This is a genomic window from Spiroplasma mirum ATCC 29335 (assembly GCF_000565195.1).
Taxonomy (GTDB): Bacteria; Bacillota_I; Bacilli_A; order Mycoplasmatales; family Mycoplasmataceae; genus Spiroplasma; species Spiroplasma mirum.
Genome location: NZ_CP006720.1, coordinates 346029 through 576714 on the forward strand (window position 1 = coordinate 346029; position 230686 = coordinate 576714).

The 230686-nt window shown below is 28.4% G+C and carries 246 protein-coding genes, 2 tRNA genes, 9 pseudogenes and 1 riboswitch (2 of these 258 only partly in view); of the genes and pseudogenes, 209 read left to right on the plus strand and 48 right to left on the minus strand.

The window, feature by feature from the left end; translation table 4 throughout:
• The 18 genes and pseudogenes from P344_RS01760 to P344_RS01840 all read left to right on the plus strand — a co-directional run.
• On the plus strand, positions 1 to 661 hold the 3' portion of the coding sequence (locus P344_RS01760) for an N-acetylmuramic acid 6-phosphate etherase (RefSeq protein ID WP_236681427.1). 5 nt of this gene lie to the left of the window's left edge; the window shows 661 of its 666 coding nt (coding positions 6–666); its start codon lies beyond the left edge, outside the window; it ends in the stop codon at positions 659 to 661.
• A gap of 85 nt (positions 662 to 746) precedes the next feature.
• A complete protein-coding gene (locus tag P344_RS07790; protein ID WP_025317179.1) occupies positions 747 to 1121 on the plus strand; it encodes a MupG family TIM beta-alpha barrel fold protein in 375 nt (124 codons plus the stop codon).
• Positions 1100 to 1729 (plus strand): phospho-sugar glycosidase domain-containing protein, encoded by a 630-nt coding sequence (locus P344_RS07795; RefSeq protein WP_025317180.1) that lies wholly within the window; start codon positions 1100 to 1102, stop codon positions 1727 to 1729. Before P344_RS07790 ends, P344_RS07795 begins: the two co-directional genes overlap by 22 nt.
• 135 nt (positions 1730 to 1864) lie before the next feature.
• Positions 1865 to 4400: pseudogene (locus P344_RS01775) on the plus strand (vitamin B12-dependent ribonucleotide reductase).
• A gap of 377 nt (positions 4401 to 4777) precedes the next feature.
• On the plus strand, positions 4778 to 5005 hold the full coding sequence (locus P344_RS01780; protein ID WP_025317181.1) for a hypothetical protein: 228 nt from the start codon (positions 4778 to 4780) through the stop codon (positions 5003 to 5005).
• A 93-nt stretch (positions 5006 to 5098) separates the two neighbouring features.
• Positions 5099 to 5647 (plus strand): lipoprotein, encoded by a 549-nt coding sequence (locus P344_RS01785; protein ID WP_025317182.1) that lies wholly within the window; start codon positions 5099 to 5101, stop codon positions 5645 to 5647.
• A gap of 47 nt (positions 5648 to 5694) precedes the next feature.
• The gene (locus P344_RS01790) at positions 5695 to 6012 is read left to right on the plus strand and encodes an Mbov_0395 family pilin-like conjugal transfer protein (RefSeq protein WP_025317183.1); all 318 of its coding nucleotides are present in this window, start codon (positions 5695 to 5697) and stop codon (positions 6010 to 6012) included.
• Between the two features lie 32 nt (positions 6013 to 6044).
• The gene (locus tag P344_RS01795) at positions 6045 to 7208 is read left to right on the plus strand and encodes an Mbov_0396 family ICE element transmembrane protein (RefSeq protein WP_025317184.1); all 1164 of its coding nucleotides are present in this window, start codon (positions 6045 to 6047) and stop codon (positions 7206 to 7208) included.
• Between the two features lie 32 nt (positions 7209 to 7240).
• Positions 7241 to 9262, plus strand: a complete 2022-nt coding sequence (locus tag P344_RS01800) for a VirD4-like conjugal transfer protein, CD1115 family (RefSeq protein WP_025317185.1) — start codon at positions 7241 to 7243, stop codon at positions 9260 to 9262.
• A 12-nt stretch (positions 9263 to 9274) separates the two neighbouring features.
• On the plus strand, positions 9275 to 9484 hold the full coding sequence (locus P344_RS06590) for a hypothetical protein (RefSeq protein ID WP_025317186.1): 210 nt from the start codon (positions 9275 to 9277) through the stop codon (positions 9482 to 9484).
• Between the two features lie 17 nt (positions 9485 to 9501).
• Positions 9502 to 12309 (plus strand): Mbov_0397 family ICE element conjugal transfer ATPase, encoded by a 2808-nt coding sequence (locus tag P344_RS01805; RefSeq protein ID WP_025317187.1) that lies wholly within the window; start codon positions 9502 to 9504, stop codon positions 12307 to 12309.
• Between the two features lie 22 nt (positions 12310 to 12331).
• Positions 12332 to 15211 (plus strand): Mbov_0399 family ICE element protein, encoded by a 2880-nt coding sequence (locus tag P344_RS01810; protein ID WP_025317188.1) that lies wholly within the window; start codon positions 12332 to 12334, stop codon positions 15209 to 15211.
• Between the two features lie 62 nt (positions 15212 to 15273).
• On the plus strand, positions 15274 to 15633 hold the full coding sequence (locus P344_RS01815) for an HAD family hydrolase (protein WP_081717381.1): 360 nt from the start codon (positions 15274 to 15276) through the stop codon (positions 15631 to 15633).
• Positions 15593 to 15733: an HAD hydrolase family protein gene (locus tag P344_RS06595; protein ID WP_148552285.1), complete on the plus strand. Its 141-nt coding sequence runs from the start codon at positions 15593 to 15595 to the stop codon at positions 15731 to 15733. The genes P344_RS01815 and P344_RS06595 overlap by 41 nt, the downstream gene beginning before the upstream one ends.
• A 165-nt stretch (positions 15734 to 15898) precedes the next feature.
• Positions 15899 to 16261 (plus strand): annotated as a pseudogene (locus tag P344_RS07355) (magnesium-translocating P-type ATPase); the annotation flags it as partial.
• Positions 16262 to 16489: 228 nt separating this feature from the next.
• Positions 16490 to 16747, plus strand: a complete 258-nt coding sequence (locus P344_RS07360; RefSeq protein ID WP_025317191.1) for a hypothetical protein — start codon at positions 16490 to 16492, stop codon at positions 16745 to 16747.
• Positions 16748 to 16809: 62 nt separating this feature from the next.
• A complete protein-coding gene (locus P344_RS01830; RefSeq protein ID WP_025317192.1) occupies positions 16810 to 18045 on the plus strand; it encodes a hypothetical protein in 1236 nt (411 codons plus the stop codon).
• A gap of 279 nt (positions 18046 to 18324) precedes the next feature.
• Positions 18325 to 18582, plus strand: a complete 258-nt coding sequence (locus tag P344_RS01840) for a hypothetical protein (protein ID WP_156028675.1) — start codon at positions 18325 to 18327, stop codon at positions 18580 to 18582.
• 811 nt (positions 18583 to 19393) lie between these two features.
• On the opposite strand, the gene P344_RS01845 is transcribed toward P344_RS01840, so the two are convergent.
• Both P344_RS01845 and P344_RS06945 read right to left on the minus strand, forming a co-directional pair.
• The gene (locus tag P344_RS01845) at positions 19394 to 20491 is read right to left on the minus strand and encodes a lipoprotein (RefSeq protein WP_025317195.1); all 1098 of its coding nucleotides are present in this window, start codon (positions 20489 to 20491) and stop codon (positions 19394 to 19396) included.
• Between the two features lie 610 nt (positions 20492 to 21101).
• A complete protein-coding gene (locus P344_RS06945) occupies positions 21102 to 21209 on the minus strand; it encodes a lipoprotein (protein WP_158500450.1) in 108 nt (35 codons plus the stop codon).
• 906 nt (positions 21210 to 22115) lie between these two features.
• On the opposite strand from P344_RS06945, the gene P344_RS06605 reads away from it, so the two are divergent.
• The 3 genes from P344_RS06605 (at position 22116) to P344_RS01865 (ending at position 25150) form a co-directional block, all read left to right on the plus strand.
• Positions 22116 to 23732: an ABC transporter ATP-binding protein/permease gene (locus P344_RS06605; protein WP_148552287.1), complete on the plus strand. Its 1617-nt coding sequence runs from the start codon at positions 22116 to 22118 to the stop codon at positions 23730 to 23732.
• A gap of 282 nt (positions 23733 to 24014) precedes the next feature.
• Entirely contained in the window at positions 24015 to 24500 is a 486-nt protein-coding gene (locus P344_RS01860; RefSeq protein WP_025317196.1) for a hypothetical protein, read from the plus strand.
• 311 nt (positions 24501 to 24811) lie between these two features.
• On the plus strand, positions 24812 to 25150 hold the full coding sequence (locus P344_RS01865) for a hypothetical protein (RefSeq protein WP_025317197.1): 339 nt from the start codon (positions 24812 to 24814) through the stop codon (positions 25148 to 25150).
• Between the two features lie 35 nt (positions 25151 to 25185).
• Here the strand turns inward: P344_RS01865 and P344_RS01870 are convergent, their stop codons facing one another.
• On the minus strand, positions 25186 to 26703 hold the full coding sequence (locus tag P344_RS01870) for an MATE family efflux transporter (RefSeq protein ID WP_025317198.1): 1518 nt from the start codon (positions 26701 to 26703) through the stop codon (positions 25186 to 25188).
• A 271-nt stretch (positions 26704 to 26974) separates the two neighbouring features.
• On the opposite strand from P344_RS01870, the gene P344_RS07365 reads away from it, so the two are divergent.
• The 18 genes and pseudogenes from P344_RS07365 (at position 26975) to rpmA (ending at position 37498) form a co-directional block, all read left to right on the plus strand.
• A complete protein-coding gene (locus P344_RS07365) occupies positions 26975 to 28741 on the plus strand; it encodes a DEAD/DEAH box helicase family protein (RefSeq protein WP_248679171.1) in 1767 nt (588 codons plus the stop codon).
• A 19-nt stretch (positions 28742 to 28760) separates the two neighbouring features.
• Positions 28761 to 30005: a P-loop NTPase family protein gene (locus tag P344_RS07370; RefSeq protein WP_248679173.1), complete on the plus strand. Its 1245-nt coding sequence runs from the start codon at positions 28761 to 28763 to the stop codon at positions 30003 to 30005.
• Positions 30006 to 30344: 339 nt separating this feature from the next.
• Positions 30345 to 30755, plus strand: coding sequence for a hypothetical protein (locus tag P344_RS01880; RefSeq protein ID WP_025317199.1), 411 nt, complete (start codon positions 30345 to 30347; stop codon positions 30753 to 30755).
• A 44-nt stretch (positions 30756 to 30799) separates the two neighbouring features.
• The gene (locus tag P344_RS01885) at positions 30800 to 31255 is read left to right on the plus strand and encodes a hypothetical protein (protein ID WP_025317200.1); all 456 of its coding nucleotides are present in this window, start codon (positions 30800 to 30802) and stop codon (positions 31253 to 31255) included.
• A gap of 87 nt (positions 31256 to 31342) precedes the next feature.
• Positions 31343 to 31456, plus strand: a complete 114-nt coding sequence (locus P344_RS08055; protein ID WP_408069012.1) for an AAA domain-containing protein — start codon at positions 31343 to 31345, stop codon at positions 31454 to 31456.
• Positions 31457 to 31482: 26 nt separating this feature from the next.
• The gene (locus tag P344_RS01890; protein WP_025317201.1) at positions 31483 to 32094 is read left to right on the plus strand and encodes a hypothetical protein; all 612 of its coding nucleotides are present in this window, start codon (positions 31483 to 31485) and stop codon (positions 32092 to 32094) included.
• A 221-nt stretch (positions 32095 to 32315) separates the two neighbouring features.
• Positions 32316 to 32485, plus strand: a riboswitch (cobalamin riboswitch).
• Positions 32486 to 32653: 168 nt separating this feature from the next.
• The gene (locus P344_RS01895) at positions 32654 to 33151 is read left to right on the plus strand and encodes a hypothetical protein (RefSeq protein ID WP_025317202.1); all 498 of its coding nucleotides are present in this window, start codon (positions 32654 to 32656) and stop codon (positions 33149 to 33151) included.
• 4 nt (positions 33152 to 33155) lie between these two features.
• On the plus strand, positions 33156 to 33815 hold the full coding sequence (locus P344_RS01900) for a hypothetical protein (protein ID WP_025317203.1): 660 nt from the start codon (positions 33156 to 33158) through the stop codon (positions 33813 to 33815).
• An 83-nt stretch (positions 33816 to 33898) separates the two neighbouring features.
• The gene (locus P344_RS06615; RefSeq protein ID WP_156028513.1) at positions 33899 to 34042 is read left to right on the plus strand and encodes a hypothetical protein; all 144 of its coding nucleotides are present in this window, start codon (positions 33899 to 33901) and stop codon (positions 34040 to 34042) included.
• Between the two features lie 82 nt (positions 34043 to 34124).
• Positions 34125 to 34499: a hypothetical protein gene (locus P344_RS01905; protein WP_025317204.1), complete on the plus strand. Its 375-nt coding sequence runs from the start codon at positions 34125 to 34127 to the stop codon at positions 34497 to 34499.
• Positions 34500 to 34773: 274 nt separating this feature from the next.
• Positions 34774 to 34941 (plus strand): hypothetical protein, encoded by a 168-nt coding sequence (locus P344_RS06620; protein ID WP_156028514.1) that lies wholly within the window; start codon positions 34774 to 34776, stop codon positions 34939 to 34941.
• Positions 34942 to 35041: 100 nt separating this feature from the next.
• Positions 35042 to 35356, plus strand: coding sequence for a hypothetical protein (locus tag P344_RS01910; protein ID WP_025317205.1), 315 nt, complete (start codon positions 35042 to 35044; stop codon positions 35354 to 35356).
• Complete coding sequence (locus P344_RS01915; RefSeq protein ID WP_025317206.1) at positions 35328 to 35570, plus strand: hypothetical protein; 243 nt, start codon at positions 35328 to 35330, stop codon at positions 35568 to 35570. Before P344_RS01910 ends, P344_RS01915 begins: the two co-directional genes overlap by 29 nt.
• 125 nt (positions 35571 to 35695) lie before the next feature.
• On the plus strand, positions 35696 to 35824 hold the full coding sequence (locus tag P344_RS07800) for a hypothetical protein (RefSeq protein ID WP_269078607.1): 129 nt from the start codon (positions 35696 to 35698) through the stop codon (positions 35822 to 35824).
• 127 nt (positions 35825 to 35951) lie between these two features.
• A complete protein-coding gene (locus P344_RS01920) occupies positions 35952 to 36131 on the plus strand; it encodes a hypothetical protein (RefSeq protein WP_025317207.1) in 180 nt (59 codons plus the stop codon).
• A 147-nt stretch (positions 36132 to 36278) separates the two neighbouring features.
• Positions 36279 to 36569 (plus strand): annotated as a pseudogene (rplU, locus tag P344_RS07375) (50S ribosomal protein L21); the annotation flags it as partial.
• A gap of 327 nt (positions 36570 to 36896) precedes the next feature.
• A complete protein-coding gene (locus tag P344_RS01930) occupies positions 36897 to 37208 on the plus strand; it encodes a ribosomal-processing cysteine protease Prp (protein ID WP_025317209.1) in 312 nt (103 codons plus the stop codon).
• Positions 37209 to 37213: 5 nt separating this feature from the next.
• On the plus strand, positions 37214 to 37498 hold the full coding sequence (rpmA, locus tag P344_RS01935) for a 50S ribosomal protein L27 (RefSeq protein ID WP_025317210.1): 285 nt from the start codon (positions 37214 to 37216) through the stop codon (positions 37496 to 37498).
• 47 nt (positions 37499 to 37545) lie between these two features.
• On the opposite strand, the gene P344_RS06625 is transcribed toward rpmA, so the two are convergent.
• Entirely contained in the window at positions 37546 to 37695 is a 150-nt protein-coding gene (locus P344_RS06625; RefSeq protein ID WP_156028515.1) for a hypothetical protein, read from the minus strand.
• A 583-nt stretch (positions 37696 to 38278) separates the two neighbouring features.
• On the opposite strand from P344_RS06625, the gene P344_RS01940 reads away from it, so the two are divergent.
• The 20 genes and pseudogenes from P344_RS01940 to P344_RS02020 all read left to right on the plus strand — a co-directional run bounded on the left by P344_RS01940 (position 38279) and on the right by P344_RS02020 (position 56099).
• The gene (locus P344_RS01940) at positions 38279 to 39040 is read left to right on the plus strand and encodes a Pr6Pr family membrane protein (protein WP_025317211.1); all 762 of its coding nucleotides are present in this window, start codon (positions 38279 to 38281) and stop codon (positions 39038 to 39040) included.
• Between the two features lie 608 nt (positions 39041 to 39648).
• Positions 39649 to 40092: a hypothetical protein gene (locus P344_RS05970; RefSeq protein WP_025317213.1), complete on the plus strand. Its 444-nt coding sequence runs from the start codon at positions 39649 to 39651 to the stop codon at positions 40090 to 40092.
• A gap of 333 nt (positions 40093 to 40425) precedes the next feature.
• Positions 40426 to 41709, plus strand: a complete 1284-nt coding sequence (locus P344_RS01950; RefSeq protein WP_025317214.1) for a DEAD/DEAH box helicase — start codon at positions 40426 to 40428, stop codon at positions 41707 to 41709.
• 338 nt (positions 41710 to 42047) lie between these two features.
• Entirely contained in the window at positions 42048 to 42152 is a 105-nt protein-coding gene (locus tag P344_RS06950; RefSeq protein WP_158500454.1) for a lipoprotein, read from the plus strand.
• Between the two features lie 87 nt (positions 42153 to 42239).
• The gene (locus P344_RS01955; RefSeq protein ID WP_025317215.1) at positions 42240 to 42650 is read left to right on the plus strand and encodes a hypothetical protein; all 411 of its coding nucleotides are present in this window, start codon (positions 42240 to 42242) and stop codon (positions 42648 to 42650) included.
• Between the two features lie 58 nt (positions 42651 to 42708).
• Entirely contained in the window at positions 42709 to 42894 is a 186-nt protein-coding gene (locus P344_RS01960; RefSeq protein WP_025317216.1) for a hypothetical protein, read from the plus strand.
• A 77-nt stretch (positions 42895 to 42971) separates the two neighbouring features.
• Positions 42972 to 43232 carry a hypothetical protein gene (locus P344_RS01965; RefSeq protein ID WP_025317217.1) on the plus strand — a complete coding sequence of 87 codons (261 nt, stop codon included), beginning with the start codon at positions 42972 to 42974 and terminating at the stop codon, positions 43230 to 43232.
• A complete protein-coding gene (locus tag P344_RS06630; RefSeq protein ID WP_156028677.1) occupies positions 43213 to 43389 on the plus strand; it encodes a hypothetical protein in 177 nt (58 codons plus the stop codon). Before P344_RS01965 ends, P344_RS06630 begins: the two co-directional genes overlap by 20 nt.
• Before the next feature lie 4 nt (positions 43390 to 43393).
• A complete protein-coding gene (locus tag P344_RS07805) occupies positions 43394 to 43519 on the plus strand; it encodes a hypothetical protein (protein WP_269078608.1) in 126 nt (41 codons plus the stop codon).
• A 254-nt stretch (positions 43520 to 43773) separates the two neighbouring features.
• Positions 43774 to 44241 carry an AEC family transporter gene (locus tag P344_RS07380; RefSeq protein ID WP_051413763.1) on the plus strand — a complete coding sequence of 156 codons (468 nt, stop codon included), beginning with the start codon at positions 43774 to 43776 and terminating at the stop codon, positions 44239 to 44241.
• 488 nt (positions 44242 to 44729) lie between these two features.
• Positions 44730 to 45272, plus strand: a complete 543-nt coding sequence (locus tag P344_RS01975) for a lipoprotein (RefSeq protein ID WP_025317218.1) — start codon at positions 44730 to 44732, stop codon at positions 45270 to 45272.
• A gap of 95 nt (positions 45273 to 45367) precedes the next feature.
• A complete protein-coding gene (locus tag P344_RS01980) occupies positions 45368 to 45547 on the plus strand; it encodes a hypothetical protein (RefSeq protein ID WP_156028517.1) in 180 nt (59 codons plus the stop codon).
• A gap of 327 nt (positions 45548 to 45874) precedes the next feature.
• A complete protein-coding gene (locus tag P344_RS01985) occupies positions 45875 to 48517 on the plus strand; it encodes a valine--tRNA ligase (protein ID WP_025317220.1) in 2643 nt (880 codons plus the stop codon).
• 1 nt (position 48518) lies between these two features.
• Positions 48519 to 49837 (plus strand): annotated as a pseudogene (trmFO, locus tag P344_RS08060) (methylenetetrahydrofolate--tRNA-(uracil(54)-C(5))-methyltransferase (FADH(2)-oxidizing) TrmFO).
• Between the two features lie 113 nt (positions 49838 to 49950).
• Positions 49951 to 51369 (plus strand): NADP-dependent glyceraldehyde-3-phosphate dehydrogenase, encoded by a 1419-nt coding sequence (locus P344_RS01995; RefSeq protein ID WP_025317223.1) that lies wholly within the window; start codon positions 49951 to 49953, stop codon positions 51367 to 51369.
• 51 nt (positions 51370 to 51420) lie between these two features.
• Positions 51421 to 51804 (plus strand): annotated as a pseudogene (locus tag P344_RS02000) (Rid family detoxifying hydrolase).
• A 242-nt stretch (positions 51805 to 52046) separates the two neighbouring features.
• Positions 52047 to 52382 carry a hypothetical protein gene (locus tag P344_RS02005; protein ID WP_025317224.1) on the plus strand — a complete coding sequence of 112 codons (336 nt, stop codon included), beginning with the start codon at positions 52047 to 52049 and terminating at the stop codon, positions 52380 to 52382.
• 42 nt (positions 52383 to 52424) lie between these two features.
• Positions 52425 to 52871: a peroxiredoxin gene (locus P344_RS02010; RefSeq protein ID WP_025317225.1), complete on the plus strand. Its 447-nt coding sequence runs from the start codon at positions 52425 to 52427 to the stop codon at positions 52869 to 52871.
• A gap of 93 nt (positions 52872 to 52964) precedes the next feature.
• Positions 52965 to 54572, plus strand: coding sequence for an MATE family efflux transporter (locus tag P344_RS02015; protein ID WP_025317226.1), 1608 nt, complete (start codon positions 52965 to 52967; stop codon positions 54570 to 54572).
• A 210-nt stretch (positions 54573 to 54782) separates the two neighbouring features.
• Entirely contained in the window at positions 54783 to 56099 is a 1317-nt protein-coding gene (locus P344_RS02020) for a hypothetical protein (protein ID WP_025317227.1), read from the plus strand.
• A gap of 231 nt (positions 56100 to 56330) precedes the next feature.
• Here the strand turns inward: P344_RS02020 and P344_RS02025 are convergent, their stop codons facing one another.
• Complete coding sequence (locus P344_RS02025; RefSeq protein WP_025317228.1) at positions 56331 to 56666, minus strand: hypothetical protein; 336 nt, start codon at positions 56664 to 56666, stop codon at positions 56331 to 56333.
• 164 nt (positions 56667 to 56830) lie between these two features.
• Between P344_RS02025 and thyA the strand changes: the two genes are divergently transcribed.
• The 8 genes from thyA (at position 56831) to P344_RS02065 (ending at position 63185) form a co-directional block, all read left to right on the plus strand.
• Positions 56831 to 57700, plus strand: coding sequence for a thymidylate synthase (gene thyA, locus P344_RS02030; RefSeq protein WP_025317229.1), 870 nt, complete (start codon positions 56831 to 56833; stop codon positions 57698 to 57700).
• Positions 57700 to 58182, plus strand: a complete 483-nt coding sequence (locus tag P344_RS02035; RefSeq protein WP_025317230.1) for a dihydrofolate reductase — start codon at positions 57700 to 57702, stop codon at positions 58180 to 58182. The genes thyA and P344_RS02035 overlap by 1 nt, the downstream gene beginning before the upstream one ends.
• Positions 58182 to 58979 carry a lysophospholipid acyltransferase family protein gene (locus P344_RS02040; protein ID WP_025317231.1) on the plus strand — a complete coding sequence of 266 codons (798 nt, stop codon included), beginning with the start codon at positions 58182 to 58184 and terminating at the stop codon, positions 58977 to 58979. The genes P344_RS02035 and P344_RS02040 overlap by 1 nt, the downstream gene beginning before the upstream one ends.
• Before the next feature lie 24 nt (positions 58980 to 59003).
• Positions 59004 to 60317, plus strand: coding sequence for a thymidine phosphorylase (locus P344_RS02045; protein WP_025317232.1), 1314 nt, complete (start codon positions 59004 to 59006; stop codon positions 60315 to 60317).
• Positions 60318 to 60457: 140 nt separating this feature from the next.
• Positions 60458 to 61231, plus strand: a complete 774-nt coding sequence (locus P344_RS02050) for a segregation and condensation protein A (protein WP_236681414.1) — start codon at positions 60458 to 60460, stop codon at positions 61229 to 61231.
• Entirely contained in the window at positions 61224 to 61772 is a 549-nt protein-coding gene (gene scpB / locus P344_RS02055; RefSeq protein WP_025317234.1) for an SMC-Scp complex subunit ScpB, read from the plus strand. Before P344_RS02050 ends, scpB begins: the two co-directional genes overlap by 8 nt.
• Entirely contained in the window at positions 61772 to 62512 is a 741-nt protein-coding gene (locus P344_RS02060; RefSeq protein ID WP_025317235.1) for a pseudouridine synthase, read from the plus strand. The genes scpB and P344_RS02060 overlap by 1 nt, the downstream gene beginning before the upstream one ends.
• Before the next feature lie 61 nt (positions 62513 to 62573).
• Positions 62574 to 63185, plus strand: a complete 612-nt coding sequence (locus P344_RS02065) for a deoxynucleoside kinase (RefSeq protein ID WP_025317236.1) — start codon at positions 62574 to 62576, stop codon at positions 63183 to 63185.
• Positions 63186 to 63235: 50 nt separating this feature from the next.
• Here P344_RS02065 and P344_RS02070 read toward each other — a convergent pair whose 3' ends face one another.
• Both P344_RS02070 and P344_RS02075 read right to left on the minus strand, forming a co-directional pair.
• A complete protein-coding gene (locus P344_RS02070; protein WP_025317237.1) occupies positions 63236 to 63799 on the minus strand; it encodes an inorganic diphosphatase in 564 nt (187 codons plus the stop codon).
• Between the two features lie 79 nt (positions 63800 to 63878).
• A complete protein-coding gene (locus P344_RS02075; RefSeq protein ID WP_025317238.1) occupies positions 63879 to 64787 on the minus strand; it encodes a hypothetical protein in 909 nt (302 codons plus the stop codon).
• 104 nt (positions 64788 to 64891) lie between these two features.
• Here P344_RS02075 and P344_RS06635 point away from each other — a divergent pair, with 104 nt between their 5' ends.
• The 9 genes from P344_RS06635 to mreB all read left to right on the plus strand — a co-directional run bounded on the left by P344_RS06635 (position 64892) and on the right by mreB (position 72934).
• Entirely contained in the window at positions 64892 to 65344 is a 453-nt protein-coding gene (locus P344_RS06635; protein WP_156028679.1) for a hypothetical protein, read from the plus strand.
• Positions 65345 to 65378: 34 nt separating this feature from the next.
• On the plus strand, positions 65379 to 65618 hold the full coding sequence (locus tag P344_RS06640; RefSeq protein WP_156028681.1) for a hypothetical protein: 240 nt from the start codon (positions 65379 to 65381) through the stop codon (positions 65616 to 65618).
• A 371-nt stretch (positions 65619 to 65989) separates the two neighbouring features.
• Positions 65990 to 66066 (plus strand) — tRNA-Arg (locus P344_RS02085).
• A 126-nt stretch (positions 66067 to 66192) separates the two neighbouring features.
• Entirely contained in the window at positions 66193 to 66957 is a 765-nt protein-coding gene (locus P344_RS02090) for a DUF3196 family protein (RefSeq protein WP_025317239.1), read from the plus strand.
• Between the two features lie 76 nt (positions 66958 to 67033).
• A complete protein-coding gene (tig, locus tag P344_RS02095) occupies positions 67034 to 68323 on the plus strand; it encodes a trigger factor (protein ID WP_025317240.1) in 1290 nt (429 codons plus the stop codon).
• A 156-nt stretch (positions 68324 to 68479) separates the two neighbouring features.
• Entirely contained in the window at positions 68480 to 70819 is a 2340-nt protein-coding gene (lon, locus tag P344_RS02100; RefSeq protein WP_038677563.1) for an endopeptidase La, read from the plus strand.
• A gap of 294 nt (positions 70820 to 71113) precedes the next feature.
• Complete coding sequence (locus tag P344_RS02105) at positions 71114 to 71350, plus strand: hypothetical protein (protein WP_025317242.1); 237 nt, start codon at positions 71114 to 71116, stop codon at positions 71348 to 71350.
• 265 nt (positions 71351 to 71615) lie between these two features.
• Positions 71616 to 71780 (plus strand): hypothetical protein, encoded by a 165-nt coding sequence (locus P344_RS06645; RefSeq protein ID WP_156028518.1) that lies wholly within the window; start codon positions 71616 to 71618, stop codon positions 71778 to 71780.
• A gap of 113 nt (positions 71781 to 71893) precedes the next feature.
• Positions 71894 to 72934, plus strand: coding sequence for a rod shape-determining protein (gene mreB, locus P344_RS02110; protein WP_025317243.1), 1041 nt, complete (start codon positions 71894 to 71896; stop codon positions 72932 to 72934).
• Positions 72935 to 73006: 72 nt separating this feature from the next.
• Here the strand turns inward: mreB and P344_RS02115 are convergent, their stop codons facing one another.
• From P344_RS02115 to P344_RS02125, 3 genes are all read right to left on the minus strand, one after another.
• A complete protein-coding gene (locus P344_RS02115) occupies positions 73007 to 73234 on the minus strand; it encodes a hypothetical protein (protein WP_025317244.1) in 228 nt (75 codons plus the stop codon).
• A 665-nt stretch (positions 73235 to 73899) separates the two neighbouring features.
• Positions 73900 to 74316 carry a hypothetical protein gene (locus P344_RS02120; protein ID WP_025317245.1) on the minus strand — a complete coding sequence of 139 codons (417 nt, stop codon included), beginning with the start codon at positions 74314 to 74316 and terminating at the stop codon, positions 73900 to 73902.
• A 287-nt stretch (positions 74317 to 74603) separates the two neighbouring features.
• Positions 74604 to 75191: a hypothetical protein gene (locus P344_RS02125; RefSeq protein WP_025317246.1), complete on the minus strand. Its 588-nt coding sequence runs from the start codon at positions 75189 to 75191 to the stop codon at positions 74604 to 74606.
• Positions 75192 to 76059: 868 nt separating this feature from the next.
• Between P344_RS02125 and P344_RS02135 the strand changes: the two genes are divergently transcribed.
• The 7 genes from P344_RS02135 to P344_RS02160 all read left to right on the plus strand — a co-directional run bounded on the left by P344_RS02135 (position 76060) and on the right by P344_RS02160 (position 83934).
• Positions 76060 to 77805, plus strand: coding sequence for an APC family permease (locus P344_RS02135; protein WP_025317248.1), 1746 nt, complete (start codon positions 76060 to 76062; stop codon positions 77803 to 77805).
• Positions 77806 to 77879: 74 nt separating this feature from the next.
• Positions 77880 to 79517: an APC family permease gene (locus P344_RS02140; protein ID WP_025317249.1), complete on the plus strand. Its 1638-nt coding sequence runs from the start codon at positions 77880 to 77882 to the stop codon at positions 79515 to 79517.
• Between the two features lie 152 nt (positions 79518 to 79669).
• Positions 79670 to 80299, plus strand: coding sequence for a hypothetical protein (locus P344_RS02145; RefSeq protein WP_038677565.1), 630 nt, complete (start codon positions 79670 to 79672; stop codon positions 80297 to 80299).
• A gap of 72 nt (positions 80300 to 80371) precedes the next feature.
• Positions 80372 to 82123 (plus strand): DUF2779 domain-containing protein, encoded by a 1752-nt coding sequence (locus P344_RS02150; RefSeq protein ID WP_248679176.1) that lies wholly within the window; start codon positions 80372 to 80374, stop codon positions 82121 to 82123.
• Between the two features lie 7 nt (positions 82124 to 82130).
• On the plus strand, positions 82131 to 82403 hold the full coding sequence (locus tag P344_RS07400; protein ID WP_248679177.1) for a hypothetical protein: 273 nt from the start codon (positions 82131 to 82133) through the stop codon (positions 82401 to 82403).
• 16 nt (positions 82404 to 82419) lie between these two features.
• On the plus strand, positions 82420 to 83379 hold the full coding sequence (gene fmt / locus P344_RS02155) for a methionyl-tRNA formyltransferase (RefSeq protein WP_025317251.1): 960 nt from the start codon (positions 82420 to 82422) through the stop codon (positions 83377 to 83379).
• Between the two features lie 15 nt (positions 83380 to 83394).
• Positions 83395 to 83934, plus strand: a complete 540-nt coding sequence (locus P344_RS02160; RefSeq protein WP_025317252.1) for an ECF transporter S component family protein — start codon at positions 83395 to 83397, stop codon at positions 83932 to 83934.
• A 35-nt stretch (positions 83935 to 83969) separates the two neighbouring features.
• Here P344_RS02160 and P344_RS02165 read toward each other — a convergent pair whose 3' ends face one another.
• Together P344_RS02165 and P344_RS02170 are read right to left on the minus strand one after the other, a co-directional pair.
• Positions 83970 to 84209 carry a hypothetical protein gene (locus P344_RS02165; RefSeq protein ID WP_025317253.1) on the minus strand — a complete coding sequence of 80 codons (240 nt, stop codon included), beginning with the start codon at positions 84207 to 84209 and terminating at the stop codon, positions 83970 to 83972.
• Positions 84210 to 84307: 98 nt separating this feature from the next.
• Positions 84308 to 84610, minus strand: a complete 303-nt coding sequence (locus tag P344_RS02170; protein ID WP_025317254.1) for a hypothetical protein — start codon at positions 84608 to 84610, stop codon at positions 84308 to 84310.
• A 327-nt stretch (positions 84611 to 84937) separates the two neighbouring features.
• On the opposite strand from P344_RS02170, the gene P344_RS07835 reads away from it, so the two are divergent.
• The 3 genes from P344_RS07835 to P344_RS05980 are packed head-to-tail and all read left to right on the plus strand — an operon-like array spanning position 84938 to position 85900.
• Entirely contained in the window at positions 84938 to 85381 is a 444-nt protein-coding gene (locus tag P344_RS07835; protein ID WP_269078612.1) for a DeoR/GlpR family DNA-binding transcription regulator, read from the plus strand.
• Positions 85350 to 85655, plus strand: coding sequence for a DeoR/GlpR family DNA-binding transcription regulator (locus tag P344_RS07840; RefSeq protein ID WP_269078613.1), 306 nt, complete (start codon positions 85350 to 85352; stop codon positions 85653 to 85655). Before P344_RS07835 ends, P344_RS07840 begins: the two co-directional genes overlap by 32 nt.
• Positions 85656 to 85702: 47 nt before the next feature.
• Complete coding sequence (locus P344_RS05980) at positions 85703 to 85900, plus strand: hypothetical protein (RefSeq protein WP_025317255.1); 198 nt, start codon at positions 85703 to 85705, stop codon at positions 85898 to 85900.
• 25 nt (positions 85901 to 85925) lie between these two features.
• Here P344_RS05980 and P344_RS07845 read toward each other — a convergent pair whose 3' ends face one another.
• On the minus strand, positions 85926 to 86051 hold the full coding sequence (locus tag P344_RS07845) for a hypothetical protein (RefSeq protein ID WP_269078614.1): 126 nt from the start codon (positions 86049 to 86051) through the stop codon (positions 85926 to 85928).
• Positions 86052 to 86089: 38 nt separating this feature from the next.
• Between P344_RS07845 and P344_RS05985 the strand changes: the two genes are divergently transcribed.
• The 7 genes from P344_RS05985 (at position 86090) to P344_RS02190 (ending at position 90062) form a co-directional block, all read left to right on the plus strand.
• Positions 86090 to 86551, plus strand: coding sequence for a PTS sugar transporter subunit IIC (locus P344_RS05985; RefSeq protein ID WP_025317256.1), 462 nt, complete (start codon positions 86090 to 86092; stop codon positions 86549 to 86551).
• A 56-nt stretch (positions 86552 to 86607) separates the two neighbouring features.
• On the plus strand, positions 86608 to 86973 hold the full coding sequence (locus P344_RS05990; RefSeq protein ID WP_025317257.1) for a PTS sugar transporter subunit IIC: 366 nt from the start codon (positions 86608 to 86610) through the stop codon (positions 86971 to 86973).
• A gap of 149 nt (positions 86974 to 87122) precedes the next feature.
• A complete protein-coding gene (locus P344_RS05995; RefSeq protein WP_051413765.1) occupies positions 87123 to 87374 on the plus strand; it encodes a hypothetical protein in 252 nt (83 codons plus the stop codon).
• 71 nt (positions 87375 to 87445) lie between these two features.
• Positions 87446 to 87742 carry a PfkB family carbohydrate kinase gene (locus tag P344_RS07405; protein ID WP_236681416.1) on the plus strand — a complete coding sequence of 99 codons (297 nt, stop codon included), beginning with the start codon at positions 87446 to 87448 and terminating at the stop codon, positions 87740 to 87742.
• On the plus strand, positions 87693 to 88100 hold the full coding sequence (locus P344_RS07410; protein ID WP_236681417.1) for a carbohydrate kinase family protein: 408 nt from the start codon (positions 87693 to 87695) through the stop codon (positions 88098 to 88100). The genes P344_RS07405 and P344_RS07410 overlap by 50 nt, the downstream gene beginning before the upstream one ends.
• An 82-nt stretch (positions 88101 to 88182) precedes the next feature.
• Positions 88183 to 88365, plus strand: a complete 183-nt coding sequence (locus P344_RS07415; RefSeq protein ID WP_236681418.1) for a hypothetical protein — start codon at positions 88183 to 88185, stop codon at positions 88363 to 88365.
• Between the two features lie 74 nt (positions 88366 to 88439).
• Entirely contained in the window at positions 88440 to 90062 is a 1623-nt protein-coding gene (locus P344_RS02190; protein ID WP_025317259.1) for a BglG family transcription antiterminator, read from the plus strand.
• A gap of 764 nt (positions 90063 to 90826) precedes the next feature.
• On the opposite strand, the gene P344_RS02195 is transcribed toward P344_RS02190, so the two are convergent.
• Positions 90827 to 92272 (minus strand): APC family permease, encoded by a 1446-nt coding sequence (locus P344_RS02195; protein WP_025317260.1) that lies wholly within the window; start codon positions 92270 to 92272, stop codon positions 90827 to 90829.
• 220 nt (positions 92273 to 92492) lie between these two features.
• Between P344_RS02195 and obgE the strand changes: the two genes are divergently transcribed.
• The 10 genes from obgE (at position 92493) to P344_RS02240 (ending at position 104863) form a co-directional block, all read left to right on the plus strand.
• Positions 92493 to 93797 (plus strand): GTPase ObgE, encoded by a 1305-nt coding sequence (obgE, locus tag P344_RS02200; protein ID WP_025317261.1) that lies wholly within the window; start codon positions 92493 to 92495, stop codon positions 93795 to 93797.
• 1 nt (position 93798) lies between these two features.
• On the plus strand, positions 93799 to 94539 hold the full coding sequence (nadE, locus tag P344_RS02205) for an NAD(+) synthase (RefSeq protein WP_025317262.1): 741 nt from the start codon (positions 93799 to 93801) through the stop codon (positions 94537 to 94539).
• A gap of 166 nt (positions 94540 to 94705) precedes the next feature.
• Positions 94706 to 95080, plus strand: coding sequence for a ribosome hibernation-promoting factor, HPF/YfiA family (hpf, locus tag P344_RS02210; RefSeq protein WP_025317263.1), 375 nt, complete (start codon positions 94706 to 94708; stop codon positions 95078 to 95080).
• A 215-nt stretch (positions 95081 to 95295) separates the two neighbouring features.
• Positions 95296 to 95457 carry a hypothetical protein gene (locus P344_RS06650; RefSeq protein WP_156028520.1) on the plus strand — a complete coding sequence of 54 codons (162 nt, stop codon included), beginning with the start codon at positions 95296 to 95298 and terminating at the stop codon, positions 95455 to 95457.
• A gap of 721 nt (positions 95458 to 96178) precedes the next feature.
• Positions 96179 to 96565, plus strand: a complete 387-nt coding sequence (locus P344_RS02220) for a hypothetical protein (RefSeq protein ID WP_025317265.1) — start codon at positions 96179 to 96181, stop codon at positions 96563 to 96565.
• 51 nt (positions 96566 to 96616) lie between these two features.
• On the plus strand, positions 96617 to 96880 hold the full coding sequence (locus P344_RS08065; protein WP_408640658.1) for a glycosyltransferase: 264 nt from the start codon (positions 96617 to 96619) through the stop codon (positions 96878 to 96880).
• A 447-nt stretch (positions 96881 to 97327) separates the two neighbouring features.
• The gene (locus P344_RS02225) at positions 97328 to 97648 is read left to right on the plus strand and encodes a hypothetical protein (protein WP_156028683.1); all 321 of its coding nucleotides are present in this window, start codon (positions 97328 to 97330) and stop codon (positions 97646 to 97648) included.
• 60 nt (positions 97649 to 97708) lie between these two features.
• Entirely contained in the window at positions 97709 to 98155 is a 447-nt protein-coding gene (locus P344_RS02230) for a hypothetical protein (protein WP_025317267.1), read from the plus strand.
• A 570-nt stretch (positions 98156 to 98725) separates the two neighbouring features.
• Positions 98726 to 99304, plus strand: coding sequence for a hypothetical protein (locus P344_RS02235; protein ID WP_025317268.1), 579 nt, complete (start codon positions 98726 to 98728; stop codon positions 99302 to 99304).
• Positions 99305 to 100162: 858 nt separating this feature from the next.
• Positions 100163 to 104863 carry a glycosyltransferase gene (locus P344_RS02240; RefSeq protein WP_025317269.1) on the plus strand — a complete coding sequence of 1567 codons (4701 nt, stop codon included), beginning with the start codon at positions 100163 to 100165 and terminating at the stop codon, positions 104861 to 104863.
• A 47-nt stretch (positions 104864 to 104910) separates the two neighbouring features.
• Here the strand turns inward: P344_RS02240 and P344_RS02245 are convergent, their stop codons facing one another.
• Positions 104911 to 105324, minus strand: a complete 414-nt coding sequence (locus tag P344_RS02245; RefSeq protein WP_025317270.1) for a hypothetical protein — start codon at positions 105322 to 105324, stop codon at positions 104911 to 104913.
• A gap of 75 nt (positions 105325 to 105399) precedes the next feature.
• A complete protein-coding gene (locus P344_RS02250; RefSeq protein WP_148552292.1) occupies positions 105400 to 105840 on the minus strand; it encodes a hypothetical protein in 441 nt (146 codons plus the stop codon).
• Between the two features lie 65 nt (positions 105841 to 105905).
• Here P344_RS02250 and P344_RS02255 point away from each other — a divergent pair, with 65 nt between their 5' ends.
• The 25 genes and pseudogenes from P344_RS02255 (at position 105906) to P344_RS02340 (ending at position 126233) form a co-directional block, all read left to right on the plus strand.
• Positions 105906 to 106457: a DJ-1 family glyoxalase III gene (locus P344_RS02255; protein WP_025317272.1), complete on the plus strand. Its 552-nt coding sequence runs from the start codon at positions 105906 to 105908 to the stop codon at positions 106455 to 106457.
• 333 nt (positions 106458 to 106790) lie between these two features.
• Entirely contained in the window at positions 106791 to 107093 is a 303-nt protein-coding gene (locus P344_RS06660) for a hypothetical protein (RefSeq protein ID WP_148552293.1), read from the plus strand.
• Between the two features lie 436 nt (positions 107094 to 107529).
• Entirely contained in the window at positions 107530 to 107865 is a 336-nt protein-coding gene (locus P344_RS06665) for a hypothetical protein (RefSeq protein ID WP_156028524.1), read from the plus strand.
• Between the two features lie 72 nt (positions 107866 to 107937).
• Positions 107938 to 108144: a hypothetical protein gene (locus tag P344_RS06670; protein ID WP_156028526.1), complete on the plus strand. Its 207-nt coding sequence runs from the start codon at positions 107938 to 107940 to the stop codon at positions 108142 to 108144.
• Entirely contained in the window at positions 108104 to 108454 is a 351-nt protein-coding gene (locus tag P344_RS06675) for a hypothetical protein (protein WP_025331861.1), read from the plus strand. The genes P344_RS06670 and P344_RS06675 overlap by 41 nt, the downstream gene beginning before the upstream one ends.
• Before the next feature lie 119 nt (positions 108455 to 108573).
• The gene (locus tag P344_RS02265) at positions 108574 to 109308 is read left to right on the plus strand and encodes a YebC/PmpR family DNA-binding transcriptional regulator (RefSeq protein ID WP_025317276.1); all 735 of its coding nucleotides are present in this window, start codon (positions 108574 to 108576) and stop codon (positions 109306 to 109308) included.
• A gap of 70 nt (positions 109309 to 109378) precedes the next feature.
• Positions 109379 to 109618, plus strand: a complete 240-nt coding sequence (locus P344_RS02270) for a hypothetical protein (protein WP_025317277.1) — start codon at positions 109379 to 109381, stop codon at positions 109616 to 109618.
• A 241-nt stretch (positions 109619 to 109859) separates the two neighbouring features.
• Positions 109860 to 110282, plus strand: coding sequence for a Holliday junction ATP-dependent DNA helicase RuvA (locus tag P344_RS02275; RefSeq protein WP_025317278.1), 423 nt, complete (start codon positions 109860 to 109862; stop codon positions 110280 to 110282).
• Positions 110283 to 110337: 55 nt separating this feature from the next.
• Positions 110338 to 110877, plus strand: a pseudogene (locus P344_RS08070) (AAA family ATPase).
• On the plus strand, positions 110810 to 111097 hold the full coding sequence (locus tag P344_RS06305; protein WP_025317279.1) for a hypothetical protein: 288 nt from the start codon (positions 110810 to 110812) through the stop codon (positions 111095 to 111097). The pseudogene P344_RS08070 and the gene P344_RS06305 overlap by 68 nt, the downstream one beginning before the upstream one ends.
• A 225-nt stretch (positions 111098 to 111322) precedes the next feature.
• On the plus strand, positions 111323 to 111619 hold the full coding sequence (locus P344_RS02285; RefSeq protein ID WP_148552295.1) for a hypothetical protein: 297 nt from the start codon (positions 111323 to 111325) through the stop codon (positions 111617 to 111619).
• Between the two features lie 46 nt (positions 111620 to 111665).
• Positions 111666 to 114800, plus strand: a complete 3135-nt coding sequence (locus P344_RS02290) for a protein translocase SecDF, variant type (protein ID WP_025317281.1) — start codon at positions 111666 to 111668, stop codon at positions 114798 to 114800.
• An 18-nt stretch (positions 114801 to 114818) separates the two neighbouring features.
• A complete protein-coding gene (locus P344_RS02295; RefSeq protein ID WP_025317282.1) occupies positions 114819 to 115331 on the plus strand; it encodes an adenine phosphoribosyltransferase in 513 nt (170 codons plus the stop codon).
• A 52-nt stretch (positions 115332 to 115383) separates the two neighbouring features.
• Positions 115384 to 117634, plus strand: a pseudogene (locus tag P344_RS02300) (RelA/SpoT family protein).
• Between the two features lie 119 nt (positions 117635 to 117753).
• Positions 117754 to 118977 carry a motility-associated protein Scm1 gene (scm1, locus tag P344_RS02305; RefSeq protein WP_025317283.1) on the plus strand — a complete coding sequence of 408 codons (1224 nt, stop codon included), beginning with the start codon at positions 117754 to 117756 and terminating at the stop codon, positions 118975 to 118977.
• A gap of 44 nt (positions 118978 to 119021) precedes the next feature.
• A complete protein-coding gene (locus P344_RS02310) occupies positions 119022 to 119507 on the plus strand; it encodes a hypothetical protein (RefSeq protein WP_025317284.1) in 486 nt (161 codons plus the stop codon).
• Between the two features lie 151 nt (positions 119508 to 119658).
• Positions 119659 to 119979, plus strand: coding sequence for a hypothetical protein (locus P344_RS02315; protein ID WP_025317285.1), 321 nt, complete (start codon positions 119659 to 119661; stop codon positions 119977 to 119979).
• A gap of 733 nt (positions 119980 to 120712) precedes the next feature.
• Entirely contained in the window at positions 120713 to 121513 is an 801-nt protein-coding gene (locus P344_RS02320; protein WP_025317287.1) for a TlyA family RNA methyltransferase, read from the plus strand.
• An 80-nt stretch (positions 121514 to 121593) separates the two neighbouring features.
• Positions 121594 to 122094, plus strand: coding sequence for a thiol peroxidase (locus P344_RS02325; RefSeq protein ID WP_025317288.1), 501 nt, complete (start codon positions 121594 to 121596; stop codon positions 122092 to 122094).
• A 331-nt stretch (positions 122095 to 122425) separates the two neighbouring features.
• Positions 122426 to 123166 carry a nicotinamide mononucleotide transporter gene (locus P344_RS06015; RefSeq protein WP_408069013.1) on the plus strand — a complete coding sequence of 247 codons (741 nt, stop codon included), beginning with the start codon at positions 122426 to 122428 and terminating at the stop codon, positions 123164 to 123166.
• Between the two features lie 295 nt (positions 123167 to 123461).
• Positions 123462 to 123701: a hypothetical protein gene (locus tag P344_RS06020; protein ID WP_025317290.1), complete on the plus strand. Its 240-nt coding sequence runs from the start codon at positions 123462 to 123464 to the stop codon at positions 123699 to 123701.
• 3 nt (positions 123702 to 123704) lie between these two features.
• On the plus strand, positions 123705 to 123941 hold the full coding sequence (locus P344_RS06025; RefSeq protein ID WP_025317291.1) for a hypothetical protein: 237 nt from the start codon (positions 123705 to 123707) through the stop codon (positions 123939 to 123941).
• Between the two features lie 18 nt (positions 123942 to 123959).
• Entirely contained in the window at positions 123960 to 124244 is a 285-nt protein-coding gene (locus P344_RS06030; RefSeq protein WP_025317292.1) for a hypothetical protein, read from the plus strand.
• An 880-nt stretch (positions 124245 to 125124) separates the two neighbouring features.
• On the plus strand, positions 125125 to 125658 hold the full coding sequence (locus P344_RS02335) for a hypothetical protein (RefSeq protein WP_025317293.1): 534 nt from the start codon (positions 125125 to 125127) through the stop codon (positions 125656 to 125658).
• Positions 125659 to 125810: 152 nt separating this feature from the next.
• The gene (locus tag P344_RS02340; protein WP_025317294.1) at positions 125811 to 126233 is read left to right on the plus strand and encodes a hypothetical protein; all 423 of its coding nucleotides are present in this window, start codon (positions 125811 to 125813) and stop codon (positions 126231 to 126233) included.
• 310 nt (positions 126234 to 126543) lie between these two features.
• Here P344_RS02340 and P344_RS02345 read toward each other — a convergent pair whose 3' ends face one another.
• Complete coding sequence (locus P344_RS02345) at positions 126544 to 127200, minus strand: hypothetical protein (protein WP_025317295.1); 657 nt, start codon at positions 127198 to 127200, stop codon at positions 126544 to 126546.
• 115 nt (positions 127201 to 127315) lie between these two features.
• Positions 127316 to 128347: an energy-coupled thiamine transporter ThiT gene (locus P344_RS02350; protein ID WP_025317296.1), complete on the minus strand. Its 1032-nt coding sequence runs from the start codon at positions 128345 to 128347 to the stop codon at positions 127316 to 127318.
• A 285-nt stretch (positions 128348 to 128632) separates the two neighbouring features.
• Here P344_RS02350 and P344_RS02355 point away from each other — a divergent pair, with 285 nt between their 5' ends.
• From P344_RS02355 to P344_RS02480, 28 genes and pseudogenes are all read left to right on the plus strand, one after another.
• The gene (locus P344_RS02355) at positions 128633 to 128992 is read left to right on the plus strand and encodes a MurR/RpiR family transcriptional regulator (protein ID WP_025331865.1); all 360 of its coding nucleotides are present in this window, start codon (positions 128633 to 128635) and stop codon (positions 128990 to 128992) included.
• 69 nt (positions 128993 to 129061) lie between these two features.
• Positions 129062 to 129220, plus strand: coding sequence for a hypothetical protein (locus P344_RS06685; protein ID WP_156028528.1), 159 nt, complete (start codon positions 129062 to 129064; stop codon positions 129218 to 129220).
• A 2-nt stretch (positions 129221 to 129222) separates the two neighbouring features.
• Positions 129223 to 129468 (plus strand): phosphoheptose isomerase family protein, encoded by a 246-nt coding sequence (locus P344_RS02360; RefSeq protein WP_236681428.1) that lies wholly within the window; start codon positions 129223 to 129225, stop codon positions 129466 to 129468.
• A gap of 92 nt (positions 129469 to 129560) precedes the next feature.
• Positions 129561 to 129956, plus strand: coding sequence for a DNA topoisomerase (locus tag P344_RS02365; RefSeq protein ID WP_025317299.1), 396 nt, complete (start codon positions 129561 to 129563; stop codon positions 129954 to 129956).
• A gap of 402 nt (positions 129957 to 130358) precedes the next feature.
• Positions 130359 to 130658, plus strand: coding sequence for a hypothetical protein (locus P344_RS07425; RefSeq protein WP_245565527.1), 300 nt, complete (start codon positions 130359 to 130361; stop codon positions 130656 to 130658).
• Between the two features lie 80 nt (positions 130659 to 130738).
• Positions 130739 to 131476, plus strand: a complete 738-nt coding sequence (locus P344_RS02375; protein ID WP_025317300.1) for a hypothetical protein — start codon at positions 130739 to 130741, stop codon at positions 131474 to 131476.
• Between the two features lie 97 nt (positions 131477 to 131573).
• The gene (locus tag P344_RS02380; protein ID WP_025317301.1) at positions 131574 to 132674 is read left to right on the plus strand and encodes a nicotinate-nucleotide adenylyltransferase; all 1101 of its coding nucleotides are present in this window, start codon (positions 131574 to 131576) and stop codon (positions 132672 to 132674) included.
• 14 nt (positions 132675 to 132688) lie between these two features.
• Positions 132689 to 133357 carry a 5'-methylthioadenosine/S-adenosylhomocysteine nucleosidase gene (mtnN, locus tag P344_RS02385; RefSeq protein ID WP_025317302.1) on the plus strand — a complete coding sequence of 223 codons (669 nt, stop codon included), beginning with the start codon at positions 132689 to 132691 and terminating at the stop codon, positions 133355 to 133357.
• A 1092-nt stretch (positions 133358 to 134449) separates the two neighbouring features.
• Positions 134450 to 134935, plus strand: a complete 486-nt coding sequence (locus tag P344_RS02390) for a hypothetical protein (RefSeq protein WP_148552297.1) — start codon at positions 134450 to 134452, stop codon at positions 134933 to 134935.
• A gap of 99 nt (positions 134936 to 135034) precedes the next feature.
• The gene (locus tag P344_RS02395) at positions 135035 to 135565 is read left to right on the plus strand and encodes a hypothetical protein (RefSeq protein ID WP_025317304.1); all 531 of its coding nucleotides are present in this window, start codon (positions 135035 to 135037) and stop codon (positions 135563 to 135565) included.
• Between the two features lie 195 nt (positions 135566 to 135760).
• Positions 135761 to 138505 carry an alanine--tRNA ligase gene (alaS, locus tag P344_RS02400; RefSeq protein ID WP_025317305.1) on the plus strand — a complete coding sequence of 915 codons (2745 nt, stop codon included), beginning with the start codon at positions 135761 to 135763 and terminating at the stop codon, positions 138503 to 138505.
• Complete coding sequence (ruvX, locus tag P344_RS02405; protein WP_025317306.1) at positions 138498 to 138923, plus strand: Holliday junction resolvase RuvX; 426 nt, start codon at positions 138498 to 138500, stop codon at positions 138921 to 138923. Before alaS ends, ruvX begins: the two co-directional genes overlap by 8 nt.
• A gap of 605 nt (positions 138924 to 139528) precedes the next feature.
• Positions 139529 to 139738, plus strand: coding sequence for a hypothetical protein (locus P344_RS07050; protein WP_025317307.1), 210 nt, complete (start codon positions 139529 to 139531; stop codon positions 139736 to 139738).
• 8 nt (positions 139739 to 139746) lie between these two features.
• A complete protein-coding gene (locus P344_RS07055) occupies positions 139747 to 139908 on the plus strand; it encodes a hypothetical protein (protein WP_201773799.1) in 162 nt (53 codons plus the stop codon).
• A 211-nt stretch (positions 139909 to 140119) separates the two neighbouring features.
• Entirely contained in the window at positions 140120 to 141727 is a 1608-nt protein-coding gene (locus tag P344_RS02415; RefSeq protein ID WP_025317308.1) for a hypothetical protein, read from the plus strand.
• Positions 141728 to 141774: 47 nt separating this feature from the next.
• Entirely contained in the window at positions 141775 to 142374 is a 600-nt protein-coding gene (locus P344_RS02420) for a hypothetical protein (protein ID WP_025317309.1), read from the plus strand.
• A gap of 184 nt (positions 142375 to 142558) precedes the next feature.
• The gene (locus P344_RS02425) at positions 142559 to 144268 is read left to right on the plus strand and encodes a hypothetical protein (protein ID WP_025317310.1); all 1710 of its coding nucleotides are present in this window, start codon (positions 142559 to 142561) and stop codon (positions 144266 to 144268) included.
• Between the two features lie 153 nt (positions 144269 to 144421).
• Positions 144422 to 144874, plus strand: a complete 453-nt coding sequence (locus tag P344_RS02430; RefSeq protein ID WP_025317311.1) for a hypothetical protein — start codon at positions 144422 to 144424, stop codon at positions 144872 to 144874.
• A 122-nt stretch (positions 144875 to 144996) separates the two neighbouring features.
• Positions 144997 to 145653: a hypothetical protein gene (locus tag P344_RS02435; protein ID WP_025317312.1), complete on the plus strand. Its 657-nt coding sequence runs from the start codon at positions 144997 to 144999 to the stop codon at positions 145651 to 145653.
• A 12-nt stretch (positions 145654 to 145665) separates the two neighbouring features.
• Positions 145666 to 146046, plus strand: a complete 381-nt coding sequence (locus tag P344_RS02440; RefSeq protein ID WP_025317313.1) for a transcription antitermination factor NusB — start codon at positions 145666 to 145668, stop codon at positions 146044 to 146046.
• Positions 146047 to 146147: 101 nt separating this feature from the next.
• Entirely contained in the window at positions 146148 to 147428 is a 1281-nt protein-coding gene (xseA, locus tag P344_RS02445) for an exodeoxyribonuclease VII large subunit (RefSeq protein ID WP_025317314.1), read from the plus strand.
• Positions 147428 to 147649 (plus strand): exodeoxyribonuclease VII small subunit, encoded by a 222-nt coding sequence (gene xseB / locus P344_RS02450; RefSeq protein ID WP_025317315.1) that lies wholly within the window; start codon positions 147428 to 147430, stop codon positions 147647 to 147649. The genes xseA and xseB overlap by 1 nt, the downstream gene beginning before the upstream one ends.
• A complete protein-coding gene (locus P344_RS02455; RefSeq protein WP_025317316.1) occupies positions 147649 to 148320 on the plus strand; it encodes a hypothetical protein in 672 nt (223 codons plus the stop codon). The genes xseB and P344_RS02455 overlap by 1 nt, the downstream gene beginning before the upstream one ends.
• Before the next feature lie 20 nt (positions 148321 to 148340).
• A complete protein-coding gene (locus P344_RS02460; protein ID WP_025317317.1) occupies positions 148341 to 150128 on the plus strand; it encodes a 1-deoxy-D-xylulose-5-phosphate synthase in 1788 nt (595 codons plus the stop codon).
• A gap of 72 nt (positions 150129 to 150200) precedes the next feature.
• Positions 150201 to 151298 carry an aminopeptidase P family protein gene (locus P344_RS02465; RefSeq protein WP_025317318.1) on the plus strand — a complete coding sequence of 366 codons (1098 nt, stop codon included), beginning with the start codon at positions 150201 to 150203 and terminating at the stop codon, positions 151296 to 151298.
• A 2-nt stretch (positions 151299 to 151300) separates the two neighbouring features.
• Positions 151301 to 151534: a hypothetical protein gene (locus tag P344_RS02470; protein WP_025317319.1), complete on the plus strand. Its 234-nt coding sequence runs from the start codon at positions 151301 to 151303 to the stop codon at positions 151532 to 151534.
• A 260-nt stretch (positions 151535 to 151794) separates the two neighbouring features.
• Positions 151795 to 152415: pseudogene (locus P344_RS07060) on the plus strand (B3/B4 domain-containing protein).
• Between the two features lie 298 nt (positions 152416 to 152713).
• Complete coding sequence (locus P344_RS02480; RefSeq protein WP_025317320.1) at positions 152714 to 153043, plus strand: hypothetical protein; 330 nt, start codon at positions 152714 to 152716, stop codon at positions 153041 to 153043.
• A gap of 71 nt (positions 153044 to 153114) precedes the next feature.
• On the opposite strand, the gene P344_RS02485 is transcribed toward P344_RS02480, so the two are convergent.
• Together P344_RS02485 and P344_RS02490 are read right to left on the minus strand one after the other, a co-directional pair.
• Positions 153115 to 153408, minus strand: coding sequence for a hypothetical protein (locus tag P344_RS02485; RefSeq protein WP_025317321.1), 294 nt, complete (start codon positions 153406 to 153408; stop codon positions 153115 to 153117).
• 28 nt (positions 153409 to 153436) lie between these two features.
• Complete coding sequence (locus P344_RS02490; RefSeq protein ID WP_025317322.1) at positions 153437 to 153814, minus strand: hypothetical protein; 378 nt, start codon at positions 153812 to 153814, stop codon at positions 153437 to 153439.
• A 277-nt stretch (positions 153815 to 154091) separates the two neighbouring features.
• Here P344_RS02490 and P344_RS07850 point away from each other — a divergent pair, with 277 nt between their 5' ends.
• Positions 154092 to 154223 carry a hypothetical protein gene (locus P344_RS07850; protein ID WP_269078616.1) on the plus strand — a complete coding sequence of 44 codons (132 nt, stop codon included), beginning with the start codon at positions 154092 to 154094 and terminating at the stop codon, positions 154221 to 154223.
• A gap of 422 nt (positions 154224 to 154645) precedes the next feature.
• On the opposite strand, the gene P344_RS06695 is transcribed toward P344_RS07850, so the two are convergent.
• The 4 genes and pseudogenes from P344_RS06695 to P344_RS08155 form a co-directional block, all read right to left on the minus strand.
• Positions 154646 to 155194, minus strand: a complete 549-nt coding sequence (locus P344_RS06695) for a hypothetical protein (protein ID WP_148552298.1) — start codon at positions 155192 to 155194, stop codon at positions 154646 to 154648.
• Between the two features lie 118 nt (positions 155195 to 155312).
• The gene (locus P344_RS07855) at positions 155313 to 155441 is read right to left on the minus strand and encodes a hypothetical protein (protein WP_269078617.1); all 129 of its coding nucleotides are present in this window, start codon (positions 155439 to 155441) and stop codon (positions 155313 to 155315) included.
• A gap of 121 nt (positions 155442 to 155562) precedes the next feature.
• Complete coding sequence (locus P344_RS02500) at positions 155563 to 155763, minus strand: hypothetical protein (RefSeq protein WP_025317324.1); 201 nt, start codon at positions 155761 to 155763, stop codon at positions 155563 to 155565.
• A 344-nt stretch (positions 155764 to 156107) separates the two neighbouring features.
• Positions 156108 to 157102 (minus strand): annotated as a pseudogene (locus tag P344_RS08155) (IS30 family transposase).
• A gap of 49 nt (positions 157103 to 157151) precedes the next feature.
• Between P344_RS08155 and P344_RS02510 the strand changes: the two are divergent.
• The gene (locus tag P344_RS02510) at positions 157152 to 158891 is read left to right on the plus strand and encodes a hypothetical protein (protein ID WP_025317326.1); all 1740 of its coding nucleotides are present in this window, start codon (positions 157152 to 157154) and stop codon (positions 158889 to 158891) included.
• Positions 158892 to 159123: 232 nt separating this feature from the next.
• Here the strand turns inward: P344_RS02510 and P344_RS07430 are convergent, their stop codons facing one another.
• Complete coding sequence (locus P344_RS07430) at positions 159124 to 159258, minus strand: S1 RNA-binding domain-containing protein (RefSeq protein WP_236681420.1); 135 nt, start codon at positions 159256 to 159258, stop codon at positions 159124 to 159126.
• Positions 159259 to 159686: 428 nt separating this feature from the next.
• Here P344_RS07430 and P344_RS02520 point away from each other — a divergent pair, with 428 nt between their 5' ends.
• Positions 159687 to 160646: a ribosome-inactivating family protein gene (locus P344_RS02520; RefSeq protein ID WP_025317327.1), complete on the plus strand. Its 960-nt coding sequence runs from the start codon at positions 159687 to 159689 to the stop codon at positions 160644 to 160646.
• A gap of 4 nt (positions 160647 to 160650) precedes the next feature.
• Entirely contained in the window at positions 160651 to 160995 is a 345-nt protein-coding gene (locus P344_RS02525) for a lipoprotein (RefSeq protein ID WP_025317328.1), read from the plus strand.
• A 28-nt stretch (positions 160996 to 161023) separates the two neighbouring features.
• Here P344_RS02525 and P344_RS02530 read toward each other — a convergent pair whose 3' ends face one another.
• Positions 161024 to 161971 (minus strand): hypothetical protein, encoded by a 948-nt coding sequence (locus P344_RS02530; protein ID WP_025317329.1) that lies wholly within the window; start codon positions 161969 to 161971, stop codon positions 161024 to 161026.
• Positions 161926 to 162210: a hypothetical protein gene (locus P344_RS02535; RefSeq protein ID WP_025317330.1), complete on the minus strand. Its 285-nt coding sequence runs from the start codon at positions 162208 to 162210 to the stop codon at positions 161926 to 161928. The genes P344_RS02530 and P344_RS02535 overlap by 46 nt, the downstream gene beginning before the upstream one ends.
• Positions 162211 to 163007: 797 nt before the next feature.
• Between P344_RS02535 and P344_RS02540 the strand changes: the two genes are divergently transcribed.
• The 5 genes from P344_RS02540 (at position 163008) to P344_RS02560 (ending at position 169438) form a co-directional block, all read left to right on the plus strand.
• A complete protein-coding gene (locus P344_RS02540; RefSeq protein WP_025317331.1) occupies positions 163008 to 163937 on the plus strand; it encodes a hypothetical protein in 930 nt (309 codons plus the stop codon).
• A 759-nt stretch (positions 163938 to 164696) separates the two neighbouring features.
• Positions 164697 to 164804: a protein NO VEIN domain-containing protein gene (locus tag P344_RS08075; protein ID WP_081717415.1), complete on the plus strand. Its 108-nt coding sequence runs from the start codon at positions 164697 to 164699 to the stop codon at positions 164802 to 164804.
• Positions 164805 to 164835: 31 nt separating this feature from the next.
• Entirely contained in the window at positions 164836 to 165915 is a 1080-nt protein-coding gene (locus P344_RS02545; RefSeq protein WP_025317332.1) for an alpha/beta hydrolase, read from the plus strand.
• Entirely contained in the window at positions 165893 to 167311 is a 1419-nt protein-coding gene (locus tag P344_RS02550; protein ID WP_025317333.1) for an amino acid permease, read from the plus strand. Before P344_RS02545 ends, P344_RS02550 begins: the two co-directional genes overlap by 23 nt.
• A 1482-nt stretch (positions 167312 to 168793) precedes the next feature.
• A complete protein-coding gene (locus P344_RS02560; RefSeq protein WP_025317335.1) occupies positions 168794 to 169438 on the plus strand; it encodes a hypothetical protein in 645 nt (214 codons plus the stop codon).
• Positions 169439 to 169563: 125 nt separating this feature from the next.
• On the opposite strand, the gene P344_RS02565 is transcribed toward P344_RS02560, so the two are convergent.
• Both P344_RS02565 and P344_RS06955 read right to left on the minus strand, forming a co-directional pair.
• Positions 169564 to 170067, minus strand: coding sequence for a hypothetical protein (locus P344_RS02565; RefSeq protein WP_025317336.1), 504 nt, complete (start codon positions 170065 to 170067; stop codon positions 169564 to 169566).
• Positions 170027 to 170230 (minus strand): hypothetical protein, encoded by a 204-nt coding sequence (locus P344_RS06955; RefSeq protein WP_025317337.1) that lies wholly within the window; start codon positions 170228 to 170230, stop codon positions 170027 to 170029. Before P344_RS06955 ends, P344_RS02565 begins: the two co-directional genes overlap by 41 nt.
• Before the next feature lie 158 nt (positions 170231 to 170388).
• Here P344_RS06955 and P344_RS06700 point away from each other — a divergent pair, with 158 nt between their 5' ends.
• Positions 170389 to 170562, plus strand: coding sequence for a hypothetical protein (locus P344_RS06700; protein WP_156028532.1), 174 nt, complete (start codon positions 170389 to 170391; stop codon positions 170560 to 170562).
• Positions 170563 to 171616: 1054 nt separating this feature from the next.
• On the opposite strand, the gene P344_RS06035 is transcribed toward P344_RS06700, so the two are convergent.
• Both P344_RS06035 and P344_RS02580 read right to left on the minus strand, forming a co-directional pair.
• Positions 171617 to 171823: an ATP-binding cassette domain-containing protein gene (locus P344_RS06035; RefSeq protein WP_025317338.1), complete on the minus strand. Its 207-nt coding sequence runs from the start codon at positions 171821 to 171823 to the stop codon at positions 171617 to 171619.
• A 93-nt stretch (positions 171824 to 171916) separates the two neighbouring features.
• A complete protein-coding gene (locus tag P344_RS02580) occupies positions 171917 to 172252 on the minus strand; it encodes a hypothetical protein (RefSeq protein WP_025317339.1) in 336 nt (111 codons plus the stop codon).
• Positions 172253 to 173093: 841 nt separating this feature from the next.
• Between P344_RS02580 and P344_RS06040 the strand changes: the two genes are divergently transcribed.
• From P344_RS06040 to P344_RS02600, 5 genes are all read left to right on the plus strand, one after another.
• Complete coding sequence (locus P344_RS06040) at positions 173094 to 173825, plus strand: hypothetical protein (RefSeq protein ID WP_025317340.1); 732 nt, start codon at positions 173094 to 173096, stop codon at positions 173823 to 173825.
• A complete protein-coding gene (locus P344_RS06045; protein WP_025317341.1) occupies positions 173797 to 174408 on the plus strand; it encodes a hypothetical protein in 612 nt (203 codons plus the stop codon). The genes P344_RS06040 and P344_RS06045 overlap by 29 nt, the downstream gene beginning before the upstream one ends.
• A 286-nt stretch (positions 174409 to 174694) precedes the next feature.
• A complete protein-coding gene (locus P344_RS02590; RefSeq protein WP_025317342.1) occupies positions 174695 to 175327 on the plus strand; it encodes an IS1/IS1595 family N-terminal zinc-binding domain-containing protein in 633 nt (210 codons plus the stop codon).
• Between the two features lie 350 nt (positions 175328 to 175677).
• Complete coding sequence (locus P344_RS02595; RefSeq protein ID WP_025317343.1) at positions 175678 to 176676, plus strand: hypothetical protein; 999 nt, start codon at positions 175678 to 175680, stop codon at positions 176674 to 176676.
• Between the two features lie 171 nt (positions 176677 to 176847).
• Positions 176848 to 177585 carry a hypothetical protein gene (locus P344_RS02600; RefSeq protein ID WP_025317344.1) on the plus strand — a complete coding sequence of 246 codons (738 nt, stop codon included), beginning with the start codon at positions 176848 to 176850 and terminating at the stop codon, positions 177583 to 177585.
• A gap of 551 nt (positions 177586 to 178136) precedes the next feature.
• On the opposite strand, the gene P344_RS02605 is transcribed toward P344_RS02600, so the two are convergent.
• Positions 178137 to 178805, minus strand: coding sequence for a hypothetical protein (locus tag P344_RS02605; protein WP_025317345.1), 669 nt, complete (start codon positions 178803 to 178805; stop codon positions 178137 to 178139).
• Positions 178806 to 179330: 525 nt separating this feature from the next.
• Between P344_RS02605 and hisS the strand changes: the two genes are divergently transcribed.
• From hisS to P344_RS02650, 9 genes are all read left to right on the plus strand, one after another.
• Positions 179331 to 180587 (plus strand): histidine--tRNA ligase, encoded by a 1257-nt coding sequence (gene hisS / locus P344_RS02610; RefSeq protein WP_025317346.1) that lies wholly within the window; start codon positions 179331 to 179333, stop codon positions 180585 to 180587.
• A 1-nt stretch (position 180588) separates the two neighbouring features.
• Positions 180589 to 182334: an aspartate--tRNA ligase gene (gene aspS / locus P344_RS02615; RefSeq protein ID WP_025317347.1), complete on the plus strand. Its 1746-nt coding sequence runs from the start codon at positions 180589 to 180591 to the stop codon at positions 182332 to 182334.
• On the plus strand, positions 182324 to 182584 hold the full coding sequence (locus P344_RS02620) for a DUF896 domain-containing protein (protein WP_025317348.1): 261 nt from the start codon (positions 182324 to 182326) through the stop codon (positions 182582 to 182584). Before aspS ends, P344_RS02620 begins: the two co-directional genes overlap by 11 nt.
• A 470-nt stretch (positions 182585 to 183054) precedes the next feature.
• Positions 183055 to 185013, plus strand: coding sequence for a transketolase (tkt, locus tag P344_RS02625; RefSeq protein ID WP_025317349.1), 1959 nt, complete (start codon positions 183055 to 183057; stop codon positions 185011 to 185013).
• A gap of 237 nt (positions 185014 to 185250) precedes the next feature.
• The gene (locus P344_RS02630; protein ID WP_025317350.1) at positions 185251 to 187281 is read left to right on the plus strand and encodes a hypothetical protein; all 2031 of its coding nucleotides are present in this window, start codon (positions 185251 to 185253) and stop codon (positions 187279 to 187281) included.
• A gap of 20 nt (positions 187282 to 187301) precedes the next feature.
• Positions 187302 to 189380, plus strand: a complete 2079-nt coding sequence (locus P344_RS02635) for a hypothetical protein (RefSeq protein WP_025317351.1) — start codon at positions 187302 to 187304, stop codon at positions 189378 to 189380.
• 486 nt (positions 189381 to 189866) lie between these two features.
• Positions 189867 to 190331, plus strand: a complete 465-nt coding sequence (locus P344_RS02640) for a hypothetical protein (RefSeq protein WP_025317352.1) — start codon at positions 189867 to 189869, stop codon at positions 190329 to 190331.
• A 209-nt stretch (positions 190332 to 190540) separates the two neighbouring features.
• Positions 190541 to 191266 carry a hypothetical protein gene (locus P344_RS02645; protein ID WP_025317353.1) on the plus strand — a complete coding sequence of 242 codons (726 nt, stop codon included), beginning with the start codon at positions 190541 to 190543 and terminating at the stop codon, positions 191264 to 191266.
• A 191-nt stretch (positions 191267 to 191457) separates the two neighbouring features.
• On the plus strand, positions 191458 to 191676 hold the full coding sequence (locus P344_RS02650) for a YneF family protein (protein WP_179945757.1): 219 nt from the start codon (positions 191458 to 191460) through the stop codon (positions 191674 to 191676).
• Between the two features lie 41 nt (positions 191677 to 191717).
• On the opposite strand, the gene plsY is transcribed toward P344_RS02650, so the two are convergent.
• The gene (gene plsY / locus P344_RS02655; protein WP_025317355.1) at positions 191718 to 192605 is read right to left on the minus strand and encodes a glycerol-3-phosphate 1-O-acyltransferase PlsY; all 888 of its coding nucleotides are present in this window, start codon (positions 192603 to 192605) and stop codon (positions 191718 to 191720) included.
• A 313-nt stretch (positions 192606 to 192918) separates the two neighbouring features.
• Here plsY and P344_RS06705 point away from each other — a divergent pair, with 313 nt between their 5' ends.
• From P344_RS06705 to rpmG, 8 genes are all read left to right on the plus strand, one after another.
• Positions 192919 to 193017, plus strand: a complete 99-nt coding sequence (locus tag P344_RS06705; RefSeq protein WP_148552300.1) for a lipoprotein — start codon at positions 192919 to 192921, stop codon at positions 193015 to 193017.
• Between the two features lie 19 nt (positions 193018 to 193036).
• Positions 193037 to 193654 (plus strand): hypothetical protein, encoded by a 618-nt coding sequence (locus P344_RS02660; protein ID WP_025317356.1) that lies wholly within the window; start codon positions 193037 to 193039, stop codon positions 193652 to 193654.
• 174 nt (positions 193655 to 193828) lie between these two features.
• A complete protein-coding gene (gene parE, locus P344_RS02665; protein WP_025317357.1) occupies positions 193829 to 195769 on the plus strand; it encodes a DNA topoisomerase IV subunit B in 1941 nt (646 codons plus the stop codon).
• On the plus strand, positions 195769 to 196677 hold the full coding sequence (locus P344_RS02670) for a hypothetical protein (protein ID WP_025317358.1): 909 nt from the start codon (positions 195769 to 195771) through the stop codon (positions 196675 to 196677). The genes parE and P344_RS02670 overlap by 1 nt, the downstream gene beginning before the upstream one ends.
• Positions 196678 to 196696: 19 nt before the next feature.
• Complete coding sequence (gene parC / locus P344_RS02675) at positions 196697 to 199816, plus strand: DNA topoisomerase IV subunit A (RefSeq protein WP_025317359.1); 3120 nt, start codon at positions 196697 to 196699, stop codon at positions 199814 to 199816.
• 82 nt (positions 199817 to 199898) lie between these two features.
• Positions 199899 to 200723 carry an ATP-binding cassette domain-containing protein gene (locus P344_RS02680; RefSeq protein ID WP_025317360.1) on the plus strand — a complete coding sequence of 275 codons (825 nt, stop codon included), beginning with the start codon at positions 199899 to 199901 and terminating at the stop codon, positions 200721 to 200723.
• Positions 200668 to 201453, plus strand: a complete 786-nt coding sequence (locus tag P344_RS02685) for a hypothetical protein (protein ID WP_025317361.1) — start codon at positions 200668 to 200670, stop codon at positions 201451 to 201453. The genes P344_RS02680 and P344_RS02685 overlap by 56 nt, the downstream gene beginning before the upstream one ends.
• 124 nt (positions 201454 to 201577) lie before the next feature.
• Positions 201578 to 201727 (plus strand): 50S ribosomal protein L33, encoded by a 150-nt coding sequence (rpmG, locus tag P344_RS02690; RefSeq protein WP_025317362.1) that lies wholly within the window; start codon positions 201578 to 201580, stop codon positions 201725 to 201727.
• Between the two features lie 193 nt (positions 201728 to 201920).
• On the opposite strand, the gene P344_RS02695 is transcribed toward rpmG, so the two are convergent.
• On the minus strand, positions 201921 to 202901 hold the full coding sequence (locus P344_RS02695) for an IS30 family transposase (protein ID WP_025317363.1): 981 nt from the start codon (positions 202899 to 202901) through the stop codon (positions 201921 to 201923).
• A 295-nt stretch (positions 202902 to 203196) separates the two neighbouring features.
• Between P344_RS02695 and P344_RS02700 the strand changes: the two genes are divergently transcribed.
• The 5 genes from P344_RS02700 to P344_RS02720 are packed head-to-tail and all read left to right on the plus strand — an operon-like array spanning position 203197 to position 209908.
• On the plus strand, positions 203197 to 203613 hold the full coding sequence (locus tag P344_RS02700) for a hypothetical protein (RefSeq protein ID WP_025317364.1): 417 nt from the start codon (positions 203197 to 203199) through the stop codon (positions 203611 to 203613).
• Positions 203606 to 205066, plus strand: coding sequence for a PBSX family phage terminase large subunit (locus P344_RS02705; protein WP_025317365.1), 1461 nt, complete (start codon positions 203606 to 203608; stop codon positions 205064 to 205066). The genes P344_RS02700 and P344_RS02705 overlap by 8 nt, the downstream gene beginning before the upstream one ends.
• Entirely contained in the window at positions 205039 to 205341 is a 303-nt protein-coding gene (locus P344_RS02710; RefSeq protein ID WP_025317366.1) for a hypothetical protein, read from the plus strand. Before P344_RS02705 ends, P344_RS02710 begins: the two co-directional genes overlap by 28 nt.
• Positions 205334 to 206722: a hypothetical protein gene (locus P344_RS02715; protein WP_025317367.1), complete on the plus strand. Its 1389-nt coding sequence runs from the start codon at positions 205334 to 205336 to the stop codon at positions 206720 to 206722. Before P344_RS02710 ends, P344_RS02715 begins: the two co-directional genes overlap by 8 nt.
• Positions 206723 to 206725: 3 nt before the next feature.
• Positions 206726 to 209908, plus strand: coding sequence for a hypothetical protein (locus P344_RS02720; protein WP_025317368.1), 3183 nt, complete (start codon positions 206726 to 206728; stop codon positions 209906 to 209908).
• A 598-nt stretch (positions 209909 to 210506) separates the two neighbouring features.
• Here P344_RS02720 and P344_RS08080 read toward each other — a convergent pair.
• Together P344_RS08080 and P344_RS02725 are read right to left on the minus strand one after the other, a co-directional pair.
• Positions 210507 to 210659 (minus strand): lipoprotein, encoded by a 153-nt coding sequence (locus P344_RS08080; RefSeq protein WP_169728227.1) that lies wholly within the window; start codon positions 210657 to 210659, stop codon positions 210507 to 210509.
• A 68-nt stretch (positions 210660 to 210727) separates the two neighbouring features.
• A tRNA-Gln gene (locus tag P344_RS02725) sits at positions 210728 to 210805 on the minus strand.
• A gap of 419 nt (positions 210806 to 211224) precedes the next feature.
• Here P344_RS02725 and P344_RS02730 point away from each other — a divergent pair.
• The 7 genes from P344_RS02730 to P344_RS02765 all read left to right on the plus strand — a co-directional run bounded on the left by P344_RS02730 (position 211225) and on the right by P344_RS02765 (position 216416).
• Complete coding sequence (locus P344_RS02730) at positions 211225 to 211686, plus strand: hypothetical protein (RefSeq protein WP_025317369.1); 462 nt, start codon at positions 211225 to 211227, stop codon at positions 211684 to 211686.
• A 19-nt stretch (positions 211687 to 211705) separates the two neighbouring features.
• Positions 211706 to 212794 (plus strand): hypothetical protein, encoded by a 1089-nt coding sequence (locus P344_RS02735; protein ID WP_025317370.1) that lies wholly within the window; start codon positions 211706 to 211708, stop codon positions 212792 to 212794.
• The gene (locus P344_RS02740) at positions 212751 to 213422 is read left to right on the plus strand and encodes a hypothetical protein (protein WP_156028534.1); all 672 of its coding nucleotides are present in this window, start codon (positions 212751 to 212753) and stop codon (positions 213420 to 213422) included. The genes P344_RS02735 and P344_RS02740 overlap by 44 nt, the downstream gene beginning before the upstream one ends.
• Positions 213423 to 213468: 46 nt before the next feature.
• Complete coding sequence (locus tag P344_RS02745) at positions 213469 to 213882, plus strand: hypothetical protein (protein WP_025317372.1); 414 nt, start codon at positions 213469 to 213471, stop codon at positions 213880 to 213882.
• A gap of 484 nt (positions 213883 to 214366) precedes the next feature.
• Positions 214367 to 215581 (plus strand): hypothetical protein, encoded by a 1215-nt coding sequence (locus tag P344_RS02755; RefSeq protein WP_025317374.1) that lies wholly within the window; start codon positions 214367 to 214369, stop codon positions 215579 to 215581.
• Between the two features lie 15 nt (positions 215582 to 215596).
• Positions 215597 to 216118: a hypothetical protein gene (locus P344_RS02760; RefSeq protein WP_025317375.1), complete on the plus strand. Its 522-nt coding sequence runs from the start codon at positions 215597 to 215599 to the stop codon at positions 216116 to 216118.
• A gap of 22 nt (positions 216119 to 216140) precedes the next feature.
• The gene (locus P344_RS02765) at positions 216141 to 216416 is read left to right on the plus strand and encodes a hypothetical protein (RefSeq protein ID WP_025317376.1); all 276 of its coding nucleotides are present in this window, start codon (positions 216141 to 216143) and stop codon (positions 216414 to 216416) included.
• 16 nt (positions 216417 to 216432) lie between these two features.
• Here the strand turns inward: P344_RS02765 and P344_RS06710 are convergent, their stop codons facing one another.
• From P344_RS06710 to P344_RS02805, 10 genes are all read right to left on the minus strand, one after another.
• Positions 216433 to 216597, minus strand: a complete 165-nt coding sequence (locus P344_RS06710; RefSeq protein ID WP_156028536.1) for a hypothetical protein — start codon at positions 216595 to 216597, stop codon at positions 216433 to 216435.
• Positions 216598 to 216643: 46 nt separating this feature from the next.
• Positions 216644 to 216784 carry a hypothetical protein gene (locus P344_RS06965; protein WP_169728228.1) on the minus strand — a complete coding sequence of 47 codons (141 nt, stop codon included), beginning with the start codon at positions 216782 to 216784 and terminating at the stop codon, positions 216644 to 216646.
• Complete coding sequence (locus P344_RS02770; RefSeq protein ID WP_025317377.1) at positions 216769 to 217002, minus strand: hypothetical protein; 234 nt, start codon at positions 217000 to 217002, stop codon at positions 216769 to 216771. The genes P344_RS06965 and P344_RS02770 overlap by 16 nt, the downstream gene beginning before the upstream one ends.
• A gap of 80 nt (positions 217003 to 217082) precedes the next feature.
• Entirely contained in the window at positions 217083 to 217208 is a 126-nt protein-coding gene (locus P344_RS07860; protein ID WP_269078575.1) for a hypothetical protein, read from the minus strand.
• A gap of 447 nt (positions 217209 to 217655) precedes the next feature.
• The gene (locus P344_RS02780; protein WP_025317379.1) at positions 217656 to 217883 is read right to left on the minus strand and encodes a hypothetical protein; all 228 of its coding nucleotides are present in this window, start codon (positions 217881 to 217883) and stop codon (positions 217656 to 217658) included.
• A gap of 285 nt (positions 217884 to 218168) precedes the next feature.
• Positions 218169 to 218861 carry an ERF family protein gene (locus P344_RS06050; RefSeq protein ID WP_025317380.1) on the minus strand — a complete coding sequence of 231 codons (693 nt, stop codon included), beginning with the start codon at positions 218859 to 218861 and terminating at the stop codon, positions 218169 to 218171.
• 51 nt (positions 218862 to 218912) lie between these two features.
• Entirely contained in the window at positions 218913 to 219497 is a 585-nt protein-coding gene (locus tag P344_RS02790; protein ID WP_025317381.1) for a hypothetical protein, read from the minus strand.
• On the minus strand, positions 219488 to 219877 hold the full coding sequence (locus P344_RS02795) for a single-stranded DNA-binding protein (RefSeq protein ID WP_025317382.1): 390 nt from the start codon (positions 219875 to 219877) through the stop codon (positions 219488 to 219490). Before P344_RS02795 ends, P344_RS02790 begins: the two co-directional genes overlap by 10 nt.
• Complete coding sequence (locus P344_RS02800; RefSeq protein ID WP_025331871.1) at positions 219877 to 220119, minus strand: hypothetical protein; 243 nt, start codon at positions 220117 to 220119, stop codon at positions 219877 to 219879. Before P344_RS02800 ends, P344_RS02795 begins: the two co-directional genes overlap by 1 nt.
• Positions 220119 to 220400 (minus strand): hypothetical protein, encoded by a 282-nt coding sequence (locus P344_RS02805; protein WP_025317384.1) that lies wholly within the window; start codon positions 220398 to 220400, stop codon positions 220119 to 220121. Before P344_RS02805 ends, P344_RS02800 begins: the two co-directional genes overlap by 1 nt.
• Before the next feature lie 1011 nt (positions 220401 to 221411).
• Here P344_RS02805 and P344_RS02810 point away from each other — a divergent pair.
• A complete protein-coding gene (locus P344_RS02810) occupies positions 221412 to 222014 on the plus strand; it encodes an FMN-dependent NADH-azoreductase (RefSeq protein WP_025317385.1) in 603 nt (200 codons plus the stop codon).
• Between the two features lie 475 nt (positions 222015 to 222489).
• Here the strand turns inward: P344_RS02810 and P344_RS02815 are convergent, their stop codons facing one another.
• Complete coding sequence (locus P344_RS02815) at positions 222490 to 222714, minus strand: AbgT family transporter (RefSeq protein ID WP_025317386.1); 225 nt, start codon at positions 222712 to 222714, stop codon at positions 222490 to 222492.
• A gap of 143 nt (positions 222715 to 222857) precedes the next feature.
• Here P344_RS02815 and P344_RS02820 point away from each other — a divergent pair, with 143 nt between their 5' ends.
• From P344_RS02820 to P344_RS02830, 3 genes are all read left to right on the plus strand, one after another.
• On the plus strand, positions 222858 to 224645 hold the full coding sequence (locus P344_RS02820; protein WP_025317387.1) for an AbgT family transporter: 1788 nt from the start codon (positions 222858 to 222860) through the stop codon (positions 224643 to 224645).
• 163 nt (positions 224646 to 224808) lie between these two features.
• The gene (locus P344_RS02825; protein WP_025317388.1) at positions 224809 to 225207 is read left to right on the plus strand and encodes an SLAC1 family transporter; all 399 of its coding nucleotides are present in this window, start codon (positions 224809 to 224811) and stop codon (positions 225205 to 225207) included.
• Between the two features lie 430 nt (positions 225208 to 225637).
• The gene (locus P344_RS02830; RefSeq protein ID WP_025317389.1) at positions 225638 to 226090 is read left to right on the plus strand and encodes a VOC family protein; all 453 of its coding nucleotides are present in this window, start codon (positions 225638 to 225640) and stop codon (positions 226088 to 226090) included.
• Positions 226091 to 226302: 212 nt separating this feature from the next.
• On the opposite strand, the gene P344_RS02835 is transcribed toward P344_RS02830, so the two are convergent.
• Entirely contained in the window at positions 226303 to 226923 is a 621-nt protein-coding gene (locus tag P344_RS02835; RefSeq protein ID WP_156028538.1) for a hypothetical protein, read from the minus strand.
• A gap of 1817 nt (positions 226924 to 228740) precedes the next feature.
• On the opposite strand from P344_RS02835, the gene P344_RS02840 reads away from it, so the two are divergent.
• From P344_RS02840 to P344_RS02855, 5 genes are all read left to right on the plus strand, one after another.
• Positions 228741 to 229190: a DUF4011 domain-containing protein gene (locus P344_RS02840; protein WP_025317391.1), complete on the plus strand. Its 450-nt coding sequence runs from the start codon at positions 228741 to 228743 to the stop codon at positions 229188 to 229190.
• 78 nt (positions 229191 to 229268) lie between these two features.
• The gene (locus tag P344_RS02845) at positions 229269 to 229634 is read left to right on the plus strand and encodes a hypothetical protein (protein WP_025317392.1); all 366 of its coding nucleotides are present in this window, start codon (positions 229269 to 229271) and stop codon (positions 229632 to 229634) included.
• A gap of 7 nt (positions 229635 to 229641) precedes the next feature.
• On the plus strand, positions 229642 to 229752 hold the full coding sequence (locus tag P344_RS08085) for an AAA domain-containing protein (protein ID WP_408069014.1): 111 nt from the start codon (positions 229642 to 229644) through the stop codon (positions 229750 to 229752).
• A 52-nt stretch (positions 229753 to 229804) separates the two neighbouring features.
• The gene (locus tag P344_RS02850) at positions 229805 to 230023 is read left to right on the plus strand and encodes a hypothetical protein (protein ID WP_025317393.1); all 219 of its coding nucleotides are present in this window, start codon (positions 229805 to 229807) and stop codon (positions 230021 to 230023) included.
• 453 nt (positions 230024 to 230476) lie between these two features.
• Positions 230477 to 230686 carry the start of a hypothetical protein gene (locus tag P344_RS02855; RefSeq protein WP_025317394.1) on the plus strand. It continues 810 nt past the right edge of the window, so 210 of the gene's 1020 nt are visible here — the first part of the coding sequence; the start codon lies at positions 230477 to 230479; its stop codon lies off the right edge, out of view.

Genomic DNA, 230686 nt, shown 5'->3' on the forward strand with positions numbered 1-230686 from the left:
TCCGAAATGCTTTCCACTTATGGAGTGGGTTAAGACCACATTGTGGGGATTATTGCTGGGGGTGGATAAAGCAATTCGCTTCCCAGCGGAAGGAGCCGAAGATGATCGTAACCAAGCAGTTAAAGATCTTCTTCAACAGTTAAATGTTATTGCTTTAGATACTGTAGTTGGTATTGGTGCTTCGGGAAGAACTTCATATGTTTTAGCAGGTTTAGAATATATTAAATCAGTTGGTGGATTAGCAGTGAGTTTATGTATGACAAAAAATTCAGAAATGAGTCAAATTGTTGATGAAACAATTGCAATTAAAACTGGGGCAGAAGTTATTACAGGCAGCACGAGAATGAAAGCAGGAACTGCCACAAAATTAGTATGTAATATGATTTCAACAACATTAATGATTAAATGGGGAAAAGTATATCAAAACTTAATGGTTGATTTAATGGCTACTAATGAAAAATTAAAGGTAACAACTGGAAAAATTGTTCATAAAATAACTGGCGCCTCTGATGAAATAATTAAAAAAGCACTCGTTGAATCAAACTATTCATGCAAACATGCTATTATAATGGTTTTAAAACAAGTTAGTTTTAAAGAAGGTGAAAGATTATTAGAAGAATATCATAATATGGTAACCAATGTTATTAATGATATTAAATAATTAAGTAATTATATTAAAAGGAGACATCTTAAAATAAAACTTTAAGATGTTTTTTAATCAAGAAAATAAGGGGAGGTAAGTTTAAATGTTAGGAATTTCAATTTATGTAAATAAAACTAGTTTACAAGAAAATATTGCAGCTATTAGGTTAGTAAAAAAGAACAAGATCTCAATGCTCTTTTTTCCTACCCGTGATTTCCCTAATTTTATTAATAATCCTGAGTTAATCCAGTTAATTTTTTGTGGACAAGAACAAAATTTTGAAGTTGGTCTCGAAATATCCAAGTATAATTTTAATTATCAACAATTACAAAAATTAAACCCCACCACCATTTGGTTAGATAACAGTTTTTCATTAATTGAAATTATTAATATTATTGATACTTTTCCGGGTAAAATTCAAATTTTAGCTATTGTTATCCAAAACCTTATAAAGGGATGGAACAAACGGAATTTTTAACACGGACATTAATTTTACAAAAATATGGGATTAATTTAACAATTTTTCTATTGGCTATTAGCGAAACTAACCGAGCGGATACTGAATGTTTTCCAACAATTAAAGACTTCCACCACTTCTCACTTTATTTACAACTGCAATGGTTCAAATATTTTGGGATAAATAATTTTATTGTTGCCAATAAGAAAATTAACCACAAAGAGATTACGCTCTTAACCAGGGTTGATACTTTAGCACCAACGGAATTTTTATTTAAAATTTCTTTATTGGGATTTTCTGACCGGGCAAAAACGCTCTTATTACATAAAACCTTTTTTGTTGATTGAAATAGCAATCAATATTTAGTAAGATTGGTGGAAAGTAGCAATTTTAATAAAAATAATGATAAAATAATGACATGAAATAATCGTAACTTAATAGTTGACCATTATGCCCTATTAGTTGACAATTATTTATACGGAAGATATAGTAGAGAGATTTATTTTACCAAGAGAAAAATTAATATTGATGAAAAAACTAACTATTTAGCAAACTGTACTAATTTTCAAGTTTTAATTGATTTGTTGTTAAAACCACCAAGTAAAATAATGTTTATCGCTGAAAACTAAATAATTTCTGCCTATTAGAAATTAAATATTTTGGTTAATGTTGATTAATTTTAAAAATTTCCGGAAAAAGTTTGGTATACTTAATTATGTCAAACACTTTGACTTAGAATTTATATGTGAAGGAGTGAGAAAATAATGTATTCAAAAGAACTGGTTGCTAGTTTAAATGCTGATATTCGTGCTTATTTTCCCCATATTAAGGAAATTGAACCTGATTATCATATGACTTTTGATGGTGTTTCCAGAATGGTTGTACTAGACCGTTATGCTCAAAAAGATAATGGTTTAAAAAACATTAAAAAATAATGATCTCGTGATTACTGTTATTAAAGATGATGGTTGATTCCCAGCGCGGGGGTTTGGGCATATTGTTAAAGTTGATCATAAAGCAGGAACATGTGATATTAAAGTTGAAGAAGATTATGTTAATAGTATTGATCCTAATTTATTAGTGGGTAGTGAAAAGGATATTATTCGCAAGAATCTTAATACTGTTGAAAAACCGTTAGAAATTTACTATGAACAAATTGCCTGACGAGTTGCCAAAGCGTTATCAAAAAATGAAAAAGAACATGAAAAATATTTACAGATTTTCTTTGAGGAATTAAAGAACTTAAATATTGTTCCTGCCGGACGGGTACTATACGGGGCTGGTAGTGGCAGTGATGTTACTTTTTTTAACTGTTTTGTAATGCCATTTATCAAAGACTCACGAGAAGGAATTTCAGTTCACCGTAAAGAAGTGATGGAAATTATGTCTCATGGGGGTGGGGTTGGAACTAACGGAACTACTTTACGTCCTCGCGGAACAATTGCCAAATCAGTTGGAGGTCGTTCATCAGGAGCAGTTTCGTGGTTAAATGATTTAAGTACGTTAACCCATTTAGTAGAACAAGGCGGAAGCCGTCGAGGAGCGCAAATGATTATGATGGCAGACTGACATCCGGATATTATTGAATTTATTATTTCTAAAATGCAAAATCCAAAAATTTTACGATGGTTAAAAGATAATTCTCAAGATCGTTTAATTCGTGAGGAAGCAACTCGAAAAATTAAATTTGTTCCGTTAACAAATTCAGAACGGAATTTATATGAATGATCAATAAGTAAAGAAAACGAAGTTGACAGTAAAATTTTGCAAGATGCCAAAATTAAATTAGAAGAGGGTGGAAATTGAGAAGTTGAAAACCCATCTTTCTTATCAGGAGCTAATATTTCAGTTACAATTTCTCATAAGTTTATGCAAGCAGTTGAAAATGATGATATTTGAGAGTTAAAATTCCCAGACTTAGATAAGTATACTCCTGAACAAAAGCAATTTTATGATGAAAACTGACATAAAATTGGGGATATTTATGAATGAGAACAAATGGGTTATCCATTAAAAACATACTACACAATGCGTGCGCGTGACTTGTGAGATTTAATTAACTTCTGTGCTAATTATTCAGCTGAACCAGGTATTTTCTTTATTGACCAGGCTAATGATATGACAAATGCGAAAGCCTATGATATGAAAGTGGTTGCTACTAACCCTTGTGGTGAACAACCCCTTGCCCCAAATTCAGTATGTAACTTAGCTGCTATTAACCTAGCTAATTTTGTTAATAAAGAAACAAAAGAAATTTTATATGATAAATTACAAGCAACTATTCGCAACTGTACCCGTTTACAAGATAATGTTATTGATGCAACGCCCTATTTCTTAGAAGCTAATAAAAAACAAGCCCTTGGCGAACGTCGAGTTGGGTTAGGAGTAATGGGGTTACATGATCTATTAATTTACCATGGCGTTCGCTATGGAAGCTTATCTAGCAATAAAATTGTTGATAAAATTTTTGAAGTTATTGCGACAACTGCTTATTGTACTTCAATTGAATTAGCGAAAGAAAAAGGTAGTTTCCCGTTCTTAAAAGATCGTGAACGCTTTATTAACACGGGTTATATGAAAAAAATGCCCGAATATATTCGTCAAGATATTCTAAAATATGGGATCCGTAATTCGCACTTATTAACAATTGCCCCAACTGGATCAACTGGAACAATGGTGGGAGTGTCTACTGGTCTAGAACCATACTTTGGTTTTAAATTCTATCGTTCAGGACGATTAGGAAAAAATATTGAGGTTAATGCTAAAATTGTTGATGAATGATTAAAATATAATTCCGGTTATAGTGCTGATCATTTACCAGATATTTTTGTCTCAGCAATGCAATTAGCACCCGAAGAACATGCTGATGTGCAATGTATTATTCAGCGCTGAGTTGACTCTTCAATTTCAAAAACTGTTAATGCTCCGCGCGGATATTCTGTTAAAGATGTTGAAAAAATTTATACCCGTCTATACCATGGGGGCGCTAAAGGGGGAACAGTCTACGTTGATGGTTCGCGTGATAGTCAGGTGCTATCATTAACAACAGATAATGAACATCCTGCTTTAGAACAACTAAACTTAGAAAATTTAGGAGTAGAAGTTATTTCAAATATTGATAAAAATGAGATTGATGATAACTTAAAAGAAGCAGTTAAATTAAGGGGAATTAACCAAGACCGCAACGTGGGAACAGAAGTTGGTGATGTTTGTCCAATTTGCAAAGAAGGAACCATGATTGATGCTGGTGGTTGTGTGACATGTAATAACTGTAATGTCCAATTAAAATGTGGACTATAATAAATAAAAAATTATAATTTTGGTAAATTATAATTTTTTTTGTTTTGTTTTGATTATACTTGAAAAATCGCAGAATAAAAATATTAAATTTCAAACATTATTAATAACTAAAAAATAAAATTTTTGTTTAGCGAATAATCCGAAATTTATTTTATAATTAATTTGAGCCTACAAGTATTATTTATATACATATGGGTTTATATTGTTAAAGAATTTAATTGTGCTGACAATTAAATTAATGTTATATGAATAAAAGGTTGATAGTTTTATTAATTTTTTATTTAGTTAACTTTTAATGATATTGAATTAATGTATTTTAGTTCAAATTAAAATTATGTACCTGCTTAAAATTATTAAAATTTAAGGAGGCAATTATTATGAAAATTATCGATCAAGTAGTAGAAATTCATTCAAATCAGTTAACATTCTTCGGTGACAACTTTGAAATTTTACCCTTTGGTGACACCGTTTTCCAGCAAGTTAGATGTGAATCAGATAACTTGTTACTCTTCAAATATTACAACAATATTATTTCAATTAAATGTAAATCATGTAAACAAATACATTATATTAATGTATTAGATGATGAAGAACCAAATTTATAATTATATTTAATTACATAGCTATTGAGTGTATATAACACCTGCAAAGAAATAAGGATAAGAGATCCTAATTAATTTGGAGGTGTTTTTCTTTTAATGAAAAAAATTATTAGCTGGTTGGTTTCTTTAACATTAATTGGAACTGTTACTAATTCGCTTGTTAGCTGTACGGGTGTTGATCCGTTTGGGGGTGGAGGTGATCAACCGACACCCAGTCCAATTCCGCATGATGTTAAATATTATCAAAATTTAATTACCAGAACGATGCAACGAATTAATAGTATCGAAAAAAGTATTAAAGAATTTGCGCAACATAAAAAGGATCCCAATTGATTTCCAACCCCTGCTGATTATCAAAAAACCATTGATTTTATGTATATTAGTCTTTATCAAAATGTTGTCACTTTCAATGATGCTGGATACCAAATCTTATTTATTACTAATAACGGAGTTTTTTCGGACCAAACCAAAATCTTAGTTAAATGATATTTAGAGAATGAATTATTAGCTTTAAATCAACAATACAATTTAGAAAAAAAATATCAGGATGATTTTTCTCAAGATAAACTAAAAACTTTATTAATCACCATTAATGAAGTGAAAAAACTTATTAATAACTTACAACTTACAAGATCAACTAATTAACAGGACATAATTTTAACAGAATTAAAAAATAGAAAGAAGTGCTAAAGATGAATTTACTATTACATACCTTAAACCTACTGAGTGATAACCCGGCCCCACCCAATCCAAGTGATATTTTAGCAACAGTAAAACCATGAGTAAATATGGCTTTAGGGATTATTTTTGGGTTACTAGGACTATTTTGTTCAGTTAAATGTGCAATTATTGGATTTCATATTGCCAAAGCAGCTGATAATCCTGAAATGCGTAGTGAATATGTGCGCTCGTTAGTTTGACCAATTATTGGATTGTTATCTGCTGTTTTAGTACCAACGATTGTTAGCGTAATCTTAAGTCAAATTTCGGGACCATCATTTGTTAGCTAACATTTAAAATAATAGAAAGCAGGTAATAAAGAATGGGAGACATTTTTAAAGAAGCCCTCTACGAAGTGCTCTGGGGAGTATTCGTGATGGGGCCGTTACAATTAATTAATGTTTTTACCTATGTTCTAGATTATTTATCTGGAGGTTTTATCACTACAATTTTATTTGGTAATCAAAATAACTTTGATTTTAACCAATTACCCCAACAATTTTGAATTTTTTTAATTATTGCAATTGCAGTATTTGCTGTTATTTTTTGTATTCAGATTATGATTATTCAATTTAAAGAGCATGCCGAAAGTAAAAAGAAATTTTTGCAATGTCTCCTCAATTCAGGAAAAGCAATCATTTTTATGTTTTTAATTCCTATTTTCTTTTTTGTTGCTAATTTCTGTATTGCTCAGTTTACCAAAACAATTGATAATTCTTTTGGGAATAAAGGTTCAATTGCGGATTACTTATGACATTTAGGTGATCCCAATTGGGATGGAACTATTAATTATACCCCTAGCGACTATGGTCTCCCTGATAATATTCTTGATTATAATATGACCGTGGAAATTTTTGGGTCATTATTTATGGTAGCGATTGTAATGTTAGTTGGTTTTATGGTTATTCAAAAAATTATTGAATTATTTTTCTTATTTATTATTTCCCCAATTGTGATGATTACAATGGTCTTAGATGATGGCAAAAAAGTTTTTGTTTGAAAAGATATGGTCATTGCTAAATTTCTTGCCTCCTCATCCGCAATTATTGGTTTTGATTTATTTATGACGATTACCCATTTAATTTTGAAAACAAATCTTTCCGGCTTAGATGCAAAACCATTTGCCCGCCAACTATTATTAATTCTAATTATTTGTGGCGGTGGGGTGGCCACTTATGAATTCTCAAATATTATTAATTCTTTAGTTGGTGAACATATGGGGGCTTCTTTTGGTTTGAATACTTTTCGAGCTATGACTGGTGGGTTAACCTCAGCTTGAAACCCAGCAACCTTACCGCGCCATTTAGGAAAAATTCCAGGGATGTACCGGACTGCCAAAAAGGGTCATGATTTCTTAATGAATAGCGGCGATAGTAAACGAAGAGAAGAAAACGACCAGGCTCGTCGGACATGGCAAAATGCCAATGTGGGAACGCGCCACCGTAATACTATTCCTGGTCTTAATGGTAATCATCATGATGATTAATAAAATTGCCTCAGAAAGGAGAACAGAAATCGATGAAAGAATGATTTAAAAAACGAAAATGGATGATTTTATTTCTTAGTATTGGTCTATGAGTTTTTATCTTTATAATGCTATTAGGATATGCGGTGTTCTATGATTTAGCTCATAATAAAACCGTTAATTTTAAGGATATTGAGCAAATTTTAACAACTAACCAAAATAATTTTTTAACAATCTATGGCGCAATCGTTGGGGGAGTATACTTAATATTTGCCTTATTCTTATTAATTTTTAAATATCATATTCGTTATGAGTTTGTCGGAAAAACCCATGATAAAACATATGGGTCGGCAGAATGATTAAGTGTAAAACACTTAAATAAAAATTATGATTTAGTAAATTTAATGCATGCTGGTGATAAATACGGAGTTGTTGCTAATTCTTTTACCGGTAAAAATAAGAATTTTATGGCTAATATTCGTAAAGAAACCCATACAATGGTTGTCGCCGGAACTCGGAGTGGGAAAACGCAGGGGGTTGTTATTCCAACCTTACAATTATTTGCCCAATCGGATATTAAACCAGGAGTTATTATTTCCGATCCCAAAGGAGAACTATTTGAAACTAACTCTAAAGTTTTTGCGGATAATGGCTATCGAGTTTTAAAGTTAGATTTACGAAGTCCAGAATTATCAGTCGGTTGAAACCCCCTAACATTAATTTATCAAGCCTGGGTGACGGGGTGTGAATTAGAACGCAAATATAAAGATAGTAATGGGATGGACCAAGAGTCATCCAAATATTATTACTGGCAACAAAAAGCCCAAGATTACTTATCAGATATTTGTACTACTTTATACCCATGAAGTGATCCGAAGGATCGGTTTTGACAAGAATCAGCGAGTGGAGCTGTCAAGGGAATTTTGTTAGCAATTTTATATGATATGCGTGAAAATAACAGTTTTGATGAAAAAAAATTTAACCTTGCTTCAGTCATTCCAATTATTAATAACAAAGATAAATTATTTAATTATTTTAAAAAATTAGATATTTCCCATCCTGCACGGATTGCCATTTCGGGGCTATTGGATGGGGCGAAAGAAACAACCGGTTCAATTTTGCAAAGTATTAAAACAGGGTTAGAAAAATTTAGTGACCCGATTTTAAGAACCCTAATTAGTAAAAATGAATTAGATTTACAAACCTTAACTAATTGTCCAACTGCTGTTTTCTTAGTTGTTCCCGATGACCGGACAGATCGTCATATTTTTGCCAGCCTTTTTATTTCTCAATCGTATAAAATTTTGATTGAACAAGCTAGTTTAGCGAACCGAAAATTAGAAAAACCATTTTATTATATTTTAGATGAGTTTGCTAATATCCCAAAAATTCCCGACATGGGAGCAAAAATTTCAGTTTCCGGGGGGCGAAATATCTGGTGAGTATTAATTATTCAAGATAAACCACAGTTAGTTGATAAATATGGTGAAAATATGGCCCGAACAATTAACAATAACTGTAGCATGCATATTTTCTTACAAACAATGGATATTGAAACGGCAAAATATTATTCAGAAATTATCGGGGAACGCACAATTGTTTCGAAATCACGGAGTAACCAAGTTTTATTAGAAAAAAAACAAGCAAGTGGAACCCGCTCCTTATCAGGAGTTAGTTTAATTAAACCAGCTGATTTAATGCAACTGCCATCGGGTCATGCTGTTGTGGTATATTCTAAAGAAAAACCATTAAAAGCGAAATTAATGCCAATGTGAAAATCACCGTGTTATGCAATGGGAAAAGTTGCTGATCAGGAATCTGTTCCCTTGACAGATGAAATTTTTGGGAAAGATTATGTTTATATCTTATCAGCCGAAAATGACGATGCTTCTAGTGATAGTGGCGGTCGGGGTGCTAACCAAACCATGGAATTATTACTAGAAAAAGAAAAACTTATTAAAGTTGAGGGAAAAGCAATTGAGATTGAAGAAATTTTAATCAATGAAGAAATTGATCCTCGAATATTAAAAAGTTTAACGGAAAAAATTGAAGAAATTTATGATTTAACTAAGTAGAAGGTGGTTAAAATGGCTGGGTGATTATCAATATGTTTATTCTTAACATTTGCCGCAATGGTTGTTAGTTTAGTAATTTGATTTCGGAAAAAACGAATTCAAAAAAAATATGAAGTTGAAACATCCCATAATCGGTTAGTACGCCGCTGTTCGTTTTACTTTATCTTCACTTGCATAGGAATCTTTGTCATCTTACTAACTATATATTTTTGTACAAAATAACCCGAGGAGGTGAAAAAATGGACAATTTAATTCCAAAGAATGTCCGCAAGACAAAATTAGAATTTTGGCGCGGGATTGGTTTAGTTGAAATTCTAATTATTATTATGTGAATTAGTTTAAGTACCTTGTTTATTATTGGGTTACCAATTAGTAAAATGGTTAAAATTAGTTGTTGTATCTTGTTTGCTATTTTAGCAATCCCCTTATTATTACCAATTATGCCTGGTGTTAAGGGATGATATGCCTTATTTTTAATGTTTAAATTTTTTGCCCAAAAAAAACATTATTGGAAAGACTCCACTCAAAATAATACTGGTTTTTTAGTCCCTTATGATTGTATTGTTGATGAAAATTATATTAAGACCCAAAAAGTTAATGGGAAACATCATTTTATTGCAGGTTTTGAAATTAAGGGTTATAACATTACCTTGCTAAACCCCGAAGTTCAGGATTTAAAAATTAAGGAACTTCAAGCAACCTTTAAATTATTTGATTTTAGTTTTTCAATTGTTAAAGTTGATTTACCAATTTCGTTTGCTGATACAATTGAATTTTATGAAGAAACAGTTCGCCAAATTCGGGAAAATATCAACAATAATTATTCACCAAAAGGTTTAAATGCGCGGCTATTTGAAAACCAATCTTATATTCGTCATATGAAAAATGACACTTTGACAGCTGATAATGAAATTCAAACTAAAAAAGTCTTTTATCTTTATGTTTATTCTGATAAAATCCAAAAACTCCATGAATATATTGAAGTTGTCAAAGCAAAATTAGAACTTAATAACTTTAAGGTAGTTCCGCTAGCTGGTTATGACTTGGTTAATAGTATTAAGCTAGTATTTAACCCTTATGGTGAAAAAATCAGTAAAGCGGAATATGAAAAACATCAAGATAGCTTAGAAAATTTATTAGCTTTCAATGAATTTCAAATTAGGCGGAATTATTTTAAAGCTGATAATGTTTATAGTTCTGTATTTGGAGTTTATGATTATCCGATTTTTACTTGTTATGGTTGAGGGGCTAATTTAGCTAATAATGAACAAGCCATTATTTGAAATATTAGTCCTCTTGACTCTACTCGGATTAAACGGGCTTTAAACAAGGCAGTTAATAACGCTCGGACCAAAGCAATGATGACCAAATCAAATGTTGATCGTAGTGAACAAGCTTATGAAATAAATGCGTATGAAGATTTAATTGAAGCAATTACCGGTGCAAATGAAGTTGTTAAAAATGTTGATATTTTATTTTTAAATTATGGGTTGAATATGAAATTATTACATGAATCTGAAGCCCGGTTAAAACGAAGTTTAAAAGAATTGGACATTAAAGTTAATCCCTTAGCTTATCGCCAATTAGAAGGTTATAGTGCTTTTTTACCGAAAGCCTTTGACCCGTTAATGGAACAGAGTGGTCGCGAAATTCCTTGTTTAACTTTAGCAAGTTCATTTCCCTTTATTAATGGTGGTTTGGATGATGAACAGGGATTATATTTAGGACAAAATACTACTAATGATGTGATTGTTTTTGACCAGTTTAAATTAACTGATAAACGGAAAAACCACAATAAAATTATTATTGGTACCTCGGGATCAGGGAAATCATATACTACTAAAAAAGAAATTGCTTTCCACTTAAATATGGGGCGCACCGTTATTGCCATTGACCCCGAACGAGAATATAAAGATTTATGTTTATTCTATGATGGTCAATGAGTCGATACCGGTGATGCAACAGTAGGGCGGATTAATCCCTTACAAGTATTAGATAATAGTTTCCGTGATGATAATGATGATATTAATACCATTATTGATGCGATGGAAAAAGAATTAGATGAAGAAAAAGCCGCCCCAATTTCCAACCATCTACGATTACTAGATCAGTGATTTAAAACCTTATATAAAGAATTAACGGAACGTGAACGCCGTTTATTAATTAATCAAATTCAAAAAACATACCAGCGTTTTAATATTAATAATCACACTGAAATTAGCAAGTTAAAAAACACTGAGTTCCCAACTTTTAGTGATTTGTATGAAACAATTTGTCATTCCATTGCGGACCATAATGATCCAATCTTAGGTAATTTAAAGGAACTAATCTATTATGATTTTATGGGTGATGGTCAGTATGCGACATTATGAAATGGCCCAACCACTTTAAATTTAAATTCTAACTTTATTGTTTATGATGTATGAACCTTATTTGACCAAGATATCCAAAAAGTAACTTCGGCCCAATTATATCTAATTTTAGCTTTTGTTAAAGGAGAAGTTAAACGAAATCGATTTGAAAAAAATAATAAAATTGTGGTTGTTATTGACGAAGCCCACTTAGCAATTGATAAGGATAATCCGGTTGCCTTAAATTTTATGTATCAAATGGTAAAACGAATTCGAAAATATAATGGTGCTATGATTATTACTACACAAAATTGAAATGACTTTACAGGAACCGAAGAGATAAAAAAGAAAACAACAGCGATGATTAATAATACCCAGTATTCAATGATAATGAACCTGGCCCCCAGTGATTTAAAAGAAGTTGAAGAAGTCTACCATGCTTATGGGGGACTCTCAACCGAAGAACAAGAATACATTGCTCGGGCAAGTAAAGGGCAAATGCTATTTATTGTTTCTGGTTATGAACGTCATTGCTTAAAGATTGATGTTTCCGAAGTGGAAGCCTTAGCTTTTGTTAATGGGGTTGTTCCGGCAAATGAACACATTGAGAATATTAATCATCACCATGATGTTTTATTTGTTGATGACTCCTTAAAAAAGTACTTTGGTTCAAAACCAACAAGTAATTTAAAATAACTAACGAAAAGAGGCAAAGTTTATGAAATCTAAATATTTTTTATCCTTACTTGGTTTTGTAGTTTTAACTAGTACTACGCCTAGCTTTTTCCCACGATCTGCTCTTCATGATTATCAAAATCAAATTCCTGATAATAGTTTGGGAACCAAAGTTGGAGCGAGTCCTAACCCATTTCATTTAAATATTCAGTCAACAATAAATTCTCCAAATATTACTTCTCATACTAATGGTCCAGGAGCGTGGGGCGACCATACTAGCTCATCAGATCAAATTAAATTTTTAAAATGAGATGATTATGAAACAACGTGAGATAAATTTGTAACTTATTATCCTAAAATTACTTTTTCCCTATATTCTAGTTTAGGAGGAGGATGATTATCACCTTCCGTGGTCCAAAACTATGATGTCCAAACAAGTGATTTAAGTTATCAAGATAGTGCTTCTTATAATATTTCTTACAATAAGGAAATTTTACATTTAGCCGAAGTTGATGGGAAAACAACCGTTACTTTAATTAAAGATGGTAGTTATTTATATCTTAAATTAACAGCATATACTGGAGCAATGTGATCCGGGCATGATGCTGATGCACAAATTCAAGTTTATAATGCGACGATTAATTCCAGTTTTAGTTTAGATAATTTTAAAAATAAGATTGCAAAAGCGTTATCTGCCCAAATTACTTTAGATTCTGATTTTTCCGGAAGTTTAGAAGATGCAAATAATATTCCTAATGAAACTAACAAATTAGACGCTATCTTACAAAATACAATGGGATATGAATATAATAATTGAAAAGGATTTATGCAACAATATGCTTTTAGTGACCAAACTAAAACAGCGACAACAACAATTAAGTTTATTTATCCCCTAGATAAAAAACAACAAGTATGAACTTTTCAAACCCCAATTTCAATTTCATTAACCCCCGCTTATTGAGAAAAACAAATGGCTAATCGGTTAAATTTCTTTCCCGGAAAAGTTGTTGATCCCAATGATCCAACAAAATTAATTGATGATACTCCCACAATTATTTCGGCCACTGATAAAAATCCTAAAACATTAATTTATCATACTACTATTAGTACAGAGTTTGATGCTAAATTAGATGCTAATAATAAACCAGTTGAATTAATGACAGTTAATGGTCAGGCTGTCCCAGTTCTTGATAATAAATTTACGATGACTTTAACTGATGGTCGCACAGTTATTCCACCTTCCGAACCAAAAAGCAAAGGTGCAGAACCAACTTCGAATGTTTATAATATTTCTTTAATTAGAAAAAGTGATCCTGGCGCTCAATATAATGTTAAAGTAGTTATTGATAACTTAGTGCCTACTTTACAATTAAAATGATATGCCTGGAATCCTAAAAATCACTCTGACCAAAATACATTAATTACTCCAACACTTCCCGATGGAAAACCTAACCCAAAATATGATCCCGAAATTAATCCTAAAACAGGGACCAAAACTCAAATTATTTGAGTCAAACGAAAATCAGACTATGCTTTTGCGTTAGATCCCTTAGATAATCAAGGTCAATTTATTAAAAATAAGGCTGATTTTGATGAAGGATTTATTTCGGAAGGATCAGTTTCTGGAATGGGAGTTAAAGAAAACTTTGACCCTACTAAAGTTAAAACTATTGAGCGCGAAGGGGTGGATAAGAATAATCAATTAGAACCTTTTGCCAACCCCAGTGAAAGTCAAAAAAAATGTCAAATTAGTAACCAAGATCTTTATTGATCAAATCCTGGTTTATGGCATTATATTATTACAACAGAAGATAATCAAAAATATGAAAAATTTGTAAATATTGGCCCAACATTTGAAAATAAGTATCCGCGTTTTTTAGATACCTTACCGGATAATATTGCGGTTGATTTTTGAACAACAATCCATGGTTTACATTTAAAAAATTATTTGATGACTTATTATAATTTTGATAGTAAAGCAATTCAAAATTTATCATTTGAACAAACAGTTGCGTATTGAAAAGAGTATGTTTCTAATACAACAACCCAACGGATCCCTCCGGATCCGTACCCACATAATTTTACTGATTTATCATCAATTGCAGAATTAGCGGGATCGGTAAAAATGAATGCTACTAACATTGAAACGGCAAAAACCACAATTGTCAGTGAAATTGAAGAACGGTTAAAAAAATATAAATTAGTTTATAATACTGATTATGCAATTTATGTCAATGGTCAAATTTTAAGTGAGTGTAACGAAGAATTAAAACCCTTATTTAATTATGGTTCTGATGGATGAGCATGGTTAACAATTGATGTTCGTGCCTTGCCAACTTCCACATTAGCTATTAACCACCAATTAATGAAGGTTGGTAATAATAAAAAATATGATCCCACAAAATCAACTAATATATCAAAAATTAAATTTTCCGACCAAACCTTTGATTTTACTAAACAAAATCCTGCTGATCTTAAAAAATGAATTTTAGGATATATTAATAATGTTTTAAAAGATGGAAAATACCAAATTGTCTACCAAACTGATTATGTGGTTAAACCATTAGATGATAAGAGTTTAACAGAGTTTATTAATAATAGTCATCCCGATGCATTGGGTAAAACTCATTTAACCATTATTATTCAAGCAGTTGATACTTCGTTAACTGCTGTGGGCAGCACTAGTTTTGATTTAATTAATGATCCGAATGCTACTCCCCCGGGACCACCACCAACCCCAATCCCAACGCCAACACCAACTCCTTTTCCAGATAATCCGGGTTCTTGGATTAGTAAATCTAGTAATTTAGCTTGGTTTTTACCCTTAATTATTGGAACTTCAACAATTGTTATCGTTACAATTATTTATGTTAAATATAAACGGAAAAAAGGAATTGGAGGGAAACGGGCAATTAAAAACTAGAAAATAATTTTTCTAGTTTTTTTTCAGAACTTTTTACTTATCATATATAATAGGTTATAGAAATGAGAAAAAAGATGAACAACATGAATAGTGATATTAAACTGGTGGCCATTAATTTAGATGGGAATGCATTAAACTCTGAACATGAAATGAGTCTAACAACCTTAACAACTTTAAAAAAATTAGCCGATTATAATATTAAGTTAGTAATTGCTTCGGGGCGCCCATTATATCAAATTAAGTCAATTATTGATAAATTAGTCTTAAATAATATTAATGATTTTAGGGTAGCTTTCAATGGAGTTGTTGTTGCTGAGGAATTATTAGAAAAATGAGGAGATAAGTTTAAAATTTGTCAAGAAATTAGAAATAATCGGACAAATGTTGAAATGAGCAGCAATTTGAGGGGTTGCAGTTGCTAATGCTGATGATGATGTGAGAGCAATTGTGGATGTCCTTACTGCTAGTAATGATCAAGATGGGGTTGCTAAAGCAATTAATAAATATCTTTTTAATAATTAAGAAATCAATTAGTTTCAGCGGTTATTTGTGCTATAATTTAATATAGAATATAAAACAAAAGGAATTCTTTAGTAAATGGAAAAGACATATGTGATTAAAGTTTTAGCAAAAAAGGACGCAAAACTAAATTATTGTCCAGTTATTGAATTAACACAAAAGAAAAAACATAAGGTTGGTTTTTTAGTAGATGGAATTAATGATGCAATTGCGTTACGGAAAAGTGATGTGGGAATTTCATTTGATAATGCCACTGATATTGCCAAAGCACCTGCGGACATTATTCTGTTAGAAAAATCATTATTAGTTTTAGAAAATGGTATAATTGAAGGGCGTCGAATCTTTGCTAATATTATTAAATATATTAAAGTAACGGTGGTGGCTAATTTTGGAATAATGTTAAGTTTAGTAATTGTCTCAGCCTGGTTAGCTTTTGCGCCGATGGTGCCCATTCAAATTTTATTCCAAAATTTATTATATGATATTTCGCAAGTGGCCGTTGTTTTTGATAATGTTCACCCGGATTTTATTAAATTATTAAAAAACCGCGTGGATAAAACACGAAAGGGTTAATTTCTTTTGCGTTATTAAATGGTCCCTCAGTAACGTTTATTAGTATTTTAAACTTTATTGTCAGTGGGATTATTCTTAGTTCAATTGCCTTAGCTAGTTCGTTAGCACCTAGTCCAACTAATAATCATTTAATTTCCCAATTTCAAACAACAATGTTTACCGAAGGGGGGGGCTATTTTACATATAATGATGATTATGATGATGCGAACAAATAAAATTAATATTTTTAAAGATGCTTCGCCTTTAAAATTAGTAGTTCCGATTGCGATGATTTTAGGAGTCGTGTTACTCCTTCCATACCTACCAAAAATTAGTACTTGGTTGCAATTGGTACCCCCGGATCCAATTTGGTATGCTTATTTAGTTGGTTTACTAGTTATCTTTATTCTGATTAGTTCCCTCCTAAAAATAGGGTATTTAAAAATTTACAAAAAATGATTATAATTATATTACTTAATAAATTTAGCAAAATTGCAATAAATAATTAGGTTAAAGGAGAAAAAAAGATGTTTAAATGAAATGATAAGGTCCATTTTTATGTTCGGCTAGCTGCCTTAATAGCATTAAGTTTATTTTTAATTGTGGATGTAACCTTGGCAACCTATGATCCCCAACCGCAATTTCGGATGTTATCTTACACCGAACGCATTTCAAATTATTATTCTTTCTTTACAACCCAAACTAATTACCTTGTTGCGTTTTATTTTTTTCTTTATTTATTTGATTCAAAATTTAAAAATACCAAACCCCATTTTGTCATTCGGTTGGGAGTTACTACATACATTACCATTACGATGTTAGTTTTTTGGTTAGGTTTATTTACACAAAAAGGACAAGCCGAACAATATAATACTTATAGGTGAGTAGCAACAGTTGTTTTGCACTTAGTAATGCCAATTACAATGATCATTAACTATGTTTTAACAACGGGAGAATATTATTATCCTTATGAAAAACATCACAAGTCATTTTTATGGTTAATTATGATTTATATGGTTGCTTATTTAATTATTATTGTAATTCGGGGAACTTACCGCCATCTGGAAGGGAAACCCGAGCACACCTTATTTCCATATTTCTTTTTAAATTATTTTGGCCCGGGCGGAATTCCTTTATTATTGTCTTCTATCATTATGATTTGTACACTCGCTGTTGCCTTACAATATTTTTATATTTGAGTTAATAATATGTTATATGTGAAAATGCACCATAAAGAACCATTTGTCAAAACAAAATTAGAACGTTCACGTTTACAAGTAAGTAAACTTTGCTTAACCGGCGGAATTATTGGCTTAATTACAACAACTATTAATTTTTTAATTTCAATGGTATTATTATTGCTATTAGTTGTTTTTGATAGTGATGATCTTGATGTTAGTTTAGAAGGTGTCCCAATCCCTGGTGGGCATAGTACAATGGCAATTGTTGCTGCTTTAGTTGTATCAGTATTTTTAATTACCGCCTTTATTATATGTTTTGTGTTAGCTATGCAACGCAGAATTGGGGGACGAATTGCTGGGGGAATAGTTTTAATTATGCTAATTTTTGTGTCATGAATCTGAATTATTGGTCCAATTTTTTCAATAATTGGGGGAATTCTCATGTTAGCGGGGAAAGAAAAAGTCCGCAGTGACCGGCTATTTCCCACTAGCCCGGCCTTAATGCATAATAATGAAATTATTGATGTAAAAGTAAAAACAAAAAAAGTGAAAAAAACTAAACCAAAATCAGCGAAAACATAATAAAATATTATATATAAATAAAGAGTGTAAGAAGATGAACAGCAAGACAATTAAAGAATTATGAAAGTAATTGGCGAACTAACAGTTAGCTAATAATTTTGTTGCAACAAAATTTAATGGTTATTACCAGTTACAAAGGGAACGGAACCGTGCTTGGATTATTTTATAGCAAGGACAAACAAGTTAACGAATTAACTGGAGTTGGATTTGTACTTTTTGACCAGACAGTATTTTTTGCTTTAGTTGGGGAACCAACCTTTTGACTATGGAAAACTAATTGTGAAGTGGAACGAAATTACGGTGTATGATTTAAATAATCAGATTCTTCCGAATTTCTATTTACATTTAGTTGATTGTCACCAACATTTATTATGATCAGCTTTAGATACTGTGACCAAATCTGGAATTGAAGAACGTTCAGTTGGGATTAATGAAGATAAATTTTATATTGAATTATTTAAAAAATCCTGGGCTAACTTTAAAAAATATTTTACAAGCTCGCGATTTACTACAATCTTGAATTACAGCCAATATTAAATCCCAAGAAATTTTTATGACTTTAGAAGAAGCCTAAGCCCAAAAGATTATTTCGCGCGATTTTAAATACCAAGATAACGTGCGGGTGGTTAAATTTGGTGATGTTTCCCAGGATTTATGTGGAGGAAACCCCATGTTGACGCTACGGGTAATTTAGAATGTTTAGAAATTCTAGAAATTAAATTTGAGAACGGATTACTATTTATTCTACTGCTAATTATGATGAGTTACAAAAGTATTTTGCGGAAAAATTTAATTACTACCAAGAATTAATTATTAATACGTTAGCAAAAATTAACACTTTGCAACCAGATTATCAATTTGATCATACCACAGTAAAATTACCAACTACCTATGAAACCTTATTAGATTTAATAACTATCACTAATTAACTTAAAGATAATTTAAAAGAAATTGATAAAGAACACCAAAAACAATTGCGAGAGCTTGCTAATAGTATCAAATTAAACCTTACTCCGAAAATAACTAAGAATAAGATTTCTTTTAATGAATATTCTTTAGATAACGCAATGATTACTAACCAGTTACTTTCGTTCGCGTTTAATTAATTTAGCAAAAGCGGAAACTAACACAATTCTTGCCTATTATAATAAGGGATTAGCACCAAATTTATTATTATTCATCAATGAACAATTAAAAGACCACATTAATTTACGTGATCTTTTTAATAAGTTAAAAGAACAACATCATTTAACAGGTAGGGAAACTAACTTATTCTTAGATATTAAAACTGATATTTGAGATAATATTAATAATTTTATAGGAAGTTTAACTGAAATTTTATAAAGTTTTATTGATTATTAAAAGTTACTGTAAATGGTTGAGTATCACCAGTAATTTTTGTTGAATCTGATTTTGATTTAACTGTTAATTGCACTGGTGTAGAAACATCAGCCCCAGTAGTAATATTATCTATCCCATCAATTGTGTAGTCAGTATCTAGAGCTGTTCCTGAAACTAGGTCATCTATTTTGGCTTGCACAGCTGCTTTAATTGAATTAACGGCTGCGTTAGCTTCATCAGCAGTAAGGATAGTATTATCTGCTACTGTTTGTGTAATGTTTTGAACTGTTACAGCAGAAATATCTGTTTTTTGTTCTGATTTTTTTACAAATTTAACTATAAATTTAGGTGATGTTCCAATTAATAATTTTGAACCATTAACTGCTTTAATATCTAATTGAACTCCTGCTGATAAATCTCCAGCTTTGATAATATCAATTCCTTCAATTGTATAGTCAGTAGTAATTACCGCACTTGGACTTACTGCTTTAACTGCTTTTGCAACAGCTGTTTTAACTGCGTCTTGAGCAGTAGTTGCTTCATCGCTTGTAACAGTAGCAGTATCTGCTACTTGTTGATCTGGTACTTGAATTTGTAAACTACTAATATCTTGTTGTTGTGCTTCTAATAAAATTTGAATTGTTACAGTCATTGTTACTTTTGTACCTTCTCAACTAAGAACATTTTCTTTTTTAACTGCTTTAAATTCAGTTAGTTTAACTGAAAGAGTAATTGTTTTATTAGTTGGAGTAATTCCTGATTGATTTTCAGCTGTATATTGAGCTACAATGTCATTTTCATCTGCTGGGGTCGTTGGTAAAGTTTTTACTAATTGTTTAACAATGGCACCATCTTTTAAAGTAACAGTACTTGTTACAGTTGATTCATCTAAAGAGTTAGCATTAAAATCATATTTGTTATTATTTTTTGTAAGGCCTCATTTACCTAATGCTTCATCATTGAAAGCATCAGATTTATATAAACTTTCAAATGATTTTGTTAAGTCATTTGTATCTTCTTTTTTATTATTGTTGCACGCTACAACGGAACTTGCTCCGGTTGCTGTTAAACCTAGAGCTCCTAAAATTGCTAATAATTTTTTCATGAATAAATACCTTCCTTGTTTTTTCTCTAATAAATATTCAATATGGTGGAAAAGAAAATTAAATATAAAAACTAAAAAAACATTTTAAAGCATTTTTGTTGTTTTATTTAGTTATACTTATATCTTTCTTTCTTAATTATCATTTTAGTTTAATTGTACTAAGAAATCAATACTTTTTTCTTTATTTTTTTTATAATAATAAAATTAAATACTATTTTTTAATATTTTACCTTTATTTTTAAGAACTAAAATTAAATAATTTCATTAAAATGAAAATAATTAAATCTAGGAAATGACTGTTAAAAATACTAAAATTTGATATTTAGCTGCTACCTGGTTATATTTAATAGTTACTTTTAAAGAATTATTTTGATGACTAATAATATCCGCAAGCGTGGGAATATATTTTCCTAAAAAATCAAAAGTTACAAGGTGGTGATTATATTTGGTAATTACTTTATTTTGAACATGGACAATATTAGAGATATGTAATTTTAATTGACTATTAATATCACTAGTAGTAATTTGACCATTTTGTTGGGTAAAATGTAAATAACAATCACCAATTAAAAAATCAACCGCATTAGCAATATCAGCATCAATTACTTATTTAAGTGGGGGTATTATTTTTATCAATAAAAATATCACAACTAGTAACAGTAAAATTACTAGTTAAAATAATATTTAAACTCCCTAAAATAGCTAATAACTTTCGCATTTGGCATCCTTCGCTCGGAAGAATTGGGAAATGATTCAAATTTTATAAAGTATATACTAGTTATAGGTAATAAAAATAATATGTTAATATTAATTTTTCCCATATGGATAATATCATATGTTAAAATAACAATAAAAACAATAACTTTTATAATAAATAAAAAATAAATTAAAACAAAATAAATTATTAAATTAAAAAAATCATAAATAGTAGTAATTTCATCTTAATGAAATGAAAAGAACATTGGTGATGTTAAAGAAAAATATTTATAAAATTATTTTCAATATTGTTTGGAGATATTTTATGTTTAAGAATAATATTGATTTCATTTATAGAATTTATATATAACTAAAATTTATATTCAAATTCTTGATAACTATTAAACATGTTACCATATTTTCCAAAGAACCCAAATTTAAATCATTTGTTTAAACATTCAATTTTTTCATTTCTTTTAAAACCTGAGTGGATCATTGATATGATTGCTAACTAATTTTTAATAATTAAATTTACATATCTTAAGGTATTTCCACTATCTAAATCTATCTGAATAATGGCTGTTTTTTTATCATTAATAAAAATCATAGCAAATTTCTACTAGATAATTTTCTTTTTTTATTATTTATTATTACTTTGAACCATATTCCATTAATACCAAGATGTAATTTTTTTGAATATTTTTTATATGTTAAATTTACCAACTTTCTAATAATTTATTTTTAATTATATTTTGTTATTAAGAATTATAAATTTTATTATTCACTTTGGGGTTGGGGTGTTTAATGCACAAAGATATTTTTAAAAACAATAGTTAAAGTATCTTAACATCTTTTTTTTTTTTTTTTGATATAATTTTAATACTTGTGAATAACACAAGAAAAAACTAATGATATAAGAGGGACCACAATGGATACAATAAAAGAGAATAAAAAACGAATCGATGTACATAAACCATTAGTCGAATTAAAAAATGTTTATAAACAATATAAAAATAAAATGGCTCTTAATGGTGTTAATTTAGTAATTAACCCTGGTGATCAGATTGGGGTTATCGGTGCCAATGGAAGTGGGAAATCAACAATGAGTGAAATCATTGGTGGAATTCGTAAACCAACTAAGGGAGAAGTGATTAAACAAGAAAATTTAACAATTGGGTTACAATTTCAAGATTCTAAATATCCAATTGGAATTTCGGTAATTGATATGATTAAGTATTATTTACATACTTTTAACATCAAAATGGCCGAAAATAAATTACGCGAACTTTTAAAAACTTATCAAATCTTAGGAATGGAAAATAAATTTATTGAATGTTTATCAGGTGGTCAACAACAGCGCTTAAATATTTTATTAGCAGTGATTCATGATCCTGATTTAGTTATTTTAGATGAAGTTTCCACCGGATTAGATATTGAAGTTCGTGCCGAAATCTTTCAATTTTTAAAAGAAAATATTGTTGATAAGGGAAAAGCAATGTTTTTAGTTACTCATATGATGAGTGAAGTTGAAGATTTTTGTGAAAAATATATTTACGTGCACAATGGTGAAATTAAAGATTCTGGAAATGTCAAAGACATTGTTGCAAAATATGGTTCAGTCCATGCCTATACTTGAAAAATGTTTGAACTTAATAAGAAAGCAGACTTACAGAAACAATATGAAGGAGACACGAAAAAAGCTGCTGATAAACAAGCAAAAGTAAAAAAACAAAAACCTAGTTTAGTTGATAAATGAATTAGTGATGGGAGTAATTATGGAAAAAATCGGCCATTAATTCTCTTAATGATAAAATATTATTATAAAGGGTTTTTTGTGCCATTTTTCTTATTTGCCTTTCCAATTGTCATTTTATTTTTAGAAGGTTTTGCTTTTAAAGGGCAAGTTACCCCAGGAAATAATCCCGTTCATACCCTGGTGGGGTCAATTGCGGTTACACAAACAATGTCTGTTGGAATTTTTATCATTCCCCAAACAATTTTGGAATTTAAAAATAGTGTTTTAATGAAAAGAATTGGGGCAACTAATATTAAACCAGTTTTCTTTGTCTTAGCAGTCATTGCGGTGGGATTTGCCTTCATTATCTTAGCGTTCTTTTGAACATTATTATGAGCTGGTATTTTCTTTGGTGGTTCATTTGGTTGAGATAAAGTCGCTATTCCTTATAATGTTGGTCCCGCGATTCCATTTGCATTAATCATTTTTGTTTCTTCAATTGGGTTAGGACTGATGCTAGCGTCAGTTTTTAAATCAACGACTGCTTTTGTGGCAGTCTCAAACGTTATTTATATGCCAATTGCCTTTTTAAGTGGTTCATTTATGCCCGCTGAATTAATTTTAAACAGTAATGTGTTAAAATATGTTACATATATTAATCCTTTTAAATATTGTTTAGATCCGTTCTTAGCAGCATGAAAAGGAAACTTTAGTTTCACTACTACTTTCGCAATTTATTTAGCAGTGTCGCTAGGTTTATTGGCAACTTATATTGGAGTTGCTAGTTGAAAAATGCGTTGACAAGCATAGTTACCAATCAATTATAGATTTAGAAAAACATTCTAATTTATCCAATGTTTTTTATTTTTTATTGTCATTCTATTAAGATATCATTTTGTATTTAAGTTAACCATATCAAGAAATGATTTAAAATATATAAAAAATTTAGTTAATAATTTATTGAAAATTATATAATTTTCCATTAGTATGTTAAGTATAAGCACAACTATTGGTTGTTGTTTAATTGCACTTCATTTATTTTAAAAATAATGATGAAAACTATGAAAAATAGAAAAAGGTGTTTTATGGAGAATGCTAATTTTAAAACCAAGAAAAAAGAAAAGTACCTTTGTTGGTGAACAATATTTATTTTTATTAATTTTCTGAGCAATCTTTACTGCCGTTTTGATTGTAATGTTAGTTTTATTTTTAAAAGAACGCACATACATTAATGAAAAAAATAATGTTAACCAAATTTTAACTGAAATTAAAACCGGTGACTTAACCGATGCTGAAATTCAGGAGAGTTATCATGAGTTAATGTCAATTTATTATTCATTAATTTATTTTTTCCTAATGTCATTTAATTTCTTTGGGAAAGGAAATAATGATGTTACTAACTGGGGAAAAGTCTGAGATCAACGAACTGTTAATATTAATAACATGGCTTATTCTTATATTTTTATTACCGCTGTGATTGCGTTGATCGGTTTATGTTTTTATGATATGTTGTTGACAAAAAAAATAAAAATAACTTTAAAAATGATAATAATTAATATTATTATTTTTTTATATTAATTTTTTTACATTTTTCTTGTCTAAAAATGTTAATAATCATTAGCAAAGAAAACTTAAATAATTATATATAATGGTTTTAATAGTACTTAAGTATTTTTCCTACTTAAGCATTATTAAATTAGAAAAGAAAAATTATTATTTAATCAATAAATTTATCCGATTTGACTCTTTTCTATTTAATACTGATGGTTATCTTCTAGTCCTAATAATATATTTATAATTAAATATAGAATTTAGTATTGTCAAAATAGGTAAGTGATATTCTGGATGAGTTTTATTTATTCAAATGAATAAGTAAGGAGGAAACTTAAATGCCAAGTAATGAAGGAAAAGCCCGCATTGCGATGCATGATAGCGTTTTAGTAGGCTGTGAAAAACATCGCGAGAATTGTGAAAAATGTAGAGCAATTCAAGAGTCACAAAAAACAGAGTTAAGTTGTCAAAATTGTGGGAATGGTTTATTTTTTTGTCGTTCAAAACCTTGTGAATATAAACTACATTGTTTAAACTCAGATTGTATTAAATCAAAACATAAATTTGTTTTTAGTAAAAAAAATAATAGCCAAACTAGTTTTGCGAGTGCAAAGCTTAGTTCAGAACATGGTGAAAACATTAAACATCATAATTATAATTATAGTATGAAACGTTAAGAATAAAAAAGAGTTTAATTGATAATTAAACTCTTTTAATTTCCGAATGAAGGCTGGTTCGGATTATTTTTTTGGGGTTTGTTTTTTTTCATTCGACGTTGATGGTATAATTTTTGTCCTGGAGTTGCGTGAGAAGGTGCATATGATTCTTCGCGGACAACCAAATTCCGATTCCATGGAATTAATAAGAACATTGTAAAGATGACTGCTAGTTCAATTAGTTTTAATAAACATCCGATCATTAAAACATAATGAATTGTTAAACTAGTATATTTAAATAATAAGAAGACCACTAGGACATCTAACATCCATAACATAATAATATTGGCAATTGAAGCATATAATTGATACCCCCCAACTCCTAAGATTAGGGATAGAAGTTGAATTAAGGCCGTGCATAAGAATAAGATTGGGGCAAAATATAGATATCAAGAAGCCAATGATTTTGTATAGTCACTTAGGTTTGGATATAAAGTTTGCGGTACCCACCAACTCATTGACAAGAATAGCAAGGCAATTATTAAGGAGACTATAAAAACTAAGAAGATGATACGTCAGGCATTTTTTTTGGCTTGTTTAGTATTATTGGCTCCCAATTCTTTTCCGACAAAGAAGGCCGTTAATCCCGTTAACGGACGGAAGATCGAGAAGAGAAGAGTAAAAATTGTTAAGACAATTTGTAAAGCAGCAATTGCTTGTGGTCCGCCGTTTCGAGCAAAGATCGCAATTTGAATTACTAATGCAAATCCTAACATTAATTGGTTGGCAACATTGGGAATTGAAGTTTTAATCATTTTTTTGTGCATATCTTTTGTAATATAGAAAATATTAAAGTATGGACGAAAAATTGGTTTTGTTATTAAAAAGTAAATCACATACACCATTGTTGAACCAAACCATGACAAGATGACTCCGACTGCTAGACCATCAACTTTAAACATTGTATCGTGATTACCGATAAAACCAAATGAACAAGAAACAAGTAAGTTAATTAGAATTCCAACTAGGGACGCTAATAAAGTAATTTTAATTTTTCCTAGGGCATTCATTGTCATTGCAAAACAATAACTAATCGCTAACAATGAATAAGAAATCGCGGCAATTCTTGTATATTGAACACCAATATGGATGGCATTATTTGCTCCTCCGGTGGCATTTTCTCCTCCAATAATGGCACTAATAATATTGGGAGTTGCTGATTCAACAATAATTAATGAAATTAGGGCAAACCCCACCATGTAACAAAGTTTCGTATTCATTGTTTCGCGAACCTTCGCAAAGTCTTTGGCCCCATAATATTGTGATGTATAAACATTCCCCGCAATGACCAGACCAATTAAACCATATCAAACAATTTCAAAAACATTCGTTTGTGAACCAATCCCGGCCACAATATCATCGGATGAATAGGTTTCATTTTGAAATTGCCCACAAATAAAAGTATTAAATAAACTAATAAAGTTATCCATTAACCCTTGGACAGTCATTGGAATCATCATTAGTAAAGTGGTTAGATAAAAGTTACGATTTTTTTTATCTGCTGCGATATCCATTTCCTCATTCCTCCTTTTAAAAATTAAAGTACTAACACTAGCATATTATACTAAAAAATTTGCATAATTAACTATAATTATTTTGCTTTCGTACATAATTTTTGTAATTATTTTAAAATTTTGCTTAATTTTTAGAGGGTTAATTTTAGGTTGGAATAAAAAAAATTAAAGAAATTTTGTAATATTTTTATAACTGTTAAAAACTAGATATAATATAAATAGAAAACTACTTATCCAACCAAAGCAATAATTATATAGTAAGGTGAAAAAAATGAAACAAAAAGGATTTTATGATCTGTTGTTAAAACTTAATGATCAAATTGAAGGCAATTATGTTGTCAAAGAATTAACCCATGAAAAAGATTATATTAAAGACTGGGACCATTATTTAGTAAAACAATTTAATAATAATTTTTTATTAACAAAATTAAAAAGTTACACAACACTAGAAGAAAAATTAGCATTTTTAAATAGTTTAATTGGCAAAACTAATGTTGAAGAGCAATTATTACCGCAAATTCTATTAAAAATTCATGATGATAATCCTAATGAATATCATAATACAATACGGTTAACTGATAACCATCTATTTACTAATCAAAATGCTCAGGAGTTAATTAATGAACTTAACAAAGAAATCAGAACAGCCGATGAAGTTCATTTTATTTTTCCGTTTATTTCAAAAGCAATTTTAAATAAGATTGAAGCTTCAATTGCGATTGCTAATAAATGTCACACAAAGATCCGATTAATTACTACTACTTTTGATAATATGGCGGCCTTTGTTAACTTAGAAGAGTTAACCCACCTTGTTACCACTTATGATAATTTTGAGATTAGAGTCGAAGATAATTTAGAAAAACGAAGTGAGCGTATTCATATTAAAGCCTCAATTTTTTGCCGAAAATCAGGATTTGGGACTGCTATTATAGGGTCATCTAATTTAACATATCGAGGAATGGTACGTGGTCGGGAATGAAATATTAAGGTTAATGAATTTGCTAATCCCCAATTATATGAACAACTATTAACTGAATATGAAACAATCTGAACTGATCGCTTGGTTAATTTTAATAACCCAACGGAGCGAGCTGATTTATTAAATAGGATTCACTTGGCTCAAGAAGAGATTATTAATAATCAGTTTAACCAAACCACCGAATTTTTAACAACTAGAAAATACTTATATGATTTTCAAAAAGAAATTGTTAATAAGTTAAAAAACCGTCGGAAACAAGGAAAAAATAAACATCTAATTATTATGGCCACAGGAACTGGTAAAACGGTGGTTAGTGCTTTTGATTATCAAAACCAAATTAAAGAAAATAATAATGTTAAACCAACAATATTATTTTTAGCCCATCAAAAAGAAATTGTCGACCAGGCCTTGTTAACGTTTCAAAGCGTATTAAGAGATAAAAGTTTTGGTGAAGTTCTATATGACCAGATGACTTACCAAAATAATAACTATTTATTTGCCACAATTCAAACAATTCATAACCGGTTGTCAGATTTTGACACGCAGCATTTTGATATTATTATTTTTGATGAAGCACATCATATTGCAGCAAAAACTTTCGACCGGGTGTTTAATTATTTTAAACCAAAACAATTATTAGGGTTAACTGCCACTCCTGAGCGTACCGATGGTAAAACAATTTTAAAATATTTTGATAACGAGTTTGCCAGTGAATTAAGATTGTGGGATGCTGTCAACCAACGTTTACTATGTCCGTTTGATTATTATTGTATTGATGATCCAACTTCTGATTTAACTGGTGTGGATTTAAATAATGATGAAGCTTTATTTCAAAAATTAAATACAACTAGTCGTAATGAATTGTTATATCAAATGATTAATAAATATCTTGGCCATTATGCCAAACCAATGTGTGTTATTTTTTGTATTACAACAGAACATGCGAGAATTGTCACAGAATTTTTAACAAAGAAAGGACTAAAAGCAAGTTACTTAACTTCCGAAGTTAATAGTAACCGTACGGCAATCTTAAATGATTTTAAAAAAAATGCGGATTAATTATTTATGTGTGGTCAACATGTTTAATGAAGGAATTGATGTCCCTGAAATTGATACAATTATTATGTTACGTCCCACTAATTCTAAAACAATCTATTTACAACAGTTGGGGCGTGGTCTACGAAAAACTGACCATAAAAGTCGTTTAGAAGTTTATGATTTAATTACTAATGTTGATAAAAAATATGATTTAACGTTAGGAATTAAAAATTTATTTGCTAATAATTTAACTTCTCGCAAAATGATTAGTGAAAACCAAGGCTTACCATATGGTTGTACGATTACTTTAGAGAAACGTAGTCAAGAGATTATTTTACGAAATTTAAGAAAATGATATGATGATAAACATCGCATTCGTTTACAAGTTCGGGAATTCTACCAAAAATATGGACCCGAAGGGTTATATAAAATTTTAGAAACCTATGAAATGTCCTTATTTGAGTTTTATAATATTCTGAATGATTTTTATTTAAAAGTTGCTCAAAATATTACTTTGTATAATAAAAATGAAAATGACCATCAGCGGAATAAAAATATTTTTAAACAGTTTTTATTTTTAAATAGTTATGATATTGTTTGGTATTTTTATCATCGTTTAAAACAAAGTTTACCATCAAACCAATATCAACATTGCTATGATAATCTCTTGATGTGTTCATTATTATATGAAGTAACTAGTATAAATGCCTATGAAGGAATTTTTCCTAATTACCAAGAAATTGAAGATTTAATTGATTATTTTATTGAACATAACCAGTTAATAGTTAATGAATTATTATTAATTTTAAAATATAAACTTAACCATGAAGTATTAATTGCAAGAGAATCTCATCAGCAAGATTCATTATTATATGGTAATTGAACTTTTACTGTTCGCCAAGCATTATGTATTATTGAAAGAACAAATTTTATTCCATCAAAACCCTTACGAATTATTGCTTTTCAAGCTGGACACTTAACTTTTGATGAAACAAAACTAGTTATTTTAGCCGATACCGAAGTTATTAACTATGGGAAATTAACTAAGTATGACCTCACCACAAAAGAATATTGGTGATCATTACCCGAACAGATGAAAATTAATAATAAATTAGTAAAAGATATTCAAAACCCTAATATCACCAAATACTTATTTTTGCAAAATAAAATTAACCATACATATCCAAACCTTAAATTAAAGTTATATGATTTTATTGGAATTGGAAAATATTTAAAAATGGTTGACTCTGACATATTAACGGCAGAATTTAGTTTAATTAGTTAAAAAAAACCTTTTTTTGGTTGAAATCTGAAAAGGAATTGATAATTTTCTTTTCAGATTTTTTAAGTTAGTTGGGAAATTAATCAATAAAAATATATTGTTTTTAATAGTCGTGATTTTATTAAGTTTTACTAAAATTGTGATATTATTTGTTGCTTGTTATAATGATAAACACCATATCGAGAAGGGCAAAGGAGAAAGGAATATGGAAGAAAAAAAGCTTTATACTATTTTAAAACAATATCAAAATCGATTTTTACGACAAAAAGACATTGGGAACTTATTTTTTTTACAAAAAATAGTATCGCTACTAACCGTAGTATCATTGATTTATACCAATTATTGTTTACTAATTTTGCTGAACTTCAAGAAGAATTTCAAAATTTTTTAACCGGATCAGCACTCAAACTAAAAGAGATAAACGCTTATAGTATTCCAAACATTGATTTGCATTTAAAAGTTTTATACTCTTCCGAAGATGATAAAGTTTTTATGCATAAATATCGGGAATTATCAACCAAATTAAATATTTTTAAAGTAAAACTAATTTTTGAAGAAATTATTAAATTTTACAAACTTAAAAATAAGGATAATCCTGAGGATTTAGTTAATAAAACAATTAAATTTCTAAATTCATATTTTGCTGAACAATTTGATAACTTAAAAATTATTGTCAAAGATTCTGAAAATGAATTATCAGAAAAGGGGAGCAATGTTTTTATCTTGGTTATCCATATATTGAAGGATTTTTAGAAACAGAAGAAGTTTTTTGGGAACCATTATTATTATGGCCAATTGTGGTTGATAATAATAAGGTTAAACGAGAAAAGACATTAAGAATTGAAACAATCAACGTTATTATTAATCCCATGATTAAACTTCGTCAGTTAGCAGCGCACAAAATTAATTTAGACTTAGTTAATTTTGATCCGCTGGACGATGAAGAGGATGTTAATAAAATTGAAAAAGCGCTCATGGAGCTAAGTAAGATTGGGCTTACTTTTAAAAATAATAACCCAACTGTTGTTAACCAAACGAGCATTATTACCAATTTTTCGTTATCATTAAAAGCTTATAATAAAGAACAAGCAGCCAGTGAGTTAAAAAATAAATATAATTTTAATGAAAGTGCCATTTTATGTTGTGCTGCTTTTATTGGGATTTATAAAACAACTAATACGGTCTTATTTACTGATTATAATAAAATTTTAGAGAATACTAATTTAGGGGAATTAAATGATTTATTTTTTTAAATTTTAAATGAATATTAAGATTAAAAAGAAAAACGGATTGAATTTGAAAAAAGTTTTCGTGAACAAGATGTCATTGCAATTAGTGAGTTAGATTTTTATCAAAAACTAGCAATTAAAAAAGCAATGAATTCAAATTTAATTATTGAAGGACCACCGGGAACAGGAAAATCACAAACAATTACTAACCTAATTGTTAATTAAATTTACCGCGGTGATAATGTTTTATTATGTGCGGAGAAAAAACAGCCTTAAAAATTGTTTATAATAACATGAAAAAATTTCAAAAATATTTTTTATTTATTGATGATATGAATAACAAAAGTTTTGTTTTTTCACAAATTAAAGCCGCCATTGATAGTTTTTTAAATACCGTGGTTAGTGAAAAACAAAAGATTAGTGATGATGAAATGGATTATTATTTTGATAAATTCCGTGAATATCGTCAGCTAATTGAAGAAGAAAAAACCCAAAATTATACGCTGTATAAAAATGATTTAAAAGATATTAATAATTACTTAGATCCTAATTATTATGAACATTTAAATCAATATGCAATCTTTTCGTTAGTCTTAGAAAGTTTTACCGAAGATGTGGAAAAGATTTATGTTAACTTAGATGATATTATTAAAATTAAGGAATTTAAGCAAAAGTTTGCTGTCTTAATTGAACAGCATTATAAAAAAATTAATTTCTTAAAATTAAGCAAGTTATTAATCAAAATAAAAGATAAAAAATTAGATTATTTAATCTATAACATGCTAGCAAGGGTGAAATTATTAAATAATTACATGATGGTAATATTTTGACTATTGGTTTCACACAAAAAATTTTGCAATTAAATGATAATGGGACAATTAAAATGGAAGTTTCTAAAATAATAGAATCATTTGCTGGTATTTTTTTTAGAGACTTCTGACCATAAATTGTTTATTTCACTAATTACTAATGATTTTAAAGAGATTTATGTGTATCAATTAAATAATGCGTAATTTATTTAAATTTAAAAAATAAAATAACACTTGCATTTTTGGCAAGTTCTTCTTATTATTAAGATAACAACTTAAAAAAGCAAATTTTGGATATTACAGGAATTAGGTGCAAGTCCTAGGCTGTTCCAGCAACTGTAATGCTGATGAACACTATAAAAATCCATTGAGATAAAGATCTTGAGAAGGAATAGTAAGTAAAACGAAGCTAAGCCAGTAGACCGATCTAAAAATTTACAAAACAATTATCAGCATGATAATTATTATCCCTGGGGTTTTGATAATTAATTGTTTACTAGTAGTTAAAAATTAAGGTTAATCTTCTAACCAAAACCTACTAATTAATAATTATTCAAAACGCTCCAAAAGCGTTTTTTTAGTTTTTAAGAACTCATAAGTAAAGGAGAACAATATGAATAAAACTAATAAAAAGAATTGAATAATGTGGTTAATAGCTGCCTTAGCTAGTATTATTTTTAGCGCTTCGGTAATCTTAAACATTACTTATTTACCAAAATATTTTGCGTTAAAAAATCGGGTTGATAATACTTTAAAAATAAAAATTAATGCCTATGATGCTACGAAATCTAACCGTGAGATTTTGTTTAGTTCAAACTATGAATCAACAATGTTAACATTAGGAGATTTAATGCAGAATTATCGCGATAGTTTTTCGGTTATTGCCAGTGGTTCACTGGGGCATTGGCTAGAAGGAATTAATACTAACAAAGGATGAATTAAAAAAACACCCCATGATAGTGAATATTGAACAATTACCAGTCCAACAAATTCAAAATGTAAGGGGAATACTGATCCTAAAAGTAATATTCCTGATATTTGTGAAGTTGGGATTGATGATTTATTCTTAAAAAATAATGATGTTTTTAATTTAATGTTAGTTATACAATAAAATTATGAAAAATTTTTGAGGTAAACTAAAAACAAAATTTTTGTTCCATAAGCGTTCTTATACTATTAAAACTTTAATTCAAATTTGCTTAATTCCAATTTATGCTGCTTTAGTTTTTACGTTAAAAGAGGCAATGGCTTTTTTACCGAACATTGAACCAGTGACATTATTAATTTTATTTGCTGGTGTTTATTTTCCTTTTTTTATGAGTTTTAGTATTAGTTTAATTTTTTGTTTTCTTGATGGTTTATATTGGGGTTTTAATTTAAGTTGGTGTTTACCATACTTAATTATTTGACCACTCTTAGCGGTTATTGGGCGAGTTTGCCGTCCTGTAATTCTAAAATGATGGTGAACTTTTGTCATTATTGCCGGTATTTTTGGGCTATTATTTGGTTTTGTCTTTGCAGTTATTAACTGACTTTTAGTTGTTATCATTGGTAATCAAATTAACGGGGGACAAAGTTTTGTCTTAATTGCCTGATGATTAAACGGATTATCTTATGATGGCATTCACTGTGCTGGGAATATTATGATGGCAGGGGTTTTATTTTACCCTTTAACAAGACTATGAGTTAACCATCTCCAGTATTATTTATTTTATGAAGATGATAAACGAATTATTTCTTATAATATTTTTTTCAAAAAATCCAAGCAAAATTAGAGACTACTTCATCATTTGAAATAAAACCATTAGAACCATTAATTGAAGATAAAAAAACACAAGATAGGTAGTTACATTTAAGAATGAAAAATTTACTAACAATAATGTCAAGTTTAACATTAATTACTACCCCAATTATTTCCCACTTGGGAAATATCCAAAATGGAACACACCAGGAGTTATTAACTCCGACAGTTGATAATTATTATCAAATTGATGCTAATTAGGATTTTAGTTCAGCCACCCCCACCCCAGCAATAATGAAACAGTTTTACTATTAATGCTTATGTTGACTGATTGCAATGAGATTTGGCGAAGACCCAACAAACCTTAGCAACAATTACTACTAAAATTGATAAAACATTATTACAAGATGATAATACTTTAGTGAATCTAATGAATTACCTAAACAATTATTATCCAACAATTACTTCTGGTATTAAAGTACCCTTTAAAATTAAACCTGAGGTAACCCAATATGGGCGAATATTAGAAGGAATTTATGATTGGGATAAATCAGTTCAGGATTATTTAACTGGTTGAAAAGAATCATATTGATCATTAAATATTCCCACTAATCCATTCTGTGCTGATCAACCAAATAATTATTGTACAAGAGGAATTAATGGTTTAGAATTGCAGCAAAATGATACATTTGATTTGTATTTTGTCTGTCTAGCTTAAAAAAGCATTTATAAAATGCTTTTTTTAAATATGAAATTTTAACTGAATTTTTAATTTTATCTTTAAACTTTAATAAATTTATCTTATTAAAAAAAGTTTATTTTCATAAAAATGAAAACTATTGCTTTTTTTAATAAAGTTATGTGAGACTAGTAGAACTGTGAATTGATATAAGGTGACTAATCTCAAAAAGGGTATGTAAAAACATTGAGGGTAAAACAAATATTTTTTAGTTTTGTAATTTTGAAAACTAAAATAGGAAGGAAACATATAGATGAGGAAATTATTTTTATTTTTGGGGGCAATTTGTTTGGGTTCTTCAGTAACTACTAATATTATAGCTTGTAAAGGTTCACAACATCATAGTTCAGAAGAACAGCAAGTTAATTTTGAAGAACTTTTAGTAAAATTACAGAAACAAGTTGTAAATTCTTTTAAATAGTAGTAATTTTAACCAAAATATTACTGAAATTATTGATAAAGGGCAAACTAGTGATCAGGAAAAATACCCTAATAAAGTTAGAGAATCTTCAGCCGATAAAATGTTTAGTATTTTCCCTGATTTAAAAGTCCAAAAAACAGGAGATGCTTTAGTTTATTGGTTTTGAACAATTATAGGATTAAAAAATAACCCTGGTGATTTAAGTGATATTATTGATACGATTACGAATCCTGGGCATTTTGAAGATAATGTTTCGGATGTTATTAAAGATTTACCAGAAGATCAAAAAAATGAAGTTGTTGATAATTTAATTGGTCCGGTAATTGATAAGATTAAAGAAGAAACTGATAAATTAGCAGTTGCCACAATTAACTGAAGTAATATTAATGGGGAAGTTAGCAAATGAAAAAAATAGTAACCCGAGGAAAAAATTTAGTGGAACTGCAGTGCAAGAAATAATGAATGATACTTCAAAAACTTATGTTTATTTCCCTGGTTTAAAATCATCAGTCGAAGCTAATACCAATGATTTAACCCCAACCATTACTGATGGTAATAAATTATATAATATGTTAAAAAACCTTTATACCTTGGGAAAAATTGCCCCCCCCGGGGAGCGGAACAATTAAAAACATTTAATGCTATTATTGGAAAATATGTTTTAGGAATGACAATTGTTAATCCTGGGAATTAAGATCCTAATTATCAAAATTATGTCCAATTTAGTCAGTGGTTTTAAAAGGAGATTTTTTAAATGGTTAATAATGTAAATAATTCTCAACAACAAATAAGAAGTAATAATGCTCCGGTTTCCGTAGCGCCAATAATAAGAAACCAACCAATGATGGGTTGTTTTAAAAGTGGTATCATTATTTCGTATTAGCATCTTTTATTCTTGTTTTTTTCTTAATGTTTCGTTTAGTTGGTATTGTGTTGAATATTTTAGATAAAACAATGAATATTAATTAAAATTTAAAAACAGTTTTTTAGCAGCTAGTATCTGTTATTTAGTGATTGTTATTATTGAAATTCCGGTGGTTATTTTAAATGAGCGTTTTCTAAATGGGAAAGATCTTCATAAATATTTAATTGCTATTATTGATATTTTATTTGTGGGGAATGTTGGCGGGATAGTTATTTTATTTGGTAATTATAATAATAATCAAAATAATACCCAACAAACTCGTTAGAATTTATTATTTTTATTGAATTTAATATTTTTTTAGATATAATTAACTATGGTTGTTTCAGTTTCAACCGCTCTTTGACTTTTAAGTACCAAAAGGATATGAAACACTTATCTACTTACTAGGCGAGTATAAACTGGAGGTGTAAAAATGTTTGCAATTATCAAAACTGGTGGAAAACAGATTAAAGTTTCACAAGGTGATGAAATTTTTGTTGAAATGTTAGAAGGAAATGAAGGCGACAATGTTAACTTTAATGAAGTTCTAATGATTGATGGCAAAGTAGGAACTCCTTTCTTAAAAGGAGCTAGTGTCACAGGAACTATTTTAAAACAAGGAAAACAAAAGAAAATCATTGTTTTTAAATATAAACCTAAGAAAAATAAACATACAAAAGCTGGTCATCGTCAACCTTATACAAAAATTAAAATTGAAGATATTGCTTTAGCAAGAACTGCAAAAAAAGAAGCTAATACAAGTGCTGGAAAATCAGAAACGACATTCCAAGTAAAGCCAGAAGCTAAACCAGCAGTGACAGCAGAAGTCAAAGAAAGTGCTCTGAAAGCAGCACCAGCTAGTTCAGCAGCAAAACCAGAAACAGCTGTGCCAAAAGCAGGAAGTACTACAAAAACTGCTTCAACAGCAAAAGCAACTTCGACAAAAACTAGCACTGCTAAATCAACAACAGCAAAAGCAACTTCGACAACAAAAACATCAACATTAAAAGCAGCACCAGCGAAAAAAACAGATGAATCTGCTAAATAATTTATGATTAAAATAAATTTTTATAAAACTGAAAACATAATAAGTAAAGTTGAAATATTTGGTCATGCCAATGCTGGTGAGGTTGAAAAAGACTTAGTTTGTGCCGCAATCACTGGGATTGCTAGTGGTGGTTTAAACGCTATTGACCAACTTGAAAATGATACATGTGACTTTACCATTAACGAAGGGTTAATAATTATTAAGGTTGTTAAAAATATTCATAATTTACAAGTTATTTTAAATACCTTATATTATCAATTATTAACAATTTATCAACAGTATCAAAACTATATTAGTTTTAAGGAGGTGTCATAGTAATGATGAAATTCTTATTAGGATTACAATTATTTGCTTCGAAAAAAGGAGTTGGGTCGACTAAAAATGGTCGTGATTCACACTCAAAAAGATTAGGAGCAAAAAAAGCTGATGGTCAAACAACAAGATCGGGATCAATCATTTATCGTCAACGTGGAACTAAAATTCATCCCGGAGTTAATGTTTGTCGCGGTGGTGATGATACTTTATTTGCATTAATTGACGGAACTGTTAAATATGAACGCTTTGGGAAAAATAAAACTAAAGTTTCAGTATATGACCAAAGATAAGTAAATAAAACAAATAAAAAATAAGGATAATTCAATCCTTATTTTTTTTATCTCGTTTCAGAATCTGAATTAGTTTCTTGAGAGGCTTTATCAAGTAAACTATTAAGTTTTGCCTCGTTTTCTTGTTTTAAAATTGCAAGTTTTTCTTGTTTAGCTACTTTTTCATTGCGTTTTTGCTGAAAAAGTTTATCAATCATAGCAATTAAATTCTGAATAATCTTTTTAATTGTTGTTTGTCGTTGTTAAGCATTTAGTTCTGGATCATGTATTACTTTCTCCAATTCCGCATCACTTTTTTTTAATTTCTGCTTCAATCTCTTAATTGACCGTTTTTAACTGCTCATTAATTTGGTAAAATAAAATTTCTTGGATATTATTAAAAACTTCTTTAATTTAAAAATCTTTTTCCTCCTCATTTAAACTTGAATCATTTAATATATTACTAATTTCAATATTACTGGTTTCTAAAATTTCTTGTTTTATATCTTCACTTAACATGTTATCTTCTTATTTCTATTAAAAAAAGCCACGAGTAAAAAAATAAATTTATTACTGATGGCATTTTACATACTCTTTATTAAATTAAAATTTACAAGTTTGTGAATAATTATTTGTGTGACCTAATTTAATTATAACAAAACCCTGCCATAGTTATTGAAGAAAATGATGACTTTTTAACTAGATTTTGATAATTTTTGAATATTTTTAATAACTATTATTATTTTTTTATATTTGTTATAATACCTTTATGATAAAAACAATGAAAGGATTTGATAGTTAGTGTTTTACCAAAAGGAGACCTGAAAAGACTGACATGTTTATTATAAATTATTCTTTGGTGGCTTAATTGGTGCTGTTTGTTTATACGGGTGAATTAGTCCATTAGTTAATGGTATTACAGTTCCCTCAAATACTGCTTGAAGTGATGAAGCTTCTCAGAATTTTATGAAAGATAAGGGTGATTTTACTTTTAATTATTTCAGTTTTTTCACCATTCAAACTAACATTCTAGTATGGGTTTGGTTATTAGCCGCAGGTTTATTTCCAAAATATGAGGGAAAAAACAAATGGTTAGGTTATAACATGACCTTAGCAATTACCGTTTATATTTCAATTACGTTTTTAATTTATAACGCAATGTTATTACCATCTGGGCAACCTACTAATGCGGTGGGGTGGTTCTTAACTGTTATTGAACATATGGTTTGTCCAATTGCAATGATTGTCTATTTCTTATTTATGATGCCGAAGAATGAAATTACTCCGAATTGTCAGTATTGAAATAAACAAGTATGAAAATTATATTTTTACCCAATTTTATGAGGAATCTTTAACATGATTAGGGGAGAATTCCGTTGACAAGCCGGGAAAGCATATCCTTATCAATATTTCTTCTTAAACGTTCATAAACCATTTGCTGGATTACCAGGTGCGGTATGGTTTGTCATTACCATCATTATTATTGCTGGTTTAGTTTTTGGATTAGCAACATTATATAACACAATTTGTTATAAATTAGGACAGGTAAAACCTAAAAAATAATATAAAAAACCTCTTAGCAAGGTTTTTTTAATTTTTAATAAATTACACCCTAAATTAGCTATTAACAAAGCGTTGCCTTTATAGAATAAATAAAATTATTTACCCTTTACACTTATTCTAAAAAAAGTCAATGGTTTTATAAAAAAATATTCCATTACATAATTTAACCAGTTTTTCTTAAATTAATATGATAAAATATAACTAAGTTACAGTGGTTGTTTATTATTCAACATTTTTTATTCTGGTTAGCATTGTCGCTAATTTTAAACTTAAATTATAATTTTATGTTATTTACCGCTAATATTAATTGAAAAAATATTGGTATTTTAGTTGCAATAAGTGCAAGTTTCTATGCAACTATCTTTTTTATTCCTGCCTCATGGATTACAGGACTTTTAAACCGCCGATTTTGGTTTTGGTTATCATATCTTAGTATTATAATAGGAATAATTGTGGCGTTAAGTGTTCTTCACCAGCAAGTAACTTTTATTATTTGTGCATTATTATTTGGAATTGCTATTGCATCAAATTCAATCTAATACCTATGTTTTAATGAAGTTTATTTATACCGTAGTAATTCCTTTTTAACCTTTTCGTTATTATTTCCGATGGTGATTATTGCTAATTTTAGTGGTGATAATTTATTAAATTTTGTGAAAAGTATTGCCCTAAATCCAGTCCTAGATTATTATCTTGTGTTTAGTTTAATGTTAATTTTTACGATTGTTTCTTTTGGGTTATGTTTTAACTTAAAAGAACAAAAAGCATACCAGGATGCTTTTAATGTTGGACCCTTAAAATTAGCCAAAAATTTTTCATGATGAAAGGTGGTCGGAATTTTAGTAATTTTATTTTTTGTGGGATTAATTTGGGAATTTTACCAGTGTGATTTTTACAATTTCTTATTAGCCCAACAAACTTGGAAAACCTATCATGACCTTAAGTTGATTGGAATTTACCAGTGGTGCAAGATGGTAGTTTTAATCTTAATAATCTTTATTTGATGGTGATGATCATCTTGATGGTTTGTCTGGCTATCGCATTATTATTAGTGCTTTTTGTATTCTTTGCCATTAAACATTTGAGTGGTGAGTATTTTAGCCGGGAAAACCATAACTTTGATTGTCGAGTTTTAGCGGGAGAAATTAAACCTTCGGACCATCTTCCGGGGTGACATTAAGCCAATGAATAAAACCCTGATCATTAAATTAAAAAAATTAACTTTTTTTCGCTTTTTGGGAATTAGTGATATAATATAGTAAGTTGTTAAATAATTTACATTAGTTTCATTTACATATAATTCTAAATGTATATAGCTAGCGATTGGGCAAGATTTCCATAGCAATTTTATTATTTTGACAGCTATATCAATAAAGGAGAACGAAATGAATTTTAATAAATTAAATTTAAAACAAGAATTGCATCGCGCAATTTTAAAAACGGGTTATGTGAAAGCTACGGAAATTCAACAAAAAGCAATTCCAGTTGCCATTGATAATTATGACATTATTGGAAAATCACATACCGGAACTGGCAAAACAGCAGCGTTTGTTTTACCAATCTTACATAATTTAGATGTTAACTTAAAAAAACCACAAGCAATAATATTATGTCCAACCCGCGAATTAGCAACCCAAGTGCTAGATCAGGTTCGTAAATACGCGTTATTTTTACACGGCGTAAATGCTACATTATTATGTGGAGGATCACAAATAAAAAGTCAAATTTATGCTTTAAAAAAAGCAAATGTGGTGGTTGGAACACCAGGGCGGATTGCAGATCATCTTCATCGTCACACTTTACGCTTAAATAATATCAAAACAATTGTTCTAGATGAAGCCGATGAAATGCTAAAAATGGGCTTTAAAAAAGATATTGATTTAGTTTTTAATAATGCCCCTCAAAATTACCAAACCTTATTATTTTCAGCAACAATGTCAAAACCAGTGCTGGAAATTACTAATACTTATCAAAAAAATCCGGTTAGTATTACTATCCAGAAAAATGCTGATGAACAAAATAACATTGATCAGTACTATATTAACACTTATGGGTTAAACAAAGAAGAAGTGTTAATTAAGTTATATCAAGATTTAAAACCAAAATTAAGTATTATCTTTTCCAATACTAAAATGTATACTGAAAAAATTGCAAAATTATTAACTAATAATGGGATTAAATCACGGGTTATTAATGGTGATAAAAAACAAGTTGATCGTTACCGTTCAATGCAAGCTTTTCGGAACCATGAAGTTAGGGTGTTAATTGCGACAGATGTTGCCGCCCGGGGGATTGATGTTGATGGTATTGATTATGTTTTTAACTATGATTTACCCGTTGAACTAGAAAGTTATACCCACCGGATTGGGCGAACTGCTAGAGCGGGAGCCAAAGGAACAGCAATTACTTTTATTAATTCGCGTAATAGTCTTAATGAATTACGCAAAATTGAACAATATCAAAAGAAACAAATTAACCCATATGATATTAGTAGTTATAATTTCACAAAAGATTATGCAAAAGCACCTACTAACGCTCCTCTAAAATTTAAAAAAACGTTTGGTAGTAAAAATAACCGTTCATGAAATAAACCAGCAAAATATAAAAAAGAATGAACTAACCACCATCAAGAATATCAATTTAATCGTAGTTTTAAAAAAACTAAATAATTATTAGTAAAACTTCTTATTTATAAGAAGTTTTTAAAATTTTCATAATTATGAAAAAAATAATAATTATATAAATTACTAAAATTGAAACTCTATATTTATTGGATAGTTTTTAAGATGGTAAAATGTTTTTTTTTTTTTTGCAATAATGAAATCTATTGTTTTTACCAGACCTTTTACTTAACATTAATTCTAGGAAAGAAAGATATAAGTATAATAAATAGTTGCGATAAACAAAATAAGTCTTATGAAAGACTCATTTATGCTTATCAAAATATCAATTTCCAATTATTTATAGAGGTTAAGAAATTAAAATAGAATTAAGAAAGGTATTTTACATGAAGAAATTATTAGTTATTTTAACAGCTGTTGGTTTAACAGCAACGAGGATAAGTAGCATTGTAGCATATAATAAAAGTGACAGCTCGGATATAACTGATTAAAGTAGATATTAAAGATGTTACAGTTAGTGTTGCTGAACAACTTGTAGCAGATAGTAAAAAAAATTACAGATAAAGAAGCTGGCTGCTATGAAAGCAATTAAAGCAACTGTTCAAGAAACTCTTGCTAAAGTTGCTTCAGAAGTAACAGATGCAGATTATACAATTGCTGGAATTGAAGAAATTAAAAAAGATGCGGATGTGTCAAAACCTGTTACTTTAACAGTTAAAGCAAATGCTGATTCGACAAAAATTACTGGCGATTCAAAATCATTTGCTGTTACTTTCAAATCAGATCAAGAAGTAGTTACTGCTATTAAAACTGCAATTGATAGTTTACAAGGTGATGATTTAAAAGTTTCACCAATTGTTAATACCGAAAATGCGGCAAAAAATGCTGTTGAAAAAGTAATTGATGGAAAAATAAAATTAAACACGGAAGGAAAAAATCAAATTAAATGTTGATTGTTCAACATTAATAACAGGTGATGAATTAACTAAAGCATTATTATTTTAATAAATTATTGGTGGGTAATATAAATAGTAGGAAGGCAAGAGAATGAAAAAACAAAAAGAAGTTAGCAAGATTGATTTTAATATCTCCACATTAGGAGCGACGATTGGTTTGGAAAACGTATGAGGATTTCCTACCTTATTAAAACAAGATGGGTGATTATCATTTTTAGTATTATATATTTTTGCGTTAATAGTAATGTTCGGTACCCTTATTAATTTTTGAGTTTAATTTAGGGAATTTAAGACGGAAATCAGCAATTAGAAGCAATTAGAATATTTAATGAGAAGGGAATCCCTCTCCCACGGTTGGGGGGGTTATGGGGTGATTTCAAGCGGGTTTTATGTTTATTGTTGTCAAATTATTATAATGTTTTAATTGGTTATGTATTAATTTCATTAGTTCTTGAATTCACTAATGTGCATATTTACAAAAAGTTACAAATTATTATTGATAATAATGCTACTTCATGAATTAAAATTAACAAGAGTTATCGGATTGTTTTTTCTTATCTAGTGCCAGCCCTAATTTTTGTTAATATTATTTTTTATGCTTTATACTTTTGTTAGCCAAGGGTTAGATAAGGCATGATGGTTAAGTGTTTTAGCAGTCTTACTAGGAGTAATTATTCCGGCACTCTTTAGTTGGTTATCAATTACCAAATTAAAAAAATTTCAAATTAAACCAGCAGCGCTTAACAGAAGAGCATCACCACAGGAGGGATAACGCCATGGGTCATAATGAAATTATTACATTAGTTATTATTATTATTATTATTTTATTTGTTATTTTATTTAGTAGTTTTGTTTTTCATTTATCGTTATTGGTTGGCAACCAAGAAACACCACGAAACTAGTGATGAAAGTGATAAAAAGAAAACATAAGGAATTTTTATTGCTATAATAGAGTAAGCAATAAAAAAGGAGACGCGGATTATTTTTTATTCAGTTGGTAGTGAATTATTGATACTCTCCAAGCATGGGGTTTTTGAAGTGCCATTTTGGCGACTATTTTTGTGATCTTTCTCGGGTGAATTTTAACTAAAAAACAAAAGTTTAAACCAACCTGGGATGTTGTTTTTATTAAAGTTTTAGTCACCCTTGGTTTACCATGTGCTTAGTATTTGCTGGGTTTATATCTGATACGAGTGTTGAACAATTTAAAACAGAGTGTGCCGTATTATTAACTGGATTTTTATTTTATTTAATTATGTTAGTAATTGCGCGCTATTTTTATTTACAATATTATAAAGATGCCCAAGATGCCTTAGGAATGAGCATGACGTTTGCTGCTACTTCGTTCTTTGGGACTCCAATTGTAACTGCTTTATTTCCCGGCAGTGAAAGTAAAATTGCCTCCAATATTTTTAATGTTCCATACCACATCTTGTTATATTCCTTAGGGTTTATTATTATGAGAAAAGTTAACCATCCAGTTCACATTTCTGCTTACCAAACTGTTAAAGTAGTCAATAAATTTGTGTATGTTTGACAAATGTTAAAGTTAAATTACAAAAAAATATTTTTCAATCCAATTTTAATCGCCATGATTATTGGCTTTATTTTTTGAGTAACCTAATTAATTCCCGGAATTAATGTTGTTGCCGACCAGATGAAAAATAGTGCGGTAAAATATTCACTCTTTCGATTAGATAATACTTCCGTAATATATTTCGAAAAACCCTCACGATTAACAATGGGGTTAATATTATTGTCATAATGCTAGCTGTGCCCCCATCCTCAGTAATTGTTGCTTATTCGATTAATTTTAATAAAGAAACATTATTAACAAGTAATCTTACTTTAGTATCAACACTAATTTCAATTAAATAACTTGCCATTTTGAATTATTATTACCACTGCCCTGGGAGCTACTAGTTTGTTCAGTTAAAACAATGGTTACCAATTAATTGGTAACTATTGTTTTGTTTAAAATTAAGAATTTCAGATGGTTGACATTGTTGGAGACTAATTAATATAATATTCTTGGAAAGAAAGCCATAAATTATGAAAAAACGAACAGTACAATTAAAATTCCTTTCTATTCCACAATAAAGGAGAAGACCTATGAAAAAAATTTTAGCAATTCTAGGAGCTGTTGGTTTAACAGCAACCGGTACTTCCACAGTGGTGGCTTGTAATAAGCCCGAAAATCCAAAACCTCCTGTTTTGGGTGGTTTAACAGCTAGTGATTTTAGCCAGGTGTTATTAAATGTTGATAGTAAAGAAAAACTAAACACGACGGTTGTTAAAGTTATTGCAACAAAAGCGGAGAGTGCTTATCAAAAAGTAATTAATGATAACCTTGATTTATTTGGTAATGCTTTTATGATTACTTATAAAGGTTGAGATGGAACAAGTAGTTTAAAAAATGGTGATACTATCCATTTAACAATTAGCAAAGCAAATGATGATCAAATTCGCGAGTTTTATAAAGAACAGCATAGTGATTTTATTAGTCCCGAACAATTAGCATTAGCGCGAAAAATGCAAGGTTATTTATCCGGCACAAAATTTGATGGGGATGTTCTAATTTCTGATCAAAATTTCCGGAAAAATATTAGTAATATTACTTTTAATCAACCAATCACCGTTACTGGAAGTTTGTAACTCCAAATCAGGTTAGCAAAGCTGATGTAACAAGTTCAGTTAATGAGGCGGTTCAAAATTTAATTGATAAGATTGTGACAGGAATTAAATTAGATGTGGACTATCATATCGCAATAACTTTAGATGATAGAACTGCGCTTCCTGACACAGTTGATTTAAGTACTGCTAATCTTAACATTAAAATTACAGTGACATCAATTTCAACTTCAACATTAATAACATGTGATGCTAATAATAAACCATCGCAATTAGCGCAAATTACAACAAATGTCTAATTAACTTAGACATTTTTTAATCAAGATATTAACACTGATAATTTCAGGTCTTTAACTTGTATTTTTAACTTTTTAAATTATAATAAAGGATATAAATATAAGAGGAGTAGTTAATAATAATATTTTAGAGAGTTAATCACATGGTGCAAGATTAATATATTATGTTAATAAAGGTTGCTTATAAGATAAAATTAAATATCTTAATTAAGATAATAAATAATATTAATTATTTATTAAAGTCAGGATGGTACCGTAATTAAATTAATTGCTCCTATTATAGTTTGATATAATAGGAGTTTTTATTGCAACAGAAGGACAGGATTTACAATGAAAGAATTATTTGATAAAAAATATCAACCCCAAATCGTGGAAAAGGATAAGTATGAATTTTGAAAAACAAATGGTTATTTTACCAGTGATGTTAATTCACCAAAACCACCATTTACGATTGTAATTCCTCCGCCAAATGTTACTGGTAAGTTACATTTAGGGCATGCCTGGGATACAACTTTACAAGATTTAATTATTCGTTATAAAAAATTAAATGGGTATGATACTTTGTATTTACCAGGAATGGACCATGCGGGAATTGCGACCCAAAGTAAAGTTGAAGAGCGGTTACAAACAGTTAATAATATTTTACGCCATGATTTAGGTCGCGAAAAATTTATTGAACAAGTTTGAGATTGAAAAGAAGAATACGCCGAAATTATTCGTAGTCAATGGGCAAAATTAGGATTAGCGTTAGACTATCAAAAAGAACAGTTTACCTTAAATGATAATTTATCATTAGCAGTGCGCAAAGTTTTTAGTGAGTTATATAATAAAGGTTTAATTTACCGTGGTTATCGGATTATTCCGTGAGATCCCCATCAACAAACAGCGCTTTCAAATATTGAAGTTATTTATAAAGAAGTGGAAGGAAAGATGTATTATTTTAAATACTTCTTAGAAAACAGTACCACTGAATATTTAACGATTGCCACAACTCGTCCCGAAACAATGTTTGCAGACCAGTGCGTTATTGTTAATCCTCAGGATGAGCGTTATAAAAAATATTGAAATAAAAAAGTTGTGAATCCAGCTAATAATGAATTAATCCCAGTCATTTGTGATGATTATGTCGAAATGGACTTTGGAACTGGCGCTATGAAATGTACTCCGGCTCATGATCCTAATGACTATGAAATTGGCATTCGCCATCATTTAGCAATGCCAATTTGTATGAACTTAGATGGTACTATGAATAAACTAACAGGAAAATATCAAGGTCAGGATCGTTTTACAGCACGCAGTAATTTAGTAGCTGATTTAACTGCGCAAGGTTTAGTTGTTAAAATTGAAAATCATCACCACCAAGTTGGTTTTTCAGAACGCAGTGATACGATTGTTGAACCATATTTATCAAAACAATGATTTGTTAAAATGCAACCATTAGCAACGGCGGTTATTAATTTACAAAATAGTGCGGAGCGAGTTAATTTTTTCCCCGAACGGTTTAATCATACTTTGTTAACCTGAATGGAAAATATTCAAGATTGGTGTATTTCGCGCCAGCTATGATGAGGTCATCAAATTCCAGTGTGGTACCACAAAAACAATGAAACGAAAATTTATGTTGGTGTTAATCCACCCAGTGATTTAGAAAACTGAACCCAGGATGAAGATGTTTTAGATACCTGGTTTTCTTCCGCATTATGGCCTTTTACTACCTTAGGATGAAATTGGGATGAAAAATTATTCAACCGTTATTTCCCAACTAATGTCTTAGTAACTGGTTATGATATTATTTTCTTTTGAGTATCACGAATGATGTTTCAATCACTAGAATTTACTAATCAAAAACCATTTAATGATGTTTTAATTCATGGGTTAATTCGCGATGAACAAGGACGAAAAATGAGTAAATCATTAGGGAACGGCATTGATCCAATGGATGTGATTGACCAATACGGAGCTGATACTCTGCGCCATTTCTTAATGACCAATAGCGCCCCCGGTCAAGATTTACGTTATTCACAAGAAAAAATTAACGCTTCATGGAATTTTATTAATAAGTTATGAAATGCTTCACGCTATGTACTATTAAACTTACCAACTGCTTTTGTTCCGTGGTCAGATTTTACCAACGAGATTAATCAAATTATTAATCAGCACCAAGAAAATAATATTGATAGTTGAATTCTTGTTAATTTAACACAAACCTTACATCAGGTTAAAGAAAATATGGATAACTATGAGTTTGTATTAGCTGGCAAAGAATTATATGATTTTGTGTGAAATAAATATTGCTCATGGTATATTGAACTAGTAAAAGTTAATTTAAATAGTAATCATCAAGAAGTTAAAGAAATTACCTTGCAAACTTTATACTATGTTTTAAAACAAATTTTAATTATGTTGCATCCTTTCATTCCGTTTGTTAGTGAAGAGATTTACCAACATTTAGATTTACAACCATCAATTATGTTAGAAACATATCCCAATGTTAACTTTGATTATCCGGTTAATTTTTTGAACGATGTTATTATGATTATTCCTGCAATTCGTGAGTTACGTAATGAGCATAATATTAGTCGAAACCAAGAAATTAAAATTATTATTAATTCCCAAGCTGATTATTATGAACATTTAAAAACTTACCAACCAGCTATTAATGAATATTTAAAAAAATTAGTTAATACCGAAATCATTGATGTTACTTATCAACTACCAATGGGGGATTATATTTCCTTACCATTATCCCACTATACTTTAGAAGTTATCACGGCTGGTTTAATTGACCGCACTATAGAACAAGAAAAATTAAAACAAGAATTAGTTAAATTAGAGCAAGAACTTAAACGTAGTCGCAATATTTTAAATAATCAAAATTTCTTAGTCAAAGCATCTCCTGAAAAGGTTAAAGCCGAACAAGAAAAATATCAACAATATTTAAATCAATATGAACAAATCAAAGGAAAACTTTAAAATGATAGCCGTAAATATTATTGGCGCTGGGTTAGCTGGTTATGAAGCTGCCTACCAGTTAGCAACGCGGGGAGTTAAAGTTAAACTTTATGAAAGTAAGCGCATTAATAAAAATCCGGTTCAAAAATTAGATTATTTTGCCGAACTAAACTAGTATGTTCTAATTCGTTACAAAGTGATAATATCACCAACGGAGTAGTGTTATTAAAAGCGGAAATGGCAATGTTAGATTCCCTAGTTATCAAAGCGACCTATGCCAACCGGGTTCCCGCTGGGGGTGCCTTAGCTGTTGATCGTGAGGGTTTTTCGAAATATATTAGGTAAGCGTTAGCTAATCATCCTAACATTGAAATTATTGATAAGGAATATTGCCAGATTAATGGTAAAGAAATTACTTTAATTGCTTAAGGTTCACTAACAACTGATGTCCTGCAACCGCTCTTCGTGATTTCTTAGGCAAAGAATACTTTTACTTCTTTGATGCTGCCGCACCGATTATTGTCAAAGATAGTATTGATTTTAAGAAAGCATACTATAAATCTCGTTATGATTTGGGAGAAGGCAAGTATTATATTAATTGTCCGTTAACAAAAGCTGAATTTGTTAACTGGGTAAATGAACTTGTTAATTCCGAAGTTGTTCAATTGCATCACTTTGAAAAAGAAATTTATTTTGAAGGTTGTATGCCAATTGAAGTAATGGCTAAACGTATTCGTGAATCATTACTATTTAGTTCGCTGAAACCAGTCGGGTTATCAATACCAAATAGAGAACCCTTATGCGGTAGTCCAACTGTGCCAAGATAATGCAATTGATAGTTTATATAATATTGTTGGGTTCCAAACTAATTTAAAATTTCCCGAACAAAAAAGAATTATTCGCAATTAATTCCGGGTTTAGAAAACGCTGAAATTGTTCGCTATAGAGTTATATATAAAAATAATTTTATTAATTCACCAGTTTTATTACAACCAACATTACAATTAAAAACAAATCCCCACATTTTCTTTGCTGGGCAAATTACCGGGGTGGAAGGCTATGTTGAATCAGCCGCTATGGGTTTGGAGAGTGCCATTAATATTTTTTCGCTATATTATCCAGCAAGAACTGCTTGAATTTCCGCAAGAAATAATGATTGGTTCGTTAATTAATTATATTATCAATGCTAGTCCGGATAATTTTCAACCAATGAAAGCTAATTTTGGGATTATTCCTGATTTTGCTGACCAAAAATTTAAGTCAAAACTGGAAAAATATCAAGCCTATGGTTCACGATTGTTGACAGCTTTAGAAAACTTTATTAAAGAAAACAAAATTTAATTTTTCAACATTTATTATTTTCAAAATTGGCAAGGTGGTTTTCAAATAAAACTGCTAGTAATTTACTAAAAAAGTTATAGAATAAGATTATATAGAAAAGAGATGATAAATTTATGAATTGAACACTTGATGCTCTAATTGATGGAAAGTTAATCAACAATGGTGAATGATTAGAAATTATTTCACCAATTGATTTAAAACCGTGTGGAAAGGTACCAGCATTAAAAGCTAAAGAAATTGATTTAGCTTTTAAAAGTGCTCGTCAATACCAACGAGAATGGGCAAATTTAACCTTATTTGAACGAATTAAATATTTAAAAGACTGAAGTGCCTTATTACTTAAACATAAAGCAGAGTTAGCAAAAATTATGGCTTATGAAGTTGGGAAAAATATTAAAGATGGCGAAACTGAAGTTTTACGATCAGTTGAATATATTGAATATACGATTGAAGAAGCCAAAAGAATGCAACCAGAAGCATTAACAGGTGATGGGTGAAATATTAAAAACAAAATGGGAATCTTTACGAAAGTACCACGTGGTGTTATTTTAGCAATTTCCCCATATAATTATCCCGTTAACTTAAGTATTTCTAAAATTGCTCCTAGTTTAGTTGTTGGAAACACGGTTGTTTTTAAACCAGCAACCAATGGTAGTTTAGTGGGATTATACATGGCAAAATTAGCAATGGAAGCTAATTTTCCCCGTGGTGTTTTTAATGTGGTAACGGGAAGAGGTCACAATATTGGTGATTTATTAGTTAGTCATCATGAAATTAATTTAATTTCCTTTACGGGTTCAGTAGAAGTTGGGAACCATATTAAAAATATGGCCAAAGGTCGTGAATTAGTTTTAGAATTAGGGGGAAAAGACCCGGCTTTAGTATTAGCAGATGCCGATTTACATAAAACAGTTAAAGAAATTATTTTGGGGGCTTTTTCTTACTCAGGACAGCGCTGTACAGCCATTAAGAGGGTTTTAGTGGACGAAACAGTGGCTGATGAGTTAGTAAAACTATTAAAACCAGAAGTTGAAAAATTAACAATGGGTTCACCATTAGATAACCACACTATTATTCCCCTAATTGATTTAAATTCAGCTGATTTTGTGCAAGGATTAATTGATGATGCCTTAGCGCAAAATGCTAAATTAATTGTTGGTAATAAAAGGGATTGCAACTTAATGGCGGCGACTTTAATTGACCATGTTACAACTGATATGCGGTTAGCATGAGAAGAGCCTTTTGGCCCAGTGTTGCCAATTATTCGTTGTAAAACCGAAGAAGAAATGGTTAAAATTGCTAATAAATCAAATTTTGGCTTACAAGCAAGTATTTTTACAAGAAATATTAACAAAGCCTTTCATTTAGCTCATGAATTAGAAACCGGAACTGTTAATATTAATGGGAAATCACAACGGGGACCCGATTCCTTCCCATTCTTAGGAATTAAAGAATCGGGACAAGGGGTCCAAGGAATTAAAGAAACATTAAATTCAGTGACAAGAATTAAAGGTTTAGTAATTAATTACTAAACCTTTAATTGTATAATAATCTTATAAAGAGCACAGAAAGGAAATAAAAAAATGGCACATAAAGTAATTAATACTGATCAAGCACCAAGTGCAATTGGACCATATTCACAAGCAATCAAAGCCGGAGATTTTATTTATGTTTCGGGGCAATTACAATTAGTTTCTTCAACAATGGAATTTATTAGTAATGATATTGCTAACCAAACTAAACAATCATTATTAAACATTTAAGCAATCTTAGCAGCTGCAAATGCTACCTTAGAAGATGTTGTTAAAGTTAATATTTTCTTAAAAGATATGAATGATTTTACCAAAATGAATGAGGTCTATGGTCAATTTTTTAATACGAACAAATCAGCACGGGCAGCAGTTCAGGTTGGAAAATTGCCTAAAGATGCATTAGTTGAAATTGAAGCTGTGTCGTTTTGCGGTTAAAAATGGTTATTTAAATAACCATTTTTTTATTAAATGTGCAATTTATCTTTACAAATAATCCTTTTCACTTATAATATTTTTTATCCACTCTTTTAATTTAAGAACGGATTATTCATGAACACCAATCATATTCCAATTGGTAATTTGACAGTTACCACTAGATAATTTTTCTAATAATTGGAAATTTTTAGTTTCTTTTGTTAATTTATGATATATTAAAGACATAGAAGTAGGTGATTAATATGGAGCATAAGAATGAAAAAATGTCATTAAAAGAAGAAAAGATTGAACAATCATTAAATGAATTAATGGCAATAATTAAATCATTAGATCAAGATGTGAGTGATTTACAAGAACGTGCTAGTTTAAAAGTATATGCTGCTCAAGAGGATTATGAGGATATTAAATCAGAAATTGATAAAATTCAAGAAGAAATTAATAAACTAGAATACCAATTTGATCTGAGCGAAATTTCATTTTACTTGATCTTTCTAGATTTAAAATTATTATTTAACATATTAAAAAACAAACTGGAAGTAACAAAATACTTAATTCAAATTTTTAGTAGTCAAAAATAAGAAATTGTTATTTCTTATTTTTTTAATAAGGAGGTCATTACTATGGATTTAAAAACAACACCATTTTTATTTGAGGATAATCAACAGCATTTATTATCTGAGTTTCAAAAGGAAAAGGGCTATATTTTATATTTTTTCCCGAAAGCAGCAACACCGGGATGTATATTAGAAACAATTGCCTATAACAAACATTACCAAGAGTTTTTACAAAAAGGCTATAATGTGATTGGTATTTCGCGGGATAATCCCAAAAAACAACATCAATTTAAATGTGACCATACAGTTGCGTTTCCAATGCTATGTGATATTGATGAAAAGCTTTGCCAGCATTTTGATGTTATGAAACAAAAAAAGATGTTCAACAATGTTTTTATGGCAATTGAAAGAAGTACTTTTGTTGTTGACAATGATTTTAACATTCTCCAATCTTGACAAAAAGTAAAACCCGTTGGCCATATTGAAGATGTTTTAAAATTTCTTAATAAATAATTAGCAAAAACGTTGAAGTTGTGAAAAGTATGGTATAATTTTAACGTTATTTTGTTAAATGTTTAACATATTTCAAAAGAAGGTGGTAAGATTATGGATAGTAAATTAGGATTAACCAGACGTGAACAGAAGTTACGCTATACGAGACCTTGGGAAGCAATTTGGTATTTTTGTGGACCGATGGTGTTAATTATGGTTATTCAGGGGTTATATAATATTATTGATAAAAATATGGCGCAAAGTTTTACCCAGGATGATATTATGATTCGGTTTGGGATCACTGCTAAAAACGCTGATAATTTAGTAAATTTAACAACAGGTTATACAATGACTGCGTATTACACAATTTTTTCGTTCGCGATGTTATTTGGGGTTGGTTGTTCAATTGTTTTTTCAATGGAATATGGAAAACGAAATATTGCTGCGATGCGAAAAATTATGGGAAATATGATTGTTTTACAAATTATTACTTCAATTTTTATCAGTACCGTGGTGTTTTTCTTAATGAATGATAATTTTCATGCCTTATTAGTACGGGTGCAGATGAATAGTTCCTTGTCATCGGCAATTCAAGAGCACTATGTAACTTTAGCATGGGAATATTCGCGGATTTTTATCTTTTGTTCACCCTTGCTATTTTTATCATTTGCCTTACCAACCTTTTTACGTAACGAAGGAAAAGTTTTCATTGTTTTATTAATGCAAGTTTTATCAATTCCCGTGAACGTGTTATTTTCGTTTATTTTTGCTAAACTTTGTCACTTAGAAATGTCAGGAGTTATGATGGGAAGTATGATGGCATGAACTTTTAATATATGTTTTTCAACCACAATTATTATCTTTTCCAAAAATTCATATTGTAAATTTGGGTTTAAAGATATGAAACTATCATTCGTGGTTATTAAACGGGCAATGCCAATTGGAGTTGGAGTCTTTTTTATGAACTTTGCAAATGCCATCCAAATTTTAATTTCAACGATTTTAGTTGTCCATTTGCCCGGCCAAGATGATGTTTACTTTACTCTGAATGGCCAACGTGTTCAAGCAACCAGTGTCGGAATCTATATTTGTCAATTAGTTTATACTTCAATTTCGCCCTTTATGGTGATCTTTATTTCCGCGGGAATTGGATTATTCCAAGGAGCAACGGCCATCTGTGCTTATGCTTATGGGGCGAAAAAATACCAACGGATTGAGAAAATTCTCTTCCGGGTGGCATTCTTAGAATTAATTTGGTTCTTTATCGTCTTTATTATTATTTTAGCGTTTGCTGATCAAATGATGAAGTTATATGAGTTTCCCGCCGAATTAGTTGGCAAATACCGCTGGTATGCTGTTTTAAACTTCTCAACATATCTGTTTGCCGCTGCAACTTATACAGCAATGACTTTATACTCATCAATTGGGTGCCCTGTTCAAACAATGATTTCTTCAATGTTGCGATCATTACTAGTAATTGTGCCCTTATCATTAATTGGATTTGGGGTAAGTAATGCTACAGGTAATAATATTGATTACTTTGTTTTCACCGGATTAAATGACTTAGTCTGTGCGTTAATTTTAGTTCCAATGCTTTATACAACATGGCACAAAAATAAAACTAAGTTAATTGATTATCCTGATGATTTTGTCCAACAAGCCAAGGACAATGCTGTTGAAAATGAAGAACAAAATATTATTATTCATAATGATTCTAAATAATGCTTTAAAACCTTTATCTAAAAGGTTTTTTATTTATATTTTGGTTTTTTAAAAAAAATAAAAATATAATAGTATATACTTAAATAAAAAATGATGCAAGATTATAAATTAAAAAAATCAATTTTGTAGTATAATATATATAGTAATAATACAAAGATAACAGGGTATATAGAGTACAGTTTAATATATATATGATAGGGGCAAACAGTAATGACAAATACCAAAGAACAATTTCAACAAGCAATTAATCAAAACTTGGGAACTAGTAACAATGGACCAAAGACTTTTACTAATGAAAATTTTCAACAAGCAGCTGTCCCAAATAAATCACAAGATAATTTTCCCCAGTCTGGACCAGGGAGAAATTTAAACCAATCAGTATTAAATTCGACATTTAGTCAACCAGCAAATAACATTAATTATCAACACCAAACCAATAATCCTAATCCAAATGGTAATATGGATAATACTAATTTAATTAATCAATTATGACAACAAAACCAAGCATTAATGGCTCGTAATAATCAGTTATCAGCCGCCCAAATGATGAATAATCCAATTGGGGGAGCACCAAATTCAATGTTTTATGGGGGAGCGCAACTAGGTTATTATCCCGTTAATAATTTGGAATTAGAAATGGGGTTAGGTCCATTAGGACCATTGACTAATCGTAATTCGCCAGTTTTAAGTTCATTAGGATTAACAGGGCAAAATAATATTCAACATAATAAGCCAATTTATCAGCCAATTGTCTACCAACCATACATTTTATCACCAGTTGGTAATCACCAACAAAATTATTCATATTATCCAGAAACACCTAATTATATGAATTTTAATAATCCTTATTTGATGGGTAATCCTTACCAACCATATTTTACACCACCATTAAATCAATCCACATTTTATCAACAACCACCGTATAATCCACCAATTGCACCACCATTTAACCCGCCACCTAGCAGTGAGTATGTAAATAATAGTAATAATAATTACCAAACACCAGCGCAAGGGGCAAATAACCATTATGCAATTATGAAACCCGAAATTATGGCATCATCAAATTTAAATGCACCGGCGCCAAATTTAGGGGTCGATAGTCAATTTGCTGATAATGAATTTGTAATGGAAAATCTCAACGACGGAATGATGAATACCAATGAGATGGAATTAGATAATAATCTCGATAATTACGGATCAGAATTTGGCAATGACGCCACTACTTTTGCAGAGCCAAGTTATAATGATTCAACAAATAATGAGTTTGACCTAAATAATGATATGGAATTTGGTTATGATGCTAATAACTTATATGCTGACCAGCAAACAGCTAATTTAGCCGGTGAAGAAGATATCAACCATGAAAAACGAAAACTATCTAAATTTGCAATCTTTATGATCGTTTTTGCCGTTTTATTAGTATTAGCAATTATTGTGGTTGTTATTCTATACTTTAACTTACCGGTTGTTCAGAATGAAATTAATTCATGATTTGGAATTACCAAAACTTTTAAACCATGGTTTTAAAATATTTTTAAAAGAAAATATTTTTTATTTTAAATTAAAAAAAGCCTAGTATGAGAGAAACTAGACTTTTTATAATATTATTATTTGATTTGAAAGGTTTAATTTAAATATGAAAAAATTACTATATTTGTTATAAGTTTATAATTGTTAATTTAAATTTTCTTGTATTTTGATTAGGTACTAATTTTTTGGGTATGTATTTTGTATTTTTGAGTAAGTTACAGTTTTGATTTAGATTAGGATCTGCACATTTTTTATTTTAAAAAACCAGACTACAAAACCAATAATTACCAATAAGGGATTATGTTGTGGTAGGGTTAAAGTTAAATTATGGTATTCTTTAACAATTTGGTGACTAACTAGCGCTGAAGGTTGTTCATCTTCTGCTTTAACTCTAATTGTTTTGTGGTTAATTTCTTCCGGAGTATAAATAGCATTATTAATTATATAAGCTTGCTCGTATTCATTATTACTATTTGTGGTACGGATTGCTCCAAATATATTAGGCACAAACAAACCAAATGATATTTTAAGTTTACTAATTAATAATTTAAAATATTTTTTCATTAGTTTGATACCTCTTTTCTTATAGATATGATAACATAAATTTTTTAAATTGCTAGCAAAAAATTAATTAATTGTTCGTAATTTCGAGTGATTTTATTTGTTAAATAAGGTAATATTTACTTGTATTGATACTTTCTAACAGGATAAAAAGGAGTGGTAAATTAATGAAACAGTATTTAACAATGGCCCAGTTTATTTTAGATAATGGTTTAGTCAAGCAAGACCGGACTAATACCGGAACAATTTCTTATTTTGGCTATCAAATGCGCTTTAATTTAGCAGAAGGGTTTCCCTTGTTAACAACTAAAAAAGTTCATTTTAAATCGGTGGTGTATGAATTACTATGGTTTATTAAGGGTGATACTAATATTAAATATTTAGTTAACCATAATGTCCGGATTTGAAACGAATGACCATATGAAAAATATACGAAGTCATCAGATTACCAAAATGAAACTTTAGCTGAATTTGTTGAAAAAATTGAAACAAATGATGAATTCGCGCAAAAACATGGGGATTTAGGTCCAGTTTATGGAAAACAATGACGTAATTTTGAAGGAGTGGATCAACTAGCAAATTTAATTGATAATTTAAAAACTAACCCTTATTCACGTCGTCATATTTTAAGTGCTTGAAATCCGAAAGAAGTTGATAATATGGCCTTACCACCTTGTCATACCCTTGTTCAGTTCTATGTTTCTCAAGATAATAAATTAAGTTGCCAATTATACCAACGCAGTGCGGATGTTTTTTTAGGAGTTCCCTTTAATATTGCGAGTTATGCGTTATTAACTTATATGATTGCTCAGGTGTGTGGTTTTGAACTTGGTGATTTTGTTTATAGTTTTGGTGATTGTCATATTTATCAAAATCATTTAGCCCAAATTAATGAACAATTAACGAGAACACCACGTGCATTGCCAACCTTAAAATTAAACGCGGATGTAAAATCGTTATTTGATTTTACTTATGAAGATATTGTCTTAGAAAATTATGATCCATATCCCGCCATTAAAGGTTTGGTGGCAGTGTAATGATTAAGTTATTATGGGCAATGGATCAGCATGGTTTAATTGGCAAGGATAATCACTTGCCATGGCATATTAAAGCTGAGCTTCAACATTTTAAAGCTGAAACTCTTAATAAAACAATTTTATTAGGACGAACTACTTTTGAAGTAATTAACTGCGTGTTACCTAATCGGAAAACAATTGTAGTGACCCATAATCCTAACTATCACTTTGACCATCCAGATGTGCAGGTTGTTCATGATTTACAACCAATACTAACACAATATCAACAAAATCCGGATAATGAGTTAATAGTTTGTGGGGGGTCAAAGGTGTATGAAGAAACTTTGCCCGTGGCCGATCAGTTAATTATTAGTTATATTAAGGGTAAATATACTGGTGATACTTATTTTCCCCCTTTTAATCTTGATGATTTTGAATTAAAATTTAACCAAGAATATGATGAATTTACTGTTAAAAAATATGTGAGAAGGAGAAGATCTTAATGCCAAATATATGAAAAATTATCTTAACATTACCACGTTTTTTGCGAATGTTAACAAAATCAAAGAGCATAGCTAGAAAAATTAAACGTGATCCCAATATTGTTTCTGAAGAATACCGTTATCACTGGCTTCAGAAACGAACAAAATATATGTTATGAATTTTTGATATTAAGTTAATTGTTCATAAAGAAGAAAATTGAATTGATAAGGGTTGTTTAATGGTTGCTAACCACCAGTCAAATATTGATCCCGCTATTATTTTTCGGTTAAATGATTTTAGTAAAACCGCACCGTGTGCTTTTATTGCCAAGAAAGAATTAGCAACTGACAAGCGTTTTAAAAATTTTGTGGCTTTAATTGATGTATTATTCTTAGACCGTAAGAATCCACGCCAAGCAATTGAAGTTATTAATGAAGCAAACGAATTAATTCGCGTGCCCCGGACAATGGTTATCTTCCCGGAAGGAACCCGTAGTCATCAACAGGAAATGGGAGAATTCCAAGCGGGAAGTTTTAAAATCGCTCAAAAAGCGCACGCGCCAATTATTCCGGTGTCGCTTGTTAATTCATACCAAGTTTTAAATAAAAAAGTTAAACAAAAAGGCAAGAAATATATTCATGTTGTGTTTCATAAACCAATTAAACCAGATACTTTTATGACCAAACCAACGGACTTAATTTCAAACAATGTTAAGCAAATCATTCAAAAAGGAATTGATCAATATAAACATGTTGACCATAAGAAAGCCTATGAAAAATATCGTGCCGAATTAAAACAAAAAGCCAAAAATGCTTAAGAAATAAATAGGAGATGAAAAAGAATGAGACTTTTAGACTTAATTGAAAAGAAAAAAAATGGCCAAGAACTAACCCAAGAAGAAATTAAATTTATTATTGAAGGATATACCAATGGGGTGATCCCTGACTATCAAATGTCAGCCTTTCTAATGGCAGTTTTTTTCCAATCAATGTCAATTACCGAAATATCATATTTAACCGATGCGATGATTCAATCAGGAGAAGTATATGACTTATCTGCAATCAACGGCTTTAAAGTTGACAAGCATTCTTCGGGGGGTGTTGGTGATAAAGTTAGTTTAATCTATGCGCCCCTTGTTGCTAGTTTTGGGTTAAAAGTAGCAAAAATGTCTGGACGTGGCCTTGGCCAAACAGGGGGAACAATTGATAAATTAGAAAGTTTTCCGGGGTTCAAAGTTGAAATTCCCTTTGCGGAGTTTGTCCGGATTGTTAATAAAACAAATATTTCAATTATTGCCCAGTCAAGTAATATTGTTCCGGCGGATAAAAAAATTTATGCCCTACGTGATGTTACTGCCACAGTTAATTCAATTCCACTAATTGCAGCTAGCATTATGTGTAAAAAAATTGCCACTGGTAGTGACGGGATTGTCTTAGATGTTAAATGTGGAAATGGGGCCTTTATGAAATCAATTTCCGAAGCTAAACAATTAGCCGAAATTATGGTGGGGATTGGGAAACATTTTGATAAAAAAATTGCTGCTGAAATTACCAACATGAATCAACCATTAGGCCGTGCCATTGGGAATGCGATTGAAATTTATGAAGTTGTGAAAACTTTACAGGGCGAAGGTCCTGATGATTTAAATTATATTGTTTGTGAATCAGCGGCGTTAAGCTTATGCCAAGCAAAATTATTCCCTGATTTTGATAGTGCGTTTAAAGCTTGTCAGGATAAACTTCACAATTCACCAGAACCATTAACTTACTTTAAAAACTTTATCCAAGAACAGGGTGGTGATTTATCACTAATTAGTGATTTGAGTTCGTTGGACCAAATTTTAAAAGTTAAAAATAAAGTTGAAATTAAAGCAAAAGAAACTGGCTTTGTCGAAATTATTGATACTAACGCCTTAGGATTATTGTCAGTGCGATTAGGAGCCGGACGAAATACCAAAGAAGAAGCAATTGACCATCATGCAGGGATTTACTTAAATAAAAAAACGGGTGAATTTGTAAACGAAGGGGAAGTGGTGATGACATTATATACTAATCGCTATATTACCGAGCCAGTTTATGAATGAGCAGAAAGTACTTTTAAAATTACTGACAAAAAACCAAAAGACTACGAACTAGTATATGAAGTAATTCAATAATTAATAAAGAGAGCGGTGCCCTCTTTTTCTTTGGGATTTTAAAACTCTGTTGCTTATTTCGCAATTTTTTATAATTTTGCTTTGAATTATTATAAAATATCATTATGATATATAAAGAGGAAATAAAGAAGGGAAAGATAATGTTGACAAATAATCCCCGCTATGAAGTAAGTTTAGATAATTTTACTGGTTCGCTGGATTTATTATTGCATCTAATTAAAGAAAAAGCAGTTGATCTTTTTAGCGTTAGTTTGTTAGAAATAACTGATCAGTTTTTAGCTTATTTACATCAATTTGAAAAATTAAACATTGAAATTGCGTCCGAATATTTATTAATGACAAGTTATTTAATTGAAATTAAAACTAAACTAGTTCTTCCCAAAGAAGAAGTTGAAATTGATGAAAACTACGAAAAGGATAACCGTGAAGAACTAATTGCCCGGTTGTTAGAATATAAAAAGATTAAAGAAGTGACCCATTATTTTAAAAACCAACACCAAGAATCAAGCAAATATTTATCAAAACCAAAAACTATTATTAAAGGTCAACGCGTTCCTGATGAAGAATTACCCTTATCCCCTAAAATTAACATTGATAAATTAGCCAATAGTTTTCTAAAAATGTTAGAGCGGATTAATGCTTCCAAACCATTAAATTCTAATATTATAATTACCGAAGTTTCCCCCGAAGAAATTACCGTTAAAATTTTAGATATTATTGAAAACACCACCCAGGAATGGTTATTAGGAGATTTATTAGATTATTTTGAACTATCAACCCAGGTGTTTGTTGCTTGTTTTATTGCGATTTTAGACTTAGCTCGTCATCAAAAGATTAGCATCACCCAGCACCAACATTTGGATAACATTTATATTACTTATCTTAACTTAGGAGAGGAGCAGCAAGATGAATAATAATGAAAAAAATGCTTTATTAGAAGGGTTACTTTTTATTAGCGGAGATGAAGGAATTGATTTGTCTGAAATTAGTGAAGTCTTAGAATTACCACTCCAGGATTGTCAACAGTTAATTGCGACCTTAGCAAAGGAATACCAAACTAGCTCTACTCGGGGGTTAATGATTAATAATTTTGCAAATAAATACCGGTTAACAACCAAAAAAGAATATTATCCGTTTTATTTAAAATTGTCCCATTCCAAAGTTGAAGCCCGTCTATCCCAAGCAGCCCTTGAAACATTAGCCATCATTGCTTATCGTGGCCCCATTAGCAAGCCAGAAATAGAAGATTTACGGGGTGTTAATTCCGATAATGTCATCTATAAGTTAAAAGCCCGCGAATTAATTAAAGAGGCGGGAAAAAGTGACTTGCCAGGAAAACCACTAAACTATAAAGTTACCCAAGAATTCTTAAAAGCTTTTAACTTAAATTCCCTGGCCGAGTTACCGCAATTACAAGAAATTACTAGTGACGAAGAAGAGGACTTATTTAAATAATGGAACGGTTACAAAAAGTAATTGCTAATTATGGTTATGCTTCGCGCCGTAAAGCAGAAGAATTAATTTTACAACGTCGGGTGAAGGTTAATGGGCAAGTTATCAGTGAAATGGGGTTTAAAGTTACATCTCACGATGTCATTATGATTGATAATAAAATCCTGGAAAATAAAAATCAGCAAAAAATCTATATAATGTTAAATAAACCCCGCAATACCGTGAGCACTGTTCGTGATCCACACCACCGGAAAACGGTGCTATCGTACTTAACAGGAATTTCCTACCGAGTTTATCCGGTGGGGAGATTAGATTATGATACTAGTGGGTTATTATTAATTACGAATGATGGGGAGTTTGCCAATATTATTACTCATCCTAAACATATTATTGACAAAACTTATCATGTGCTAGTCAAGGGAATCATTACGAAACCCCAACTGTGTGATTTAGCCTGTGGGGTAAAAATTGAGGATAATTTTACAACCTCCCCATCCCAAACTCGGGTGTTAAAATATTTGGAAAAAGATGACACCACGGTTTTAGAATTAATTATTCACGAGGGTAAAAAGCACCAGGTTAAGCGTATGCTTGGCGCTGTTGGCAGTGAAGTTCTAAAGTTAAAAAGAGTGGCAATTGGTTTTTTACAGTTAGATGAAAGTTTAAAACCAGGAGAATGACGGTATTTAAAACCAAAAGAAATTAAGCGCTTTTTTGGAATTTTTAATAGCATAAAAAAATAAAACTACTTTTAATCATTTTTAAAATACGATAAAATTAAGCAAATAAGAAAAGAGGGAAGTTATGCGAATTACATTAGCAGGAGTAGTTGGGGTAGGAAAATCAACTGTTAGTAAAATGCTCGGCGATAAATATAACTATGTAGTTATGGACGAACCAGTTGAAGAAAACCCATATTTAGATGAATACTATGCTGATTTAAAAAAAATGGCGTTTAAAATGCAAGTTTATATGGTGATGGCCCGTAGTAAACAATTGAAACAAGCTAAAATTGAACCAAATATTATTTTTGATCGCAGTGTGTTAGAAGACATTATCTTTGTGGATGTTCTCCACGAACTAGGTTATATGAACATGACTGATTACAAAGTTTATCGTGAGTTTTATGATATTGTGGTTTTACAAAGTTTATACTTGGATGAAACCATTAAACCAGAGTTAGTAGTTTATTTACGAATTTCACCGTTTGGGGCGATGAACCGGATTAAGCAACGGGGAAGACCAAGTGAACAAACAGTGAGCCCTGCTTACTGAGAATTATTAAACAAAAAATATGAAGAATGATACCAACGGAATAAAGATAAGTTTAATTTCTTAGTTATTGATGCGGAGGATAAAACCCCCGATGAAATTGTTGATATTATTTCGGAAAAAATTGATCAATATCAAAAATAAAAAAAGCTGTAAATAATTACAGTTTTTTTATTTTATTAATAAATCTTAATTTACACTTGACCTAGTCCTTTTTCTTTTCAAATTTGCATTACTTTTTCTTTGCCTTCGGTTTCAAGGATTGTTTTATACTCTAAATAACGATCTTGACATTCTTTAATTTCTTTGAGCGCTTGGTCAACACCACTTCACCCATTAATTCGGACTTCTTTTTTTTGCAATGCTTTATATTGCAAGAAGAAATTTTCAATTTCATCACGTAAATGTTGGGGCACATCTGCTAATGTTTGGTAATGTTTGAAGCGCGGGTCACTATCAACAACACCAAATAGTTTGGTATCAATTTCCCCACTATCAATCATGTTGATTGTCCCTAACACCCGCACATTGATTTGACAACCCGGAACTGTTGGGTAAGTAATTAATGAAATTACGTCTAACGGGTCACCATCTCAATCTAAAGTATTTTCAATAAATCCATATTCACCGGGATAAAAATTGGCACCATATAATACCCGGTCCAAAATAATACGACCAGTTTGACTATCATATTCATATTTATTACTTGATCCTTTTGGGATTTCCACAATTATTCGCAGCACATTATTTTTACTCATCTTAAAATTTCCTTTCTTTTTTTATTTTCTTATATTAATATAACATAGAAAATTATCAGTTGGGTAATATTTTGGAAATTTAACGGCTAGGAGCGCTATTTTTAATTTCATTCATTTCTATTTCTTCATTTTTTATTTCTTCTGTAATTTCGTTAAGTTTTTTGCCATTTTCTTTTTTCGCTATTTGCATTTTTTTTTGTTGAGTTGTTAATGTAACCATTTCAATTTCTTGGTTTGCTTGCTTTTCTTCAGTTATTTTTAACTTATTAGCAACATCTATTTCATTTAGTTCACCTGGTTTTTTATATTCTTTTCTTTTTTCTGCTGCTAATTGTTTAGGTTTTAATGCTTTGGAAAAATGATCATCGTTTAGTGTGGGATCACGGAAATCAAAATCTGCGATTTCAATGCCTAGTTTTTGTTTATTTAGTAAGGTCATTTTTTGTATTTTTTTAGGGGTTATCGAACTTCAAAAAGATTTTTTTGGTGTGGCAAAGGGAATATTATTTGGATTAAATTTTAAACCATATTGTATTGTTTTGATTTTAAAACCAAGTGATTTTATTGCTACTTTTAAATCTTCTTCAAAAATTTTTTTAAAATTTTCAATTTCTTGTTGCGACAGATGATCAATAATTTTATAAAAAATTAAGTTAATTTTATTTTTTTCAGACTCGATTGCTATTGTAGTTGGTGTCATTTCATTAATTTCACTTTGGAGTGTTTCAATTTCCTTTTGAAATGAATAAAGAGCGGCTAATTTTTCTTCTTTTTCTTGACTAACTGTTACCAATAAAGGATCATTAGCATTTTTTGTTAAATCTTCTTTCAGAACATTAATTTCTACTAAGATGTTCTTTAAAATAACATTTAAAAATTCTTGATGTGTGGTATTTATTGTAGTAGTTAGTTCTTGATAATTTTTAATTTCTTTTGATGAGAATTTTATTATAATATTTTGTAATTCTTGTAAGTTGGTAAATTTCATTGGTTGCTGTTCCTTTCATGTTTTATAAAACTTTGGTTAATAACTATTCCATTTTCTTTTTAATTATATATAATTTTATTGATTAAAAAAGTGAGGAATTTAAGATGAGAAGATTATTAAAAAATAGTTTTCGGTTAGAAACAAAACGAATCGCTGCAATGGCAATTATTGTTGCGCTATATGTACTATTTTCTTGAATTAGTAAAGTGGCTAATTTAAGTATTTTTTCAGTGGCGCCTTTCTTAAAAATTGAATTTACTGACTTTATTTGTTTATTAGCAGTCCGAATTATTGGGATTGTTTATAGTAGTTTATTAGTAATTAGTGTGAGTTGATTACGAATAGCCTACTTAGGGAACGGCCCAATTGATGTTTTTGCCTTAATGTTGGCCGATTTAATTTTTATTTGAATTTTCTTAGTGGGGGACTTTTATTTCCACTGAATAATTAATAAATTTGTTAAAGGCAAAAACGAAAAAGGATATGACTATTTAATTACAAGTATTGCTATTATTTTTAGCATTATTTGTACAACATTCTTAATGACATTTTTTTAACTGGTTATTTATTTATGATATGTATGCAAAATTTATGAACTATCAGCCAAGTGATATTGCTTGGTTTAAAAGTATTTTAGTATCAATTGTGATTCCGTTTAATTTAATTAAGTTTTCAATTAATAGTGTTATTTTTATGGCAATTTATCGAGCAATTGTGTTAATTGAACATCAATTTAAATTGAATTACCAATTAATTCCATCAAAACCAAAAACTAGTGACAATTCAATCTTATATCTTGATTATGATCTTAGTGAAGAATTGTTCTTTTAAAAGTAGTTGATTATTAAATACTTTTTTAATTAAAAAATAGTTTTCCAAGTTGTTACGTTGCGATTTAACGGACTTCTATATTAAATTTAGCTATCAAGACTTAAATTTCCGTTAAAATAGTCAGTCAGAATTCTAGTTTCATATCCTAGTAGAACTAAATATCTTTGAAATAAAAATACCTAACAAAAAAAGAAATGTTAGGTATTATATATACTCAAATATTTATTTCTGAAAACATTATAACATATTTTTTTATTTAAAATAATTAGCAAAATTATTTTTTTTATTTTCTTCCCACAAAATATCTACTTAAAATATCCTAATTTTGCTTGAAAAAATGAAAATAATTGTGATAATATAAATAAGGTTATGCCCACGTAGCTCAGTAGGATAGAGCATGCGCCTTCTAAGCGTAGGGTCGTGAGTTCGAATCTCTCCGTGGGTGCCATTTAAATTTAATTAAAAAAGCAAAAATTAAATCCTATCCGCATTAGTCAAAAATTAATGTAAATAGGGTTTTTAATTTATTTTTTTAATTATATAATTTTAGTAGAAAATCCTAGGAGTTAAGAAGATGAAGAAATCAAATAATTATTATGATGAAATTTTAACTGAAATTGCTAATCTTTTAAAAGAAGGCGATTATGAAGCAGTTTATTGAAAAGCACGCAATGAATTGGAAATGCCCTATATTCCCCAACAAGTAGAAACAAAATTAGTTGAATTTTTTAAACAAGCAAATACTGTTATGAATGAACAAACTAATCGTAAATTACAAGCAAACTTATCATTAGTAGAGATTGAAAATATTTTATTAAATTCGTTGGATGAAGAAATCCATTTAGTTGCTTTTCATTATTTAAAAAACTATAATGCTCGCCAAATTCTCCCAACCATCAGGAAATATCTAATGAATAGTTTCTATCGCAATGCGTTAAAAATTCATTTGTTATATGTTTTAAAAGAACAAAACATTGATGAAGATTTTCAAGTAACTAAAACAAATGGCACCTTCACGTTAAACCCCATAAAAATTCAAGATTTTTATACGCACCACCAGGTTAAAAAAATTCAAAAATTATTAGACCAGCATGTTTATAATGATAATCCTAGTTTATTCAATGTTTGTTTATATATCTTACAAAATTATTATTATGCATTATATCCATTTTTCATAGACAATAATGAAGTTGCTGATTTAACTTGTGCAATTATTTATAAAGGCCATTTACTTCAATTTGATGATGTCCAAATTATTACAATTGCTGAACAGTTAAATTGCTCAGTAGCAATTGCTAATAAATATTTAGAATTATTTGAAATTGAACAAGTTCTGTAAAAAATAATAAATTTAGCGGATATAAATTATAGTTTTTGTTATAATGATAAATGTGTTAAAAAGGTAGGTATTAAAGATGAAATTTAAAGCAGAAAAAAATTTAGATAAAGGAATTGGAAAATGAATTGTAACTGTTGATGGTAACGAATGAGCAGAGATTGTTAAAAAAGCTGAACAAAAAGCAACCAATGAGATTGAAGTCCCTGGTTTTCGTAAGGGAAAAGTTCCTGCTGATTTAGTGAAAAAGAATTTAACCGAAGTAAATATTTTAAATGCTGCGCACCGCTTAGTTGTTAATAAAGCTTATCAATTTGCTTTTGCGCAAAAATCAGATGTTGAACCATTTAATTCACCAACTCCAGCGGTTAAAAAATTAAGTAAAACTGAATATGTATTAGAATTAGAATTTGATTTAAAACCAGAAATTAAAATTAATAAATATACTGGGTTTAATGATTTAAAAAAAGAAAAAGTAGTTGTTAAAAAAGAAGATGTTGATCGCAGCATTGACCAATTACGCGACAAGTTTGCAATTTTTAAAGCAAAAACAACCGCAATTGCCAAGGGTGATACTGTTATCTTTGATTTTGAAGGATTTATGAATGGTAAACCTTTTAAAGGGGGGAAAGCTAGTGACTTTACATTAGAAATTGGTAGTGGTCAATTTATTCCTGGTTTTGAAGATGCCATGATTGGTTTAAAAACTGGTGATAACCATGATATAAATGTTACTTTTCCGGATGACTATCAAGTGAAAGAATTAAAAGGAAAACCAGCTGTTTTTAAACTAAATATTAAAGAAGTTAAGGAAAAAGAACTACCCGAATTAAATGATGAGTTAGCGAAAGATGTTAATTTAAAAGGAATTGATACTTTAGCGAAGTTAAAAGAACATGTTGAAAATAATCTGAAAAAACAACTAATGAAACAAGAACAAGACCGTTTTATTGGACTATTATTTAGAGAAATTGCGAAAGATTCAGCCTTATCAATTCCCGAATCAATTATTCGTAAGGAATCTAATCAGTTAAAACATGAATTTGAGCAAAAATTACAAGCTCAACAAATGGATATTAAAACTTACAAAAAAAGAACGGGGTTAACAGAAGAAGACATCAATAATGAATTATTCAAGGATGCAAAAAACCGTTTAGAAAATGGGGTTATTGTTGATGCTGTTAAAGCGGAACAAAAATTTGATGTTACCACCGAAGACATTGATAAAGAATATGATAAATTAGGAAAACAATTTGGCATTGATGGGAAAACTTTAAAAGAAGCCAAACTAGTAACCGCAGAGCAAATTAAAAACCAGGTAATTCATGATAAAGTCTTTGAATACTTATACAATAATAATGGCCAATAACAAGAAAACTTTTAAAATTTTAGCACTTAGGTATTGAAAGTGCTAATTTTTTTGTTATAATCTTTTTATAGTGGAAATGTATCTTAACTATTGACTTTTATTTTATGATAGTTAACATATATACAAGTAAAAAACATTTATAGGAGGTGTTTAAAAATGGCAGAACCAATTAACCAATCAACAGAAACAACCCAATTAAAGAATGTTCCTGTGTTAGTTACCAGAGGTAGTTATATTTTTCCAGGTTTTGAACAAGTTTTAGAAGTGGGGAGAGATAAGTCAATTTTAGCGGTTAACACAGCAAATAAGGAATTTGATAACCATATTGTCTTAATTAGTCAAAAAAAACCACTAGAAGATGATCCAAAATTATCAGGGATTTACTGGATTGGAGTCCTAGCCGAGTTGAAAATTCGGAAAGTGTGAGAAGATGGTAGTTTAACAGTTAACTTTAAAGCCGTTGATCGTGTTAAATTGTTAGATTTACGCGAAGGAGAATATTATACAGCTGATATTGATATTTTAAAATCAGTAATTAAATCAGAAGATAAAATTGTTGAAAAAATTACAAGCAATATTAAACAATTAATGGAATTGCAAGACATTTTACCAGAAGATTTATTAGAACAAATCGGTGATTCAGTTGATGGCAATGAAGTTGTTGACACCATTGCTCAATTCTTACCATTTATTCCAGTTGCTAAAAAACAAGATATTTTAGAAGAATTAGATGTCGAAAAAAGATTACAAATTATTTTTGACCATTTAGTTAATAAACAACAAGTTAGTGATATTGATAACAAAATTAGCAAAAAAATTAAAGAACGAGTGGATGAACAACAACGTGAATACTACTTACGTGAAAAATTAAAAGCAATTAAAGATGAATTAGGTGAATTCGATGATGCTGCTGACGAAATGAAAGTCTACAAAGAACGATTAGAAAAAGAACCGTTCCCAAAAAACATCAAAGAACGCATTGAACAAGAAATTGCTCGTTATGAATCATTACCACAAGCTTCTAGTGAATCAAATATTATCCGGACTTACATTGACTGAATGATGCAAATTCCATGGTGAGAACGTACCGAAGAAAAAAATGATTTAAAATATGCCAAAGAAATGCTGGATAAATATCATTTTGGATTAGATAAAGTTAAAGAACGGATTATTGAATATTTAGCTGTTAAAACAATGACTAACTCGCTAAAAGGTCAAATTATTTGTTTAGTTGGTCCTCCTGGTGTTGGAAAAACTAGTTTAGCGAAATCAATTGCGGAAGCAACTGGACGAAACTTTGTCAAAGTGGCCCTAGGTGGGGTTAAAGATGAATCAGAAATTAGAGGTCACCGGAAAACATATATTGGGGCAATGCCTGGAAGAATCATTCAATCAATGAAACGAGCAAAAACAATTAACCCTTTGTTCTTGTTAGATGAAATTGACAAAATGTCTTCGGACTACCGTGGTGACCCCGCTAGTGCAATGCTAGAGGTTCTTGACCCAGAACAAAATGCAACTTTCTCAGATCATTATATTGAAGAAAACTATGATCTAGGAAATGTAATGTTTATTGCAACGGCCAACTATTATGATAATATTCCCGAAGCATTAATTGATCGGATGGAAATTATTCAATTATCTTCATATACAGAATTAGAAAAATTCCATATTGCGAAAGATTATTTAGTGCCAAAAGTATTAACTAATAATGGTTTAGCTGATGGGCAGTTAATTTTCGCAGATAATGCAATTAATGAAATTATTAAGCATTATACCAGAGAAGCAGGAGTTAGACAGTTAGAACGTGATTTAAATGCTGTTGCTCGTAAGTTCATTGTTAAATTCTTAAATAAAGAAATGATAAACTTAACAGTAACTCCGCAGGTAGTTAATGAATTATTAGGAAAACGTCGCTTTGAACATACCGAAGCGGAAAAAGAATCACAAATTGGAGTTGTAACTGGTTTAGCTTATACACAATTTGGGGGAGATATCTTACCAATTGAAGTTAATACCTTCCTAGGAAAAGGAAACTTTGTGTTAACCGGAAAACTAGGAGATGTGATGAAAGAATCAGCTTCAATTGCGTTAGACTATGTTAAAGCAAATGCGGAAAAATATAGTATTGATCCAAAATTCTTTGAAACCCATGATGTCCATATCCATGTTCCTGAAGGAGCAGTCCCAAAAGATGGTCCTTCGGCAGGTATTACTTTAACAACCGCAATTATTAGTGCGTTAAGTAACCGCCCAGTTTCAAAAGACATCGGAATGACCGGGGAAATTACCTTGCGTGGCCAAGTGTTACCAATTGGAGGATTACGTGAAAAATCAATTTCGGCGAAACGAAGTGGTTTAAAAATAATCTTAATCCCAAATAAAAACTTAAAAGACTTAGATGATATTCCAAAAGAAGTACAGGATACTTTAAAAATTATTCCGGTTGCTACTTATGATGAAGTTTTTAAAAACGTCTTTGGAAAATTAGACTAAGCTAACAAAAGAACAAGTAATTGTTCCTTTTTACTTTATCAATAAAAATGAAAAATTTTAGTAAACATCTTGATTTTTAGTGGAAAAGGACTAGAATATAAGTATAAGAGAAGAGAAATGGAAACGATGTTAGCATCAGATTCACAAATCATAGAGAGTTTTTATAAAAAGTCAAAATTCTTTTTGACTTTTTTATTTCGCTAATTATTTCCTTGGTATTTTGTGTTTTAAACCAAAACGAGTTAAGATAATAAAAATAACAGAGAGAATGAGATATTACACAGGAAAGAGATTATGAAAAACTTATTAACCTTTTTTAGTGCCATTATTTTGAGCATTTCTCCCGACAGTCTAATTAGTGGCTGTCACAATTTTCATGCGGATAAAACCATTAAGATTGATAATTTTAATTGCCACCTTCCCCAAGTTGAAGTCGCAATTGATCAAAACGCCAATCCTGAGATTACTAATTATGCAGTGGGGACGAACGAACATGATCATATTGTTCCGCTAAAAAATATTGTTATTTAACAACTCAGGGAAAAGTTACAATTTATCGGCAAGAAATTAATGTTGTGAACCAGTGCTTAGCTGATCAGTTAAATTTATTAAATAATAAAAATAAGTTAGCTATTCGCAACCAGGTTTTTTATTTGTTTGTTCCAAATTTTTACCGATAACCCAATTAACACACTCTGCTAATTTAAAAAAGGTTAACACTAATTTAACGCATTACCGGGGTTCTTATACGGATGTTGTTTTCTTTAATATTAAGTTTTTACAAATTGAAGGTTTATTGCAACCACCCCAGCCAAGTGATGTTGTGTTAAAGTACGAAGTTCAAAAAGTTAAAATTACAAATTTAAAATATGGTAATCTTAAAATTCCTTCCTGGTCAGTAATTCCTTGTGAAGTTAAAACAAAATCTTTAGTAATTAAGGTATCATGGTTAACAACTTAGTTATTAAAATTAAAATTACCCCTGAAGATTTAATAATAATTATACTTTTTCCTAATTTTTATCTTGTTTAATATAAAAATTAGAATATAATTATATTTAAGGAGGATTTTTATATGGCATTAATTAATAATAAGAAACCAACTTTTGTATCAATTGATTTAGGAACAGCATTTACACTTGTCTACATTTCAGGGAGTGGAATTGTTTATAATGAACCCTCAATTGTTGCTTACAAAATAAAAGAAAATAGAATTATTGCTGTTGGAGCCGAAGCATATAAAATGATCGGAAAAGGTAACAAATCAATTCGAATTGTCCGTCCAATGGTTGACGGAGTTATAACAGATATTAGAGCAACTGAAGCCCAATTAAAATATATTTTTAACCGCTTACATGTCTCAAAACAATTAAAAGGTTCAGTAATGTTACTAGCTTGTCCTAGTGTAATTACAGAATTAGAAAAAAATGCCTTGAAAAAAATTGCTATTAACTTAGGAGCTGACCGTGTCTTTGTTGAAGAAGAAGTTAAAATGGCAGCCTTAGGTGGGGGAATTGATATCTATAAACCTAATGGAAACTTAGTTGTTGATATGGGTGGAGGAACAACTGATGTTGCGGTATTATCATCTGGAGATATTGTGTTATCAAAATCGGTTAAAGTTGCCGGTAACTACTTAAATGATGAAATTTTAAAATATATTCGTAGTCAATATGGATTAGAAATTGGAATTAAAACTGCCGAAATGATTAAAATTGAAATTGGTAGTTTAGCAAAATACCCGGATGAACGAAAAATGAAAGTATATGGTCGCGATGTTGTTTCCGGATTACCACGGGAAATTGAATTAGTTCCCGAAGAAATTCGCGAAGTTTTAAAGGTACCAATTTCACGAATTATTGATTTAACCGTTCAAGTTTTAGAAGAAACACCACCAGAATTAGCAGGGGACATTTTTCAAAACGGGATCACCATTTGTGGTGGGGGTGGTTTAATTAAAGGAATTGCCAATTATTTTGAAGATACCTTACAATTACCAGCTAAAATTGGTGAACAACCACTATTGGCGGTTATTAATGGTACAAAGAAATTTGAATCTGATATTTATGATATTATGCGTCAAGAACATATCAAAAACAAAGAATTAGATTATTAAATAATAATAATTTAAAAACTATGTTATTTAATAAAAAATAAATTCTGAAAGAGAATTTATTTTTTTATTTTATTAGGGATTATCTATTACTTGCCCAGAAACGTCAGTTACTGCTTGTACTTTTTTGCTAGTAGTTAAACTTAAGGTTGAAGTTAAAGTACTTAAAATTTTTTGTAAAACTTTATCAGATCATAAATCTTGTTGAATTTTATTTACTTTTTCCTTCAGATTATTTATTGTAGTTCTATGTTTATTCTCTGTTTTTGGTTCTAAATTAATCAAAGTAAGTTTGGGTAACATATTATAAATTTCTTTCAGAAGTTGATATTTTTTTCATTTTTAAGTCTGTGATAATTTCTTCTAAATTATTAGAAGTTCTATAATTCATTAAATAAAAGTGTAGAATTAAGTTTTGTATTTAATAATTGTTCGTTTTTCACAATTTTTGGTTTACTCTTATCTTCCTTTCAATCCTTAGTATATTTTTCCCACTTGATCAAGAGCATTTTAATAAGGCTCACACACTTTTATTATGGCTAATATTGCATATTTAATAATTTTTTCTATAGTTTTATTATTATTAAGAATGATTACTTTTTCTTAGGCGTGAAAACCAGTTAATTTAGTATCTATAAATGCTTTTTTGTGTTTGACATATGGGGTATGAAAGTCATCAACTGTTTTGTAAGTACATTCAATCTTTTAACTTTCTAAATTTTCAAGATATTTTTCAATAAGATAATTTTGTACTCTAGGGATTTCACTAGCATTTTTTTGGGAAAAATTATTTTCTAATTCTTCTATTTTTTGTTCTAATACTTTTATTGTTTGTATTAATTCTTCATTTTTTAAATTTATTTCTTTAGTTTTTTTGTTTATCTCTTCTCTATGATTTCAATATATAGTTAATAATGTTACTTGTATAGGAGAAAGAAGACTATTATCTATTTGAAGAACATTTGATATTACTGAATTTTTATTGATAGTATCGTCTTTACTGCTATCAAAAATTTTTTTAATTCTTCTTGTTTGCCCACTAGTGTTTTTAGTTTTTCTATTTCTTTTTGGTGTTTTTCATTGTTTTGCTCTAGTTGTTGTTTGTGAAGTTTTTCTTGTGTTCTTAGTGTTATTTCTAGTTCTTTTATGTATTTTGTTTTATTTTGGTTTAGTGTTTCTTGGATAGTAATATTTTCGTTAAGTTTTTGTATGTATTCTTCTGTGCTCTGATTTAGTTGTTTATTTAATATATCTAGTTTGTTATTATTTTCATATAATTCTGTGATTGAACCTAAAATTTGTTGAGCATTTTTTACAAAAAATTTGGACTGATGAATTAATATCAGAAAATAGAGATATTTCTCCCTTAAAAAGTATTGAAACATAGTTAACTTTTTCTAAATTTGAATTATTGGAAATTAATTCATTAATTAATATATGGATTGTATCTATTAAATTAGATGCTATATTTTTTACTCATTAGAATTTAATAATTTTGGATTAAACTTATCAAGATATTCACCAATTTTATTTCAATCGTTAAGAAGTTTTTGATAGGGGATAGTATTAATTTCTTCAAAATCAATTGTTTTTCCAAAATTGTTTAAGATATCATTATTGAAATCTTTTATTTCTAAATTTAACTTGTCATAAATTTTTATAATTTCATCTGTTATCTCGAAAAAAAAAAAAAAACAGTTTTAATTTCTTTTAAAATAGCTATTATGTTTGTGTCAAAACTATATTGCTCATTATCTTTGATTTCAGTTTTATTTTTTGAAATTACTTCATTAATTTGCTTGCTGCTTCTTATTTTAATAAATTTTTGTTGAAGGGACATTATTTTTTCAATAATTTCATGGCATTTATTTTTAAAGATTGATTCTTTGTATTTTTCTTTTTGAGAGGTAAAAATCTCAGATTTTATTTGATTTAAAATTTCATAAGGGATCATAAAGGAATTAGAAAAATTATCTTTTTTAAATGTTTCATAAGGGTTATTAGTATGGTAAAGTTCAGCAAAATATCTAAAATGGCTTAATGAATTAATTTTATTAGTGTATTCATGGTACTTTTGAATGATACCATAAGATGGAAATTTGTTTTCGAGACTAGTAGATAACATTTTTAAAGTAGTTGATTCATTATGTTTAGTAACTTCATATAAATTTTTAATAATTAAATTTTCAAGTTGTGTGCTAATGCTATTGTCATGTGCTAATTCAACCATATTTAAAAAATTTATTTTAAATTGTACCATATTATTTTTAATTTCTTAAATAATTTTTTCAGCAAAATCGTTATTGGTAAATTTAAATAAGTATATTTTAGGACCAAAATAATTAAATATTCTCATAAAGTCATAATTATATTCTGATTTTAATAAATAATGATATTGGTATCATTCATTTTTTGACGTATTATCATTTCCAAATGTGTTAGCCTTAAATACTAAAAAATTTTTATAAATAGTATTTGTTGTCTCTATATATTCTTCATTATTTTTAATAATATTTTGCAAAAATTAATCTAAATCGGGATAATCCTTTAATAAAAAGCTGTTCGTTCTGTTTCAAGATTTTTAATTAATTTTGTATTATTATATATTTCCATGTTAAAAATTCCTAATTGTTTTTCTATTTTTTCTAAATAAATAAAAAAACTGTAAAAATATTGTTTACTTTTATGCCCTTTGTGTGCTCTAATATGTTTTCATTTATTTATAAAGGTGAATAATTTATTTATTCGCTACAAGTATATTAAATAATTATAATAATAATAAAAATCAGGAGTAATTATATTTAAACAACTTGGATGTTTGAAGTTAATTAATATTTAACATGGTGAAAAAGGCTAATTTTATCGGGTTTTTTAAAATACTTGGCATTTTTTACTTGCTTTTTCAACTATTTTTAATTATACTAATTTTTATATAAAGGAATTATTTAATAAATTTAAATAAATGATATGCCAATAAATTAGATATCTAGATTTACTTTAAATTATAATTCATTTTGAGTTTAAAGTAATTTTAGTAATATCCTTTTATTTAAATTAAAAAAACCATGATGCCTTTATCAAGTTTATTATTTAATATCTTTTGAAAAAGAAAGGAGTATTTTAAAAAAATGAAAAACTCTGCGAAAACTGAAAATAAGACAGTTAGTGGTGAAAAAAAGAAGTTTAGTTTGCAAGAGTTGGTATGATTAGGCTTTAACTATACTTGTGGGATTGCTTTTACTTCGGTTTACGCAACGATAATGATATCATCGGAAAAACATGATGGGTTATTTTTAGGAATGCATATGATTTGAATCTTTTTAATTGAAGGATTAGTGGCGGGAACTTGTGCGTGAGCATTTAATAAATTATCACGTGTACACCCAGCCGGAAACGGGGCCGCTTACATTTATGTGCGTAGTAATTTTGGGAAGTTTTGAGGTTGATTTATTTCTTTTTTACAATATACAACCTTACCAATTATTGTAACTTCACAAATTGTCTCAATGATTAGATTAAACTTTGTGGGATCAGGAACATTTTTAGATACCAAAGATATTTTAGGAAATTGAGCTAATTTAACATGAGATGCTGTTGGGGTCTTTGTCTATATGTTAGTCTCATGTACTTTATTTTTAGGAATGAAAATGTTAAAACGCTATTTAAATGCTTCAAGTTATATTAAATGGGGTTCAACCGCATTATTATTTATTGCATTAATTGTAATGTTTGCCTTAAATGGTACTTCAGCGTGAGATTTAAACGCAAGTAGTAAATATACCCAATTAAATTCAAGCAATTTTTCTACTGCTTTTACCTCGTGTTTCTTTTTCTTCCTTGGTTTTGAAACATATGCGACAATAGGGAAAAACGTTAAAAATCCCGAACGCAATATTGGCCGTAGTATTATTTGAACGATGTTATTATCAACCATCTTTTATGTGGTGGTAACCATTTTAATGTTAGGAGCCATTGGGGGAGAATTTAGCAATAACCCTAATTTACAAGTCTTTCGTTTATTAGGTGATCACGCTGGAAGTTGACTATATTATATTGGTGTTATTATTATGTTAATTTGTACTGTTTCATTAAAAGCGAATGCAGCAATGCAAAATGCCTTATATTCAGGATCAATTTTAGAACCGTTTGCGGTAGAGGGAATTTTCCCGGCAAAATACCAAGAATTAACTAAAGATAACATTCCGTTTCGTGCTTCATTTTTAAACTTAGTAATTACCTTAATTTTTGCCATTATTTGGTTATTTATCCCTGATATTATCCAAGGGGCGACTGGTGGAGACTCGGTATTCTCCTATGCCGCAATTGTGGGAGAAGCCTCATTAATTATGATTATTATTTATGTTTTTGTAATTGCAACGGCTTTAAAATTAGGATTTACTAAAAAAATGAAAGTTACAATTTGAGAAATGATCGCCTGAATGTTAGTGTTTGTTTTCTTAATTTGACAATTTATTCAGTTCTTTATTGATTTAGGAAAATCATATTATAGTGCCATTGCGCAATTAGGTACAAAGGATTCAGCGGCGGGAGTAGCTGCCCTGGTTTCAAATACCATTGAAGTTGCTTACATTCTGGCCATGATTCTCTTTGCAATTATTTGATACTTTGCTTATTATATTCCTAAATACAAAGCAAGATTACAAAAAGATCCAACTATTCAACTAGCCTTAGATGCTCAATTTGTAGTGGTTGATGATTGACACTATGTAATGAAAGAAATTCAAGATAAATTAGATAACTATTTAGTTCGGAACAAAGCAATTTACCATAATCAAGATAATGAAAATCTTCAGGATGCTCTTCATATTCGCGAAGAAGTGCTTACCTTAGAAGGAGATTTACGAGAAGAATAATTACCAACTAGGGAGATAATAAGTTTTATTATCTCGTTCTTTTTTACTAATTATTAAATAGAAAGGACTTAAAAATGGAAAAAAAAGGATTTTGGACAAAAATAAAATTCTGGTCCAAAACAACAAAACCGGAAAAAAATAAAATTAGTTTAGCGGAACTAGTTTGAATTGGGTTTAACTACACCTGTGGGATTGCGTTTCCAATGTCATTTATTTCAATATATTACTGGCAAACTGGGGGATTAGGCTTACATATTTTATGAATTATTTTATTAGGAGCCTTAATGGCATGGGGTAGTGCCTGAGCTTTTGCCAAGTGTAGTAAAGTCTACCACGATGCTAACGGTGGGGCTTATGTTTATGTGCGGGGGGTCTTTGGTCGTTTTTGTGGATGGTTAATTGGTTTTATCCAATATATTACCTTACCTTCAACAATTATTGTTACTATTATTTCAATGTTTCGAACTAATTTAAACCAACTACCAATTTTTGCGTGAGCTCCAAAACGATGAGAAAACCTAATTATTGATAGTATTGGAATCTTAATTTATGCCTTAGTTGCTAGTTGTATGTACTTTGGAATGAAAGGTTTTCGTTGATTTGTTAACTTATCGGGAATTATCAAATGGGGTTCAACTATTTTCTTAATTATTTGTGCCATCATTTTAATGATCCAAAATGGCCATGTTGCGTTTAGCGAGGCCGCCCAGGGGACGAAAAACTTATCCTTTACGGTTGACAAGTTTAATAATGCTTTTAGTAGTTTCTTTTATTTCTTTGTTGGTTTTGAAACATTTATTGTAGTTGCTAAAAATGTGAAAAATCCGCAACGAAATTTTGGGCGTGGGATTCTAATTATCTTGGCGATTGCAACAATTTTTTACTTAGTAGTAACCGTCTTTATTATTGGTGCAATTACAGAGGTTGGTATTAACCATAATGGTTGAAGCTCAGGAACAAGTAATTATAATCCTAATAACGTTGTTGCTGGGATTGCAGGGACCACCGGAATGGTAATTTTGGTCATTTGTACTTTATCGTTAAAACTAAACGGTGCGATGCAAAATTCCTTATATTCGGGGGGAATGATTGAGCCATTAGCAAAAGAAGGATATATTAGTGAAAAACTAGCTGTCTTAGATAAAGAAAATATTGCAATGCGAGCAAGTACTGTTAACTTAATTATTACAATTATTGCTTGTATTATTATGTTAGTGATCCCTGATGCGATTGGTTCGGGATTTGATTTTGGAACTGTTTTAGGATTTTCCACAAATATTACGATTGTTATTTATATTTTTGTGTTAGCAGCGTGTTGCGTGATGGGTTTTCGACGTCAGTTAAAAATTAAAGTTTGAGAATGAATTTTATTTACCATTACGTTTATTTTTTTAACAATTCAGTTTATTATTTTTAATTACCAAATGATTACAACGATGATTAATGAAACCGGTGCAACTTTAGCCGCTACTTTAATTGAATTTTTAATGTTTTGATTCTTTGTTGCAGTTGCCGTGGGGTGGTATTTTATTTATTATATGCCAAAACTACGTAATCGTTTAAAAAACAACCCTGCGCTCCAAGCCCAATTAGATGCTGAATTTTTACCAGTGACAGAACAAGAAGCTGTTCAGTGCTTACTAAATGAAAGTGGTGCTGAATTAGAGGGGATTGCAATTATTGAAGAAGAAACCAAAAGTGTTACAACTTAAATTATAAAATTTATCAGTTTTTAAAGTTAGAATCTTGGTAAATTTTATTTACTATTTGTTTTGTTAAGATATAATATTAATAAGAAAAAGGTTAGTATTAACTAGCAGTTAGATTCATCATGGAACTAAAACTTATGGGAGGTTTATTTTAAATGTCAAATTTATTTGGAAACTCAATGACAATGAATATTATTTTGGTTGTGATTGTGGTGGCAGTTATTATTTTTGCGGTGGTTTCGTCGGTAATGGGGAAAAAAGCCCAAAAATTAGAACGGGAAAAACGAAAAAAACAAGTTAAAGATAAAATTAAACAATATATTAAAGAAACTGATAATCGCAAAAATTTACGCTTAGAATATGAAAAAGTTATTGCCCGCAAAGGTAAAGAATATAAATACCGTGATATTTTTGATGTAATTGTTGACATTTACGAGGCAAAAACAAATAATTTCTTAGAGCAAAAAGCGTTTGAAATTGAAGGAATTTCAAAAAAAATTAGTAAAAAACAATATGAAACAACGTGAACTGTTAACCAAGAAATTGATTTAGAAGAAGCTAAACGCCGAATTAATATTATTGAAAAGAAAGTTAAGTTAACAAAAGAAGAAAAAAAATCCCAAAAAGAACAAACCAAAAAAGAAATTGAACAACAACGTCAGGAAATGTTAAAAAAACGGGAAGAAGAGCGCAATTTACGTAAAGCTGGTAAAAAAACAGCGGCTAGTGGTCATCTCGAAGATAAGCCAAAACCAAAAGTTGAAAAATTTGTGCCCCGAAAATAAAAAAATAAATTTAAGTTTGAATTTATTTTTTTATTTTATTAGTATAATTAATTTAGTTGGAGGTTAATAAAAATGGATCCTAAACTTACTTTAAAAAAAGAAGATTATAAACGCTTTAAAAAATGTTTTAAATTATCCTGAGCATTAGCTAACCGGGCAAACTTAAAACAAGTTCAAACATGGGTTAGTGAACAACAACTTTCCGTTTTTTTTGATTTAAAAGACAATATTCATGGTGCAAAAATTGATGAAGATAGTTTTTTAAATGATGAAGATGAAGAGAATAATGCTGTTAATATTTTGAATGAAAACCTCTATGATTTAATGTTAGAAACAGCCTGACCAGCCGGAAAAGGCAATGATGATTTTGACACCCAAAAACTAATCAATTATCATGATGATTTAAACCAATTAATTGATCCCGAAGAGATTATTGAATTTTATCCTGGGGAAACCATTGCGGATGGAAATGAAGTAGGAGCCCGGGCCCGGGAATATTTTACTCGCGATTATAAATGTTTTAATCTTGACCATTATAGTAAAAAAATTGCTTTTGCTAAAACCCAGGAGATTTTACAAGACCAGTCTTACCAAGTATATTTTGAACCTTCTTTTCAATATAATAATTGTATTACCAAATGTGATATTTTAAAACGTTTAGATGATGGTAGTTTTCATTTAATTGAAGTAAAAGCTTCTACGGGGAAAAAATATGATAAAGACTATGGTGCGTATATCGAAAAAGATCTGAAGATTGATCATGCCTATGATATTGCTTACCAATATTATGTTTTAACTGGCTGTGGTCTGCAGATTAGTAAAATTTCAGTAATGTTATTAGACCCGTCATATTATCGCCACGGCGATATTAATTATGATCGCCTTTTTATTTTGCAAGACTATTTTAAACAACCATTGACACGAATGGAAGGGGTATCATTAATGACATTTGCTCAGCAATTAACAACTGGTGATATTACTGACCCGCGGTTAAAAAATGAGCGCGCGATTGAACTCGATTTAGCATCAATTAAACTAGGATATCAAAAATCATTAGCAGAAATTTATGATTTATTTGTGAGTGCTAGTTGTTGAAACCAAAAACCAGATGATCATTTTCGTTATTATGGTTATTGCCAACATGCAAGTGCCTTGCTTCCCGAGCATAATAGTGTTTTTGAACTTTACCGGGGGATGGGCAAGAAAACTTTACTATTATATGAAGAAAATATTATGATGTTAAAAGATATCCATTTGCCATTTAATTTTAAACGCTCAGCCACCTTAAAAAAAACTTTACAATTTAATGAACCCCAAACGCGGCAAATTAAAGTGCTCCAGGATTTAGACCCCATTATCAATCCCCACCGGGTAGATGAATTACTACAGATTTTTTGTCAGTATCAATATCCCATTTACATGTATGACTTTGAGACAATGAAAGCAGCCGTTCCGCGTTTTGATTATTCATATTCTTATCAGCAGATCCCTTTTCAATATTCAGTCCATGTTTTAACAGATGATAACTTTGATTATCAAGATGAAAGCACTATGGACCATTATGCTTATTTAGCTGATGGTCTTGAAGATCCGCGCTTGGCGTTGGCTACCCAGTTAGTTGCTGATTTAACTAAGAATGGGGTGGGAGTATATGTTGCATATTATAAAAGTTTTGAATGTAAAGTTCTTTTTGAACTAGCGGATTATTTAAATTGAAAAATTTCCACAACAGATAACATATCGCTTAAACAGCAATACCAATATCTCCAAACTAAATTATTAGAAATTAGAGCCAAAACAATTGATTTAATGGATTTTTTTTAAAGACTTTATGATTTATAAACCAGAATTTTATGGTTCCAAATCAATTAAAAAAACCCAACCGGCTTTTGATCCCCAGTTTACTTACCAGGAATTGAAAATTCGAAAAGGGGATATGGCCAGTGAAACCTTCCGCCGGCGCGTTGAAAATAATATTACCTTACCAATTTGGTTAAAATATTTTCGTTCCGCAATGTTGAAATATTGTAACCGTGATACGTTAGCAATGGTCTTAATTTTCCAACATATTAAACAATTATTACACCTGCACCATTATTTATAGAAAGGGAATGATTAAAATGAAAAAATATCGGGTAATTTTTATGGGGACCCCCATGTTTGCCACAAGTGTTTTAAAAACTTTGTTAGAAATGAAAAACCAGTTTGATATTGTCGGGGTAGTGTGTCAACCCGACCGGAAAACTGGGCGCAAACAAGAAGTTCAGTTTTCACCTGTGAAGCAATTAGCGCTCGCTAATAACTTACTAGTTTTTCAACCAGAAAAATTAATTGATGCCTATGAAGAGTTAGCCCAATTACAACCCGACTTAATTTTAACTTGTGCGTATGGCCAATTTATTCCGAGCAAAATTTTAGCATTGCCAACTATTAATTGTTTAAATGTCCATGCATCATTATTACCAAAATTACGGGGCGGGGCACCTATTCATAAAGCAATTATTTATGGGGATCATGAAACAGGGATTAGTTTAATGCAAATGGTTAAAAAAATGGATGCGGGGGATGTCTATTATCAAAACAAACTAACAATTAGTTTAACTGATACAGCCAGTTCATTGCATGATAAATTAATGGTGTTAGCAATTGACATTATTAAACATCATTTGATTCCAACTTTAGAAAATAAATACCACCCAGTAGCCCAGGATGAAACAAAGGTTACTTTTGCTTATAACATAACACGAGAAGAAGAACGAATTAATTGGAATCAAATTAAAGAGAATATTTATAACCAGATTCGGGGATTATATGCGTGACCAATTGCCTATACCACTATCAATGATAAAATTTATAAAATTCACGAGGCAAAAATTAGTTTAGATCATTTAACTATTAGTGATCAACAGTTAGCAAACGGAACAATTGTTACGTTAACGAAAGAAGGGATTAAAGTCAAAGTAATTAATGGTTATCTTATTCTCCTAAAAATTCAACGCGAAGGAAAAAAACCAGTAGAAACTAGTGTTTTTTATAATAATCCTTCCCCCAAAATTGCTGTTCATCAACAATTTGTTTAAAAGGAAATGATTCTTATGTACCGCTTAAAATCAATTCGTTATTTAACAACCCTTGCATTAGTTACTGCAATCTTAATTATTATTGCTTTTATTAGTCAGTTTATTAAAATTGCTAATGGGAAAAGTGTTTTACAATTATCGGATGGGTTATTTTTAGGATTAACAATATTTATTCGTGGGCCATTAATGCTAATTGCAGGGATACTTTATGCTGGAATAATTGACTTAATAACGGGGGGGCTAGTTTTCATTCCAGTTTCAATTATTATTCGAATCTTAATGTTTGTTCTTACTTACTTTTTATATCGTATTATTACTAGGTATGTTGCTAACTTATTAAGTAGTTTAATGCTATTATGATACGTTTTATATGCTTATTTATTATTTGGTCCATCCGCAGCTATTATTGAGTTAATTAATGATGCCATCCAAATTGCTATTTGTTATATTTTTTCTATTATCATTTCTGTGACGTTAGAACGGATTAATATTAAAAGTAATTATCGGATATGGAATGATCAGCAATTTGATATTTATAAAAAAATGGATAATTAAATTATCCATTTTTTTATATTAATTAAATTATCTTATTATTTATGAATTGAGTCATCATTCACTGGTGGCGCAGATGGGGTAAGAACTAATTGTTCGTTATAATGGTTATCCAATTGAGATTGAATATCATTTGTTTTTTTCGCATTTTTAATTTTTCTTTGTATTAATTTTTGTTTCTTTTCAGTTAGTTCTTCAGCATTAATTGTATAAGTTTCTTTGATCTTATTATTAGTTTCAATTTGATCATAAACTCATTTTACCAAATCACCAGGCATTTTTTTAATTCTCCAATTGTAATAGCTGCAACTTCTCGTCCCTCAACTTTTATTACAATTTCATCATTTTCATTACTGTTTGCTAAAATATTATAAATTTATTTGTGAAATTTTTGATAATATTCTTTAATTTTGTTTTGTTCGTCTTTTTCATATTTATTTAAATCATTATAAAATTTTCATAATGCTAAAAAAACAACATTACTAACTTTTATTTTTTCATTATTTCCAGTAAGTTTATTTTTTATTCTCGTTCATAAACTTTTATTATTGGCCGGTTCATTTTCAAGCTCTTCATTATCTGAATCTTCAACAAACCCTTCATCAAAACTTTCTTCAAATTGTTGTGATGGTTGTCTTTTTTCTTCCAAAGATGGTGAAGAATTGTCGTTGTCTAACAATTGTTCATTTTCTGTTAAATCTTCTACAATTCCTTCATTATTATTTAAAGATAAATTTTCTTATGGCACAAGGGCACCTCTATTTCAAGAAAAATACCATAAAAAAGTTCATTTTTTATGGTATTTTAAATACTCTCTTTGTAATTTTATTCCTACATTAATTAATTGTAATATACTTAAATTATAGCAATTTAACAAAAAAAGCTTAAAAATAACCTTGATAAAATTCAAACAAAAAAAGTGTTGAAAACGAATAATTTCTATCATAATTTATTATTTTTAGTTTTTTTGGTTTATTTTGGTTAAATTAGGATATAATGAAAATAGGTGATAAAGCATATTAGATGGCATAAAATTTTAGAATTATTAAAAGAGGACCATATCATTTTAGTTAATGATATTATTGAAAAATTAAATCTTTCACCAACTACTATTTGTCGTGACTTAACGGAAATGGAACAGCAAGGATTAATTAAAAAAACTCATGGGAGAGTTAAATTAAAGGAAAGTAAAGAATACGGCTTTGAAGAACAAATTAATCAAAAGATCCAGCATAATGCAAAAGAAAAATATTTAATTGCTAATAAAGCTGTTAAGTTAATTAAAGATAAAATGTCAATTTATTTAGACGCTTGTTCTTCGACATTAGCTTTGATTAAATTAATTGATCCAACCCAAAAAATTATCATTATTACTAATTCAATTTTACATGCTGAATTATTAGCTATCGCTGGTTTTCATGATGTTTATTTATTATGAGGTAAGTTATAAGTTATTAACCGGCGCTTTAATCGGTTGAGAAGCAATTAGTACTTTGCAAAAATATAATATTAACTTGGCTTTTTTAGGAGTAAATGGAATTGACCATAATGAGTTATATACGACTGATCCTGAAGAAGCAATGATTAAAGCCGAAGTTATTAAAAGAGCAAAGCAAGTGTATGTTTTAGCTGACCAAACTAAATTTAATCATAAGTTATTAGTAAAATTTGCGACAACAAATGAGGTTGAAATTATTTCCGCAAATTGAAAGAAAAGTAACTAAAGGAGAAAGGCGGGGAAGAACATCTTCAAGCATTATCACAGTTAGCAATGTTTTTAACTAATAAGGATACAATTAACCAAATTAGAAATGCAACATCTTACCAAGAACTAATTAATGCTTTTCAAATTAAAGCATCACCAGAGATGGACAATTTAGCACCAAATCAACATTATGATGTGATTGGGATTACCGCTTGTCCAACTGGTATCGATCATACTTATATGGCAAAAGAAAAATTAGAATAAGCAGCCGATGCAATGGGATATACAGTTAAAATTGAAACCCAAGGTCGTAGCGGTTCCGAATCCGTTTTAACTGCTCGGAAGATATTGCCAATGCTAAAATTATTATTTTTGCCGCTGATAAGGCAGTTACTAATTTAGGGCGCTTTGCCAATAAAGAAGTTCTTGAAGTTGGAACCAAAGATGCTATTTATGATGGTTAAGCTGTTTGTTATTAAGCGATATTTGAATCATGATCGTTTAACAACGATTAAAAATAAAAGTGCCAGTGATGAAGTTGGCGAAATTTCTTTAAAACAATTTAAATATGTTTCGCGAAATTTATTAGTCGAGGTTTCACGAATGTTACCATTCGTTGTTACTGGGGGAATTATTTTAGGAATTGTATTTTTATTAGATTCGGGTTATACGGGTAGTGACTTTGGAACTAAATGTCCAATTGCCCGCTGGTTTAGTGGTCTGAGAAAAATTGCTTTTGCAATGATGATTCCAATTTTAGGAGCCTATGTTGCGTATTCAATTGTTGGTCCCCAAGGACTTTTGCTGGGAATGATTGCCGATTTAGCAGCAACCGCACCTGAAATGTTATATAGTTCGGGCCAAGACCCCACGAAATGAGTTAATGAATTGGCAGTTTATTACCATCAGGATTAGAGTATAATTCAGGATTCATTGGGTCGCTAGTCAGTGGATATGCGGCGGCCTTCATTGTGTATGGTTTAAAAGTAATGTTTAAAAAAATTCCCCAATCCTTACGGAGAGTTAAAGATATTGTTTTTATTCCGGTGCTATCAGTTTTAGCAATTGGAATCGTAATGTTTGCTTTAAACATTCCGTTAGGTTATTTTGCTTATGGCTTAAAATTAGGAGTAACCAAATTAAATGAATATAATGTTTCAGTTATTGTGGAATTAATTTTAGGATTTATGATGTGTGTTAACTTGGGAGGACCTGTCAATAAGGTAGTTTACACATTAGGAACATTATCAATTAATCCTAATGTTGGGCAATCTGGTTTTGTTTATGAACCAACTATTATGGGTTCAGTAATGGCAGTCGGAATGGTTTCCCATTAGCAATTGCTTATTCATGTTTAGTATTTAAAAAAGTATGAATACCAAAAAACCGCAAAGCCTTGTGTGAACTGATTCTTAGCATTGTGTTTTATTACAGAGGAAGCAATTCCTTATGCGGAAAAAGATCCCAAACGTTTATTACCGGCGCGATGATGGTTGGAGGAGCAATTACTGGTGGTGTGACAATGGCATTCCAAGTTAGTTTAAGTGTTCCGGACGGAGGAATCTTTGTTTTTGCTCTCTTACGATCAAACCTATTTAGTGGAACTGGTTTACAAATTGGAATGGGAATTGTTTTCTACTTATTAGCAATTATTTTAGGAGCGATTGCATCAACACTTATCTTAAGTTTTTGAAAAATGCATGATATTAAAAAAGGAAAATTGAATATTAATCTTTAAAAAAGTTGATACCCAAATTAAGTTTTGGGTTTTATTTAAGTATAATTGTGAAAGGAGATGAGATTATTAAAATGATTTATACTTTGACTTTAAATTCCGCCGTTGATTGGATTGTGGAAACTGAAACTTTTAGTTTAGGAGTGACAAATAAAGCTCTGAATGAATATGAGGTTCTTGGTGGTAAGGGCATTAATGTTTCGGTAATGTTAAAAAATTTAGGATACGAAACAACGGTTTTAGGATGAATGGGCCAAGATAGTAAACTTGAATTTTTAAATTATTTAAAAGCAAAAAATATCGATAGTAATTTTGTCGAGGTTGCTGGGCAAGGTCCGGGTAAATTTAAAAATAAAAAACTTAACTACTAAAAAACAAGAAACTGAATTAAATGATTTACGCTTTCAAGTTTTCAAACCAGATGTTACAAAAATAATTAAACAGTCATTAGCCTTCACATTTGCTTTAATTACTTTAATAATTTTTGTAACATCTGGTTTGTATGCTACAATTGCCAAGTATTGTGCTGAAAATAATATTATGTTTGTAGTTGATAGTACCAAAGAAATTTTATTACTAACATTATCTTATTATCCGTTTTTAATTAAACCAAATCTTGAAGAATTAAATGAACTGTTTCAAACTAATTATCAGTTTATGGAAGTAAGAGATATCATTAACCTTGATCAGCAGTTAATAACGGATGGGAGCCTAAAATGTTTTAATTAGTAATTGGAAAGAGGGGAGCATTTTAATTACTAATAAAAATATTTATTAAGTTAGTAGTGCTAGTGGGCAATTAGTAAATTCTGTGGGAGCGGGTGATTCGATGGTTGCTGCTTTTATCGGGGCTTACTTAAAACACCATGATTTTTATCAAGCACTTTTGTATAGTGCGAGTGCCGGAGCTGCAACAGCATTTACCAAAGGGATTACTGAAATGTCAGAAGTTAAAAAATTATTAAGACAAATTAAAATAAATGTAATAAAATAATATTACATTTATTTATTTTATTTTTTAAAAAGAAAAAATTAATAATATAATTAAAGTAAGGAGAAAAAATAATTATGTTAGATTCAAAAGATTTGGAAATACTAGAGGCCTTAAAAGAAAATTTGGACCAGCCTTTTAAAAAAATTAAAAATTTCTTAAATCATATTAAAATATCGCGTGGTGATTTTTATTATCACTTAAATCATATTAATAGTGTTTTAAAACATAAGAACAAAACTTTGAATGTTACTAAAATTACCAAAGAAGAGTTTCAAGAAATTTATGAATTAATTACTTCGAAACAGGATATATTTTTAAATAGTAATGTTGGTGGTTATATTTTAGTTACTTATGTCTTTTTAAATGACTATACCAAACTAAGTACCATTAGTAAATTACTAAACATTAGTGTGAATAGTGCTTTTAAGTTAATTACTAAAATTAATGAAACGATTCGCGAAAAATATCACTATGATAAAATTTTAATTTCAAACAGTGGTAACGGGTATTTCTTTTGTGGTGATGAATTATCAAAACGGAAATTATTGATTAATCTTAGTATACAAATTAATACAAATAAAAGTAGTAAATTAATTTTAGATTTTATTTTTAACAAGTTTAATTTACCATATGGTTATGAAGACTTTTTAAAGATAAAAAATATTTTATTATCTCATAAAAATGATTTATCATTTGTTGAACTCGGGTGAGATACATTATCCTTAATTTTATTTATCACCTTGGTATATCGTAAAAAATTTAGTGAAGGTCAACAGCTATATTCCAAAATGGCAGACTATGAACAGTTTTATAAACATCAAAAATCATATAGTATTGCTAGTAAGGTTATTGATGAAATTTGTGAAACCTTTAATATTGAATTTACTTCTAATCAATTTGAAAAATTATTTTTATCAAATATGTTTTTATCAAAACATGAAATGATTGTTGCCACCAATAACTTTGGTTATGAATACCAAGTCATTACTAATTTTTTGCAACAATTATTTGATCAATTAGAAAAAGAAGGGTATACTATTAATCGCCATGATGCCCAACAACGGTTATTTCGGTTTTTAATTTGAACAAAATACCAATGAGAAAATTTATGGACAATTGATGCCACCACAAAATTAAAAAAAGATTTTATTAATTCCCGGGTGGAATATAAAACCTTGTTTAAGTTTTTAACTGCTAATTTAAACCAAAATATTAAAGAAGTTATTAATAAAGAACTAATTGAAAAACAAATTATTGAGTTTACCATTATTTTCATTCCGTATATTAATACTTTTCCCCAAAAAGATGTTATTCACAAAGAAGCAATTCTGGTTACTGATTTAAAGGGAAGTTTAGCTAATTTACTAAAAGCAAAGGCAACTGAAATGTTTCCTAATTTTTATATTAATAAAATCATTTCGTTAAATAATTATTACAAAAATAAAAATCACTATGATTATTATTTAAAAATTAGCAATGATGTTAACATTGAAAAAGAAAACAAGGGAATTTACTTTTCTTTAAATACTAATTTAGAAGATATGTTAGCTAAAATTAAATTAGAAAGTTTAGCAATTGAAGATTTATTAGATTTTGAAAAAGCAAAAATGATTGTTAATAAAATCCTGGGATCAGATGCAACTAGTGAAGAAAAGGTTCAGGTTCTTTTACAATTATTTTATTTAGCAAAAAAATAAACCGTAAAATTTATTGTTTCTATTTTTCATACAAAAAATAAGTTTATTTTTAATAAAAAAAATTTCGCTTTTCAATGATTTAATTATATTAGGAAGAGATTTATAAAACGAACAGCAAGTCTTTTCTTAGATACATTATTGATTAAAAAATAATTATGATAGGAAAGGAGGTGGTATCCTCATATGGGTACCCCATTAATTGATAAATATAAACTGCAAAAAACTATTTACGAATGCGAAAATTATTTAATCAAGGAAAGAGGTATCTGTATTGAAATATTATATTTATAAAAGTATTAAAGATGTATGTTAAATTGCATTTAAATAACAAACTTATTCATATATAACATTTATAAATTTACCTTCGAAAATACATATAAATTAATATACCCCATTAAAATAACTTATCATAAGAAATATCTTATAACAAATAACAAGTGTTGTTAAAAAATAATCATAAGTTTTATATTTTAGTTTTAAATATAATTTATAAAAATTTATTCTTATCTCCATTTTAATATGTCGCTATTTACTCATTCTCGTCTACATTGAATTTGTTTAAGTCTTATATAATATTTAAGTTTTTTAGCACATCTGTTATTCTCAAAACCCTTATGCTTAATAATAAATTGAACTTTATAAAAAATATCCTCTCATTTATTTAAATTTAAGTTCAAAAAAACATGATAATTTTAATAGATCTTTATTCCTCGATAAAGGTCTTTTTTTATTGGCCAGGAAAAAAGACTATTTATTAATAGTCTTTATACTGTTTCAAAGGTTTGCTGCGACTTAACTAATTCCGAATTTAATAAGGTAGGATCAACTTTGGCACTTGCTTCGGGTTCTGATTTTTGGGTTTTTTTAATTAAATATTCATTAATTGCTCACATAATAATCACAATCATCATCGTACCTAATAAGAACCAACGGGTAATTCCTCCTGGTTCGGCAAAAATTGAATAAATAATATAAGAAGTAAAAGTAGCTAAAATTACCACTGATAAAATTGCAAACGGTCAAAACATGCGAGTTTTATCAACTGGAACTTTTTTACGAATCCGATTAACAATGGCCGCTAAGATTAATAAACCATAAAAGATAAAATCAAGAACTGTAATCGCATTTGATAACTGGTCAATAATATAAAATAAATCGCCAGTAGCAAAATAACTAACTAATACGGCAATTAAATATCACACAATTCCAATAATAGTTTGGTAAATTGCTGATCATTTTAACGAAATTGCTTTTTGGAAGAAAAAGAACTTATCTTCGGAAGCCGCATGGATTGCATGGGCTCCCGTTAAGGTCATCCCGTTTAAACTAACAAGAGCGGAAATCACAATCAACCAATAAATTACTTTGGTAAATCAGCCAGCTAACGTATTAGTAAACAAGGTAAATAAACTTCCATCATTTGTTCCTAAGAAGATTGAGATTGATAATAAAACATAAAAGACAATAATAAATACCATTCCACAAAATAAGGCCTTAGGGACTTGTTGTTTATTAGTAACTTCTTTTTGTAAATTTGCGGCATAGATAAAACCATCAAGAGAGAATAAAATTGGTGCAATTGCAATAAAAAAATTCTTAGCGTGTCAGCTCCGCATTGTTGATTCATTAAATGAGTTATCACTAGCTGGGTGAATGAATCCTAAAAATAATCCAATAATTAACGGGAATAACTTAATTCCTAGCCCAATAATTTGAATGATTTTCCCTGAATGACGAGTGAAAGCATTGGCAATTCCAAATAAACTCATTATTCCCACACCCCCAACCAAGAAGATTACTAATTTAACTTCAGTGCTTGGAGTTACTTCTAACGCAATTAATATAAAATCAATAATTAAGTACGATAAAATTGAGTAAATAATAGGTATATAACCTAAGATATTAAAAATAGCTACTAATGATCCGGTTTTTCGATTAACAAAATGACCAAATCAGTTAGCTAAGGTACCACTTTTGGCTTTTTTAGTGGACGAAGCGATTTCCATAAAAGTGACAATCATCGCAATTCCCAAAATTCCAACAATGACTCATAAGATAATTGCCATAATTGGGTTTTGGGTAATTCCTAAAACATGGCCTTTCCCAAGGTCATTTTTTGAATAAATTCCAACCCCCACAACAATCCCAATCATTGTCGCAAACACAGTTAAAAACTCAAAAAGTTTTAGATGTTTTCTATTCCTACTCACTAACTAATCACATCCTTTCCCTTTCATTTTTCATAGTTTTCAAAGTAGTTTAGAATATAATTATATTATAAAATTTAAAATTTGTAATAAAATTAATTTTGGAATTCTTGGTGACCGGGTTTCTTAGTAAAATTAATGGTTATTTTAAATAATAATCTTAGCACTTTTTTAATAATTTTAGGGTAAGATAGATATAGTACAGAAAGAAAAGAGTAGATAAATGAAATTTATTGATGTTGCAACAATTAAATTACAAGCAGGAAAAGGCGGCGATGGGGCGGTCGCTTTTCGTCGTGAGTTATATGTTCCCAAAGGTGGCCCATCCGGGGGCGATGGTGGTAATGGTGGTGACATTATCTTTGTTGGGGATGAAGGAATGAACACCTTATTAGATTTGAAATACCAAAGTGAAATTAAAGCCCAAGATGGTGAAAAGGGGGACATTAAAGATATGCATGGTAAAAATGCTCCCCATAAATATGTTAAAGTTCCGTTAGGAACCTTAGTTATTAATAATGCGACAAATCAAATTATTTGTGATATTTTGGAACATAATCAAGAATGTATTGTCGCAAAGGGCGGTAAAGGTGGCCGTGGTAATGCCCGCTTTGCAAACTCACGTAATAAAGCTCCAACCATTTTTGAAGCAGGGGATTTGGGCGAAAGTCTTGAGGTTCGGTGCGAATTAAAAGTTTTAGCCGATGTTGGATTAGTTGGGCTCCCGAATGCTGGTAAATCAACTTTATTATCAAAAATATCAAAAGCAAAACCCCAAATTGCTGATTATCCTTTTACAACCTTAACTCCGCAGTTAGGGGTCACTAAGGATAGTAAAAACCGCAGTTTTGTGGTGGCGGATTTACCGGGACTAATTGAAGGTGCTAGTTTAGGAAAAGGACTTGGTCATGATTTTCTGCGCCATATTGAACGGTGCAAAATTATTGTCCATGTGATTGACATGTCCGGGAACTATGGGACCGAAAATGTGGTTGCCAATTATCATAAAATTCAAAATGAATTAAAATTATATAATTATAAGTTAGAACTTCGCAAAGAATTAATTGTTGCTAATAAAATGGATATTGACAATGCTCGCGAAAACTTACAAGAATTTAAACAACAAATTAAAAATGTTCATATTATTGAAACAAGTGGGTTATTAAACCAAAATTTAGATGTTTTATTAAACTGGGTTGGGGATTTTTTAGCCGAAATTAAGGAAAACAAAGCGTTATGACAACTTGGAGAAGCAGAACCTACAAGTGATGCTAGTTATAAATATTATACTTATGAAGAAAAACAACCAGATGTTCAAATTATTAATTTAGGAAATGGACTTTGAAAAGTTGAGGGTGAAAGCGTTTTTAAAGCTTACCATAAAACACCAATTTCAACTTATGATAACTTATTATTATTTAATAAAAAATTGCAAGATCTCAAAGTATTTGAAATGTTATGTGCCAAAGGAATCCAACCCGGCGATACAGTTAAAATTTTTGATTATGAATTAGAATGGGATGGTTAAAATGGAAAAATTACAAGATTATTTAGATTATTTAGTTACTTGAATTCGCCAAGAAGTAGCAGCCGCTCATTGCCAGGGGGTTATTGTTGGTTTATCGGGGGGGATTGATTCTGCGCTTGTAGCATTATTAGGACAAAAAGCCTTTCCTAATAACCATTTAACGGTGATAATGCCTTGTCATTCTAATCCGGTTGACCAGGAATATAGTATGAAACTAGTCAATAACCACCAGTTAACATCCCAATTTGTTGATTTAACAACTACTTATGATGAACTAGTGAAAAATTTATCATTATCACCAAATAATAAATTAGCACTAGCCAATATTAAACCTCGTTTACGAATGACAACATTATATGCTTTAGGACAAGCTCATCAATACTTAGTGTTAGGAACTGATAATGCTGATGAATGACATATTGGTTATTTTACTAAATATGGTGATGGCGGAGTTGATTTGGTGCCGATTATTCATTTGCTAAAAGGGGAAGTTCGCCAGGCAGCTAAATTATTAGGTGTTTGTCCAGAAATTATTACCCGGAAACCAACGGCGGGATTATGAGAAAACCAAACCGATGAGGATGAATTGGGTTTTACTTACCAAGAACTTGATAATTATTTACAAGGTTTTGAGACAAGTTCAATCATTAGTGAAAAAATTAAAAAATTACATACTATTTCTGAACATAAAAGAAAATTAGCAAAAGCTCCTGCGCGAGCATTTAGTAAGTTAAAATTTTAAACCCAAGATGACCAATAAAATGGAAAAATTTGATTCACTTATAAAAGAACTTGACCAGTTATTTCAAACTAATAACCAACAAAATGTTATAATTATTTTTTTGTTTCACTTTACCAAATTTAAATAAAATAGATTATAATTAAGTCAATAGAAAAGAGGATGTCGTATGAAATATACTATTAGAGGCAAAAATCTTGAAGTAACTCAAGCAATGCAAGTTCATATTAATACAGTATTTAATAAATTAGAAAAATATAGTCAAGTATCTCCTAATGATATAGTTCAAATGGATATTGAATTTTATAAAGAAAATCAAGTCCATATTAATTGTTCAATTGATATAAAAGGAAAAAATAACTTCTTAAAAGCAGAAGTAACTACCGATGATTTTTATAAAGGTGTTGAGCAAGTATCCAAAAAAATGGAAGATCAAATTCGTCGCATTAAAAACAAAACTTATCATGGGAATGGGAAAAAAGTTGAGTCATTTGCCCATGCGATTGAAAAATACAATGATTTTATTGAAATTGATGATGACTAATTTTATTTGATTTTTTTAACAGTTAGTTTATTTAAAAAAACAAAATGAGAAGTTTATAATACCACCAATTAAATGCTTTAATTAAATATATAAATAAGGTATATTTATGTAAAGATAATTTAATTTGAGCATAGATAATGCCTAATAAAAAGAGAATTTTTATTTTATTAGGCATTTTTTAATTAAATTTTTTTTAAAGAAAGAAGAAACTATTTATGGAACATATTGAATCAACTTTTAATAATTTACAAAATATTTTTAACCAAAATATTGACGTTTTAAATAAAGCCACAACTATAGATCCCAAAGCTATTGAAAGATTAGAAATATTAACACAAAAATTAGTTAATTTTAACTTCGGTTTTATTGATATATAAAGGATTTGGAACAGCAACATAATAAATTAGCAAATGATCGCCGAAAAATTATACATTATTCCAATGCGTGAGAAAAATTTATTAATAATTTAACTGCAATTGAAAATTTAAAAAATATTTTTTCTAATTCTGAAGAATTGGTTAAAAAAGCAAGGATGAAATTAGTACTTTAATTAATGAAGCTGATGAATTAATAACCAAGGCTTATACTCTTAATGGTATTTTTTTAAAAATTAAGAATAATAGTTTATATAATGATTTATTTCCAGATAAATCACTAATTGATAAATTCCTTACTATTGATTGAAACTTTTTTAAACCAAATTATGCTTGGTATTAGAAGCCAACCAAGATTTAGGAAAGTGCTAGAAGAGGCAAACCGAAATAAATTTTTTAAGAAAAATAAAGCTAATAATTTAAACATTGAATTATTCCCAACTGATTTGTTAACAATTAACTTATCACCAATTATTGGTGTTTTAAAAAGTTTAAAATCAAACATGCCGGTAAAAAACAAAAAGAAGATTTTTTCATTACTCAACAAAATTTGATTAAAAATAAATGAACTCAAGTTCCTTAATACCAATTATACTGTCAAACATTACAACTTTATTTAGCGTTTTTAAAACAAAATATTTTAACAAATAACCCTGATTTAATAAAAAAATTAAATATTGAAGAGATTGAATTTTATTTAGCTCCTTATCGAAAATATAATAGTATGTCGGAGACTAAAGGAAAAAATATTAATTATATATATATTGATAGTAAAGAATTAACTGATGAAGAACTTTCCCAAATAAAAATTTCAACAAGTCATATGGCTTATTACAAGCTTAATTTTTGGCTAAATTTTAATTTTATTGAATTTAAAAACCTTATTTATTATAAAGTTCTTGCTAATTTCCTTGAAAATGACCATCCGGAAAACTTTGATGAATTTTCTAGTGTTGTAGTTAATAACTGCAAAGAATTATGAAGTAACTTTGAAAAAATCTTAAATTCTCTAGTCAATCAAAAATCATTACGTGAGATGGCTAATAATTTTTTAATAGATAATAAAATTATGACTTTTGATGAATTACAAGAATATAAAATTAGTTTATAAAGTAAATTTTCAAAAAAAAAAAAAATAGATTATCGAGGAATCAAAGCTAATATTAAATTTTTAGATGAAGAGCATGACATTTTAAATCCTCAGATTAATCAATATATTAATTGAAATATACGAGAATTAAATAATAATGTTTTCGATATTTTAAAGTATGTTGTTTTAAGAAAATATCCTGGTTTTTACCATAATTTAGATACTCATTTATTATCTTCACTTGATATTGGCAAAATTATTACAAATATGCAATCTCCCAAATTGAAATTAGAGGAAATTCCTCAAAAATATCATCAATATTTTGATTCAGATTAAAAAAATCTTAATATAATTAATTGATTAAATTTTGAAAAAGTTGATATAGACAAAATTAATGATTTTAAAGATAAAAATTTCATTAGGGAAATAAATATCTATAATCATTATATTTTAGAATTGTACCTATATTATGAACAAATATTAATTCCGCAAGAATTTATGAATCATGAAAATACAATTAATACTAATCCCGCCGTTGTGGATTCTTCAACATATATTTTTGGCTATGAGTGGCTTTTTACATTATATTGAGTTATATAGTGTGTTACCAAAATGACTGCAAGATATTAAAGATAAAGAATATGTTATTTTTAATGATTAGCAAAATATTACAAGTGATTCAGAATTATTTATATTAATGAAAAGTATATTTATTATATTCATAAAAAATTATACTATGATTTAAAGGCTTATGCTGCTAGTAATTCTAAGCATAAAGATGAAATGCCTAAAATGGATTTAACTAGATTCGTTGATAGTATTAAACTAAAAATTGAAAATTTTAAAGCTAATTTTAATGAAAATTTAGAAAAAACTGAATTAATTAATTTAGAAGCAAAATATGATAATAATATTAAAATTTTAACTGATGTAGAAGATATTAAATATGTTGAAATTTCCAAACCGTTGTTAAATAAAATATGTAAGGAGTTACTAACAACTATTCCTGAGTATAAAGATGTTGATTCCAAAGCTTTTTTTACAAGAAAAAATTGCTGAGAATGAGAACTTGGAATTATTTATTTATTACTTTTGAAAAATTAGCACATAATGAAATTTATAAATATAACCAAGATGATCCGCGTTTTTTAAAAACTACAAGCAATGATTAAAGAAATTTACAATTTTTTATTAAAGATATTTAATAATTTAGAAGCAAATTTATGGGGAAAGGAAATAAAATTTGATAATTATCAAGATTTTACAAAATCATATCTTGATTTTATTGATGAAAAAAATCAACCAGTAATTGGAGCTCTCGTTGATTTTTATAAAATTATAACTGCAAATAGTAATTATGGTTTTGTTGGTGTTAGAGATTTAAATAATTTTTTAAATGAAATTATTACAGAATTCTTAAAAGATTACACTAAATTAGAAGCTGAAATTTTACAAGGAATTATTCCGCAAAAATGTTATGACTATTTTAACATTTCACCTAATCAAAATTTATATCTTGATAATATTCTAAAAAATATTTTTATAATTAATAATCCAATAATAGAGCAAAAAGAATCAAAATTTAATTTAGAAGAAAAAATATTTGAATAACTCCATTAAGCTTGTTGATATGAAACAAAAAAATGAAATGATTATTATAGAAAATATTATGCTTCTTATGAAAAATTAATAAAAGATGTTAATCCGTTAGCAGAACAACTTAAAAATAAAGAACTACCTAAATTATTAGTTTTAACTTTAACAAATTTAGTTTTAGTGCCTAAGGAATATAATAAAATTTATTTAAAATATAAAAAACTTTGACAAGATTTTACAAATAAATTAATGAATTAGCAAAACTAAATAATCGTTTTTCTCCTAGCCGAGAATCAACTCAATATTCTAATTTAAAAAATCAGGTAATAATACTAGAAAAAGAGTTTGAAGAAGTCGAAAAAATAATACTTTTAAAACTTAAAAATTTAGATAAAATTAGTAAGGATATTCAGGAAATAAATGATTTCCATGTTAAAATTCAAGATGTTTTTACGAAAATTAATAAAATAACAATTGATTTGAATGATCATTGTTCAAAATTATTAGAGATATATAATTGATTAGAGAAAACTAGTAAAGATATTGATAATAATTTCAAACAAATTCACCAGGAATTGGCTAAAAATGAAACCACAAAATATTTTTATGCTAAAGAACAGCAAGTATTTGGTGAAAATGCATTTTTTTCAAAACACTCAGGAATTAATAAAAGATAAAATGTGGACTTTAGAAAAAATAATGGTTTTTGAAGAAATAATAACTTCTTTTAAAAATATAAATAATATATTTGTAGGTAACGATATGCAATTACTAAACATTCAAAAACTTAAACAAAATTTAAAAATTCTTTTTACAAAATTTAAAATATTAACAAAACTAAGTGAAGAAGAAATAAAAACTCCTCAATACAAAAATTTTTTTGCTGATTTAAAGAAAAATTATAATATTTTATGTTACCGAATTAAAAATACTCCTAATTTACTAATTAATTTAGAGATTCAAGAAGAAAAACAATTTATAAAAAATATCCAAAATTCAATAATTTCTAACTCTATTGTTTGTGAACCAGAAATAATAAATTTTTCTGAATTTTATGATGACGAGTTATATCAAAACCTATGTTACAATTATTCGAAAAGAGGAGAGATTATTCCTCAATTACCCATTTGAAGCAAAAATATAATGACATTGCCAATTGTATAAGAAAGCATTATAATGATCAAAAAATCAAACTATAACTAATTTACAAAATTCCTTTCCTTTTTATAATGGCATTTTAACTTGAATTTCTACAATGGGTAATCCCTTGGCGGATATAATAATGGAGACAGAGCAAATTTAAAAAATAACGAAGTTATCAAAAACTAAACTAATAAAATAGGGATAGTAAAACCAAACGAATCGTAAACAGATAATCAAAAAAATCCTAAGTAAAAAATTAGCTAATCTTAAAGCATAAAATCTCAAATCTAAAAAACTTATTTTAAATAGATGGGAAGTTTATTGTGATTTTAAAAATAGTAATTCATCTTTAGTTTTAAAAACTTTCATTGCATTAAATATTATTAATAATTTAGAAGAAGATAATAAAAAATATCAAATGTTATATCAAAATGTTTTGAACCAAAAAAGAAAGAACCCACCTTTTAAAGAGCAAAATATTATGAAAAAAAGCTTATCAAATATAAGTAGGTAATTAAAATTTAATAAAACTTTGCAATAATCAAAGTTTTATTATATATAACTAGTAGTTATTATATTTTTAAAGCAATATCATTTTTTATGCCCCAAATGATAGCTGAACTAATTTTAAATGTCATTAAGATTGAAATAACTAAAATAATTAATTTTATTTGATTTTTTTAACATTTAATTTATTCAAAAAAAATAAACTAGAATAATTTTATTCATTAAATTATCAATGCTATAATTAAGCCATATAAATAAAAATATTTATTTATATAGAAATAATTTAATTTGAGCATAGATAATGCCTAATAAAAATTACTTTTTATTAGGCATTTTTTAATTTTTTTATTTTTAAGAAAGAAGGCAATCCCGATGGACCATATAAATAAAAATATTAAAGAAATGCAAGACATCATTAGACAAAATAGCAATTTCTTAAATAAAAAAAAAATTATGAAAACAAATCCGCAGCTTAATGAAGGATTAACTATTTTAGCTCAAAAATTAATTAATTTTAACGAACATATTGATGAACTTGTTAGTTTTCAACAAGAATTTGATCGGTTTTCCGAAGTAACCATCAAAATTAATAAATATAATAATTTATTAACTAAACTTCTTGCTAATTTAACGGCCATTGCAGAATTACAAGCTGTTTTTGATAATCCTCCAGCAACTTTTAGTGATACAAAAAGAGCAACATTATTAACAAAAATGGATAATTTAATGAAAGCAGCGTATGAAAATAATCGTGCATTATTAAGATATAAAGATACCGCTGTTTTAAGTGACTTTTTAGACCATTCATTTTTAGAAGAGCAATATCTTACAATTGAAAATTCATTAAATCAAATTATGCGCCGGATTATCAATCCAACAACTGAACATAAGAGTGTAACTGACCAATCCGCCGTTGATGCTGTGTTAACTGCGATGAACCCAACAGTAACAACTCCTGATCGAACAACAAGTGCTGATTTTTTAACAAGGCAAAATAACACTTTTTTAACTACTATTACGCAGTTAAAAAACTTAAAAACAACAATTACTAAGCAAAAACGCTCATTTTTAGTTATGCAACAAGAGTTAGAAAAAAAGAAATGAACCCAAGCGCCCCAACACCGTTTATATTGTCAAACATTACAACTTTATTTAACATTTTTAAAAGAAAATGTTTTAGTAACTAATCCCTCGTTAGCAGATGAGTTGAATCTCGAAAGAATTGAAACTTATTTATCTTCATACCTAAAATATAATCAGGAGACAACTATTAATGATAAAAATATTAACTATATAATTAGTAAAGAACCTAGTGAAGAAGAAGTTCAACAAATTAAACTGTCAACTATTAAATTACCAGACTATCAGGTTAATGTTTGAATAAATTTTCACTTTGATCATTTCCGTAATCTTATTCAAGACTATGTTATTACAACATTATTAAACAATGATGAAACTAATAATTACTGAGAATTTTCCGAAGTAGTAACCACAAAGTGCCGTGAGTTATGAAATGAATTTAAAGCCCAACTTGATATTGCCGATCATCAACATTCACTTCGTGAAAACGCTTATAGATTTTTGGTGGCAAAGGAAATTAAAACTTGAAACGAATTAAAAAAAGATGAGGATACTTTGAAAACAAGGGTGCAAACAAAGTTACAAGCCCTAGAAATTAATGCTAATGTTAAATTTTTAGATGAAGATGCAGAAATCTTAACCCCTCAAATTAATGAGCATCTGCGTCAAACGCTTAAAACGTCACCGAATGAAGCATTTGATATTTTAAAATATGTTGTTTTAAAAAAATATCATGGTGTTTATCATAATTTAGATGTTCACTTATTATCAACAGTTGATGTTAGCAGTTTGGTTCAGAACATTCAAAAATATCGTTGGTATTGACAACAAATTCCCGTTGAATATCAGCAATATTTAGATCTCGACCACAATACTCTTAATTTAGTTAATTGTACAAACTTTAGCAATGATAGTATTGCTCAAATTGCTGAGTTTAAAGCAAAAAATTTAATTAAGCAAGTTAATATTTATAATCATTTTGTTTTACAATTATATCTTTATTTTGAGCAAGTAATTCTAACAAAGACTTTTGAAAAATACCAAGCACGAATTGCAGATCAACCTTTTAGTTTACTTCCCAATAGTTTTGTGTCATATGAACAATTTTCAAATTTTGTTAATAAATATGTTGAATTAGAAAAATGGTTAACTAATACTTTAGTAACAAAATATGCAATTTTTGATAATTGAGAAAATATGACAGTAGATTCAGAGTTATATCAGGCAACTACTAAATATCTTGCCGTATTGGACCCAACATTAGCTAATGAATTAGAATTTTATCTATTGCGCAATAGGGTGCCTGGGAACTCGAAAATGGCTCTCAAAGAACTTGCTGATGTAACAACACGTATTAAAGCAAGCATTGCTAAATTTAAAGCAAATTTTGTTAGTCATAATTCATATTTACAAGCAATTAACTGTTATTTTAGTGATATTAAATTTGGAATTACTTCGGAAGTAGAAAAATTAAAACAAAGTTTCTTAGCAGTTATTGCGAAATCACCAGCAACGTTATCCGAACCAGAATTAATTAATCATCTCCTAAATTTCTTAGCTAATCAGTCAAGTTTTAAAAATTTACGTACCGATGAAATCTTTTTTGATTCCACAAAATTAGCGGAATTACAAGAGCAATATGAGGCGGGGATTAAAGAAATTAAAGAACGTGGAATGACCCTAACTCCGATTTCCACCGCAACTTTGCAAGAAGTCTTTGCTCGCTTGCGACCTAATATTACTGAGCCAATAATAACCCCAGCGTATTTTTTGCAGGAAAAAGTTTGTCGAGAACTGGCAGTGCCCACTTATCCTTTTGAAAAATTAGCACATAATGAAATTTATAAATATAACCAAGATGACCCGCGTTTTTTTGAAAAGCTACAAGCAATGATTAAAGAAATTTACAATTTTTTATTAAAAATAACAAGTAATTCAAAATTAACCTTATTGTTTGATACTATTAAAAGTTATAACTACCAAGATTTTATTAAGACATATCTTGAAGTAATTGATGAAAGTAAGCAACCGCTTAGTGGTTTACCATTTAATTTTCAGATGGTCCCAACCGCTGACCAAAAAAGTTATGGTTTACTTTATGTAAAAAATACTAATATTTTTTTAGATGACATCATCCAAGAAATGTTAAAAAATCCTGGCTTAGAAGCAACTAACTTAACAACAGTCTTAACTAAAAAATATTATGATTATTTTAAAATTAGTCCGGGTCAAAACCAATATTTAGATAACTTCTTAAAACAGATTCTTGCCATTAATAATATTAATATTGAACAAAAAACACCGGAAATTAATTATGCCGATCTGTTTGAAGAACATAGTAATTGACCAATTGCCGGATTACATCCAAAAGTAAAAACAAAATATTTAGAAAAATATTATCTGGCTTTTCAACAGTTAATTGCTGAAAGTACTGCGTTATTAACTAGAATTGAAAATGAAGAATTTAAAAAATTATTAATTTTAGTTGAAAATAATTCGGTTCTTGATCAAACTGAATATAATAAAATATGAACCAATTTTGAAAATATCATGGCCGAATTTGAGCAACAAAAATTACAATTATTAAAAATCAAAGCCCGCTTTTATGATAAAGAAGCAGAACAAGCATATGAAAAATTAGTTAAACATTATTACACTGTTAAAAATAATTTTTTAGAAGCTAAAAAAACTATTACCCCTAAATATAAAATTCTTCCCAAAATCAGTAGTGACATTGCTTTAATCCATAAATTTAGTGCTGATCTCCAAGCAACTAGTAAAAAAGTCCAAGAAATGAGCATTAATTTAGAAGGTAATTATGCTGACTTACTGGCATCCTATGCTGAATTAGTTGCTATTTATGATATGTTTCAAATTAATTTTACCCAACTTTTTGTTAGTATTGTTGCAAATAAAACCGGAGATTATTTTACCGCTACTGAACAAGCATTAATTCGTCAAAATACTACCGATTTTGAGACTCTCCAAGAATTATTAAACGCTAAAATGCAAATCTTAGAAAAACGAATTGCAGTTGAAGATTTAGTTAATGCATGTAAAGATTTAAAAAATAGTTTCTTACCGAGTGCGAGTGCTCCGGATAATGATTTACCATCTGCTGTTAGCAAAGAAAAACTAAATAAAATCTTCAAACGTTTTTACCAACAATTTAAAAAAGCAGAAAGTTTAACCCCCGCCGAATATCAACAACCACAATATCTTAAATTGTTTGCGGCTTTAAAATCAGAATATAATGTGTTAAGTTTCTGTGCTAGTACAACGACACTGTTAACCAGCAATGAAGATGATTTACTATTAGAAGCAGCAAAAACTTGAGAAGTTGACCGCTCTTATCCAGGAGAACTAATTGATTTTTCTGATGAGTATAATAAAAGTCAATATCAACAATTATGTAAACGCGAAGGGGAGCATAAAATTGATTTAACTTATCCGTTAGCCGCGAAAATCTGGTGAGAATGTCAAATGTTTATTCGAATGGATTTATTTCAGGATCGTACAAATGCTGAAATTGAACGTTATCCCTTTTACCAAGATATTTTAAATTGAATTAAGCATCCTAAAATTGGGAAACTTTTAAAAGTTTTAGTAGAGGACCAATATAAAATTAAAGTAAACCAAGCTAAAATTGCAAAATTACATGCTGCGGACGTTTTACGAACACCATTGATCAATGATATTAAGCAAGAAAATTTAACAAAACAAATAGAAAACCTCGAAAAACAAAATCGGATTTTAAAAACAAAAGTTTTAGCAACATGAGGTGAATATTTAAAAGTTAAAAACAATAAAGCAAACCAATTATTGCATAAACGTGCGTTATTGGCTTTAAACATGGTTTATGATTTATCAAGTGATCAAGCACAATACCAAATTTTAGCGAAAAATATTATTAAGGAAAAAACAACAATGTGAACCCAACAAAAAACAGGTAAAACAAGTACTTCCCATCCAGTAGAAGAAAGCATCAGGTAACATTATTACTTAAATAAAAAAACTTTGCTAATTGCAAAGTTTTTTTGTTATTTAGTACTTGTAATTTTTAAAATACCAATACCCTCAAGAATTCAGATAATACATCCAATAATTGCAATTAATTCAGCAACGAAAATTACTCATGTTGAAGTGCTTGAAGTCGAAGTAACTAACACTCCAATAATCCCAACAACCGCTAGGGCTAAGAAGACGACTCCCACAATTAATTTACCAATTTTATGTTTAACAAAAGTTGTAACACAAGTAAATAGAAATGCGCTAATTAAGACAATGGCTCCGTGATCAGTGGTACTATTTTTTTGGTACATTGCGGTATTAGTATTAGGAACTCCACAAGCATTTAAAATTGCTAATAAGAATAGCCAAACACCTGTCACCCAGACCATTACTTTTGGGAAGGTAATACTAACTGAGACACTAGCATATTTTAGTTTTGCCATATATTTTTCTCCTTTTTATTTAATAATCTTTCAATACTTTTATTATATCCTAATAATTAATTTTCCCCGATATTTTTAACTAATTCGCACAATATCATTTTGCTTAATTTCTAAGAAGTTAATCATTCCGGGCGCAAAACAATAAATAAAATAGCACTCGGGAAAGTAATAACTAACTTTTTGACTAGTAAAATTAGGAATTAAATTAATAACTTGAAAGTTTTTATTACAAAAAACGACATCTAATTTATAAAAGATCCCAAAGCTATTAAAAGCATGGGCTTTGCGAATTAAATAACCATTTTTTACATTAATGTCTTTTGGTTGAATAAGATTTTCAAACTTATCGCGAAAAGTGCGAATTGTTTTAATATTCACATTTTTAATAATGCCATTAACAATTAATAAATGTTCTTCATGAAATTGCCGGTAATGTTTTTTATGCTTTTGTTCTTTTTTCCGTAAACGGTATAAGAAATTCCCAATTAATCCCATTTTTTCACTCTTTTCTGTCATAATCCTTTACTTAACAATTATATAAAAATATAATATAATTAACAAATAGAAAGAGGTGTTTCTGGGTGAAATTTGCATTATTTTTAGCGCCTGGTTTTGAAGAAGGCGAAGCAATTATTACAACAGATGTTTTACGACGTGGGGGGGAACATGTGGAGTTAATTAGTATTACTAATGATTTAGAAGTAAAATCAGTGCATGATGTTACTATTAAAGCCGACAAATTATTAGCGGATGTTAAATATGAACAATATATTGGCTATATTCTTCCGGGGGGGCGCGTTGGTGTTGAAAATTTAATGAAAAGTGAAATTGTTAAGGACTGGTTAATTCGAGCTAACCAAGAAGAAAAAACCATTGCTGCTGTTTGTGCCGCTCCCCAAATTTTAGGACATCTAGGAATTTTAGATAACCGCGAAGCAACAAGTTATCCAGGGTGTACAAGTGGAATGGAAAAAGCAATTTACAATGATGAAATGGCCGCCATTACCGATGGGCATATTATTACGGGTGCTTCAGTCGGATCAACAATGAATTTTGCCTTAGCAATTGCCGATAAAATATTAGGGGCGGAAAAAGTTTTAGCTTTACAAAATGAATTAGTAATTCGCGATTAAGAATTACCTGGTCATTATCAATATTTTTTAAAACAAGTTTAAAAAACTTGTTTTTTTATTTAGTTAACTTTTTTTGTTTTTATTTATAATTTTTATAAATAAAAACAAGATGCATTAGTAAAATAATGAATTAATAATATGAGAAACTTGTCAAAACATTACAGAAGAGGAGGACAATAAATTTTTATTATACAAAAAACAAAAACAACAAAAAGTTAGTTTAGGCTATTTTATTTGAAAGGGATGTAATTATGTTATTAATATTGGCTTTTTAGGTAATTTTGCGGTCTTATCAAACCTTGACTCCGCCGGGATGATGCAACTGGGACTCATATGCTATGGCTAATTCCGCTGCTGGGTTTTGTGGTGGGAATGTGTGCATATGCTTGTACGAAACTAGCTCGTCTTCACCATTCCCATAATAATGGGGGCGCCTATATTTATGTGTGAACTAGCTGTGGACGGTTCTGAGGAATCTTTGTTGCTTTTATGCAGTATGTTTCCTTACCATTTTTGATTATTTTTCAAATCTTAAATTTAATCCGCACTAGTTTTGGCACGGAATGAGTCTCACAATTACACGGGATAGTGCAGAACACATTATCAACATTGCAGTTCTCCCTGGTATGCTGCTAATTGGGGAACAATTGCGGATTTATGACTAGACTTAATTGGGGTCGTTATTTATCTAATTTTTTCCTTTGTTATTTTTTGCGGATTAAAATTATATAAAAAAATTACCAATAGTATGGGCATTATTCGTTATGCAACAGCGGGACTATTAATTTTAGCGGGGTTAGTATTAGCACGTTAGCATGGTAATGCTAACTTACATTATTGAACTACTAATAGTCACGGAACACTAAATTGTTATATAAAAGCTTTTAATTCATGTTTAATTTCTTCACCGGGTTTGAAATTTTTGCCACGGCCAGGCGGAATGTTGCTTATGCAAAACAAAATATTAGCTGGGGGATTAATATTGTATTATTGCTCAATATTCTAAACCATATTGTAATTGCGCTAATCTTTTTTGTCGCTTTTCACTCACTCATTTTATCAAAATATGAACATGGGAACTTGAAATGGTTTTCATAATCCCATCATTCTCATTGGGGGAGCTGTGATGATTATTAGCACCATCGCGTTGAAAATAAACCTTGTTGTTCAGGGTAATTTGTACGGGGAAACGAGTTTGCAACCCTTGGCCCGTGAAGGTTTTTTACCGGTGTCCTTAAAAAAATTAAATCGTGATGGGTTACTAACGCGGGCAATTCAGTTAAATATTGTGTTAACACTAGGAATTATTTTTATTTGGTTAATTATTCCGGATCTAATTAAAGGAATTACCTTAACTTGTCAGGATGGTTTTATGTGTACCCTCCAAGAGAGTCTTTGTTATCCATAACCATTAAATGTTTCGAGCTTAACTTCTTCTTTGTCAGCTATTACAATTTTTATTTATTTGATGGTTATTTTTGTGGTCTTAAAATTAGGTGCCCAACAAAAACTAAAAATGTCAATTTGGGAATGAATTATTTTTCCCGTTATCAGTGTTATTTTAGCTGTTACATTATTTTGACATTATTATTCATTAATTGATGATTTAGTAATTCTCCATGGTGCTGAATTTAATAGTAAGCTAATTGGGTGGGGGTGGGGGTGCTGTTGAATTATTTTTTATTAGTGGTGTCAGCTTATTTATTATAATTTGTTATTTTACTTATTATTATCGCCAATATCATCGTTGTTTGCAAACTAATCCGGCGTATCAAACTTGGCTAAATCAAGAATTTATGTGAATTTATGACTGAAACTTTGTGCAAGCTAAAATTTGTAAAATCCTGAGTAATTATTTAAACAGCGATGAAAATATTAACGAGGATTACCAGAATCACCAGCACATTCTTTTACAATTAAGACACAAATTGCGTTCTGATCTTGACCATCACCAGCAATTAGAAGAACAGGAAAATGAAAAAGAATATGAAGAATAAAAGTTAGCAAAGATTAAATTCCTAATCTTTGCTATTTTTTTTCTTTTCAAATTATTAAAAACCCTTTAAAATATAATATAGTATATATGTCAGATGTTAAGATATTAAGGAGGGACAACATGGCAGGACATTCACAATTTGCTAATATTAAGCACCGGAAAGATGCCCAAGATGCTAAACGCGCCAAAATTTTTATTAAAATTTCCAAGGAAATTAGCGTGGCGGTTAAAAAAGGAGGACCAAATATTGAATCTAATCCGTCGCTACGGTTAGTATTAGAAAAAGCCCGGGCAAATAATATGCCAAAGGATAATTATGAAAAGGTAATTAAAAAAGCGGCCGGGGAAACAACGACCGATAATTATGAAGAAGTTCGTTATGAAGGTTATGGCCCAAACGGAGTGGCGGTAATTGTTGATTGTTTAACTGATAATCGTAACCGGACAGCCGCGAATGTGCGTAGTTATTTTACTAAAAAAGGTGGGAGTCTCGGACAAACGAACTCGGTGGCTTATTTATTTGAATGTAAGGGAATTATTGCCTTTAGCAATAACCAGCTTCGCGAAGATGAAGTTTTAGAATGATTATTAGAAACCGAAGCCGAAGATTTACAAGTGGAAAATAATAATTTTATTATTACAACCGCTCCGGATAAATTAATGCAAGTGAAAAAGTTCCTGACCGAAGTGAAAAAGATTAATGACTTTGATTTTGATGTTGTGGAAATTACAATGAATCCCACTCAATTTGTTGAAGTGGATAGTAGTACCAAAGAAAAAGTTGAAGGATTAATTAATTTATTAGAAGAAGATGAAGATGTTCAACAAGTCTATCATAATGCCCAATGGGATTAACACAATGCAAAGGATAGGTAATTATCCTTTTTTATCATAATTAAATAATAATATAGAAAAGAGCAGTTAAATGGCACAGCATGTCGTAAACAGAATTACAATTACATATAATCCACAGGTTTTACAAGAAATTATTGGGAACCTTGAGTTTCCAATGCTCGCTTTTGATTTTGAAGTATATCACTTTCGCAAGGGCTATCAGTTATATGACCATCTGCAGGACAGTCATTCAAAACCGTTTTTAATTGGCACAACCGTTCTTAACAGTTTGGATGTTTTACAAACAAAACCTCTGGATGAGTTAATTTAACTACCAATATCATTTAAACTGATCAATTAATAATAAAAAGCAGCATAGTTTAAAATCCTTTGCCCATTTTTTAAAGCCCGCGTTAACTTGCGAAAGTTATGACCATTAATTTTCTCAATATAGTCTAAATTAAAACCAGCAAATCTTATTAGAAATTAATAATTATGGTTATGAAATTACGTTAATTATCCCCAAAGAAATTAATCTACATGAAAAGGATTTTTTACAGGTATACACTTGTTTGATTAATAATGAGTTTGCTGCTTACCAGTGGTTTAGCTTTTATAATTTAGAAACCAAAAAACTATTTTTAGATTTATTAACAATACCAACAATTGATTTAAAAACAGCTTACAATGTTTTTACCCAGATTGGGGTTGACCAGTTATTAAGTTATGTTAAGGAAAATAACATTAAAACTTTGAGTAAGTTAAAAGGAATCAAGCCCCACATCGCCCTCATTTTAATTATGCACTTGCAAAAAATTTATTTTCTCAAGGAATATAACAATCTCCAAAATAGTGTGATTGATTGTTTAAAAATACTTGGTTCTTTGCTCCCGATTATTTATAAAGCAATTAATGAAAGTAACCATCATTGTGATAATGTTGACCAATATTTAAAGCAAGTTCTTCAAAAAGCGTGTTCTTATGTCTACTTATAATTTCCGCTCGCAAACTTTTGCCCAATATATCGGTCAAGAATAAATTAAAAAGAATTTAACCCTCGCGATTAAGGCTAGCAAGTTAAAACAAGAACCCCTCGAGCACATTATTATTGCGGTGGCTAGTGGTTTAGGAAAAACGAGTTTGGCCTATTTAATTGCCAAGGTGACTAATAGTAAATTGCATGTTTTGGACGACCCAAATTTATAAAAATCAAGTGATTTAATTAGTTGTTTAGGCCAGTTGCACGACTATGAAATTGTTTTTATTGATGAAATCCACTCAATTGCCAAAGAAGTTGGGGAAATTTTATACCAGGTGTTAGAAGATAATAAACTAAACTTAGTGATTGGCAAAGATTATAATACCCGTGTTATTAATCTCGATTTGCCAAAATTTACCCTCATTGTGGCAACCACCTTAGTGCACCAATTGCCCAGCCAGCCCGTTATTAAAACGCTTTCTCCACTATTTTTACCTCAGTCCTTATTAACCAGCAGAAATTTGTCAAATTCTTGCCACGACAATGGAAAAATACCACCTTATTTTAGCAGCTGATGTAATTGCTTATCTTGCTACTTTTACGCGCAATAATCCTCGCCAGGCCATTAATCTGTTAAAATATGTCCATGACTATAGTTTAGTTGTCAATAAAAACAACCTTACTTTACCAGAAGTACAAGATATTTTAACTAATTTAAATTATGCGCCCGCCGGGTTAAACCGCTTAGAAATTAATTATTTATTAACAATTAACGAGCTTTTTGGGACCGACCCAACCGGTTGGTTTGGTTTCCCTAAGTCAAGTTATTAATGAACCATTGTTAACCAATTACCAATGTAATTGAGCCTTATTTATTGCAACAAGGCTTATTGCTAAAAACGCCCTGGGGGTCGTGTTTTAACCAATGATGGTTAGCAATTATTGCGCAATTACGCGAAAAAACCTGATAATTTTTTAAATATTTTTCAGATTTTACTTAATTTTTCAAAAGAACTAATATATAATAGTAATTGATTTGAAATAAGGTGGAGCTTAATGGAAAATACAGAAAAATTCCGTCGACAAACAGCCGATTATATCATTAAAATGATCAGATTAAAAACCATTGATTTTAAGTTAGCTAATCCCAATATTAGCGAAGTTGATGTTGCTAATTACTTTTTAAAAGTTATTTTGGCTGATAAGAAAGTGATTGATGTTAGCGACAGCGCCTATTATATTTTTAATATTAAAATGAACCGCATTATTGAATTTATGAATAATGAAAAAATCATTAATCAAGATGTAAAGTTAGATGATTTTAAAGATATGTTTACTAATAAAAAAGGTTAAAACAAGAAATATATGGATAATGATAAGAATATAGAGTGGTGTTATTGTGAAAGAAAAACAACAAGTAAAGACAATAAAAAAACCAGTTAATAGAAAGGTTTTAACAAAATTAATTGTTAGAATTTTTGTCTTATTAATTTTAACGTGTGCCATGATCGTAGGAGCCGTTTTTTCAGGTGAAAATTTTTCTTATTCTTATAAATTAGGAATTGCTTATTCGGGAGGCTATCAAGTTCAAATTAATGTTTTTGATACCACTGTTGAAAATCCCGATGGAACCCCCAACGGAGATAATAAAAAAGGGCTAGATTTATTACGCAACAAACTTGACCCGTTAAATAATTCTAACTTATACTTGCAAACATTAGGACATAATGGGTTAGAATTAATTGCTGGGAAGGATTTATTTAAGTCTTATGCTGATTTAAAAACTGATATTCAACGGTTAGGGGCCATTTATTTAATGAAAGGGAATGGCACCGATTTATTGGTTAGTGATAAAGAACGTACACCGTTAAGTAATGTTATTTCGGGAGCAGAAGCTGGGATTGATAAAATTCGTCATCCGATTATTAATTTAAATATTAAAGACCAGGCTAAATGAGATGCTATTATTAAAAGCTTAACTCCAAGTCAAGGTTCACCCGAACCATTATACATTTGAACGGATATTGGCCAATTTATCGATGAATTGCGCCATGATACTGATAATATTCAAGCGATTGCTACTAATTTTAATGTTAACATTTTACCCAACCTAAGCGGAACTGATAATATCAATGTTCGTAGTATTTTTGATGTTAGTTACAAAGATGCTGGGCAAGGGGGAATTATTGTTTATCGAAACTTACTAGATTTAGCAACTAGTGGAATGAGTCATCCTGAATTAGTTAAAGTAATGCAAGAAGATAGTTTCCGCTTTACCACTGTTTCCTTAGGCAAACTAGTAATTGATCCCAATGATAAGAAAGCAATTAAAAATCAATACATTGACCCGTTACGAAAATATTTAACTGGAATTGTCAACTATACTCCGCAATTAAAAGATAAATATAAAAAATACATTATTAACTATAATGCCATTAATAAAGGAGCAACACCAGGCTTAAATTCAAACCAAATTGCGACTTCGACTGATACCGAAGCACGAACAATTAGCAACTTGGTTAATGGGGGGCTAAGTGGTTTAAAATTTGTTGTTCGGGGTCATACCACAATTCCGCCGGTTGTTTCGCGCAACATTTTAAATGTTTCAATGATTGTGTTAGGAATTATTGCTGCTGCGATTTGTGTTTATTTATTAATTTACTATCGTTTGTTTGGTTTTGTGGCAATTCTAACCTTAGCCTTTACTATTATTTTAACTTTATATTTCTCATCTTTATTAGGAGTCCAAATTTCTCCGGAAAGTATCACCGCTGTTATAATTGCCTTTGGAATCGCTTTAGAAGGAAATCTCTTGTTATTTTCGCGTTATAAGCGTGAGCGATATCAAAATGGCTTGCCTTATGAGCCAGCGATGAAAATTGCCAATAAACAAACGGTTGCTGTTTTTGTGGATGCCTTAGTTGTTTTATTAGTATTAGGATTATCATTATTCTGAGCAGGAACTAACAATATTAAATCATTTGCCACAATCTTATTAGTTGCCTTAATAATTTCGTTAGTAATGGTCTTTGCTGTGGCTCGTATTATGTACTGGATTATTATTAAACTTCGTTGACAAGAAAAAGTAACATGGTTAGATATTCCCCGCTTTTCATTGTTGACTTATTTCCAACAAAAAAAACATACGCACCAAGTGGTAAATGGGGAAGGCCAATTACTAAGTGATTGTTTCTTTGCCTTACCAACAACCGATGTTAACGAAGCAACTCCAAGTGAGTCAGACCAACCCAAAAAACCTCACAAGTTAAGATTCAAACCAAAATTTTCATTATATAATATTACTAAATATTCACCAATTGTGGGAATTATCTTAATTATCATTGCATTAATTATTGGGTTTGCCGGAAAAGCAAATATTGATAGTACGATTAAACCGGGAACTAATATTACCGTCGCTAGTGATATTTGACGTCATCGCGATGATGCCGCTGCGGAAATTCAAGAGATGACTCAAGAATTAAAACATTTACAAGCAACGCGTGGTTATAATTTTAGTTTTAATTTATATGTCATTAAAGCCGATGATATGTCAATGGGCCAACAATTATTAGTTATTAGTACTAATATTTCTGGAAGTAATTTTGCCCGCGAATTACTATCATCAATTGCGGGATATTATGGACTAACTCCCGAGGATCCGGTCTTTAAATTAGAAAAAACATCACCGGTGATGGAAACCTACATTTTAAAAACTGCGGGGATTAGTTTAGCAATTGGAATTGCTTGCATCTTTGTTTATACATTATTCCGATTAGACTGAGCACAATTTATTGGAATTTTATTTGCGGCTGTCTTTACCTTAGCAGTTAGTGTTTCAATTATAGTAATTGCCCATATTCTCTTAACCTTTGAAATGAGTATTGCCTTTATTGCGATCTTTGGTTTTGCATGAGCGATGGGAGCGATTGTAATGGCCTGGGCAAAACAAAACAAAAAACTGGTTAATATTAAAGAATATGAAACTTTCTTTACATATATGAGTGAGCACCGTGCCCAAGTCCGCCGTTTGCGCCGGGCGAAAAAAGTTTACATGCAAGAAGAAATTAAAAAATTAATGATTGCCAACCTGAATTTAAAACAAAAAGAAGTGAAGAAAGAATTTGCTGAACATCTAAAAACCCAATGAAAAATTGCGAAAGATTTAGCAGCTAAAAATAAAAAAGAAATTAAATTAATTAATAAAGAATTTCGTAAGTATAATTATACGCATAACTTTTTACAAAAAATTGCTAATTTAACAATTAAACAAATGCTACGTCATTGTTTAACCCTAGGAGCCATATTTACAATTATTTTAATTATCTTATCTGCCTTTTCGGGAAGTGTCTTTGGTTTTAACATTACTGTTTTCATTGGTTTAGCAATTGGGATGTTTAGTGTGTTATTCTTGGCGATTCCTATTTGAGTAGCGTTAGAAAAATATCGGGCATTAAATAAAATCCGGGTTAAAAATTATTTAGACTCGCAGCGAGTTGAAATTGATGAACAAATTGTTGCTGGTGTTAATGACTAGCAAAAGGAGAGCAGAACAATGAATTTAAAGAAATATATTATTGATATCCCTGATTTTCCACAGCAAGGAATTATTTTCAAAGATATTACGCCATTATTAAATAATGCCGCCGCTTTTAAAACAGTAATTGATGAGATGGTTACTTATGCTCACGAAGTGGGCGCAACTGTTATTTTAGCACCTGAAGCGCGTGGGTTCTTATTTGGACCGGCTGTTAGTTATGCCGCGAATTTACGATTTATTCCCGTTCGCAAACCCGATAAATTACCACGCGCAACAGTGAAAACCGAGTATGCTTTAGAATACGGAACTAATACTTTAGAAATTCATACGGGGGATTTACAACCTAATGATAAAGTATTAATTATTGATGATGTATTAGCAACCGGGGGAACAGCTAAAGCAATTTGTGAGTTAGTAACTGACCAACAAGCGCAAGTGGTTGGAATGATGTTTTTAATTAACTTAACTTTCTTAAAAGGTAGTAACCAATTAAAAGATTATCCCCACCGCGCTATTATTGAATATTAATTAATTAAATTATATAATTATAGACGCAAAGATAAAAAAGGATGTGTTTATAATGGATGAACAAATAAAATTTGCCACGGTGTTAGATCAAATTAAATTATACATTAAGGATCATAACACCTTAGCAGAAATTGAAAAAGCATACCACTATACGAGTGAGAAACACGAAGGTCAAACTCGCAAAAGTGGGACGCCTTATATTATTCATCCCTTATGAACCACCTTTTTTTTAGCGCAGTGAAGAATGGGGCCTAAAACATTAATTGCTGGGTTGTTGCATGATGTTTTAGAAGATACCCCTGCTACTTTTGAAGAAGTTGAAAAATTATTCGGGAAAGAAATTGCGGATTTAGTGGAAGCCGTTACGAAAGTTAGTTATTTTGCCAAAGAAAACCGTACCCAAATTAAAGCACAGTATTTACGAAAATTATACTTATCAATGGCCAAAGATATTCGGGTTATTATTATTAAATTAGCAGATCGTTTACATAATTTAAAAACAATTAGTTATTTATCTCAGGAAAAACAACAAATTATTGCCAAGGAAAGTTTAGAAATTTATTCAGCAATTGCACACCGGATTGGAATGAAGGCAGTTAAATCACAAATTGAAGATTTATCCTTTAAAATTATGAACCCTACGCAGTATACCAAAATTGTCCACTTGTTAGAATGGAGTAATAAAGAACGCGAATCTAAAATGGCCCAGAAAATTACCGAAATTAAAAATATTTTAATTAATGAAAAGGGGATGGACGTTCGTATTTTTGGACGGAACAAATCAATTTATTCAATCTACCGGAAAATGAACCAGTTTGGAAAAGATTTTGATGATATTCATGATATTTTAGCGGTGCGGATTATTACCCATTCTGTTGATAATTGTTATAAGGTGTTAGGTTATATTCACCAACACTTTACTCCACTTAATAACCGTTTTAAGGATTATATTGCAACGCCTAAAAATAATTTATACCAATCATTACACACCACAATTGTTGCTAGTGATGGGACGATTTTTGAAGTACAAATTCGTACGGAAGAAATGGATGAAATTGCCGAACAAGGAGTGGCGGCCCACTGACGATACAAAGAAGGCGAAAATTATGATGTTGCAAAAAAACAAAAAGATATTGATGAACGACTAGACATCTTTAAACGGATCTTAGATTTAGAAAATATTACGGTCCAAGAACGGGATGAAATTCAACAAGAAGCCTATCGTTCGGATCAACTAATGGAAGAAATCATTCAGAATGATATTTTTTCTTCGTTAGTTTATGTGTTAACTCCGAATGGAAAAGTTGTGACCCTGCCATTTGGATCAACAGTGTTAGATTTTGCCTACAAGATTCACTCGGAAATTGGAGAAAAAACGATTGGGGCTAAAATTAATGGATTCTTTTCGCCAATAGCAACAGTATTAAAATCGGGGGATGTCGTCGATATTAAAACATCACCATCCCAGAAACCAAACCATTCATGGTTAGTAATTGCTAAAACTTCATCAGCGCGTCAGAAAATTAAAAAATATTTAAAACGCGAAATTGCCGAAACAACTGGAGATACTAAATCAGCTAATTTAGAAAAGATTAAGAAAGTCAAAGCTAACATTGAAGACTACATTGCGAAAAAAGATTTTAAATGAAAACTCCTTGATTCAGAAGGGCAGCAAAAACGCTTAGAAGCTATTAATTATCATAACATTGAAGATTTCTTGTTAGATGTCGCTAATGATGAATATTCAATTGAAGAAGCCGTTAACTTAATTTACTTAGATAATGAAACAAGTCAAAATGAAAAAATCTTAAAAAAAACTGCAAGATAAACAATATAAAAAATCCCAGTTAAAAGATGACATTATTGTGCAAGGAGTTACCAGCATTAAGGTTGTGATTTCCCAATGTTGTTTACCAATTCCGTATGAAGATATTGTTGGTTATGTTTCAAAAGCAGAGGGAATTAAAGTTCACTTGCGTACCTGCAAAAATATTCAGACTGCTGAAAAACAAGAACGACAAGTAGAAGTTAGTTGAAACGAAAGTGTTTCTAAAAATAAACAATATGATTGCGCAATTAAAATTGAAGCCATTGATCGCCCGGCTTTATTAGTAGATGTGACAAAAATTTTAAGTCATTTAAACGCCGCAATTCAAATGATTAATGCTCATAGTGTACCATCTTTAATGACAACTAACATTAAATTAATTATTAAAGTTGCGAATGTTGATAAACTAAATCAGGTGAAGTCTTCCTTATTATCAATACCTGATATTAAAGCAGTGGAAAGAATTATAATGTAGATTACGGAACTTTTAAAGTTAGTCTTAATTTCATTAACTTTTTTTGGTATAATTAAAACAATGGAAAACTTTTGCTTATCAAAAATTATTTTACATAGAACACAATAGGAGGACTTTTAATGGCGTTAACATCTTGATTAAAATTTGGGGCAATTTGAGCTATCTTTGTGATTTTTGTCATTATAGGAATTGCAGTTACACCAAGTTTAAATAATCAAGTGGGTGCAATTAAAAACAATATTATTACTAATTTGAGTATTGAAGGGATGATAAACAACCCTTTACCAAATATTAAAGCTAATAGTGCTTATAATCTTTTAAACTTTTTATTGTCGTACGCTTCATTTCAAGGAATTTTTGCATTAGATGGATTTAGTTTATTTAAATTTTGAGCTTTAGATTTATATATTTTCTTACCAATCTTTGGAATTATTTCGGCGGGAACCGGGTTATTTGTTTTAATATTATTATTGAACGTTAAGAGTCCCCACTGAAAATGAAATATCCGCTTAAAAGTTGGAAAACTTTGTTTATGAATCGGCGCTGTTTCTTGTTATATTGCTTTATTTTTAGGATTATTTTTAATTTCAATTACGGATAATTCCCACACAGTTAATGGCTATAAAGAAATTTGGTATGGAACAAATATTGATGATGGGGTAATCCATTGAACGAACGGACAACCTTATCAACCAAATGTTTTTTCAATTTTTGGAATTATTATGAACCAAGATGGTCTGGATGGAATTTTTAACTTAGCAAATGGTACCATTAAAGCGGGGGCAATTTTTTTAGTATTTTTAAACCCAATTAGTTTGATGTTATTAGTTATTGGTCTTGCCTTACGAATGGCCATTAGCATCTTAATGCCATCTTCTTCATCATACTGAGGAAATAATCAATTCTTAGCATGGCTACGATTTATTAACATTTCAACCAAAAAAGAACTGCGTGCGCGCATGCGTTCAAACATTGGAATGATTGTTTTAGGAATTGGGTTTGCTGTTATTATGATCTTTCCCGCCTTTATATCTACAAAAAAGTATGTCGCAACAAATTACATTTTATTGGTTATTTCAATTTTACTAATGGCAATTAGTTTAATTCCAATTTACTTTATGTGATACCGCTTATCGCAATTACAGCAATTTTCTTATAATTTATTAATGTTTTTACAAATGCTAATTTGGTTAGTTATTGGGTTAATTTGGCAAATCTTAATGTGAACAGAATTTAAAGCGTTCTTCCAATTTCCAGCCTATGTCCCAATTATTACAATTTTCTTTTTTGTTAATATTTTAATTATTTCTTTTGCAATGTTAGTTAAAGGATACCGATCATAGTTAATAAATAGTAGTGGTGACTGTTAACCAGGAGGACTTGGGTAATGTTTGATAAATTTTCTTATTATAATTGAGCAAATAATAAGTGAGCGCGAAGATGGATGATTGAACCAGAGTATCATAAAATGCTAAAGTTAAAAGCCCAGGTTCATTATGTCCCATTATGACAACCACAAGAAGTTATTGTTGATTTGAACACTCACCATTTGGTTATCCCGGCCAACCTTGCTAATCTGGTGCAAAAATACCAGTTGCCAAAAACCAACTATTATTTATTTAAATACCATAATATCGCTAATTTATTATTAGAAAGTAATTATATTATTAGCAACTATTCAAAAATGATTGAAGCTAAGTTAACAAATGATTTTGTTTCATTAAAATGATCGCAAACGTATGGGGCATATTTTTTTAAAAAAATTACTAATTATATTTTGAAAGAAGACCAGACGTTAGAATTTTATCGGGATACTAAAAAACGGGTGCAAAAAATTAATTATTTAATTGCTAATCCTAAACAGAACCTTTAGGATTTTTTCATTTTTTAGAAAAATATTATTTTATCTTTAAACAGTTTAAATGTTAAAATTTTGTTATATATAATTTATTAATAATAACATTTTGATATTTTTGCCGGTGCTAAAAAATTATAGTGTAAAAAGAATAATGAGGAGACAAAAAATGAAAAAAGATAAAGGTAATGAATTTATTAATAATTATTATCAACCACATTTACCACCGCAACAACCCCAACCGAATAATTCCCCAGCAACAGGGCAAAATTATTCGCAACCACTTAATCAAGTTAATAACCCGAACTTAGTGCAACCACCGTTAGGGTTTGCTAATAATAATGAAATAAAAGATAAAATTCCGGGTTTTATTAAACAAAAGATAATTTGAGAAAAATTTCGTGCTAGTTGTTATCTTTTATTTGGTTTGGTAAGAATTATTATTTTAGCATTTTTTATTACAATTTATTATGTTGCAAAAAGTAAATAAAGGTTATTTTTCTAATTCACAGCAAAAATTATCTGATTTAATCCCCTGGGGATTAAATTTGCGGAGGCATCTTTTGTCAATATTAAAATTAAAGTACAATTAATACCATATCCATATTTACTAATTCCTTTATTAATTTTAGCTGTTGGGATTTTCTTTTATGGTTGTTTTGAACTATCAACTATTCGTGGGGAAGTTAAAAGATATTATCAACAACTTCAAACCGGTCATGAAACTATTTCTAATTTTGTTTTTAGTATTTATAAAAAAAGTATTGTGCGTAAAATTATTATCAATTGGTTAGCAACATTAATTTACTTATTAGGGTTAATTTCCTTAGGATTTTAATTGCTCTACAACATGTTTACGACATTGGCAAGAAAGAATTTATTTTAGGATTTTGAAAACTTGGTAATGTTAAAAATTTAAAAACTAAAATTACTGTTACTAGTATCGTTTTATTAATCAGTCTTGGGGTTCACATTTTATCTTTACTATTAGCTAAAAGAACAAGCGGTCAAATTATTTGCTATTATGGTTATGATATTATTTCTTTTGAAGAAATGCGTTATTTAAAACGAAAAACTAATTAAATTTGTTTTTTAATTTTTTTATTGATTATTACTATAATTATTATTGCATTAGTGATATTATTACGTAAACTACACCTAAAAAAGTAATAAAACATTTTTGTGACCATGACAACATTAGAAAAAAGAAATGAAGGTAAAAAATGAAAATAAGAATTGATCAGTTACTAGTTAATAAAAAATTAGCTCCTTCGCGAGAAAAAGCCAAGGCGCTAATTTTAAGTAATAATGTGTTAGTTAATAATGAACCAATTCTAAAGGCTGGCACATTAGTTAATGAAAATGATGACATTAAAATTCGGGGAAATGAATTAAAATATGTTTCGCGAGCTGGTTATAAATTAGAAAAAGCGCTTCTCACATTTCAAATTCCCTTGCGGGGATTAGTTTGTTTGGATATTGGTGCATCTACTGGGGGGTTTACTGATTGTTTGTTGCAAAATGATGCGAAAAAAGTGTATGCTGTCGATGTTGGAAGCAACCAATTAGTTTGAAAATTACGCAGTGATCAGCGGGTTGTTAGTTTGGAAAAAACTAATTTTCGTTATGCGAGCAAAGAACTGTTTACAGATGACATTCAATTTGCTTGTTGTGATGTTTCTTTTATTTCATTAGATAAAATTATCCCGGTTTTAAAAGAAATTTTATTACCAAATCATTATGTGGTTTTATTAATTAAACCACAGTTTGAAACTACCCGCGAAAATGTTAATAAGGGAAAAATAAACCGCCAGGAAATTCATTATGAAGTTATTAAAAAAATTATGACATTAAGTTTACAAAATAATTTTAGTTTTTTAGATCTTGATTATTCACCAATCACCGGAAATAAAAAAGCAAACATTGAATTTATTTGTTTATTACAACAAACTTCAACACCAATTAATAACATAACTGACCAAAAAGTGCAGGAAGTTATTGCAACTGCTTGAAATAATTTATAAAATAAAAATATTAGAATTTAAATTCTGATAAAATATTAAAAACAAGTTATAATACAATTATAGAAAAGGAAAGTGAAAAAATGGCTCTGAAAACTATGCAAGGTGATGTTTATACATTACTTCCTAAAAACCATATAAAAGTTGGGGATAAATTAACTTTTAAAGCAGATACTACGAAATTTGAAGATTTTAATTTGACTGATGTTAAGAAAAAATACAAACTAATTTCCGCAGTTCCCAGCATTGACACTAGCGTTTGTATGTTACAAACTCGAGAATTTAATAATAAATTAGTTAGCAAATATCCTGATGTGCAGTTAATTACAATATCACGTGATCTTCCGTTTGCCTTAACCAGAGGTTGTGAATCTTTTTTAAATCCAAATCATATTTTATTATCTGATACTAACTATCGAGATTTTGGTAATAAAACTAATTTATATTTTGATTTTAATAACTTATTAGCTCGTAGTGTCATTGTTTTAAATGAAAATAATGAGGTTATTTATTTACAAATTTCAAACCCTGTTAGTTCTGAACCAAATTATCAAGAGGTTTATACATTATTAGATAAATTATAAAAAATTGAAATGATATTTTAAATTACTAAAATATCATTTTTTATTAAAGGAGGCTTTTACTATTAATAATTTTCTAGATTATAAAAATATTAAATCAGATTTAAAAGAACTAAATCTGAAGTTTAAAATTGCAATTATCATCATTGCTTTTGTAACATTAGTGCTATAATTTATTGATTTTAATTATTTTTTCAATAATTCTTCTTCATGATTTGTAATTAGTGGCACGATTGCTAATCATACGTCTGGGTGAAAAATTGTCTTATTATCACTAAGTGGGATTGCTAGTTTTACGGGGATTATTTGTATTTTTTTAATTGCCTTTGGGCGCTTATCAAATTTTTTCTGGGGAACAATTAATGTGATTATTTATGGGTTATTTGCCTTTGCCTGAGGTTATAATGGTACCGCACAATTAAACATCTTTTTCTTTTTACCTTTTCAAATTATTGGTTGGTACCACTGACAAAAACGAATAGGGGTTTGGGAAACCGAAGTAAAAATGTGGGAATGACGATGATACTATGTTCTCGTGGGGGCAATTATTATTGGGATCATAATTTCTGTTATTTTTTATTTTGAAATTCCCTGGTTGTTAAAACTAATTACTGGGCAGTATGACTATGATAATCAAGTAGCACCCCATTTATTAGACACTTTAAATACCGGTTTAAGTATTATAGTTTTAATTATGGTAATTCAAGGTGCTTATAATATTATTGATAAAGAATTAGCGCTAGTATATGCTACTCCTGACTTAATGCATGATCTGTGATATGTTAACCAATATAATATTATTAATCATCTTCATAGACTGGATGCTGTGACAATGATTCCTTATAATGAGATGCATGCTTTTATTAATGTTGCTACCCAATATTCAATGCAAGTAAATAATTTAATTCTACCGTTTAGTATTATGATTGGGTTAGGATGCACGAGGAATTTTTTCATTGCCTATGGGCAACGTAATAGTCAAAAAATGAAAGAAATTGCTGGGAATGGTTTTGCTACAACAACTATTTTTTCAATTATTGTTGCTTTTGTAATTTTTTGTATAATTTTTACGTAATGGCATGATATTTTAATTACTAGTCAAATGGGATCATATTACAAACCAATCGCAGAACAATTATGTTGGAGCTATTTATATCCGGTCTTATTATCAACATCTTTAATGTTTTTAAGTTATTCGTTTTATCAATGCTACGCAGTGAAGGAAAAATGAACTTGTTTATTATGTCAATTTTAACCTCTGTTTTAATAAATTGTGCGGAAAGCATTTTCTTTATGAAAAGTTTGTCACTTCACTTACAAATGGTTGCTTAAATGTTAGGAACTATACTTTCTTATTTTGTCCAATTTGTATGGGGAGTAACTATAGTTTTTGCTTTAAACATAGTAATACTCGCTTTAGTATGCATGATTTATTTTTTATAAAATGAAGTAATGTCGTTAACTTTATAAAAGCGGGATTACCTAATTTTATTATTAGTTTATCATTTATGTTAACTTCTTATGTTGCTACTAGTTTAGCAGTGTTACTACCTAATCAAAAGTATAAAAATAATATTGCTATTCTTCAACAATTAATATCTGCTATTTAACCCATGAATAACTTTTATTATTTCCGTTGGTTTCGGGTTAATCCAGGGGAGGGGGTCCGTTCGATTATTGCTTATAACTATGGTGCGGAAAAATATAATTGGATTTGACAGGTTCTAAAACAAGTTAGTTTAGTTTTAATAATCTGGTTTTATTTAATTTTTATTTTAATTATGATTTTTGTGAGTAATATGATTAAGTTGTTTGCTTTTCCTGTCCAAGATGAAGCGCAATACCATTAATGAGTTGTCATATATTTTATGGCTTATCCAACATGTTTGTTAACTTTTATATGCTTAACTTTATTTCAAGGAATTAACAAATCAATGATGGCTACTTTTACTAATAGTTTACGCTCGGTAGTAATTGCTTTGCCATTCTTAGCGATTGGTTATGGAATAAGTATTGCAACTGGTAATCCAATTTGATTCTTTATTTTAATTCCCATTTTATGACATTATTGAAGAAAATACCATTATCAGTTAATTGATATCCCGGATAATTTTAATCTGCAGGATGTTGTATTTATTAAAAAAAGTTACTAATGCATAGTTTATAAAATATGATTTTTTATATAGAAAAAATGTCTAAAATTAGTAGAAATTTTTCTAAAAAAATAAGTTTTTTAAATATAAAAGAGTTAAAATAAAGATGTAAATAGGTAACAAATTAAAGTTAATAATTTTTATCAATTTGGTTATTTAAGTTAACTAAATTATTTTTACCTATTTACAAATGAAAAATAGTGACCAAGACCATACTTTTAAAAATAATACGATTCATTATTTGTAATTTTATTCAAGCAAGTAAAAACCATTCCACCTTAATTCTGCTAACTCTTTATTTGCCAAACATAAATTATAATTAAAATTAATTTGTAATAAATATTATTTAGAATTAAATCTATTCTTATTGTAACACCAATGCAACATAGTTAGTTTAAAGATGACCCTGTTAGAGTTAGAATTAATATTGTTAAATAATATTATTTAAAATAAAAGTATTCTTAACTATTAATTTTTCTAAGTTATAAATTATTATTTTTTAAGCATTATGCAAATATAATTGATGAAAATATTAATTTAATAACAAGACAAGCTCATTAAGATATTACATTTTATTAACGTGACTCTTAAAAAAAGTTTTAATTTTGCAAGAAATATTTTTCTTTCCAGAACTTTTTATAATTTTGCCAATTACTTTTCTAACTTAATTAAGAATAAATGATCAAAAAAAAAAAAAAGTATTTTTAATTTATAAAACGTTTATTAAAATATGGGCGTTTTTTTTTGTAAAATAACTTTAATTAAATAATTTTTATCTTTCGGGTGTAAAAACTGTGCTTGTTTCTTTCTTAAAAATAATTATAATCCTAAAATAGGTTTATTTACATTAATAGCAAGGAACATAAGGATACCGGAAGACATGAAAAAAATCTTTAGAAATCTTGGGAATGTTATTATTTTAACTGATACTGCTAGTTTTGTATTAGGATTTGTGGGTTCATTATGTGGAATTATTAGTTTGCTATCCCTTGAACCTTTTTGAAATAATACAATTTTATCTTATGATATTACGATTGGGGCAATTTTTTTTGACATTGCTAGTATGTTATTTATTTTAATTGCTTTTATTGTTGGAACTAAGCATTTACAAGTTAAGCAAGATAAACATGAGACAGTTAAAATTTTGAAGTTAGAAAAAACCTCACTCCAACTAGATTTTTTTAGTTTTTTTATTGGTTTAATTTTTGAAATTCTTAGTTTAGTATTCTTAACTGTTTTATGAAAAAATGTTTGCTTCTCTTATTTTGCCACTATTTTAGCAGTTATCATTGATATTAGTAGTGGTTTATTAGCAGTGATTGCTTTAAAAGTATTTTTTTTCTGGTTCGCAAAGCAGGTAGCCTGAATGCACCAAAATAAAATTTTAATAAATAATTTTTTATTTATTAGTTAAATATTAAGTAAAAAATGTTAACTATGATGTTAGACCCTAATTTCCGGTGAATAACCTTTGGAAAACCGGGCGGGGGGGGGTGGTCGCTATATTTTATGCAAAAAATATTATATAATTAATATAATAGTTTTAAATATAAAGAGGATATTTTTATGGCAAAAAATTATAAATTAACCGAGCCAGAAATAAGAAAGATATGAGATAACACTCATCCTACGTACGGGTACGGGGGGCGAAATAATACTTTATTTCATAAAGATATTGCCGGAACTTTAATTAAAATTACTGAATTTAATAAGGAAACAGAATTTGGGCGAGTAATTGATTTATTATTACCAGTTGAAAAAGGTGACGAAGTTGAGGTTAATAATAGTTTAGCAATCCATTGAAAAAATGCAAAAGCACGTAAGGAAACATTAAATGATTGAAAAGTAGCAGTGCACAGTGAAATTAAATCAAGTAATAAAAAAGAATTTCAACAACCACTAAATGTTAAAAGTAATAAAATTATTAAAGCTAAAGATATGAAAATCAAAGAAGTATCATCAATTTGAGCTAAAAATAAAAAATCTTAATTAATTAAGAGTTTTTATTTTATTAATTATTATAGAGTAACCAATTAGTTCCTGTTTCATTAACAATCAGTCAATTGTTATTTGTTAACAAAAGAATTGAAATATTTAAGGTTTGTTTTGTTAAACTTGTTGGTTTTAAATCTTGCAAATTACTAATATCAAGCAAGATAAGTAAGATTACCTGTCATCTGGTTAATTAAAATTCCATTTTGATCAACTTTAACAATTTGAGAAACATTTTGATATTGTTGATAAGTAATTAAAGAAAGGATAATTTAAATCAGTAAAATCAACATATGTTAAGGTTAAATTATTTGGTGCTACAAAAAAACATACTATGATTATTAATTGCAATAAAAGAATTACTTAATAAGCTTAATCCTTTAAGATGCAAAGCACTTAATTCGGGTTGCGAATTATTAATTTTTAAATATCACATATTATTATCCAGATCACTAATGATAAAAGTATTATTAGTTAATGGTAAAATATTATTTATTTCATTTATATTATTCATTTTAATTTTTAGTGGTGTTAAAACTGGCTGGTGATGATTAGTAAAATTTAAATTTTTTATGATGGGATGGTTAACATCGGTTAAATCAAAATATTGTAAAGCACTTGGAAATACTCCGATTTGATAACCAATTAAAATATTATCATTTGGTAAAACAAATTCATACATTCCAATTCCAAGATTTTTAAAGAGTAACTTACTAATAGGATTAGTTGGATTTGTTAAGTCAAGATAATATAAATCTTTGTTATTTCCAATTTCGTAAGTAACTACCTTACTATCACTAATTTTTGTTTTGTTAAAAGTAAATTTCCCCAGTTTTGTTAAATGCTGGTTAAATGCTTTCAAAGAATTATGATCATGACTGTGATGTTGGTTTTTAAAAGTTGAACTTACGGTCATGACGCCGCTGATAATTAAGGACATTAATAAATTAATTATTTTTTTCATTATGTTTTCTGCATCCTTTCCGAAAAAAAGTTTTTCTTCATTTTCATTATAAAATAAAAAAGGTTATTTAATTAATAACCTTTTTAAACTTTTCTTAGTTATTAATAATATTTCATTAATAACCATAATGTTGTTGAAAACGATTTATATACACGGGAGCTAACCCACGTAGAGCAATCGGCACTACGATTTGGATCAGCGGATATGTAAATAAGAAAACATGAATAAAGTTATAAACAAATGCATATAATCATCCGCTATAACCTTTTCAAATTGCATACGGGTATAACACGTTTCAGACTGCTACTGCTGATAAAATTTGTCAAAAGTAAATAATTAGCATAATTGTTATACACATAATTAAATAGTTAATATAAGTAATATATTTTTTATCATTTGTAACTTTGAATCGCATTCATCCTGCTAAACAGGGAGTTGTCATTGGTAAAAAATAATCTAGGATAAATGATCATGGTGAAATAATAAATCCTGATTGAATAAATAAAATTGCTAATAATGAACTAACTGCCCCACAAATTCATCCTGCTAAACTTGAATGAATAAAAGCTAAGATAATTAACGGAATATATTTTAAAGCAACGCCACCACCATTTGGTAATTGGGGTAAGATATAACTTTCAATATAATTTAATGCTAAAGTAATTCCAACAAATAACGCAATGATGACATAATCAAAGGTATGCCATTTTCTAATTCCAAATAATTGTCAAAATTTTTTTTGTTTATTTTTATTTTTAAAAATGGTATCTTGTGGTTTTAATTCTTGACTATAAATTGTAATATTTAAAACTAAATTTAAAATATTTAAACTAAAGATACTTAGTAAAATAAACTGCATTTTATAGTTTAAATATTCATCGTATTTACAAATTCAACAACTCACCGCGTATAAAATCGCAAAAATTAATCCAAAACTACAAAAGCAAATTAAAAATAACCGCATATTTTGCAAGTTTTCATCGTTGTTAATATGCAATAATTTGCTAAGTATCGTTGCCTTTAAACTAGCTGTTAAAACTAGAAAAACTAAATACAAAACAATGGGAATTATACAAATGATCTTAGCGGTCCACAAAATTATTTTTTGTTGTTTGGCATCATAAAAATTTTCAACAGTTTGGTCCATAAAAAAAATCCTTACACAATAATTAGATAGTAATTAACATGAGAAAGAAAACAAAATAATAGAATATAAAATTAATTCGTCATAATTTGAACTCCCTACTCTAGTATTAACTAAATCAGGTTCTAAGAGTATTTCTCAAGTTTATTAAATAATAAACTATATTTTTCAATTGCTAAAACATTCTAACATAACCTTTAAAAATAATAAATAATATTAGTAACTAAAAAAAAAAAAAAACAATAATTATGATAATTTATGATAATTTTATAAGTAAGGGGTAATTAAGTGAATAATGAGGAGACAATGGGACTTATGAATTATGATAACTTAATTAATAAATTAGAAAATTTAAAAAATAATGAAAATAAATTTTCTTTTATCAGTGAATTTATTATTAATCATCTGAATAAAATTAATAATTATAATATTAACCAATTAGCAAAAGCAACTTTTTCCTCTTCGGCCACAATTATTCGAATGTGCAAAGAAATTGGCCTACAAGGTTATAAACAGTTAATCATTATTTTAACATCTTTTAATACTAATAAGCACCCAAATAATCATAATAAACTAGATAGTACTTTAACTAAAATTAAAACTAATTTAGATGCAACCAACATCTTATTAAATTTTGAAATTATTTAAAAATTTGTTAACTATGTTAATAGTAATAAAACAATTTTATTATTTGCCTATGGTAAATTAGCTTTATGAATGGAAAGCTTTTATTCAAGAATATTGCGACTAGGTATTAAAACTTATTTTAATAAAGACCATGAAAACAATTTAATTTTTAGTGAAATTATTGACCAGGATTTTGTTGTCTTAGCATTATCCTTTATCGGGTATCGGGGGAAACCAAAAGTGTTTTAAATTTAGTTAAGCAAGCCAAAAAAAACCATGCTGTTATTTTTACGATTAGTAAATATTTGCAGAATCACTTAAAAAAACTAGGAGATTATAATTTAAATCTTAGTTATAATCCGAATGATAATTATTTAATTACAAAGTCAACACGTTATGCGATGCTATATGTGTTAGATTTAATTTATGAACAAATTATTGCCTCAAAAGAAGAATACTATACTAATATTTTACAAAATACCTTTTTAAAAAAATAAAAAAAGTTTTAATTTTAAAAATAAATAATGAAACTTTTTTTGTTTTGTTTACTTTTAAACTTAATTATAGGGAAAAGAGGTAATAAATTTTAATGGGTGTGGATAAAAGTACTGCGCCAATGGTGGTTAAAAAATTATTAGATGATAAAGAAGAAGATGAGGAAGAATTATTAACTAGTAAGAATACTTATCAAATTGGAAGTGAAATTAAATTTGATGAAATTTTACCAAAACAATTGTTTACGAAACCAAAACCATTATTTACTGAAGCAAGTTTAATTAAAGTTTTAGAAGAACTTGGAGTTGGCCGTCCGGCTACCTATGCAACCATTTTTAAAATTTTACAAACTCGTGAATATGTTACTTTAAACAAAAAAGCATATGAACCAACCGTACAAGGGATTAAAACCATTTATTATTTAGAAAAAGCATATCAAAGCATTATTAATGAATACTATACTGCTAATATGGAAAAGGTATTAGACTAGACCAAATTGCGGAAGGAAAGTTAGATTCTAAAGATTATTTAATTGATTTTTGGTTAGAGTTTAATAAAAAAATTAAGCAATTATTTCGGAACCGCTTTTAATTACTAGTTTTTCGGAAAAATATTGACGATTTACTTTTAAATTTAAAAAGAGTATAATTCTGGTTATGTTATCATTTATAAAACAGAGTCTATTTACTATGAAAAAACTCAAAGACAAAATTGTCTGATCTGATATTTTAAGTTTTATTTTTGGTTTTTTTTAGAATTATGTTTGGGAGTTTAAGTGTAATTTCATTAGAACCATTTTGAAATCCAAACAAAAAAGTGAGAAATACGCACTCTTTTATTTTTACCTTGTTATCAATCTTTTTTGATACTTTAAGTGTTTTAAGTGCTTTTGTTGCTTACCGGTCAGGAACCAAATTTATATAATTTACAAAAAACAACAATGCAAAATAAAAAAAGTTTTGGTTATCAGTATAAACGTTGAGCCTTTCGATGTGACTTATTAAACTTCATCTTTGGGCTTGGCGGATTAATCTTTGGGGTGGTTAGCTTAATTACGCTATTTCCCTTAACTTTTAATGAATATATTTCTTGGTGGGGAACCATTACCTCAGTATGTTTTGATACAATTTCTTGTTTCCTAGTAGTTTGCGCGCTATGTTTCTTCTGTCAAATTATGAAAGTAGCTAACTAAAACCTTTGAAAGAGAACATTTCCTAAAATTTTAAAATTATTATATAATTTAAAAGAATTAATGAAAATGAGGATCAGAATATGGCACGAAAAAAGAAAACACCACCGAACGAAGATTTAGCAATTAATTTAGAAAATCATCTGAGTTATGATGATGATATTGAATCAGTAAGTGGCATTCAATTAACTGATGAATTAGTGCAGGATGAACCACCAAAAGAACAAATAATTGTTGAAGATAATCCCCAAGATAGTGAAGTTTCATTTACAAACAGCCCTCCAGAAGGTAATATCCACGCAATTTTGAAAAATGCTCGTTCAAAAATTAATGAGTTAAAAAATGAACCCGGTTTAAATGAACATAATAATTTGATAGAACGTTTGGAAAACTTAAAAAAACTGCGCGACAGTTCGCAAGCTCAACCCAATGAGTTTCAACAATTATTAAACTGGATTAAGGAACGTAATTTTAATGACCGGATGGATTATATTATGAAACGGATTAAAACCTCTCACCGTGATGATGATAAGTTAACTTTAAATGCGAATGGCGAAGAAATTGTTGTTAATAGAGTAGATGATGAATTGGGGGAAGAAGAAGTAGTAATTTTACCATTGGGTGAAAAGGTGTTCCAAAAGAAAAAGAATTCTTCTCATAAAAAAACTACCCCAATTGCTTATTCTAACCAGGAAGATTTGTTAAAAAATGAAAATGATAATATTACAATTACCTTATCAATTACCCAATTTCGCAAGATTTTAAAAGATACCGTTGAAGATGTTTTAAAAGAATTAGGTATTAAAAATAATAGTGAATAACTAAAAATATTGAAAAAAACATTACATTTTGGTAGTGTTTTTTTATTATTAAGATAAAATAAATTAGTAATGATAATAAAAAGGGAGAAAAAACATAATGAAAATAGCATTATTTGGTGGAAGTTTTGATCCATTTCATAGTGATCATTTAAAAATGATAAAATTAGTTAAGGAACATTGTGATATTCAAGAAGTTTGAATTATTCCCACTAATCAAAACCCCTTTAAAACACGAAAATTATCACCAATTACTGATCGCTTAAATATGATTAAACTTGCCATTCAAGGTTTAGACTATGTTAAAATTAATGATTTAGAATTAAAAAATAATGCTCCTAGCATTACTTACCAAACTGTGAAGACTTTGTATGAACAAGACCCAACTAACCAATTTTATTTTATGATTGGTTCTGACCAATTAGCTAGTTTAGATAAGTGAAATAATATTAATGAATTAGTAAAACTGCAAACTTTTATTATTTTTGAACGTAATCACTGAGATGTTACTCCTGAGATTTTAACTAAATACCAGGCAATTAGTGTCACTTTTAAAAATAATACACATTTATCAAGTACCCTGGTCCGGGAAGGAAAAAATTTAGATTTACAATTACCAGCTATTAATAATTATATTAATGACCACTTATTATATTTTGAAGAACGAATTCAGGACCAAATGGATGAAAAACGGTACCTTCATTGTTTAAATGTTGGTAAAAAAGCTCAAGAATTAGCAATTATCCACCATTTAGATGATCATAAAGCTTTAATTGCCGGAACTTTTCATGATGTTACGAAACGTTGAAGTGAAGAGCGTCAACGTGATATGCTAATAAAATATTGACCAGAAGGTTTAACTGAGCCAGTGCCTACTTGGCATTCTTATACCGGGTTTTTACATTTAAAATATGATTTGTTATTTACAGACGAAGAAATTTTGAATGCTGTGAAATGACATACGGTTGGTCATCCCAAAATGACACTCTTTGAAATGTTAATTTTTATTGCTGATAAAATTAGTGCTGAACGTAATTATCCCGGGGTCGAAGAGTTACGAAAGTTAGCTAACGAGGATTTAACCTTAACTTTTAAGGAGATGTTAAAACGTCAGTATGAAATTGTTAGTCAAAAACATGGGGTGGATAATTTAGGAACTAATATTTTAAAAACATACAAAGCTTGAATTACTGATCAATAAAGGAGAAAAATATAATGAATTTAGTAATTGGCGCAATGCAAGAAGAACTGCAAGTTTTGTTAGATACTATTAAACCAATTGAAATTATTAAATATGACCATATTAAATTATTTCAAAAGGGAACATGATTATTTTCCATTTCACAAATTGGCCAAGTAAATGCGGCTATTGCTCTAACAACCTTAATTAATGACTATACCATTAAAAAGATATATAATATTGGAACCGTGGGCAGTTTAAAACCTGATTATGAAATTTTTGAATTATTAATTGTTGAAAAAGCATTATATACTTATGCCGATGCCAGTGAATTTGGTTATCAAAAAGGTCAAATCCCCCAGGAACCAACATTTTTTACCAGTGACCGCCAATTAATTAACCAAATTACCAAAGATGATGAAAATCTGCGGAAAGTGGTGTTAGGAACAAGTGATATTTTTATTAATCAACAACATCATTTTAAATATCTCCAAGCAAATTTTAATAATTTAATTGATATTGTGGATATGGAAGGAACTGCTTTTTTCCAGACAGCTTATAAATTTAACATCCCGATGTTATCAATCAAAGTTATTAGTGATTATCTCCATAATCCCACCGCCTCAACTAGTCAATTTAAAGAAAATTTAAAATATGCTAGCATTATTATCAAAGATTTTATTTTACAATTAATGAAGATTTAGAGGAGATTGGTAGGGTTAGTTCAACATCAGAATATTTTTATGACTTTAAGAAACTATCTTGTTAAATCAGCAATTTTTTTATATAATTAATACAATAAAATTAATTTATTTAAGACTTTATTACAATAATTACCATAGCAACATAATATTAAATTATCACCCATGACTTTATAAAATAGAATTAATTATTTTTCGAGACAATATGGGAAATTTATTTGTTGATAGTTATCAAGGTTTATGTTTACGGTGCTGTAATAATGTTAAAAAAGTTCTTATTAATTTTAGACTAAATAATCCAACTTTTAATTTGCAAAATTTAAAATTAATTAATTTTAATGATTCGATTTTAAAACAACAGTCAAGCAATTTTAGTAAACCGCTAGCTATTTTTTATTGTAACAAAAATTATTTGTGGTCTCTTTATTAAAAACCATCTTCATAATATTGCTAATAAGATTAATAAACCATCCAATTTTTTCCATCATCATGCTAACAATGAAATTACTAAAATACAACGTGATCCATTATTAAGAACAACTCTTCCTAAACCGTCTTTAAGTTCTTCTCCCAAGCTTAATAATATTAATTTTAATGCAAAATTATTGCCAACTAAAAAACAATATAAAAAGTGAATTGTAATTTGAATTTTAGTTGTAATTTTAATCTTAGCGACCTCGGGAGGGTTGGTTTGATAATTTTTCTTTCGCCTAGACAAAATAGTTATTAAAGAACCGGTTATTACTTTGCAAGAATAAAGTAGTTTTCAAGAAAAAGTTTGAGGGATTACTTCTGATCAGCATAATAGTTTATATGTCTTAACTAAAGATAGTAAAATTTGAAAAAATAATAATATAAATAAATTTAAGACATTTTTTAATACCAATAATATTTCAACTGTCGGAATTAATTAAGACGATAAATTATTTCTTGTTAAACAAACTACTAATAATCTTAATGAAATTTGAAATTATAACTTACAAGATTTAAAACAGTCTGTTAAAATTTCTAATTTTGTATTAACAAAAAACAAAAATATTTATTTTAGTGATTTTAAGCATAATGTTTGAAAAATTAATAGTAACAATTCTTCTGTTGATATATATAGTAACTCATTTTAGTGAGGATTTTGGAATTAATTATATTGTTGTGGATGATGATGCAAATTTTTATATTGCTTCTGGTCTAGGAAAATTATTTAAAAAAGGACCAGGTCAACAGCCACAAGGTTTAGGAACTTTAACGGGAATCACTGCTTTAAATATTGATGATAATAATCATTTGTATGTAGCAACGAAGAGAAAAGAATTATATGTTGGAAACACCAATGCTAATTTTAAACCCTTAACAAAATTAAACGAAAATATTAATTTAATTGAGTTAGATCATCAAAATTATTGATATGGGGCGTCCGCCCAAGGCAATATTTGTATGGGAGATTTAAGTGGTGCAGCTACTAAAATTGCTAGTTTAAATTATCCCGATCCCCAAATACTTATAGATCAAAGTAATAATGTTTATGTGTATAGTAAAAATACAAATAAAATTTGGCATAATTATTGTGGAAAAATAATTTTTTAAGTATAATTAAACAGATAATAATTGAGTACTTAAAGTGCCTAACATTTTTTTGTTAGGTCTTTTTTATTTAATTATTATTTTATTAGAAAGGAAAAAAATATGGCAAATCCACCGATGACACCATTAACAACATTTTTACAATTAAAATATAAGTTTGATATCTATGCTAAACTAATTAATAATTTTACTAATCGTGAAGGTAAAGATTATAAAAATAACATGCCTGAAGCTTGAGTTCAGTGAAAAAAGAAAATGGCAGCAACATTAGGCGTAGAGAATTCAGACAAAACAAATAATTGAAAAAATGATTTTCAAAAAGAATTTTATCAAAAAATTATAGCTATTAAAAATAAATATAATTCCCAAGTGCAATTGCAAAAATATCGGAAAGTTTGTAACCTTAAACTAACCCAAAATTTAGAAGCCTTTTTAGATAACTATTTTGAGGTATATGATGATTTATCTATTACAATCAAAATGTATAAAAATAATTCAGATCTTAATTTTAGTAATGCAGTGGAAACTAACTGAAGAAAAATAAAAATTTACCAAGATACTTATCAAATTAATATTAAAAATAAAATTAAGAAGAATTTTATAAAGAATTTTCTAATCAATTTCACTAACTAAGAGCTGCAAAAAAATCAGCAGAAAACTTAGTAAAAAAAAGAATCATTGTTTTAAGTATTAAAGATTTATTGAATAATTCTCAAAATAGCCTTTAAAAACAATACTGTTTGAATCAATTAAACAGTATTTTATTTTTTGATATGCTATAATTCAATTGACTTTAAGAAATGATATTAATTAGGAAGGATAATATTAATGCGAAAACTTACTTCAACTGAAATTAGACAATTATGGTTGGATTTTTTTAAATCAAAAGACCACTATGAATTAAAACCAGTTTCTTTAATTCCTGTTGATGATTCATCATTATTATGGATTAATTCAGGAGTAGCGACATTAAAACCTTATTTTGATGGGCGAAAAACACCACCAGCCAAAAGATTAACTAACTCCCAAAAATCAATTCGAACTAATGATATTGAAAATGTTGGTGATACTGCTCGTCACCATACCTTATTTGAAATGTTGGGCAATTTTTCAATTGGGGATTATTTCAAAAAAGAAGCAATTGAATTTGCTTGAGAGTTTTTAACTTCCCCCCAATGAATTGGGTTTGACCCAGCGAAACTGTATATTACAATTTACGAGGAAGATGAAGAAGCCTATCATATTTGAAAAGATACTATTGGTCTAAGTGATGACAGAATTATTAAGGGTGGCAAAGATACTAATTTTTGGGAAATTGGTGAAGGCCCCTGTGGACCAAATACTGAAATTTTTTATGATCGTGGGGAAAAATATGACCCCCAACATGTTGGCTTACGCTTATTAAAAGAAGATATTGAAAATGATCGTTATTTAGAAGTATGAAATATTGTCTTTTCACAGTTTAATAATAATGGGGATGGTACTTATAGTGAATTACCCCGTAAAAATATTGATACAGGTGCTGGTTTAGAACGAATTACTTCTATTATTCAAGAAACCCCAACTAATTTTGAAACAGACTTATTTTTACCAATCATTAAGGCTACTGAAAAAATAATTAATAATAAGTATCAATATGATCCTAATGATTTTTGAAAAGAACCAAGTGAACAAACAAAAATTAATACCGCTTTTAAAGTAATTGCTGATCATATTCGTGCTGCAACTTTTGCGATTGCCGATGGGGTGTTTCCTAGCAACAAGGATCGTGGTTATGTTATTCGTCGTTTAATTCGGCGTGCTAGTTTATATGGTAAAAAACTAGGAATTAATGATCCATTTTTATATTTACTAGTAACAGAAGTTATTAATGTAATGGTTCCGTTTTATGATTATTTAATTGCTAAACAAGAAGTTATTACCCAGGCTATTAAAGATGAAGAAGTTAAGTTTTTAAATACTTTAGAACAAGGAAGTAAGTTATTTAATGAGTTAAAAGAAAAATACGGGGAAATTACCAAGGAAAATGTCTTTAAATTATTTGAAAGTTATGGTTTTCCCATTGAACTAATTGAAGAAGAAGCTGCTGATAATAATATTAAAGTTGATAGTGCCGGGTTCTACCAACTTTTAGAACAAGCGAAAGACTTATCACGAACTAATCGAAAAAATATTAAAGCAATGCATTTACAAAATGAATTATTTACTAAGTTAGATGTTGCTAGTGAATTTGTTGGTTATGAAGTTGAAGAAGTTAAAAATGCCAAAGTGGTCTTTATGTTTGTCCATAACCAAGAAGTAACGGAATTAACTGATCAGGAAGGTTATTTAATTTTAGATCGCACTCCCTTTTATGCTGAAAAAGGGGGGCAAGCGGCGGACCACGGAATTATTACTAATGCAAACGCGACGATCCAAGTTGTTGATGTTCAGCAAGGTCCTAATAAGCAAAATATTCACCATGTTATTGTTAATGGCACTATTAAATTAGGAACCGAAGTGAGTGCCTCAATTGATAAGGACAAACGTTTTTACACGCGTAAAAATCACTCGGGAACCCATTTATTGCATGCTGCGTTACGAGAAGTTTTAGGAATCCACGCTATGCAAACTGGTTCTTATAATGATGAAGAACGGTTAAGAATTGATATTACCCATAACCAAAATATTACCAATGAGGAAATTAGTAAAGTTGAAGCTTCAGTTAGTCAAGCAATTAAAGGAGCGATTCCTTGTGAGGTTATTTATACTAATATGGATGAAGCTCTTAATAAATATAATGCACTGGCCTTCTTTACTGAGAAATATGATGAAATTGTGCGGATTATACGCTTTGGAACTTACTCTTGTGAATTATGTGGAGGAACCCATGTTGCTAACTCCCAAGAAGTTGAAGATTTAATGGTAACCGGTGTGGAATCAAAAGGAGCCGGAACTTATCGTGTACATGCCATTACTAGTTACAAAACAATTGCCTCTTATTTAAATGATGAATTTTTAAAAATAAAAAATGAGGTAATGGTATTAATTGATAAGTATAACCAAGGCAAAGCTAACTTACAAGATGAAAACTTAGAAAGCTTATGAAATCAAATTAATGATTTAGCTGTTTCAAAAGAACACTTAAAACAACTAAAAGATTTAATTTTAGTATTTAAAGAACAATATAAACAATGAAATAAAAAATATGCTAATTTCCGCATGCAAGAACAACTAACCCAATATCAAGATTTACCAGTTAAGACAATAAATAATATTAATGTGCTTTATCATTGTTTTAATGTTGAAATTGATTTAGCAACTTTAAAAGCATTGGTTGACAACTATAAAGCAAAATATGACAATCTTCTAGTATTTTTTGTTGATCTCCATCACCAGGATGATTACAAATTAGTCGTTGGGGTTTCCAAAGATTTGCAACCCCATTACCAAGCGGGGAATATTGTCAAAAAATTAAACCCGTTAATTGAAGGTAATGGTGGGGGTAATCCGAGTGTCGCCCAATGTGGATTTAAAAATAAAATGATGATGTTAACTATTATGGAAAACTTATTTACCTATCTTGATGAATAATTATTATTTGGCCCTTGATGTTGGTAGTAAAACGATTGGGTTAGCAAGTTCCCACGGAGTTATTGCGACCGGGCGGGGAGTCATTACCTTTCCGGAAGGAAATTTTTTGCAAGCAGTCCGTGAAGTGGTTAATTTAATTACAACAGAAAACTTTAGTCATCTGATTGTTGGCTATCCTAAAAATATGAATAATACCATTGGTCCCCGTGTTGAAATGGTTGAAGAATTTATTACAATTTTAAAAACAAAACTAGGTGATTTGGTAATTCCAATTATTTTAGTGGATGAACGTTTAACAACAAGACAATCCCACCAAATTATGTTAGAAGCGAATTTATCACGTGCTAAGCGCAAGCAAAAAAAAGATAGTTTAGCTGCCCAATTAATTTTAGAGACTTATTTAAGTAATCAAAAATAACATCTTATTGAAGATGTTATTTTAGTTTAAAATAATTTATTGAATTTCTTTTTTTTTTTTTTGTATAATTAACTTAGTCTGTTGGTAATGTTATTGATAAGACTATGGAAAAATAGCGATGGAAAAATTATTAAGCGGAAAATTAAGATTATTGTTCACTAATATTTAAAATAAAATTAATATCAGCAATGGTATTACAAAAGCTTAGGAGTGTGCTAATTAAAAAAGTTATCTTAAATATGGTTTCTATGTTTGATTTACAATTGTTCCGTTGTTATGTGTTTTCTTAGATCTAATTTTTTTGACAATCCAACCTGATCCTTAATATGGTGATTATACAACTAATTTTGATTTTTCAATAATTAACCAGTCTATTTACTTATTCGTGTGAATTTCATTAGCAACATTTGTTTATAGATTGCTTAATTAAATTAATATCCACACTAAAAATATGCCTAGTTGAATTACAGGAAAAAATAATTTAACGCCGGATTACCGCTTTAAATGTTTTAGCTTTTATTTTATATAATGTAACTTTATTAGTTTCAACCAATGTTGTTGGTTTTAATACTTGGTATAATATTATCAAATCTGTGTTTGAAAACATGGTTACCCCATTGTTAATTATTGGTTTTTATTTTATTTTTATTACACCAATAATTAATAGTAAGGATTATTTTAAAAAGTATAGTTGGTATAACACCATTCACTTAGCAATTTATTTATTTTATGTTTTATTAAGAGCCGTAATGTTAATATCATTCCCACCCCAAAACCAGGAAGTATTTACCCCATTCCCATATGAACACAATTAGATCCGCGGGTGGTTGGTTATCCACTAGTACTTTTAGGAGTGGGCGCATTATTTGTGGGAATTATTGCTCTTGCCACAGGTTTAAATTATCTAAGTAATTTACGAAACTCTCGTACTCTTGAACCAGCCCCACCAAAACCCAAAAAGTTGTTGACTAATTATGAAGAATAAGATTAAAGTAAATGTAAATTTACTTTTTTATTTTTATGAGATAAATGATAATAATTTGCTAAAAATAGGAGTATACTTATATTAATCATTTAAGTAAGGCTATCAATTAATAAATAATAAAAATACATTGTACAAGTTTTTATACTAAAATCAATCAAAAAATGATATAATTTAAAAGAATGAATTAAAATGGTCAATGGGGGCAGCACAGATGAATAATTCAAAGACAAAGGGGAGAAAAGGACCTAATAATTTAGGACTTAACCGCACACAAATAGAATTATTAAAAAAACGGGAATTAACAGATCCCAAAGAATTATTCCCAAACCGGGAAATTAAGGGTTATCGTGTTGAAGAACAAGATTCGGCACAGAAAGCAGTTGCGAAAACAAAAAACAATCCTTTTAACAGCGACATCTTAGTATTATCCGCAACCCAAAAAACACTCTTGGATAAGCGAAATACTTCACCAGCTGATCTTTGAAAAAATAAGGCAATTAATAATGTTGAAAAAAAAGAATCAGTTGTTATTAATAGTCTTTCGGAATTAGGGCTAAATGCCACACAAAAAAATTTACTAAGTCAACGTGATGTCCAACGTGGACCTAATAATGAAGATTTAATCTTAGCGGATGAAATTATTGATACTAATAAAGAAAACAAGTTACAGTTATTTAATGAAAAAGTAAAAGAAAATTCGCGAACATGAGGGTTAAACAAAACGCAATTAGAATTACTAAAACGTCGTAATAGTAAAGAACCAGGAGCTAATTTATATAATAATGCTCCGCGGGAAGGTTATCGCCCGGAAAATAATTTAACAAAAGTTCAAAATACCAAACCAAAATCAATTGAACAAATCCGGGATCAGTTAAATTTAAGTAAATCACAATTAAATTTATTATTAAAACGAAACTCAAATGCTGAAGAATGAAAAAGATATATGGAGTCTGTGGCCAAAAAACAGGCAACTAATAAACCAAAACCACTTAAAAATCCTGACCATATTTTACAGCACCGCAAGCGATTAAAAGATACCGTGCAAGATTGAGGATTAGGTCGTAAAGTTAATGTCGGAGATAAAGTCATTAAAAATTATATTCCCGATGAACAACCAGTTGTTAAATTATTATCAACAGAATTCTTTTTACCAACTGATATTACTAGCCAAATTAATCCGCTAGCTCAGTCGGCAAAGGTCGTTGAACCAAAAACACCACCGCAACCAAAACTAACTTCACCACCGGTAGTGGTAAAACCGTCCCCACCCGTGAATGAAGGGCAACCAGAACCTGTTAAAAAAACTAAACCAAAACGTAAAAAAGTTTTAAAAGAAGAAATTTATATTTCTGATATTGATCCTAAAAAGCGACCAAATCTTAAAAAACTAAAATATGGTGAAAATTTTTTTAACCTTAGCGAGGAAAATGAAAAAAAGGCGAACGCTAAAATTGATACCAAACTCCAAAATAAAAAACAAACCGTTGCCGAAAAAAAATTAGTTTTGCAATCCCATAAAAAATTAAAAGATTATGGTATTAATTATTATGATGAATCTAAACGTCCAAATTTAGAGTTTGATTTAACCGCCATTAAATATACAACGGCTGGTTATCATCCTAATGAGTTAAAAGCAATCGAACGACGTAGAGCATCAATTTTAGCAGAAAAACAATATAAAGAAAAATTAATTAGTAAAAATATCAAAAAAGAACAAAAGTTACAAAAAAAATTAAGTCGAAAACGCAAAAAACCACCAGTTGACCAACCATTGCCACAAATTTTAGTAGCAAAATATGAGAATAAAAACCAAGACTAAAGTAAACTTTATTAACATTGCCTTGGTCAGCAAAGGAGTTGACTAGGATGAAACATCCGCACGATGAAGATACACAAACATTAATTAGTAAATATTTTGATGAAGTAATTACTTCTAGTGATATTGATCATACAAAGCGTCCCGGAGTTGTTTTAGAATGAGCAAAAGAAAAAGAATTATGAGAAAAGCAAATGGATGAACAAACCCAGCGGGAGTTATTACTAGCGTTAAAAAAATCGGAATATCAAAAGCTTCATTCTTCCAAATTATCTCAGCAAGCAAAATTACACAAAATTCATCAATTTCGCTTACAAGAATTAGCTAAGCGTGCTGAATATTTAGAACAGTTAAAGAGAACATCAGGGAAATTACCAAAAGTAAACAAAAAAATGTTAAATGCTGATGTAAAAATTGATGATGAATTAAAAACCATACCACAAATTGATTTAGCAAAAATTGATGATGAACATGATAATAATGATAACTATGGAACAGTCTTAATGCGTGAAATTGCGCGCTCCTTATATGACGAGCATCAGATGTATAATCGCCCGCCAGTTTCAGCAACGCCAGTAGTTGTTAATAAACCACCGAAAATAAAAAAAATTCGGGTTCGCCATCGTAAAGGTCCGAAATCAAAATGGTAGCCAGGATAATTTATTATCCTTTTATTTTTACAATTATGAATTAAAAATTTATAAGATAATATTATAAATAAAATATCTTAAAAATCAAGTTTTTATTAAAAAGTATTTAAAAAGTTTTAAAAATTTTATATAATTATATGGAGACATACAGAATAGGCAGATATTCAAGATAGGGGTAAAACAAATGGCAAAAGACAAGATGAATGAAGAATCAATTGTAACATCAAGAGTTAGTTATGGAAATATTATTAATCCAGATCGGAACACTGATGAATTATTAGAAAAGAAAATTACACCAGCAACAATTAAAGTTTTATTAGGACAAATGGACAAAGATAGTGAAGAGTATAAAGCGTTATTAAAACAATATCAACAAGAAGTGGGTAGTGTTAAAAAACCAGGGGTGATTCGTTTAAATGATAAAAGTCATTGGGAAAAGGCACGTAATAAAAGTCAGTTCATTAATCGCTATTATCGGGAACTAACTGAAAAATCAAAACCACCTGCCGCAACCTCGGTTGTTGAGCCAGCAATTACAAAGCCAGCTGGGCAAAAAGCAGCAAAGTCAAAACCAGCACCAAAAACTAAATCACCAGCGAGCAAAGATTCAACAGCAAAAATTTCCACATCCAAAAAAGCAGTGGTAAAAAAAGCAACCACACCACAACCAAAAGTTAAAACACCAAAAGCAGTTAGACCAACTGCCCTTGAAAAAACGACTGCTAAACCAATTGCAAATAAAAAACCAGTTAACCTAATTAAGCCACCGATTGATGATAACGAAATTTTGAAACCAGGTGATGTATATTCATCATGAAGTAGTCTTGATACTAGCAGTTTTAAAAACAAGTTAAATTCTAATGTTGCTTTATCAAATGAACTAGTTAAAAAACCAATTATTCGTCGCCATGAGTTAGAAGAAACAACGGAAATTAAAAGAGAATTACGTCCAGTTTTTTCTGAACAAATTACCCAAATTAAACGAAACGGATTATCTGTTGTTGATTTTGTTATTAATCCGGAAGAGAAAATTGAAATTGAAAAAAATGATGAAGAAATTCTTGTTCGATTAATTACGCAAAAGAAATCAGAGTTGGCCCCCGGGGAATTCTTGCCCAAAGCACCAGCCCCACCCAAACCAACGCCGGTTAAAATTATTCGTAGTGAAACGGATGATTTATCAATTGAAGAACGTGTTATTTTACGTTTAGAAACAAAAGGGAAATTCCAAAAACTTACATCCGAGGAACAAGAACAGTTAAATTCTTTACGTCAACAAATGGCGGTTAAAAATAACCGTTCAAAAAAACAATTTGAGAAAATTACTGGTGATGATCAAATCTTGTCGCCCCCGGTTGATGAAGAATGAGAACATGAACAAGCCCAAATTGCTAAAGACCGTTATAAAAAAGCTAATTATAATCATCAATTTGATGAAGCTAAAAAACCAAATCTTGATCAACGCTTAGCTTATGAACAACGGATGACACAGTATTTAATGAATGTTAAGATGCAATATGAACAAGGTTATAACCGACAACTATCCCAAGAACTAGCGGATTTTAACCGGGCAATCAATTTATCAAAAGCAATTAAAACAACTGATACGGAATTACAAGAACGAATTTTAGCGAACCGGGATGAATCAACAGCAATCTTACGTCGTCATGTAATGTTATTAAACCAGAAACAACATATTGAAATTCGTTTATTAAATAAACAATTATTAAAAAATAAAACAACCAAAGCTAATATTGAAGATTTTATTAAAAAACAAAAAGAATTTCAAGATTTATTACGAATCCGCGAAGAAATTAAAGAAAATCGTGATTTATTAATCACTTCCTTACGAACACAAGCAAAATTAACCCAAGAAGCACGTGCTAAAAAATAACAAAAAATTATTGCCAAGCAGTACTTTTTAATTTTAGTGCAAAATTTTGGTAGATTTAAGATAAATTTTCAAGAACTTTCAAGAAAAATTATGATATTTTTTATACTTTTTTAAAAAATTAGGTATAATTAAAATGAAGTTGGGGGGCTGACATTGGAACAAAGTGAAATTAGAAATGGTTACTTATATGTTTTAAAAAATGGTCAAATTATTTCAATTCATCGAGGAAGCAAAAGCAAATTATTATTTAATAACCAAGAAACTAATCATAATTATTTAGCATATCCAATTTATACAGAAGATCAACTAGGGGAATTTTTGGTCAAAAAAAATGAATGCTTGTTATTATCAAATGTTAAGTTAGAAGGTAAATTATTATACTTACATTCAACGGATGTTAATATTATTCCGGCCAGTGATATTAATCATCCCTTAATTGTTAATAATACCCATATTAGAGTAGCTGATCAGAGTTTTTCGGTACAAGAAGAATTAACCCGTGAGTATAATGATGATTTACTTCAACGCTTATTAGATGAAGAAGAAGCTGAATTTTCCCAAAAGAAAAAACCACTTTTTAAAATCATTCGTAAAAATAATAAATAATAGGTTCTCAGAACCTTTTTTCTTTGCGAATTTGGGAACCAAGAACATTTAAGTTAGGGTCCTTTTTTGATATAATTACTATTAAGAAAGTATTTTAAACGAACAGGAGCAATGATGGTTCTTTGAAAGCAACAAAAAAATTAACTAAGATTCGGGCAAAATTATCATTGCCTCGCCTCACGTGAAAAGAAGAGTTTCGTAGGCAAAACTATTCGTCGCTAGATCGCATTATGAAAAAATATTTACAACAAGTTAATTATTTATGGTATTTTAAAAATGTGGCGTTTTATGATGAAAAATACCATTTAACTTATTTTTTTGACCGGATTGTTTTAACCCGCAAGAATTTATATTTTCTGAAGTATAAAAAGTTATCATCGCCGTTAGCAGTTGATATTCACCAGCCATATTGAAATTTTAATAATAAAACAATTACCTCACCAATTGTTACCCAACAATTTATGATTAACCGGGTTTTAAAATTATTAAAATCAAAACAATTCTTGGCTGTTTGCACCATTAACTTTTTAATTATTGATACTCGTTATGAATTAACTTTTAATAATTTGTGAAATAATCATAATATTCGGTATTTAAATTTAACCAACCATTCTTGATTTGATGTGATTCAGCAGATTGAACAAATCGATGAGCAAACTTATGATAAAATATCAGATGAGAGTATCTTATATTTACATCACCAGTTGACCGCCCATGCCAATGCTGTTAATAAAAAATATGATCGTCATTTTTGATATAGTTTGTATCATTTTATATAGGGGGAGCTAGTAATGACTCAACGTGAAATTCGAATTGATATTATCAATTTATTATATCGTCATTTTGTTTTAAATAATTCAATTAGTCAAACAAAGCAAGAATCATTTGATTTTTCCCAAAGTGTTCGCACTGAAGAAGAAATTAACAAAGTTATTCAAATTCTTGACCATTTAGAACAAATTATCGCGGATATTAATCAAAACTTAAAACCAGGGTGGGTATTTGAACGGTTAAGTAATTATCATAAAGCCGTCTTAGTATATAGTGTGTATGAAATTAAAGAATTACACACTTCTCGGGCAATTGTAATTAATGAAGCCCTGGAAATTGTTAAAAAATATGGGGAAGATGAAGATTATAGTTATCTTAATAAAGTTCTTGACCAAGTATAAAACCTCTGGCAGGTTTTTTTATTATTTTAAAATCTTAAAAATAGTAATAATTTAAAGAAAAAAACTATATAATGATTAAGAGAAAATGTAAGGTGAGAATCATGACAAGTAATATTTTTAAAGTTTCCGAAATTAATGCTTATATCAAGAATATTATTGAACAAGATCATAATTTAGTTAATATTTCTGTGCAGGGAGAGATTTCCAACATTACTAATCATTTTTCGGGGCATATTTATTTTACTATTAAGGATGAAAAGTCCCAGTTACGAGCAATTATGTTTTCTTTTAATGCAAAAAATTTAAAATTTAAATTAAAAGAAGGATTAAAAATTATTGCGGTGGGAACAGTAAAACTATATGAACCGCAAGGAACATATAGTTTGCAAGTTGTTAATATTAGTTTAGATGGCATTGGTGATTTATTTTTACAATATGAACAATTAAAACAAACATTAGAACAAAAAGGGTGGTTTGCCCAAGCAATTAAAAAACCAATCCCCAAATTTCCACGTAATATTGGGGTTATTACCGCTCCGAGTGGCGCTGCCATTCGGGATATTATTACCACTATTCATCGGCGCTTCCCCCAAACTAATATTTATTTGTTTCCTTGTTTAGTCCAGGGAAAAGAGGCTAAATATGATATTAAAGCAAAGATTGAAGTTGCGCAAAACTTTACCGTGCCATTAGATACTTTAATTGTTGGTCGTGGTGGGGGAAGTATTGAAGACTTATGAGTTTTTAATGAGTTCGAAGTAGCCCAGGCAATTTATCAATGTCCAATCCCAATAATTTCTTCTGTTGGCCATGAAATTGATTTTACGATTGCTGATTTTGTCGCTGATTTACGCGCACCAACCCCAACAGCTGCTGCTGAGTTAGCAACTCCTGATCAAAAGGAATTACTAATTTATCTTCACCAGCAGTATAAAACTTTAATTACTTTAATTAAAAATAAAGTTGATAATTACCAAGTTACTTTAAATAATTTAAAAAATAACTACTGGTTAACAACCCCCCAGGCCTTATACGAAAAACGATTTCATAACTACCAAGTTTTAAGACATAAGTTTAACCAAATCGCTGATAATTTTATTAATCATAATCTAAACCAAGTTAGTTATTATTACCAGAAACTATTAACAATTATCCAAAATTATTTACTAACCTTAACTCACCACAAAAATAATTTAATTGCTAAGTTAGATTTATTAAGTCCCTTAAAAACTTTAACGAGAGGGTATAGTGTGACTTATGATAGTAAGCAAAAGATTTTATTATTAACATCGCAAGTTCAGAATAATGATAAAATAATAACAAGGTTAAGTGATGGGCTTGTTTATTCACAAGTTACCGATATTAAAGAGGAGGGGAAATAATGGAACCTAAAAAATCATTTGAAGACATTTTAACTGAATTAAAAAATATAGTTAATGAATTAGAAAAAAATGAATTATCAATCGACCAGGCAATTAATGCCTTTGAAGCGGGAATTCAGTTAACAAAACAAGCAGAAATCAAATTACAAGATATCAAAGATAAGGTGACTAAAATTGTTAATGATAATAAAACAACAGATTTTAAAGTTGACAACGAATAATGGGGCAAATTTTTGAACACCAAGGGTGAGTTAAAAGAAATAATCGTAAAATTATTAAAAAACTATTAGAATTAAATTTAAATCGCGCAGTTTTTAAATATTTTACAACTTTTGATAGGAAAGATATTATCATTAAGAATTATGTTTATTTATTGCGGTTAAATAATCGAGCTGAGAAAGAATATTTTGATAGTATTGTTCTGATTAAATTGATTTTAATCTACTATCATATGCACTATATTAAACGTCAGAAAGTCCAAAAACAGGGGAAAGAAATTTTACAAGCAATTAATAAATTAGCGCCGCAGATTATTCTTTACCGTTTAAATGTTAATTATGAAACAGAATTGTTTGGCACAATTGATCATCATCACCATCGGGTAAAACCATATTATCCATATCATCTTTTATATGCCGAAATTGCCAATGTTTTTTACCAACCCTTTTTAGATCATCCCCAGGGTAAGCTTTATTATGAATATGGGTATTTATTAGTAATGTTAATTAATTTAAATGTTATTAAAAAAATTTTAAATGATACTAAAAATGTTGAAGTTTATAAGGTTAAATTATTAGTTACTTCTCAGTGTTATTATGCCATTGCCGATATTACCCCTGCTTATTTTAATTATTTTATTCAATATAATAATTATTTTTTACAGAAATATTAATTAGAAAGGATAAGAAGGAAATGAAATTAAAAGATTATCATAATCATTATGATTTGAAAACCTTGAACACCAAAGAACTATCAGAACTTGCTGAAGATTTACGAACCACCATTATTATGACTGTAAAGAAAAATGGTGGACACTTAGCAAGTAACTTAGGAACCGTTGAATTAACAATTAGTTTATTAAAATCTTTTGATATTGATAATAATGATTTAATTTTATTTGACACTGGTCACCAAACATATCCCTATAAAATTTTAACTGATCGCAAGGAGCAGTTTAGTACAATTCGTTTACCGGACGGACTAAGTGCTTTTCAATCCCCCCAGGAAAGTAAGTATGATTATCTTGCCAATGGTCATGCGGGAACTGCTCTTTCAACTGCAATTGCTTATAGTTATAATCCCAAGTACCAAAATATTGTTTGTATTATTGGGGATGCCGCATTTACCAATGGGTTAACTTTTGAAGCGTTAAACCATTTAGGAACAATTGCCAACAAAGTTATTATCATTTTAAATGATAACGAAATGAGTATTTCAAAAAACATTAGTATTTTACATACCACAATTAGTAAATTTCGTGCTAGTTGGTTTTATAAAATGATGGCAAAAGTTTCAAAAGTAACACGTTATATTCCGCCTTTTACCTTACTATATTTATGTCATTTATTAGTCGAAAAACTAATTCACCGGTTTGCGATTCCGGGTTTATTTGCTGGTTTTAATTTAGACTATATTGGGAAAATTAATGGTCATAACTTTCGCAAGTTAACGCGGGCTTTAAAAAATGCCAAAAAAATAAAGGGTAGTATCCTTGTCCATGTCAATACCAAAAAAGGGAAGGGCTACCAAGAAGAAAATCTGACTGGTTCAGAAAGTTGTCACTCTTATAGTTTAGTAACAAAACCAGAAAGTGAATGAAGTTATTATGTAGCGCAACATCTCCAAAAAGTTTTTCAAGATCAAAAATTTTACTTAATTTCAGCGGCAATGCAATCTTCTTTATATTTAGAAGAATTTATGAATGAAAATAAAGATTATTGTATTGATGTGGGGATTGCCGAAGAACACGGGGTTACTTTAGCGAGTGGGTTTGCTCTTGACCATCACAAAGTTGTTGTTAGTATGTATTCAACTTTTTTACAACGAGCCTATGATGAAATTTTACACGATGTTGTTCGCAACCACTTACCCGTAATCTTTTTAATTGATCGTGCCAGTTTAAGTTTGGCGGATGGGGTTAGTCACCACGGTATCTATGATATTAGTTTTTTAAATAGTATGGGGGGGATTGCAATCATTGCCCAACCAGCTAATAATGCAGATTTTAACCAAATGCTGCAGTTAGCATTAGCTAACAACCATGATCCATTTTTTATTCGTTATCCTAAAATGGGAATTACTTATAATACCAACCCTGCGGCTTTTAACATTGGGGAATGAGAATATTATTTATTTTTTCCAAGTGCGCAGTACCTTATTATCACTTATGGGAATAATGTTGAACATTTTAAAAAGTTAATTATGAGTAAACAACTATCAACAAAAGTTAACTTAGTTAATGCCCGCTTTATTAATCCAATTGATGAAAAGATGATACAAGAAATTATTGCCCACCAATATCACCAAATTATTATTTATGAGGATGTTATTAAACAAGGGGGGTTATTTAGTAATATTATTAGTGCCTTTCCTAATCTTGATTTAAGAAATATTAAACATTATGCTTATGAACATGGGTTATTAATTAAAAATCCGCTTAATCCCGAGGATGTTATCAAAGAAAATTTCGGAAATCTTTAACTATCTGGTTGCTTTATTTTATAATTAAGGTTTAATTAAGGTAATATAAATAAGAATAAAGGAGTAGGAACAATGCAAAAATTTATCAATATTAAATTAGATCGCAATGCAATTTTAAATAAGTATTTAACGCAGCATAATGTTGAAGCAATTTTATTTCATTCTCCCGTTAACCGTCTATGGTTTTCTAAATTTGCTTCATCAGAAGGATACTTATTATATACTAAAGATGAGTCAATTTTATTTTTAGATGGTCGCTACATCACCGCGGGAAAAGAACACGCAAAAAATGTGACGCGAGTTGAACTAATGGTGACCAATAATGCCAATGGTTTTTTTGGAACCCTAAGTGAAGTACTTAAAAAACGCCAGGTTAAGAACCTTGCTTTTGAAAGTGATTTTTTAGTTTATAGTTACTACCAAATGATTGATAAAGCGTTAGGAGATGTTACTTTAAAACCAGTTGATTTTACCGAATTACGAACAATTAAAGATAATGAGGAAGTTAACTTAATCAAAAAAGCTTGTGCAATTGGTGATACTGCCATTGCGAATGTTATTAAAAAAATTAAGGTCGGAATGACAGAACGGGAAATTGAACAAATTATTTTAAATACCTTTATTGAAATGGGGGCTGAACAACCTAGTTTTAAAACAATTGTTGCTTCGGGAATCCGCGGGGCGTTACCCCATGGGAAAGCTTCAGACAAAGTTATTAATAATAATGAATTAGTAACAATTGATTTTGGATGTATTTACCAAGGATATTGTTCAGATACTACCAGAACAATTGGGTTAGGACAACCAAGCGCGAAAATGTTAGAAATTTATGATGTTGTTTATCAAGCGCAAAAATTAGGGATTGCTGCTGTTAAACCAGGGGTAACTACAAAAGAAATAGATGATATTTGTCGTAATTATATTATAGAAAAGGGGTATGGGGAATATTTTACCCATTCAACAGGCCATGGGCTAGGAATTGAAGTTCATGAGTTTCCGCGGGTATCACCATTTTGTAATGTTCCGCTAAAACAAGGGATGGTAATTACCGTGGAACCAGGGATTTACATTCCTGACCTGGGGGGTGTGCGGATTGAAGATGATATTCTAGTTACTGAAGATGGTCATCAGCTCTTAACAGAGGCTAAGAGAGAATTAATTTTAGTCTAAAAATGAAAAAGTTCTTTATTAGTAAAGCCTTTTTATTAACAACTTTCCTTTTAACAATTGCTATTTTTATTATTGCGTTAATTTTACTAGGAATTGGGGGAAGTCAATTGTTATCTTTAACCGCTGATCCCAATTATGTTTTACAACAATGACATCATAATATTGTTTATGAAGTGAAGTTTTCGGGCCCCTTTACCTTATTAGCAACTGGTTTTCAAGAATTTTTTCATTTATAAATCAGTGAAACTGTTAATGGGGGGCATTGTCTTACCTTCTTATTATTAGTTATAAACTTTTAAAAGGTTTAAAAAATAAAAAACGAATTATTATTACTGGTTAATTTAAGAAAGATTTCCTTAATTTTTAATATTTTATTGGTAAAATGATTAGGATAACTTTTTGTACAAAGAATTAAAAGTTATATTAATAAAAATTTACAAATTCAAAAGGAGAATAATATATGAAGAAAATAATTATTAAAGATGATTTTTAAGCAATATTTCCAGCAGCTAAAATTGGGGTAGTAATTGCCCATAATATTAATAATCATATTCAAGATGCAACTCAGTACCAACCGTTTTTAAGTGCTGCCCAAGAAACTGCGCGCCCAATATATTAGCGCTGAAAAATTTACGGCTAATTCAGTAATTAAACATGACGGGAAGCTTACCAACAATTTAAAACTAAAAAGGGAGCTCGCTCATCAATTGAAGTCTTATTAAAACACGTTAAAAATAATAATGAAATTAGAACAATTAACTCGTTAGTTGATATTTATAATTCAGTTTCATTAAAATACGGGATGCCCTGTGGGGTGAAGATATTGCTAAAATTGTTTTGGGAGATGTTATTAACAAAAGCAACCGGAAATGAGGATTTTACTAACTTAGATTCTGAACAACAAGAACAATCTTACGAAGGGGAAATTGTTTATAAGGATAAGGATGAAGCGGGGGCAATTTGTCGGTGTCTAAATTGACGGGAAGCAACCCGCACTATGTTAACCGAACAAACAACAGATGCGGTGTTATGCATTGAATTTTTAGAATTTACTCGTGAAGAGGATTTTATGAATGCCTTACAAGAATTACAAATATTAATTACAACTAATTTATAAGGGAACTGTGAAATTAAAATTTTAGATCGTAATTATCCGGAAGCAATTATTGAAAATTAGCCTTTTAATTTAGTAATTATGATATTTTTTCTTACTACTAATAATTTACCAATAAAAATTACTAATTTTCTTAAATTAGTTGCTTTTTATTAAAATCCGCGATATACTAAAAAGAGTTCATTTTGATATTAGGCTTAATTTTACAATTATTTTTTACATAATAATCTTAAAATTTCCAGAACGATTTAAAAAATACTTTTTAAATATACTCATTATGAATGATTTTTAGGAGGAAAAGATGTACAACAATAACAGAAGTAATAACAACTTTCAAAGAAGAAACGATGATATAATCTCAAATGTTCAATTCCCAATTATGGGTGATAAAGGAACTAATTTTAAAACAGTTAACTCAAAAGATGGTGGGTCACACGACTTATTCGAATTCTGAGTTGAAGATAATGGTAATGAAGTGCACTGTATTGCGTGAGATGATGTGGCTAATAAATTAAAATCAGAATTTGATTTTGATAACTTTAAAAACATTATCATTACTTACAAAAAACGTTTAAATAAATTTACTGAAAAAACTGATTATAGTGTTCGTGAGTTTTCACTAGTTGCTTAAAATTATAAATTTAGTTTTTACAAAGGTTTAATTATGTTAACATAATTAAACCTTTTTTTCTTTCTTATTAATTAATAATCTTTTTTTAAATACGAATGCACTCCTAAAAATTCAGCTTGGTTAACAACTACTCCGTATTCTTGACGGGTTGCATCGGTGAAATAATATCAGGAGTTTAACTTCCCAGTAAAACAACTAAAGGTAATTAAGTTTGTACCATGGAAATCATTAGTTTTAATAGTATCTAATAAAAAATTAGTTTTAATATAGTGGTTAATGTTTAATAAAATTAAATAATTTTTATGATCTAAATAAATTTCTTTGTTATACTTACTAATGCGCCCATAATCACGAATAACAAACACAAAGCTTTTTATTTTGCCATTAAACCAGTTAGTTGTATTTAATTTCTAAATCAGTAATTGGTAATAACTCTTTTAATTTTCGTTCATCCTTAATTTTTTGCACAATGTGGTGATAATTATCAATTGATAAGGTTTTTAGTAATTCATTAAAATCTTTATTAGCAATTTTATTATTATAATTAAATAAAGTATGGGTTTTAAATTTTTTAATAAACCAAAATAACCTAAAGTTTACTGCCAAATAAATTAACAGCACAATTAAGAAAGCAGAAAGGACTAATGAGACAATTACTAATGTTAGTTTAATTATTAAAATATAACCACTTGCTAATTCTAACGTTTCTAAATAATAGCTAGCAACTTCACTGACAATAATTGGTAACCCAATATGTAAAATTAACTCCATTGTTTTTTAAATCATTGGATGCATTTCTGCTTTTTTATACATACTTAAATTCATATAAAATTCTCCTTATTAGTCTTTTATTGTTGCTTTTATTCTATCATATTTACCAACTTTATGAAAAATTAGTCATTTTAATATTCTAAAACTAATAATTATTTTATTGTGCTATTATTTTTTTTCGCTAAAATTAAATTAGCAACTTAAAAGAATGCGCAAAGTGCCTAAAATATTTATTTATTTTAGGTACTTTTTAAATTATCAAGGAGGTTAATTAATTATGTTTGAATGATTAAAACTTTTATGAAAAAAGGATACTTCAATTCCGGATGTAACTAACGAAATAGCCAGAATTAATGAGGCTAATTTTTATCAAGACTATTTAAAATTAAAATTAACACCTGAGGATTAAAAAACTTTTTTAGAGCTTTGCAATGATGCCAAAGACATTTGTACAACTGAAAATTACACGGCTTAGTTCCTAAATCAACCCATAATTTTCGAATTAATGAAAAACTAACTTGAAAACTAACCTTGCTTTTAAGCGATTGTCTTTTTCACCGCTGATTTGATTTTTATCATTTAATGTTATTGAAGTTTAAAAAAACAATGTCCCGAAATGCTAAGCTTTGTTACCAGGTGAAATTCTAATATTATGACGCCAGTTAATATTAGAGACAACTATATGGAAGTTGTGGCTTATGATCGTAATAAATTAAATTCGAATGTAATAAATTATGTTCGAATGGCACCCTTTGATATTTCAAATGATTAGTTAGTAAAGGAATTTTAGATGCTTAATTTTACAGAGAGTGATTTTTTAAAATTTTATGATTATAATTTAAATGTACAGTTAGGACCATCACCAGTTGATAATCCACCGTGTGCGGAAGTTTCTGAAGAAGAAGTTGAAAAAGTTGAGACTGCTACTGCTAAATTAAAAGAATGATGTAAGGAAGTAAAGAAACAAAATCAACAAAAATCCCAAATAATTCAGCAACAAATTAGGGAAGAGGAAGCACGACACCAATAATTAATTGATTCCTCTGATGAAAATACAAGATTATAATTATTTTTTATTGATAATTGTTGAAAATTGAATATTAAAAAAGAAACTAGTAGTTGTTGTAAAGCATTTAATTTCACAACTAAAATTTGCTTCATAAGAAAAATAAATTGCTTGCTAATCCTGCTCAATGATTGGAAAGAAATCATCAAAGTTTCACGGATCATTAAAAATTCATAAGTTGTTTTATATGAACGGGCAAATTGCCCAGCGATATCTTCATCGCTTGTTTCTTCTTGGTCTTGATCATCCGGACCATATTTATAAACACCATAATGGTATATTAATGGATCAATAAAATAAGGATTATTTTTCATCACAGAAGGGCAGATAAAATTTTTTAAGATGTTAAAGAGTTTTGTTTGAATTTGCTGGGCACTCGGATTATTAGTTTTTCATTCGGCTGTTCATATTTAACAATAATTAGGGTTATTTTTAAAATATTGGATTAATATATTTTCAGTCATTTAAATTAGTAAAACTATATTCTTTATCACTACCGTTACTAGTAATGCTAACGGTTGGTTTAATTTGCTCAATAAAAGAAGTTAAATCAACGGCCACTCCTGCGATATTAATATTTTGAAAATCATAATTATAAAAGATTTAATTATATAAAAGGGTGCGTAAACTTCTAACGGCTGTTGTTCTTAAACTACGATTTTAGTTTTGTTCAAAAGCATTATTAAAAGCAACTTGTTTTAGTAAACTTAGTTAAGGCTTCTTTTTTTTGGTCATAGCCGTTAATCTCCGAATGAATTACTACCGTCTCATGAGGGTTTTCATCTTCACCATTATTATTATCATCCGGATCAATTGGTGGGGGTGTTGGTTTGTGACTAGTTGTTGAATTAGCAGTATTTTTACAAGCACTTAGGGATGTCAAATCACCAACTAAAATAGTTAAAGAATAACTTAATTAATCATCGCATATGTTTCCACCATTCCTTTAATTAATTATACGTTATTTTTTGTAAACTATCAATTTGCCAAGTTAACTAAGACAAAGAAAGATACCACATTAATTTTTAAACATTTAAAAGATTTATTTTTAACAATGTAAATTGTAAATTCAAATGCCACACTTTATTTAATTTAATTATAATACAACAAAATAAGTATTCAATATAATTTTATTTTTAAAATTATGATTTTTTTATCTAAATTTATGAAATTTGACACACTAAAAAATAATTTATTAAATTATTTAAGTAATTCAATAAAAAATTATTAAATATGTGATGATAAATTTAAAAATAATTGTTGCGAACTTAACCACTGTAAACAATGCCTTGGTTTATTGTTAATAACATCAATAACTCAATCTATTTCTTGTTGACTAATATTATTAAAATCTGTTTCTTTAGGAAATCAATGTCTAATATCTCTATTAATTCTTTCAACTAATGGTTTTTGAGTTGGAGTTCCAGCATCACAAAAATAAACATTAGTACAAGCAATTTTTTCTATTTCTTTTCAGTTACTAAATTCTTTGCCTTGATCTGTAATAATTCCTTTAATATTTATGGTTTTGAAAATCTTATTATTTAAAATTTTTTTTATTGCTTTTGTAACTTCTACGATTGAATTTTCTTTTAATTTTTTACAGAAAGTTTTTTTTGCTTAATTCTTCTGTTAAAACTAAACAACTAGATTGATGGTCTTTTCCAACTACTGTATCCATTTGAAATCAACCAAATTCATATTTATCATGTTTTGATTGCTCAATAGTTTTAAAATTTCTTATTTTTCCACGGCTATCTTTTCTATTTTTTGTTTTAAATCTTTTATTATGAAAATACAAATTTTCTTTTGATAAATTTAAAAGGCCAGAATAAATATATTTATATAAAGTTTTAACACATATAGGAAATTTACTGCCAAATTCTTTTTCATAGTTTTTACAAATTTGCTCTGGTGTATCATGGTACTTATTAAATCTTTTGTCTAATCATCTTAGTTTTTCATCTGAAAATATAATGTGTTTAATACATTTTTTTCTCTTTTTTCAATAGTCATCCTCTGCTAATTTAGGATCATAGTTGTTATTTTTTAACCTTTTTATTTCTCGTTTAATTTTATAACGAACGGCTTTTATGCAATATTCTTGCTATTTCAGATATATTAGGTTGATCATTCCTTCTTTTTAATGAATCAAGTTCTAATAAATCTTTTAACATTACTCTTTCTTTAAAAGTAAAATGATGAAAAATTTTTAATTTCATATTTATAAATTCCTTTCATTTTTAATTGCGTTAAAAAATGGAGGTTATTATGAATCAATTTAGCAATATTAATAACAAAAAACGAATTACTAGTTATGAACATTTAAATAAAAAATATGATTTGAATTTTAGTGACTATAATTTTGGTTTTGATTGAGAAGTATTTAAAGATTTTGTTGGTGATAGTTATGCGCGATATTTTACCACGAATTGTTTTTTTAAGTTTGTATCTGCGGGTCGTGGCACTAATAAAACATGAAATCATCTAGCTGAAAAATTATTTTTTGCTTGTAATTTTGCTGATGCTTCATCTAATATTTTACGAAGATATGCCAACACCCACGAAGATACTACATTTGGCGATACAATTAATGTCTGTAATTATCTATATGATAAATATGGTATTGATATCGGACCCGACAACGAAAATGGAATTGTGTGACCGAAAAATGTTAAAGAAGGTGGAGAGATTATTTTTCCTAGTGGTGTTCGTATTGCTTTTGTTGGCTATGCTAATGGTAATAAAATTATGGGTAAAGTTGGAAAAGGTAGTGGCATTATATCGGCATGAACAGATGAAATGATTCATGCGGAAGAAAAAGAAATCTTAACTGATAAAAAATTAGATAAAAGATATAATAATTTAAGAGTTTCAATGTTTCATTCAAAAAGTTTAAAAGTGTCTTACGTAAAATACACAGACGATAATAATAACGAACAATATAATTTAGACAATCCTATCCCAGTTAAAGAATTATCTTGGACATTTCAAGAATGAGATAATATAGCAAAACAATACATAACAGTAACAACATATTTTCATAAAACATATTCTAATCAATTTACTTTTAATTCTTTTGATAAATATCATGTTTTTTATGAAAAATTCGTAACGCCATATTTACCGTTAAATAAAAGAATTAAAACTATTTTAAAAGAACACAATCAAGTATATTCAGAAAACAAACAAGCATTTAATGGTTTAGGTGTTTTTAATTTACGATTAACAATGGGGACTGTTTGAAATAAAATACCTGATATTACTAAAAAACTTGTTTTAACAAATAAAGAAGAACGACCTGATTTATTTGAACTTGAATACTATGGTTTTGAATATAATGACAATGATCCCAGTATTTATGTTTTGCGAAATTATCGTAAATATACTAAAGAGTATAACTTACAAGATTTTTACAATTCCAATACAAAACAGTATCAATTTGATAGTTATTCAATTGGTGTTGATTATGCTAATGGTAGTGAAGATCATACCGTATTTTTATTTAGTGGTTATAAAATTAATGAAAATAATGAATATGATAAATATTTAATTGAAGAAAATGTTGTTACACCAAAAAACGTAATGAATTTAAATGAAATAGTTGAACATTACGGACAATGAATAATTAATACATTTGATAAATTTGATGGTTTTGAGTATGCGACATTTCATTATGATATAAATGCCCACGACTTTATGCAAAAATTACAAGAAGATATTTGCCCTTATTTGGGATATAAAATTAAAATGTTTAAAGCCAAAAAACATCAGACATCCCTTAATAAAGAAGCGGGAATAATTAACCGTGTAACATGAATAAGAAAAATGTTTGTGCAAGGCAAAATATATGGCATATTAGATAACTTCCCATTTTTTTTAGATAAGTGCATTAGTGAACTAAGATTTAGTGATACCAAAACAAACACACCCGATAGTAAAATGTACCATGACCCATATGATGCTTTATTTTATGGTTCTTATCCGTATCGTTTTAAAATGGGAATATAAAAAAGGTTTTAAAAACCTTCTAAAATTTATAAATTTTATTTACTTTTTATTTATTAAATAATTAGTATTTAATGTTTTTTCTAAACTAGGTGATTTTTCTTGTATTTCATTACATCATCATTTTTCAATAGTTCAGGATGACAATTTTTATAACTTAATTTAAGATGTTTTCTAATTTTATTAAAATCTAACACCTCAACTTCAATTTTATCACCAACAGTGAAAAAAATCTTTAATATCTCTTTACATAATAATCTGAAATCTCACTAACATGAATTAAACCATCAGCCTTTTCTGCTCTACAAAAAGCACCATAAGGTGTAATGTTTGTTATTTTAACATTAACTTTATTTCCTTTTTTATACATAAAATTAAATATACTTCCTTTTTTTAAATGCTTTAATTATATCATTAAGACTATAAAAATCATTTGCAGAATTGGGTGAGCGGTTGATTTTCTTAAATTTTTGTGATAAAATAATTAATAGTTAAAAAAAGTTTTGAGGTTCTTTCAAACAAATTTGGAAACCTTTATAAAATTCTTCGCTTAACTCTTATAATTTTTCCCAAATACTTTGAAAATACCGGAAAAAAATTTTTTTAAACTTTAAGGCATTTTTCACAAACTTATGAAAATCACCGCGAGCCCAGAATTAGTACACAATAATCACAATAATAATCATATCAAATAGTTTCCTTTCTAAAATAAATTTAAAAATGCTTGACTTGCATATATATAATGTTAATAGATCTTGATAAAAAGTTTCAAGATGAAAGAAAGGAAATTTATACAAAATGAAAAAATTACTAAGTTTATTAAGTATATTAACAATTAGTGCAACTGCTGTTCCAACAACAATTGCGGCCAGTCCTTATCAAAAAGAAGAAAATAATTCAGAAAATTTAATTAGAAATAAAAGACAAAATAATACTTTTCCAATTTTTAATTTAAAACTTAGTTGAGATTCTAAGAGATATTTTGTTTCTTTATGTAATAATGTTCTTACTGCTATGCTAGAAAATAATATTATTAGTTCGGTAACAGAAAGTACACCAGAATTAAACTGTAATAATCCAAATATGTATATAATTAATTCAAATTATCAATTTAATTATTTTATTATAAAAATATCAGTGCCAGATGATAATGGGCATTGAAAATTAATTGATTTAGTTTTTAGAAGTAATGATTTTTATTTATCTGGCTTTATCTATAGATCTAATAATGTAGATATATTTTATCATTTTTCTGATGTTCAAATTGAAAGAAATGAAAATGGACAAACAGAATTTGATAATATGATATCTGGGCGCAATAATTTAGAATATTATAATTTAAGATTTAATTCAAATTATACAACTCTTATTGGAGATTCTAATCCAACAATTACTTGACCAGGAATAGTACAAGCATTTAATGATTTAGTAAATTATGCAAATAGACCTAATTATCAAGGAAATATTGCAGTAATTAGAGGTGCATTAGCTCGTGTTATTTTAGCAACAGCAGAAAGTATAAGATTTAGAGAAGTAAGAAATAATCTTTCTCAAAGCAATAATACTACCTTTTATTGAAGAACAAATTTTCTTGATACTATAACTAATTGAAATAGAATTTCAGAAAATGCAGTAAATTATTTAGAACAAAACAATAATCTTGCTGAATTTAATCAAAGAAATATAATTTTAGTATTAATTGGATTGTATTTTAGTCGTGTACAAAATTGAAAAAATCATCATGATGAATTAAAATAAATAAATGAAAAAAATATTAAGTATTTTAGGAACAATCACTTTAATTGGAACAAGTACTACAAGTTTAGTTTCTTGTAATACACCGCAATATACTGAAAAAGAATTAGCAGATTTAAAAGAACAAAATAAAATAAATACAAAAGATGGTATTTTAGAATGAATAGCACCCCAAGAAAAACCATTTAATCAAGTTGATAATAAGTATTATTTTGTTGTTGTTGGTTTTTTAAAACAATTAAATAGTATAATATTTTATTATCCAGCGATAAAAGAACAAATTAGTATTAATAATTTACAAATATTTAATAAAAATAATGAAAAGTTATTATTAATTACATTAGAAATATAAAAAAGTCATTTTAATAAATGACTTTTTATTATTCATTAACTTTTATTATACCATCTTTATCAATCATTAAATTAGGTGCTGGGTTATCTACTAAATTTCAACGATAAACTGTTTTAAAATAAGCTCCTTTGTCTATTCTTCAAGGTCAGTTTGTTACACTAGAAGGTTCATAATCATTTAAATCAACTTCATAATTTAAACTATAACGATGTAATTTAAGTTTATATCCTTCATCTTCTTTCAAAATTTTAAAAGAATTTATCTCTTCATCATTTTTAAATTTTGTAATATTTCAATTTTTACTTTTTCAAACAACAAAATAATACTTATTATCAACTTGATTAAATGGTTCATCATTTGCATAAACTTCTTCTCAATAATTTAACAGTGGTGGTGGTCCAATTCCACCACCAGAAAAATTAAAATATGATGAATTTAATTCAACCACACAATTTTCAAATTCTCAATATTCTTTTTTTATTCTCGGAGTAGAAACCAATTCAAAATAATATGGTGCAAATAACTTAACATCATCATTATAACCTTTATTAATAGCGTATTTGCTATATGTATAATTTGAAAGCATATAGATAATTTGTTTAAATCTTTTTATATATGTTTTATATAATTCACTTGGATTGTCTAATTTTCAATTTTCAAATAAACCATCAATAAATTTAGGAGTAGATAATGGGTTTGTTATTTTTAATCCCTTATGAAGTTGATAATCTTCAATTATTACAATAACTTTATTTAAATAAGAATAGGTTTGATTTTTAAATTTGTTCAATACTAAGTAAATATTATTTATTGCTTCTTCTTCAGAGTTAGAATGAAAAGTAATATTATTAATTATTTTCTTTTGCAAAACATTATAAATAATAATCCCAGTTTGTCCAATTCCGGCAGGATCAATTGCAATAATATATTTTAAATTATTTGTTTGATTTTTTTCTCAATTTGTAATATCTTTCAACCCTTGGTAGCCAAATCTAAAATATCATTAATTTTATAATGTTGCATATATGAATTAATAACATCTCATTTATTTTCAAATAAGTTTAAATACATTTTTGCTCATTCTAAACATTGTAAATCATAATGATTTTTGTGATGCGAAATACGACAATCAATTGGTTGACAATTAACTCAATCAAACGAAGTTGTTATTTCATTTCAAGTTTTATTAATATATTTACTTTTATATTCTTGCATAATATTTTATTCCTTTCTTTTATTTTTTAAATAAACAGAAAATTTCTTTGTTGGTTAATATTTTGATATTTATTAAGAATATTTATATTTTGATTTAATTAGTTAATTCGCTATCCATCTCACTTCGGTGGTGGTTGGTGGCGATCATAAAACTTTATATTTAAACAGAGTTTATCCCCCAACGGAAGTAAAACAATTTTACCCAGTTATTAATTACGCTTCATCCATCCCTACACAACTTTATTATTAAAGAAAATAACCTTTTGGAGCTCCAACCCTCTTGTTTTTTAGTGTCCGATATTGTTTTTTTCGGTTTAACAGCACTCTTTTTATGAAAACAAGCAAAAAAAAAAAAAAAAAAAAGCGCTCTGACATTTCACAAGTTATTAATCTTGCCGAGAATTAAAGAAATAAATAGGAGTAATAAATACATTCGCTTTCACACTTTCTTTAAAGCTTCGTGCCATAGATGAGTTATCCATCTTTAAGCATCAAAATATTAAGTTTAAGAGTTGCATTATTCATCGGATAATAGCTTTATTGAAAGGATTTATAAAAATATCGTTTATTTTGTGTGTAGGGAAAACAGAATTTAATCTGTTTTTATGATAAAAGTTCTAAATTTAAAGATACTATCCGATGAATAATGCAAATAAATTTGTGTTTTTTAATATAAAAATAAAAACACTTTATTTTTTCATAAAGTGTTGCATTTGGTTTACAATTTACACAATAATTATTAAAATAATTCTTTATTATAATAAAAATAATTACATAAATTACAAGGAGCTTTTATTATGCACAAAATTTTAAAGATTTTAACTAGTTTTGTTTTTAGCACAATGGTTGGTACTAACCTTTTTGCTTGCCATCCTCGTTCTGTTCGTGCCAATTTTGAATTATTAACAACCGTTCCAACTCAGCAGGGTTACCGGTTACAAATTGATAGCCGTAATAATTGGTATGTTGCAAGTAATAGTAAGTTAATTATTGGTTATCAACATCAAATTTTAAAAATAATTGAATTATCAGATTTAATCTTAAGTTTATTTGTTGATTTAAATAGTAATAACTGGTATCTTGGTACTGTTAATGGTTTTGTTTATACTGGTAATTTCAACAATCCAACTGTTACGAAGTTGCTTACGGGGAAGGGAGTTGAAATCTATAGTGTTTATTGTTATGAAGGAATATGATATGCTGGGGCTAGTAATGGCGATGTTTATACCGGTCAGGTTGGGGTTGAACCTGCTCACTTAATTAATAATTTTGCAGATACTAGTATTCTAAGTATTAATCACCACAATGAAAATATTATTTTTGGTTTTAATAATGGTGATCTTGAAACTTATGATCCGCTTCTTCAACAATGACAAAAATTTTACCATGTTAATGGGGAAGTTTATAATATTATCAACCAAAATAATACCTTAGCAATTTTAGATAATACTGATCACGGGGCAAGTAAATTTTACTTTTATCAAAATAATACCTGAACCTTAATAAATAGCTTAAATAAAGGAGTAATTTTTAATATTGCATTAGATAATAATAACTTTATTTATTGTGGGGATGATAAGGGGAACATTTACCAAATTGATAATCGTGAAATTAAGGTGTTAAAAATTATTGAGAAAAATAGTATTATTGATGTTAAAACTTTTGGTAATTGGCTTTATATCTTAACTGATGATGGGAAAATATATGATTTAAAGCTAAATTCTTAATTTTTTCTTTTTAAAAATTATTTAAAAAGAATTTTTTATATTTTTTTTGCATAATTTTATTAATTTTTTTAAAATATATTATATTATTAATTAGAGAAAGAAGTTGTAAGATTATACAGTGTATTCAGTTTTAAATGTTACTAGTTTATTAAAAGCAAAAAAATAGTTTTAAAAGTGGAAGTTAATGAAGAATTAATTGAAATTTTAGAGTACATTCTTTTTTAACAATACTATATATGTAATTTCTACTTTACATGAGTTTTGAAATAGCTAAAAAAATATGGTGATAGATATATATCCATTTTAAAAAATAAAATTTATTCTAAAAAAGAAATTATCTCTCTTCAAATTGACTATAACTTGTTGTTAAAATCTAATATTTTTAAAAAGGTCAAAATTTAATTCAAAATAATCTGATATTAAGTTATAGGCACCAAAAAAATCAAAAATAATATAAGTTATAACTTAATTAGTATAAAAAAATTGACGGCTTTAAAAAGTTGATTAAAAAAATTATTTAAAATTTAGTAATTTAAATAAAGATTGTATGATGAATGAGAATCAACCATTTTTTTAAATTAAGGTAAAAAATCTGAAATTAGAGATACTTTTTAATAAAGGAATTTTAAAATCAAAATATGAGGAGAAAAAATAGAGAATAATAAGAAAACAGGCAAATTAGCTGAAGAAATAGCTTTAGAATATCAAAAAAAACATGTTAATTAAAGAAAAAGACATGATCTTTCCAAAAAAGTAAAGATAGTTTCAAAAGATGGCTTAGGATATGACATTTTAAGCTTTGATAAAAATGGAAAAGAAAAATATATTGAAGTAAAAGGCACAACTACTTCATTACCGCTAAATTAAATTTAGGAGTTAAATTAGTAAAGGAGAACAAATGCTAATTGTCAATAAAAATCCCTCTTCGAAAGTTTTAAAACAGGGATATCAAAAATTTTTTTACCACTGATGACATTTAATAATTTTAATATTTTTATTTCCACTTGTTTATTACTGATCAAAAAAATATTGTCGGTTATTTTTTAATTTTACGCAAGATTACCAAAGATCAGGAAAACTTCAAATCAATGATAAACTTGTCGAATTTAATAGTTTTGAACATTACCATGCTGATTTGGCAGACAAAAAATTAACTAATTTTAGTTTTTCACCCCAAGAAGAACAACAAATTCAAGAATTGACTATTCTTAATCATAATGGTGATGAACTTAGTATGTTAATTTTAGAAAACCCGGCTTCTAACAAATGAGTAATTGGTTTACACGGATGAACCGAAAATAAGTATTTAGCTCTGCGGCAAGTTTATTATTTTTATCAACAAGGTTATAATATCTTGACTTTTGATAGTGTGGCCCATGGCTTAAGTTATGGTCAATATAGTGCTATTGGTTATTTGAATGCGCAAAATGTTGAAGATGTGACCCAATGACTAATGAAGAATTATCTGGTTAGTGAATTTGGGGTCATTGGTAATAGTATGGGCGCTAGTTGTGCTAGTTCGTATGCTCTTAATTATGGTTATCAAAATCCAAAGTTAAAATGAATAATTAGTGATTGTGGATTTATCAACTTGTTAGTCCAATTTCGCTATGTAATGACTTATCGCTACCAAAAACCATGGTGATTAATTAGTTGAGACTTACGTAGAATCTTTAAGCAACAATTAGGAGTTGATATTAAAAAATATAACTTATTAAAAGAACATCAGCGAATTAAAAACATTCCCTTTTTATTATTCCATGGTGAACAAGATGTTTTTGTGCCGTTTTTTATGAGTCAAAAATTTATTAACCAGAAATTAAAATATGAATTCCAACAAATTAGTGAATTAGTGGCTCTTCCAATCCTAGACCATGTGGAAGCAATTTCAAAAGGACATGATCTTTACCTAGCAAAAATTAAAAAATTTTTAGAAAGTGAGCAAGAGTTAAAAAATGAAATTACAAAAAAAATATAATTTCTGACAAATTTTAATGTTAGCAATTTCCGCCACCTTAGGAACTTCCATTTTAGTTTCGTTTGGCCAAGTTGGGTTTCAAGCCCAGTTTAATCCAATTCTGATGATTATTGCCTGAATTTTAGGGGGATTATTAGTAATCCCCGAAATGCTATTATTTTCCGAAGCAGCAACTTCTTATCCAGAAAATGGAACTTCTTATTATTGAATTAAAAGAGCCAAGTGAAATGCATGTTCGTTCTGATTTGGTTGAATTATGGTGTTATTTGTCAGTGCAACTGCCGTGGCAACTGCTTGTTTAGCATTTGGTAACATTATTGTAAGTATTAGTGGTTTACAAAATGAATGGTATGCCAAATTATTTGGGATTATTATTTTATTATTACTATTATTAATGCAACTTTTTATTAAAAAAAGTACGGGTTGATCACAAATTGTGTTTACTATTTTAAAATTATTACCAATTGGGTTGCTTCTTATTATTGCCATGATTTATGGTAATACCAATAGTTTTCAAAAAGATACGATTAACCAAAATCTTGGCCAAATTTATTTATCTTCCTTTTTATTGTTACCAGCGACCGCGATGACAATGTTTGCCTATTCGGGGATGGAAGCGATTACTTATATTAGTGGGGAAGTTATGGAACCGCGAAAAAATATTCCCCGCGCTTTAATTTGGTCCACAATTGCGATTATTATTTTATATGTAATCTTAGCGCTTGGATTATTAACTGTTAATAATCCTCTTAATTGGTTAGCTCCCGATAGCAATATTACCAATGTATGATATTATGCAATTATTAATAATCCGAAGATTCCAAATTTTCTTGGTTATTTGTTTTCCGGCTTAGCAACCTTAATTTTTATTGGGTCATTAAATTCCTTTTTAGTTTATCATTCACGATTAATTTTTAAGATGAGTGAAGAAGGGGATCTGTTTAAATTTTTTCAAAAAACAACAGCTAAAACTAACATGCCATATTTAGCAATGTTATTGCTAACTGTTTTAACCATTATTTATATTTTATGATCTTCGTTATTTCAAGTTACTAACTATTTTATTTTAGCAGTAAGTGTTTTAAAAACATTAACAATAGGAGTTATCATTTATTTACGTTATTGTGATCCCACTTGTCAGCGAATTTATTCCAATCCGGTCTTTATTATCTTAACTATTCTTTCCTTAAATGCCTGCTTAATAACATTTACAGGAGCTGTTATTGCTATGTATTATTATGGAAAAACTACCAAAAATATGTGAGAACTATGAAACTGTTTGATTACGATGGTAATTATGTTTGCGGGTTATCCACTTTATTATTTAAAAAAATATGGACAGCATCTAATTAAAATATGGCAAGCAAAGAAAAAGAACACTAAAATTAAAGATTAATAATGTAATAACTAACGTGAGGTTGATGAACCCAGGCTGGGGATGACCAACTGTACTTTCTAACTTAATTTTCTTATTGGAGTTTTCTTGCTTTTTGTTATTTATATTTCGCTTATTATTTTGATTATATGGTTGCTCTTGATTAATCGCTAGCTCTTGTTACAGTATTTTAGTTAAGTTTACCTCAAGGTTACTATTAACAAGTACATCTTTTAAAATTTTTATTTCTAAATATTTATAAACACAAGTAAGATTTACTTGATTATAAAGAGATAACTGTGGGTGACAACATAAAATATCTTTTAAATCATTTAAAGTTTGGTATGCAATGGGCACTTGTGCTTTTAAGAGGCCAGTTAATTGCTCATCTCCGAGAACACTTTGCAAACTTTGCGGATTTTTTTGTTATTAATTGGTTATTTTGAAGAATTTCAAATAATTCATTAGTAAAAATTTTATTTTGAAAATTAGAATGAAGGTTTAAAAAACTACAGAGTTCGTTAATAGATAAAACAATATTATTAGTATTAGTATTTTTAAATCAATTTCAAATTGTTAATTTATCAGGATTTTGTTCCAATAATATTTGATTTGTCAGAGAGAGCGGATAATAATTTAAGATTTTAAAATTAAGATAGTTATTAAAAATATTTCTTTATTTATTAAAAGATCTTAAATGTTTTAGATTAATAGTTTTCATAAAATAATCAATATTATTTAGTAAATATTAACTATCCATTTGAAAGAAAGCTATTTTATTAGTTTCAAATGCATCTTTGCATGCCTTTTCTAAATTTTTGCTAGAATTGAAATAATTTAATTATGTTTGTGTTTGATAAAGACTTCAAAAAATAATGCTAATAAATTTAGACACTACAAAGTCTGGAAGATTTTCTTTATTCAAATTATTAAAATAGTTTTTAAATTGAAGTTGAATATTTGTTAATAAATCATTTTTTTTGAATGAACATGGAGCAGTAGCAATTGTTTTCATCATATCGAAAAGATCTTGGTCAGAATTATAAAATGCTTTTAGAATAATGACAAGATTTTTAAAATTGTTAAAAACTTCTTCTTAAATATTAAATAATTTATTTATTTTAAACGAATTTTGAACGATCATAGTTTAGAGGAAAATCTATTTTTAGATATCCCTTATTTTCAAAATTTATTAATGCACAAAGAATATGAAATATTAACAATCCCGGAAGTTCCGGAGGTCATTAATTTATTGACAATTGCTAAAGATTTAAACTAATCTTTTTGATGTTAATAAATGTAATTATTTAAACATCTTTCCTATTTGAGAATGTTAATTTCATTTGTAGATAACTATTCTTAAACTTGGTATAATACTATTGTCTAGTATATGATAAATATGTTAGGCAAAAATTAGAATATATAAGAGTATTTAAAATACCATCAAATAATTAATTATTCAATGGTATTTTTTGCTTTTTTGCCTAGAAAGGAGGAAGCAGAATGGGAAATGATCCAAATAATAATCCAGCAGTTGCTGACATTATTGATGATGAAGATTATGGTGAATCATTTAACTGACTTTTTGGGGATTTGGATGAAAATGAACCAGTTAGTTTTGAAGAACCGCACCTAGAAAGTGATATTATACCTAGTGAATCAACAATTAATCTCCCCACATTATATACGTTAGAAAAAAATCAGGTCGGTAAAGTTATTTCCATAAAATTTAATAGTAAAACCTTGGCCGAATTTTTACAAAAATGTAATTCATCTATTTTAGAACCACAAGATCAAGAAACAAAGAATTTAAAAACCGAATATGTCAAAGAATTAGACGACCATTTTAAAGATAATAACCAAAATATAGTCTTATCTTTGTATATTAAACTGCAACCTGAACAGCAATTAAAAAAACTTGGGGAAATTTATTTAAAAGAAAAACCTCAACATGAAACAATTGGTGAATTTATTTTACGTAAAACAGCTGAATTATTTAAGTCATATAAAAATGAGATGGATAAAATTATGGCTAAAAAAGTAGAAAATGCAAATCGTTTAGAACAGATTAAAAAACAACAAAATCAAATTGCATCCTTACAACAACATGCTGATAATTTAGAAAATTCAGCAGGTCGTGGTTACTAATATCAGTTAATTAATAAAAATAAATTATATAATCTATTTTGTTATTTTCTTCATTAGGAAATAATTTAAGTAACTAAAAGAACTAGGTCACCCTAGTTCTTTTTATCATTAATAATTTACTATTTTTAATTTAAGATAGAATTAATTTTAAGATTATATATTATTAATTTATTTAATATTTCGTTTTTAAAAACTAAATAACTTCCTCAAGTAAAGCTAATTTCGATAAAAATTCAAACAACATTGGAAAGAGTAAAGTTAATTAACGGTTTTGTTTTATTTCACACAATTTGATAAACACAGTTGTTATTTTTTTGATAAGTAAATTTATATAATAAACTCGAAAAACCTTGAATTTGATTTAAATTATCAGTAAGACCAGTAAATTCATGGTATCATAATGATCATTGCTTGAACAGATTTAAGTAACTGTTTAAGGTTAAAACTAGGTTATACTGATTCATTGCCGTATTTAGTTGTTCATCACTTAGAATATTTTGATTTAATAGACTTTGTAAGAACATTACTTGTTGGTAATTATTTAACAAAGTAATAATACTTGCTAATAAACTAGCACTATTATTATTTTTAGTTAGTATTTTTAATTTTATAAGTAAATGAATTTCCATAAGCAAAACTTAGCTTTACAAAATCTAGTTGGGCAGGGGAATCTTGTAATGCCTTATATAGAGGAGTTAAATCAGTTTGACATATTAATAATAAATTATCAAAATCAATTTCATTGTTGGGTTTGTAAACTATTGTTCCACAAACAGCTAATAATTTTGGCAATTCAGTTTAATAGTAGCTATCAAAATTTCTTTGTTGTTCACCTTGTTGGATAATATCCATCATATATGTGTTATTTTTATAATATTTTTCATACATCTCATAATTAAACTGCAAGTTCATATTTTGGTTCGCAACCAACTGGGTGGCAACTGTAGTACTTGATTATAAAATCATATCCATCATTGATAGCGGAAGGAAATGCCCTTGATTTTGCTGATCAAAAGAAACTTACAAAAGTGAAGATGGCAATTAGAATAAAGGCAATAATTATTATAGTTAAAAACATTGCTAACCATTTTAAAACAGCAAATTTACTAGTTGGTAAATTATAAAGTTAATAATTAATAAAACCAAAACTTAGCGGTAAAATTGTCATTGTGATAATAAAATAAAAAGTTATTAAATATAATGCTAACATTTTTTTTCGCTAAAAATTCGTCATCGCGAATATGACTTAGAAACCAGGATTAACATGGTACCATCATCAATTTCATCACGAAATGTCTGAACGGTTTTAAATGCACTAAATAATAAGATTAACCCCGTGCTTACTATAAATCAAATGCCATAGAAGTTACTAAACTAAAGACCAGGGTATTAACTTCGTTTGTTAATTTTGCCATCAACATCATACTACAACTAATTGCAATACTGGCGGTGGCTCCTAAACTATAATAGACAATTGTTAAAATTGACTTAATTAATTTGTTATATGTATAAAAGAAAAAAGAAATTCGACATTTTTTCTCCGTTAATTTTTGTTTATTAGGTTGATAATATTTAATTTCTATAGATACCTCCGACTACTGAATGCTGTTGGTGATTAGTAGTATTCTTTAACACATTTTTAGTATAAATTTTATTAAGATCATTTCCATTTGTTGGTTCTGAAAAAACAATTTTACTAAAGTTTAAATTTGTTACTTCATCAACTAAGTGTTGAATTTCAGAAAGGATGTGGGTACAAATGACGACTGTTTTTCCAACTGCTGCAGTTTTTTTAAATCTTCATAAACTTCTAACCGTGCGTTTGTGTCTAAATTAGCAGTTGGTTTATCAAGAATTAAAATTTGGGAGTCATTTAATTAATGCTTGTGTTAATAAAACTTTTTTCTGCATTTCGGATGAAAACTGCAGTGGTGATTTTTTTTGAAATTTTTATAAATCTAACGCTGTTAATATTTTTGCAATTAATTTTTTTAGTCACAATTTTACTATTGCCATTTAAATATGACATTGAAGTTAAATAAGTACCCAGCGACCCTCCTTGGGAAACCGAGCTGATTCAGGGATATATCCAATTAATTTTTTCGCTTGTGGGTTAGTATTTAAAAAAACCATTAATAATAATTTTTCCCCAGGTTACTTGTATTATTTAAATACATATTACATACGAGAATTATTAGAAGCATTATAAATCATCGAAATAATTGCTCCAATAATACTTTTAATTGTTGTGGTTTTCTCACTCCCATTGGGTCCGATAAAACCATAAATAGTACCACTTTTTACGGTAAATGAAATACCATCAACCGCGATAAATTTTTTAAATTTTTTGGTCAGATGACTGACTTCGATAATATTTTGTCTCATGCAATGAGCACCTCCTCGTGTTAATTTTATTAAACTGGCAATAAAAAAGTTGTTATTCCTTGTTATTCTTAAGGAATGACAACTTATAATAAGTTATTTCTTTTTTAGCTTTAAAATTTTTTGTTTAACTAAATTATATTCATTGAGGTTTATTAAATTTTGATCATATAATTCTTTATAATATATTATTTTTTTTATTTTCTGTTCGTGGGGTTGATCTTTGACTGTTTTTAATTTTAACTTAGTTTTCACTCCCCAATGGTTTTCAATCCCTAAGAAGGTAATTAAAATAATTAGTAACACCCCATTAAAAAACCCTAAGAAAATACTAATTCCTAAATTAGTATATAATAATGGTTTATTATTTAAGTAATTAATGATGATAAACCTAGAATAATAAATAATATTATAATGGTGGAAAAAAATCATCAGAAAATGTTTCGAACTTTTTGACTAAAATGTAGGCCAGTAATAAGAGAAAGATAATCCGTATCCGTAATATTAAGTTCTGATAATTCTAAAATTTTAATTGTTAATTTCTTTAATTCTTCATTATCATTCGTCATGCTAACATAGGGGTTAATAAATTTTTCTTTTAAAATATTTTGTAAATTACTAATACTAATTTTTTTTATCCGTATTTAACTTACGGAGAATATAATAATTAGAAGGGACTTATTTTTTAATTTCACTTTCTTTTTTAATAATTAGAGTTGTAAAGGAATATTTGGCATAGATTAATAAATCGCCAGCTTGGGTTAGCAACTCTGGAACTATCTTTCGACAAAAGTCACGCTGATAATTTTACCAAATTTGATATGAAGTTGTAGGTAGGGGTGTTGCCATCACAATTTGGAAATTTTACAGCAAAATGTTCAAAGCGGTTAATCACTACTCCTGGGTTAATTTTCATTAAATTTTTTAATAACATTTCATGTTCTCCCATTAAGTTTGGTCTTAAATAATAACATTATTAAAATTTAATCTATTATTTCTAACTATTATACTATGAAATTAAATGTTTCTTCTTTAAAGATAGTTAATTAGTTTCGGAAAATTTTGGAATATTATTTAATAATTATTGCTTTTTTTATTAAAATGATAAATGTCAATAAATTAAGATGAGAGAGAAATTTTAGGATAAATGTTATTTTGGTCAGGAAACAAAACATTTTTTATAATGTTTTAATTTTTAATATTCTTAAATCATCATTTTTTTGATTATTTTTTATTGGGTTATCATTTTTAAAGAATAAGGAGAATATTAAAAATGAAAAAATTACTTTTTACTTCAACAATTAATGATACTAAAATAACATTTAAAGAAGAGAATGCAACAACTCCGGAGTCCTTTGGACTATATGATATTTTAAATAAAATCAATGTAATTAATTATTTTAATAGTCATAATAAAAAACAATATTTAGATTTAACTAATTCTAAACACCAAGATTTATTTTTACGGTGGTATGCTATTTTAAACGCTTGATTTAAAAAAGAAATTGCCACCAAACAACAAATTAATCAGAATTTTAACAGTCAACAATTTAATGCAGTTATTTCTAAAGCGATTGCTAACGAAGTTAATAATTTACAAAAAGATCCCCTTTATAATTTAATGGTTGGAACAATGTTTGATGAAGCAACAAATTTAATTAGAACCGTTATTCAAATGTTAAATTTTCCTGGTTTTGATATTTATGATTTATTACCAGCAATTGGTGGCTTTACTAGTTGAATTTTTAAACAAGGAGGTGATAATTTTGTTGTTAATGCAGATAATGTTAAACATGTAGAAAAAGTTTATAATGCTGATCCTAATCAATATGCTGGTTATAGCACTAATTTAGGTAGTCTTGATCCGACAAGCAAATATGGTGAACTAGTTTTACAAGAATTTGGTCTAAAATCCCAAAGTGGTAGCATCGATTATGAAAAAGGTTCATTATTTAAGATGATTAACACTTGAGAGCATGGTGGGCGATGGTTCAAACCCTGATAATGAAGCAATGCACCAATTTATTTTAAATACGCTAACTTCCTACAAAGGTTATTTAGGAAAATTATTTAATAATATTGACCAGGCAATGGCGAATGATTGGTTTGATAATATTTTCTTAAATAAAAACTGAAATATCACAGCAGAAGGAACTGAAGTTGATGGAACAATCTTAGGAAGAGTATACAAAGATGGCCAACTAGTCGGCGTTCGTTATCAATTAGATTATTATGGATCAAAAGATAGTTTAACTGATTTAGAACATCATCAACCGTTGGGTTATACTAATTCTGCTGCTCGTCCAGAAGCAGATTGAGATCCAAGTAACCCAAAAGCAAGAGTGGATGTCCCTAATATGGCTCCTAACAATAGTTGAGAAAAATCTGATTGAGAAGCCTATGATAGTGAAGGAACAGATTATTTAAAAAATAGTGGCCAAGTTAAATATATTTATATAGTTGAATTTGATGATGAAGCAAGAATGTTAGGAACATTTGCTGGTCTTAATGATTGAACTACTCATGCTTTTAAAATAATGGATTTTGCTTGATACTATAATAATAATAATAATAAACTTTATTATTAATATAATTTTAAAATCAAAAGATAATTTAATAGTTATCTTTTGATTTTTTCTTTTTATAATTTAACATATTTTTAATTAATTTCGTGAAAAAAAAATAAAAATTAATAACCATTAGTTAAATAACTATTGAGGTGATAGTTATGAAACTAAAGGAAATTAAAAAAGAAATTGATAATTTAAGTAAAAATAATTTGATTATTTTAGCAGAATTAATTCAAAAGAAAGTTAAAAACTATGATTAAGTAACTCTAATTAATATATCAAATAATGAATTTAAGAAAGTTAAATGAAAAAAAGCATTTATTGCCCACAATGTAAAGGAAAATCAATTTACAAAAATGGTAAATATATACAAGAACAAAGATATTTATGTCGTTATTGCCGAAAAACTTTTAATTTTAAAACAAGCACATTTTTATCATGAAGTCATTTGACATTAATACAATGAGCAACTTATATTCAATCCTTTTTATTAAAATTAACTTGTAAAGAAACAATTGAATTAGTAAATCTTTCAATATTAAATTCATGAAAAAACAGAATTAAATTAACAAAATGAATATTTAAAAAACTTAATAAAATTAGTTTGGAAAATATAGTTTGATTAGATGAAACTTATATTAATGAAACATATAAAGGAAATTGAAAAGAAAAAAATAAGCATAGAAGATTAATACAAAAACAAGAATATCAAAAGCATCATGATAAAAAACTTCGAGAAACTTCTAAATATAAGATTTATATTATCACTGGAGTAAATTATGATAAAATTTGTTTTTTAACTCCGTCATATTTTGGAAAATTAAAACAAAATATTACCAATTATGTGTTAAATTCTTATTTAAAAAACATTGAATTATTAATTAGTGATATGGAGTTAACATATGAAACATATAGATCAATTACATTCTCGTTTTAAACATTTTATTAAAAGATTTAGAGGTATAAGTGTTATATACTTAATATTATATTTTTGTTGATTTAAATTTATTTAGAAAAAATAGAAAAGCATCAATATTTAAACAAAAAAATAATTTATTAAACATGATTTAATTAATCATTTTCACGAAATTAATTAAAAATGTGTAATTTAAAAATTAGTTTTTTAAAATTATTTATTAAAATATAGTATAATTATACTTGAAATAAGTAATTACCATAGTGATTACCGACTTACAGTATAGGACATAAACCTTTACGTTTATAAATAATCAATAGCAATATTAATTATTTATGATTTTTTTATTTAATTAAATGGGGTGAAAAAACATGGCAGTTAGTGTTAAAGATAACGTTAAAACAGATTCAACAATTAAAAACCGTGTTAAATTATTAGATAAAAGAGTTAATTCTTTTACTGTTGAAAAATTATTAAGACATAGTAATAGTGGGAAAGTTAAACCAGCCAATAAAATGATTGAACAATATTATTTGCGCCGTGAGCAAGAAGCTTTAGAAGCTCGTAAAAAACGAGAAAAAGCGGCGAAGGGGGGTATTTATAATCTTAGTTTAGCAAAATATGATAATATTTTTGCTGAAACAAAACGAAAATTAGATGATCATCAAAAAGTGACAAGAGTTAACCCACGCTTAAATCCTGGGAAAAAAATTACTTATGATCGTTTTGCCAAGGAAAATTTAGAAAAATTAGCGTTGAAAAAATCACCAAGTAAAAATATTAATAAGCAAGATGTTATTGATATTCATGATTTGAATGCTAAGATGGAACAACTAACGATTACTTATGATTCTCAAAAGGGAATTTATGTAATGCAAGAAGCACAATCAACTAAAAAACCAGAGGAAAGTTTGCCAGTTTCCGAAACTAGTGATAACCAACCAGTCAACAAGGTTGAACAAGAACCACGACCAACAACCACAACTAAGGCACCACGCTATGCTTCCCGTCGCACATACAGTAGTACTGTTATTGTTGATCCGGCGAAACGACCAAGTTTTTTAGCCAAAATTCCGACACCCGATGATCGACCAGTGAAAGCTCAATCAGATGTAACAACCAAACCAGCCACCACTGGCAAAGAAAATAAAACTCCTAAGCCAGCACCAACGCCAGAACGTTTTAGTAAAACAAAATTTTTACAAGAGTTAAATAATAATAACATTGATAATTCATTATTAGCAACTACTAATACCTTCAATTATAAATATTGTAGTTCGCGAAAATCAGTCCGGGATTTCTTTTATAACATCTTTGATAAAATTGGTTTTACCAAACTAGTTAATTATTCAAAAAAATGAAATAAATAAATTTTTGATTAAGTTATTTTTAATTAAATAACTTAATTTTTTTATATTCCTAATTAACAGTCAATAGCAATTGTGAGAGTACCTTAATTTATGATATAATATATTCATATTACAAACCAGTATGTGATGACAAAAGATGGAAATATTGCGGCTAATGGGGGGATTATAGATATGAAAAAAGATATGATTACTTTAACAGTTCAAGAATTTATTGATTTGGTACCAGATGATAATATTTGGAAAGTTCGCAATGATGCGGAATATCAATTTGATTATGAAAGTTGAAAAATAATTATTTATTCATCTGGGAAATTAAAATTTATTTTACGTTATATTCAAGGTATCTTTCGTTGAATGGAAACTGTAGCAGATTTATCAGATTTAAGAATTAGTATTAGTGCGATTGTTGTTGATAAATTTAATTTTTCGATTTTTAAAAATGATTTACACATTTTTAATTGTAGTTTATCAACTAATTTTTATTTAATTTCCGAAGATGAATGAGCTAAAAAAATTACGGAATTCCATTATTCAAACTTTGATATTGTTGATGGTGATTTAACTTATAATGCTTTAGAACTAGGACAATGAAAAGGGGAAGAAGGCTTTGGAAAATTTATTAACATGTTATTAATGTTAATTCGCGAAACTGATAAATTTAAGACTAGTTCCTTACCAATTCAGTGAATTGTTGAATTTAAAGACCGCAAATTATCAATGTCCAGAATTAGAATGCAAATTGAATCATTACAAAATCGGAAAAAACCAGATAATAATTTCTTAACATCTAATAGCGAAGATGAAACTCCCAAAGAAGATCTTGAACAATCCAAACGTCCATCGTTAGGAACCATTAACCAAGAAGAAACAACTTCTTCGTGAAATAAGTATTATAAAACTGATAAATAAGAAAAAAATATTTAACATCTATGAAGATTGTTAAATATTTTTTAATTAATTAAATTATTTAAATATAATGATTGTTGGTTTCATCTTCTAATCCTTCACTATCAGAAAAATAAGTAATCTCAAGTGAAGTTCCTGATAAAGAATTTGTCCGATGTGATGATAAAGAATCATTTGACGCACATAATAATTCTAAAGAACTAGTTTTTGATAAGTTGCTTCTTTGTTTTACTAATTTATCTAATTTCTTTTGGGGTGCTGCCCTTCTATCATTAATTCTGTGCTGGCCAATAGCAGAAATGGCATTACAACTTCTTGCTTTTTCCTCATCAGAAGATTCGGAACATTCAATAATTGGATCAAAATCTAACTAATTTAAATAAGAACATGTTTACGGAGTTAATTGAGAATAATTTCTTTGAATATTAATATCTATTTTATCAGGTTCAAGACTAGTTGTGGGTTCTGAATCAACAGTTATCGCTATTTTAAGCCATCAGTATTATCATCTTAATTATTAATAGCACAATTTTCAATACTTTTAGGTTCTTCACTTACATTATAAAATAAACATTAATCGGGAACTTTATAGTTGGTCAAATAATTTCATTTGCTACTGCTAGATAAGCTCCACTTGCAGCCGGAATAGATGAGAACAGTAATTCCATTAAATTATTTAAATCTTTTTCTGGTTTCATTCAAAATTTATAAGTTACTTTTCCTCAAGCTCATGACCCAAATCCAGATCCTCCTCAATTAGCAAGGCATTTAACTGGGGTAATTAATCATTTTGCTCAGGTATTATTTAATATTTTGCTTTCTTTAATTCGTCATCATTCTAATGAACAACTTATAACATCACAAGCACTGGCTGCTGTAAATCATACTGAATAAGAACCGATTAATATTTCACAAATTGATTGGTCTGGTTCTTCATAACAATGATATGTTTGTCACATATCAAAGAAAATATTTGTTAATCATAATACAGTCATGAACGAATTAATTCATTGTTTACTGGCATCGGAAATTAATTCTTTAAAATTATTGGCATTGATTGCCCCCTGGAGATTTTCATCCCGAATTAAATAATCATTCACAGCGGGGTTAATTAAATTACTTAATAATTCTGTCCCTCTTAATTTAAGACTATTCTCAGGAACTATTCGGTAGTAAAATTTTTTGGCGGTACCAGTGGCAGAAATTAATAGGAGAGTTTTCACATATGCACAAAGCATCTTATAAGTTGGAAAACTAGCGAAGATATTTTTAGAGTGTTTTTTAATTTCTTTTCAATTAATTCAATGTAATGCTTGCGAACTTTAAATTAATGGAGTTTTTTCATCTATTTGTTGACTTGGCATAATAATTAGCCTCCTTTGGTCTATTATAATGGTTACCTGTCTGGTCACTTTTATTTTACTCTGATTGGAAAATAACCGGGGGCTTAGAACTTACTCTTTTTTAAACATTATTATTTAAAGTTATTTTTCTTAATATTTTGCGTTTTTTCGGTATAATTTATTTATAAAAGTAAATAAAGGATAATAACCAATTAATTTTTAGAGAGATAGTGGTTGGTGCAAACTATTAATAATTGTTATTATTTGACAAATTTATTTTCTACAATAAAATATTAACGAGAGCGCATAAACTAAAAGTTATGAATTAGGATGGCACCGCGAATTTAATAATTCGTTCCTAACGCATCTTTTAGTTTTTTAAATGTAAAGGAAAGAAGGAAAAAAATGTTAATTCAAAAACCACGGGGAACTGAAGACTTATATTATGAATCAGCCGAAGAGTTGAGTGCTTTAGAATTAGTTTTACGAAGTATTGTGAGCCAGTATAATTATCATGAAATTAGAACACCTATTTTTGAGGGGAAAGATTTATTTACCCGCACAGTGGGAGAAGAAACGGATATTGTTAGCAAGGAAATGTTTGAGTTATTAGATAAAAAAGAACGTGAATTTGTGTTACGACCAGAGGGAACAGTTCCCACAATTCGTAGTATTATTGAAAACAAATTATATGGTAAATATGAAATGCCCTTAAAATTTTTTTATATTGGTAGTATGTTTCGTTATGAGCGTCCCCAACATGGGCGACTTCGCCAGTTTAATCAATTCGGGGTGGAAGTTGTCGGGGCGAAAACATACTTATTAGATGTTGAAACAATTTTATTGGCTTATAATATTTTAAAAGCAGTTGGGTTAAATAACTTAACTTTAAAATTAAATTGTCTAACAACCGGTGTTAACAAAGAAAAATACATTAATGACTTAAAAGAATTTTTAAGTGGTCAGGATTTATGTGCCGACTGTCAAACGCGAATTAAAAAGAATCCTTTACGCGTGCTAGATTGTAAAATTGATAATGCTAAATTTGATAAGGCACCAAAAATTTACGAGTATTTAACTGAGCAAGAAGCAAAATATTTTAACAATATTCAGAAAGTGTTAACTAAATTAGAAGTTAGTTTTGAATTAGACCATAAATTAGTACGAGGGTTAGATTATTATACAGCGTTAGTATTTGAAATTAATTTTAGTGATGATCATGAAAAAGACTTAACCTTAATTGGCGGGGGGCGTTATGATAATTTAATTCATGAGTTAGATAATAGTTTAGATTATCCAGCCGTTGGTTTTGGGATGGGATTAGAAAGATTATTATTAGCATTGAAAAATAATAATCTTAAAATTAGTGAAGAAGATTATTTAGATGCTTACATTATTTGTTTGTCAGACCATGCCCGCTATTTTGCTAGTTCATTAATGTTAATGTTACGTACGAGTGGTTTTAAAGTAGATACTGATTATTTAGAGCGGGGAGTCAAAGCCCAATTTAAATCAATTGAACGGTTAAATGCACATAATGCTATTATTATTGGTGATGAGGAATTGAAAAAAAATGTTGTTAAAATTAAAAATCAAAAAACTGGTAAAGAACAAGAAGTTAAGTTTGAAAAAATTATTAATGTCTTAGGAAAGGAAAAGTAACATGAAAAGAACACATACTTGTGGAGAACTACGACTAAAAGATGTTAACCAGGAAGTTATTTTAACCGGCTGAGTTGCAAAAAGCCGACGTATGGGTGGCTTAATTTTTGTTGATTTACGTGATCGCAGTGGAATTAGCCAAATTATTTTTGAACCAGCCCAAGCGGATTATGAACTAGCAAATAGCTTACGTAATGAATATGTTATTGCTGTGCGGGGAACAGTTGTCGAACGCAAAAGTAAAAACCCGCAGCTACCCACCGGGGATATTGAAATCAAAGCAAATAAGTTAGAGATTTTTTCAAAAGCCCAAACAACCCCGTTAATTATTGCGGATGAAACAGATGCTTTAGAAGATGTCCGCATGACTTACCGCTATTTAGATTTACGAAGACCAGTTATGCAACAAAAAATCTTCTTACGCAATAAACTAGTCCATACTATTCGCAATTATTTACAAGACCATGGGTTTATTGATGTCGAAACTCCAATTTTAAATAAATCAACTCCCGAAGGGGCTCGTGATTTTTTAGTACCTTCCCGCCAAAATAAACATCATTTCTATGCTTTACCCCAGTCACCCCAATTGTTCAAACAATTATTAATGCTAAGTGGTTTTGATAAATATTTTCAAATTGCAAAATGTTTTCGCGATGAAGATTTACGAAGTGATCGCCAACCAGAATTTACCCAGTTAGATTTAGAAATGAGTTTTATTGAAAAAGAAGATATTATTACTTTAATTGAAGGATTACTAAAAAAAGTAATGCATGAAACCATTCAATGTGACATTACAACCCCCTTTATTTGAATGGAATATGACATGGCTATTGACTTATATGGAAGTGATAAACCTGACACCCGTTATGATTTAAAATTACATTCTATGAATGAAGTTTTCCAAAATAGTACTTTTAAAATTTTTCAAGATGTCTTACAAAACAAGGGAGTTATCAAAGCAATCTTTATTCCGCACCAAGTTAGCAAAAAAGAAATTGAAGAGTTAACTAGAATTGCCCAACAAAATAAAGCTAAAGGATTAGCATGGATTCGTTATAATTTAAATTTGGAATGAGAAGGTTCACTTGCCAAATTTTTAAGTAAGACTGAACAAGATGCTCTTTTAAAAATGGCTAACAATTCCCAAGGAACATTTTTCTTAATTAGTGGTGAATATCTGTCAACTTGTCAAGCTTTAGGTGCGGTACGTGTAACGTTAGCAAAATGATATAACTTAGCGAACCCGCATCACTTTAACTTCTTATGAATTGTTAACTGGCCACTTTATGAATGATCAGATGAAATAAACTCTTATACGGCAGCGCACCATCCATTTACTTCACCAACCAAAGAATTCATTGATAATTTTGATAAAGAACAAGCAACTGCCCGCGCTGAAGCTTATGATATTGTTTTAAATGGTTATGAAATTGGGGGGGGAAGTATTCGGATTCATGATAGTAATATCCAAGCACGAATGTTTAAATCATTACAATTAACACCTGCTGAAATTTCCGGAAAATTTGGTTGGTTTTTAAATGCCTTTAACTATGGGGTGCCTCCCCACGGGGGAATTGCCTTAGGGTTAGACCGCATTGTAATGTTATTAACAAATAGTGAATCAATTCGTGATGTAATTGCCTTTCCTAAAAATGCTTCGGGGGTTGACCCGATGACTAGTTCACCAAGTACGGTAACAGCAGAAAAATTAACTGAATTAGGAATTAAATTAGTTGATGAACATTAATGATTTATTAAAAAAAATTAATGAACTAGCTAAGAAGCAAAAAGAGAGAACTTTAACTGACAATGAAAAACAATTACAGCATCAACTTCGCCAACAATACTTAGAAGAATTTCGAAAAAAATTTTTAAATGAATTAAAAACGATTAAGGTAGTTAATGAAAAAGGAGAGGATGTTACTCCGGAGAAATTAAAAAAATTAAACCATCAAAATCAAAAAATTAAAAGCATTAAAAAAGATGATAAAATTTAATATCTTTTTTAGTTTGCTAATTGTCAATTGTTTTCTCTTTGCTGGGACTGGTCCGTTTTTTATTTAACCAAACCCCACTCATAATCCCAAAAGGCATAAAAATAATAAAGACTGTAAAAATTGATAAAATTAAAACAGCGGCTCCTTCACTCTTTGTTGAGTGGTTACTTTTAATTTTTATTTTAACAGTATCTGTTAACGGGATTCAGCACGCAAATCCAATAAAGCATATGAAAAAGTCTTCTATATATTCCTCTGTTTTTAATTATAACAAAAAAAAAAAAAACGAATTTTTTCCCGTAACTTATTTTAATATTTTTAGGTTATTTTTACAAAATTAATAATTATTGGTTAGTTAAAATTATAAAGAAAAAATAAGATTTTCTTGATTTTTGCTTATAAATTATAAAAAAAAATGTAAAATATAAGTATAAAGTTCGCTAAATATTTGATGAGGAGGAACAATATATATGAACAAATCAATTAATACTGTGAGAATGTTAGGGATTGAAGCAGTTAATAAAGCAAACTCGGGTCATCCCGGGATTATTTTAGGTGCTGCGCCAATGGCCTATACTTTATTTACTAAACATTTAAGAGTTAACCCCGAAGTTGATAAATGAATTAATCGTGATCGTTTTATTTTATCAGCTGGTCATGGGAGCGCCTTATTATATTCATTATTACATTTATCAGGATTTAATATTACAATTGATGATTTAAAAAAATTCCGCCAGTTAGGATCAATTACTCCTGGTCACCCCGAATCATACTTAACCCCTGGGGTGGATGTTACAACCGGACCATTAGGGCAAGGGATTGCGATGGCAGTTGGTCAGGCAGTTGCGGAAACTCACTTAAGTGCGCGCTATAATAAACCTAATTATAATTTATTTGACCATTATACTTATGTGATTTGTGGAGATGGTGATTTACAAGAAGGGGTTGCCCAAGAAGCAATTTCACTAGCTGGTCATTGAAAATTAAATAAATTAATTGTTTTATTTGATTCAAATGATGTCCAATTAGATAATATGGTTAGTGTTGCTCAAAGCGAAAATATTGCTGATCGTTTTAAAGCAGCGCAGTGAAACTATCTATTAGTTAAAGATGGGAATGATACAGCGGCAATTAATAAGGCCATTGAACAAGCAAAAACAAGTGATAAGCCAACTTTAATTGAAGTTAAAACGGTGATTGGTTTTGGAGCAACTAAGCAAGGAACGCCCGCTGTGCATGGTTCACCATTAGGAACTGATATTGAAACAGTTAAAAAAGTATTAGCATGAACAGAAAAAGATTTTTATGTTCCGGGAGAAGTTTATGAAGACTTTGAAACCAATGTTAAAGAACGGGGAATTAAAGAATATGACCGTTGAATTGCTCTTTATGAAAAATATTTGCAAGAATTTCCCGACCTAGGAAAAGAATTAGAACGTGCTATCCACGGTAATTTTACAATTAAAGCACAAGACTTTTTAGATTTAGCTCCAAGTAAACCCCAAGCAACCCGTGTCAGCAGTGGTAAAATTGTTGATCGCATTTCTGAATTACTACCAAACTGAATGGGGGGGAGTGCAGATTTAACTGGGAGTACTAAAGCAAAAGGCGCCGATGGTAATTACCAATTTGATAATCGGTTAGGAAGGAACATTGCCTATGGGGTCCGGGAATTTGCCATGGGAGCTATTAATAATGGAATCTATACCCATGGGGGGATTTTACCATTTGCTGGTGGTTTCTTTGTCTTTGCCGATTATATAAAACCAGCAATCCGGTTAAGTTCGCTAATGGAAATTCCAGTGCTATATGTATTATCCCATGATTCAATTGCGGTTGGTGAAGATGGACCAACCCACCAACCAATTGAACAATTAGCAATGCTTCGTAGTCAACCAAACTTAAATGTTTTCCGTCCTTGTGATTTTAAAGAAACCCTAGGAAGTTATTTAGAAGCATTACAACAAAAACACACTCCAAGTGCAATTTTAATTACACGGCAAGATTTACCAGAGTTAGAAACAACTAGTGCTCAAGATGTTAATAAGGGAGCCTATAAAGTTTTTGGGGCTGATCATAATAATGATGTTAATATCCTGGCCACGGGTAGTGAAGTTAGCTTAGCAATTAATGTAGCAAAAAAATTAACTGAAAAAAATATTTCCGCCAAAGTTATTTCAATGCCTTGTTGAGAATTATTTGCTAAACAACCAGCAGATTATCAAACAACCTTACTAGAAAAAAAAGCTTTAAAGGTTTCGTTAGAATTAGGAACAACTTTTGGGTGAGAAAGATATACTGGTAACGAGGGAATTAATATTGGAATTGATACTTTTGGTCAATCTGGAAACTTTCATTCGGTTCTAGAATACTTTAACTTTAATGTTGAACATATTAGTAATAAAATTATTAAAAAATTAGGAAAATAAGATTAGAATCTGGGTTTAGCCCAGATTTTATTTATTTTTTAACAAAAAAAATGTTTAAAAATAGCAAGGATGCCATTTGTCCGGTAAATATATCAAAATTATTTTATGATATACTAAAAGTGTAAATAAATAGTTAACAGAGTACTTAAAGTACCTAACAAGTTTAAAATGTTGGGTACTTTTTGTTTTATTCTCTAACTTTTATTTTATTTAATTTACCAGAAGGGATCAAATGAAATGATATCAAATAATAACTTAAATCAACTGTGTAAAAATTGTCAAAGTAATTTACAAGAATTATTTCAAAAAATTAAACAAAAAAAGCCGATGTTATTAAAACAATTACAATTTTTAAATGTGTACATTGGGGAAAATAATAGTGCACAAAGTGATTATAAAATTAAGCCCTTTGTTATTTTTCATTGTAAAAAAAATTATTTTGGATTATTTTATAAAAAAAATCTGATCAATAATAACCAGCTTAAACCGAACATTAAAAATCATACGGTTTATTTATCCTTGGCCACTATTAAGCAAAGTGCTAATTTAAATAACATTAAAGAGAAAATTACAACTTCAAACTTACCACTAGTAACTGCTCGCCAGCAACCATTAACAACGCGCCTGCAAACTGAACTTGTTGAACATCGTCAGCGGGTGGTGGGAGAAGTTGTTGATCCCCCATTAAATGCTCGGAATTTTGATTTGAATGCGGAAACCCGCCAAGCAGCCGGATTAATATATGTAATGCGCAATATTAACCGGAAATTAGTTCTTTTGTTTGTAATTATTATTTTAATCCTTGCCGGAATTGGGGTTGGGGGATGACAACTATTTAATTATTTAAATAAACCTCATACTACTAGTGTTGTCAAAACTGATATTACAAATGATGGGGGAACTTATAGACAATACCAAGCTATTATTGATGATACAACAAATAGTCAGTTAAAAACTGCCGTTCAACAAATTTCGGTGTTAAATCCCGATTTACTAAGTGCAATTGCTGATTCAGCAACAGTTTTATCAACTCAAGATGTTCTACAATATGACCACCAACCCCATTTAATGACAATTGATATCAACGCGGATAACGCCAAAATGTTTAAGGGCCATACGAAAGTAACCATGAATATTGAAGCAAAAAAATTTGATATTTCCTTTTTAAGTGGTGATTTTACAAATACAACTCCGCCCAAAACGACAACTTTAAACCAAATTAGTATTATTAAAGTTTTGGAAGGAATTCCTAATCTTAACCAAGATTTACTAACAGCGCTGCAAGACCCCCAAATTAAGATTGAAAATATTAGCGGTCAAATTCCGGAAGATGGGGAAAAACATTTAGTAACCTTTACTATTAATGCTAATGATACCACAAACTACTTAGGAAAAATTAATGCCAAAATTAATTTAATTAACCAAAAATTTGATATCGGTAATTTAAAAAATGATTATACTACTGATTCCGTAAATACTGTTAATGACTTAGAACGCCAAAGTTTGATTCAGTTAATTTTATTATTACCTGATGCGCCCCAAGAGTTAAAAAATGTCGCTCAAGAAACTAATGTTGTCTTAACCCCATCGCAACCAAAAATTCCTCGTGATGGCAAAACTTATGATCTTAATATTACCATTGATGCTAATAAAACCATTGATTATAGTGGTACTTTAACAATTAAAGTTAAAGTTAAAAATAGTGTACTTGATTTAGGTACTTTAAGTCAAGACTTAACTTCCCAACCACTTGTCATCGAACCAGACGTCAAAGCAACTGAATTAATTGATGCTTTACAACGAGTTGGGAATGTTAATCCAATTTTATTAGGTCTACTAAACCAACCAGGAATTAATATTTCAACCTTATCTGATTTTCCCCATGATGGGGTAGCCCATAAAATTGGGATTGATATTCAAGCCGAAGGAATTCCCCAATACACTGGTCAGGCCAGATTATGAATTATGATGAAATCAAGTAAAATTGATATTACCAGTGATGGGGGAAGTTTTATTCAATTTGGACCAGTTAATGGGAATGATACTAATATGGCTACTTTAATAAATGTGCTGGAACAATTAAATAAGTTAACACCTTTGAATTCTAATTTATTAGCCGCACTTAAAGATAAAAATATTATAGTCACTACTGACAGTCAGTTTGTAGCTGATAAAAAACCCCATGAAATAAATATTACAATTAATGCTATTAATACGAGTCAATATGAAGGAGTAGCAAAAATCTTATTAAATATGCAATCAACATAAACTAGAAAGGAGGATGTGCAATGAATAATGCCAATCAACAACCCCATGTTGTTATTTGTAATAATTGTAAGAAACGCTTACAGAGTTTATTAAAAACAATTAAAAAAGAAAACCCCTTATTAATTAAAAAACTACAATTATTACCAATTAAAACTGAAACTAATTTTGATTCAACAATGGATAATGATATTCAACCATTTTTAGTATTTCGTTGTTGGGATGTTTATTATGGGTTATTTAATAAAAAAAATTTATATTGTAACAATAAAATTAAACCCAATGTTATTAATAACATTGTCTATTTATCAGCCCAGACCTTTGCCAAAACCTTTCATATCCCTGATGTTCAACCAAGCCTTGCCCTCACCGTTGCTGAAAACCATTTACCAACCATTATTCCACCTTCCCAACACCAACTAGTTACGACCATTAAAAACAATGTTGATCTTCGTAACCCGGATGTTTTTTATCCAGAAATTGAAGATGAATATCATAGTCAGTTACAAGAATTATTAAAACATTACCATTATAAATTTATTATTCTAATTGTGGTTTTACTGGTGATTTTAGCAGGCATTGGCATTGGGGGTTGACAAATATATCAATATCTCAATCAACCAACAGCTCATGCTACTAATCGCATTGATATTTCCCATGATGGGGGATACTTTCCCAATGTGAGGGTAACTATTAATAACACTTCTTCGGACCAACTAACAAACGCTGTTCAACAAATTAGTGAGTTAAATTCCGATTTATTAACCGCTCTTAATGATCCTACCACGGTGTTAACAACTAGTGATCATTTACCATATGATGGGGGATATCACTTAATAAATATTACGGTTAATGCCACCCATGCCAAACAATTCGAGGGAATTGCGAATGTTACCTTAGCAGTTCGTGCGGCAAAATTTGATATTACTAATTTAGATGGTAACTTTAGTAACTTAGCTCCCTTAAAAATTATGAATTTAACCAATCAGAACATTATTAATGTCTTGCAAACAATTCCTGATTTAAATCCTAACTTAGCTAGTCTCCTCACTAATGACCAGTTAAAAATTAGTGACATTACTCCTTCAATATTAATTTCTGATGGCCGCCCGCACTTAATTAATTTTACCTTAGATGCTAATCAAACAAAACAATTTCAGGGCACATTACCAGTCAGTGTTTATTTTATCGCTACAAAAATTAATATTAGTAATATTAATGGTAATTATTTAACTAGTCCCCCGGTTGTAGTTGGTGATTTAACCCATGATAATCTAATTTATTTAATTCAAAATGTTCAAGGTGTTGACGCAAACTTAGCCACTGCGGTGAATGATCCGAATATTTTTGTTTCAACATCTTCAACGCTTCTTCCAAATAACCAACCAAGTGAAATTGATATTACTGTGGATGCCAATGCAACAAAAAATTATACGGGAACGTTACTAGTAAAACTACAAGCAAAAAACGGAACCATTGATATTTCTAATTTAAACCAAGATTTAACTTCCCAACCAGCGGTTAGTGAACCAGATACCAAACCAAATGAATTGATTGCGGGGTTAAAACAGGTTACAGGTCTTAATCCTACTTTACTTTATTTGCTTGACCAGTCTGGAATTAAAGTAACAACTGATTCTGTTCTTAACCATGATGGTCTTGCGCATAAAATTGATATTAAGATTACTGCGCTTGCGATTCCGAATTATACTGGCCAAGCCGTTGTTTCAATAATGATGAAGTCTACTAAAATTGATATTACTAACGATGGTGATGATTATACTAATCAACATGTTACGATTGGGAATGATTTAAATGCTAACACATTAATTGCTGCTTTAAATCAGTTAGGACCCACAATTGTAAATGAGAATATCTTAGCAGCCATTAAAGATCCCCAAGTGATTGTTACTTCTGATTCCCCATTTCAAGTTGATAATAAACCACATTCCATTAAGATTACTATTGATGCTCAATATACCAAACAATATGAAGGAACTGCCCATGTCAAAATTTTAATGCAATCTAATAAAATAAATATTACCAACGATAGTGGATATTATTCACAATACCAAAATGTTATTTTTTTTGCAAGATACTAGTCAAGAACAACTATTAGCGGGATTAGAACATAGAACAGTTAAAAAACTTTGGAATTAAGCAAACTTTATTAGCCGGCATTAAAGATCCGCACATTCAAATCTCTTCTCCAGATAGTCCTACTAATTTTATCGGTAAAAAAAATTACCATTAATATTAATGCGGATAGTACAGCCCAGTTTTATGGAAAAACGAGCGTTACCATTTGGGCTAATTTTAATGGACAGCAACGAGCAAAATTTAACAGTTCTGTTGAAGCAATAACCAACCTAAATAAAATTACTTATGTCGGAACTGCCGCGGGTGATCTTTATTAACAACAAGATCAAAGTTGAACAAAAATTGCTAATTTAAAAAATTCAATTAGTAAAATTTTAGTTAATAACAACAAAATTTATGTTGAAACTGTGCAAGGAACAATCTATTGTTCTGATAATTGAGCAAAGTCACTTGCTAATTATTAAGCAGCTAATAATATTCTAGATAATATGTATTTTGACCAAAATAATATTTTACATGTTGTAATAATTAATATTGGAATTGCAATTTCCCGGATTCAAGAGTTTTTATTGTCAGACTGAACAACTGATATTTTTGATAATAATTTATATTGTTCGCGAATGTTATATGATGGCATCATTAATAATGATGATGTCATTGTTACTAGTATTGGAATTTATAATACAACAAAACATACCCAAACAAAGTTCCCAACTGATAGCGGGATTGGGGTTGGTTTTTTAGCAGGAAATGATAATCATTGGTATGTTCTTATGAGCCAAGGTAGTCTTTTACAATATAATCCGGTGAACTTTGGCTACCACCAAATTTATAATTTTAAAAAAATGATTACATCCGCACTACTTGTTAATTATCAAGATAGTTTTTTAATTTGAACTAACGATAGCAGTCTCTATAACTTTAAACAAATTAACCACCCAATTGTTAAATAAGGATCATCAATCAGTCAAATTTTAGTGAATGAAGATGCGATTTATTTACGTTGTCAAAATAAAATTTATAGTTCTCATAATAACTAAAAATCGCAAGTCGAAAGCATTAACGCAGCGACAATTTCGCTTATTAATGGTAACTTATGGGTTGGCTATCAAGAGAATTATTTATTTGAACAAACTTATTAAAATTAGAAAGAAGGAATAATATGAAAAAAGCAATTCAATACCAAACGACGCCGGTAACGCCGAGCAAAAAAAGTAAGAAGAAAATAATTATCTGATCTATTATTGGAACAGTTTTATTAGCGGGGGTTAGTGTTGGAGGATGACAAATCTATGAATATTGAGTAAAAACTCATCAGCATGTTGACCGCCGGATTAATATTTCCCATGATGGGGGTAATTATACTAGTAACAAAGCTAAAGTTACTAATACTTCGCAAGATCAATTATTGTTAGCTTTAAAAACAATTACTACTTTAAAACCTGATCTTTTGCAAGTGTTAAATGATAACCATGTGGTGGTAAAAACTAATGACCATTTAATTTATAATGGTCAATATCAATCTTTGAAAATTATTATTGATGCTAGTGATACCATAAATTACCAAGGAACAGCAGCTGTAACAATGTCAATTGCGACAAGTATTATTGATATTTCCCATGATGGGGGTGAATTTTTAGACAGTAAAGCTCAAATTAGTGATACTAATTTACCAACCTTAGTTAGGGCAATTATTAGTGCCATTCCTAATTTAAATCCTGATTTAAAAGGAGCATTACAAGACTCCAATATTTACTTAACAACAACCGATAAATTACAATATGATGGTCAATACCATCCAATGAAAATTGATATTAATGCTAATAATACTAAAAATTATTTTGGCGAAGCATTCATTACCATTAGTGTGAAGGCGAAAACAAATTAATTAAAAATTAACCTTTCGAAAAATAACTTGCATGATTAATTTGCTGAAAAAGTTATGAGAAGTTACGAAATTTTTTCAATAAAATTCTTAATTATGTTAAAATATTGTAGATAACTAATATTCTTTTTAATAATTATTAGTTTTATTGATAAATTGTCATAAATTACGACTAGAGGAGGTAAATTAATCATATGATACCATGATGAGCAGGTTTAATAATTGGGATTGGTTGTTTAATCATTGGTGGGGTATTAGGATTTATTATTACAAAAAAAATTGTCCAAAAACAATTACGTGATAATCCCCCAATTACAGAAAAACAAATTCGTGCCATGTATATGCAAATGGGAAGAAAACCTTCAGAAGCTGATATTAAAAAAGTTATGAACTCCATGAAAAGGGCAAAATAATGCTATAAAATTAAAAAAATGTTAATAAAATTAACATTTTTTTAATTTTTTTTCGTTTTGTTTTTTGTTGCTTTTAAATCATTAATTTCTTCTGTTAATTCAGCTTGTTTTAACTTACTAGTTTTGATTTGCTGATTAATTTTGTTACTTTTTTCGGTTATTTCCAGTTTTTTTAGTTTATTAATATCAGCTTTTTTATGGATATCGTATTTTTTTTCTTGCCCTGTTCATAACCGTTTAATATTTTCATGGTGTCGAAAGACTAGTAAAATAACTCCTAGTGAAGCCATAATATTAATTAACGCAAGACTATCATAATAATTGTCATAATTAAGATTGTGAAATTGATTAAACCAAACTAAGTTACTATCCTTTAATAACTGGCCATCAAAGTTAATTACATTGATCCCACTTAGTTGGGGAATTCAACATAACGCCCCAACCATAATTGCACTTATAATTGATGATAATGATACTCTTCTTCAAATAAAAAAGACTACTCATCAAACTACTGCGACAATTAAGAAATAATAGGGGTTTGTCATTCATAATAATCCTAAAAAAGAAGAAACTGTTTTCCCACCTTTAAATTTATAATAAATTGGATAACAATGACTTAATAAAACAAAAAATGTTGGAACATAATAACTAGTTGAGCCAAAATTAACATCATCGACCGCAATACAGCTAATTCCTAGGGTAATAAACATGACAATTGTTATTTTTAACATATCTAAAAACATAATAACAAATCCTCATTTTTTTCCTAATACCCGGCTAGTATTAGTCGCCCCGGCATTTTTAGAATGATATTCTCTGACATCAACTTTAAAAAAGAACTTACCAATAAAAATTGATCAACTAAAAGAACCAATTAGATAAGCTAAAATACATGCAATGATTGTTCCAATATAACCATATAGATTCATTAATTTAAACACCTCTTAAATTATTATAACCTAAATGGAAGTATTTTTAATGAATATCCCAGATAAATCTTGGATAACAATATTTTTTGCAAAAAATTAATATTGTCGCAATTTTATCAATAATTTTTAATAATAAGTAATAATTTTTCCTAATCAAAAGAAATAAATTGTTTTTTTATAGAATACAAATATGGAAAAGGCATATGAAATAGGTAATTATTCAATAGCAATAGCAATTTGTAAGAACAAAAATAGTTGTTTATTTTGTATATTTTCGTAATTAATTAACTAAACTAAACTGAGGAAGAAAATAGTGAAGAAATTATTAGCAATTTTAGGCGCAATTGGATTGACAGCTACTGGTGCTTCATCAGTTGTGGCATGTAACAAGGAAGAAAAAAAGAAGATATAAAAAAATTTACCTTCATATAGTGAGTGACGCCCACAAAAAAGAAATTGCCTTAGCAGTTTCTAACGCCATTGCAAAAACAGCTAATAAAGCAGTTGGTAAAAACATAGGTGGTTATAAAACTATTAATAGTGTGGTAATTAATATTTTAAAATCAATTTCACAAATAAGCAATTTAACTGGAACTAAGTTACAAGTTAATGTGTTAGATGAAAAAAATTCTGAATTTACTAGTCATCATAGTGAATTTAAAAATGGTGACAAAATTATTATTGCCGTTAAAGCCTTAAGCGGATCAGAGTTAAAAGAGAGTTTAAAAGTTAAATTAACAGTAACTAACCAAGTAGTTGTTAATTTAACAAAAGTAACAATTACAGTTCCTGACCAAACAATTCCTGGGGATACAAGTGTCGTTGGGGATGTTACAGCTTTACAAACAATAATTATTAATGCTGTTAAAAGAACTTCTGGTTTATCAGGGTTAGTTATCAATACAGATTATACAATTGAAGAGTTAAATCAAATTGTTGTTGGAAAAACACCAACAGAATTATTAGCATTTAAATTTTTTGTTAAAGCAAAAAGTAATAAAGCCACTGGGGAAACACCTAAATTTAGTCTAAAAGTTACAAAAGCATAATTTAATTATTTGAAAAAACATCCAACATAAAGTTTACTAGTTAATGAAATTAAGACTAACTTTATTACAGATGTTTTTACAAAAATAAATTATTTTAATCTTTATTTGTAAAACTTCGGATATTATTGTATGATATTAAGGATTATCAAATACTTAATAAAGGTGGGATAAACAATGGACAATAATAACAAAACTTTACATTATGATGAATCTTCAATTCAAATCCTAGAAGGTTTAGATGCTGTTCGTAAACGCCCAGGAATGTATATTGGTTCAACTGATATTCGGGGATTACATCATTTAGTTTGAGAAATTGTTGATAACTCAATTGATGAAGCTTTAGCAGGATTTGCTAGTGAAATTAATATTATAATACATAAAAATAATGGTATCACGGTTAAAGATAATGGCCGGGGAGTTCCAATTGGTAAGCATGCGAGTGGAAAATCAACACCAGAGGTTATTTTTTCAATTTTACATGCCGGGGGAAAATTTGGTGGTGATGGTTATAAAACATCTGGAGGACTGCACGGAGTTGGTTCCTCAGTTGTTAATGCCTTATCAAGTGAGTTTGATGTCACAATTTATCGGGACAAAAAAATTAGTAAAATTAAATTTAATAATGGGGGAAAATTAGCCCAAAAATTAACGACAATTGGTTCGGCAACCACAACGGGAACTACCGTTTATTTTGTTCCGGACCCCGAAATTTTTAAAGTGATTGATTTTTCATTTTCAACAATTTCAGAGCGAATCCGGGAATCAGCATTTTTAAATAGTGGGTTAAAAATTACCCTCCAAGATGAACGCACTGATAAGTATGTTGAGTATTTATTTAATAATGGGTTAGAAGAGTTCATTACTTATATGAATGAGGGGAAAAAACCAATTACTCCAATTATCATCTTTAAAGGAATGGAAAAAGACATTGATGTTGAAATTGCTTTACAATATTCAACTGAATTTAACGAAAACTTATTAAGTTTTGCTAATAATGTTAAAACAAGTGACGGGGGAAGTCATGTGGTTGGTTTTCGTACGGGATTAACAAAAGTTATTAATGAGTATGCGCGCAAAGAAGGTTTATTAAAAGAAAAGGATAAGAACTTAGATTCAACTGATACCCGGGAAGGGTTAACAGCAATTATTTCGGTAAAAATCCCTGAAAGTTTAATTCAATATGAAGGCCAAACAAAAGGAAAATTAGGAACTAGTGATGTTAAAATGGCAGTTGAAAATATTGTTGCTAAACAAATGCAATTTTGGATGTTAGAAAATAAAACGAATGCCTATGCAATTATTGAAAAAGCATTATTAGCCCGTACTGCAAAAGAAGAAGCACGGAAAGCACGGGAAGCAGCCCGTGGCAATAAACGAAAATCTAATAGCGAACGGTTATTAACAGGAAAATTAACTCCTGCCCAAAATAAAAATAAAAAAGTTAATGAATTATTTTTAGTTGAAGGGGACTCCGCGGGGGGAAGCGCGAAATCAGGACGTGATCGGAAATTTCAAGCCATTCTTTCATTACGAGGAAAAGTTATTAATGCAGAAAAAGCAAAATTACAAGATTTAATGAATAATGAAGAAATTAATTTAATGATCCATGCTATTGGCGCTGGGTTGGGTAATAGTTTTGATTTGGAAGATGCTAACTATGGAAAAATTATTATTATGACTGATGCGGATACTGATGGGGCCCACATTCAAACTTTATTATTAACATTTTTCTACCGCTTTATGCGTCCGTTAATTGAAGACAAACGTGTTTATATTGCCTTGCCACCCTTATTTAAAATTACTAATTTAAAAAGTAAAAAAGTTAGTTATGCCTGAAATGAAAACGAGTTAAAAACAAAACTAAAACATCTGAAAGATAAGTTTGAACTACAACGTTACAAAGGGTTAGGAGAAATGAACGCTGAACAATTATGAGAAACAACAATGAATCCCGAAACTCGTCAGTTAATTGCAGTAACCATTGATGATGCCGCGATTGCGGAAAAACGGATTGTAACCTTAATGGGCGATGATGCTAAAAAACGCAAAGATTGAATTGATGAAAATGTTAAGTTTACTTTAGAAGATGACTTTCAACCGGTGGTGGGACAATAATGATGGAAAATATAATTTTTAATATTAAAATTAATCTTGATAATGTTAATAAAGTAAATGCGATTACTAGCCAGTATGAAAATTTTGTTTGAAATTTTTTGCGTTATGAAGAAACAACCGCTGAGTTAAAAATTTTTGTTTACCGAAAATTTGATTTGAGTAGTAGTGAACAAGATAAAATTATTGCTCAAACAACAGTTGCGAAAAACAACCCCCAAGCTTTAAACACGATGCTTTACATTAGCCAACTATTATTAGAAAAAACCTTGGCAAAAAATAATTTTATTCAAACAAGTATTCATGAGCATCCTGATTTGTATCGTTTAGAAACTAGCACAAATTTTTATCTATTAACGAAAGCAGGGGAAAAGTTTTTTAGTCAAGGTTCTAATGAACTGCAACTAAGATATTTTAACTGGGATTTAGCTGGCTTATTATTTAATTTAAAAGCCGCGGGAGAAGTAGTCTTTCCGGATAATTTATTAAATGATAATCCAAATCAGTTAGTTACAAAAATTAAAGAATGAAGTGCCAAAGGACAAAGTCTTAGTTCAAAACTAAATAATATTGCATGGTTTAAACATTATTATTTGGAATTAACAGAAACTACTAATGGTTTAGTTTTGACATATTGTTTTAAAAATGCTGAAGACCAAACGCAAACGCCTGGTCATCAAATTGTAATTAACAAAAATGATGTTCCCGCTTTACAAGATAGTTTAAAATTAGTCTATGAATTTTATTATACTAATGACAAAATTTTACAATTTGTTCGTACATTAATTTTAGATGTTAAAAATTCTATTTTAAATTATTATCGTCAAGAGGATCAATGAAAATTAACCGCCATTGGATTTGAAATTTTTTTAAAAATAACAATTGAAAAAATTATTAATCCCCATTTATAAATCAGAAAGGAACAGCAAGATGAGTAATCAAAAACAAACAGATAATGAATTAGTTTATACTTTAAATGATATTATGGACGATCGCTTTGCTCGCTATGCCAAATATATTATTCAAGAGCGTGCGTTACCCGATGTTCGGGATGGTTTAAAACCGGTTCAACGAAGAATCCTTTTTGCGATGAATGAACTCCGGCTAACTTTTAATTCAAGTTATAAAAAATCCGCACGGATTGTGGGGGAAGTAATTGGGAAGTATCATCCCCATGGTGATACATCTGTTTATGATGCAATGGTGCGGTTAAGTCAAAGTTGAAAAGTTCGCTATCCGTTAATTGATATGCACGGAAATAATGGGTCAATTGATGGGGACCATGCAGCGGCAATGCGTTATACCGAAACGCGCTTAAGTGAAATTGCCGGGTTTTTATTACAAGATCTTGATAAAGAAACAGTATTATTTGCCCCAAACTTTGATGACTCGGAAACAGAACCAACTATTTTACCAGCCATGTTCCCTAACTTATTAATTAATGGTGCTACAGGAATTGCTGCTGGATATGCAACAAATATTCCCCCTCATAATTTGCAAGAGGTTATTAATGTAACCATTCATCGGATTAAAAATCCCGATAGTAAGTTAAACGAATTAACAAAATATATTAAGGGTCCTGATTTTCCTACCGGAGGAATTATTCAAGGAAAAACGGGAATTCTTGATGCTTATCGCACCGGACGGGGAAAAATTATTATTCGCAGTAAAATTGAAAACGAAGATAATAATATTGTGATTACTGAAATTCCTTATGAAGTTGTTAAACAAGATTTAGTTAAAAAAATTGATGACATTAAATATAATGAGCCAGGATTAAATATTAAAGAAGTTCGGGATGAAACTGACCGTACGGGTTTACGAATTGTGGTGGAATTATCAAAACAAGCCAATTATGATACTGTTCGCAAGTATTTACTAAAAAATACTAATTTACAAGTATCCTATAATTTTAACGTGGTTGCGATTGCTAATAAACAACCAAAATTATTAGGCTTAAAAGAATTAATTGATTATTATATTGCCCACCAAAAAGAAGTTATTACCAATCGAAGTAAATTTGAATTAGCAAAAGCACAAAAACGAGAAGAAATTGTTGAAGGACTAATTAAGGCGGTTAGTATTTTAGATGAAATAATTGCCATTATTCGTCATTCCAAAGATCGCACGGATGCGATTAATAATTTATGTACTAAATTTAAATTTACCCAAGTTCAAGCCGAAGCAATTGTCCAATTAAGATTGTATCGGTTAACTTCAACTGATATTTTACAATTACAAAAAGAACAACAAGAGTTAGCTAATTTAATTAAGAACTTACAAGTAATTTTAGCACAAGAAGAAAAATTATTAGCTGTCATTGTTGAACAATTAGAATTAATTAAAAATAAATTTCCTTCTCCTCGTAAAAGTGTCATTGAAAATGATATTGAATTAATTGAAATTGAAAAAACAGAGACTATTATTGAAAAAGATGTTAATATCTGAGTTTCGCGAGATGGTTATTTAAAATCGTTAGATAATAGTCAAATAGCAAAAATAACAGCGAATGAATTTAACCGCAAACCATTAGATTTATGAGTTGCTAATTTTTCAGCGAACACATTAGATAAAATATTATTAATTACTTCAAAGGGGAATTATGTAATTATTCCCGTTTATAAAATTAAAATGTCAAAAATCAAAGATATTGGTGAACATGTTAACACCATTTCCGAATTACCAGGAGAAGAAAAAATTATTGCTAGTTATTTATTAGATAGTTTTAATAAACCTAACGTGGCAATTATGATCGCTACTAAAAATGGGATGATTAAAAAAGTTTCCGTGCCTGATTTTGAAGCAACTAGAATTAGTAAAGCGATAAAAGCAATTAACCTGAAAGCTGATGATGAAGTAGTTGCCAGCCAACTAGTTAAAGACGAACAATATGTTAGTATTTTTACCAAAAATGGTTTTGTAGTTAAATATAAACAACAAGAAATTCCAAGTCTTGGCTTACGTACCAGTGGGGTTAAATCAATTAACCTAAAAGAGGATGAAGTGGTCGGCGCTGGTTATGGTCAAAAAGAAAACCTTATCTTTATTACTGACCAAAATATGGTTAAAAAAATTGCTTTAAAAGAACTGCCCGTTTCAACGCGCCCTATTAAGGGAACACGGTTATTTAAATTAAATAAAAAACTGGACCAGTTAATTAAATGAGGATTTATTATTAATAAAAAAGAAACATTAAATATTTTACATCCAAATGATAAAATTGAAATGTTTAATGTTGACAAGATTGCGTTGCAAGAGTTAGATGCTCCTCTTGAAACTTTGGGAATTGAAAATATTGATGAGATTACGATTCCTAAATATTATAATTTAAAAGAACTTCCAACTAGTGAAACACCTCCAACTAATGATAATTCGAATTCTGTTGCCAAGGATCCTGCGGTTATTAAAGTAATAAAAAAACCAAACGCAGCGCCAACAAGAAAAGGCGCTGCTAAATCAACAAAGATTAAGGCAAAACAACAAAAACAAAAATTATCCGCAAAGTCAAAACCACAAGAAGCTCCGGTAATTTCATCTTCTGCAGTTCAACAACCAGTAGAAAAAATAGCAATTAGTAAAACTGGAACCACCCAGTCTAATTCACCAACTTCCCAACCAAGTGAGAATAGCGAAATCAACACGGATGTTTCTAAATCGCTTTCAACTAATAATAAAACTTCAAAAGAAAGTACCAAGGTTATGAAACCAACCCAATCTCCTGAATTAATTAATAAAAAAAGCCTAGCGGAAAAAAAGAATCCCACGGAAGTAAAAAATATAAAACCAGAGCAACAACCTAACAATGCTGGTTCTTCTACTCCTAAAGTAGATATTCGTCAAGCAAAAACAACGGTTGAATTATTGATTGAACAAAAACAACAAAAAGTTAGTTCTGGTGGATCAACACCAGAAATGACAACAGGAGAATTTCAAGCTCAACCAAATGAAAAAGTTGATAAAAATAAGTTTAAACATGATTTAGCTGTCGAAGAAACAAAGGAATTACAAATTAATATTAATGACATTTTAAAAAATAATGATGATCAATAAAAACAGGGAAATCATAATTTCCCTGCTCTTTTTATTTAATATGATGATAAAATGTAAGTAAATTATAATAAGGAGGACCAATATGGCAGATATTAATAACCAACAATTAACAGATGAGATTTTAGTGCAAGCATTTGACTTAACAAAATCATATCGTCATCAAGAAGTGCTCCACCATATTAATTTAACCGTTAAACGTGGTGATCGCATTGGTATTGTTGGTCCTAATGGTACCGGAAAAACAACGCTCTGTGAAATTTTAGCGCAGTTGCGAAAACCAAGTAGTGGTGAGGTGAACAAACCATTTGGAATTCGCATTGGAATGCAACTTCAAGAATCACGCTATCCAAAGGGTATCACTGGTTTTGATCTGATGAATCTTTATTTAAAAGCTTATAAGATTCCAATTAATCCAAAAGAAATTTACCAGATTTTATTAGCTTTACAAATTGAAAAAATTATTAATAAAGATATTACTAAGTTATCGGGTGGGCAACAACAAAAAATTAATATTTTATTGGCACTCATTGTTAATCCTGATTTAATTATTTTAGATGAGTTAGCGACCGGGTTAGATTTAGAAATTAAAGAAACAATTTATAATTTAATTAATGATTTTCTCACAGAACCTCAGAAGGGACTTTTGTTAATTTCCCATAATATGGAAGAGATTGAACAATTTTGTAAAACATTAATTTTTATGGTTAATGGTAAAATAATTAATACCATTGATGTTGCCACGGTGGTGGCTGAATATGGCAGTGTTGAAAAATATGTAAAAGCAAAATTTAAAGAATATCAAATTGGCTGTTATAATCAAAATTATGCGAGCTACCAGGAAGGATTCCGCAATGAAAAATGAGCAAAAAGTTGAACAAAATACATTGATAAAGAAAAAGATAAATAAGTCCCTTGTAACAGAAAATGTTAATATTTTTGCGCTTTATTTTTTCTTTCTAAATTATCTAAAACGACAAAAAATTGTTTTTGTTATTGCGGTGATTTTAATTCCGATTGGGATTACTCTGGATGCCATTTTAAATAACCCCCGGATTTCCGCAGGATCAATTAGTTTAGGAATTGGGATTTCCTTTATTGCCACCACTGCTAGTTGCTCGATGTATATGATGCTCGGATTTTTAATTGATTTAAAAGTTTCAATTGTTTACAAGCGAATTGGCTTGTTAGGGATTAAACCCCTTGGTTTTATTCTAATGGCAAGTTTATATTGTATAACCCTTGTTGTAGTTTCGGACATCCTTGTCTTAATAACTAGTTTAATCACGGTTGGCGCGCTTGGCTTTGATTTTAGTTTAATTTATGACCTAACTTTATTATTATTCTTTATTGTTTCGATTTTTACAGTGTTTTGTGTAATGGGAATCTTACTGTTAACACTGGTTTTAATTAATTCGCGTACAATTCAGTCCTTAGTAACGGGGATTTTAAGTGTTATTTTTATTGGGGGTTCCTTTGCGGTAGCCTCATGAATTCCACTCTTATTTGGGCATAATTACCAACAAATCTTTACAAGTTCATTAGGAATTGGGATCTTTTTTATCATTATTATTAGTTTATCAATTATTGGACTTATCTTTTATTATTTAACACTGTGACTATTTAAATGAGATAATTAATTGGTCCTGTTATTTACGAAAAAACTTAAAATTACTATGTTATTTTTTAAATATTTTTGTTATTATATATATGTTGTAAAATGACAAGTAAATTATTATATTCAGAAATGAGGTTAAATTAAAAATGCGTGAAGGAATAATTTTACGTTGCGATCAGTGTAAAGAAGAAAACTACATTGCGAAACGTGATAAGAAAAGACATCAAGAAAAACTAGAACTTAAAAAATATTGTTCGTGTTGTAATGCTCATACATTACACAAAGAAAAAAAATAGACCTTTTCTTTAAGGTCTTTTTTTATTTAATATATTATGTAAATCCAAGTAGGACAAGTCTAACTCTTATTAATTTGATAATAACACTCTTTTTAAAAAATGCAACTATTTTTTTTAAAAAATAAATTATTTGTAAATTTACCGTAATTTTAGCACACTAAAAAATAATTTATTAAATTTTACACACATAAACTTATCTAAAATTCTGTAAAAATATCTCTTTTGCACTTATTCAATTTAAACAAGGCCTTAATTTTGCATTTATAACATTAACTATTCAATCTATTTTTTGTTGAGAAATATAGTTAAAATCAGTTCCTTTTGGCAATCAATGTCTAAATTCACGATTAATTCTTTCAATTAATGGTTTTTGTTTTGGTGAACCAGGGTCACAAAAATAAACTTGTGTATCAGCAAATATTTCTATTTCTCTTCATTTACTAAATTCTTTTCCTCTATCTGTTATTATTCCCTTAATTTTACCGATTAAATTATTTACTCTAACAATATCTTTAAACTTTTCTATAACTTCACTAGCACTTATTTTTTTTAATTTAATAGCAAAATAATTCTTACTATTTTGTTCTACTAAAACTAAAACAGCAGATTGATGATTTTCACCAATTACAGTGTCCATTTCAAATCAACCAACATTAGAAACTTTATTTTTAATATCTCATATTGACCTAAAATTATCTAATTTATCCCGATTGTCAGTTCTTTTCTTTGTTCTATTTTTTTTTCCATGATTAGGTAAATTTTCTTTTAATAAATTAAATACTCCTAAATAAATTCATTTATACAATGTTTTAAGACAAACAGGAAATTTAACACCAAATTTTTTTTCATATCTTTTAATAATTTCTACGGGTGAATTATGATATTTATTAAATCTAAGATTTAACCATTCTAATTTATTTTTTGATAATTTAGATGGTTTTTTAATAGATTTTTTTCTTTTCTTTTTATAATCATAATGTGCTTTTTCAGGATTATATTCTTCTTGTAATCTTTTAACCTCTAATCTAATTGTATTACGACTTTTATTCATTACTTTTCCTATTTTAGAATAATTAAGTGTACCATTTTTCTTTTTAAATCTTTCTAATACTAAATGTTCTTTTAAATCATATCTTTCATCAAGACTAAAATGTTTATATTTTTTCTTTTTCATTTATCTAACCCTTTCTTATAAATATTTATACATTAAAATTAAAATTTTGTTGACATTTTATAAAAAGATGTTAGAATTGTGATGTAATTTAATACAAGTATGATTTTCTAACTCTTAATTACTTGTTTAAAAAATTACTAAAATAGAGACTTGAAAAAGTCTTTTTTTTTATTTTTTGTAATATAATGTAAAAAAGAACTCTTTTAAGTTCTTTCAAATTTTATACCTGCACACAATATATTTAATCATATTATTATATCGATTACAATTTTATTGTGTAAAAAGGAGTAAAAAAATGAAAGAATTTAATCCAACAACAGCAAGTTTACGAACATTTTATCGTAAAATAGAAGAATTTTGGCAAAATAAACCACCTAATAAACCATATACTTTGAATGATTTAATCAATGAATTCAACCTTTCTAACAGATGAAGATATGAAACTTACAAGAGCGAAAAGATAGTTCCTTTACTTAAAAAGCAAGTTGATAAAATTGAAAGTGAAATAATTAATTATATGATGAAAACTCCTGATGGTGCTAAATTATATTGGCAGCGAGCATTTAATTATAAATATTCATTACAAGAAAAACAGTTGGAACAAGAATTAAACTTAAATCAACAACAGCCAATAATTGTTAATCTACAAACTGATATTAGAGATATTAAAAAATATAATAATAATAATAATGAGGGAAATAATAATGCTTAATCATTTTACTTATTTATTAGAAATTCCTTATTGGTTATTGCAAAATAGTAGTATTGGTTATAAATATCCATTTGCTAAGAAATTTGAATTAGTTAATGAAATTAATCAGATTGGTACACGATATAGTGGTAAGACTTTATCAAATTTAGAAATGTTTGCTGAATTAATAAAAATATCAATGTTAATAAATGAACCTGTTTTTATTTTTGCTAGTATGAAAATGAATAAAAATGTTAGAAAAAGTATTTTTACAAATATTTATAATACATTAGAAAAACATAATATTCCTTTTACTGTTAATTTAAGTAACCATTCTTTTAAATTTTCAAATGGTAGTGAAATAGTATGTTATGGCTTACATTCAACTACTAAAAGAGAAAAATTAAAAGCCTTTTCTGACTTAAATAAATATAAGTTAGTAATTGATTGGCGTGAAGAATGTGACCAATATGACCAAAAAGATTTAAGTGATATTTCATTTGCTTTAAGAGGTTATAAACATAAAGTAGTTATAAACACATGTAATCCTGAAAGTTTAAAAAGATATATTGTTGGTTATTGTAATCAATTATTACCTTTTAATGAAGAAATAATGCTTAGTAAATTGGAACAAATTGCTTATATTGAAAAATGAAATATGAAAATTATTATTCATTATTCTAGTTGAAGATTAAATAATTTATTACCACAAGACCAAGTTAATGAACAATTAAGATTAGAACAATTAGATATTGAAAGAGCAAGAGTATGAAGTTGAGGTTTACCTGGTAATACTAGTGGTTCAATCTTTGCAAGATATATTGATATTATGCAAGCAACAGATATTATTCAACCAACTAAATTATTAGGTGGTGTTGATATTGCTAATGCGACAAGTCCTAAGGGACATACTACAGCTGCAAGCTTTTGATTATTTAATAATTTTGATAAAAAATCATATAAAGTTGCTGAATATACACATTCAAATGCAACTCAACAATTTAAAACTGAATTAGATCAAGTACATGATATTTTAGATTTTTATAATAATCAGTTAAATAAATATTATATATTAATTCAACAAGGTATTAATATTCAAGTTGATGATAGTGCTTATTCAACATTACAAAGTTTACAAAGAGAAAAACAAAAATATCAATTTGGTCAATTTATGCATTTCCAACCAGCACAAAAACAAAAATTTAAAATTAGACATCGTATTGAAGCATTTACGATGTTAATTAATACTAATCAATTAAAATGATTATGAGAAAAATGTCCTGTAAGTAAATTTCAATATGAATTAATTCAATGAGAAGATAAACCAGATGCCAGAGAAGAAAGAATGCTTGATTTATATGATGATACATTTGATAGTGATTTTTATGCATTACATTTTGAATTAGTAAATATGGTTAAACATAATAGTTCAGCAGATTATAAATTATGAAAAGAAAGAGAGTGAATGACTTAATGAAAAAAGATATATATGTAGTTGATGATGAAAGAGTTATTAATGCAAAAAGACCTTATATGTCAGTTTGTGGCAAAGTTAAAAAAAGATTTTGTAAAGATTTAAAGAAAGATAATATTGCAATATGTAAATTAAATTTATTTAATGAATATATTAAGAAATATCAAAAAATTAAAGTTTGTATTAAAGTATTAGCTAATGAACATACTTTATTAACTGTTAAAGTAATTAATTATGAATTAATACTTAAAATAAAGGAGCAAAATAATGATTAGTTTACCAAATTTACCAAATTTAAATGATGTTAATAGTGTATTAAAATTTTATAATTATGAATGAACAATTAATTTAGCAAATATTATTGCTCGTCATCAAATGCGATTAGTTAATGGGAAGACTATTTTATTTAATTCACATGATAAAACAATATTAGATAAATTAAATTGATGGTATGAAACATATAAAATTAAAGAGAAATTAGATAAAAATGAAATTACAGCTAGTTTAATGGGTAAAACTATTTTTGGTTTATTAGAAACAGATGATGGAAATATTGATTTATGAATTAATCCATTTAATTTTACTTCCAGAGTTTCTAAAATTAATGAAATTGAACAAGGCGCTGATATTTGATTAAATTATCATCAATCAGATAGTGGTTTTATTTTAAATTTAATTTGTACGAAAGATAAAATAGTTATTAAAGGTTGACCTAAAAATAATGAAGTAATTGTTGGACAAAGTAAAACTGAAATAGCAGATAATGTTAAACCAGTGTTAGTACAACAATTTAAAAATAAATTGGGTATAGTTCCTTTTTGAGAAATGATTAATGAACCTAATCCTATGTTTTTATCAACTTCAACAACTTTAAATCCATGACCTACTATGGCAAATTGTTATAAATTACAATATGATTTAGAAGATAGTTTTATTATTAAATCAAAAGAAAGATGAGCTAATCGTACTCACTGATATGGTATATTAGATAATAGTTTGATTGATGCTTATAACAAGGGTAATAAGAATGTTTATCAAAGTATTTTTGATGATATTTTTATTCAATCTGGACAAACGGTGGTTGATGGGCAATTATCACAATCATTACAAGTTGTACAAGGTACTCCAACATTAGAGACATATACACAAGATCAAAAAAATATAATTGAACAAGTTTATATTGCATGTCATTTTTCAAGTCCTTTTGGTGATAAATCAGATAGTGAACAAAATAAAACACAATCATTATTAACAAAAACAAAAGATTTAGAAAAACAATCTTATTTACAATCATATCGTAAATCATATTATACAAAAGTATTTGATGCTGTTTTAAAATTTTATGGTTTATGAGATGGAACTGGTGAAAGACCATATAGTTGAGATTTTATAAGTGCAAGTTTAGTAGATCAAATGCGAGAAAATGAAATTATTACTGCTAGATTAGATAATGGTACATTAGAACCAGTTAGAGCAATTAGTTGGTATGATAAATTAAATGAATTGGAAGCAACTAAGTATTATGAAAAAGTGGAAGAATGACAAGATAAAATGCAGACAAAAGAAATAGAACATAATAATAAATTAATGGAATATGATGAAACTGGTAATAATAAAAACGCTTTACAGGGTAGAACAGAAATTAAGGAGAATTAACAAATGGGTAGAATTAATCCTGCAATGATCGAAGAATTAAGAAGACAAGCACATGATACTTTAATAGATATTAGAGAAAATTTAAAAGATAATCGCCATTGAATGGTATTTCCATTCAATGTTTATACTTCATATATTCCTGATACAGAAACTGGTTGAAAACCAAATAATTCTAAACCAAGTGATTATGGTAGTTATTCACGAATTTTTGATAATATGGAAAGTACTATTGCTCAATGACAAGAATCTTTAAAAATAGTACAAAAATATAAAGGTGAAGAAATTAAACTATTAACTGCTGATAATTTTAAAAATCAACCTATTAATTCAACAGTATGAGCAAATAATGAAACTGCTTTTGCTATGAAATTAAAAGATGAAAATAATAATATGTATTGAAAAATATTTGATGGTTCAAATATTTATGATATTAATGAAATGCTTAAATTTTTAGATCAATATGAATTAAGTTATTTTATTAATAATGATAATAAAGCTGATAATTTTTATACCAAAGAAGTTAAAGTTGGTAAATATTGAGATGCTTATATAATTGATGACACAAGTTATATTCAATTTGGAGAAGCTAAATTTGAGCAGATTTTTACTCAGCAATCAACAGAACGGCAATATACTTTATTAATTTTAGATGAAGATATTAATAGATTAAATATTAATGATTATTATAATTTTTATGTTGTATTTAATGATCATGGTTTAAATATTGGTGGTGGTGATGTTAATTCGATTCCCCAAGATAGACAATGATTATATCCATCAAATGTAATTAATTATTATTCACCATGAGATGGTAGTTTTTTATGACAACAAATTACTTTTTCAAGTATTAATGACAAAATTAGTAATAGTGGTTTAGCAATTAGACAATTTATTCAAACAAGTGCGCCTGGTGAAGGTTATACTTTCCCTAAAATTACTTATGATAAAAAATTAAATAAAGGTATTGTTGAATTAGACCCTATTTTATTACAAGATGTAGGAGTTCTTGCTATGTCTGTTAAATTTTATGGTAACCCGGTTTTATTCGATGTTCCAGTAATTGGAAGACCAATTATTAAAGGTAAGTTTAATGAAAAAGTAATGAATTCAAGAGATTTATTAATGTATAACATGTATCCTGCTTCACCTGATAAGATAAATACTTATGTTTCACCGGATGTTAGTTGATATAATGTCCAAGGAATTCAACCAACCATGATAACGGGTTATAAAGATTGAAAAGGAGATATGGAGTCAAGGTATGACTTTTGAAGTCAAAAAAATAGTGAGGGTATTGTTATTACTGACCCTACAAATACAGCTGCAAGTAATAGTGGTGTTGGTAGAAATATTTATGCTGAAAATGCAGATTCTAAATTTTATTGGTCTAAAAATTGAAAAATAACTCCACCAAAAAAATTAAAAGTAAATAATGGATCTGTTGATAATATTCTTAGTACGCAAGCTTCATCATATTTTAGAAGAAGAGATAATTTTGGTAATACTGTTGGTATTGTTCGCTTTGAATATAATAAAATGGGTGAATGTAATGTTTGAGATATTTTAAATATTAATAATTTTATTAATCGCCAAATTACAGTTTTACCATTAAACTATACTCAAAAATTAGTTTTTAATCCATTTACTATTCCGGGTGGAGTTGGTAAATTCTTAAATTTTATTTCATTTGGAATCCCATGAGGATGAGTAATTAATCAAGATGAAACAACTTGACCTAATTTTCAATGACTTAATGGTTTTATGAGTTCAACTATATATAGCTTTTATAATGATGCATTTTGGAGTGAAAATGCTAAGGGTAATGGTTATTTACCTTTTGAAATATTTAGAGAACAAGGAAATGATAAAGTTGGTGCTATATTTGGTGCAAATGCTACAAGTATGGGGTTTACTACTTTATTAACAGATAAATTAAAAGGAACTGTTTTAACAAGTGATGGAAAACCAACAGAAGAATTAGTATATTCAACATATAATTTAAAACAATTAAATGAAAAAACTAATAGAGTTTACTTAATTAATGAAAATACAAAAGCAGTTGATGCTCAGACACCAGTTAGTGATAGTGAAAAAGATAATGATTTACAATTTTTACAAACACCGAATGGAACAGGTTGTAGTTATATAATTGATATGTTTTCTATTCAAGCTTTGTATAAAGGTAATTTTGAAATTATCTTTTATGCTGATAATCCATATACGAATAATGAAGAAGATTATTTGCGATTATCTGTATGGAGTTTTCGTGGTAAAACAAAAAGTTATTTGAATAATTATTTACGGGATATGACAACTAATTATAAAACTAGTTTCTTAATCCCCCATGATTATGAAATACCAACATTTGATTACCCTAAATATGTTCTCCCACCAATTCCATATAACTATAAACCATATACTAAAACATTATTTTATGGAAATACTAGACATCCTTTCTATACTAATTTTGTTGCACCAGCACAATGTATTCAAACTACTAATTTTTTCCAAGATGAAATTTTTAATGGTTATTATGAAGTAGAAGTTGATTTAAAACAAATTGATCCTACAATTCAAAGTATCGATAAATTTATTGCTTCTTATAAAACAATAGAAATAACAAACCTTAATAATTTACAAGTTAATTGTAAGATGCCGAATATAGAGGATTTTATACCAAATAGAAATATTACTTTAAGGGGTGGGGTTTATGGCTGTGATAATAATTTAGGATTGTTATCAGATGCTACCTTAACTTCTATTGGAAAAGAACAAATTGATAATGTTAATTTTGAAAATAAAATTACATTATATACTGATAATATTAAAGTTAATGATATTCAAACATTTTCAACTGCAAATACAACTGAACCAGCTAAAAATGTTTCTTTCAATGAGTACACATTATCTGTTTCAAGGATGTTATTTACTGTTCTAATAACTGAGACTACAACTTGAGAAAGTAAAAAAGTAAGAGAAATATATTTACAGGCTTATTATACAAATGATATGAAGTTAAAAATAAGAATATCAAAAGCAATGAAACCATTATTTCTACCTCAAAGCCCATCTAATTGAAAATATTTTGGTAATGATAAAAATATACAAATTAAAACATCAGACATTTCAGTAAATTTCTTAAATAATAGTTCAGATAATATTGATATAAATATATTGCCAAGATAAAAAGAGAAATTAATCCTCTTTTTTAAATTTTTTATCTATTTCTAAATAATTTTTTACAATGTTGTAAATTTCTTTATATTTTATTGGGAAACTATTATTATATGATTTTGTTATAGTAGGATATTTTTTTTCGGTTACCCATAATACATTACCACACTTCTCTTTTTAAATTAATATAATTATTCTCATTTTTTCATATATATTCTTCATGATTTAATTTTTTTAAATTATCTTTAATTTCTTTTTCAACAACTCCATTAATTTCATTATTTTTTTTTGCAGTTATAACTAAAAATACTATGATTATTATTATTAATTAAAAAATAGTACAAGGAACAATAATAATTCATGGATAACTAATATACTTTTACTCCTTTTTAGTATTTATTCCTTAATAATATTTCCATTTGTTTTATCAATATTTGGGACAAATGGTGTATCAGTTTCACTTGTTCAAATATATACTTTTCAATTAGGTTCTAAAACAAAATTATTTAATTTAGGTGTATCCTTAGCTATTATTGATCCATGTCAACTATTATTTGGACTTAATACATTATTACTTATTACTAAATAAGTTTTACCATCATAATTTTTTCTAAAAAAATTGTTGATCTACATCTGTTCCTTTTCACTGTTTATATAAGTGGTTATTATGTAATACTTTGTTATCTCTGTTACATGCAACTAAATTTGTTGAACTAGTACCTATTAATGTGATTGCAGCAATAATACTTAATAATCTTTTCATTTCAATTAATCCTCTTTTCTATTTAATTAAATTATAATATATATTAATTACTTAAACAAATAAAAAAATGGTTGGAAAGACAAGGATTTGAACCCGCAACCCCTCCGCCCAAAACGGAGTGCTCTACCAAATTGAGGCACTTTCCAATGTACTAAAAATTATAACATTTTTATATTAAAATAAGCGATTTAAGGCTTAAATTAGACATTTTTTTATTAGTTTAGTATATTAATACTAAAAGTATAATATTTGTAAACTATATGATATTATTTTAGTTAAATAAAAAAGTAGAGTAAGCTGGACTAATCCACTGAGCCTATTACTTTTAAAAAAGGGACTTACTCTACTTTTATTAATTTAATTATAACACTTTTATATTATTTGTTTAGTATTTGTATATTTTATATATTGTATTATTAAACTATTTAGTTATAATAACATTGTATATATATTACATGGTTTAATCTTTTACAAAAAAGCGTTATTTGGTTTATGCTTTCCACCTTAAAAAGAGTTTAGCTGATTTGTTAATCGAACAAGAATAAAAAAAGAGAGGATTTTAAAAATGGCATTTACAAGAGAAAAATTAATTAAACAAGGATTAAGTGAAGAACAATCAGATATGATTATTTCACAATTCAATAATGAAGCAAAACAAATTAGAGAAAGTTTACAAAAACGAGAAGATGTTGTATCAAGAGAAGAATATTTAAAATTATCTAGTGAATTAGATGAATTAAAAGCATTTAAAGATATTCCATCTACTAAAATTGAAGATATTAAAACTAATTTAGATAAAGTGAATGGTAATTCTTTAACAGAAAAAGTTAATACTTTAAAAGAATTAAAACCTGATTTATTTATTGAAGAACAACAATTAATTTCACCAACTAATATTATTAAAGAATTTATTGAGAAATCACATGATAATAAAGAAGATGAAATTGAAAAATTAAAAGAAAAAGGTGCTTATACACCTGATGAAATAAAAAAAATATCTGAATATACACTTAAAACCCTTAAATAAATAAGGAAGGAAGATATATATGGCAACTATTAACTTGCCACAAGTACCTTTTACATTAGAAGGTAATAAACAAGATCAAAAAGCATATGTTGATATGGTTAATGCATTATTGCGTGGACCTTTATATAACGAATATGCAAGTATTTTTCAATATGCAACTGCTACTGCAGAACAAGTAGCATGATTACCTAATGCTGGTCAAGCATTATATAATTTAACTCATCGTGTTGTATGACAAGATGATTATAGTTTACCAAATGGTGGAACAACTCAAACAATGGGATTAACAAGAATTCCAGTACCAATTGATAAACGATTTAATTTAAAACTTATGAATGAAGCATTTGATTTAGCAATGATTGAAGCAAATATTAAAAATGGAATGATTGCTAATGCTATTTCAAGTGTTGTCCAAAATAAATTTGTTAATTTAGAATGTGAATTAATTCAAGCAATTTATGATTATTGTTTAGCAGATGGACAATATGAAGTTATGCCTTTGCGTAGTTATAATTCAGATAATGCTGATGATGCAAATAAAGTATTTTTTAAATTAAATGAAAGTATTATTGATACTACAAATCAAATTAGTAATTTATATTTTGGTTTATCTACTGAAAAAATGTTTTTAGTTTTAGGACGAAGAGCATATTTAGGTTTAACACCTGCTTATTTAAAAGTAATTGGTTCACAAGCACAATTAAAAGCAATGGTTAATGGTGAATTATATGAAAATACTGCAATGGGTATTCCAGTAACTAAAAGTTTTAATTTAGAAAAAGCATATACTAAAGGTCAAGTTAACCGTGATAGAGGTTATAATTTTATTAACTTAAATGGTATTATTATGAATAAACAAGTATGAGCATATCCAATTAATATGGATACTATTCAACAAGTTTTAGATAATGATACTGCTAACCCTAAATGAATTGGTAAAGTACAATATGCTACACCAACAATTTTATATCCAAAAACATGTAAAATTATTTTAGAAAAACAACCAACACAAGATGAAATTACACAAGCATATAACAACTTAAATAAAACTTATCGTGTTCCTATTGATTATGTTATTCCATCACCCACACCCAGGACCATCCGTTAGGAAAATAAATATAAGTAATATTGTTAAGCCGACAGTATCGCAAAATGATTTTATTATGAATGTTTTAGACCCTAAAACAGCAACTAAAAATGAAATAAGTAATGTTTATAAAAAATCTGTTTTATCAGAAATTAAAAAAATTAATGATAGTTTAACAGAAAATGATTTTGAAATAAACCCTTATTTTGATGGTAAAAATGATATTAATTTAATTGGTAATAGTAATAATTTTATTTTAAATATTAAAGGAAAAAATAATGCTGAGGGAGAAAAAATATTTAATATACATTTAAATAAATTTAATCTGCAAAATTTAAGTGATGTAATTAATGATGATGTTGATGATCCAACAGAATTTAAAGTTAAAGACCCTAAAAATGTAGTAAAAGATGAAATAATTAATGCATTACAACCTCAAATTATAAAAAGTGTTGATGATGATTTAAAAGAAACTATAAAAGATAGTGATTATGAAGTTATCATTAAAAAACCAGATTTTAATACACAAGCAAGATATGATATATCAGTACCAACTGAGGTTATAATTTCTTTAAATGGTAAAAATTGGTTAGTAGGTAACTCAACAAATGATATTCATATTCAAATGCCAAGTGCTACAAAAAAGTAAATAAAGACTATCAAGTTAAATTAATGATATAGGTTTAAAAATAATTATGAATTTATTAATTTTACGAATTATAACTTTTTTAGTAGAAAATATAGAGAATCAAGAAATAGTAAGTAAATTTACTACTTTAATTAATAAAGCAAGATCTTACTATTCTAATCCTCTTCAAAAAGTATCTAGTAAAGTTGAAGATATTTATCAATGATTAAATCCATTAACATATGTTAATTTAATTAAAAAAGGTCATCAAAAACAAATACAACAAATATTAAATGAATTAGAAAAAGAAAATAATCTTAAAAATAAAAAACAATTTGAAAATGAAAATTATATTAATACAAGTTGACAATCTTTAAATAGTAGTTGGCTTGATAGTGGTCTGTTTAATATTACAAATAAATTAACTTTAACAGGTAATTTAATATTATTAATTTATACAAAAAAAGCAAAAAAATCCTAAATGATATGGACCTTATGTATATACTGGTGTCCCAGTTGAAGTATGAAAAGTATTAAGTAGTGCTGTATCAAATGCAGGAACATTATTTTGAAGATATTGATTAAGAAAATGATTACCTAGTCATTTAAGAAAATATATTAAAAGTCGATTACCACGAGAATTAAAGGAAAAATATCCTAAGGGATCAACTAAATTAACAATTGAAACTACTAAAAAATTAAATAAAATTAAAAACTTTATTTATGATTTACAAAAAGGTTATTTTAACTTTAATTTTCAAGGTGAAATTAATATTAAATCATGATATCAAGAGCGTAGAAATGTTGTTAAAAATATTAAAAGTTCTTATATTAAACCAGTTAATAATTTTTTTTATCAAGCTAATAAAACTGTTCAAAATGCTAAAAAAGTACAAAGAAAATTTAATTATTATAAACCAGTTAATTTTAAAAATAGATATAAAACAAAATAAGAGGTGTATTACATGGAAAATAATTTATTATTTATAACAGTTGAAGATGTTAAAAAAAGTCCCCTATGACAACCTATTAATGATCGTAAGCAATCTACTTATAATGATAATTTAATTTATAATTCTATTTTAAAAACTAGTTTATGAATTGATAGATTAGCTGGTGCAACAGTTTCAGAAAAAATTAATAAACAAGATTTATTTCCATGAGTTAAAAAAGATGGAACTGGTTTAATTGATTATAATAGATGATTAAATTATATTCAATCTGCTTGTTTATTAGCTGTTATTAATTGATATTTGCCAAAAGGTGTAGATGATTTAAGGGGGAGTGCTAGTATATCGCAAGGTGGTGTTGCATATTCACAAACTAATGATCCAGAAGCTAATGAAAATATTACTAAGGATGTTAAAAATGCTTTAAAATTAGCTGGTGAAATAATTGATACTACTTCTGCTAAAACATTTACTCGCCCATATAATTATGTTTTAGATAATTATGCTCATCCATGAGAAGAAAAATATAAGCATATATCTAAAAAAACATTTTATCCAACATTATTATTTTGATTAAAAAATCGTTTATTTAGTGATAATAGTATTAATATTAGTTATTCTACAAAAAATGATTTTAGTAAAATTGATTATAATGAGTATATTAAATTAGTTGTTCCCTTTGATAATAATACAATTTATTATGATAATGGTTTATGAAAAGCAAAACTAGGAAATATTCCTGATAATGTAATTACAGATGAAATGTTTAATAAAGATTATATTGATAAATCTGATAGTAAATATATAGTTAAAAATGCTTTATTAACAGTTAATAATGAAACAAAAAATATTAATGATTTTATATTAGATTTACAAAATAAAATTATAAGTCTTAATCAAGAAATTAATAATATGAAATGAGAAGTTGTAGATACTAGTGATTTTGCACCTGATATCCGCGGAACTTATCAAATTAAAAATTTCGATAAAATAAATTATGAATATCGTGTATTTGTTAGTTTAACTGGACCCTATAATTCTCGTTTGGGCTCAGTAGCAAGTTATAAAAATTTTAAAGGTATTATATCAAATGTTTCTATTGAATTATTACCAAAGCCAAGTTATATAGCATTACTACTTAATTATAAAGGAAAAGTTTATAATCAAAATCAAGATGGTATACCGCAAAATTTACATTCTATTCATGTGGAAAGAAAAAAAGTAAGTTAAAAAGGATTTAATTTTATGAATGAAAATAAAGAAATAACTAGACCCGAATTTAAATGAGCATATTATTTATTTTGAACTAAACCAGCTCGCTTTTATCGTAGAGAATTAGAACGATATGAAGATCAGTTTTTATTAAAATCTGAAAAGGTTAGAAAAAAACAATATAAGATGATTGATGGCATTAATGCATTTATATTTATTGCTTTGTCTACTTCTTGAACAACTTTACCTAGTTTAGTTGATTTACCACATTGATTACAATGAGCAAAATTAGGAATGTATGATGTATCATGACAACATAATTGAGCAGGTGGATTAGTAATGTTTGTAATACCAGCTAGTGTGGGAAGAATAATTCAAAAATCACCATATTGATTCCCTCAAAAACAAATGCAATATATTTTAAATTGAATTTTAAAATTATTACCTATTTTAATATTAATATTAACTACTTATTGATTTAAAACTCAACGAGAATATCGAGAATTTATTAAATATGAAAAAGAACAATTTAAAAAAGAACTTAATAAAAAATAACATTAGAAAGGAGGTTTTTAATATGGTAAATGCAGTAACTGGTGTTGCAGTTGCAATTGGTGTAGTTGCTATCTTATTGCTATTAGGATTAATTAAAGCTATTTGTGTAATTAAACGAATTAATGAATGCCAAAATAAAGCATTAATTAAACATGAAAAACAATTATATGGAAGTGATAGTGCCGTTGAACTTGCTAAAAATATTAATAAGATTGGTGTTGTTAAAAAACATTCTAAAAAAGTTAAAAAACAGCAAAAATATCTTAATGCCGTGGATGAATTAATGAATGATTTATAAAAAATAAAAAGAGATATTAATCTCTTTTTTTATTATGGACAATATAATAATTGATAAAAAATTGAACTCTTTGAGAATTTGTATATAATTCAGGTAACTCATTTCATGATTTTTCTTGATCTTTATTAGTTAAATGAATATTAACATTTCTAATTGTTCTATTTGGTTTTATTCTTGACATTATTATTAACCTCCATTCTAATCAAATAATGTTTGTTGAATATTAATTAATTGTTTTTTTTTTTTTTTGCAATATTTGGATAAAGATAAGGTGAATCAGTTAATATTAAATTAATACTTTTATCAGGAATTGTTTTTAAATATTCTAATGAATCATTAAGTATTAATTCACCTAATTTAGTTTTCATTTTTTAACCTCCTTTTCTATATCTCATCATTTAAAAACTTGTTGTTTTTCTTTATTAACAATAAATATGTTTTCTGCTCCATATTTTTCTTTAAAATATTCACAATAATCTAATGATTTTAAGTTAACTGATAATATTGTTTCACCAACGATAATATTTTTTGTTATTGTTTCACAAGGAAATAATTTTCTATCTTTTTTGTATGATAACTGAAACATTATTTTAGTTTCTTTCTAATTTCAATAGTTTTAGTAAAGTTATCTTTGGTTTGCATATATCTGCAAACTGTTTTTTTATTTTAAATTCCACAACATTTTCCTCCATTCTCACAACCAATACAACATTCAACAATTCCACCACATTCACAATCTCAATAATTTTCGCCACATTGAATACAAGTATCATATTTGTTATGCCTCGCCATTATTTATCCTCCTTTATATCTAAATAACCTCATTTTTTTAATAAATTTATTACATAATTTAAAATAAAAATATTGATTTCATTTACAGATCAATCAGAACTTGGGTGGTTTTTTCCTCAAAAATAAATTCTTTTTTTTAAAATATCATAATGCAAAATTATAACTAAAATCTATGTTCTCATCATATATAGAAAATTAAGTATAATCAAGTCAATGATTTTTATATTTTTTACTTAATTCTACAACATCATTATAATTTGGTAATCCATTCTTTGGGACATTTTCATTTTTTTTAATCTTTTTATAGATTTTATATATTTAGGGTACTACTATCCTAATATTCTGAATTATTTTCTTCTTCCTTATTATCTTTTAATACTAAAATTACTTTATCGCATTTTGTTAATCCGTGTTTATTCATAAATTCTAATATTTTCTTTTCAGTCATTATTTTTCACCTTTACTTTCTAATAAATTGTATTTTTCTTTATTCATTTGAACTATTATTTTAGTTCGGGTCTCGTTAATAATCGTTAAATCTTCTTTAAATAATTGTTGTTGTTTTAATTTTTCTAAATAATCTGTATTGCTTTCTACTCATTCATATAATGGAATATAATCATTTTTCAGTTTTTTAAGCTCATCATATGTTTTTATTAATTTTGTTATAGTCATTATCACTTTCCTTTCTTTGATATTTATTTTTTTAAATAGTATGTGTGATATTCATAATCAATATTTATTGTCTTCTTTGGTAAAAAAATTTGTGTATATTCAAATATTTTTTTCTTTAAAGCAATTTTTAAATCAGAAATTGTTGCGTCATCAAGTTTTTTAAGAAATAAATGTGCTCAATCCTCAAACATTACTTATTTGTTTTCATAAATAGACGCCCCACGAAATTTCAAAACTTTTTTAATCAATCTTTTTCTAATCATTATTCTTCACTCTCTCATTCTATTATAGTCATTTTAAAAACCTTTCTTTAAAGTTAATATAAAAGTTTTCATTTTGTTTTTTAATTATTGATGGGTCAATTTTATTTATTTTTAATTTATCTTTAATTCAAGTTTTAGCTTCTTCAATATAATCAGAATTTAAATCTTTATTTGTAAAAAATGTTTTAATATTATTAAATTGATCTAAACTCATTGAATTTAAATTATTAATTTGTTGTTTATTAGTTTCTTTAATAGATTGATTACTATTTTCTTTACTTATTTCAGTATTATCAGGATCTAATTCATCAGTTGCTATTCCAAAAGTTTTACATAATCAATAACGAGCACCATAAGTTAAAGCACTACCAATTGCTTTTGCAATGTCTGAGTTTTGTGCTGATAAAATAATTCCTAACTCTAATTTTTCATTACCTTTATAAAGAGTTAATAAACCTTTTGAATAATAACTTGTCATTTTTCCACCTTTAATATTTTCTGATTCCATAAATTTTGGCTCGCCAATTGCTTGAATAGTATAAGTTATATGATGTTCTTTTAATTTTGGTTTTAAAGTTTGATATAAGTCACTTTCAGTAAAATAATTATATTTATTAAACTCATTTCTTGCATTTTTACCAACAAAAATATTTATATTAGATTGAATTTCTCCAATACTTTCAATTAATGTTTTTGAGTTATTATCTTGTTGCATTTTCTCATTCCTCACTTTCTTGTCATGTTAAAATTGCATCTTTTATTTGTTCTAAATCTTGTTTAGTAATATTATTTTTTCTTTAATAACTTTTTTTAATTTAGGGTTAATAATAATAAACGTTACTTTTTTATTATCAATTTTAAAATCTTTTTCTAATAAGTAATAAAGTTTTAATTGTCAAATATATCTTTCAATATCAATCTTTTCATTTGAACTTGTAATTTTTCAATCACACATAATTATTTCATTATTAATTGTTTTACCTATAAAATCAGTTGTTCCACAAAGAATAGGTGTATAGTATTTTTTTTCAGTTTCATAATTATTAAATTGAATATCTTTAAAAGTTTCTTGATATAGTTTTATAAAATTTTTAAATAATTCACGATGTGACTTTATATTACAATCAACAAACTCAATTAATTCATCATTAAAATTATTTTTAATTCAATAATCAATCATATTATGTAAACAATTACCACGTTCTTGTGCTAATTTTAAAATATTCTCATCAATTTGGGAAAAATCTTTTAGCACTAAAATATTAACAATTTGGCTAACACTAGGTATTAAAATACTATACTTATGCAATGCATCATTATAAATATATAAAGGTTTTACATCTAATCTCATAAAATTGCATCATCGCCATTAAAAACAATATAATCGTTATTTTTATTGCTATTATTTTCTTGTGGTTTTTTTGATAATACATTATTGTTTGTATGTAAAAATTCATAATTAGATACTTGAACTATTCATTCAATTTTATTATCTTTATTTTTATATGATTGTAAAATACCACTAATTGCAATTTGGCTACCTTTTTTACAATATTTTTGCAAAGTAATTGCTTGCTTATTTCAAACTTGGCAAGGAATAAAATCAGTTTCTTTTTGTGTTGAATATGGGCGAGTAATTGCTAAATTAAAGATTGTATATTCTTTTCCATTTTGCATTTTTTTAATTTCAATATCTTTTGTTGTTCTACCAATTCCAATAAATTTATTCATTATTTATCACTCTCCAATTTCTTCTTTCATTGTGCTAATGTATAACCATTTTGTTTTGCTTGTGCTTTTAATCGTTTCTTTTCTGCTAATTCTTTATCCACATCAAATCATTTATTAATTATTTCATCATGTAAATTTACTGATTGAAAAGATGCTAATATTGTTATTGCTATCATAATCTTTTTTTGATTATGTTCAATTTGTTCTAATTTTGCTAATAAACTTGCTTCTCCACTAGTCATTAATATCATTCCTTTCATTCTTCTAACATTACAATTTCATTATCAATACAATAATCTAAAATTCTATTTTCATTATTAATATTAATTTCACTATTAATTAACTGAATATCTAAACAGTCTTCACAATATAATCTATTTTGATGAGTATCTAAATATTCCATTTTCTTATTATGTTTTTCACAATACACACTAGTATTTTTATTTGCCAAAATGAAATCTAATAACTGATTTTTATCTTCATTAAGCAGTAATAATTTATCGTATTTAATTTTTAATTCCATTTATTAATCACCTCATAATTTGGTTCCACTTCTAAATAGTCAAACAATTAGATCTTTAACCTCATCAATTTCATATCATTTTAAATTTAAGTTAAAGTTTGTTGGTAATTGAACAGAACCCATGCAGCATTCAACATATTAATAATCTATTTTAAATTTGGTATATAAATTTATTTTTCAATCTAAATCATTATCTTTCACTTCTGCATAAATGATATCTTTATCATTAATTTTTAATACTTTATTATTAATTCATTTTTCATTTAATTAATCACTAATACAATTAATTAATCACTAATACAATATGACATAATTTATTTCTTCTAATTCTTTTTACCAAGTGCTCATAATTCATCTTTTACTTCTTGTGTAGTAACATAAGAACTTCAGATTGATAATTCATCTATTTTAATAGTTATTTTTTTAGGTATTTTTTTCATCTAAACCTCCGATGTTTATTAATTTTTTTAACTAAAATAACTATATAATGTAGTTATTTATATTGTTGTGACGCCGTGGATATCCACCTCTTTCTCCTCTGCAAACTAATGCGACTATCATTTTTTTAAAATACTCATGCTTGCAACACGAAAGAGCCAGTTACTAACGCATAAATATTTATAAAGTCACCATCTCTATAATTTATTGTCGTTCGATGTTGATACTTGGACTTATCACGACTATGGTTATTACTAACCCCAATTTTCCTCATTTCTGATAGGGAATTTCACCCTTGCCTTGGCCGGCTTTTTATATACCGCATATCGGTGTATATTAAGTTGTAAAGTTGTTTACAAATAAAAAAACAACTCTAATAAGAGTCGTTTTGTCCTACTTCATCGTACAAGATACATTGCTTTATCTTGGGTTGCTACATTAGGCTTAAGATAAAGTTTATTTATCAAAATATATAACCTAATTATTAAACTTTTAAGTTTTCTCCCTCCTAATTAATGGTGATTCAGTTATAATTATGGTAAAATAAAGACCAATAAATAAGGAGGAACTACAATGTCAACAAAAGTATTAGTAATTTACGGAACGGTTAGCCCAGATAAAAAATCATATTCAAAAGAATTGGCGCATCGTTTTATTAAACATTATCAAGAATTAAATCCAAATGATGAAATTATTCATTTAGATTTAAACAAAACACCAATGGCTTTAAAAACATTAACAGTCGATAATTTTGCAACTTATTTTAATGAAGAAGATTCTGATGTGTATATTAACCAATTAAAACAAGTTAATAAAGTTATTATGGCTTGTCCAATGAATAACTTTAATGTTTCGGGGTTAGTAAAAAACTACTTAGACCATGTCTTAGTTGCTAATAAAACTTTTTCATATAAATATTCAAAGAAAGGGGATGCTATTGGATTATTACCCCATTTATCAGTCCAAATTTTAACAACCCAAGGAGCACCATTTGGATGATACCCATGAGGTAATCATACAGAATATTTAAAAGGAACTTGAGAATTTGTCGGTGCCAAAGTAAACGAACCAATTTTAGTAGCTGGCACAAAAGTTGCTCCAACTAGTTTATTAACTCCACAAGAATTAATTAATCAATATGATGACCAAATTAAAAAAGTAGTTAAAACATTTTAAACAGATAAGCAATTATCTGTTTTTTAATAATTTAAATAGTTAGTTCTTATTAAAATAATAATTTTTAATGTTTATTTTGTTTAAATTTATTAATTGCTTTTTTAATTATTTTGAAAAAATAAAAATAAGATATGAAAAACCTAAGTTAGATAAAGAAATATTATTAAAATTAACAATTTAATTAACGAATTAATTGATGTTTTGAATGATTTAAAGTTATGAATCACAGGAAAAACTTTTTAAACTTTATTAATTAATAATAAAAGAATAATTTTAGTAAAAAGAGAAATAATAAAATTACATTTTTAAAATTTAACCAAATTTATTAATGAAAATTATTCAAACATGATTTGTGATATAAATTTTGTTTATTTACTAACAAAAAATAGTTTTCATAGTTATTTTAAAAACATTGAAGCACAAAATAATAATGTGGAAAAATTAAATGAAATATCTAATGAAGGACTTACAAAAATTAATGAACAAATCCTAGCACAAACCACATTCCCCGGCGTTCTTCTTTAGTTAACTTGAATCGTTCTTGCTGAACACCATTAATTTCAAATTCATCAATGGTTGTCATGTGCGCATAGCGATTAATAATTCTTTTTTCAACAATCTTATCGGTTACAAACCATCCTACTAAAGTATAAATGGGAATTAATAAAATTGTAAAATATCAATTTGATAAAGCATTCATCACTTCCTTGTTAAAAAATGAATTTGTTGAAGAAGTTAATAAAAATAGTTGGCATTTATTTTAACTATCTGTCAATTCAAACATAAAAAAATTCTTGCATTATAAAAATAATATAGTATAATATTTAATAAGGAGGAATAACTATGAGAGAAAGAACAGAACAATCGAGGAGTCTTAAGTTTCGAGTAAAATTTAATGCTATTTTTGGGAAGGTCGGAAATAAGACTTTAAATGGGATTGAGTGGTTAGGAAATAAGCTACCAAAACCATTTTATTTATTTATATATTTAACATTAATTATCATGGTACTCGCGATGATCTTGCATTTTGTGTTTCCGGAGGGAATTACAATTTACAATATTTATGTGCGTGAAAATCAACAAGTTGAAAAAGTTTATCAGTTAAAATTCTTTAATTTATTTAGTGGGGAAGGGATTATCTGATGACTTACTAATTTCATTACTAATTTTACGGGGCTAGTTACTATTGGTGTTGTGTTAATTACTACCTTATGTATTACGGTTGCTGAAAAATCCGGGTTTATTGATGTGTCGTTACAAAAAATGGCATCACGAGTTCCAAAAGTTTTATTAACCCCAGTTTGTATTTTAATTGGTTGTATTTCTTCGGTTGCTAGTGATGCAGGTTATTTAATTTTAATTCCGTTGGCAGGGGTATTATATTATAAAGCTAATCGTCATCCGCTAGTTGGAATTGTGGCGATGTTTGCAGGAGTATCCGCCGGGTTTGCTGGTAACCTAATTCCTGCTTCTAGTGAATTTTTATTAACTTCTTCAACAAATTCATTTTTTAACAAGGAAGTGATGAATGCTTTATCAAATTGATATTTTACAATTTTATTAATTCCCATTTATACTTTAGTAGGATGGTTTGTAACCGATAAGATTGTTGAAAAAAGAATTATTAATCGCTATGCGCACATGACAACCATTGATGAATTTGAAATTAATGGTGTTCAGCAAGAACGATTCAAGTTAACTAAAGAAGAACGCCGGGGAATGTGGTTTGTGCTAGGATTTAGTTTAATTTATTTAACAATTATTTTAATAATGATGTTTGTCCCTTATGCGCCGTTTAATGCACCGTTTAACCCTGATTTTAGTGCCACGTTAAATGCTAAAGCCCCAGGATTAGCTAACCAGTATAGCATTTTACCACATTTAGTATTAGTGATTGCTTTTCTATTTTTAGGAATTGGTTTAGCATATGGTTATGCTGCGAAAACTTTTAAAACTAAAGATGACTTTACCGAAACCTTAACTTTTGGTTTAAAACGATCAGCTAGTACCTTAGTAATCTTTTTGGTAATGTCACAGTTTATTGCTACTTTAAGTAAAACAAAGTTAGATATGGCTGGTGCTTATTATTTAGGTCAAGGAATTCAAGGAATTAATCCAACATTAACAATTTTTATCTTTGTTGTTTTAATTGCTTTTATTAATTTATTTATGGGTTCGTTAAGTGCCAAGTGATTTGTATTAGGTCCAATTTTTGCCATTGCTTTAGAACAAGCAGGAATTCATCCCGCGGCAACAGTGATGGCATATCGAGTAGGAGATAGTGCCACTAATATTATTTCTCCAATTATGACCTATTTCCCATTAGTTTTAATGTATGGTCAAAACTGAATTAAAAAAGAACACCATGCTGATTTCAAAATTGGTTCGTTAATGTCGTTAATGGTTCCATATTCATTCTTTTTCTTCCTTAGTTCAACCGCAATTTTCTTAATTTGGTTTGCCTTAGGAATTCCGGTCGGAGTCAATGGTCCAATCTACATTGAACAATCAGCTTTTGCCTCAACCATTATGAAAGTTGGGGCCAGTGAATGAGTCAACATGAACCCAAAAGCATTATGACAAGTTCGGGGATTCCAAATCAACAATAATTTTTCCTACAATTTAAATTAAGATTTCAAACTAATTAAGTATAAGGTCAGTAATATCCTCCTTACTTTTTAGTTTTTAAAAAAGTTTAGAAAACTTAAAAATTTATTATATGATAATCATATGATAATAAGCTAAGGAAAAAATTATCTATAAGGAGATTCGATGAAAACTTTAAAAATTTTTATTGAAATGCTTTTTAGCAACCACTTGCACTAGCGTAGCGGCGGGTGCGGCGTTAGGAACAGCAACAATGGGCAATGCTTGAGGAATGTTTAACCAAACCACAATTGCGTTTTCTTTTGCTTGTAACTGGTTAAAATATCTTACTATTAGTTTTGCTATTTTAATTGTTGGATTAATTTTATTACGCTATATCTTTACTCCTAAAATTTTGGTAAAAGAATTACAGGACCCGACGTTAAATAATTTTATTCCCACAATTTTTATGACTTGTTTTGTAATTAGTGGTTTTTGTGGTGATCACGGTTTAAGAATGTTACAATTAATTATTTGATTAACGGGGGGGTATTTGCCATTTAATTTATATTGGGTTTTTTGTTGTCTTTCAAATTTATCATTTTAAGTGAGAAAATTATATTGCTTGGTGGTTTGTTCCACCAATTGGAATTGTTGTTGCCTGTGTAATGTCAAAAAATGTCGGGGTGAATTATATTACTACCCGCTCTTTTTTGGATTAAACATTAAAAACGACTAAACTAATTAATAAGGATTTCAAACATTGAGAATGTTTAGAAAGCATTATTGACCTCTATGATATTTTATATAAAATGAGAATGTAAATATAAACCCCTTGAGTGTACATAACACCTCTTATATTTTTCCAATCATTGTTAAGATATAATAGGTGTTTTTATTTTCAAAATTTGAAAATTTAATAGTAAGATTTAACTTATACAAAAATATTTACAACGAACTTATGAGTTTTTAAGTGTTTTTACCAACTTAATTTGTGCTTAAAAACAATTAGATTTTATAAAGGAAGGTTTACAAGAATGCAATTAGAAGATAATTCAAAACAATATGTTATTGTTGAATTAAATATTCAAAATGCTAAAAAAGCAATAAAATTTTATGAAAAAGCATTAGGCGCGGAAATCATTGAAGTCTTAACTGGTGAAAAGTTACCAATTAATAATCCATACTCTTTAATTCTTCGTAATAAAATTATTCATGCTAAATTAAATTTTAAAGGAACTTTAATTTTTATTTCTGATAAAATTACTCCCAGGGCAAATGAAAAATGTTCAGAAGTACGGTGTAATCGATCAACAGTTTCCGTCTGTTTATCGTTAGATAGTGAATGAGAATTTGAACGTTTATTTTATAATTTAGCAGCTGATGGTGAAATTACTATGCCAATTTCCAACCAATATTGAGGAGCAAAGTTAGGGATAGTTGAAGATAACTTTGGAGTTACTTGAACCTTGAGTTATAAAAACCCTTAATTAATAAGAAAAAAAGTAGGAACCTTTATTTGTTCCTACTTTTTACATTAAGAATTAATAACAATTTTATTGTTGCTAATGAGCATTAAATTAATGATATTTATAATTGTAAAACAACTTAATAAGATAATGAAAATCATTGGTTTAGCATTATTAACAATAATATTTGGGTTTTTGTGATTATTGCTAAAGTAATCCCAATTAGGAATTGACTAACCCCAATCCCAATAATTTAAATATAAGTGAGTTGCTAGCGAATTAATACTATAATAATTCATAATCAGCATTCCCAAAAATAATCCCATGCTAATGACAACTAAGACACTACTAATAATATTGGCATAATAAACCTTTTGTTTATTAATCGTAAGCAGACTACCACTAAGATCACTAAGTTTTCGTAGGAAGTAAAAGACTCCAATTCAAATTACCCAGTAAATTGTTTGATCAAAAACCAGAACGGGAAGGAGATAACCAATAAATTCATTGAACCCATAAGTAAAACTGGATGGGAATAAATAAGCCAAGAATAGTTTATTTTTTCAAATCATTTTAAAGTTTCCATTATTAGTAGCAAAAGTAATTTCATGAGTCATAATATTTTGATTTCTATAAATTGTTATTAATAATCCTAACCCCAAGCAGCCAAAATAACAAATTAACATAATATTTAAAATATTTTGCTCAAGAAAATAAAAGCATAAAAAGGAGATGATAATTGGGATAATACCAATTATACTAAATAATAAGGTGGGGTTAACTTTGATTTTGTTGCTAATTCCAAAACTGCGGATAATCTCCATTGTAAAAGGGACCATTCCAGTTAAAAACATTCCAATTAATCATAAGTTAACGGCATAAACAAAAATCAAAGAGTTATTATTAAAAAAAATTAAAAATCATAATGGTTGTTAAAAAAATCATTACAAAATAAACATCATTTTTTATTAAAAATATTAGTTGAGTAGCAAATTATGAAATAACCAGCCCTTATTTAGTGAATGGTATCGAGCATTCAATTAGTTATGAAGATTTAAAAAATTTATGAGAATTGTTAATTACCAGCCAACAATAACCTAATTTAGATATTGATACGAGAAAAAATTTAATAGATACTTATAAAGTTTTTATAAACATAATTACTAAATCAAAAAAATCAAATAATTTATTTTTTAATAAATGAATTGAATAACCAAGAAAATGCAAAAAACAACCATGCCAATCCGGCGCCTGAGCAACCACCAGTAAAGACATCTTTAGACATTAATGAAACAAAATCGGAACGCAATATTAAACAAGCACAACTAATTAAAAAAAACAACAAGAAAATCACGAAAAACAACTTTTGTTAACGAATAATAAAGATTCAAAATTAATAAAAGAAGATAAAAATTATTTAACATCAGATCGTTAATTTAAAGATGCTCATTAATATTTTATAGTTTTATAAAAAGGTAAAAGCACTAAGCAAAAAAATATTAAAATGGAATTTTAAAAAATAAACTCTTAATTAGTTTAAAATATAGAAATAACAGAGTAGTAAAATTAGCATATAATTAATATGAAAGGAGTATACTACTTAAATAATATTTTTACCATACAGAAGCAAGCAGGTTACATTTTTTTAAAATATTTAAATATCAAATTCTAATTACTTAGACTTAGAGCTTGATATTTTTTTATGTAGAATAATCAAATTAAAGTGGTTAGTAATTATAATTAACCACTTTAATGTTTTTAATTTTCTAAAATTATATTTTTTTTAACAAACAGCAAATTTATAATTAAAAATAATTCCGCAACCACCAATTGCGGCATTAATTAAGTCATCAATTTTTCATTCATGTTCAATATGCTGAAACATCCAAGAATCTGTTCAATAAAACCGTGAACAGGGAGACTTGCTATAAATTCATTTCATGTTGGGAACTTGCTTAAAAACATTTTTAAGTCATTTGTAAATTTATACATTGTGGTTCCACTAGATGGCAACAATTGTTTACTACTTGTTCCAGATAATATTAATAGTTAAGTAGTTTCAATTTGACGGGGCATTCAGAACTAAAACTACTGAGTCTGCTAATTTTGAAAGAAAAGATTACTTTGCTCAGACAGATAATTGTTAATTAGATTAGGAGTTGCACTAATCATTAAGATTCCACTTGTTAACGTACTTAAAAGAATAATTAATTTTTTCATAATGTTTCCTCTTCTTTCTAAAGTTAGTTATAACTTTTTAAAATGTGATAGAAATGCTGTTTCAAATCTATTAATTTAATCATAACAACTTCAAAAGATATTTAATTTAATTTTTTTAAGCCTTTCACAAGTTTATTTTTAATAATTTTTGCAAAGAAGATAAATATTAAAATAAAATTATTGCTGGTTTAACCCCAACTATTAATCTTAAAATAATTTACATCCTTTTTTAAATATGCTAATATTTAAACAATATATATACAATAGGAAGAAACAAAATATGAAAAAATACTTTAGCAATTTTAAATTGATTATAAAAAACGATTATTAAATGATAAATCAGTTGGATATATTTTTCTAACAAAACCCCAGTCGAATATCAAAAATGTTGTTAATTTTTTAGATCTTTTATTTTTATCAAATCAAAACCCGGAAATGATTAAAGAAATTTGTGGTTATCTGGGAGGAATTTATTAATAAAAGTAAAAATGATGAAGAATTTTTGTTGCATTTAAACCAACATGGTTTTGCTAAATATCCAATTTTACATTATCATAAATTTTTAGCTTCTAGTTTTGAACTATTTGTTAAAAAAGAAAATAAAAAAATTAGTAAAGCAAGTTTATTAAAATTAGAAAATCTAATTAATGAAGAAGTTAATAAAATGTTTACTAAATTTTATCGAATTCTGCAAGACGTTAAATTATATTTATTAGAAAAAGATGTTAATCCCTTATATATTTGGTGACCATACATTGAAGGATTAACCCAATCCCAAAAAGTATTTTGCGCTCCCTTATTATTATGACCGGTTAATGAAATTAGTCGCACCAAAAATAAAATTGTATTAGCCACTAAGCACGAGGAAATTTTATTAAACTCTGCTATTCGGTTAAGTTAAATCAAAGATGGAAATTATAATGTTGCTGAATTTAATTTTGATTCTTTATAATTAACAAATGATATTTTTACCAAAGCAGTGGGAGATTTACAAACATTAGCGTTCAAAATTAAAAACAAAAATGCTTTAAATAATTTAACTAAATTAAATTATTATAAACAAAAAGATTTAATATTATTATTAGATCATGCTTTCAATTATGAAAAAAATATCTCTCAACTTTTTGATGCCAGTCAGTTAGCAATTGTTTATGATAGTTATTTAGGAATGTATAATATTTCATCAACAACGTTATATCGTGATTATTGTGACTTAGAAAAGATTAGCGATAATTCAATTGACCATCTTTTTAAAAATGAATATCAACTTGAAGAAGACTGGGATGAAAATCGGTTAGCATACCAAGCAGAGTTATTAGAAAATTCAGTGCTGGATATTAATTAATTATGATATTTCACAAAAAGTAGCTATTAAAAAAGCCTTAGAAAAAAATACAATTATTCAAGGCCCACACGGGACCGGAAAATCACAAACTATTAGTAATTTAATTATTAATAATTAAATTAGAATATTAAGATTATCTCCGCCATGGGAGCAAAATTTTTCATAACAAAATGATCACCAAAAAATTTCTGGCATTATTTAATGACTATCCGTTTTTAGATGATATTTATCATAAATTAAAAGCTAAAGATTTTAAAAAAATTATTAAAAAAGTTAATAACTTAAAAGATGTTAAAACAACTTGTCGGTTATTAGATAATGAATTAATATATATTAAAGGAAATTTATTAGATAATATGCAAATTATTTTTGAACAAACAAGACAATAAAAAAATAACTTAATTTTTTAAGTTATTTTTACTAAAATTTAATTAATTTAAATATTTTTAAGACTAAATTTAATTGAGCTAATTGTGTATAAATTTAAATTTTAGATATAATTTAAAATTAATAATCTCCATTTTAAAATAATGCTAATTTTGTAATTTTTAATTTTATTCTTGTAATCTATTTTAATTAATGCTGCCTAAATTAATTTTACTAATTATTAAAATTAAATAAATTTTTAGTTTTAATTTTTTTTAGTATTAAATTTTTAGAATGGTTATTGTTGGTAATATTATCCTATTTTTTTTCAATTAACGCATCAGCAAAGCTAACCAGTCCCAACATAAGACGATTGAATGGAGAATTCATTCTAATATCTTTAATTTAGTGCAATTTTATAGTATAATATATTTAATTAAAAGTATGGTAAAACAAAATTAAATGGGGTGTTACAAGTGTCAAATAAAAAAGTTATTGATTATTGAAATGATGATGATAATTCTTACATTGACCCTGCTAAAAGACCAACTTCAATAATGAAAAAGCCAACTATTGAACCACTGCATGATAATAAACGAAAAATTGAAAATAATGTTGAATCATGGGATGATTACTATAATTATTCAGCAACTTTAATTGATGATAAAGTTAATAGTAGTGACTAT